The organism is Gemmiger formicilis (assembly GCF_024462815.1).
Taxonomy (GTDB): Bacteria; Bacillota; Clostridia; order Oscillospirales; family Ruminococcaceae; genus Gemmiger.
The window spans coordinates 1-174,881 of sequence record NZ_JANGCG010000005.1; the positions used below are offsets into that span (position 1 = coordinate 1).

Sequence of the window (174,881 nt, forward strand, 5' to 3'; positions counted from 1 at the left end):
CTGTGACCTCCTGCACGTCAAGCAGATGCTCTACCAGCTGAGCTAACCGCGCATAGTTGCGCCGCCTCTTAGCGACGCATATTAGTATAGCAGATTGAAAAGCGGATTGCAAGCCCTTTTTGCAAAAAACTTGAAAAAATCAATCCAGAATTTTTCCGTCGGTGGAAATGGTCACCACCTGCCACGGAATAAACTTGCCGGACGCCTGCAGGGCGCGCTTGGCGGCGTTTTCCAGCCCGCCGCAGCAGGGTACCTCCATCCGCACAACGGTAACCTCCCGGATGTCATTGTTGCGGATGATGGCGGTCAGCTTCTCGCTGTAGTCTACATCGTCCAGCTTGGGGCAGCCCACCAGCGTGATGTGTCCGCGGATAAAGCGCTCATGGAACGCCGCGTAGGCGTAGGCCGTGCAGTCGGCGGCAATCAGAAGCCGCGCACCGTCAAAGTAGGGCGCGTTGATGGGCACCAGCTTAATCTGCACCGGCCACTGGCGCAGCTGGCTGGGGGCCATGGTGGGGGCGGTGCTCTCCCCTGCCGGTGCGTCCGGGTGCAGGGCCTTGGCCATGCTGCCCGGGCAGACGTGCAATGTTCTGGGGGCACTGCCGGGGCAGGCGTGGGCAGCCTTCTGCTGCTTGGCGGCCAGCACGGCGGCTTCATCATAGGGCGCGGCCTCGCGCTGCTCAAACGTGATGGCCCCGGTCGGGCAGTGGGGCAGGCAGTCGCCCATGCCGTCGCAGTAATCGTCCCGCATCAGGGTGGCCTTGCCGTCGATCATGGCAATGGCACCCTCATGGCAGGCGGCGGCGCAGGCCCCGCAGCCGTTGCATTTTTCCTGGTCAATGTGAATGATTTGTCGTTTCATGGTCAGCCTCCTTGACTTTCTGCCGTTATTTTACTACAATGGCAGAAAGAACTCTGTTGTAGAAACAACGTGTGAGGTGCATAAATATGGAACTCTGTCAGCTGCCCGATGTGCCGCTGTTCCGCGGCCTGACCGAAGCTGAAGCCGAGACGGCCATTACCGCCCTGCGGATGCGCCGCAAAGCCTTTGCAAAGGGAGAAATCCTGCTGGAGGCCGGGCAGTGTGCGCCCGCGCTGGGCGTGGTGCTGGCAGGCTGCGTGCATATGGAGCATCTGGATGTCTGGGGCAGCAAGACCCTGCTGGGGCAGGCAGGCCCCGGCGATTTGTTTGCCGAGACCTACGCCTGCCTGCCGGAGGAGCCGCTGCTGGTCAGCGCCGTGGCGGCCGAAGGCGGCGAGGCGCTGTTTCTGGAAACCGAACAGCTCTTGCAGTGCGGTTGTGAGCCGTGGCGCTGGAAGATGACGCAGAATCTGCTGCGCATTGCGGCCCGCAAGAATCTGAATCTGGCTCAGCGCAGCCTCTACACGGCCCCCAAAACGATACGCGGGCGGGTCACGGCGTATTTTTCGGTGCTGGCGCGGCGCAGCGGCTCTGCACGGTTCACCTTGTCCTTTGACCGCCAGCAGCTGGCGGACCATCTGGGTGTGGACCGCAGCGCACTGAGCAACGCCCTGAGCCAGATGCAGAAGGAGGGGCTGCTGGTCATCGACAAGCGCGAGGTTGAGCTGAAGCAGATTGAAGAACTATAAAAAAAGAGGAAGCCAACGGCAGGGTTGACTTCCTCTTTTGATTTTGTGGGGGTTACCCGGTGAAGGGTGAGGCATTTTTATGTGTGGGCAGGAATGGCTTCCCCCGCGGGGGAAGCTGCCAGCGGCCCCGACCGCTGACGGATGAGGGCCAATCCCACGGCATAGCCCGCCCATGGGAAAGGCCACAGCCCATTACTGCACCGTTGTCTCCACCTGCGGGGCACCGCCTGCCAGCTCCTCTGCGGTCAGCGGCTTGGGGGCGGTGGGGTTGTCCAGCTTCTCGCGGGCAACGGCCAGCATCAGCTTGATGCGGTTTTCCTGGTTGACGCGGGTGGCGCTGGGGTCGTAGTCCACCGGCGTGATGTTCGCATCGGGATGCAGGGCGCGGATCTTGTTGATCATACCCTTGCCCACAATGTGGTTGGGCAGGCAGCCGAAGGGCTGTGCACAGACAATGTTGCTGTAGCCGCCCTCAACCAGCTCAATCATCTCGGCCGTCAGCAGCCAACCCTCGCCCATCTTCGCGCCCAGAGAGATAATGCCCTCGGGCTTTTTCATCAGCTCACGGAAGGAGCCGGGCGCGTAGAAGCCGTACTTGCGCATGGCGTCATAGCTGGCGCAGCCAATGCCGTCCAGCCAGCTCAGGAAGGCGTCCGCGCCGCCTGCAATCAGCTTGTTGCCGCCGTACAGGTCGATGTCCAGCTTGTAGTTGGCCACGCAGTAGTTCACAAAGCCCATCAGGCCGGGTAGGTTGACCTCGCAGTCCTGGCTTTCCAGAAACTTTTCCAGATCATTGTTGCCCAACGGCGAATACTTGACGTAAATCTCGCCCACCACGCCGACCTTGACCTTCGGCACGCGGGTGATGGGAATCGTCGCGTAGTCGGCGGCAATGTCATAGAACCGCTTCTTCATATCATGAGCGGAGTAGTTCTTGTCGTCCCGGATCCAGCCCTGAATCGTGGCAATCCACTTTTCGGTCATGGCATCGGCGTCGCCCTTGTGGTTCTCATAGGCGTGGGTCTGGCTGCGCAGGGCCACCAGCATATCGCCGTAGAAGATGGACGCAATCACCTTGCGCAGCAGCGGCACGGTCAGGGGCAGGCCGCTGCCCTTCTCCAGACCGGAGAAATTCAGCGATGCAACGGGAATGTTTCCGTAGCCTGCCTTGACCAGCGCCTTGCGCAGCAGCTTGATGTAGTTGGACGCGCGGCAACCGCCGCCGGTCTGGGTAATCAGCAGCGCGGTGTGCTCCAAATCGTACTTGCCGCTGTTCAGTGCATCCAGAAACTGCCCGATAACCAGCAGCGCCGGGTAGCAGGTATCGTTGTGGACATACTTCAGGCCCAGCTGTGCCACCTCACTGCCGCAGTTGCCCAGCACCTCGGTCTGGTAGCCCTCGCTGGCCAGCGCGGCCTGCATCAGCCGGAACTGGGTCACGGCCATATTCGGAATCAGGATTTTATGGGTCTTTACCATATCCTTGGTAAAGTTGGGAGTCATATATTCCATAAGTGCCTCAATTTTTGTGATCTTCCTTGCGTTCTTCCAGCGCCGCAAACAGGCTGCGCAGACGGATGTTCACCGCGCCCAGATTGGTAATCTCGTCAATCTTCAGCTGGGTGTACAGTTTGCCGCCCGCCTGCAGAATCTCGCGGGTTTCATCGGTGGTGACGGCGTCCAGACCGCAGCCGAAGGACACCAGCTGCACCAGGTCCATATCGGGGTTCTCGGTGCAGTATTTTGCGGCGGCGTACAGGCGGCTGTGGTAGGTCCACTGGTTCAGCACCGAGGTGGGGAACTTCTGCTCATGCCAGCTGACAGAGTCCTCGCTGACAACGGCAGCGCCCTGCCGGATGATAAGCTGGTTGATGCCGTGGTTGACCTCGGGGTCAACGTGGTAGGGGCGGCCTGCCAGCACCACGATGTGGCGGCCTTCCTTACGGGCGGCGGCGATAATCTCGGTGCCTTTATCGTGCAGCTGCTGCATATGGCGGGCGTACTCGGCGTAGGCCGCGTCAATCGCCTCATGCACAGCCTTCTTGTCAAGGCCGGGAAAATATTTTTCCAGTGCCTGCCGGAACTTTTTGTAGAAGTCCTTGCGGCGTTCCAGATTGAAGTAGTCATAGATGAACTTTGTGCTGTTCAGCTCGGGGCAGTTGCCCTCCAGCACCTCTGGGTAATAGGCCACAACCGGGCAGTTATAGTGGTTGTCGCCCAGATGCTCGTCCAGATTGTAGCTCATGCAGGGGTAGAAAATGGCGTCCACGCCCTGCTCACACAGCCAGTGGATATGGCCGTGGCTCAGCTTGGCCGGGAAGCAGGCCGTATCGCTGGGGATGGTGGCCTGACCACTCTGGTACAGCTTGCGGTTGGAGAAGGGGCTGACCACCACGGCAAAGCCCAGCTTGGTGAAGAGCGTGTGCCAGAAGGGCAGCAGCTCGTACATATTCAGGCACAGCGGAATACCGATGCGGGCGCGGGCGTTGGCGGGCGCGGGGGCGTTGCGGTACTCCTCCAGCAGCTTGAGCTTGTAGGCGTAGAGGTCGAGATCCTCATTGTTGGCCTTGCCGGTCACGGGCTTATCGCAGCGGTTGCCGGAGATAAAGCGCTTGCCGTCGGCAAAGACGTTGATGGTCAGCTGGCAGTGGTTGCCGCAGCCCTGACACTGCACGGTGTTGACCTTCTGGTCGAAGGCTTCGAGCTCGGCCTCGGTCAGGACGGTGCTGCGGGCATCTGCACCCGCGTGGGCTTTGCCGTACAGGGCCGCGCCGTAAGCGCCCATCAGGCCCGCAATGTCGGGGCGGATGACGTTGACGCCCATCTCCTTCTCAAAGGCGCGGAGAACGGCCTCATTGTAGAAGGTGCCGCCCTGCACCACGATGTTGCGGCCCAGCTCCTCGGGGCTGGAGGCGCGGATGACCTTGTACAGCGCGTTCTTGACAACGGAAATCGACAGACCGGCGCTGATATTTTCAATGGAAGCGCCGTCCTTCTGCGCCTGCTTGACGGACGAATTCATAAAGACGGTGCAACGGCTGCCCAAATCGACGGGCTTGTCGGCAAACAGGCCCAGCGCGGCAAACTCCTTGACGTCGTAGCCCAGCGCCTGCGCAAAGGTCTGCAAAAAGCTGCCGCAGCCGGAGGAGCAGGCCTCGTTCAGGAAGATGTTGCTGATGGCACCATCCTCAATCTTGAAGCACTTCATATCCTGACCGCCGATGTCGATGATGAAGTCCACATCGGGCAGGAAATGCTTGGCGGCGGTAAAGTGAGCCACCGTCTCGACCAGACCGCGGTCACAGTGGAAGGCGTTCTTGACGAGCTCCTCGCCGTAGCCGGTGGTGGTCACGCTGGCAATCTGCAGGCCGGGATGGTCCTTGTACAGACCGAGCAGCGTCTCCTTGACCAGCGGGATGGGGTTGCCCAGATTGGGGCGGTAGCTCTCAAACAGGATGTTTGCGTTGTTGTCAATGACCACCAGCTTGATGGTGGTGGAGCCGGAATCAATGCCGATGTGCACCGGCCCGCAGTCGGCCCCAAAGGGCAGGCAGGGCACGGTGGCCTTCATATGGCGGGCGTGGAACTCCTCATACGCCTGCTTGTCGGCAAACAGCGGCGGCAGGCTGACGTAGGTGGCGGTGGCGCTGTAGGCATCCAGACGCTTGGCGACCTCGCGTAGGTCGGATTCCTCATCGGCGTAGAACGCCGCGCCCATGGCGACAAAGAGCAGGCTGTTTTCCGGCAGGGTGCCGGTGACGCCCAGCGTGCGGTCAAAGCTCTGGCGCAGCGTCTTAGAGAAGGTCAGCGGCCCGCCGAGATACAGGATGTTGCCCTGAATGGGGCGGCCCTGTGCCAGACCGGCGATGGTCTGGTTGACCACGGCCTGATAGATGGAGGCCGCGATGTCCCCCGCCTGCGCACCCTGGTTAATCAGGGGCTGGATGTCGCTCTTGGCAAAGACGCCGCAGCGGCTGGCGATGGTGTAGGTGCGGGATGCGCCTTGTGCGGCCTTGTCCATCTCATCGGCACCCATCTTCAGCAGGGTAGCCATCTGGTCGATGAAGGCACCGGTGCCGCCGGCACAGCTGCCGTTCATACGGACCTCTGTGCCGTTTGTCAGGAACAGAATCTTGGCGTCCTCGCCGCCCAGCTCAATGATGCAGTCTGTGCCGGGGGTCAGACGGTTGGCCGCTACGCGGGTGGCAAAGACCTCCTGCACAAAGGGAACCTTGCAGCTGTCTGCCAGACCCATACCGGCAGAGCCGGAAATGGCTAAGTAAGCGCGGCCATCGGGCAGATATTCGGCGGCAACCTTTTCCAAAAGTGCCCTGCCCTTCTCTAAAATATGGCTGAAATGACGCTCATAGGTAGAAAAAACAATTTCTCCGGCATCGTTCAGCACAACACATTTAATGGTGGTGGAACCAATGTCCAGACCAACTCTCATAGGATTTTGCCTCCTGCGGGTATGCGTGATTGCGGGATACCGTGCACCGGGTCTGCCCCAAGGCGACACAATATCAGCTTATATTATACAGGCTTCGGCAGCGTTCGGCAAGAGTGTAGCAGGGAAAAAACGCAGTCAAATCCGGAAATATGTTCTAAAAGGGCGAAAAGCGGAAAACAGGAAGGCGGTGCAGGCAAACACCTGCACCGCCTTCCTGTCAAAAGAAAAGAGGAGTATGGATGAAAAACTTAGGAGTCCTGTTCATGGGTTCGGGTCCCTGCTCCCTCCCCCGAGAACACCTATAGTATACCCTGCATTTGTGACAAAGTCGTGAAGGAAAATTCAACAAATTGAGAAGGGTTTGTGAACAAACGGACGGCGGCAAACAAAACCACCCGGCATAAACCGAGTGGTAAAATGTAAAATCACGCTTCGTCCGAGCCCAAACGGTCAATCTGATCCTGCAAAAGCTGGGATACCGGGCGGCGGTTGTTGCGCAGACGATGGGCCGGGGCAGGCTGTGCGGTGTGGTGCACCGGCTGGGCTTTCGCCTTTACGCGCAGGCGCTCGGCGGGCTTTTCCGGGGCGGCGGGGCGCGGCGGATTGACGGGAATATCCGTCTCCGGCGTGCCCTGCGCAAAGCTGCGCATATCAGTGCCCAGCTCCTTCAGCTCGGCCTCGGTCTGGTCCAGCGCCTGATAGATGGCCTGCGTCAGGCCGTCCAAATCCAGCGTGGCGGCGCTCAGGCGTTCATCCACGCGGGCCAGACGCTCCCGCACCAGCATCACGCCCGAAGCAATATTGCGGGCGTTCTCGGCCATACGGCTCTTCTGGGCATCGGCCTGTTGCTTCAGCTCGCGCTCGGCACTCTGCGCGTAGGTACGCGCATCGGCCAAAATCTTACCGGCCTCCAGCTTGGCCTCCCGCACCACATCAGAGGTGGGGGCCGGGGCTGCGGCGGTGTTCAGGGCGCGTGCGGCGGTAAGCTGCTTCTGCAGCTCGTCCACCTGCTGCTGCAAATCGTGGCACTTCAGCTGCCAGATATTGGCATTCTTCTGGCTCTCGCGCTGGGTTGACTGGAAGGAGGCGGTCTTTTTCTTGATCGTCTCCAACTGCTCGTCACTCTCGCGCTGCTTGGTCTCGGCGGCATCGGCGCGCTGGGTGGCGGCGGCAAGCTCGGCACGCAGGGCATCCATGCGGCTGTCATAGCTGCCGCGCTCACTGCGCAGCTCGTCCAGTTTGGACTGCAGCTCCTGCAGCTCGCGCTGGTATTCCAGTTCGTGCTGCTGGGCCTCGTTGGCCAAGGCGTTCATGTAAGCCAGCACGTCATTTTTATCAAAGCCGAACAAGCTGGAACGGAAGCCCTGTTCCTGAATGTTCATGGGTTCAGACGGCATGGCTTTTTACATCCTCTCGCAAAAAAATCATCAAGAACGCTTGTTCAGGATGCTGAGCAGGTCATCAAAGTAATCGCCGTCATCCTCTTCCTCGGCCGGGGCAGCGGGCTGGGTGGACACAGGGGTGTCCATGCCAGTGCTGAAGCTCTGGGTGAAGATGGGGTTGGGCATAACAGGGTTAATCTGCGGCTGGGCGGCAGCGGGCTGTGCAGGCTGTGCGACCGGCTGAGCAGCGGGCTGTGCGGCAGGCTGGGCAGAAGCAGCTGCGGCGCGCTTGGCGTCCACGTGGGCCTGAATGGGCTCGTCCACCTCGGGCGTGCTCTCGAAGCCGGTGGCAACAACGGTGATGCTCATCTCGTCGCTCAGGCGCTCATCGAACGCAGTACCCCAGATGATGTTGGCATCGGGATGGGCGCTCTGGGTAATCATGCTGGCAGCGGTCTCGACATCCTCCAGACCAATGTCGGGGCTGGAGGTGATGTTGATGATAACGCCGCGTGCACCGGCAATGCTGGTCTCCAGCAGCGGGCTGGAAATGGCAGCCTTGGCGGCGTTCTCGGCCTTGCCGGCACCCTTGGCAACGCCAACGCCCATGTGGGCAAAGCCGGCGTCCTTCATGATGGAGCGCACATCAGCAAAGTCAAGGTTGATGAAGGCAGGAATGTTGATCAGGCTGGAGATGCTCTCGACGCCCTGACGCAGAACGTTGTCGGCGGCCTCGAAGGCGTTCATCAGGGTGATTTTCTCCTGGCTGATGAGCTTCAGACGCTCGTTGGGAATGACAATCAGGGAGTCAACGTGCATCATCAGGGAGGCAATGCCCTGCTCGGCCTGTGCCATCTTGCGCTTGCCCTCAAAGGCGAAGGGCTTGGTGACGATGCCGACGGTCAGGATGCCCAGGTCATGGGCAGTTTCGGCCACGACAGGGGCAGCGCCCGTGCCGGTGCCGCCGCCCATACCGGCGGTGATAAAGACCATCTGCGCACCCTTCAGGGCGTTGGTAATCTCGTCCTTGCTCTCCTCGGCAGCACGCTGACCGATTTCCGGGTCAGCGCCGGCGCCGCGGCCCTTGGTCAGCTTGGCACCCAACTGAACCTTCTGGGTGGCCTTGGAGTTGAGCAGGGCCTGCTGGTCGGTGTTCATCGCAACGAACTCGACCCCGGACAGACCGGACTCGACCATGCGGTTGACAGCGTTACCGCCGCCGCCACCTACGCCGATGACCTTGATATTGGTTACATTTTGCATTTCTTCGTCGAGAACGAATGCCATGAGTGTATCCCCCTAAAAGTGAAGTTGTGAAACCGGATACCTGCGTGCACCCGGCAAAGGGGCACACTAATCCGCGATTTTTTACATATAACTGATTATTAGAATATCAAATTTTGCTTGCAATTTCAATACCTAATAAACAAATTCATAAAAAATTGCGGTTTGGTTCGGCCTTTTGCCAACACAAACCGCAAAATTGTATAATTTTTTGGTGCAATACTACAGATTTTGCATAAAAGTGTGAAAAATCAGAGGCCCGCCGCCCCGGTCTCACAGCGGCAGTGTGCACCCAGCCCGCACAGGGCCCCGGCCAAATTCTCGTATCCGCGGCGGATATGCCCCGGGTCACGCAGGCGTGTCTGGCCTTCCGCGGCGAGGGCGGCTACAGCCAGCGCCGCACCGCCCCGCAGGTCGGGGGCGGTCACGTCCGCGCCGTGCAGGGCGCAAGGGCCTGTCAATGTCAGCCGACGCCCCTTTGCCGTGCAGGCTGCACCCATGGCGACAAAGCCCGCCGCACAGGCAAAGCGGTTGGCAAACAGGCTGTCGTAAATTGTGCTCTCCCCTTCTGCCGTCAGCAGCACGGCGGCGGCCAGCGGCGCGGTGTCGGTGGCAAAGGCGGGCCACGCATCGGCGTGCAGCTGTACCCCGCCCCGCAGCGGCATAGCGCAATCCCGCGCCAGCCGCACACCGTCCGCCGTGCGCACCGTCTGCACGCCGGTGTGGGCCAGAAACTGCAGAAAGGCGTCATACAGGGCGGGGTCACAGCCGGCAATCTCCAGCTCGCCACCTGCCGCGGCCAAGGCGGCGGCGTAGGTGGCGGCGGCAATGCGGTCCGGCAGAGGCCGGTGCACCGCGCCGCCAAGCGGACGTCCGCCGTCTATCACCAGAAGGGGCGTGCCCTCGCCGGAAATGCGGGCCCCGCAGGCGCGCAGGAAGCGCACTAAGTCGCAGACCTCCGGCTCCCGCGCTGCCCCGCGCAGCACGGTCTGCCCCTGGGCACAGCACGCCGCCATGACGAGGGTCATTGTGGCCCCGACGCTGGGCAGGCGCAGGGTGAAATCCACACCGCGCAGCGGGGCGCGGCGGCGCAGCGTTACGGCCATGCCCTCCAGCTCAACCTCGGCTCCCATCGTGGCCAGTCCGGCAAGGTGAATGTCCACCGGCCGCGGGCCCAGACGGCAGCCGCCCGGCAGCGGCAGGCGCACCAGACCGGTGCGGCAGAGCAGTGGTGCCAGATAAAACACCGAGCTACGCATCGCCCCGGCCAGATGCTCCGGGATTTCGCCGCAGAGATTTTCGGCGGGCCGGGTGCAGAGGTCGGCTCCGCAGCGCCGTGCATTTGCCCCCACCGCCTGCAGCAGTGCAAGGCTCGTGTCCACATCGGCCAGCCGGGGTGCATCACGCAGACGGCAGGGCGCGCCGCACAGCAAGGTGGCCGCCAGCAGCGGAAGGGTGCTGTTTTTTGCCGCTGCCGGGCGTATGCAACCGTGCAGCGGGTGGCGGCCGGTAATGGTAATCGTCTGCATGGGCGGGGCCTCCTAACTGGGTGACAGAGAACGGTCACACAACCATATAAACCACAACGCCGTAGGGGCCGGGCACGCCCGGCCCGGCTGTGTCCCATAAACGGCAGCTGCCGGAAGGTTTCCCCCTCATCCGGCCCTGCGGGGCTACTTTTCCCCCAGGGGGAAGGCTTTGGGGACTTCCCTTCAACATATATGCCGACTGCCCCGCCCGGTATTACAGCAGCAGCGGCTGTATCTGCACGCCGCGCAGAGCGGCCTCCAGCGTGTCGGGCAGAAGGGTGAAATCACTTTTCAGGCTGCAGGGCTTTTTGTAGCTGTCATCCTGCCCGAAGGGCACAAAATAGTAGTTCCGCCGCTGCAAAAGCTGGCCCAGTGCCGGGGCGCTGCCGGAAAGGCCATCGTTGGTAGAGGGCGCAACAATGACAGGCCGCCCGCCGCGCAGCAGGCTTTTGGCGGCCAACGTTACCGGCGTTGCACTGATGCCCGCGGCCAGCATGGCTATGGTGGTGCCGGTGGCCGGGGCGATGATGAGCGCCTCGGCCAGGCGCTGGGGGCCAAGCGGCTCCACGGCCTGCAGGGTGGTAAGCGGTGTGTGGCCGGTCGTTTCATACAGGGTCTGGCGCAGGGCCGCCGCCGTGCCGAAGCGGGTATCCTGCGTGGCGGCGCTGATGCTTACAATGGGCAGCAGCTCCCACCCGCGGTCAACCAGCGCCCGCATCTGGGGCAGTACGGCGGAAAAGCTGCAAAAGCTGCCGCACAGCGCAAAGGCGGCTGTGCGCTTTGACTGGGTGCTCATGGGGTGCTCCTTTCCTCGTCACCGCGCTCCTCCAGAATGGCAAGCACGGTCTGGGCAATCAGTGCACCGGCGGTCTGGGGTGCACAGCGGCCCGGCAGGGCCAGTGCGTGCTCGGCGTGCAGGCCGAGGGCCTCCGCCGCGGCAAAGTCTGTGCCGCCGGGCAGGCTGGCCAAATCTATGATGACCGCCCCACGCGGCAGCTTTTGCAGCAGCGCCCGGGGCAGCACCGGAGCGGGTATCGTGTTGATGACGGCGTCAAACCCCGGCAGCAGGGCGGGCAGGGCCGTAAGGGGTGCGGCACGGCAGCCGGAGCAGCGGGCATTGGCACGCTGCTCGGCACTGCGCGCAGCCACCGTCACATGGCCGCCCAGCAGCGCCAGCCGCCGGGCCACGGCGCGGCCCACCCGGCCATAGCCCAGCACCAGAAAGCCGCTTTCCCAGATGGTGCGCTCACGCAGGCGCAGCAACAGCTCCAGGCATCCCTCGGCGGTGGGCACGGCGTTCAGACATTCCAGCTCCGGGCGCAGAAAGTAGTCAATCAGCGGCAGCCCGGCCTCCTGCGCGGCGCGGCGCACCGGCATACCCGGGCGGCCCGCCAGAATCAGTGTCCCCTGCCCTGCCCCCTGCAAAGTGCGGGCCACCTCGTCGCTGACGCGCCCCTGTGACATGGGCAGCAGGATGTAATCGGCTGCGGCGGCATTGTCGGCGGCTGTCACGCCGTAGCCTGCCCGGCGCAGCACCCGCGCCGCCGCCAGCTGGCGGGCATCGTGCCCCACCACACAGAATGTTCCCGGCATAAGCGCTCACCTCGTTTGGTTTTGAGCCATAGTATGCCGGGGCGCGGCAGGGTGTGAAAAAGGCACCCGCCTGCTTTCACAGGTGGGTGCCTTGCTGGTATAGGCAGGGGCGGGCATTGCCCGCCCGCGCTGCCCGGAAAATACAGCCCGCGGGAAGCCTGCGGGCCTACCGGGCAGTGCTTTATCAATAAATTTTCAGTGCGTCGCACTGGCCGCGCCAGACGGCCAGCGGGTCGATGGGCACCATGCCCAGACGGAGCTCTGCCACAACGGTTTTGCCGCAGACGCCCAGCAGTTGGCCCTGCTTGACCTTCTCGCCCGCTTTGACCTCCAGATTGGTCAGGCCATAGAAGATGCTTTTCAGGCCCGCGCCGTGGTCAATGACCACCGTGCAGCCGTAGACGCCGCCCAGGTCCTCTGCCAGAAGCACCTTGCCGCTGGCGGGCACAATCATTGAATCATTGCGCTTTTTGGGCTGGATGACCACGTTGGTGGCGGTGCGCCCGCCATAGCCGTAGTTGGTGCTGCGCTCGCTGTAGGAACGGCCCGCGTACTCGGTCATACCGTAGGTCAGCGGCGTGGAAAAGCTGCCCAGGAAGGGCTGCACAAAGCCGCCCACGCTCCACTGAATATCCAGCTCGGAGGTGCTCAGCAGCTTCTTGACAGCCGCGGGGGCGTCCTCCTTGCCGATGTAGGGCGAGACCATCTGGGATTTGCTGCCGTAATCCTTATAATCGTAGGTGGCCGCACGCACGGTCAGGGTCAAATCCTTGCTGTAGCCGTCTGCGGTGACGGTCACGGTCTTGCCGCCAGTCTCCTCGTTCCACGGAATGGGCAGATAGCAAATCCAGCCGTTGGCCGCCTTGACAAAGCCGGCGTTTTCCAGCGTGGTCTTGAGGGTGGGGGCATCACTGCCCAGCGTGGGGCCCACACGGATGGCGGCAACACTGCCCTGCTGCACCGAATCGGTGACGAGCTGGATGGTGGGCTGCAGGCTGACCGTGAAGCGGAACTGCCAGGTTTCACTGCCGGTGATGCTGGTGTTGTCTGCGCCCTCCTGCGCTGTGACCACGAGCTTGGCATCATAGCTGCCATTTGCGCTGAAGCGGAAGCTGCGGAAGCCGGTGGCGCTGCCGCTGTAGACCTCCTCTTTGTCGGCATCGGTAACGGTCAGCTCCGCCGTGTAGCCGGAGCTGGGCGTGACAAGCAAATCCGGCGACGCTCCGGAGACGGGCTCGTCCAACTCAAGGGGGGCTGGGCTGAGCGTTTCGGCGTAGGTACGCCGGAACAGTTTGCCGACCACCGGCACATGCCAGCGGTAGGCGGTGGGGGCAAGCTCGGTGCCGTCAAAGGTGACCTTGATTTCGGGCAGCATATCGGGCGTGGCGCTGCGGTAGAGCCATGCCACGCCGCCGCCCGCGATAATCAGGATGAACAGCACAACCAGCAGCAGCCACTTGGCCATGCCGAACGCACCGCGCCTCAGCTTCTGGGAAATGGTATCCTCCGGCTCGTCCTCGGCATCGTCCGTGTCCCCGGTATCGGCGGGAAGGCTATCGGTATCGGCGTCGGCGGGCAGCGCGGGGACAGGCTGGGGATTATCCTCCAGCCCGGCCATAATCTGCGCAATGGACAGCTGTGCCGTGCGGGAAATGCTCGCCGTGCGTTCCCGCTGCTCGGGGGTGTCCTTGTCGGGGCTCTCGTTGAACGCGCACTTGTCCAGCGCCGCCGGGTCGGACGCCTCGGCGGCGGTATCGGCGGTGTCGGCGGGCGCTGCGTCAGGCATTTGGTCTGCGCCTTCGGCCTCGGCAGTGGCTGTATCGGGCGTCTTGTCTGTGTCATCGGCCTCGGCAGTGGCTGTATCGGGCGTCTTGTCCGTGTCATCGGCCTTGGCCTGGGCGGGCTCGGCGGTCTCTGCCGCAGGGGCGTTGGTTGTATCAGTCTGCGCAGGCTCCGGTGCTTCGGGGGCGGGTGCTTCCGGGCTCTCCTTCGCCGGTGCATCGGTGTCCGCCGCGGGCTTCTCCGCCTTCTTTTTGGCGGCGGACTTTCTGCACGTGCCGCGCTTGGCCTTGGGCTTCTCCTCCCAATCCACCGGGGCTTTGTTCTTGTCTTGTTCCATACGTTCTCCCACTCTGCTCTGTACCTGGGTTCTCATCAACGGCGGCCGGGTGCGCCGTGCTGTACGGTAGTATACTTATTCGTATTCGCGGAACTGCAGACCACTGTTTCCGTCCAGTGCGGTCTGCGGATTGACCGATTTGCTGCCGATGCGCAGCTCGTAAATCAGGCTGTGCGTTGTGCCTGCCGTGCCCAGCGGGTCGCCGGTGGCAACAGACTGCCCGCGTTCGACATCGACCTTTTCCAGACCGTAGAGGTAGCTCTTGACGCCGCAGCCGTGGTCAATGACCACCGTGCCGCCGGTCAGGGTCAGCGTGCCCGCAAAGACAACGTTGCCCGCCTGCGGTGCGGTGACAGTCTCGCCGTCTGCGGCTGCGTAGGTAATGCCGGTGGACTGGCCGCTGCGTGCACCGTCCACCATCTGGGTGGTGCCGTATTCCATGGTGGGCGCACCGGCACTGGGTACCTCAAACCGGCCGTTCCACAGCTTGGCAGAGCTGCCGGTGGTGTACAGTGGCCAGATGGCGTTGCGGAATTCCTCCGCCCCGGCGCTCTCCTCGGCGGGAATGTCCACGGTGTCATACAGCGTCCGTGTGACAGTCAGGATGATTTCCTTATTTAAAGAGCCGCAGGTCAGGCTCAGCGTGTGGTCGCCGCCCTCGGCGTTGTAGGTCACCGGCAGATAGCCCATATACCCGCTGGCGGTTTTGCGGAACCACACGGTGCCGAGGTCTGTCTCGACCGTCGGCTCGCCGTCCAGAATACCGCTGAGCTGGATGGCCACAATGCTGCCCTGGGGCGCACGCTCGGCGCTCAGGGTTACCTTGGGGTTCATCGCCATGGTGAAGGCGGCACGGTAGGCATACCAGCCCACCGGGTCACCGGGGGTGTTGCTGTCGGCACTGTGGTAGGCGGTCACGGTGAGCTGGTACTCGCCGTTCTGTGTGTAGGTATAGGTATTGCAGTCAGCCTGCGTGCCCGCCCAGACGGTGCCGTCGGGCGCGGTAAGCTGCACCTGCGCCGTGGTGACCCAACCGGGCAGCACCAGCTGCGGCACGGTATCGGTAAAAGTGCCCAGCTTCTGCACCGTCAGGTTGGTGGGGCTTTCGTAGGGTTTGCTGACCTTGTCGCCGAGAACCGGAATTGTCCAGTCCCAGCCGTTGGCGGTCAGCTCCTGCTCGCCGAAGGTGACAGCCTCCTGCGGGAGCTTGTCCGCCCCGGTGCGGCTGTAGAGAAAGGCCGCGGTTCCGCCCAGAATGGCGGCAACCATAGCGGCAACCATCACCAGCCAAAGCAGCAGTTTGCGCATAGTCGGTTTTCTCCATTAACAAAAGGCCGGACGCCGTCAGGTCAGCGCCCAGCCGGTTTGAATTGTCCCAGAGGGGTTACTCCTCGGTCTTTGCAGTGTCGTGGATTGTCTCGTAGGTGGTGGCGTCGGTATCGTCCTCATCATCGAAATCATCATAGTCATCGCTGAACAGAAGGCGCTCGTACTCGTCCAGCTCCTTCTCACGGTGATAGAGGTACAGTGCGGCGGCGGTCAGGGCACCGGCAGCGGCAAACAGGAAGGCCAGCACGGCTCCGAAGGTGGTTTTCTTCATCATGATAAAAGCTCCTTTTGCAGTGAAAAACGGCACGTATACGCGATAAACAACGCTTCCGGGAAGGCCCGGCGCGCCGGGAACGCCGCCCCTACAATGGGAATGTGTGTTGGCAGCGATCCCTTCATATGCCTTTATTATACCCGACACACGAGGCAAATACAACAGCCGAATTGTAAAATCTTGCGCTGATTTGGCACGAAAATTTTGCTGCTCCGCCACCCCGGCTCCCTCTTGACAAAGCAGTGGAAATCCGCTTAAATAGTAATATCTGCGGGGAATCACCGCTTTAAACCGAAAAAGAGGCCGGGAGTTTTTATGACAACATTCTTAGGGAATGACAGCGTTCTCAAGAAAGTGCTGCACTTCTCACTTCCGTACCTGTTATCGTACTTTTTGCAGACGCTCTACGGTATGGCGGATCTGCTCATCATCGGCCGGTTTGACGGTGTGGCCGCCACCACGGCGGTGTCCATCGGCAGTCAGGTCATGCATATGAGTACCGTTATGCTGGTGGGGCTGGCTATGGGCGTTACGGTCGGTATCGGCCACGCCGTCGGCGCGGGCGAGCAGCGCCGTGGGGGTGCTCATCCAGTTCCTTGCGCCGAATGTGGTAAGTCTTTTCACGGCAGACGCCGCGGTCATTGCGGCGGGCGCGTGCCGGGTGCGTATTTTATGTCCAAGTGGTTCCCTGACACACTGCTGCCGATGGGGCTTGCGACCGCCTGCGGCTCGGTGCTGTCGGTGGTGGTCTGTTTGATTATGTATACGACCCTGAAAAAGAAGGGACTGTTTGGGGTGGCAACCCGGTGATGGGTTGCCCGTAGGGCGGGGTGACCCCACCCCGCTGTAAGCCCCCTCCCTACAGAAATACCCCGGCAGAAAATCTGCCGGGGGGCTTTACTTTATCTTGCTCAGAACAGCTTATCGGTCGGGTACAGGCCGTCTGCGCTCATCTTTTGCAGGGCGGCTACCAGCTCGGGCTTGTCCTCGCGGTAGGTGATGCCGTGCCAGCGGTCGGCGCTGGTCAGCACATGGACATCGGCCTCACCGCGGTTCAGTGCGTTGGTCACAACGGTGGGCAGGTAATACTCGCACTTCAGCGGGTTCACCGGCAGATTCTCCTGCAGGAAGGCGGCAAAGCCGGCCTTTGCCTTCTGCACATAGTCGGGGGTGAAGCCCCACAAATTCATCGAAACCACGCTGTCGGCGGGCAGGTCGGCCCAGCTTGCGCCGCCGTCCTCACTGTAATGGATGCCGCCGTCATACGGTTCAATGCAGGTGCGCTCGGTCACGCTGACAAGGTTGTGATGCTCGTCGGTCACGCAGACGCCGCGGCTGACACTGCCGTTGGCGCTGACCGTGTTGCCCAGCAGGAAGCCCACCATCGCCCAAGCGCAGCGGTCGCCGTCCGCGTGGGTGCTCAGGTAGTCATACACCAGCTGGAAGCCCTGCGGGCCGTAGTAGTCATCCGCGTTGATGACCGCAAACGGCGCGTTGCCGATGGCCTCCTCCGCCACCAGAATGGCATGTGCCGTGCCCCACGGCTTGACGCGGCCCTCCGGCACGGTGAAACCCTCCGGCAGCTTGTCAAGCTGCTGGTAGGCGTAGCGCACTTCAAACCCGGCGCGCAGGGCGCGGGCTCCGACGGCCTCCTTGAAGGCGTCCTCAATCTCGTGTTTGATGATGAAAACCACCGTCTCGAACCCGGCGCGGCGTGCGTCATAGAGACTGTAATCGAGGATGGCCTCGCCGGACGGCCCCACCGGGTCGATCTGCTTCAGTCCGCCGTAGCGGCTGCCCATACCGGCAGCCATAACAACCAGAATCGGTTTTGTCTGCATAGTCATTGCTCCCTGCCTTATGGCAACACCGCACAATTCCCGCCTAACGGCTTAAGCACCGCTACTGCGGCTACGAAGCACAATCTGCGTTGCAAAAATGCTCGGTAATGTCGGGTTGCGGTACCCGCATCGTGCTTCGGGGACAAAAGCCCCTCGCACTCTGCGACCGCTGCCCCTGCTTCGGTTCGCTGTATCCGCCACTGGCGGCGCTCACCTTTGCAGCATCCAGCATTGCCTGCGCTTTTTGCTTAGCAGTTTGTACTTCTCGCTCGCCGTATCGGCACTTAGAATTATGCGGTGTTGCCTTATGTATTTACATTTATCTTACTCCTTTTCCCCTGCCGTTGCAAGCACCTTATAAAATTTAAAAAACCGGACAAATTCAGCAGTTTGTGACGCCATTTACTATGGCGGCCCGCAGCAAAAAATGGTATAATAAAGACAACATATACAGTAAGGAGGCAACCCTGATGGAACATACCGCAAAACGTGCGTTGGTGCTGGCCGGCGGCGGGGCCAAGGGCAGCTATCAGATTGGTGTCTGGCGCGCATTGCAGGAGCTGGACTGGACGCCCGATATCATCACAGGGGCCAGTGTCGGCACACTGAACGGCTGCCTTTTCACGATGGGCAAAATTCAGGAGGCCGAGGATTTGTGGCGCAGCTTGGAAATCCACGATGTGCTGGAGGTTCCCGAGACCCTCAAGCCGGAGGAATTGCGCCTATTCTTTCTGGACATTATCCGCAGCGGCGGGCTGAACGTGGAGCCGCTGGCCGAGACGATTGACCGCCTGATTGACGAGGACGCCGTGCGCCATTCGCCCATACACTTCGGCCTGGTTATGACCGAGCTGGGCAGCCTGCGCAGCATCCAGTGCCCGATTGAGACGATACCCGAGGGCCAGCTCAAGGACTATATGCTGGCGTCCAGCGCCTGCTTCCCCGCCCTGCGTCCGCGGGAAATTGACGGTGTCAAGTACATTGACGGCGGCTGGCGGGACAATATGCCCCTGGATCTGGCCGCACAGATGGGCGCAACTGAGCTGCTGGGGGTCGATGTGGACGGCATCGGCTTCGTCAAGCCAAACACCACCGGCCTGCCCACGCGCATCGTGCGCAGCCACTGGAATCTGGGCCCCACGCTGGACTTTGACCCCGCCCGCGCTGCCCGCAATATTGCGCTGGGCTACTTTGACACTATGCGGCTGTTTGGCCGCTGCGGCGGCACGGCTTACGCCATGCTGCCCGACAACGAGGAGTATCTGGCCCATTTTGCCGAGCGCTACCAGAAGCTGCTGGCCGAGGTCTGCGCCCGTGCCCCGGAGATTGACCTTGTGGAAAAGAACGCCCGCCAGCGGGCCAATTACCCCGCGCCCTATGCGCCGAACCCCAGCGCCCCCACCCGCGGCGCGCTGGCCCCGCTGGAGCTGGCGGCCGAGCGTGTGGGCGTGCCCGAGGATATGCCCTACACGCCCAAGCTGCTGGCCGCAACCTTTATGGGCAGCTTTGACAAGGACCCGGCAGACCGCTTCCCCGCCCTGCTGGACGGCAAGGAAAACACCCTTGTGACCGAGCGCGCCATTGCCGCCGCCGTGCCGGAGGAGTTTGTCACCGCCTTAGTCAGCAGGACTCTGGCGGAAATGCCGATTTTGTGATGGGAGGCAGTCTATGCACACCTATACCGGCGTACCGGCGTCACCCGGAATTGCGGTTGGCCCGGTCGAGCAGATTGACCATGGCACCACGGGCCTACACCGCATTGTGTGTGACCCCTTCCGGGAGCGCGCCCTCTACGATGTGGCCGTTGTGCTGGCCAAGGACGAGCTGCGCCGCCTGAGCCAGCGCGCCAAGGGCCCCGACGCGGACATTCTGCTGTTTCAGATTGCGCTGCTGGAGGACGAGTCCTTCACCAATGAGATTGGCGATTACATTGCAGCCGGTGCGGGCGGTGCCGCCGCGGTCGAGCGCGCCGAGCAGATTTTTGCCAACCGCTTAAAAAATGTCGATGATGAGTACATCCGGGAGCGCAGTGTCGATGTCTGCGATGTCTGCCGCCGGGTGGTGGATATTCTGGATGGCCGCCCGCGCCGCCGCCTGCACCTGAAGCGGCCCAGTGTTCTGGTGGCAGACTGCTTTTTCCCCAGCGATTTGTTCAGCCTTGACCGGCGCATGGTGCTGGGGCTGGCCAGCAATCAGGACAGCACAGTCAGCCACGCCGCCATTATGGCCCGCAGCCTGGGCATCCCCGCGGTGGTGCAGCTGGGGGACGGCGTTGCCGCCATGGCGGTGGGCCGCCGCGCCATTCTGGACGCCGACAGCGGTACGCTTGTGGTGGAGCCGGACGGTGCCCAGATTGCCCAGGCGGACTGCAAGATCGCCCTGAGTCGCCTGCACGGCCAGCAGCCTGACCCGGTGGCCGCTCTGCCCTGCCTGACGAAGGCGGGCACGGCCTTCCGCCTGATGCCCACCTGCAACATCAGCGACAGCGATACCCCGCACACCCGCGGCGCGGCGGGCATTGGCCTTGTGCGCACCGAGACGGTGATTCTCTATGACCAGAGTGTGGAAACCCAGACAGCCCGCTGCCGTGAACTGCTGAAATCCGCTGAGGGCGTGCCGGTGCTGCTGCGCACCTGTGACACCCACGCCGACGATGACGCGCCGTGGGCCGGGGAGCTGCAGACCCGGCTGAACAGCCACCGGCTGTTCCAGCCGCAGATCAAGGCGCTGCTGCGCGCCGCCGCGGACGGCGATTTGCGGGTGGTTTTCCCGATGATTAAGGATGTGGCCGACTGGGACGTCTGTATGGCCGAGGTAAATGTCTGCCGCAGTGAGCTGCTGGAGCAGGGCTTCGAAACCAGCCCGCTGATGCTGGGTTGTGTGGTGGATATGCCCTCGGCGGCGGTGATGGCCGTTGATCTGATGGAGCACGGTGCCCAGCTGCTGGCCATTGACATTGAGGACTTGGCGCGCTACACGCTGGGCCTTGTGCAGAACCCCACGGCCGCCGTGAACCAGCTGACCAACCCCGCCGTGCTGCGGCTGGTACAGAACATTCTGGCGGACGCTGCACCCCGCGGCGTGCAGGTCTACCTGTGCGGCATCACGGTAGCCGCCGTCAGCGCCATGCCTGCCTACTTGAAAATCGGCGTGCGCACCTTCAGCGCCGAGCCCGCCGCCCTGCTGCCCCTGAAAAAGCTGCTGATGGAGCAGGAAATCTGACGATATGGAGTTTCGCGGAGGCTGCCCGGCAAAGGTTGCCTGCCGGAAACCCCGCACTGTACAAACAAAATGAAAATGCCCGCCGTATTTCTACGGCGGGCATTGTTCATGCGATCAATTACTGAGCAGCAGCCTTGTTGGCGCGCTTAGCCATGCGGCTGATCTTGCGGGCAGCGGTGTTCTTATGGATGACACCCTTGCTCTTAGCAGAGTCGATGGCAGAGACAGCGACCTTAACGACGGTCTCCTTGTCAGCAGCATTGCTGTCGATGGCAGCGTTTGCCTTCTTGACCACTGTTTTCAGGTTGGACTTGATGGTCTTGTTGTGCAGAGCCTCTTTCTTGCCCTGAACAACGCGATCCTTCTGAGATTTAATATTAGGCATTCGTTCCACCTCCTTGGTTCCCCATAACAGTACAAGTTATATTAGCATACTTTTCGGTAACTTGCAAGCCTTTTTTTGAAAAAACTTCATACAAGTTCCGTTGTAGACTAAACGCATCACCTAACCGAGGTGATTTAAATACACAGAGACATAAGAAAAGCAGTCTCTAAAGTAAAAAAGTGAGGTCTACAAAATGAAGTACACTGTATTGGCAACCGAACACCGCGAAGGTTCTTTTACCGCTAAGTCTGGCAAAGATGCCGGACAGGTCAAAAACTACAATTTCTTCCGTCTGCATTGCGTGAAGAAAAACCGTGAGAACGTCGGCGGCGTTGAGGTGTTACAGGTTCGTGCCACTCCCGACATTTACGCCCAGCTGGTCGCCGAGTGCGGCGGCAAGGAAACTGACATTCTGAACCGCAAACTTGATTTTGAGGTTCTGAAAGTCTACGAGAATTACATCCTCAAGGATTTCGAGGTCGTGGAGTAACGAGGTACAGCCCTATGGAGATGCACCCGCCACCACCACGACCCCCACCATAACCGCCAAACTGTGAACGTCGGTTTGGCTCTCCACGGCGCTACGTCCGTGGAGAGCCAAAAGCCAAGCCAAAACGAAAACAGAGGTGGTTAAAGTGGCAGATTCCCCAAAAGCTTATCAATTCATTTTCACGCTGTACCCTGAAAGCCAGCAAAATGCAATCGACTATGTAAAAGAACACTGGTCGTGCGCATGGGCTTTGCACGATAAAGATACCTACGATGCCGAGGACTTGAAAGAGTACGCAAAAGACCACGGCGGCGATTGCCCGCCGTGGAATGTGGGAGACCTCAAAAAGCCCCACGTTCATTTTGTGGTACGCTTCAAAAATCAACGCTATGCAAGCGGCGTTGCGAAGGAACTGCGAAACAAAGCCTTTTGTAGTGTGAGCAACACGGCAATTCGCAGATGCTTCAATCTCTATAAATCCTATGTGTATCTCTGGCATGAAAACGAAGATGATAAATACAAGTACGACCCCGACATAGTAGGCTTGCACGACTTCGACCCGCCCGCACAAAATGAGGGCGTGAGCGAGGAAGAACAGGTTGCCACTATGTTCGATATGCCCAAGTGCCACTCCGTCAAGGAGTTGGCACGCTGGGCATACGATAATGGTTGTTGGTCTACGTTCCGCAAAAACTACAACCTCTGGAAAGATATTTGGCAGGAAACCGTGAAAGGTTGTGCAGATTATGCCGATATGGATTGATGCTTGTCACCAACCGACCGAGGTTATAGACGGAGTTACCCACGCCCGCCCTTGCCCCTGCTACTACTGCAATGATTGCCCGAACGCAACACTAGATTGCAAGATGGGCAAGCAGTATTGTGTGTACGACAGCTACAAAAAGAAGAACATTCCTACACCGTTCCGCTTTGAACTGCTGGATACCGTACATTACCTACATATACCACAGGTCTACACGCGCTGTGCAGGGTGCATCTTTCGCCTAAAGCATGAATACTACAATATCTGCGAGGTTCGCCCCTTTAAAGAAGTTGTAGAAGATTTACCCTTTTGAGGTGCAATATGCGTATCATTCAAAAATCTCTGGTTGACTATAACGCAATCGACACCCTTATTCAAGTTCAGCGGTTCATCGGCAGTAAGCAGAATGCAACGCTGCTTTTCGACGCTAAACAAAGTTTGGCCCGCTGCTATGGCCGTCAGGCCGCTAACTACTCTCTGTTGGTTTCCAGCTATGAGGACAATTCTATTCACAAAATTGAGTTTGTCTCCCACGATTACCAGTTGTAACGCAAGCCCCCAAAAGCAAGCGATTACATAAAAATTCTAGGAAAGGAGAAGCAACTATGTACACCATGTTCGCCGCTGGCGATGGTGCAGGGGTTGCAAAGAGCGCTATGGAGACTATCATTGCTGCCATGACCGATGTGTTCACTCTGTCCGGCACTGTTGTCACCGAGATTACCAAGCAGCCTGTTCTGCTGTTCTGTCTCGCTGCTGGTCTGGTTCCTGTGGGCATCAGCATCTTCGCTCGTCTTAAGAACGCTGCTCGCGGCTAATCCAGCACGGCCCATGTGGGGCAGGGCGAATGCCCTGCCCCACATTTTTTTGCTTTTTCCTTGAAAGAGGGTTCATATATGAAAAACTACCGCCTTATTGCAATTCGCCGCTTCTGCTCCCGCATTGCTTGCGGTCGGCTCTCGCAACTGTACGCGCAAGCTTTCTACATTCCGCGCAACTAAAAAAGCCGCCATCACTGGCGGCGGGTTTAGTGGAAGATTTTAAATAGTAGCCATGCAATCAGGCTTATGTTGGCGATAAGTCCAACAGGCCAGAAAATCATTGTTCCCAACATTCCCAAAACTACCCATATTACAATCTTTAGCCGTTCTCTGTTCTGTTCCGTCATTCTCAACTTCTCCTTTCGGTGGTGTCTATGAAAAAGCGTCTTGTATCTATAATTTTAACTGTATTTTTGGTTTTGTCAATGATGCCTTTTGCGGCTTTCGCTGATAACGCCATCGTTTGCCCTGCCTGTGGTGGCTCTGTTACAAAACAGGAGCGCAGACTTCTTACCGCGCATGACGATTTTTATAAATGCGATAAGTGCGGTAAATGGGCTTGGGTTAATAAACTCGGTTCGTTGAGTCTGTTTTCTGTTGGTGACCAACAAATTCTTGATGCCGCCGATTCTTCTGCGATTATCAATTTTTCGTTCAACAACGGTCACTTAATTCCAGCCGAAAAAGCCCCCTCCGGCATCGGCCGGAAAGACCTACCGGGTTTTGAAGATGAGGAAGGCACTGCACAAGTCAGCAAAGAGGGAAAACTAACCTATGTTGCACATCCTCGTCTTGCTTTAAATTCTAATTGTGTTTCTGTGCCCTATCAGGATTTTTTTGTTGAACAAGAGTATCATACGGATGACTGTAAAAGAACCGGAAATCATCAATCGTATTGTAAGCATTATCAACTTTCGTTCAATTACAATCAGTACGATTATGATTATATCCTTGTTGATGCTTTACGGCATACTAGAACATATGCTACATTCAATGTTGTTTATGAAGTTCAAAACGGTGTACCCGGCACTTATTATGTTGCGAAGGGTCAACCCCTATTTCGCTATCGAAAATCATTAGGCGCAGATGAACAGATTTTCTACTCGCCTAAACAAGAAACTATGAAGCTCCCGACAGATTCGGCTCGTTATGATGATTATGGAATATCTCGGTATCAAGCGTATGATTATAGTTATACAGTCTATTCAGCCGCAAAAGGTGAAGCTATTAAAGCTCGTGTTTTTCGTCTTGTAGTAACTTGTGACCCTGATGATAATAAAATCACCTCTGACACAAATATTACAATTACCAACAACACATGGAACGGTAACATTTATGTAGACAGTAGCACAAACCTTACCTACATTTACCCCCAGTACACCACCGTCAACGAGAAAAACGAAACCGTTACAAACATTTCCAATACGCCCATCATCTACAACAACGAAACCAACAAATATTACACCTACGATTCAGTAACTAACAATTACTACTATATCAATTATGAAGATACCCCGACCCCCACACCTTCGCCCTCGCCGTCTCCTACACCTTCTCCGTCTCCTTCTCCGTCTCCCGACCCTACGGAAACACCCGCTCCCGATGTTACACCTACACCGACAGACCCGCCCACACCCACTACACCGCCTTCTCCCGGAGGTGACAATCCGGGCGGCTCTGGCTCCGGCTCTGGTTCCGGTGATAATTCTTGGAATCCGTTTAAATGGCTTGCTGATTTGCTGAAAGACATCGTCGAAAAAATTCTCAAAGCGATATGGAAGCTAATCACGTCAATTTTCAGTTTCCTGCTTTGGCTGCTCTCTCTTGTCGGAAAGCTGTTCCCCTTTATTCCTACGCAAGCCATTACAGCAATAACCGCAGGCGCGGTTATTGTAACAGTTATCCGCATAATCAAGTTTATTACAGGAAGGTGAGTGCATGAAAAAAATTCTATCAATGCTGGCGCTACTTTGCGTGCTGGTTTGCACCGCTGCACCTGTATTTGCAGATGCAGCTCCCGGTGGTGTAGGCCGTGACGATGTATTAAGCGGCGATTTCAGCACAGCTGAAACCGCGCAAACTGGTGACGATATGGCAGATGCTATTACAAATTCAACAGATTCGCTGAAAAATCTTATGGATGGAGTGAAGGGACAATGGGACGGCCACTTTTCTGGCCTAGGCGGCGTTTTAGAGTTCACAAGCACGTGTATAGGCGGCTCTATCGCCGCTTTGCCCGTTTCGTTTACGTTCTATATTATCTTAGCTGCTGTTTGCGTAGTCTTGGTGGCTATCGTTAAAGAAATAGGAAGGAAGGATAATCCGTAATGTTTCAAGATGTTATGGCAGAAATCGTAAAGTTCTTGCAGATTAATATGAACATTTACGGTGCCACTTTCTCTTTCTGGGATTTAATGCTTTGGGCGCTGTTCGCGTCTCTCATCGGTTGGGTTGTAAAGGAGCTGCTATTTTAATGGATAATTTCAACAAAGTATGCGGAATCATTCTCGCGATGCTTGTGCTGCTCTCGGTATGTTTCACCATCAAGGCCAACGCGGAGGAATATGTTCCTGCAGAATCTGCGGACAGTTCCGCGCAAGCGGATCAGTCCGCAGATGGAGAAGTACATGAGGTCACGCAAGTAACTGGCGTACAGGTCAACGACCCCACCTTGTATGAGAAACTGGATAAGCTGCAAGATTCCGTTGACGCTCTGGCGGCGGTTCTCGCCCCCTCTGTGGATGCTGAAAGCGGTGCAGAGGAAAGTCCTACGCCCGACTACACGGCGCAGCTGTCGGACATTTCCGCGCAGCTGGTGCAGCTCAACAGCACTGCTACTGCCGAAACTGCCGAACCTGATGCGTTCACAAAACCGTTTGAAGAGTATTCCGTTACAGAAGTGCTACTGCTGGTGCTTGCTGCTGTTGCTGTAGGTGCAATAATTATCGGCTTTGTCCGTAGACTGTGAGGTACAATATGGTACAGATATTCTATGACCTGTTAGCTTTTTTCGGCATCACCGCCGATGCTCCGACAAACCTGTCGGAATTCTTTCCTTGGTTTCTAGCTGTCCTTGTGGGCTTTGCGCTGTTCCTTTTCGTGTTCGGCATTATCAAGGATTTCACGCACACCTTTGCGCGGGGTAAATTCTGATGAATGGATATACCGTCCTGCTGCTTGTTGCTGCTGCTATTACGCTGGCTGTCTCCCGGATTGCCCGCTGCATTGTCTTTCATCCGTTCAAAAATTTGTATCACGCAATAAAAGACCTGTATTATTACCAGTTGCATAGAGGTTGGCACAACTGCCCTGTCGGCGCGTTGGACATATACTGTGGGTATTTCGGCAGCGGTAAAACTCTGTCCCTTGTACATAAGGTGGTCGGCCTGTACAATCAGTATAATGACAAAGTTGTATGGTGTCCGCGGCGTAAAAAGTTCGTAGTGCAGAAAATCAACATCCTGTCGAACGTGGATTTAGCCGTCCCCTATACAAAGCTGGAAAGCCTTGCGCAAGTTGTCAAAGCAAGTAAAACTATGAACGCTATTGACGATGAAAACGAAACGTTGACGGTCACGATTGTAGCTATGGACGAGTTGTCCGTTCAGATGAACAGTCGCAGCTTTAAGGACAACTTCAACGCCTACTTCTTGAACACGCTGCTCTGCTGCCGCCACTATCATATCAGTTTCTATGGTAGTGCGCAGCGTTTTCAGCACGTAGACAAGCTGCTCCGGGATGTAACGCACACAGTAATCCAGTGCAAAAAGATTTGGCGCTTTCAGCTTTGGAGTGCCTATGATGCGTGGGAAATGGAGAATGCAACCAATGCGGAAATGATTAAACCGCTGCGCTCCGGCTTGTGGTTTGTCCTCGACAAAGATTACAACGCCTATGATACTCTTGCGGTAGTAGATAACCTACAGAAAAAATTTGAGGAAGGTGACATTCTGTCTGAAGCTGAAATCATCACCAATCAGGCCCCGGCCGGCCCTCTGGGCCTAGAGGTAGCAACGAGCCCTACCCAGAAAGCGAAACGCCGGATGCAAGCCGGCACGAAAAAATAGCAAGGCGGCAAGCGCAAAAGCGGGGCGCGGGGCTATTGCCCCCGCCCTGCTTGCGCTTGCCCGTTTGCTTTATCTTATAGATTTGTAGATTTGTAAAAACTGTGCAGACCTTGTATCTTGTGAGAACGACGGCCCCGACCGAGTTAATTGCAGCGCCTGCGCGGGTGCAACTTTTCAATAGTAGAAACTTTTATCGCGCAAAGGCAAGAGTAGAGCTTTACGGCAGCTGCTATTTTTCTCTCTATTTGCTTTAGCGCCGTCCGCACTACTTTGCCTTGTTGCCAACATTGCATGGCAAGAGAGTGCGAGAAGTTCCCCTAGTTGCGGTTATCGCTATATCTTGTTTGCCCTTTAGTTGCATATCGTTCCTTGCGCCGTGCTAGCACGGCGCTTTTTTGGTGTAAAAGTCAAGGGTAGGGGTGGAGATTTTTTCAGCACAGACGCAGCGGAGCAAGTCTATGCTGAAAAAATACTACCCCGACCTTTACTTTTATACCAAAAAAAATAAAATTTTAGTAGAACCAACCGAGAGGAGAACAAGAAGGATGTATGTAGAACCACGACCAAAAGGACGACATTTTAGACCAGATGATAGAATAGCAATACAAGCCCTGTATAAAGCTGGACATTCTCAAAGAGAAATTGCAAAAGAAATAGGTTGTTCTCAATCTTCCATCAGTAGAGAATTGAAAAAGGGAAAAGTACAGCAATTAGACGGTGCAACCTATATTTTCTATTATACCTACGATGCTAGCACCGCCCAAAGATATGCAGAATACCAGTATACTGCGCACAGTAACGGTCTGAAAATCGGCAATAACCACAACTATGTAAATGCAATAGCCGAGTGTATATCAATGGGATATAGCCCCTACGCCGCAATAGAAAAAGTCGGCAACACCTACGGCGTAAAGGTCACCAAGCAAACCATGTACCGCTACATTGCTGAGGGTCTAATCCCACATACAACCTATAAAAATCTTCCAGTAGGACACCGCAAAAAGCGCAAAAAACAAGTACAATCAACTATGCGTTCAAAGAGTTTAAACCATCGCAGTATTGACCGCCGCTCAAAAGTTATATTGACCCGCGACAGCTTTGGACATTGGGAAATAGATAGTATTATAGGAACATCCGAGGGTAAAAACGAATCTTGCCTAGTAATGACAGAACGCCAGACTAGAGAAGAAATAGTAATTAAGGTAGAAGATAAAACTGCCGATGCCACTACAAAAGCAATGCAACAGTTAAAGCAAACATTCGGAGATGACTTTAACAAAATTTTCTTCACCATCACCCTAGACAACGGTTCAGAATTTGCAAATCAAAACGCCTTTGACGCGCTGGGCGTTCCCGCGTTCTACTGCCATCCCGGACACCCATACGAGCGCGGCAGTAACGAAAACAACAACAAACTCTTGCGCCGCCACTTTCCCAAGGGTCAGAGCATGAAACACAAAACACAGTACCACGCCACACAAGCGCAACACTTCGTAAACGGCTACCCGCGCGAAATGTTTAACGGAAGATGTAGTAACGACCTGTTCAGAGAACAGCTAGAACAAATAAACTTGAGCGATAAACATAGAATTTATAATTTCTTTAAAATTTAAAAAAGACAGCGGTTTACCGCTGTCCTCCTTAATCGTAAGTTCCGCGAACGCGGACGCATTGCGCATGGCATTAGGCTCGTTTAAATCCGTCGGAGACACCTTATTAGTTTTTCTGGTGGAGAGCAACCAAAAAAACAGAGTATCACCGCGCTGGCGCGGCGATACCCAAAAGACGCTCACCAACAGAAAAACAAACTTTACCTAGCCGCAATGTGAGCGAAAGAGACTGATAGAACAGATGCCCAGTTTTTCAAGCGCCTGTTTTATCGGTCTATTCGCGTTGTGCAAGTTGCACAGTTTCCCACGCCGCTTTAGGCGTTTTCCGCTACCGCCTTTGTGCGCTTTGCTGAATTATCCGTTTGGGTGTTGACTTTAGGAAAAAACTTCATACAGGGCAAAAAAATTGCATAAATCTGGATAGAAAGGGGGTGTGTGCCAATGCGGGAGCTGTCTGGCTGGGGGCTGCGCGCCCTGTGCGCGGCGGTGCTGGCTGGCTGTGCGGCGGCAGTGTCCGTCTGCCCCGGGCGCACGTGGCTGCTGCGTGCGGCGCTCTACACACAGGACCCCGCGGCGGCGGCAACCCTCACATGGCCGACCCCGCCCGCGCAGAGCGTCTATAAGCCCCAGAAGCCGGAGCCTCGCTCCACGCCGCAGCCCACGGCAAGCCCCTCCCCTGCCCCGACTGCCGCGCCGACACCCACCCCCACGACCACGCCGCTGCCCAGTGCCGCGCCCCCGCTGGAAAATGCGGGCCGCATACGCGCCGTGACGCTGAAGCAGGGCAGCGGCAGCGGGTATGTGCAGCTGGCGGCGGGCAGCATCCGCAACAGCACCGAGCACCCTGATGCCGACCTACGCGCCGCCGTAACCACCCAGAGCCTGCCCTTTGCCGTGGAGAAAAACAGCGATGAGCCGCAGCTGCTCATTATGCACACCCACGCCACCGAGAGCTACCAGACCTGGCCCGACCCGGTGTTTGACCCGGACTACACGGCCCGCAGCAAGAATACAGCGCTGAATATGTGCGCCGTGGGGGCCGAGATGGCGCGGGTGCTGAACGCCGCGGGCATCAACACGCTGCATGACGCCACCCTCTATGACGCACCCGGCTACACCGACAGCTACAAGCGCAGCCGTGCGGGTGTGCAGGCGTATTTGGAGCAGTACCCTTCTATTAAAGTAGTGCTGGATGTCCACCGTGACGCGATTGAGGACAGCGACGGCACCCGCGTCAAGCCGGTGTGTGAGCTGGACGGCGAGAGCGCCGCGCAGGTTATGATTATTGCCGGATGCGATAACGGCGCCAGTGTGCCCCTGCCGGACTGGCGGCTGAACCTACGCTTTGCCGCCGCGTGGGAAGCCGAAATGGAAAAGGCTTTCCCCGGCCTTACGCGGCCGGTGCTCTGCGGCTACCGGTTTTACAATCAGGATTTGACAACCGGCAGCCTGCTGATTGAGATTGGCGGCCACGCCAACACGCTGGACGAAGCCCTTTGCGCCGCCCGCCACGCCGCCGAAGCGCTGGCAGCGGTGCTGGGGTGAAGCAATATGGATTACACGCTTGGCCGTAGGGCGGGGTGGCCTTACCCCCCCCCGGAACTGTGCGGTATATGCTGCTTGCAGAGTGGCCGTAGGGAGCGGCGTCCCTGACGCCCCGCAGCGCCGAACCGGCGGCTTTACCGCTAACTCACGGAACCCCCTTTACTTTTTGCTTCATACCTGTTAAAATAAAAATATTCATATGTATAAAGAGGAGTGGACTATCCATGCAGAGAACGGAACTCGCATCGCTGTACAAGGCCACCCCTGCAGACGGCACCAAGGTCACCGTCTGCGGCTGGGCCAAAACTGTGCGCGATTCTAAAAATATCGGCTTTATCTCGCTGTCTGACGGCAGCTGCTATAAGCCTGTTCAGATTGTTTTTCAGGCTGACAAGCTCGCCAACTATGCCGAGATTGCCAAGTGCGGCCTGTATACCAGCTTTGAGGTCACCGGCACGCTGGTGCTGACCCCCAATGCTAAGCAGCCGTTTGAAATCAACGCCGATGCCATCACCGTGCTGGGCCCCTGCGGCGGCGACTACCCGCTGCAGAAGAAGAAGATGGGCATGGACTATCTGCGCACGATGACCCATCTGCGCCCGCGCACCAACACCTTCAACGCGGCGTTCCGCGTGCGCGGTCAGGCGGCCTTTGCCCTGCACCAGTTCTTCCATGAGCGCGGCTTTACCTACGTGCATACGCCGATTTTCACCGGCTCTGACTGCGAGGGTGCCGGCGAGATGTTCCAGGTCACAACGCTGGACCTCAACGATGTGCCCCGCAATGACGAGGGCGGCGTTGACTACACGAAGGACTTCTTCAAGCGCCCGGTCAACCTGACGGTTTCCGGCCAGCTGGAGGCCGAGGCTATGGCCATGGCGCTGGGCAATGTCTACACCTTTGGCCCCACCTTCCGCGCCGAGAAGAGCTATGACACCCGCCACGCGGCCGAGTTCTGGATGATTGAGCCCGAGATGGCCTTTGCCGACCTGAACACCTATCTGGAAACCGCCGAGGCCATGACCCGCTATGTCATCCGCTTCCTGCTGGATAACTGCCCCGATGAGCTGGCTTTCTTCAACCAGTTCTTTGACAAGGGCCTGATTGAGCGTCTGGAGCTGGTGGCCAACTCCGACTTTGCCCGCGTGACCTACACCGACGCCATCGAGCTGCTGAAGAAGAACAACGATAACTTCCAGTACAAGGTCGAGTGGGGCACCGACCTGCAGACTGAGCACGAGCGCTACCTGACCGAGCAGATTTTCAAGAAGCCGGTCTTTGTCACCGACTACCCGAAGGAAATCAAGGCGTTCTATATGCGCCAGAACGAGGACGGCAAGACGGTTGCCGCCGCCGATATGCTTGTTCCCGGCATCGGTGAGCTGATTGGCGGCTCCCAGCGTGAGGAGCGTCTGGATGTGCTGGAGGCCCGCATGAAGGAGCTGGGCCTAAACACCGCTGACTATGACTGGTACCTTGACCTGCGCCGTTACGGCAGCGTGAAGCATGCCGGTTACGGTCTGGGCTTTGAGCGCCTGCTGATGTACGTCACCGGCATCCCCAACATCCGTGACGTCATCCCCTTCCCCCGCACCTGCGGAGGCTTCTGATGCAGCCCATTGCGGCACCGCTGCTGCAATGGTTCAACGCAAACAAAAGGCTCCTGCCCTTTCGGCAGGAGCCTTCTGCGTACCATATCTGGGTCAGCGAAATTATGCTGCAGCAGACCCGCGTAGCGGCGGCTATCCCCTATTATGAACGTTTTATCGCGGCATTGCCGGACCCTGCAGCGCTGGCGGCCTGTGAACCGGACGCTTTGCGCAAGCTGTGGCAGGGCCTTGGCTACTACAACCGCGTCAATAATATGCAGAAGGCGGCCCGCATTGTCTGCGAGCAGTACGGCGGTGAGCTGCCCGCCGATTATGACGCCCTGCGCAGCCTGCCGGGCATCGGGGACTACACCGCGGGGGCGATTGCCAGTATCGCCTTCGGCATCCCCGCGCCCGCTGTGGATGGCAATGTCCTGCGCGTCTTTGCGCGGCTCTGCAACGATGACGCCGATGTGATGACCCCGGCGACCAAAAAGGCCTTTACCGTGCGGGTGCTTGACCAGATGCCCAAGGCCACACCCGGGCCGTACAACGAGGCTTTGATGGAGCTCGGCGCGCTGGTATGCGTGCCCGGCACCCCGCGCTGCGGCGAGTGCCCGCTGGTGGGGCTCTGCCAGGGATATGCGGCGGGCCGTGCGGCGGAGCTGCCGGTGAAGCCTGCACCCAAGGCGAAGGCCCGCGTGCCGGTGACGGTGGCTCTGATTGAGAGCGAGGCCGGCCTGCTTTTGCAGCGCCGCCCTGCCCGCGGCCTGCTGGCCGGACTCTGGCAGCCTGCGGCGTGGGAGAAAAGCCTGACCCGCGAGGAACTGACTGCGGCGCTGGCGAATCTGGGTGTGCAGGCAGCGCTGGATGAGCCGCTGCCTCCGGCAAAGCACGTATTTACGCACAAAATCTGGGAGCTTGTCGGCTGGCGCGGCACCGCACCGGCCTGCCCCCTGCCCGACGGCTATGTCTGGGCCGCCCCCGCCCAGCTGGCCGAGGTTTACCCCGTGCCGAACGCATTCGGTGCGTATGTGAAGGGGCGGTAACTGGCGGCGGAATTGTAGGGAGCGGCGTCCCGATAGATGTCGTTTCCCGGAACCGCGGGCGGATATGGAATCCGCCCCTACAGTGCAGCAATCATAAAAAACAGGAGCGTTTCCCTTACCCAAGGGTGACGCTCCTGCTTGTTTTTACATAGTATGGCTTGCGGTTATTCCAGATTGCCGGTCAGCAGCATGGCGGCGGTCAGGGCGGCCAGCGGCGCGGTCTCACAGCGCAGAATCCGCGGGCCAAGACCTACGGTGATTGCACCGGCGGCCTTGGCGGCGGCAGCCTCCTCAACCGAGAAGCCGCCCTCGCTGCCGGTCACGATGGCAAGGCGCTTGTACTGGCCGGGGTGCAGTACCTCCCGCAGGGAAGTACCGCCGCCCTCATAAAAATACAGAACAGCGTCAAACTTGCTGAACTCCGCGCAGACGGCGGCAAAATCATTCAGCGGCATGGCAACGTGCGGCAGCATGGCACGGCCTGCCTGCTTGGCGGCCTCGGCGGCAATGCGGTTGTAGCGCTCGTTCTTGGCGTCCTCTTTTTTGGGGGAGGCTACACAGTAGCGGCTGAAGAACGGCACAACCTCGGTCACGCCCAGCTCCACGCTGTGGCGGATGACCTCCTCCAGCTTGCCCTGCTTGGGGTAGCCCGCAAACAGTGTCACGGCGCAGTCCGGCTCGGCCTTGCTGGTGGTGCCGTCAGTTACGGTGAACTCCACCCGGCCGGGCTGAATGGCAGTGACCGTGCCGAGGTATTCCAGCCCATCGGGCCCGCAGAGCACAACCTCCTCGCCCAAGCGGGTGCGCATAACGTCCGCCAGATGATGGGCGTCGCTGCCGGTCAGCGCGGCGCGGCCGTCGGCCAGCTCCCGCGTAAAATAACGATGCGGCATGGTTTACGCCTCTTTCTTCTCGCAGATGATGCAGACCCAGCCGCGCTTCTCCTTGACCTCGACCGGCTCCAGACCCGCGGCCTTCAGGCCGGTAATGACCTCCTCGCGGCGCTCGTCAATGATGCCGCTGGCGATGAACCGTGCACCGGGCGCCATCAGCACCGGCACGTGCGGGGCAAGAGACAGGATAGCCGCCGCCACGATGTTGGCCGTGATGATGTTGTACTGGCCGCTGGCCTTGTCGGACAAATCGCCGACAAGCACCTTGAAGTTTTCGGCCACACCGTTGCGCTCGGCGTTCTCACCCGCGGTGCGCACACACATCGGGTCAATGTCCACGCCCTCGGCACTGGCTGCGCCCAGCTTCAGCGCGGCGATGGCCAGAATGCCGGAGCCGGTGCCGATGTCCAGCACGCGCTCCCCGCCCTTGACAAGGCTGTCCAGCGTTTCAAGGCAGAGAGAGGTGGTCTCGTGCGTGCCGGTGCCGAAGGCCATGCCGGGGTCCATGATAATCTTGATGCGGTCGGTGTCATACTCCTCCCACCCGGGGACGATGGCCAGACGCTGGCCGATGTCCATCGCGTGGTAGTACTTCTTCCAGGCGTTCTGCCAGTCCTCCTGCTCAACGCCGGTGGTGTTCAGCTGGTAGTCGATGCCGCTGCTTTTCAGGCGCTCCTCAAACAGGGGCAGCACCTCGGCAGGGTTCTCGTCCGGTGCAAGATACATATGCACAATGACGATGTCACGCGGTTTATCCAGCAAATCCTGCTCAATCAGGTCGACGTGGGCAATCTCCCACGCCTGCTGTTCCAGGTCGCTGTAATCCTCGATATAAATGCCGCCGTTCGCAACCATGGTTGCGATAGCCTCGGCGGTGTCGGCGTCGCGCTTGGCAACGGTAATGCTGATGTCAGTCCATTCCATATGGGTGGCTCCTTCTATAAATGGTTTGCGGGCGAATTCTATATCCGCCCGGGAAATGTGACATTTACCCATTTTTTTCTATTATACAGTATTTTCCCACGCAATTCAATCCGGAAAGGAGAAATCGCTATGCAAATCCAGCGCATTACCCATGCTGAATGTGAGGAACTCTACCGCACGGCCCTGCCGCGGGACTTCCCGGCGGCGGAGCTGAAGCCGTTTTCGGAGATACAGCGCCTGCTGGACGCGGGGGTGTATGAACCGCTGCTTCTGACCGATGACACCGGAACGCGGCTGGCCTATGCGTGGCTGGTGGTGCTGCCCGCCCAGCGCACGGCGCTGCTCGACTACTTTGCCGTGCGGTATGACCTGCGGGGCGGCGGTGTGGGCACAGCAGCGCTGCAGCTGGTCAAGGAATACTGCGCTATGCGGGTGCAGGATTTGCTGCTGGAGTGCGAACACCCCACCGAGGCCCCCGACCCGGACGCGGCGCGGCGGCGCATCGGGTTTTATCTGCGGGCCGGGGCGCGGGCCACAGCGCTGGAAAGCCGGGTGTTCGGCACACGGTACACGGTGCTCTCGCTGCCGTGCGGCGGCACCGTGCCCGATGCACAGCTCTGTAAGGAGCTGCGGGCGCTCTACCGCGTGATGGTGCCGCACCCCTATTATCGTGGGCAGGTCATATTTTACGGCAGCTAGGTCAATACTACCTCAAAAGGGAGGTATGACCTGTGAAACTGGACCCCAGACGATATGATGAGATGATTGGCCGGGCATCGCCGCCCTCGCCGGTGGTGCGGGACTGCGCGTGGGCATTCTGCGTGGGCGGGGCTATCTGCACATTGGGCGAGGGGCTGCGCCAGCTGTTCCTGATTTGGTATGACAAAACGCTGGCGGGCACGCTGACCAGCATTGCGCTGATTTTTCTGGCCGCGCTCTGTACCCTGCCCGGCTGGTACCAGAAGCTGGCGGCCAAGGCAGGCGCAGGCACGCTGGTGCCCATCACCGGGTTTGCCAATTCGGTGGTCAGCCCGGCCATTGAGTTCAAGGCCGAGGGCTGGATAACCGGCGTGGGGGCAAAGATTTTCGGCATTGCCGGGCCGGTGATTGCCTATGGCACACTGGCCAGCTTTGTGTGGGGCGTGCTTTACTGGCTGCTGGGAAAGGTGGGGTGACGGATGCGCAGGGGTGACACACTGCTGTTTGAACAGCCGCCTGTGGTGGGCGCGTGGGCGGCGGCAGGCGGCAAAAAGGAGAGCGAGGGCCCGCTGGCCTCCGCGTTTGACTTTCTGACGCAGGACGCCGGCTTTGCCGAGCAGGGCTGTGAAAACTGGGAACAGGCCGAGAGCCTGTTGCAGCGCAGGGCGGTGGAGCTCTGCCTGCGCAAGGCGGATATTCCGCGCAGTAAAGTAGATATTGCCTTTGCGGGGGATTTGCAGGCCCAGTGCACGGCCAGCAACTACACGATGCGCGAACTGGGCATCCCCTTTGCCGGGGTGTACGGCGCGTGCAGCACGATGGCGGAAACGCTGGCCCTTGCGGCTGTGTTTGCGGCGACCGGTATGGCTGAGCGCGTTCTGGCGCTGACCAGCAGCCATTTCTGCGCGGCGGAACGTCAGTTCCGCACGCCGCTGGAATACGGTGCCAAGCGCACGCCCACAGCCCAGTGGACCGCCACCGCTGCGGGGGCCTGTCTGGTGCGGGCGCACGGTATCGGTGTGCCGGTGCGGTCGGTGACGTTCGGCCGCGTGCAGGACTACGCGGTGCATGACATCAACAATATGGGCGCAGCGATGATGCCCGCGGCGGCCTCCACGCTGCTGCACTATTTCGCCGCGTCCGGGACAAGCCCCAAGGACTTTGACGCCATTTTTACCGGCGACTTGGGCGAGGTCGGCACAGCCCTGCTGCGCGAGCAGATGGCCCAAGAGGGCCTGCCGCTGGACAACCACAAGGACTGCGGCTGCCTTTTGTATGACACGGCCGGGCAGAATGTGCAGGCGGGCGGCAGCGGGGCTGGGTGCAGCGCCGCCGTGCTGTGCTGTAAGATTCTGCCAATGCTGGCGGCAGGGCAGCTGCGCCGGGTGCTGTTTGTGGCCACTGGCGCCCTGATGAGCCAGACAACTTTTTTGCAGGGCGAGAGCATCCCCGGCATCGCCCACTGTGTGGAGCTGGGAGGTGCACAATGAATTACGTCTGGGCGTTTGTGGTGGGCGGCGCTATCTGCGTGGTTGGCCAGCTACTGATTGACTACACCAAGCTCTCCCCTGCCAGAGTCCTGACCGGCTACGTGGTGGCCGGGGTGATTTTAAGCGCAGTGGGGCTGTACAAGCCGCTGGTGGACCTTGCCGGGGCGGGGGCCAGCGTGCCGCTGCTGGGATTCGGGCATCTGCTGGCGCAGGGCGTGCAGAACGCTGTGGACAGCTGCGGCCTGCCCGGCGCGTTCACCGGTGGGCTGACAGCCGCCAGCGGCGGCATTGCGGCCAGTCTGATTTTCGGCGTGCTGGCCGCAGCCGTGGGAAAAAGTCGCGACCAGAACTGAGCGTATGAACGTCGTTGCCGGTTCACCTGTAGGGCGGGGTGACCCCACCCCGCCGTCCATTTTGCCGCCAGCATTTTGACATTTCCCTAGGTTTGTTCTATACTGTACGTGGTGTAAGAACAACAAAGGGGCGTTTCCATGCAAAAACAACTGACGCGGGGGCCGGTTATGCCGACCATGCTGCGATTTGCCGTGCCGATGATTCTGGGCGATTTGCTGCAGCAATGCTACAATATTGCTGATACCCTGATTGTGGGGCGGTTCATCGGCACCGGGGCACTGGCCGCGGTCGGCTCGGCGTTCACGCTCATGACCTTCCTAACCTCAATTCTGCTGGGGTTGGCGATGGGCAGCGGGACGGTGTTCTCGATAAAATTCGGCCAGAAAGACGATGCAGCGCTGAAAGAAGGCGTCCTCGCCAGCTTTGTGCTGCTGGCGGCGGTCACGGCGGTGCTGACGGCGGCGGTGTATATCGGCTTTGACGGCATTCTGTGTTTTTTGCACATCCCGGCGGAGCTGGACAGGATGATGCGCAGCTATCTGCGCATTGTGTTTGTGGGGCTGGCGGCAACATTTCTCTATAATTATTTCGCCTCGCTGCTGCGGGCGCTGGGCAACTCGGTAGTGCCGCTGGTGTTTCTGGGCGTGTCGGCCGGGCTGAACATTGCCCTTGACCTCTGGTTCGTCTGCGGGCTGGACTGGGGCGTGGCGGGCGCTGCCGCAGCCACGGTGCTGGCGCAGTACGTCTCCGGCGTTGGCATTGCGGTGTACACCTGGTGCGGCTTCCCGCTGCTGCGCGAAGCCTGCCGCGCTAAGCTGCGCCCCGCCCGCGTGAAGGAGATTGCGTCCTTCTCGGCGCTGACCTGTGTGCAGCAGTCGGTTATGAACCTTGGGATTCTGACCGTGCAGGGGCTGGTCAACAGCTTTGGCACAATCGTGATGGCAGCCTTTGCGGCAGCGGTAAAAATTGACGCCTTTGCGTATCTGCCGGTGCAGGATTTTGGCAATGCGTTCTCCATTTTTCTGGCGCAGAACTACGGCGCACAGGAAAAAGACCGCCTGAAGCAGGGTATGCGCGGCGCGTTTGCCGCAGCGGCGGTGTTCAGCGTGGCGGTCAGCTGCGTGGTGTACGCCTTTGCTGCGCCGCTGATGCGGATTTTTATTGACGCTGACGAGACGGCAGTGGTTGCCGAGGGTGTGCGGTATCTGCACATCGAGGGTGCGTTCTATCTCGGCATCGGTTGGCTGTTTTTGCTGTACGGGCTCTACCGCGCTGTGGGGCGGCCCGGTATGTCGGTGGTGCTGACGGTCATCTCGCTGGGCACCCGCGTGGTGCTGGCGTATGCGCTCTCGGCTTTGCCCGCTATCGGCGTGGTGGGCATCTGGTGGAGTGTGCCCATCGGCTGGTTCCTTGCCGACGCCGCAGGCCTTGGGTATTATTGGCTCCGCCGCAAAACGCTGTTTGAGCTGCGGGGGTAAGGCTGGCCCTCATCAGTCAGCGGTCGGGGCCGCTGACAGCTTCCCCCGCAGGGGAAGCCTTCTCCTGCGGGAGAAGGTGGCGCGTAGCGCCGGATGAGGGCCAACCTTGCCGGAAGCTGACGTTTACCGGAACTTTACACCACAAACAAAAGCGGGCAGTGGACTGCAATCGTCCACTGCCCGCTGTATTTTTATGTCAGGAAACGCTGGAGCTCAGGGTGACTTCCAGCGTCAGCACCTTGCCCTCACGCTCGACCTGCAGGTTGACCTTGTCGCCAATGGCCTTGTCCTTCAGGTAATTCTTCAGCGCGGAGCTGTCGCTGACGGCGGTATCATCCACGGCCAGCACGCGGTCACCCACCTGCACACCGGCGGCCTCTGCGCCGCTGCCCTTGGTGACCTCGACCACATAGACGCCCATCGTGGTGACACCCAGCTGCTGTGCGGTCTGGGAATCCGTCACGTCCAGAATCTTGATGCCCAGTGCGGGGCGTGCCACAGCGCCGCTTTCAATCAGCTGCTGGCCAATTTCCATCGCGGTGTTGATGGGGATGGCAAAGCCGATGCCCTCGGCCTCGCTGTAGCTGCTCTTGGCGTTGACAATGCCGATCAGCTCACCGTTGCCGTTGAACAGACCGCCGCCGGAGTTGCCCGGGCTGATGGAAGCATCGGTCTGAATCAGCGTCATATCGTTGTTCTGCACGGTAACCTGACGGTTCAGCGCGCTGACAATGCCGTCCGTGACGGTGTTGGACAGCGTGCCCAGCGGGTTGCCGACTGCCACGGCCACCTCGCCCACGGCCAGCGCGTCACTGTCACCAATGACCGCCGGGGTCAGGCCGGTGGCGTCAATCTTCAGCACGGCCACGTCCGAGGTGGGATCCTGCCCGACAACGGTGGCATCGTAGGACTCATCGCTGCCGTTCAGCTGGACCTTGACGCTGGTGGCACCGCTGACAACGTGGGCGCAGGTCAGGATGTAGCCATCCTGGCTGATGATAACGCCAGAGCCTGCGCCGCTCTGCACATAATAGCCGCCGAACCAGGTCTGGCTGCTGCTCATCTGCTCGGTGGTGATGGCCACAACGCTGGGCGAAACCACCGAGGCAATCTGCTGCACGCTCATGCTGGTGCCGTCCGTGCTGCCTGCGGCGGTGGCACCGGTGCTGCGCTGCACCTGCTGCACAACCACCTGATTGCCGGTCAGTCCGGTACGGCTGGCAACCACAGCGCCGCCCAGACCGCCGCCGAGGCCCAGCGCGGCCACGCCAACACAGGCCAGCACGCGCAGAAGCACTTTGTTGGGCTTCTTCTTCTGGGGCACAGGGGGCTGCTGCGGGGCGCTGGAATAGCTGTAGCCATTGTAGCCGCCGTTATTGCCGCCGTTGCCGCCGCTGAAGCTGCTGGTGTAGCCGCTATTGTCCTGCTGCGGGTTCGGGTTGGCACTGCCGTAGCCGGTGGAATAATCAGTGCGGGCGGTGTTGGCCGTGTTGGCGCCGCTGGAGCCTACGTTGGGGTAGGCATTGTCCTGCGCGGGTTGCTGCGGGGCCTGTGCCGATTGCTGCGGCTGTGCAGGCTGGGGGTTATTCTGCTGGGGCGGGTTCTGCCCGCCGCCGGATGTATTGTTATAGAGACCTGAGTAATCGTATTCGCTGCTCATATCGGTCGTCTCCTTTCGCTTTCTATGCCTACAGTATACAGGCTAATTGTGAAATAGGTTTCGTCAGAGAGTGAAAAGTGTGTGAAATGAATAGTTGCACGGAGCAACAAATTATGCTATGATTATACTATAAATACAATGAAAACTATACATCTGGTCGCTGGTGTACGATGACACGGCGCTGACCGCACAGATCGTCATCCGCCGCAAGTGGGATGACGTGCTGCACTATGACCTGAACACAAACACGATGAGTTGATATGCGCATTATCGAAGAAAACGGACAGTATACCTTATATAAAGAGCAGGAGGCCATCGGCACGGCAGTGCTGGACGGTCAGGCAATTCGGCAATTTGAGATTGCGCCGCAGTGGCGCGGGCGGGGCTACGGCAGCTATCTGCTGAAAGAAATCCTGCGCCGCGGCGGTGGGCTTGACCCCAAGCAGGCCACGCGGTTCACGGCTCCCCTGCCCTGCGATGCGGCTGACGCGGCACTGGCAGAAAAGTTTGATTTTGCCGCGGATGGTGCCCAGCTGGTGCGCCGCCGCGTGCCGGATTTGTCCGCCGTGCAGCTCTGCCACGAATTTCTGGCGGCGCGGCTGGCCCCGGGCGGACTGTATGTGGATGCCACCTGCGGGAACGGCCATGACACGCAGTTTTTGTGTGAGCTGGCCGGGCCCACAGGCCGCGTGCTGGGGCTGGATATTCAACAGCAGGCGGTGGATAACACAAACGCCCGGCTGGCGGCCGCCGGGTATGGGGCGGTGGGCCGCGCTATGGTGCACGACCACGCCCGCCTTGCCGAGGTGTTGAAGCCGGGCACGGCGGACTGCGTGCTGTTCAACTTCGGCTGGCTGCCCGGCGCAGAGCACGCGGTGCATTCCACCGCGGACGGCAGTGTGCCCGCCCTGCGTGCGGCGCTGGAGGCACTGCGCCCCGGCGGCGTGCTGGCCGCAGTGCTCTACAGCGGAAAAATCATCGGTGATGCAGAGAAAAAGGCCGCGCTGGCATTTTTCAAAAGCCTGCCGCTGACAACGTACACCGTGCTGGTCTGTGAGTTTGCCAACTGGGCCGACACCGCACCCCTGCCGTGCTTTGTCATCAAGAAATAGGTAGAAAAAATCCGTATCGCGGTTTTGAGCCGTTGATACGGATTTTTTGTGCATTATTAAATGGGCAACGCGGGGAAGGTTTCCCCTCATCAGTCAGCAACCCAATGCCTTCCCCCTTATACCTCCGGTGCGCCGCCGCCGATTTTGGGAATCGGGCAGTGCAGAATGTACCAGGCAAACAGCACGGACGAGATACTCCATGTCAGCGGGTAGGCCCAGAACACAACGCCGATTTTGTGGATGAAGTGCAGCGTGATGGTGATGTAGGTGATGCGCAGCGCACACCAGACCATCAGCATGACCATCATCGGCACAACCGGGCGGCCCAGCCCGCGCAGGATGCCGGCGCAGCAGTGGCTGAACGCCAGCAGGCAGTAGAACAGCGCCGCCGTGTGGGCCTGCTGCACGCCGAAGGCAATCACATCCGGCTCACGGCTGAACGCGCCAATCAGCCACGGCGAGGCAAGGCAGATGCTCACGCCCACAACCTCGGCCATCAGCACCGAGCACAGGCAGCCGAATTTCATACCCTTTCTCACGCGGTCGGGTTGGCCTGCGCCCACGTTCTGGCTGACAAAGGTGGCCAGCGCCATCGAGAAGCAGGTCACCGGCAGGAAGGCAAAGCCCTCTACCTTGCTGTAAGCACCGCAGCCCGCCATGGCCTGCGCGCCAAAGGCGTTGATGTTGGACTGCACAATGACGTTGGCAATCGAAATGACCGAGTTCTGCACGCCGGACGGCAGGCCCTGCATAATGACGGCCTTGAGCGAGGGGCTGTCAAACCGGATTTCCTGCCAGCGGACGGCCCACGCCTCCTGACTGCGCATCAGCTTGGCAAAGGCCAGAATGGCACTGACGGTCTGGGAGGCAATCGTGGCAAACGCTGCTGCGGCCACGCCCATGCGCAGCCAGCCGACAAGCACTAAGTCCAGAATAATGTTGATGATGGACGCGGTAATCAGGTACCGCATGGGGCTCTTGCTGTCACCGACAGATTGCAGAATACTCGCACCTACGTTGTACATAACAACGGCAATCGAGCCCATAAAATACATACGGAAATACGCCACCGAGTTGACAAGCACATCCGCGGGCGTGCCCATCCAGCGCAGAATCTGCGGCGTGAGCAGCACGCCCACAACGGTAAGCACCACGCCCGCGACAAGGCCCAGCGCCACGGTGGTGTGGATGGTGCGGCGCATCCGCGCCCAATCCTTGGCACCAAAATACCGCGCCACAACAACGCCCGCGCCCAGCGATACGCCGTTGACAAAGCCGGTGAGCAAAAATATCAGACTGCCGGATGAACCGACGGCGGCCAATGCCTCGCCGCCCAGAAAGTTGCCGACAATGAGCGAGTCGGCCGCATTATACAACTGCTGGAACAGGTTGCTGACGAAAATCGGCAGCGCAAACAGCAGCATACCCTTGGCGACACTGCCTTGGGTCAGGGTTGTTTTGTGTTTTTCTTCCATTTTCTGCTTTCTCTATACAACAAATTCTGATTATACCAGCACATCTTTAATCAGCAGGCTCAGCCCGCCAGTTGCGGAGTGGATGAACTCCACGGCGTCATCGCTGCTGCAAAGCTCTGCGGGAATTTTGATTTCAATGCCGGATTCGGTCTTGAAGCTGCGGCTTTCCAGCTTTTTGATGCGGGCCGGGGTCACGGTCACGCGGTCGGTCTCCTGCACGCCGGTCTCGGCCAACGCTTCCTCAAATTTCGGCGCAGCTAGGGGGAAATTCTCCCGGATGCGCTGGCGCACATCCTCCACGGCAATCTGGTTGTCCACGGCCTGATTGCGCACCAGCAGTTCCACGGCGGTCTCGGTGCCGCCGTCAAATGGGGGCACATCGTCCAGCGCCTCCGGCTCGGGGTAGGCCTCCTTCACAGCGGCCACGGCGGTCTCGCAGACGGCCTTCAGCTTGGCCTTTTCCTGCAGGGCCTCGGTGCAGCCGAACACCCGGGTGGACAGATAAAAGTCCTTCTTGTCGTCCAGCGTGAACTTCTTCTCGATAAGGCGCACGGTGCCGTTGGCACGGTCGATGAGGGCTGCTTCGTCCGCCTTGGGGGTGCCGGGCAGCAGGGTGCGCTGGGGCACCATGCTGCTGAACCGGCCGTTGCCCAGCAACTCGGTGTGGTGGGTGTAGCCGGGGCGGTAGTTGAGCTTGAGTACGCCGTAGAACGGCACGCCGTCCGCGATGAAGTCCACCACGGCCAGATCGCCCGCCGGGATGGACTGATACTGAATCATCTGCTCAAAGATAACGCCCGCAATGCGGCGGGACAGGTCGATGAAATCGTTGTTCTGCGCCATCTCCTGCGCAAAGGCGGAGTCGGGCAGGAACCGGCAGTTCTTGACCTCATCACTGGCAAAGGCACGCTCCAGCGTGGCGGTGTAGTATTCGTACAGGTCGGCGTCCATATCCATGGCGCGGTCAGACAGCACCGGCTCGGACGCGCCGGGGTCGAGCAGATGCAGCACAACCTGATTGATTTTGACTTCCATAGAATTACTCCTGACAGATAGTTGTAGAGGCGTGGCGGGATAGTGGCAGCCCATCCCCGGATGCACTGTAGGGGCCGCATATATGCGGCCCGCAAGTCTGCGGCATATGCCGTAAACCCGCAGCCGGTGCAACGCCTGCCCCACTTTTTATGACGGCAATTTTATAAGTATACCACAATTTGCCATGTTTGGGTAGGGCCTGCACCGGGCAGAATAGACAAGAGGTGATAAAATTGAACAAAAAAGACAAGAATGTGCTGCTCAGCCGCACAGTGCCCAGCCGCCAGAAACAGGTGCAGGAATATCTGGAGGGCCGCAGCCCCGGCACAATGCAGCGCTATGCCCCCGATGCCCATGCCGATGCACAGGAGGGCTGGGTGGAAACCGACCAGACCGTGCAGGAGCTTGTACACTGGCGGCAGGAGGCCACTACCTGACAGGTTTACTCCCCTGCCGTCAGCTTGCTGTTTGCCTTGCTGGTGAAGCGCTCCTTGTCCACGATGTAGCGCTCATGGGTGGCGGAGGCAACCTCGGTCACATCGTCATAGACGCGGGCGGTAAAGCGCAGACGCCGGTCCTCCACGGCGGTCAGCGTGCAGTCGCACTGCACAACCATACCCACTGGGGTGGGCGCGGTGTGGGCCAGCGTCAGCGCCGTGCCGACGGTGCTCTGGTCCAGCTCCAGCTCAGCGGCAATGGACTGCCAGCAGGTTTTTTCAATCAGCGCAGCCACGGCGGGGGTGGCCAGCACAGGCAGCTCTCCGCTGCCGAGAGCGTTGGCGGTGTTTTCGGTGGTGACACGCAGTGCGGCGTGCCCGTGGATGCCGGGGGTTAGCATAGACATTTCTCCTACTCTGGCGTTTTGGACTTTATTTATATAATAGCACATCCGCGGGAAAGTGAGAAGGGTATACAGAAAAGAAAGCACTGTGCAGAAATACTTTTCTATTTCTACTTTTTTTGCCGCTTTTCTATTTTTTATTCATCCTACTCTTGCACTTTCGTTACAATTCCGCTATACTGTAAGGGATAAACAAGGAGGCTGTAGTGTTTAAGCAAAAACAGACAGTCTCCCTTTTTTTCGGCCATTATAGAGGAGGATATATTTATGGCAGAGAAAATCGACTACTCGAAGGGCATCTATGATGCCAAACAGCTGGGCACGCCCAAGATGCTGATTCTGGGTGCACAGCATATGTTCGCCATGTTTGGCGCAACCGTGCTGGTGCCTCTGCTGACCGGCCTGAGCGTCAGCACCACGCTGCTGTGCGCCGGTCTGGGCACGCTGCTGTTCCACTTTTTGTGCAAGGGCAAGGTTCCTGCATTCCTGGGCTCCAGCTTTGCCTACCTGGGCGGCTTTACCATCGTGACCAACGGCGGCGCCAACCCGGAGAATCTGCCCTACGCCTGCGCGGCTGTGGCGCTTTCCGGTCTGGTCTACGTGGTGTTCAGCGCGCTGATCTCCGCGTTCGGCATCCGTAAAATGATGCGCTTCTTCCCGCCGGTCGTTACCGGCCCCATTATTATTGCCATCGGCCTGATCCTGGCCCCGAGCGCCATCTCCAACTGCCAGTCCAACTGGCTGCTGGCCTTTGTGGCACTGGCAACCGTTATCATCTGCAACATCTGGGGCAAGGGCATGGTTAAGATTCTGCCCATCCTCATCGGTGTGCTGGTTGCCTACGCGGTTGCTCTGCTGACCGGCGCCATCGACTTCCAGGCCATCGGCGAGGCAGCCTGGTTCGGCATCCCCCTCCACAAGGACTCTATGGGTCTGTTCGCCATGGACGGCAGCGAGACCTTTATCAGCGCGGTGTTCACCATCGTGCCCATTGCGCTGGCGACCATGATGGAGCACATCGGCGATATTGCCGCCATCAGCGCCACCACCGGCAAAAACTACATCCGCGACCCGGGCCTGAACAAGACCCTGCTGGGCGACGGCCTTGCCACCGCGATGGCCGGCCTGCTGGGCGGCCCCGCCAACACCACCTACGGCGAGAACACCGGCGTTCTGGCCCTGACCAAGATCTACGACCCGCTGGTCATTCGCATTGCGGCAGTCTTTGCCATGATCCTGAGCTTCTGCCCCAAGTTTGAGGCCATCATCAACACGATTCCCGCCGGTATCGTGGGCGGCATCAGCTTTGTGCTGTACGGTATGATTTCCGCCATCGGCGTGCGCAACGTTGTGGAGAATAAGGTGGACTTCACCAACTCCCGCAACCTGATTATCGCCGCCGTCATTCTGGTCTGCGCACTGGGCTTCAACTCGGTGGGCGGCGTCACCTTTGCCGTGTTCGGCGTGAATATCAACCTGTCCGGTCTGGCCATTGCCGCCATCGCCGGCATCCTGCTGAACGCCATCCTGCCTGGCAACGATTACGAGTTTGACGAGGGCAGCAACGAGCCCGAGGCCGCCAGCCTGCGCGTATAAGAGTTAAGGAAGGAACCGCTGCAATGACTGCATCCGATTTTACAAAGCTGCATCTGCAATACAAGGCAGAGCAGGCAGAGGGCGAGGTTCCGGCCGTCATTGAGCACGACTTCCCGGGCGGGCGAATGGTGGACCACTACTTCGTCACCCCCTCCCCCGCCTTCTGGGCGGATGAGGGCGTCAAAAGTCTGGACGGCGTTTCCGGCATCCTGTTCCTGCAGCAGCCAGACGGTGTGCCGTGGAAGATTCTGGTCCATGAGCCGAGCATGATTCGCGAGGTTGTCTTTGACTTCCCCGAGGAGGAAATGCACAAAATGCTGGCCGACAGCGGCGTAATCCTGCCCGGCGAGCCCGGCTTTACCCCCATCACCGATTAACCCCTCCCCCAGCTGTGGATTTCCCGCAGCCGGGGGATTTTTTGTTGCTGAGTTCTCAGCAAACTCTCTTTACCGGGTAACCCCGCCGGGGCGTTGAGGACGCCGCCCCCTACAGCTCGTCCAATCCATTTTGTTTTCGCCCCGCGGGGCGAAAACTCCACCAAATTTATTATTTATTATCTATTATTTGCCCAAGAACCTGCATCCCGGGGCTACTTTTTTGTATTCCCCTATTGACAATACTTACTATATGCTGTATCATATGAACAAACGAACATATGAAAGGATGATGACGATGGCTGAGGCCGAAAAAACGCCCGAGAGCGCACAGCTGGACGAGGAAGCCCTGCGCCGCTTGCAGGACGATTTGCCCAATGATGAGGTGCTCTATGACCTTGCTGAGCTCTTTCGTGTTTTTGGCGATTCAACGCGCATCAAGATTTTGTATGCCCTGTTTGAGAGCGAGCTCTGTGTTAACGATATTGCGCAGGTTGTGGGTATATCCCAAAGCGCAGTCAGCCATCAGCTGCGGCTGCTGAAATCCAGCAAGCTCGTCAAGTTCCGCCGCGAGGGCAAAGCGATGTTCTACTCACTGGACGATGACCATGTCCGCAGTATGATTGCGCTGGGCATGGAGCACACCGAGGAGTAACCGCACTTCCAACCAAGCTGCCTATAAAATTTACAGATAAAAAAGGAGAACCCCGCCATGCAGAAGAAATTTAAAATTGAAGTGGATTGCGCCAACTGCGCCGCTAAAATTGAGACCGCCGTCAAGGCTCTGCCCGGCGTCAAAAACGCCAGCGTCAGCTTTATGGCCCAGAAAATGCTGCTGGAGGCCGATGACGACAAGTTTGACGCCGTGCTGAAGGACGCCATCAAGGCCGCCAAGAAGGTCGAGCCCGATTTCGAGATTGAGCTGTAAGCACAGGTAAAACGCCCAAGCGGCCCATCCCGGCGATGGGCTGTTTTTATACCCAAAATGGAGGTTATATCCATGACAAAGAAACAAAAAAAGACGCTGAAGCGCATTATCATTGCGGCGGCGCTTATGGTGGTGTTGGCACTGCTGTTCCACTTTGTGCCGCTGCCGTGGTTTGTGCAGCTGGTGCTGTGGCTTGTGCCCTATCTGGTCATTGGCCATGACGTGCTGCGCAAGGCGCTTATGGGCATCAAGAGCCGCGAAATCTTTGACGAAAACTTCCTGATGGCGGTTGCCACGGTGGGCGCTATGGCCTGCGGCGAGTACACCGAGGGCGTGGCCGTTATGCTGTTCTACCAGATTGGCGAGCTGTTCCAGTCCTACGCGGTCGGCAAAAGCCGCGCCAGCATTTCGGCGCTGATGGACATCCGCCCCGACAGCGCCAATCTGGAGGCCGAGGACGGCACCGTGACGGTGGTTGACCCCGATGATGTAGCCATCGGCTCGACGATTGTGGTCAAGCCCGGCGAGAAAATCCCGCTGGACGGCGTGGTGCTCTCCGGTGAATCCACGCTGAATACCGCTGCCCTGACCGGCGAGAGCCGCCCGCGCACCGTGCGCCCCGGCGATGAGGTCATCAGCGGCTGCGTGAACGCCGACAGCGTGCTGCGCGTAAAAACCACTACGCTGTACGGTCAGTCTACGGTGGCAAAAATCCTCGATCTGGTGGAAAATTCCAGCTTGAAGAAGTCTCCCATCGAGAACTTTATCACCAAATTTGCCCGCTACTACACCCCCGCCGTCTGCATCGGCGCGCTGGTGCTGGCCATTGTGCCACCGCTGTTCCTGGGCGGCTGGCTCGACTGGATTATGCGCGCACTGACCTTCCTGGTTATCAGCTGCCCCTGCGCGCTGGTCATCTCGATTCCCCTCACCTTCTTCGGCGGCATCGGCGGCGCGTCCAAGTGCGGTATCCTCGTCAAGGGCGGAAACTATCTGGAGGCCCTCTCCAAGACCGGTGTTGCCGTGTTTGACAAGACCGGCACCCTGACGAAGGGCGTTTTCAAGGTCACCAAAGCTGTCCCGGCGGACGGCGTGACCGAGACCGAGCTGCTGGAAAGCGCCGCCCTGGCGGAGAGCTTCTCCAGCCATCCCATCAGCAAGAGCCTGCGCGAGGCCTGCCCTGGGCTGGACGCCCGCCGCGCCTCGGATGCGCAGGAAATCGCCGGTCACGGCGTCAAGACGCTGGTGGACGGTCATACCGTGCTGGCCGGCAACGCCCGCCTGATGGAGAGCGAGGGCGTGGCCTACACTGCCGCCGAGGGCGCGGGCACCATCGTCTATGTAGCCCGTGAGGGACAGTTCCTCGGCTCTATCCTGATTTCCGATGAGGAGAAGCCCACCGCAAAGGCCGCCATGCAGGGCCTGCAGGCGCAGGGCGTGCGCACCGTTATGCTGACCGGCGACACCCCCGCCGTGGCCGAAGCCGTGGCGAAGGACCTTGGCATTGACGAGGTTCACGCCGGACTGCTGCCCGCGGACAAGGTGGACTGGGTCGAGAAGCTGCTGGCCCAGAAGCCGGAGAAAAAGCAGTTGGCCTTTGTGGGCGATGGCATCAACGATGCGCCGGTGCTGATGCGTGCCGATATCGGCATTGCGATGGGTGCGCTGGGCTCTGACGCCGCCATTGAGGCCGCCGACATTGTGCTGATGGACGATGACCCGGCAAAAATTAGCCTTGCCATGCGGATTTCCGGCAAGTGTATGCGCATTGCCTACCAGAACATCGTCTTTGCGCTGGCCGTCAAGGCGCTCTGCCTGATTCTGACGGCGCTGGGCATCACGAATATGTGGTGGGGCGTCTTTGCCGACGTCGGCGTTATGATTCTGGCCGTCCTGAACGCCACCCGGATGCTGAGCGTGAAGGAATACCAGTAAACAAGGCATAATAAAGGGCGTGTGCGGAACCTGCCGTACACGCCCGATTTTTGTTTCTGCCGGGATGTCTATCCGATAGCGGTTGTTCGCCGGAAACGCGGAGGGGGCAAGACCCCTCCCTACAAGAGCCCCAAAGCCTTCCCCTCCGGGGAAGGTGGCCCCGCAGGGCCGGAAGGGGTCAGCCCGCATGTGCGTTTACAGCAGGCTCTCCGGGTCGAGATAAGCCCCATTCCTGCTACATTCAAGGTGCAGGTGGCTTTCCCCGCTGGCCTCGGCGGGGATGCTGCCCGAGGTGCCCAGAGTGTCGGCGGTGGTTACATCATCCCCAATCTTGACGGTGGCCGCACGCAGGCCGCAGTAGCGCCAGATAACGCCGTCGGCGTCCATAATTTCCACCACGTTGCCCCACAGCGCGTCCTCACTCACCGCGACAATCCGCCCTGCCTTGGCGGGATGCACACTCTCCCCTGCCGGGGCGGCGTAGTCTGCACCGTTGTGGGTGCGCCAGTCGCCCAGTGTGGCGCTGTAGATAAGCTCGTCGCCGCTGTACCCGGTCAGCGGCTTGGCGTCCCAGATGCCGGGCTTTGTCGCCTGCTGCGGCGGGGCAGTCTGCGCCGCGGCGGGTGTGGGGGCGTCGGTGGCCGCAGGCTTCTCGGTGGCGGCGGGGGTCTGGGTCGGCTTGGGCACGTCCTGTGCAGGCTTGTCAATGGCGGCATCCGGCTGGGTCCACGTGGTATCGTTCTGCAGGGCCTCTTTGCGGATGCGCGTCAGGTCGGCCACGTTGTTCACTATGGTGCGCAGCGCCAGAATCCCCGCCGCGGTGGCGGCAAACACCATGGCCAGACAGAACAGATACAGCCCCTTTTCCTTGAAAAACTGCTTGATATGGTTCATGCTTCCCATCCTTTTCTTATGAAAATATTGTGTATACCGCTAGTTTGGGCACGTGTGGGCACTTTATACACAACAAATGAAATACAAATTGTATAATACAAAAGAATAATACAGACTGTTGCAAGCTGGCTGCAAAAATTTTCGTTGCATTTCCGCGCAAAAGCGTGTATTATATGTTATTGGATTATTATAGAGGAGTGTGCCCCGATGTAACGCCAACGCATCTCTTATCTACTTATTCTGTTATGGCAGCACCGCACAATTCCCGCCTGACGGCTTAAGCACCGCTGCCGCGGCTGCGAAGCACAATCTGCGTTGCAAAAATGCTCGATAATACATCCAGTATTATCTGCGCTTTTTGCTTAGCAGCTTGTACTTCTCGCTCGCTGCATCGGCACTTAGAATTATGCGGCGTTGCCTTATCAAAAACAAGGGAGTTATCATGGCATCATTGCGCGAAGAAATTGAATCCCGGCGCACATTTGCGATTATCTCGCACCCGGACGCCGGTAAGACAACACTGACCGAAAAGCTCCTGCTGTACGGTGGGGCCATCCAGACGGCTGGCTCCGTCAAAGGCAAGCAGAGCGCTAAGCACGCGGTCTCGGACTGGATGGACATTGAAAAGCAGCGCGGTATTTCCGTCACGTCCTCCGTCCTGCAGTTCAACTATCAAGGCAAGTGCATCAACATTCTGGATACCCCCGGCCACCAGGACTTCAGTGAGGATACCTACCGCACCCTGATGGCGGCGGACTCTGCCGTCATGGTCATTGACGCCGCCAAGGGCGTTGAGGCCCAGACCATCAAGCTGTTCAAGGTCTGCACCCTGCGTCATATCCCTATCTTCACCTTCATCAACAAGATGGACCGCGAGGCCCGCGACCCCTTTGAGCTGATGGAGAACATTGAGGAGATTCTCGGTATCAAGACCTACCCGATGAACTGGCCCATCAGCTGCGGCAAGGATTTCAAGGGTGTGTATGACCGCAACGCCAAGCGCGTGCTGGCCTTCGAGAGTGACGGCCGTGCCAACGGCGTCAAGAAGGTCGAGGAGGTCGAGGCTGAGCTGGGTGATGCCCGGCTGGATGACCTGATTGGTGCCGCCAACCACGCCAAGCTGGCCGAGGACATTGAGCTGCTGGACGGCGCGGCGGAGGAATTTGACTTGGACGCCGTGCAGCATGGCGAGCTGAGCCCGGTGTTCTTCGGCTCGGCGCTGACCAACTTTGGCGTGGAGCCATTCCTAAAGGAGTTTCTGCGCCTGACCCCCACCCCCCTGCCCCGCAAGGACGCCCAGAGCGGTGAGCTGGTGGAGCCATGCAGTGACCAATTCAGCGGTTTCATCTTCAAGATTCAGGCCAATATGAACAAGAATCACCGCGACCGCATTGCGTTCCTGCGCATCTGCTCCGGCAAGTTTGAGCGCGGTATGGAGGCCTTCCACGTGCAGGAGGGCAAGAATATCAAGCTCGCCACCGGCACCAGCCTGATGGCCGACGACCGCGCCATTGTCAGCGAGGCCTATGCGGGCGATATTATCGGCCTGTTTGACCCGGGTGTGTTCTCCATCGGCGATACCCTCTGCACCGGCAAGAAGCACGTGCAGTTTGCGGGCATCCCCACCTTTGCGCCGGAGCATTTTGCCCGCGTGACCCAGGTGGACACGATGAAACGCAAGCAGTTCGTCAAGGGTATGGAGCAGATTGCCCAGGAGGGTGCAATCCAGATTTTCCGCGACCTTGGCTCCGGCATGGAGGAGGTCATTGTCGGCGTGGTCGGCGTGCTGCAGCTGGAAGTGCTGGAGTACCGCCTGAAAAACGAGTACAATGTGGACATCCGTATGCAGTCCCTGCCGTATGAGCATCTGCGCTGGATTCAGAATGACCCGGATGAGCTGGACATCAAGCACCTTGACCTGACCAGCGACACCCGCGCCATTGAGGATATGAAGGGCAACCCGCTGCTGCTGTTCGGCAGCCCGTGGAGCATCAACTGGGCCGAGCAGCATAACGAGACGCTCAAGCTCTCCGAGTTCGGCAACCTGACGTTCTGAGGGAGGCTTGCAACGTGTTAGCGCAGCTGAAAAAGCACATGACGCCCCATGAACTGTGGGAGGCCGTCAAGTTTTTCTTCCTGCTAAATCTGGGCCTTGTGGCCACGGCCGTAGGCATCGCCGTCTTTAAAACGCCGAACCACTTTGCATTCGGCGGTACATCGGGCCTGTCCATCGTGCTGTCCACCCTTTTCCCGCGGTGGAATGTCGGCGCGTTTATGTGGTTCATCAACGCGGCGCTGGTGGTGCTGGGATTCATCTTTCTGGGCATCCGGTCGATGGGCTGGACGATTTACTCGTCCTTCGCCCTCTCGTTCTATGTCAGCCTGTGTGAACGCATCTGTCCGCTTACCAAGCCGCTTACCGACGATGTCTTTCTGGAACTCTGCTATGCGGTTATCCTATCCGCTGTGGGTGCGGCCATTGTGTTCAACATCGGTGCCTCCACCGGTGGAACCGACATTGTGGCGATGATTCTGAACAAGTACACCAGTATGCCGGTCGGCCGTGCGCTGATGGTCAGTGATTTGGGCATTGTGCTGGTGGGTGCCTACCTGTACGGCCCCGCCACAGGGCTGTACTGTATTCTGGGTATGATTCTGAAAAGCACCGTGGCCGATGGCGCGATTGAGAGCATCAATATGCGCAAGGTCTGCACGGTGGTCACCTCCAACCCGACGCCGGTGCGTGATTTTATCGTGAACGAGCTGCACCGCTCCGCCACGATTGAGAGGGCCGAGGGCGCTTACACCCACGATGACAAGTGGGTGCTGACCACGGTTCTGACCCGCGGTCAGGCCCAGCGGCTGCGCCTGTATGTGCGCGGTATGGATGACCACGCCTTCATCACGATTGTCAACAGCAGCGAGATTGTGGGCAAGGGCTTCCGTTCCATTTAAAAAGCAGCTGGTTATACACCCGCTTTCTGTGTTCAGGCACGGTGAGCGGGTGTTTTTATATTTTGTCATATAGTTGTAATCACAGACAAAATATGATATACTTTTAAATATGTATAGAAAGCATACTGCATAATTATAGTAAACGAGGGGAATCCCTTTTTATGAGATATTCAAAACAACTGACCTATCGGGAACATATGTTCCTGCGAGCCCACCTGAACCGGGTGCGGCATATCACACTGGATCCGGATGGGCCGGGCGTGGTGCGCATCCATCTGGTGCCCTGCCACAAGCCCGACCGTGAAACGCCCTTTACCGCGATTCTGAACGGGCAGGACATTCTGCCGCTGAACGTTAGCTGGGCCATCCTGCTGACGAACCTGATTGAGGCGCTGAAGCCCTACACCGGCAAGGAAATCAAGCCGGAGGAGTGGTCGGCGATTCACGCACAGGCTGTGGCGGCTACCCGCAAGGTCTACCGCAAGACCGAGTACGCCCAGATTGAGAGCGATTTGCAGATTATGCTGGACTGCTTGTGCACGATTGCCCGGGGCGGCCAGCCGCCGCTGTCCATTCAGCCGCTGAGCCTGGCCGAGTACGCGCCCCGTATGGTTGCGCCCCACCGCATGGATCTGATGGTCAGCTCGATGGTCAAGGACGGCGCGTGGCACTGCAATCAGAAATGCCTGCACTGCTACGCCGCCAACCAGCCGCTTTCCGCCGTGCCGGAGCTGGACACCGACCAGTGGCTGGCGGTGATTGAAAAGTGCCGCAATGCGGGGATTCCCCAGCTGACCTTTACCGGCGGCGAGCCGACGCTGCGCCACGATCTGGTCAAGCTGGTGCAGGCCGCACAGTGGTTTGTGACCCGCCTGAACACCAACGGCCGAATGCTGACCAGTATGATGTGCAAGGATTTGCACGCCGCCAGTCTGGACGCGGTGCAGATTACCTTCTACTCCGCGGACGCCGACATTCACAATGAGCTGGTGGGCGTGGACGGCTACAACGATACGTTGAACGGCATTAAGAACGCCGTGGCGGCGGGGCTGAACGTCAGCCTGAACACGCCGCTGTGCAGCCTGAACCGGGACTACCTGTCCGCGGTGAAGCTGGCACATGAGCTGGGGATCCGCTACCTGACCTGCAGCGGGCTTATCCCGGCGGGCAATGCCGAGACTGCCGCCAGCCGCGCCGTGCGGCTGACCCCCGCTGAGCTGGAGCAGACGCTGCGCCCTGCGATGGAGTACGCCGCCGCCAACGGGCTGGAAATCAACTTTACCAGCCCCGGCTGGCTGAGTGAGGAAACGTTGTTGGCGCTGGGCTTTACCCAGATACCCAGCTGCGGCGCGTGCCTGTCCAATATGGCGATTGCGCCTGACGGCACGGTGCTGCCCTGCCAGAGCTGGCTGACCGGCAAGGGGCTGGGCAGTATGCTGCGCACGCCGTGGCAGCGCATCTGGCACAGCGAGGAATGCCGCGCTATCCGCGAGGAGAGCGCAAAGATGACCCGCCGCTGCCAGCTGGGCGATACCCCCATGCAGGAGGGCTGCTGATGAAAACAAATATTCTGCGCCGGTTGGCGCTTTTGTGTGCCGTTCTGGCGTGCAGTGCCCTGCTGGCCCTGCCTGCCGCGGCCGCACAGGTGGATGCCCCCTACGCCGAAAGCGGCGATATGGACTACATCCGCAGCTACATTGTAACGGTGGACCCGCGGGAGGACGGCTCGGCCGATATCACCTACGACATTGACTGGCAGGTGATTGACGGCGATAAGACCGACTACCTGAGCTGGGTCAAGATTGGTTTGGCCAATGCCAGCGTGGACGAGCTGACCCCGCTGACCGACACGATTGCAGATTTGCAGTATTCCAATGAGGGCGGCAGCTATGCCAAGGTTGTGTTTGCGCAGCGCTATTACTCCCCCGAGGTGGCCGCGGAAAATGGCGGCGAGAGCAGCGTGCACTTTGCCTTCAGCGTGCACCAAAGCCATCTGTTCACAAAGAATGACGATGGTACGGCTAACTTTGCCTTTATGCCCGGCTGGTTTGACGATCTGAGCATTGAGAATATGCAGGTGCGCTGGCGCGGCTATGACGGCTTTGTGGCCGACAATACCGGCACGGACGGCGACTACCTGACGTGGGATTTCGGCGCCATGAAGCACGGCCAGCAGGCAATCGTCCATGTGACGGTTCCCGTGACGAACGCCGCCGCTTTTGCCCCCGATGCCGCCATGACCACCGATGACTACGACAGCGGCATGACCACCGATGAGATCATCGGGGTGCTGGCAACAGTAATCATCATTCTGCTGGCGGTGGCCATTATCATCATTGCGGTGGCAGCCCAGTCCCCTGACTGGGGCGGCGGCTTCGGCAGTGACATCGACCCCGATGACTGGTTCTGGTACACCAACGGCGTGCACACCATCCGCCGCGCCCGCACGGCACCCCCGCCAGCGGGTTATCACCGCACAGACCCGCCCGCTAATTTCCGTGCGGGCGGCGGCAAGACACGCGGCGGCGGTACGGGACGCAACCATAGCAATCATTCCGGCTGTGCCAGCAGCTGTGCGTGCGCCTGTGCGTCCAGCTGTGCGTGTGCCTGCGCCTGTGCAGGCGGTGGGCGTGCCGGCTGCAGTGTGAAGGATTTTTATACCGTTAAGCTCCCGAAGAAAGAGGAACTGCCATGAGTCTGGAAAATCAATACGATGCGTGGGTACGCGGCCTGATGGGAGGCGGCAAATACGCCGCCACCCCAAAGCAGGCGGAAGATGCCAGCGAGGCCGTACAGCAGATGCAGGCCCAGCTGGACGCCCTGACCGCCGCCCAGAAGCGACAGAGCGCCGCGGGCGCGGTGCTGGACAGCGTGCAGCGGGCCGGAACCGCCACCGCCGAGAATGTGCGCAAGATGAGCAGCGAACTGACGAAATCCCTACGGCAGGACGGCCTTTTGGGCGGCACGGTGGCCGCGCCCTCTCCTGCCCCGGCTGCGCCCGCCAAGGCGGACTTTGCCGGTGTGGCGGATACCATCAAGGCACAGGTGCTGGGGCAGGATGCCTTTGTCTCGGCGCTGGTCAAGGCGTTCCGCCGCCCCTTTGTGCTGGGCACGGCGCAGGATGCCGGGCACGCCCGCAGCGTGATGCTGCTCTGCGGGCCCAACGGCACCGGCCGCCACTACGCGCTGAGCTGTGTGGTCGAGGAGCTGGCAGCCCGGAACATTCTGCACAGCGCGGCGGTCGAAACGCTGGATTTGTCCCTCTACCCCGGCCCCGCGCAGGAAAAGCTATTTCTGCAGGATCTTTACGCGGCGTTGCAGTCGGATGCTGAGGTGCTGGCCTTTGAGCACTACGAGGGCTGCGCCGCCAACTACCTGAATATGCTGGCCGCGCTGGCCATGGACGGCACACTGGCACTTTCCAGCCGGTACGTGCTGCAGCGCGGGATTCTGGTGGACGTCGGCACGGCGCTGGCCCCTGGTGCCATCGGCGAGTTGCAGGCGGGTGGAAAGTATTTCGTGTTCTACTCCAACAAGGATGAGGCCGCGCTGGCCGACCACTTCGGCGCTAAATTTGTGGACGCCGTGGCGGGCGATATCTGCCGCACCGAGGCTTTCACCCCCGAGGCGCTGGCCGCTGTGGCTGCGCGGGAGCTGAACTATCTGGCGCAGCGCACCCGCAAGCAGTGTGGGCTGGCGCTCTCGATGGGCGTGGACGTGCGCGATTTGCTGGCCGCCCAGTATGGCAGAACCAGCGGTATGCAGGCTATGCGCGACTACTGTGAGACGGTCTACCGCGCCATTGCCGAGTACGTGCTGGACGCGGACGAAACGTCCGCCGACGTCACGCCCGCCGTGCTGACCGCTGCGGACGGCCGCCTGTATATGGCTGTGAACGGCGGGCAGGCCGTTGACCTGCTGGCCCTGCTGCCCCAGCAGTACCGCGGCGATGTGGATGCCGTGGAGGCCGAGCTGGACGGCATCATCGGTCTGGACGAAATCAAGAGCTATGTGCGTGACATCGCCAAAAACGTGCAGGCCCAGCAGCGCCGCAAGGCGCAGGGCCTGAAGGTGGCCGAGGTCAATATGCATATGATTTTCACCGGCAACCCCGGCACCGGCAAGACCACCATTGCCCGGATTCTGGCCAAGTATCTCAAGGCCATCGGGGCGCTGCGCGGCGGCCAGCTGGTGGAGGTGACCCGCGCTGATCTGGTGGGCCGCTATGTGGGCCACACCGCGCCGCTGACAAACTCGGTCATTCAGAGCGCGCTGGGCGGCGTGCTGTTCATTGATGAGGCCTATGCCCTCTACCGCGGCGGCGAGGACAGCTTCGGGCTGGAAGCCATCGACACGCTGGTCAAGGGCATTGAGGACCACCGCGATGACCTTGTGGTCATTCTGGCGGGCTACACGAAGGAAATGCAGCTGTTCCTGAGCGCAAACTCCGGTCTGGCCAGCCGCTTCCCGAACCAGATTGAGTTCCCCGACTATTCCGGCGAGGAGCTGTACAAGATTCTGTGCTCCATTGCAAAGGGCAAGGGCTACACGCTGGACGAGGGCTGCAAGCTGCCGCTGGTGACCTACTTCGACCGCAAGCAGGCCGAGGACGCCGCCACCAACGGCAACGGACGTATGGCCCGCAACACGCTGGAAAAGGCCATTCTGAACCAGTCCAAGCGGCTGGTGGCCGACCCGGACGCCAGCCTTGAGCTGCTGCTTCCCGGCGATTTTGAGCTGGATTGAACAAGACAAAATAACGGACACCTGACAAAAGTCGGGTGTCCGTTTTATGTTGATGGAAAGGGTGTTTGCGGTTCACTTGCAGGGGGGCGGCGTCCCCGACGCCCCGGCAGCAATCCGGCAGGATGCAGCTTGCGGGTAAGCACCGCGGGCGGAGCAGAGCCCCGCCCCTACAGCACGGTACATTTGGGCCGCACGTAGGGCGGGGTGACCCCACCCCGCCGAAGGGTGACGCGCCCGCTAAATACTGCTTATCCGCTTACCGCGCCGTATAATCCGAATCCAGCTCGGCGAGGATGCGCTCGCTGCTCTCGCGGGTGTCGGTCATACGGACGGCGTTGCGCAGCGGCAGGACCGAGCGCGGCGTGACAGAAAGCTCGTCCACGCCAAAGGCGAGGAAAGTCTCGGTCAGGGTCAGGTCGGCGCCAAGCTCACCGCAGATGCCTACCCAGATGCCGTTCTTGTGGGCGTTCTCGGTCACGTGCTGAATCAGGCGCAGCACAGCCGGGTGGTGCGGGTCATAGAAACGGCCCAGGTCGTTGTTCTGACGGTCGCATGCCAGCGTGTACTGGGTCAGATCGTTGGTGCCGATGCTGAAGAAGTCGACCTCCTTCGCCAGACGGTCGCTGTTGATGGCGGCGGCGGGCGTCTCAATCATAATGCCAATCTGCACATCGTCACTGTAGGGCACGCCCTCGTGCTTCAGCTCGCGTTTGACCTCCTCGCAGAGCTTCTTTGCCTCGCGAACCTCCCAGACGGAGGTGACCATCGGGAACATAATGCCCAGCTTGCCAAAGGCGGAGGCGCGGAACAGCGCACGCAGCTGCGTCTTGAAAATCTCGGGCCGGGTCAGGCAGATGCGCAGGGCGCGCATACCCATGGCGGGGTTGTCCTCCTTGGGCAGATTGAAATAGCCAATCTGCTTGTCCGCGCCGATATCCAGCGTGCGGATGATGACCTCCTTGCCCTCCATATCGGACAGAACCTGCTTGTAGGCGGTAAACTGCTCGTCCTCGGTGGGATAATCGCTCGTGTTTAGGTAGAGGAACTCCGAACGGAACAGGCCGATGCCGCCGCCGTCATTCACCTGCACAGCGTGGACGTCCTCCGGGGAGCCGATGTTGCAGTAGATACGGATGGTCTTGCCGTCCTTCGTGACGTTCTCCTGCCCTTTCAGGGTCTCCAGCAGACGCTGAAGGCGCAGCTGCTCGTCACGCTTTTTCAGCAGGCGGTCGCGGGTGTCATCATCGGGGTCAATGACCAGCGCACCGGTGCTGCCGTCCGCAATGGCGGAACGGCCTTCCAGCTCGGGGCGCAGGGCATCGCCCATGCCGACAATGGCGGGGATGCCCAGCGTGCGGGCCAGAATGGCCGTGTGGCTGGAGCCGGAGCCGCCAGCCGTGATGAAGCCCAGCACCTTGGTCTTGTCCAGCTGAATCGTCTCGGACGGAGCCAAATCATCGGCGCAGAGCAGAACCGGCACATCGGAGGCAATACCGCCCTGTACAATACCGCACAGGATGCTGATGATGCGCTGGCTGACGTCCTTGACGTCGGCAGCGCGGGCCTGCATATAGGCGTCATCCATCGAGGCGAACATATCGGCAAACTGCTCTGCCGTGTCGGAGACAGCGGCCTCCGCGTTCATCTTCTGGTTGAGGATGCGGTCCTCGATGGCCTCCTCATAGTCGAGGTCCTCCGCCATCATCTGGTGGGTCTCAAACAGCATGGCGGCCTCGTCACCGGCCTCCTTGCGGGCCTGCTCGGCCAGAACACCCAGCTGCTCCACCGCGCCGGTCTGCGCACCCTTGAAGCGGTGCCACTCGGCGTCGGTATCCTCTACGGTATAGCGTTTGATTTCCGCGGTGGCGCGGCGGTAGAAATAAAGCGGGCCAACGCCGACACCGGCAGATACGCCCTTGCCTTGAATCGTAATCATTGGAAACTCTCCCTCTTCATCAAAATAAAAGCCGCGGCCGCCGTGTTGCTGTGGCGGCCGCGGCCGGAAAGGTTGGTCTTACAGATTCTCGTTGAAGAATTTCTCCATAGCGGGGGCAGCGGTCTCCTCATCGGTGCCCTCAATCTTGACGGTGACAGTGTCGCCGCACTTGATGCCCATGCCCATCAGTGCCATCAGGCGGGTGGCGTCAACGGATTTGCCGTTCTTGTCGACGATAGTGACGGTGCTCTCATGGGCCTTGGCCTCCTTGGCCAGCATACCGGCCGGACGTGCGTGGATGCCAACAGGCTCTTTGATGGTATACGTGAATTCTTTCATAGCTTTTTCCTCCCATAAATGCGGCGCGGTAGGGCGCGGCGCAATTCATTAAGCTGTTATTATAATAACATACTGGGCCGTATACGTCAACGGAAAAAGGGCCGAAAACGAGCTGAAAATTTGGTGAAAATGATTAAAAACTTATGTGCAGAATGTTCGTTCTGTCCATGCCGCAGGCGAAAATGTCATTATCTGAGGAATTCGCGCAGAACATCCTCGGGCCGCGGGGTGTGTAGCGGGTAGCGTGCACGCAGGGGTGCGGCGGCGCTGTCCATGATATAGGGCGTGCCTACAGCGTCCAGCATGGTTATGTCATTGTAATTGTCACCAAAGGCCATGACCTCGGCCGGGGCAATGCCCAGCACGCGGCAGAGAGATTGCACACCGATGCCCTTGTTGGCTGAGGTGGTGTCAATCCAGTAGGGGCCCGCCACGGCGCAGTTGGCCTGCTGCCAGCGGGGCACAAAGCGGTCTGTGTACTTCTCCACGCCCTCATGCAGATAGACCGACACCTTGACGATGTCCTCCGGAATCTCGCTGGGGTCGGAAATGACCTTGTAGCGGTTGCCGATGAATTTGATGCGGTTCAGCATACCAAGGCCGCGCTCCATCAGGTAGGCGCAGTTCTGGCCGGAGAGCATAACCTCGCCCTGCCCGTCGCTGCGGTCCCACAAATCGTGGGCAATCTCCTCGGCAAGGGCGCGGGGCATCGGGTTTTCCGCGATGCACTGCTCCTCTTTAAACAACACGCCGCCATTCTCGCACAGAAAAACACAGCAGTCGGCCACCGGCTCAAACAGCAGGCGCAGGCTGGTGTACTGCCGCCCGGACGCCGGGCAGAACAGGATGCCGCGGTTATGCAGGGCGCGAATCTGGTCAAAGATTTCGCCCTCCAGCTTCTGGCGGCCATATTGCAGCAGAGTACCGTCAATATCGCTGCAAATCATCTTAATTGCCATAGTATAAACTCCTTTGCTATTACGCTGCTATTGTACCATATCCGGCAGGGTGTTTGCAATTCCGCTTTGATTTTGTATAATAGAAGCAACGCAAAAGGAGTGTGAGCTGTATGGCGTATATCAGGATTGGAACCCATTCCCCGGCTGATTTCGGTGCGGCCTTTGTGGCCGAAAATGCCACGCTGGCGGGCAGTGTGCTGCTGAAAAAGGATTGCAGCGTCTGGTATGGCGCGGTGCTGCGGGCCGATACCGGGCACATTGTCATTGGGGAGGGCTCCAACGTGCAGGACAATGCGGTGCTGCACACCGGCCCGGGGCTGGATGTGATGGTGGGCCGCGGGGTGTCCATCGGGCACGGTGCCATTGTGCACGGTTGCACGGTGGGCGACCGCTGCCTGATTGGGATGCACGCCACGATTCTGAACGGTGCGGTCATCGGGGACGGCTGCCTGATTGCCGCCGGTGCGCTGGTGCCGGAAAACGCGGTGATTCCGGCGGGAAGCCTTGTGATGGGTGTGCCGGGCCGCGTGGTTAAGCCTGTCACCGCCGCCCAGACCGCCGCCATTGCCGAGAACGAGCAGGAATACCGGGAGCTGGCGCACCTGCACGCGGCGGCAAGGTAAACCCCTTACGGTACGATTGTAGGGCGGGGTGACCTCACCCCGCCGCAACCGCCCGGCAGTATGCTGCTCCCCGGTTTATTTGTAGGGCGGCGTCCCCGACGCCCCACACCCCTACAAAACAAAAACGTGCTGCCCTCCATCACGGAAGGCAGCACGTTTTTTATGGGCTTATTTCAGCACCGCGCCAAGGTTGGCACTGGTGACAAGGCGGGCATAGCGGGCCAGCCAGCCGGTCTTGATGTTCGGCTCGGGCTGGACGTAAGCGGCCTTGCGGGCGGCCAGCTCGTCCTCGCTGACGGCCAGATGGATGGACGCATTCGGGATGTCAATCTCGATGGTGTCGCCTTCCTTGACAAGGCCGATGGGGCCGCCGGAGGCTGCCTCGGGGCTGACGTGGCCGATGGCCGCGCCGCGGGACGCGCCGGAGAAGCGGCCGTCAGTGATGAGCGCCACGGTGGTGTCCAGTTTCATGCCCGCCAGCGCGCTGGTGGGGTTCAGCATCTCACGCATACCGGGGCCGCCCTTGGGGCCCTCATAGCGGATGACCACCACATCACCGGGGTGAATCTCACCGGCGTAGATGGCCGCAATGGCGGTGTCCTCGCTGTCAAAGACGCGGGCGGGGCCGCTGTGCACCTGCATTTCGGGTGCCACGGCGCTGCGCTTGACCACACAGCCGTCCGGCGCAATGTTGCCCCACAGAATCTGCAGGCCGCCGGTTTGACTGTACGGGTTTTCGATGGAGCGAATCGCCTTCTCGTTGAGGATCTTCGCGCCCTGGATGTTCTCCCCCAGCGTCTTGCCGGTGACGGTGGGCACGTCCAAATCCAGCAGGCCCTTTTTGGCCAGCTCGGCCTGCACGGCGGGGATGCCGCCAGCCTCATACAAATCGGGCATATGGGTCGGGCCTGCGGGGGCAAGGTGGCAGAGGTTCGGCGTTCTGGCGCTGATTTCGTTGAACAGCTTCAAATCAATCGGGCAGCCTGCCTCCTGCGCAATGGCCAGCAGATGCAGCACCGTGTTGGTGGAGCAGCCCAGCGCCATATCACAGGTCAGGGCGTTGCGGATGGAGCGCTCGTTGATAATCTGGCGGGCGGTCACACCGCGGTTGACCAAATCCATAATGGCCATACCGGCGTGCTTGGCCAGCTGCAGGCGCTTGGCGTAGACGGCGGGAATCGTGCCGTTGCCGGGCAGTGCAATGCCGATGGCCTCGCACAGGCAGTTCATGCTGTTGGCGGTGTACATACCGGAGCAGGAGCCGCAGCCGGGGCAGCAGTTGCAGGTGCAGTCCTCGAGCTGGGCATCGTCAATCATACCGGCCTTGTAGGCGCCCACGGCCTCGAACATCTTGGACAGACTGACCTCCTCGCCGCCGTAGCGGCCGGCCAGCATCGGCCCGCCGGAGCAGACCACGGCGGGCACGTCCATACGGACGGCGGCCATGACCATGCCGGGTACGATTTTATCACAGTTAGGCACCAGCACCAGACCATCCAGCTGGTGGGCCATAAACATCGTCTCCACGCTGTCGCAAATCAGCTCGCGGCTGGCGAGGGAATATTTCATACCCACGTGGCCCATAGCGATGCCGTCGCAGACACCGATGGCGGGGATGAGGATGGGGGTGCCGCCCGCCATGCGCACACCGGCCTTGACGGCATCGGCAATCTTGTCCAGATGGGCGTGGCCGGGGACAATTTCGCTGTAGGCGGAAACAACGCCAATCAGCGGGCGGTCAAGCTCCTCCGGCGTGTAGCCCAGCGCATAGAACAGGCTTCGGTTGGGTGCCCGTTCCGGGCCTTTTTTGACGTTATCGCTGTTCATAATGAATTTCTCCGTTTTATTGTGGGGCACTTGTAGGGGCAAGGCACACCTTGCCCTCAACCTCGCGGCAGACACAGGAAACAGGTGCCTGCCGTCAGGCTAAGGGCCGGGCATACCCGGCCCCTACAGAGATGCCGGTATTTTTATGCCAGACTTACTTCTTCAGCCAGCTCATCATCTTACGCAGCTCGGCACCGACCTTCTCGATGGGATGGTTGGCGGCGATGCGGCGCTGAGCCAGGAAGTGAACCTTGCGGCCGCCCTTGGGGCTCATCTCGGTCAGGAACTCGGAGGCGAAGGTGCCGTCCTGAATCTCCTTCAGAACCTGCTTCATCTCCTTGCGGGTGTCCTCGGTGATGAGGCGCTTGCCGGTGCGGTAGTCGCCGTACTCGGCGGTGTTGGAGATGGAATAGCGCATCTTGGAGAAGCCGCCCTCGTTGATCAGGTCAACAATCAGCTTCATCTCATGGCAGGTCTCGAAGTAGGCCATCTCGGGGGCGTAGCCAGCCTCAACCAGCGTGTCGAAGCCAGCCTGAATCAGCTCGCAGACGCCGCCGCAGAGCACAGCCTGCTCACCGAACAGGTCGGTCTCGGTCTCCTCCTTGAAGGTGGTCTCCAGGATGCCTGCGCGGCCAGCGCCGATGCCGGAAGCGTAAGCCAGGGCAATCTCCTTGGCCTTGCCGGTGTAGTCCTGCTCAACACAAATCAGGGACGGGCAGCCCTCACCCTCGGTGTACAGGCGGCGGACGATGTGGCCGGGGCCCTTGGGGGCAATCATGATGACGTCAACATTCTTCGGCGGGGTGATGGTCTTGAAGTGGATGTTGAAGCCGTGGGCGAATGCCAGAGCTTTACCCTCGGTCATATAGGGGGCAACCTGAGAGTAGTAGATGTCAGCGCAGAGCTCATCGGGAACCAGCATCATGACAACGTCACCGGCCTTGGCGGCTTCCTCAACCTCCATGACCTTGAAGTTCTCATGGGTGGCAGCAAACTCGGAGGCCTTCTCCCAGTGGGCAGAGCCCTTGCGCAGACCGACAACGACATTGACGCCGCTCTCGGCCAGGTTCTCGGAATGAGCGTGGCCCTGAGAGCCGAAGCCGATGACGGCAACAGTCTTGCCGTCGAGCACGCCGAGGTTGCAGTCGGAATCGTAGTACTTGTTGATAGCCATTGTGGTTTCTCCTTTGTTTTGTTGAAAATTTTATATTTGAATTTTAATTGGAAAACAAATAATTGGGGAAAATTCCGTAGGGGCGGATTCCATATCCGCCCGCCGTTTTTGCCCGGACGCATCCGGGCGCATATAGAATGCGCCCCTACGGGCATGGAAAGGTTTGGGGGCAATGCTTAGTGGCAATGCGTGCCCGGCAGGGGCAGCTGGGCTTCACGTACCTCCTGCGCGGGCTTTTGCATATGCTGGTGCTTGCCGCCGCGTTCCAGCGCGGTCACGCCGGTGCGGCAAAGCTCCAGAATGTTGTAGCCCTGAAACATCGTCAAGAAGGCGTCAATCTTGTCCGGCTTGCCGGTCAGCTCAAAAATCATACTGTCGGGCGACAGGTCAATGATTTTGGCCTTGTAGATGCTGGAAATCTCCCGCAGCTCGGCGCGGTTCTGGTTGTCACATTCTACCTTTAACAGCAGCAGCTCGCGCTGCAGGCTCTTGTCGGGGTCAAGCTCAAAAATCTGGCGGGTGACCTCCAGGCGCTCGGCCTGCAGAATCAGCTGGTTGAGCGCCTGCTCGGTGCCGCGCAGCGTCACGGTAATGCGGCTGACCGCGGGGTCATTCGTGGCCGAGACGGTCAGGCTGTCAATGTTGAAGCCGCGGCGGCAGAACAGGCTGGTAATGCGCGCCAGAACGCCGTTGGTGTTGTCCACCAGCAGGCTGATGACCCGCCGGGTATTGTTATTCTGTTCCATGCGTGTCACCTCATTCCATGATGATATCGTTGACGGTGCCGCCGCCGGGAATCATCGGCAGAACCTTTTCGTCCTTGCCGATGCGGCAGTCAATCCAGCTGGGGCCCTGCTGCTTCATCGCGTCGGCAAACGCGGCCTTGAACTCCTCCGGCGTGGTGGCGCGGTAGCCCTTGACGCCGAAGCCCTCCGCCAGCTTGACGAAGTCGGTCTTGCGGTGGGGGTCGGTGTCGGAATAGCGCTTGCCGTAGAAGGTTGTCTGCCACTGGCGCACCATGCCGAGCACTTGGTTGTTGAAAATCACCGTGATGATGGGCAGGTTGTAGCTCACAGCGGTGCAGGCCTCGTTCAGGTTCATATGGAAGGAGCCGTCGCCGGTCAGCATAACCACGCGGGCATCGCGGCCCAGCGCCATCTGTGCGCCGATGGCCGCGCCGTAGCCGAAGCCCATGGTGCCCAGACCGCCGCTGGTCAGAAACCCGCGGCTCTTGGTGTGGTGCAGATACTGCGCCGCCCACATCTGGTGCTGGCCCACGTCAGTGACATAGACGGCCTCGGGCCCGGCCTGATTGCAGATTTCGTCGATAATCTGATGAGGTTTCAGCTCGGTGTCGCTGTCCACCGGCTTGTAATCATTTTTCTGCCAGCCGTGAATCTGCTCCATCCAGAGCTTGTGCTCGGTCTTTTCGACATAGGGCAGGATGGCCTGCAGAACATAGCTGGCGTCGCCGGTCAGGCTCAGATCAACATCCACGTTCTTGCCCAACTCGCTGGGGTCGATGTCAATCTGGATAATCTTGGCCCGCTTGGCAAAGCTGTCGGGGTTCAGCGCCACACGGTCGCTGAACCGCGTACCGACCGCAATGACCAGATCGGCCTCGTCAATGGCCTTATTGGCGGCGTAGCAGCCGTGCATACCCAGCAGGCCCAGATTGTGCGGCTCGCCGTAGCTCAGCACACCGGCGGCCATCAGGGTATAGGTGGCGGGCATACCGGTCTTTTCCAGTAAATCGCGCAGGGGCTGGCAGCCAGCCGCGCTGCGCACACCGCCGCCGAAGTAGACGATGGGGCGCTCGGACTCGTTGATGAGGCGGGCCGCCTCCTTGACGTCCTCCTCATTGTACCGGGTCACGGTGCGGATGAGCTCGGGCTCCTTGGGGGTGAACTCGCAGCTGGCGGCGGTGATGTCCTTGGGAATGTCCACCAGCACGGGACCCTTGCGGCCCGACTGCGCAATGCGGAAGGCTGCGCGCATCGTGTCGGCCAAATCCTCCACGCGGCGGACTGTGTAGTTGTGCTTGGTGATAGGCATCGTGATGCCCTCGATATAAGCCTCCTGGAAGGAGTCCCGGCCCAGCAGCGTGGTGGCCACGTTGCCGGTGAAGGCAACCATCGGCACGCTGTCCATATAGGCGGTGGCAATGCCGGTGACAAGGTTGGTGGCACCGGGGCCGCTGGTGGCCAGCACCACGCCGGTGCGGCCTGTGGCGCGGGCGTAGCCGTCCGCCGCGTGGGACGCGCCCTGCTCATGCGCGGTCAGCACATGGCGGATGCGGTCGGAATTTTTATAAAGCTCATCATACAGATTCAGCACGGCACCGCCGGGGTAGCCGAACAGGGTGTCCACGCCCTGCTCAACCAGCACCTCAACGAAAATCTGCGAACCGGTAAGTTTCATGGTGTTTGCTCCTTCCTGAACTTATGACGTCTTAGCCGGGGCAAGAAAAAGAAAACAGGCTTTGCCCCTTGGATTCCAAGAGACAAAGCCCGTGTACATTACACGCTCTGCGGTACCACTCTTATTGGGGCAATGCCCCCACCTCATGGGCCTCCAACAAGGCCCGGCACTGTAACGGGTGCGCCCGTACCGCCCTACTGTGGTTTCGGGCGGTCTGCTCCGGGATCAGTTCGCGGTGTGCTGCCCTGCTGCCTTGCACCGTCCGGCAGTTCTCTGTAGGGTGCGGAACCGTTATTAACTTCCCATCCATGCATTATCTGGATTTGTGTTAAACTATACCGCACTTTTTGGGGATTGTCAAGATTTTTTGGTAAAATCTTGCAACTTTTTGCCGCGGTGAGTATACTGTGGGTAAAGAGTGTTTCTCTTGGGAAAGGAATATAAATATGTTACGGAATGAATGGCTGGCCCATCTGGATGGGCTTGTGGTGTTCCGCGGCCTGCTGACGGCGGAACCGCTGGCGTCCCTGCGCACCGCGCTGGCGGCGGAGGAAAGCGCGCTGACCGGCGCGGTGGCCGCGTTTGAGGCGGCGCTGTTTGCGCGCGGCACCAACTGGACCGATACCCTGCTGAGCATCGTGCTCGAGGATGAAAACCTCTGCCTGCGGGTGGCCGCCGGGCAGGATGCCGGGCCGGTGCTGGAAAAGGCGCTGGACACCGAGCTTGCCTTTCTGCAGGCGCTGGGCCGTGCGCAGCTGGATGAGGTATTCCCCGGCGCGGCGGCGTTCCTGCCGCGGTGGGAGGTTGCCCTGGACGCGGACTACCGCGCTGCCTACGCGGCACGCCGTGCAGCGATGGGCCAGAAGGGCTACGGTATGTTTGCCCGCTACCACGTCTTTGCGCTGGAAAACGGCCGCCTTGTGCCGGTGCGCTACCCCGACCCGCAGCGCCTGAGCAAACTGCCCGGCTATGAGCAGGAGCGCGAGAAAGTCATTGCCAATACCCGCGCCCTGCTGGAAGGCCGCCCCGCCAACAATGTGCTGCTTTACGGCGATGCGGGCACCGGCAAATCCAGCACGGTCAAGGCCATTGCCAACGAGTTTGCCCCCGATGGCCTGCGCCTGATTGAGGTGAAGAAAAATCAGCTCTACCAGATTCCCGCCCTGATGGACGAGCTGGCCAAGAACCCGCTGAAATTCATCCTCTTTATTGACGATCTGAGTTTTGCCTCCAACGATGACAACTTTGCGGCACTGAAGGCGATTCTGGAGGGCGGCGTCGGCGGGCGCAGCCACAATGTAGCGGTCTACGCCACCAGCAACCGCCGCCACCTCGTCAAGGAGACGATGGCAGACCGCAGCGGGGACGATTTGCACGCGATGGACACCCGGCAGGAGCTGATGAGCCTTTCGGCCCGGTTCGGCTTGACGGTGACCTTCCAGCAGCCCGATAAGGACCGCTATGACCGCATCCTGCTGGAGCTGGCCAAGCAGTACAACGTCCAGATGCCCAGCGACCAGCTCTTCATCAAGGGGGCGGCGTTCGCCCTGCGTGCCGGGGGCCGCAGCCCCCGTGTGGCCAAGCAGTTTGTGGAGCTGCTGGCAGCGGGTGTGAAGGTGTAATTACTATCCTCTGTGCGGGACCGGCTGCGCACCGGCCCCGCATTTATTATGCGCGTTCTGTCACCAACTTGAAGCCGGCTTCGGTCAGCTTCTGCCTGATGGTTTCAATCTGCGCGGCGTCGCGGGTCTCCAGCCCCAGCTTTAGGAAGCAGCTGGTAATGGCCATATTGGTGTCGCTGCGGTCATGGTGGACGCTGATTACATTGGCCCCGCAGGCGGAGACAATGTCGCTGACCAGACTCAGCTGGCCGGGCTTGTCCTCCAGCGCAATCATCAGGTTGGTCTTGCGGCCACTCATCACCATACCGCGGGTGATAACGCGGGAGAGAATGTTCACATCGATGTTGCCGCCGGAAATCAGGCAGACGGTTTTCTTGCCCGCCAGCGGCAGCTTGCCGAACAGCGCAGCCGCCACCGGCGTGGCACCGGCACCCTCAGCCACCAGCTTCTGGTTTTCCATCAGCGAGAGGATGGCCGCGGCAATCTCGTCCTCGCTGACCGTGACAATCTCGTCCACGTATTGGCTGACCATCTCATAGGTGGTCTCGCCGGGCGTCTTGACGGCAATGCCGTCAGCAAAGGTCACGGCGCTGTCCAGCGTTTCATATTTGTGGTCATGGAAGGCGTGCTCCATACTGGGGGCACCGGCGGCCTGCACGCCGTAAATCTTGACCTCGGGGCGCAGGCTCTTGATGGCAAACGCCACGCCGGAAATCAGACCGCCGCCGCCGATGGGCACGATAACCGCATCCACATCGGGCAGCTGGTCGAGAATTTCCAGACCGATGGTCCCCTGCCCCGCAATGACCAGCTCATCGTCATAGGGGTGGATGAAGGTCATGCCGGTCTGCTCCTGCAGTTCCACGGCGCGGTCATGGGCATCATCATAGGTGCCCTTGACCAGCTCTACGTCTGCGCCCAGCCGTTTGGTGCTCTCTACCTTCATAATCGGCGCGCCGTCCGGCATACAGACAACGCTCTTGATGCCCATGCGGGTGGCGGCCAGCGCCACGCCCTGCGCGTGGTTGCCCGCCGAGCAGGCAATCACGCCCTTGGCACGCTCCTCGGCAGAGAGCTGGCTGATTTTATAGTAGGCACCGCGCACCTTGAAGCTGCCGGTGACCTGCAGATTCTCGGTTTTCAAGTAGAGGTCGGTGCCGGGGCACAGGCGCGGGGCTGCAATCAGGTCGGTCTTGCGGGCAACCTGCTTCAAGACGAATTTGGCGTGGTAGATTTTATCCAGTGTAAGCATGGGGTGCTCCTTCTCTTTTGGCAATAATTCAGCCCGATTCGGACAAGCCGAACCGGGCCGCGCCGCATCCTTGCGGCCGTGACACTGACATGAGTATAGTTGAAATTTGCTAATTTGTAAAGTGAAAAGTATTCATCATTAAATTGCACAAGAATTGCAACAAATAATTGTGCAGTTATGCCACTATGTTACAGCCAAAGATTGCTGTATAATAAAGGTAACAATAGCAAAATATGTTTGCTTTAATCACCTGTAAACTGGGAGGCTGTCAAGAGTTATGGATATCCGCTATTCCTGCAATCAGCGCGATTTCAAGCGCTATACCACAGAGGAAACCCGCAACGAGATGCTTATCACCGGCCTGTACAAGGCGGATGAGGTTGTGGCCGTCTACAGCCACGTCGACCGTATGGTCACGCTGGGCTGTATGCCTGTGCATGAGGAGGTGCCCATCGACAAGGGCATTGACGTCTGGGCTAACTTCGGCACCCATTATTTCCTGGAGCGCCGCGAAATCGGCATCTTCAACATTGGTGACGGTGCCGGTACCATCACGGCGGACGGCCAGGAGTATCACCTGAATTACAAGGATTGCCTGTACATCACCAAGGGCAACGAGAAGGTCACCTTCAAGAGCGATGACCCGGAGCACCCCGCCAAGTTCTATATGGTCTCTGCCCCGGCGCATTGCAGCTACGAGAATAAGCTCATCACGATTGAACAGGCGGCCAAGCGCCCGCTGGGCAGCGTTGAGACCTGCAACAAGCGTACCATCAACCAGTTTATCCATCCCAGCGTGCTGAAAACCTGCCAGCTTTCCATGGGTATGACTGCGCTGGAGCCGGGCAGCAACTGGAACACCATGCCCAGCCACACGCATGAGCGCCGCATGGAAATCTACACCTATTTTGAGGTCCCGGAGGGACAGGTTGTATTCCATATGTGCGGCGAGCCCACCGAGACCCGCCATATCGTCATGCACAACTATGACGCAGTTATCAGCCCGTCCTGGAGCATCCACAGCGGCGTCGGTACGTCCAATTATACCTTCATCTGGGCTATGGGCGGCGAGAATATGGAATTTGACGATATGGACAACATCGCCACCACCGACCTGCGCTGAATGAGCGAAAACGCACATATTTTGCGCAAAACTGCACAACTTTTGTTGCGCACCGTTACTTGGATTCCTGCGCCCCTTTGCGGGGCGTATGAATAGATGACAGTTACAAACTTTAGGAGGTTTTGCATCATGTCTGTTTGCACCCCGAAATCCTTTGACCTGACCGGTAAGGTTGCTCTTATCACCGGCGCTTCCTACGGCATCGGCTTTGCCATTGCTACCGCTATGGCAAACTGCGGTGCCACCATCGTTTTCAACGATATCAAGCAGGAGCTGGTGGACAAGGGTCTGGCCGCCTACAAGGAGGCCGGCATTGAGGCCCACGGCTATGTCTGCGACGTCACCAACGAGGACGCCGTCAACGCCATGGTCAAGCAGATTACCGAGGAAGTTGGCCACATCAACGTACTGGTCAACAACGCTGGTATCATCAAGCGCATCCCGATGATTGAGATGACCGCTGCACAGTTCCGTCAGGTTATTGACGTTGATTTGAACGCACCGTTCATCGTTGCCAAGGCTGTTATCCCCGATATGATTGAGCAGGGCGGCGGCAAGATTATCAACATCTGCTCCATGATGAGCGAGCTGGGCCGCGAGACGGTCTCTGCTTATGCAGCTGCCAAGGGCGGTCTGAAGATGCTGACCAAAAACATTGCCTCCGAGTACGGCCAGTACAACATCCAGTGCAACGGCATCGGACCCGGCTACATTGCTACCCCGCAGACCGCACCTCTGCGTGAGATCCAGCCCGATGGCAGCCGCCATCCGTTCGACCAGTTCATCGTCGCCAAGACCCCTGCTGCACGCTGGGGCAACGCCGAGGATCTGGGTGGCCCCGCGGTGTTCCTTGCTTCTGAGGCTTCCGACTTTGTCAACGGCCTGATTCTCTACGTTGACGGCGGCATCCTCGCCTACATCGGCAAGCAGCCGGGCTAAGTATTACTTTCTTCGAGAAGAAAGTAACCAAAGTAGCTTTCATGTCTTGACCCGCGAGAGGGATATAAGATAAAAGCAAATAAACAGGGCATCTGCCAATCCGGCAGATGCCCTGTTTTTGTCTCTTGTAGGGGGCGGCGCCCCCGACGCCCTGCGGTATTTTCCGGGAAACAGCGCAGTAGGGGCGGGGCTCTGCTCCGCCCGAGGCGGTTACCCGGCAACTATTGTTTGTGGGTAGCCGCGCCCTCATCAGTCACCGCAGGGCCGGATGAGGGGGAAGTGAATCATAAGCAGCAGTTAATGGTTGACTCGCGTCCACCTTTACTCAATCGTAACGCTCCACTTGAACTCCTTGCTCTCGCCGGGGTTCAGCTCGATGTGGCGGCCTTCCTCGTTGACAGAGTTGGCCCAGCCGTTCCACGGCTCCATGCAGACAAAGCTCTCGGCGTCCTGCTGCCAGAGTACCGCGTTGGTGAAAACGCTCTCATCAAAGGCGACTGTAACCTTGTGGCCGCTGCCGGAATCGCTCAGACGCATCGGGCTCTTGACGCCGGTCATCAGGCGGATGGAGTCAGCACTCCCCTCCTTGCGGGTCAGGGTGATGGTCTCGGGCGCGGCAGGCTGCTCGCCCTTGGCGTTCTCGCTGCAGGTGGCGGCGTTAATGTCAAACGCCACGTTCTCCAGCTTGCTTGCCGCAAAATAGGGGTGGAAGCCGACGCTGAACGGCAGGGCCTTATCGCCGGTGTTGGCAACGGTCAGCGCCAGCGTGGCGGTGCTGCCGGTCAGGGTGTAGCGCATCGTCAGCGCAAAATCAAACGGATAGACGAACTTTGTCAGGCCGTTGGGGGTCAGGGTCAACTCAATGGCGGAATCATCCGCGCTCTTGATCTGCCACGGCACCAGATCGGCAAAGCCGTGAACCTCAATCGGGTAGGCGGTACCGCCAAAGTGGTGTACGCCGTCATCGGGCTTGCCGCAGTTGGGGAACAGGATAGGAATACCGCAGCGGGGGCGGTCGGTGGACTCAAAATTTTTGTCGCGCAGCCACAGGTACTCGTCACCGTTCTTGGTGAAGGAGGTGGCCATACCGCCCTTCTCGGGTGTGACGGTGAGGGCGTACTCGCCGTCCGTCAGGGTCAGGGTCTTGTAGGAGGCACCATATTTTTCATAGACGCCGGAAGTCAGTTTTGACATAATGAAGCTCCTTTATAGTATGTGAGGGCCGCCGCTATGCTGCGCGGGCGGATATGGAATCCGCCCCTACGCTGTAGAGGACGATGCTCGTATCGACCCGGGTATGCGGCGGCTGCAATTTCCTGCGGGCGAGCAATGCTCACCCCTACGGGTTTAAACTGTGCTTACAGCACAACACCGTCTTTGAAAATCGAAATCTCGCGGAAGCCCTTTTTCTCGGCGCAGGTCTGCTTGCCGGAGGCAACGTCCAGCACCAGCTGGTACAGGTCGGCACCGGCCTCATCCAGCGTGCGCTCGCCGTCAGCCACAACGCCCGCATTGAAGTCGATCCACGTCTTTTTCTTGGCGGCCAGCTGGCTGTTGGTGGCAATCTTCAGCGTGGGGGCGGGCGCGCCGAACGGCGTGCCGCGGCCCGTGCTGAACAGCACCATATGGGCACCGGCGGCGGTCAGTGCGGTGGCGCTGACAAGGTCATTGCCGGGGCCGTAGAGCATATTCAGACCCTTGGTCACAACCGGCTCACCATAGTCAATGACGTCCATAATGGGGGCAGAGCCGCCCTTCTGCACGCAGCCGCAGGACTTGTCCTCCAGCGTGGTGATGCCGCCCTGCTTGTTACCCGGGCTGGGGTTGTCATAGACGACCTCATTGTGGCTGATGAAATACTCCTTGAAGCCGTTGATCATCTTGACGGCCTTCTCAAAGATCTGCTCGTTCTGGCAACGATCCATCAGGAAGCCCTCGGCACCGAACATTTCGGGCACCTCGGTCAGCACGGTGGAGCCGCCGCGGGCGCACAGCATATCGCTGAAGCGGCCAATCGTGGGGTTGGCGGTGATACCGGACAGGCCGTCCGAGCCGCCGCACTTCATACCAATGACCAGCTCGCTGGCGGGAATCGGCTCGCGCTGGAACTGCGCGGCGTAGGCGGCCAGCTCCTTCAGAATCTCGCGTCCTGCCGTCAGTTCGTCCTCGACGTCCTGGCAGGTCAGGAACTTGACGCGGTCATGGTCATACTCGCCCAGCTCGGCCAGGAACTGCTCGTGGGTCAGGTTCTCACAGCCAAGGCTCAGCACCAGCACCGCGCCCGCGTTGGGGTGGCGGGTCAGCGCGGCCAGCAGCTTGCGGGTCTGCGCGTGGTCATGCCCGGTCTGGGAGCAGCCGAACGGATGGGTGAAGGTGTACAGGCCGTCAATGCTGCCGGTGACAAGATCCTGATTGTCGCGCACCAGCGCCTTGGCGCAGTCATTGACGCAGCCGACGGTGGGGATAATCCAGATTTCGTTGCGGATGGCGGCGCGGCCGTCCTTGCGGCGGTAGCCCATAAAGGTCTCGGGCGTAACCGGGGTCAGCGGGTGCACATCGGGGTGGTAGCTGTACTCAATCTCGCCGGAGAGGTTGGTGTGGATGTTGTGGGTGTGCATCCAGGTGCCGGGCACAGCGTCCGCGGTGGCGTGGCCAATCGGGAAGCCGTACTTGATGACGTTCTCGCCGTTCTTGATGGGGGCAATGGCCATCTTGTGGCCCTGCGGAATATCCTCCACGGCGGTGACGGTGGTATCGTCGACAGGAACGGCCGTGCCCTTGGCGATGGGATGCAGGGCAACAACAACGTTATCCTTGGGGTTGATCTTAATGGCGATGGGCATAAGATGCCTCCTTATTATACTAAATCGGGGCCGGAGGGCATCCTCCGGCCCCGGTGGGGGTTACTGTTTTACAGGCAGCTCTTGTAAGCGGCCAGAGCGCCCTGCTCGCGGATGGTGGTCAGATTCTTGACGGTGGCTTCCTCAAAGCCGGGAACCTTCGTCAGGTCCTGACCCCACATCTTCTCGTTGGCCATAACAGCGTGGACGAGGGTGGGCACATCGTCATTTTTGTGCTCGTTGTAGAACTCGAGCACCCAGCGGTCATCGGAGACGGTGTACTCGTTGCCCTTGGCGCGCTTGCAGACCAGACCCTTGTCGGTCAGCTCCTGCACGTCATTGCTGTAGAAGGCAAGGTAAGCAGCAAAGCTCATGGTCAGGCAGGTGGGCAGCTTGCCGTTCTTCTCGACATACTCGAGGAAGGACGGCATATTGCGGGCGCGCCACTTGGAGGTGGAGTTCAGGGAAATGCTCATCAGCTCATGGTTGACAAACGGGTTGTTGAAGCGGTCCTCCACGGCGGCGGCAAACTTCTTGCAGTCCTCCTGGTCCAGCGGCAGAATGGGCACAACCTCCTGCAGCAGCATCTTGTTCATATAGCCCAGAATGGTGGCATCGTGCATACAGTCGCGCACAATGTCAAAGCCGGCCAGATAAGCGCCCAGCACAAAGCCGGTGTGCGCGCCGTTCAGGATGCGGACCTTGCGCTTCTTGTAGGGGCTCATATCGGGGGTCACAAAGACGTGATCCTCAAGGCCTGCCTTGCGGAAGGGCAGCACATCGTTCAGCTTGGTGTCACCCTCGATGACCCAGACGCCGAACACCTCGCCGACGTCCAGCAGGGGGTCAGCGTAGCCGTGCTTGGCTTCCAGCTCGGCAACTTCCTTCGGGTCACGGATACGGCCCGGAACAATGCGGTCTACCAGAGAGCCGCAGAAGGTGCAGTCCTCGTTGACGTACTTCTTGAAGCCGTCCTCAAGGCCCCACTGCTCGATGTACTGGTTGACGCACTTGAGCAGCTCCTTGCCGTTGTTGTCAATCAGCTCGCAGGCCAGCATAATGATGCCCTTCTTGCCTGCCTTGTAGCGGTGGTACAGCACCTGGGTCAGCTTGCCGGGGAAGCTGGATGCGGGGACATCTTCCAGCTTGCAGGCAGGGTCATAGACGATGCCTGCTTCGGTGGTGTTGGAAACGATGATTTCCAGATCATCGCTGGCGGCAACCTCCATCATCTGCTTGAAGCCCTCCTCCTCATACGGATTCAGGCAGCGGGAGACGCTGGAAATGACGCGCTTGTCATCGACCTTCTGGCCGTTTTCACTGCCGCGCAGATAGAGGGTGTACAGACCCTCCTGCTCGTTAATCATCTTGGACAGGCCCGGGGCGATGGGCTGAACCAGAACGCACTTGCCGTTCCAACCGGCCTTCTCGTTGGCCAGATCAAACCAGTAATCAACGAATGCACGCAGGAAGTTGCCCTCGCCAAACTGCAGGACCTTCTCGGGTGCATCCTTCAGGATATAGCCGTTGTAGCCGGATTTTGCCAGAACTTCATAATTCAAGGTTTCCATAAACGCTTCTCCTTATATACACAATTCTTGTGCGCAGTATTATGCCGCAGCACGCCTTGTTACCTACATTGTATTTTCTTTAGGCCATTTCGTCAAGATTCATTCTGTAAGGAGCGCACATATTTTGCGCTCTTTTTTGCTTTCCGCATCTTGCACAACTACACACCGCGTTTTTTGGCTATTATTTCGGTCAACAAGCAATTTTTGCAACTTGTGCAAGCACTTTTTGTTATGTATAATAGTAACAGAGTATGGTGTTTTGGGTCGGTTTTGGTGCGCAAGGTTTGTGCTATCGGCCCGAAGCGTCTGCAGTTCGATTCAACTATTTATAAATAAGGAGCGTCTGTACATGAAAGCGTTTATGGACAAGGACTTTTTGCTGGAGACCCCCACCGCGCAGCATCTGTACCATGATTACTCGGCCAAGCTGCCCATCGTGGACTATCACTGCCACATTCCCCCGCAGGAAATTTATGAGGACCGCCGCTTTGAAAACATCGCGCAGGTCTGGCTGGGCGGCCATCAGGTGCTGGCCGATGGCAGCGACTACTACTTTGGCGACCACTACAAGTGGCGTGTGATGCGCTCCAACGGCGTGCCCGAGGAGTACATCACCGGCGACAAGCCCGACCGCGAGCGCTTCCAGAAGTTTGCCGAGAGCCTGGAAATGGCCATCGGCAACCCGATGTACACCTGGTGCCACCTCGAGCTGAAGAAGTACTTCGGCTATGAGGGCGTGCTGAACGGTGAGACCGCCGAGGAGGTCTGGAATCTCTGCAACGAGAAGCTGCAGAATGACCCGAAGCTGACGGTTCGTGGCCTGATTGAGCAGAGCAACGTTGCGATGGTCGGCACCACCGATGACCCCATCGACTCTCTGGAGTGGCACAAGAAGATTAAAGAGGATCCCACCATCAAGGTTGTGGTTGCTCCCTCCTTCCGCCCCGACAAGGTCCTGAACATCCGCAAGGAAGGCTTTGCTGACTATATCCATAAGCTGGAGGCGGTTGTCGGCCGCAAGTTTGCCTGCGCCGACTGCGTTGTCAGCGCCCTGGACGAGCGCCTGCGGTTCTTTGTGGAGATGGGCTGCCGCGCCTCTGACCACGGTCTGGACTACATCCCCTACGTGGAGACCGACGCCGACAAGGCTACCGCCGCCTTCAAGAAGGCGATGGCCGGCGAGACCCTGACCAAGGAGGAGGGCGACGCCTACACCACCTACCTGCTGCTGAAGCTGGGTGCCCTGTACAAGAAATACAACGTTGCTATGCAGATGCACTATAGCTGCCTGCGCAACGTCAATGACAAGATGTACCGCAAGCTCGGCCCCGACACCGGTTTTGATATGATTGCCGTGACCGATTGCAGCGCCACCATCAGCAGTCTGCTGAGTGCGCTGACCAAGGCTGATGCCTGCCCGAAGGTCATCCTGTACAGCCTGAACCCCGCCGATTTCGATATGCTGGGCACGATTCTGGGCGCTTTCCAGGATGACGAGATTCCCGGCAAGATTCAGCTGGGCTCCGCCTGGTGGTTCTGCGACACGGATGACGGTATGTATCAGCAGATGAAGACGCTGGCTCGTCTGGGTCTGCTGGGCAACTTCATTGGTATGCTGACCGACAGCCGCAGCTTCCTGAGCTACACCCGCCACGAGCTGTTCCGCCGCCTGATGTGCAACCTGATTGGCAACTGGGTCGAGAACGGCCAGTACCCCAACGATGAGAAGTCCTTGAAGAAGATTGTCGAGGGCATCAGCTACTACAACGCAAAGCGGTATTTTAATCTGTAATCTCTGAATAGCAGCACCCCCGTCGATATCATAACGTCGATGGGGGTGCTTTTTGTTTTCATTCAAATTGTCATACCGGGAATGTGGGTCGGCCGTTGCAAGCGCCGCGGAGCGTCGGGGACGCCGCCCCCTACAAGCAAACCATAACGGGTATGGACTCCATTACTCCCCTTCCGGAACCTCCGGCATGGTGCGGAGCTGGGCAAGGGTGATGCCGTCCACGTATTTGTTGATCAAATCATTCAGCCCGGACCAGAAATCCAGCGTGTGGCATTGGCTGCGGTGGGGGCAGTCCACTGAGGAGGCCAGACACGGAATGGCGGTCAGCTCCCCTTCTACGGCGCGCAGAATCTCGCCGGAGGTGATTTCCTCAGCGGGGCGCGCCAGACGGTAGCCGCCCTGCGCACCGCGCACGCTGGACACCAGCCCCGCCTTGGCCAGCGGGGTGACAATCTGCTCCAGATATTTTAAGCTGATGCGCTGCTTATCACTGATTTCCTTCAGCGGAATCAAATCGTTGGGGCGGTTGGCCAGTTCTACCATCAGGCGCAGGGCATAACGGTCACGGGTCGAGAATTTCATGGTGATGCTCCCTTTATCACAAGTCAGTGTTCTAATCATACCACAATTCTAGGAATTTTGCAAGTTTGCTACCCACTAAACCAGTAGGATATATGCAAAACGCCGAAATGTGCATTTTTGTGCAACCAAGTGTTGACAGAACCGATTGTTTGGCGTATACTTTGGAGCATGGAAAGCAAACAAGCCGACCAAAACAAATGAAAGGGGTACAGAACCATGAGCGCAGCCTATTCCGGTATGATGATGTGCATGTGCATGATGCGTAAGCGTCCTGTGCCAGCTTTCTTGCGCGCAAATTTTGCCGCATAAAGAAAACTTGCAGCGGGATGCCGGAAAGCCGACATCCCGCTTTTGTTTAGAAAGGAAGTTTGTGACTATGGAAAGAGGTCCCGTTTACAAGCAGCCCGGTGTGCGAATGTGTTGATTTGAGGGAACCGCACATTCAAAAAACAACACACCTGACAATTATAAAGGAGAATTTACCATGAAAAAACTGATTTCTGCTACGCTTGCCGCTACTCTGGCCCTGAGCCTGGCCGCCTGCGGCTCCTCCGCTTCTTCCACCGAGGCTGCCTCCACCGAGAGCACCGCTGCTTCCAGCGAGGCTGCCGAGTCCACCGCTGAAACCAGCGAGCTGGCCGGTACCACCCTGAAGGTTGCCGCCTCCCCCACGCCCCACGCCGAGATTCTGAACGTTGCCAAGGATATTCTGGCCGAGCAGGGCATCACCCTTGAGGTTGTCGAGTTCAGCGACTATGTCCAGCCCAACCTCGTCACCGAAAGCGGCGAGGTGGACGCCAACTACTTCCAGCACACCCCCTACCTCGAGAGCTTCAACGAGGAGAACGGCACCCATCTGGTCAGCGTCGGCGCTATCCACTATGAGCCGTTCGGCATCTACCCGGGCAAGAGCAACGATTTGGCCAACATCGCTGACGGCGCTACGATTGCCGTTCCCAACGATACCACCAACGAGGCCCGCGCTCTGCAGCTGCTGGCTGCCCAGGGCCTGATTACCGTCCGCGACGGCGCTGGTCTGACCGCCACCGTCAACGACATCACCGAGAACCCCCACAACCTGCAGATTGAGGAAATCGAGGCTGCCCAGCTGCCCCGCACCGTGCAGGATGTTGACTTTGCTGTTATCAATGGCAACTACGCAATGGAGGCCGGCTTCTCCGTCGGCAAGGACGCGCTGGCTACCGAGGATGCTTCCTCTGAGGCTGCCCAGACCTACGCCAACGTTCTGGTTGTGAAGGAAGGCAACGAGAACAACCCCGCCATCCAGGCCCTGCTGAAGGCCCTGCAGAGCGACGAGGTCAAGAACTACATCGACCAGACCTATGACGGTGCGGTTGTGGCCATTTTCTAAAAATAATCCTTGAAACATAGCGGATTATAGAGTAAAATCAATAGCGAATGAGTTTTTTGGCTCATTCGCTATCTTTGTAAATGAGGGAGAACCACCCATGATCGAACTGCAACACCTGACCAAGCGCTTTGCCACGCAGGGCGGCACGGTCGTCGCGCTGAACGACATTAACCTGACGATACAGGACGGCGATGTCTATGGCATCATCGGCATGTCGGGCGCCGGTAAATCTACGTTGGTGCGCTGCATCAACATGCTGGAGCGCCCGGATGAGGGCAGCGTGACGGTGAACGGCAAGCAGATGCAGAGCTTGAACGCAGCCGAGCTGCGCGCCGCCCGCCGCGAGATTACGATGATTTTTCAGCAGTTTAATCTGCTGATGCAGCGCACCTGCCTGCGCAACATTATGTTCCCGATGGAGCTGGCCAAGGTCCCCAAGGACAAGGCCGAAGCCCGTGCCCGCGAACTGCTGGAGCTGGTCGGTCTGCCCGACAAGGCGGATGCCTACCCCGCGCAGCTGTCTGGTGGCCAGAAGCAGCGCATTGCGATTGCCCGCGCGCTGGCGACCGACCCGAAGGTGCTGCTTTGCGATGAGGCCACCAGTGCGCTGGACCCCAACACGACCCATGCCATTTTGCAGCTGATTCAGAAAATCAACCGCGAGCTGGGCATCACGGTCGTCATCATCACCCACCAGATGAGCGTCGTCGAGGAGGTCTGCAACCGTGTAGCCATCTTGGATAACGGCACCGTCGTCGAGGAGGGTGAGGTGCAGGCCATCTTCAGCCACCCGACGTCCAAGGCGGCGCGGCGGCTCGTCTACCCTGCCGGTGCCCCGCAGGTGGAAAGCCTGCCCGGCCACAAGCTGGTGCGCGTGGCGTTCGGCGGCACCCAGACGACCGACAAGCCCCTTGTGGCAAGCCTTGCCATCGAGTGCGGCGCACTGGTGTCCATCATGGCGGCCGATACCCGCATCGTGAACGGTCAGACGCTGGGCAGTATGCTGCTGGCCCTGCCCGATGGCGACAAGGCCGCTGCGGCGCTGGAGTACATCAAGAATTATCCCGGCATTACCTATGAGGAGGTGAACGGCTGATGGCAGAGTTTTTTGCAGGCAAGGACTGGCAGACGTTCTTGCAGATTTTGCCCACCATTCCGTTTGAAACGTGGGAAACCATCTGGTCTACGGCGGTGGCCACGCTGCTGGCGCTGGTCATCGGCCTGCCGCTGGGTGTCTGCCTGGTCACCGGTGAGCAGGGCGGCGTGCGTCCCCTGCCCCGCTGGGTTATGGCGCTGCTGAACGGTCTGGTAAACCTGCTGCGCAGCGTGCCCTTTCTGATTTTAATGATTATCGTTATCCCGCTGTCCCGCGCCATTGTGGGCACATCCATCGGCACGGTGGCTTCGATTGTGCCGCTGGTCATTGCCTCCTTCCCGTTTGTCTCCCGCCTTGTGGAGACGAGTATGCGCGAGGTGGACGCCGGTGTGATTGAAGCCGCGCAGAGCATGGGCGCAACGCCGTTGCAGATTATCACCAAGGTTATGGTGCCCGAGAGTATGCCCAGTCTGGTGGCCAACGTGACGATTGCCGCCACAACCATTATGGGTTACGGCGCTATGGCTGGTATCATCGGCGGCGGCGGTCTGGGCAAGATTGCCATCAACTACGGCTACTACCGCTTTAACGTGGTACTGGAATTCTTTGCCACAGCGCTGCTGGTGGTGCTGGTGCAGATTCTGCAGACGGTCGGTACCAAGCTGGCCATCAAGTGCGACAAGCGCGTACAGAAGTAAATCCTATCGCAATGCAAAAATCCCACATCGGAAACGATGCGGGATTTTTTGGGCTTTGAGGAAAATGATAATTACGGTCAATCGGGCTGCTTCCCGGTAGCGACCGTTCTGCAAAAGGCAAAATGCAATAATATACTGTATTTAACGTATATCCTGTGCGTATTTTCCGGCAAGTCGCACTTACAGTGCGTTCACATCGGCAATCAGGGCGTCCACGTTTTCGTCCTTGGTGGCCCAGCTGGTGCAGATGCGCACGGCGGTGTGGTGCTTGTCCGGCTTGCCCATGTGGGTCATAGCGTAGCGCTCGGCCAGCTTTTCATACCACTCGTCCGGCAGAACAAAGAACTGCTGATTCGTCGGGGAATCGTGCAGCAGCTTGCAGCCCTTGGCCTCAAAGGCGGCGCGGATGCGCAAGGCCTGCTCGTCGGCGCGGCGGGCCATCGTGAAGTAGAGACTGTTCCCGCTGCCGTCCTCGCCGTCCAGCAGGGCCAGAAACTGCCCGCCCAGCAGGCGGCCCTTAGCCAGCATACCGCCGTGCTGCTTCAGGCAATAGCGGAAATCGGGCTTGAGGTCATCGTTTGTGATGACAACGGCCTCGCCGAAGAGCGCACCGCACTTGGTACCGCCGAGATAGAACACGTCGCAGAGTGCGGCGTAATCCTGCAGGCTCAGGTCATTGGCGGGGCTCGTCAGGCCGTAGGCCATGCGGGCACCGTCCACAAACAGATAGAGGCCCAGCTCATAGCAGGCAGCGGAGATGTCGGTCAGCTCTTCCTTATTATAAAGGGTGCCGACCTCGGTGGGGTTGGAGATGTACACCATACCGGGCTGCACCTCGTGCTCGTGGCTGGCGTTGGCGCGGTGCTCCTCCACGGCCTTGCGAATCTGGCGGGCGGTGATTTTGCCGTTCTTGCTGGGCAGAGCCAGGCACTTGTGACCGGTGGCCTCGATGGAGCCGGTCTCATGCACGTGGATGTGGCCGGAGTCCGCGCAGAGCACGCCCTGCCACGGTTTGAGTGCCGCCGCGATAACTGTCAGGTTTGCCTGCGTTGCACCGACAAAAAAATGCACATCGGCGTCTGGCGCGTCGCACAGCTGTTTGATCTGCGCAGCGGCCTTGGCGCAGTATTCGTCCTCACCATAGCCGGGGGTCTGGTCAAAATTGGTTTTCTGCATCCAATCCAGCACAGCGGGGGCGGCACCCTCGCCGTAGTCACATTCAAAACGAAGCATAAAAATCATATCTCCCTTTACACAATGGCCGCAGGGCGGGGCCCTGCCGGTTTTGTTTTATTATAGCATTGCACCGGGCCTATTGCAAGTATGCTGAATTTACGCTATAGTAATGTTAATTATGTAAGAAAAGAGGAATACTATGGAACCCCAAAAACAACGTGAGAGCTTTGGTTCCCGCCTTGGCTTCATTCTGGTCAGCGCGGGCTGTGCCATCGGCATTGGCAACGTGTGGCGCTTCCCTACCGTCACAGGGCAGAACGGCGGCGGCATTTTTGTGCTGTTCTACCTGATTTTTCTGGTGCTTATGGGTCTGCCGGTGCTCACGATGGAGCTGGCGGTCGGCCGTGCGGGCCACGGCGCGGCGCGTAGCGCGTACAAGACGCTGGAGCCAGCGGGCAGCAAGTGGCACATCCACGGCTGGTTCTGCATGGCGGGCTGTGCGCTGCTGATGATGTACTACACCACCGTTTCCGGCTGGATGCTGGACTACTTCTTCCGCTTTTTGACCGGCCGCTTTGACGGCCTGACCGCTGAGCAGACCGGTAGCGTCTTTGGGGAGATGCTGGCGAGCCCGGTGGAGCAGGTGTTCTGGATGGCGGTCATCACGCTGGCGGGCTTCCTGGTCTGCGGGCGCGGCCTACAGGGCGGTCTGGAAAAGGTTGGCAAGTGGATGATGAGCGCCCTTCTGGTGCTGATTCTGGTGCTGGTTGTCCACAGTTTTACCCTCAGCAGTGCGGCGGATGGGCTGGCCTTCTATCTGCTGCCCGACTGGGGCCGCGCAAAGGAACAGGGCCTTGGCAACGTTATCACGGCGGCGATGAACCAGTCCTTCTTCACGCTGAGCCTCGGCATTGGCGCGATTGAGATTTTCGGCAGCTATATGGACCGCCGCTTTACCCTGCCGGGCGAGGCCGCCCGCATCTGCGTGCTGGACACCTTTGTGGCGGTCTGCGCGGGACTTATCATCTTCCCGGCCTGCTTCTCGTTCGGCATTTCGCCCGACGCGGGCCCCAGCCTGATTTTCATTACGCTGCCCAACGTTTTCACCAGTATGGCGGGCGGCCGACTGTGGGGCACGCTGTTCTTCCTGTTTATGACCTTCGCCAGCTTCTCCACGGTCATTGCGGTGTTTGAGAACCTCATCGCCTGCGCGTGCGAGAACTTTGGCTGGGACCGCCGCATGGCCTGCCTGATTGGCGCGGCAGCGCTGGTGGTGCTGGGTCTGCCCTGCGCGCTGGGCTACAATGTGTGGAGCTTTATTCAGCCGATGGGCGCGGGCAGCACGGTGCTGGATTTTGAGGATTTCCTCGTCAGTAACCTGCTGCTGCCGGGCGGCAGTCTGGTGTATCTGCTGTTCTGCGTCAGCAAATGGGGCTGGGGCTATGATAAGTACGCCGCCGAGTGCAACACCGGCAGCGGCCCGCATATGCCCGTCTGGGTCAAGCCGTATTTCAAATTTGTATTGCCGGTGCTGATTGCCGTAATTCTGGTGCAAGGACTGGTGTAACCGCATACGTATAGAAAACTGCCGGTGGCTGTGACAGGCCATCGGCAGTTTTTTGTGGGTGTGCGATAGAGGCGGCTTGTGGCAAGGTTTACTCTCATCAGTCAGCGGTCGGGGCCGCTGACAGCTTCCCCCGGAGGGGGAAGCTATTCGCCTCCAAAGCCTTCCCCCCTTTTCTGGGGGAAGGTGGCCCCGCAGGGCCGGATGGGAGGAAAGTTTCCCGCAAGCAGCCGTTGCGGGGTGACGTGCAGGCCGGGCGTGCCCGGCCCCTACGGTGCAATGGATGATTGACAATATATATTGTAGGAGCGAGCATTACTCGCCCGCAGCAAGCGGGGCGTTAATGCGAGCCGTGCGGCCCCGCGGCCCCATGCTCCCCCAGCCAGCGGTGCATTTCGGCGGTGACGGCGGTAAAGGCGGCGGCAGTGGCGGGGTTATCGGTCTTGAAATCCAGCAGCCGCCACAGCCAGCCCTGCTCGTCCACAATGCGCAGGCTTTCGGGATAGCACAGCTCAAACACGAGCGAGGCGTGGCCGACCACGTTGTCGGCGGGGTACTTTTTCAGGCTGTGCAGCACACAGTGGTGCTCATAAAAGGCGTCCAGCACGGCGGGCGTCACCGGGCTCTGGCGCAATGCCACGGTGCTGACGTTGTAGATTTCCTCCAGCGGCGTCTCAACGTTGACGCGCAGAATGTCAATCTTGTCGGCATCGCGCAGAAGCTGGCTGAATGTCCGCGTGCGGGCATCGAGCTTTTCCGGCAGGCGAAAGGCGCTGTGCCATTCCACGGCGGTGCACAGCAGGGCGTCCTCGGCCGGGTCGTCCACATAGTCGCGGATGCGGCCCTCGTCAAACAGCACCTGCACGCTGAGGGCGGCGTGGCTGACCGACTGCGAATCAATAAAGGTGTTGTACCGGCGCAGCTGCTCAAAGCGGCCCACATCGTGCAGCAGGCCGCACAGCCATGCCAAATCGACATCCTCCGGCGGCAGGCTCAGGCTGCGGGCAATGCGGGCGCAGAGCGCGGCCACGCGGTAGGTGTGGTCAATTTTCAGCTTTACTTTCGGGTCGGCGGCATTGTAGTGTGCGGTGTAGGCGGCAAAGGCCCGCTGCGCACGGACGCGGTCGATTTTCATAGCTATCACTTCCCTGCCCTTATTGTAGCATATTTACAGGCCACAATTTTGATAAAAATATATCAACGAAGAACGACATTTTCGTACAAATAGTTTAAAAATCCTTGACAATGGCGGCAAAAACAGCTATTCTTAATGTAGAAAATCGCGAGGAAGGCGGTGCATACAATGAACGCCAAAGGGGACGCCAACCGCAGTGTACGCTTGACCAAGCAGCGGCTCTACCAGGCGCTTATCACGCTGTTGCAGCAGAAAAGCCTGCGGGAAATCACAGTCCGGGAGCTGACCGAGATGGCCGGAATATCCCGCGGCACATTCTATTTCCACTACGCGGACATTTATGCCTTGATGGACCAGATGGAGGCCACCCAGCTTGCGAGGCTGAATGATTTGATGGACACGCTAATTCCCAGCATCTCGCAGGAGGATGCTCCCCCTGCGCTGGTGGCGCTGTTCACCTATATGACCGAGAACCCCGAGCTCTGCGCCGCCCTTTACGGCAAAAGTTGGGAGTCGGAGTTTACTCGCAATGCCAAAAAGCTGGTGGCGGAGCGCTGCTTGGGCGGCTTTACCACGGACGGCGGCACGGAGGAGCAGAAATATCTGCTGGCCTTTGCGGTCAACGGCTGCTTCGGCACGATTGTGGCCTGGCAGGAGGCCGGGTTCCAGCCGCCGCCGGCCGAGATTGCACGCATCACGTGGCGGGCCATTCGTGCCGTAAAAGAGCACATTTGAGCGAACGATTCTGCGCGGATCACCTTGCCTTTTGTGCGCAGACGGAGTATAATAAAAATATCACAAACTATTCCCCACACGGGAATTTTGAAGGAGAGAACTGCAATGGGATTTTTTGATTTTCTGAAGAAAGCGGCCGAGCCCGCCGCCCCCGCGGCACCGGCCTTCCCCCAGATGCTGACGGCGGACGCCAAGGGCACCGTGGTTGCGATGGAGAACATCCCCGATGAAGTGTTTGCACAGGGGATTCTTGGCAAGTGCTGCGGCATCGACCCCACGGAGGGCAAGGTTTTTGCCCCGGCCTCCGGTGAGATTACGCAGGCTCCGGACAGCGGCCATGCGCTGGGCATTATGGCGGACAGCGGCGTGGAAATCCTGATTCATGTCGGCGTGGATACCGTGGAGATGAAGGGTGACGGCTTCAGCCCGAAGGTCAAGGTCGGCGACAAGGTCAAGCAGGGTGATTTGCTGCTGGAGATGGATCTGGGCAAGATTGCCGCCGCAGGCCACCCCGCCGTGGTCATCACGGTTGTGACGAACACCGATGACTTCAAGGACGTGGAGGTTGTGGCCTCCGGCGCCGTGGAGCCGGGCGCGGACCTTATCAAGGTGAGCAAATAATATGCTTCTGGGGCGCTTCTCCGTTGGGAGGAGCGCCTTTTGCTTGACAAATCCCGCGGGGCATATATAATAAAACTGGACATAAAAACAGGGGCGCTGAGGGGCATCCTCGGCTGAGACCGAAACAAACCGCAGTTTCGGGTCACCTTGAACCTGATCCGGGTAATGCCGGCGTAGGAAGTTTGACCCCAACAGTCATAACGCTTTTGCGCCTGCACGTTTGTTGCAGGCGCTTTCTTGTTTTTATGTTACATTTTTTGAGGAGTGAAAACTATGTCCAAAACCTATTCCAAAACCCGCACACTGGTAGAGTGCGCCCTGATGATTGCCCTTGGCACCGTGCTGGCAAACATCAAAATTTTCGAGATGCCCAACGGCGGTTCCATCACCCTATTGAGTATGCTGCCCTTCATTATGATTTCCTTCCGCCACGGCGTGAAGTGGGGGCTATTTACCGGCTTGGTCAACAGCCTGCTGCAGATGCTGCTGGGCTTCTACGCACCCCCGGCCCCCGGCCTGCTGCCGCTGGTGGGGATGATTCTGCTGGATTATGTGCTGGCCTTTACCCTGCTGGGACTGGCTGGCGGAATTGCGGGACTGTTCAAGAACCGCACGGTCGGTGTGGCTGTCGGCACGGCGGCGGTGTGTGGCATCCGCTTTTTGTGCAGCTTTTTGTCCGGCGTGCTGATCTGGGGCAACCTGAGTGACGGCCTGCCCGCATGGATCTACAGCCTGACCTACAACGGCAGCTATATGCTGCCGGAGACCATCCTGACCACGGTAGCCGCTGTGCTGCTGTTCAAGGCCGCGCCCCAGCTGTTTGCGGAGCAGTAAAGCGTTAAAACGGAAATGGGTGGCTGCCCGGTAAATGGTGATTGCGGAAGGCTTGTCCTCATCAGTCACCTGCGGTGACAGCTTCCCCCCGAAGGGGGGAAAGTTCCCCGCCAGATACCATTTGCCGTATGCCACCGTGCCAATGCACTGCGTAAAAAAATTTCCTTGTGCATATCAGAATGCACAAGGAAATTTTTTTGTCGCTATAGGGGCTATCAGTAATTCATAATATCCTTGACCGTGCCGGACATCGAGAACAGCTTGGCGGAGAGATGGTCGAGGTAGACGATGCCGAGCTTGTTGCCGGTTTCCTCGTTGTAGAGGTCGGCCAGCTGGGGCATCACCTGAAAGGCGGCAGCCTGCGCCTCGGGCGTGTTGTCAAAGTTGGCAGTGCCCTGCACGCGCAACCACTCGCCGCGGTCATTGGCGGCGCAGATTTCCAGGTTTGTGTTGTCCAGCAGCTGCTTGTAGGCAGCCTTGTGCTTGCCCAGCGCAATGCACAGGTGGCCTTTGTACCACATGGCAAAGCCGATGGGGCGCACACGCGGCAGATAGCCTTCAACAGTGGCAAGGTAGAAGGTGGGATTCTCTTTCAGGAATTCCATGATTTCTTCATTCGGTTTCATGGTACGGTTCCTCCTTCGTTACAGCGCCGCCAGCGCAGCCTTGAGGCGTGCGGCGGCCTCCTTGGTGCGCTCGGCGTCACCGAACGCGGTCAACCGGAAATATCCCTTCCCGCAGGGGCCGAAGCCCTCGCCGGGGGTGCCGACAACGTGGGCGTTCTCCAGCAGCCAGTCAAAGAACTCCCAGCTGCCCATCTCGTTGGGGCAGCGCAGCCAGATGTAGGGGCTGTTCTTGCCGCCACAGTACCAGATGCCTGCCTCGTCCAGCGCGGCGGCAATCACGGCGGCGTTGGCGCGGTAGTAGTCCAGATTGTGCTGGATTTCCTTCATGCCCTCTTCGGTAAAGACGGCCTCGGCACCGCGCTGCACCACATAGGCAACGCCGTTGAACTTGGTGGTCTGGCGGCGCAGCCACATCTTGTTCAGCTTACCGCCTGCCAGCGCCTGCGGCACCACGGTGTAGCCGCAGCGGGTACCGGTGAAGCCTGCAATCTTGGAGAAGCTGCACACCTCAATGGCAACCTCCTTGGCACCCTCCACCTCAAAGATGCTGCGGGCGAGGCCCGGCTCGGTGACAAAGCACTCATAGGCGGCGTCAAACAGGATGACGGCATCATTGGCTTTGGCCCAGTCCACCCACGCCTTCAGCTGCTCCACAGAGTAGGTTGCGCCGGTAGGGTTGTTGGGGCTGCAGATGTAGACGATGTCCGCGTGGGGGGCCTCCTCCGGCATGGGCAGGAAGCCATTCTCTGCGGTGGCGGGCAGATACAGGATTTTGCGGCCTGCCATCACGTTATCATCCACGTAAACCGGGTAGACCGGGTCGGGAACGAGAATCGTGTTATTCTGGCTGAACAGATCCAGCAGGTTGCCCAAATCGCTCTTGGCACCGTCGGAAATGAAAATTTCCGGCATATCCAGCTCGACGCCGTGGCCTGCGTAATACTTGCGGATGGCCTCGCGCAGGAACTCATAGCCCTGCTCGCTGGGAATGTAGCCGTGGAAGGTGCCCTTGTGGCCCTGCTCCTCCACCGCCTTATGCATAGCCTCGGTCACAGAGGCTGCCAGCGGCAGGGTGACATCGCCGATGCCCAGACGGATGATGTCGGCTTCGGGATGGGCCTTCTGGTAGTCAGCCACCTTGTGGGCGATGGTGCTGAACAGATAGCTCTCGTTCAGCTCTGCGTAATGCGGATTCAGCTGCATGGATAGTCCCCCTCTTTTTTTACCTTTATATAAAATAACTTTACCACAAATTGACGGCGTGTGCAATAGCGGATTTTATGCGCGGGCGGCGTCTGCGTCATACAGCGCCGCGCATTTCTCGTCAACCTCGCGGGCGGGCAGAGCCACGGCCATGGCCACAGCGGCGTTGTAGCGCTCCTCCTGGGTGAAGGCCGCTTCCTTTAGGGGAAAATGCTGCAGAATGTCGGCAACGCGCTCCGCATAGAACCGCGCATAGAGTACACCCCGGTCGGTGATATAAATTTTGCCGTACCGCTGCCGCACAATGACCCCCTGCTTCATCAGGCTGGTCAGGATGCTGGTCACGCTGGGCTTGGTCACGCCCATGACCTGCGCCAGTGCCAGCGGGGAAACTTCAGTATTCTGTTGCGCCAAGCGGTGAATTGCCAGCAAATAGCGCAGATGGGAATCGGTCATATTCAATGGCACATCTCTCCTTTACACCATAAGGCAACGCCGCACAATTCGCGCCTTACGGCTTAAGCACCGCTGCATCGGCACTTAGAATTATGCGGTGTTGCCATACAAAAAGGGTGCGGGCCGAAATAGCCCGCACCCTTTCAGGCACTGTGGTTGTTAATGATGACAGCCGCTGCAGGTCTTACAGTTGCCTGTGCAGCCGCCATGACTGCCGCAGCTACCGCAGCCGCCCCCGCAGGAGCCATCGCAGCAGCCGAGGCCGCCGGTCTTGTGCTCGTGGTACATCAGCCAGCCGGTGCCGCCGAACACGATACTTGCAACAATGATTGTAGGCAGATTGAAATTTGCTGCCAGAAAAGCCATCATAAAAACTCGCTCCTTTCTGTAGAGTGCGGCTTGTGATAAAGCAGATTATTTTGCGGAAACAGCCTTCTTGGAATCGAACTGAACCTCGTTGACGTTCTCGTACTTGTTGGGGCGGAACAGGAGGTAAATCGTGAAGGCGATGATGGCAACAGCCACGATGGTGAAGAAGTTGAAGCCAACCTCACCGGCAATCAGGCCGCCAATCTGGTAAACCACCAGAGAAGCGCAGTAGGCCAGCAGGCACATATAGCCGATGGCGATGGCCGTCCACTTGCCGTTATTCATCTCGCGCTTGATGGCGCCCATAGCAGCGAAGCAGGGAGCGCACAGCAGGTTGAAAATCATAAAGCTGTAAGCGGAGATGTAGGTGAAGTCGTTGGCAACCTCGCCCCAGATTTCATCGCCGTTCTCGGAAAGCTCGCCGCCGAAGTGGTACAGGACGCCGAAGGTGCCGACAACGTTCTCCTTGGCAATCAGGCCGGAGATGGAAGCAACGGTTGCGCGCCAGTTGCCAAAGCCCTGCGGGATGAAGATCCATGCGATGCAGGAAGCGACAGCAGCCAGCAGAGAGTTGTCCTGATCCTCGACCATGCCGAACGCACCGTTCTCAAAGCCGAAGCCCTGCAGGAACCACAGGATGATAGTAGAAGCCAGAATGACCGTGCCGGCGCGCTTGATGAAGGACCAGCCGCGCTCCCAAGTGGCGCGCAGGACGTTGCCCCAAGCGGGCACGTGGTAAGCGGGCAGCTCCATAACGAAGGGAGCCGGGTCACCGGCGAACAGCTTCGTTTTCTTCAGGATGATGCCGGAGATGATGATAGCGGCAAAGCCGATGAAGTAAGCGGAGGTTGCCACCCAGCTGCTGCCGCCGAACAGAGCGCCGGCGAACAGGCCGATGATGGGCATCTTGGCACCGCAGGGAATGAAGCAGGTGGTCATAATGGTCATGCGGCGGTCGCGCTCATTTTCGATGGTACGGGAAGCCATAACACCGGGAACGCCGCAGCCGGTACCGACCAGCATGGGGATGAAGCTCTTGCCGGAAAGGCCGAACTTGCGGAAGATACGGTCCATAATGAAGGCAACGCGGGCCATATAGCCGACATCCTCCAGAATGGAGAGCAGGAAGAACAGAACGAGCATCTGGGGAACGAAGCCCAGAACCGCGCCGACACCGGCGACAATGCCGTCCATAATCAGGCCGTACAGCCAGTCAGCAATGCCCAGACCCTCCAGGAAGCCGCCCAGCGCGTTAGGGACAATCTCACCAAAGAGAACGTCATTCGTCCAGTCGGTGGCAAAGGTGCCGATGCCGATGCCGCCGTCCGCAACGGAGGTGCCCATCGCGATGGCGTACATCAGCCACATAATGGCTGCAAAAATCGGCAGCGCCAGAATACGGTTGGTGACGAACTGGTCGATCTTATCGGAGACGGTCAGATTCTCGGTGCGGGGCTTCTTCTTGACAGCTTTGGTGACAACGCCGTTGATGTAGGCATAGCGCTGGTTGGTGATGATGCTCTCAGCGTCATCGTCCATTTCCTTCTCGCAGTCGGTGATGTGGGCGTCGATGTGGTCGAGGATTTCCTTGGAGAGGTTCAGCTCAGCCTGCACCTTGTCATCACGCTCAAACAGCTTGACAGCGTACCAGCGCAGGAAGCGGCCATCGACCTTGCCCTGGATGGACTCCTCGATGTGGGCGATGGCGTGCTCAACGCTGCCGGTAAAGACGTGGGGCAGCTCGCCTGCCTTGGCCTTCTTGGCGGCGGCCACAGCCAGCTCGGCGGCCTTCTCGCTGCCCTCATTCTTCAGGGCGGAGATTTCCACGGCCTCGCAGCCCAGCTCGGCGGAGAGTTTCTTCAGGTCAATCTTGTCGCCGTTCTTGCGGACAAGGTCAATCATGTTGACGGCCATAACCACGGGGATGCCCAGCTCAATCAGCTGGGTGGTCAGGTAGAGGTTACGCTCGATGTTGGTGCCGTCGATGATGTTCAAGATAGCGTCCGGCTTCTCGTTGACGAGGTAGCCGCGGGCGACAACCTCCTCCAGCGTGTAGGGGGACAGAGAGTAGATACCGGGCAGGTCCTGAATCACAACATCGTCGTGACCCTTGAGTTTGCCTTCCTTCTTCTCAACGGTGACGCCGGGCCAGTTGCCGACATACTGGTTAGAGCCGGTCAGGCTGTTGAACAGGGTAGTTTTACCGCAGTTCGGGTTGCCTGCCAGTGCAATTTTGATTGCCATTGGTTATACCCCTTTCTTAAAACTCACTCAACCTCAATCATCTCGGCGTCAGCCTTGCGGACGCTGAGCTCATAGTTGCGAACGGTCAGCTCCATCGGGTCGCCCAAGGGGGCCACCTTGCGGACGTAGACGCTGGTGCCCTTGGTCAGGCCCATGTCCATGATGCGGCGCTTGACAGGGCCCTCGCCGTGCAGCTTGGCAACGGTGACGGTCTCGCCGACCTGTGCATCTTTCAGAGTTTTCATACGTTGTTCCTCCTCTTAGGTACAATCAATCGAACAGCACAACGGCTGTGGATTCAAAAAAATTACGCAACGATAACGCGCATGGCCAGGGTCTTATCCAGCGCAATGCGCGCCTCCTTGACCTGAATGATGAGGTTGCCGCTGATTTCGTTGACAACGGTAATCGTCTCGCCGACAACAAAGCCCAGCTCCGCCAGATGCTGGCGTATCTCATCCTTGCCGGTAATCTTCTGGATGGTAACGGTATCGCCCGCTTTGGACATCGTCAAAGGCATTCCTTACACTCCCCTTTTTGCAGTGCCTGTCGGCTATTAGCATAAGCTAACGCAGAGGGCAGAAGTATGCGGTTAGAACGCTCTAACCGCTTGCGGCTTTAGTTTACCACCACTAACCGTCAATGTCAATAGCCGAGTTAGCCGTTTATAACTTTTCGTGAAAACTGCCTAGTTATGATTCACTAACTTTGTCATTTTTGAATAATTTGTAAACAAAAGCGGGCAGCTGTTAATGTTCTGCCCGTAGGGCGGGGTGACCCCACCCCGCCGTGTTTCCCTCAAAATGACGTTTCCGGTTCAGCCGTAGGGGGCGGCGTCCCCGACGCCCCGGGCGTGCCCGGCCCCTACAGGGCGGCATATCGGAAAATCCCCCTCCCCTATCACAAAAACAACCCCGGGGGTGTACGCCTCCGGGGATTCTATCACTGGGATTTCTTCTGCTTGCGGGTTTCAACCAGATGCCGCACCGCCAGCACCGGGTGGTGGAACAGCATCCGCGGGCCGCTCCAGCGCATAACCTCGCGGATGCGCTGCCGCATTTCCGGCTTGTAGCAGTGGGTCTTGCAGACGCTGCAGAAGGTCTTTTCGGCCATATGTGGGCAGTGGTCCACCCGCGCATCGGCGTACTCCTGCAGGGCCGCGCAGTCTGGGCAAAGCTGCCCCTTGGGCGTACCGTGGTTGCCGTGGCAGTACAGCGCAATCATCAGGCCCACGGTCTGCTTCTCCTGCGCGCGCTTTTGTTCGGGAGTAATCGTTTTTGCGGCCATCAGCTCATCCTTCCGTTTTCGACAGAGTAGGTGGTGTCGGCAATGCGCATCGTGGAAACACGGTGGCTCACCAGCACCACCGTCTTGCTAGTGCGCCCCTCGGCCAGACTGCGCAGGATGACAGCTTCATTCAGACTGTCGAGGTTGCTGGTCGGCTCATCCAGCAAAATGAACGGTGCATCGTGCAGGAAGGCGCGCGCCACGCCGATGCGCTGGCGTTCGCCGCCTGAGAGAGTGTCCCCCAGCTCGCCCACCGGTGTATCGTAGCCCTGCGGCAGCGTCATGATAAAGTCATGGATGGATGCCTTTTTGCAGGCCTCGACCACCTGTTCATGAGTGGCGTCCAGTCGGGCAATTCTGATGTTTTCCTCGATGCTGTCATGGAACAACACGGTGTCCTGCTCGACAAAGCTCTCCGCTGCGCGCAGGGAGGCCGTGTTGATGCCCTTGATGTTCTCGCCGGAGAGCTCTACCCTGCCCAGATCAGTGTCCCAGAACCGCATGAGCAGCTTGAGCAGCGTGGATTTGCCGCTGCCGCTGCGGCCGGTGATGCCCACAATCTGGTTCTGCGGGATATGCAGGCTGACCTCCTTCAAAATCTCGCTGTCGCCGTAGCCGAAGGTCACGCGGCGGGCGTCCGCCTCGGTGAAGGTGATGTCCTTGCCGGTGGTGACCTCCTCAACAGCGGGCTTCTCGTCCAGAATGTCCAGCACGCGGTTGCCGGCGGCGAAGGTGTTCTGCAGCCCGGTGCCGAGGTTGGCCAGCGCAATGACCGGGCCGAAGCTGCTCATCAGCGCCACAACGCTGACGAGTGCGCCGTCAAAACCGATGACGCCGGTGCTGCACAGCTGCCCGGCCAGCGCCAGCATACCCGCGTCCAGCAGCAGAATGATGGCCCCGGTCATGGCCTGCGCCGTGCCGCCCGCTTCCTTTAGGCGGCGCTCCTGCCCGGAGAGTGCGTCGGTGCGTTGGTTAATCTGCGCCAGCCGGTGGGGGCCGTCGTTATATTGCAGGCTCTCCCGGATGCCGCGCAGGCTGTCCAGCACAAAGCTGTTCAGCGCGCCGAACTCGGCGCGGAAGCTCTCGCCCGATTGGCGCGCCCCTTTGGCGGCGGCCACCGGCACGCCGATGCCGATAACGGCATAGCTGAGGGCTGCGTAGAGCCCCAGCACCGGCGCATAGCCGCCGATAAAGCACGCCATAACGACGCTTACGATAACGGCAATGCAGATGGGAGAAATCGTGTGCGCGTAAAAGACCTCCAGCAGCTCAATGTCGGCGGTCAATACAGCAATCAGGTCGCCCTTGTCGCGGCCCTCCAGCTTGGCGGGGGCCAGACGGCGCAGCACGCCAAAGACCTTGTCCCGGATGAGTGCCAGCAGCTTGAAGGCGATAAAGTGGTTGCAGCCCTGCTCCGCGTAGTGGAGCACGCCGCGGGCCACGGCCAGAACCGGCAGCAGTATGCAGACCGTGCCCAGTGCAACCGGCGCGGCGGGCAGCAGGGTGTCCAACAGCGCATAGACGCCCAGAACCGGGATGAAGATGGCGCAGAGGAAGCCCGCCACGCCCAGCAGCACGGCGCAGACCATAACCGGCGCCAGCGGCTTTACCAGACCAACAAGACGGCACATGACATTAAAATTGCCGCGTGTACGTTTGTTTTTCATCACTGCGTCTCCTTTCCGTAGTTTTCCAGCGCCTGTTGGCGGTTCCACAGGTCGGCGTACAGACCGCCCTGCGCCAGCAGTGCCTCGTGGGTGCCCTGCCCGGCCAGATTGCCGTGGTCCAGCACGTAGATATTGTCCGCTTTTGTGACATTGGCCAGACGGTGCGAAATCAGGATGACCGTCTTGCGCCCGGCCAAGCGGTGGATGCCCGCCATAATGTCATTCTCACTCTCGACATCAATATTGGACGTGGCTTCGTCAAAGATATAGACGGCGCTATCATGCAGCAGGGCGCGGGCCAGTGCCAGACGCTGCCGCTGCCCGCCGGACAGGTTGCCGCCGCCCTCGGTCAGCGGGGTGTTCAGGCCGTCCTCCCCGCGCAGGAAGTCCGCAAGATTCACCTGCTCCAGTGTGCCCCACAGCGCGCCATCATCGGCGTCCGGCGCGGCCATGCGTAGGTTTTCGGCCACCGTGCCCTTGAACAGATGACTGCCAAGACTGACGAGGGTTACATTTTTGAGCAAGCTCTCCTCCCGGATGGTGGAAAGCTCCTGCCCGCCCACGGTCACGTGGCCGGTGTACCCGGCAACACGGCCGGTCAGCACGGCGGCCACTGTGGACTTGCCGCAGCCGCTCTCGCCGACCAGCGCGGTGAAGCTGCCCTGCGGAAAATCAAGGTTCAGACCGTGCAGCGTCTCTTTTTCGGGCGTGTAGCCAAAGTGCAAATCACGGCAGGCAATGGCGCAGTCGGTGCCGATTTCGGCGGTTCTGGCGCTGGCCTCGGGCAAATCCAGCAGCTTGAAAATCTTGTCGCTGGCGGCCATACCGTTCATGGCAACGTGGAAGTATGACCCGAGCGCCCGCATAGGCAGGGAAAAATCCGCCGACAGCAGCAAAATGCAAAGTGCTCCCTGCAGGCCAACCCGGCCCGCGGCAAACTCCTTAGCTGCCACGGCAATGCCCAGCGCCGCACCGCCGTAGGCAATCACGTCCATGACGATGATCGAGTTGAGCTGCATCGTCAGCACCTTCATCGTCACCTTGCGGAAATGCTCGGCCTCGCGGTTCATGGCGGCGTGGCGCGCCCCATCGGCCTGATAGATTTTCAGCGTGGTCAGCCCCTGCAGATTTTCAAGGAAGCTGTCCCCCAGCGCGGCATACTGGCCCCAGTACTTGCCCAGCAGGCGTTTGGCAAATTTCTGCACAGCCACGATGGAAACAGGAATCAGCGGCACGCAAATCATCAGGATGACCGCCGCCCGCAGACTGACCGGGGCCAGCGCAATAAACAACGTGACCGGGGCCAGCATAGCGTAGAAAAACTGCGGCAGATAGGCGCCGAAGTAGGTTTCCAGCTGCTCGACACCCTCACCTGCCAGCTGCAGGACCTCAGCCGTCGGCACGGCCTGCGTGTAGCTGCCGCCAAGGCGCAGGAGTTTTTCATAGATGGCGGCGCGGAGCGTCTTTTTGACGGTGCGGCTGGCGTTGTAGCTGGCCGAGGCCGCGCCCTGCGTGCAGAAAAACCGCACGATCAGCGCGGCCAGCAGCACCAGCAGTGCGGCGGGCAGATCCCCCTGCCCTGCGCAGAGCCCTGCCAAAAAGGCGGAGACTGCAAAAATCATGGCAATGTTCGCTAGCAATGCTACCCACTGCAGCACTACATTTTTGGCGATATAGCGTTTTGAATCGCCCATCATACCAATCAGGCGTTTGTTAATCATCATAAGCGTTGCGTCCTTTGTGCATAAAATAGCCGTCGCTCATACCGGGCGGCGGCAAAAATCAGATTACACCTTTTCTGTGGTGCGCAGGGGAAGATAGCCCGCGTCGCGGATGGCCTTGCGCAGAGCATCCTCGTCGGCGTCGGCCTTGGTCCAGATGGTGACATTCTGGGCGCTCAGATTGACCTCGGCCAGTGTGTCCGGCAAGGTGTTCAGGGCGTTTTCCACATGGCGCTGGCAGTTCTGGCAGGTCATGCCGTCCACGCCCATAATCAGGCGGTGGGGGTAGTGGCTTTTGTTGGCGTCAGCAGCCTTGATTTTTTTGGCCGGGGCCTCATGCTCGCCGCAACAACCGCCGCCGTGGCGCAGATGATGTACAAAACTGTAAATGCCGTAGCAGACCACGGCCAGAAGCAGTAAAACAATAATGACGTTTGCCATATACAAAACCTCCGGGTTAGTATTTTCTAATTCGACTTAGAATATACTAACTTTCCGGCCGTTTGTCAAGTGGTACCTTTTTGGTGAGTGGGGCGGATGAGGGGAAGCTGCGGAGGGGTCAAGACCTCTCCCTACAGATTGGCCATAAACGGCATAGGGCGGCAAGGCTGCTACGGAGGGTCGGAAACAAAACAGTTTGGCAAGCAAAAAAACCGTATAAACGCAAAAAAGGAGGGGCGCTGCCGCCCCTCCCGGTATGGATGGATATGGAGAAATCTGGAAAAATCAGGTGTTGGCAAGCGCGGTGCCCATGGCGGCGCAGGCGGTCTCGGCATCGCCGTCGGGGGCACCGTTGGCCATTATGGGCTCAACCACCATGCGGGCCCCGGCAGCTTCGGCATCCTCGGCCCAGGTGCGGAGCCATTCGCCATCGCCCCAGCCATAGGAGCCGAACAGTCCGACCGGCTTGCCACTCAGCGCGCCGCGCAGGCTCTGGTACATCGGCTCAAACTCGCTTTCCTCAAGCTGCTCGGCGCCCATGGCGGGGCAACCCAGTGCAAAGCCAGTGTAGTCCCCGGCCGTGGCAACGTTGAATTCTGCGGCGGTGAGCTTATCCACCGCAGCACCGGCGGCCGAGGCTGCGGTGGCAACCAAATCAGCCATAGCCTCGGTGTTGCCGGTGCCGCTCCAATAGATAACTGCAATCTTGCTCATACGTAACTACTCCTTTGATTGTATTTATGGTGCATCATCAGGCGGCTACGGTCAGCCGTCTGATTGAGGTGCCGTTGTAATAGCAGCGCGCATAGATGCGCTCGCACTTTTTGTAACGGTCAAACTCGGCCTGCGCCGCGGCGGGGTCGGTGTAGACCTTCCAATAGCCGCAGGCCGTAAAGTTTTTGCCGCGGTTGCGGATAAAACCGATGACATCCGCCAGCGGATAGCCGAGAAAAACGCCAATCTCATGCGGGAAATCCGCATCACAGCAAAGCCGCGCCGACAGCTGGCCCAGCAGGGTATCGGCATCGCCGGGGGTGTAGCCCTCCCCTGCCAGAAACGCCAGTGCGCCGGAGTCTGCCAATAGTGTGGCGACCCGCGCCGGGCGATATACATAGACGAGCACAGCGCCGGTGCGGGGGCACTGCTTGAGGATGCGCACCGCCACCCCGCGGGGCGAGAGTGCGGCGTCCCATGCGGCGGCCATTGCGGCGGCATCCTGCCCCGGTGCGGGCTGGTAACGGAAAAGGCTTGCGGGCTTGAGCCCCGCCAGCGTAGGGGCACACAGTGTGGCCAAATCACAGGCAAAGCTGCGTGGGCTGCGGTTGATGTGCGTTTGTTCCTGCATGAACTGACTCCTTGCTTTTACAATGGTTAGAATATGCTAACCTACGGTCCCATAAAACCGCACAGCGCGGGGAGAGAACCACACTGTGCGGGTTATGGGTCCAAAACGGGGATTTGCTGCGGTTAGCTATAACTAACGATAATACTATATCATGCTGGACGGCGCTTGTCAAGGGGATGCCAGAATAAATTCACACGCGGCAGGGCACCATATCCTTTGCCCGCCGGTTTGCGGTCAGGGTGTCAGGCCGCAAAAACAGGCTGTTCAGCGCGGTAAAGGCGGGGCTGCTCTGTTTACCCGGCTGGCCATAGGGCTCCTTACTGCGCATTTTTGGCGCGGCACTTGGGGCAGAGGTAACGGATGGTCAGCGTGTAGCCGAGCACCTCGGTGCCGATGGCCGATTCAATGTCGCGCACCAGCCCCACCACCGGTAAATCGGCTAAATCGCCGCAGCCCTCACACAGCAGATGGCCGTGGGGCGTGGGGTTGGCATCGTAGCGGTCGGGGCCGTCGGGCATTTCCAGATGGCCGATTTCGCCGTCCAGCTCCATCAGTTTCAGGTTGCGGTAGACGGTGCCGCGGGCAATGTGCGGCATGGCCTGCCGGGCATGGCTGAAGATTTCGTCCGCGGTCATATGCTCCGGGCATTTCTCGCGCATAATGTCAAGTATAAGGGCACGCTGGCGGGTCATAGGCAGACCTCCTTACTAAATTTAAGAACACATCTTATTTTTATTATAGCATCAAAGCGCGACTTGTCAACCTCGTAGGCAAAATATACAAGAATCCTTCCCCAAATTGTACTTGACAACCGTGGCAGGGGTGCTATAATGGGGGAAAAGCAAGACACATTCCTAATTTTTAAACGGAGGTATTCGATATGGAGCTCAGAGGCAGCAAGACCGAAAAGAATCTGTGGGAGGCTTTCGCAGGCGAGAGTCAGGCCCGCAACAAGTACACCTACTTTGCGTCCAAGGCCAAGAAGGAAGGCTACGAGCAGATCAGTGCCATCTTCACCGAGACCGCCAACAACGAGAAGGAGCACGCCAAAATCTGGTTCAAGCTTCTCATGGAGAACGGCGAGATTCCCGACACCCTGACCTGCTTGAAGATGGCTGCCGCGGGTGAGAACGAGGAGCACACCTCGATGTATCCGCGTATGGCCGCCGAGGCCAAGGAGGAAGGCTTCAACCAGATTGCCGCGCTGTTCACGATGGTGGCCGCCATTGAGAAGGACCATGAGGAACGCTACAAGGCACTGGCCGCCAACATTGAGGCCGGCAAGGTCTACGCCCGCGAGAGCGAGCAGGTCTGGCAGTGCCGCAACTGCGGGTTTGTCTATATCGGCCAGCACGCCCCCGTCAAATGCCCCGTCTGCGCGCATCCCCAGAGCTATTTTGAGCTCAAGAGCAATAACTACTGATATTTTCCCTGCAAGGGGCCCTTCGGGGCCCTTTTTTTGATACATTTCCGCGGCCTGCGGCGTTATAAGGGTGAAAGGAGGTCAAGCCGATGCAGACGGAACAGGATTTAGAAAAGCTGGTACATACCCATACGGCGGCATTGCTGCGCTATTGCACCGGCCTGCTGGGCAGTGAGGCGGACGCACAGGACGCGGTACAGCAGACCTTTATCAAGGCGTGGCAGAACCGCCACACCCTGCGCCGCGACGGAACGGACAACGAGCGTGCGTGGCTGTACCGCATTGCCTACCGCACCGCGCTGGATATGCTGCGGGCGGCGCGGCGGGCTGCGGCCTACCCCACCCCGGAGCCGTTGGAGCAGGACCCCGGTATCAGTGAGGAGCTGCGCAGCGCGCTGGACACATTGAAGCCGCTTGACAGGGCGCTGGTGTTGGAGCGTGTGCTGGATGGGCTGGACTACAAAACGCTGGCACAGATACACACAAGACCCGCAGGCTATCTGCGCACACGCTATAACCGCGCCAAAAAGCAGCTGGCCGAACGCTTGAAGGAGGGTGAATCAGATGACGTATGACCGCGATGAAGTATTTTTGCAGGAAAAGCTGACTGCCGGGCTGCACCCGGCTGAGGTTGATTTGTGGCCCGCTGTGGCGCAAGGGCTGCCCACAGGCCGTGCCGCGCAGCGGGCGCGGTGGCTGCGCCCGGCACTCTGCCTTGTTGCACCGCTGCTGATTGCCGCCGGTGTGCTGGTGGGAACCGCAGAATTTACGAACCTGCGCGAAAACCCGCGTCCGGCCTTCGCCCCGCAGGCCAACACCGGTTATGCAATCACCTACGAACGGCAGTATTTTACGCTGGACAGTGATTTGCTGGCGGGTATGGCTGCCAACCATAAGGGAGAAACGGCGGCAGACGGAACCCTGCCGGGCAGCGTGGTGATAAATGGGCGGCTGCATCTGGACAACAAGGACAGCCGTGCCGTCTATGCAAAAGCGGCCCGCGGCTATGACAGCTGGGCAGAGCTGACCGCGGCCACCGGCCTGCCGCTGGCACAGAACCCGCTGCTGGATGCGGGCAAATACGATGAGGATGTGTCTGTACGGCGGTACAACACAGTGCAGTCGGAATCCGCCGCCGGTGAGAAAACGGAGGTGGTCGCATCCGATGCCGACTATGCGGCGGCGCTCATCCCCATCGGGCGCGGAGAACTGCCGGACAAGGTGTATCTGCATTTTGGCAAGCAGCTGGACGGATACCGGGTTGAGATGATGGCCGTGGCCTATCTGGGCGATGCACCGAGCGAAACAGCCGCCGCTGTCTTTGAAAGCGAGAGGGCCGGGCTTACGTGGACGTGTGAAAGCTACCCCATGGCAAACGGAAACACGGCCCTGATCCCCCACTGCACCAGCAACCCGACCTCCCTGCTGTGGGTGCAGTCCGCGGCCTATTTCGAACAGGACGGCATTTTGTACAAGGTACAGTGCCTGCCCAGCGGGGATGTGTGGGCCAGAACGCAGGAGGAAATATTGGTCGAACTGCGGACGGTTCTGGACGGATTTACCTAAAAAATGGGTATGCACCGGTTTGGTGCATACCCATTTTTCAGCGCTCTTCCAAAGGCACATATTCTCTTGTCTGCATAATGCTCTGGTAGGCGGGGCGGATGATCTTGTCCACGTTGACAAGCTCCTCCATGCGGTGGGCGGACCAGCCGACAATACGTGCTACGGCGAAAATCGGCGTGTAGAGCTCGACCGGGATGCCCAGCATATCATACACAAAACCGGAGTAGAAGTCCACGTTGGTGGAAACGCCCTTGTAGATGTGGCGCTTCTCGGCAATGACCTTGGGGGCCAGGCGCTCAATCGTGTTGTAATACTCAAAGTCGCGGCTGCGGCCCTTGGCATCGGCCAGCTGGTGGACAAAGCTCTTGAACACCACGGCACGTGGGTCACTCAAGGAGTAGACCGCATGGCCCATGCCGTAAATCAAACCCTTCTGGTCGAAGGCCTGCCGGTCCACAATGCGGCCCAGATAGTCGGCCATGGCCTCCTCGTCCAGCGGGTCGGCAACGTGGGCGCGGATGTCATCCATCATCTGCATAACCTTGATGTTGGCACCGCCGTGCTTGGGGCCCTTCAAGCTGGAAAGCGCCGCCGCAATGACTGAGTAGGTGTCTGACCCGGAGGAGGTGACCACGCGGGTGGTAAAAGTGGAGTTGTTGCCGCCGCCGTGCTCCATGTGCAGCAGCAGGGCAATGTCCAGCGCGTGGGCTTCCAGCTCGGTGTATTTCTGGTCGGGGCGCAGCATTTTCAGCAGATTTTCCGCCGTGGAAAGGTTCGGGTCGGGGCGGTGAATGTACATACTGCCGCCGCACTCATAATAATTGTAGGCGTGGTAGCCGTAGACCGCCAGCATCGGGAAGACGCTGATGAGCTTGATGCACTGCTCCAGCTGGGTCTGCAGGTCGGTCTTGCCGATGTCATCATCATAGCTGGCCAGCGTCAGCACGCTGCGGGTCAGCGAGTTCATCAGGTCATGGCTGGGGGCCTTCATAATGACATCACGCACAAAATTGGTCGGCAGGTCGCGGCATTTTGCCAAACAGCTGTTGAAACTGTTCAACTGCTCGGCGTTGGGCAAATCGCCCAGAAGCAGAAGATAAGCCGCACCCTCAAAGGCGTAGCGCTTGCCGCGCAGGCCGCAGATGAGGTCATAGACGTTGTAGCCGCGGTACCAGAGCTTGCCCTCACAGGGAACCTTTTTGCCATCGCGCATTTCAAAGGCGTCAATGCGAGAAATATTGGTGATGCCCGCCAGTACGCCGTTGCCGTTTTTATCGCGCAGACCGCGCTTGATGTCATACTGGGCAAACAGCGCCGGGTCAATCCGGTTGTTGGTGACACATTCCTCGGTAAAAATGCGTGCTTCCTTTTCAATGGCCGCGTAATCGCTCATAATGATGGCCTCCCTTTCCCTTTTCTGTCCGTGAACGGTAAACACTTTGTGGCACCTGAGGGGTTTTCTACAAATCGTATAACGTATAAGACCTATTATACAGGAAGAATGAACACTCTGTCAAACAAACTTTCTGTAAACAAAGGAGACTGCGTGCGGACGGCATACGGCCGCGGGGCTTCGGCGGGTGGAATCACCCCGCCCCTACTGCGTGTTATTTTTCAGTCCGCCACCAGCACGGTTACGCTGGTGGGCGCCAGCTCCAGCGCATCGCGGAAACAGGGCCCAAAGGGGGCAGCGTCGGCGTGGACGCCGTCAGAGAGCTTGCGCCACGTGCCTGCCGGAAGGCTGGCCCACTGGCGGGTGCGCTCGGGGTTGTAATAGACAGCCAGCTGCCCCGCGGCGGCGTTGCCGTCATTCTCCGGCACAAAGCCGATGAGCCACCCGGGCAGCGCCAGAATGAACGGCTCGGGCTCCCATACTGCACCGCTGAGGCGCGGATAAGCGCGGCGGATGGCCAGCATACCGCGGTAGAACGCCGTCAGCGCGGCAAACTCCGGCCGGTGGGCGCGGGTCCAGTCAAGCTGGTTGGTGGAAAGCGGTCCCTTGTAGCTGTTGTGTTCGCCGTATTTGGTGCGGCCCCACTCCTCGCCTGCCTGCATGAAAGGCAGACCCTGACAGGTCAGGTAGATGCCCGCGGTCATACGGTTCTGTGCCAACAAATCGGCGTCCGGCTCGTCATAGTCGGTGCGGCGGGCCACGGCGGCCAGTTTGTCCCACAGGGTGTAGTTGTCATGGGCGGAGACATACTGCACCACCTGCCCGGCCTTTTTGGGCCAGAAGCCGTGGGCGCCGCTGCGCCATGCGCTGATGGAGTGCAGCACATCATAGCCGTGCTGCGGTGCGCCGTTGACATAGCCCGCGTTGGCCGCGTCAAAGACATTGCCCTTGATGCAGTCCCGCGTATCATCGCAGAAAAAGCCGATGCGGTCACTCAGCGCGTCAAGCGCACGCTTGTCGGCGGGGCGTGCGCCGCCTTCCACGTTGGTGCTGCCGCCCATCCACGGCTCGCCGTACATCAGGATGCTCTCGCCGCCGGGCAGACTGTCCAGCGCGGCGCGGATGGCGTTCATTGTGTCCACATCCTCCAGCGCCATCAAATCAAAGCGGAAACCATCAATGTGGTAGGTGGTGGCCCAGTACAGCACGGATTCTACAATGTACTTGCGCACCATCGGGCGCTCGCTGGCAAGGTCACAGCCGCAGCCGGAGCCGTTGGTCGTCATACCGTTGGGCCAGCGGCGGTTCCAGTAACCGGGCACGGTGCGTTCCAGGTTGCTCTCTCCATGGTAGGTGTGGTTGTAGACCACGTCCATCACCACGCCCAACCCTGCGCGGTGCAGGGCGGCCACCATGGCGCGGCACTCTCTGACGCGCACCTCGCCGTGGAAGGCGTCCGTGGCAAAGCTGCCCTCGGGGACGTTGTAGTTCTGCGGGTCATAGCCCCAGTTGTAGCCGCCGTCCGGCCGGGACTCGTCCACCGTGGCATAGTCATAGATGGGCTGCAGCTGCACATGGCTGACGCCCAGATTTTTCAGGTAATTCAGGCAGGTCGGGTGTTGCCCATCGCCGTCCAGTGTGGTGTCCGCCGGGGTGAAGCCCATAAACTTGCCGCGCCATTCGGGGCGCACACCGCTGTGCTCATCGGCGGAAAAGTCCGCCACGTGCACCTCCCATACGCTGCGGGCGTGGGCCGGGATATCAGGGCGCCTGTCCTGCGCCCAGCCCTCCGGGGCGGCCTTGGTCAGGTCCACCACCATGCCGCGCGCGCCGTTGGCCCCGGCAGAGCGTGCGTAGGGGTCGACCACCTCATGCACGCGTCCGTCCGGGAAATAGATGCGGTAGATATAGTAGACACCGTGCAGATTGCCGGGCAGCGCAATGGCCCAGACACCGTCCCCGCCGCGGCGCATTTCATGCACGCCCAGCTCTTTGGCACCGGGCTCGGTATCGGTGCCGGTGGCATACAGGCAGAGCACGACCCCGCAGGCAGTGGGAGCCCACAGCTTGAAGGTGGTCTCCTCCGCCGAAGGGTTTGCGCCGAGGTCACTGCCGTGGTAATAGGGCAGCTCACAGGCCTGATGCCAGTTCATGGGTAATCGCTCCTTACTATATAATCCTTAAAAAATATTGTAACAGGTAAGCAGGCGGTTTGCAAGGGAAACGTTTCAAGCAGAAAATAAAAACGAAACAAAAACTGCGCCCCCGCAAAGGGACGCAGAAAAATCCGTAGGGGCGGGGCTCTGCTCCGCCCGGCAGATAGAGTTAATGGGAAGATTCGCCCTCGTCAGTCACCTTCGGTGACAGCTTTCCCCGGAGGGGGAAGGCTAATCGGCAGATGCCGCTTGCGGGAAACAACCGAGATCGGTGGGGTAAACGCCCTTACTCCCCTAAATGCCAGATGTCCTTGTCATACTCCGCAATCGTGCGGTCGCTGCTGAACATACCGGCCTTGGCAATGTTGATAATGCACTTTTTGCGCCAGCCCAGCGGGTCGCAGGCGTAGTCGCTCAGGGCCTGACCCTTGCGCACCACATAGGCGTTGAAGTCCGGCAGCGTCTGGAACCAGTCCTTCAAGACCAGCTCGTCATGCAGGCGGCGCAGGTTTTCCTCGCGGCCTGCTGCCAGCATCTCGGGGCTGACCAGGAAGTCAACCGCACGGCGGATGTTGGGGTCGCCTTCCACCCACTGCGCAGCGTTGTAATCGCCCATAGAGTAGCGGTGGATGACCTGGTCGGACGTCTGGCCGAAGATATAGATGTTGTCATTACCGACCTGCTGGCTGATTTCCACGTTGGCGCCGTCCATCGTGCCCAGCGTCAGCGCACCGTTCAGCATGAACTTCATATTGCCGGTGCCGGACGCTTCCTTGGAGGCTAGGGAAATCTGCTCGGACAAATCGCAGGCCGGGATGAGCTTCTCGGCAGCGGTGACGTTGTAGTTCTCCACAAAGACAACCTGCAGATACTTGGAGACAACCGGGTCGGCGGCAATGACCTTGGACAGGGTCAGCAACGCGTGGATGATGTCCTTGGCAATCGTGTACGCCGGGGCAGCCTTGGCACCGAAGATGCTGACCAGCGGCGTGGCGGGCAGATGCCCGGCCTTGATTTCGTAATACTGGTGGATGAGGTAGAGCAGATTCAGCTGCTGGCGCTTGTACTCATGCAGGCGCTTGGACTGAATGTCGAACATGGCGGCGGGGTCAACCGTAACGCCCTGCGTGTGCTGCAGCCAATCGGCCAGAGCCTGCTTGTTCTGCGCCTTGACGGCGGAAAACTCCTGCAGGACATCGACGTTTTCAGCATAGGGCAGCAGCTTTTCCAGCTCGGTGGCATCCTTGCGGAAGCCGGTGCCGATGAGCTTTTCAATCTCGGCGGTCAGCGCGGGGTCGCACTCCAGCAGCCAGCGGCGGAAGGTAATGCCATTTGTCTTATTGTTGAATTTTTCGGGGTACAGCTCATAGAAGCCGTGCAGCTCGGAATTCTTCAGAATCTCGGTATGGAGGTAGGCCACGCCGTTGGTGGAATGGGTGAAGTGGATATCCATATGCGCCATATGCACGCGGTTGTCCTTGTCAATGATGGCAAGGCTCTCGTCCGCGGTGCGGCTGCGGGCCAGCGTGTCCAGCTGCTCAATAATAGGCATCAGCTGCGGGACAACGGCATCCAGATAGGCGCGGGGCCACTTCTCCAGCGCCTCGGCCAGAATCGTGTGGTTGGTGTAGGCACAAGTCTTGGTGACGATTTCCACGGCCTCCTCAAAGGCAATGCCCTTCTCGCCCAGCAGGCGGATCAGCTCGGGAATGACCATGCTGGGGTGGGTGTCATTGATCTGGATGGCGGCATAGTCGGCCAGGTCATGGTAGTTGCAGCCGCGGGCGGCGCACTCGGCCAGAATCAGCTGAGCACCGGCGGAGACCATCAGATACTGCTGGTAGATGCGCAGACGGCGGCCTGCCTCATCGGAGTCATCCGGGTAGAGGAACAGCGTCAGGTTCTTGTCAATGGCGGTCTTGTCGAAGGTGATGCCGTCATGGACGATTGTCTCATCAATCGTGTCAAGGTCAAAGAGGTTCAGCGTATTGGTGCGGCCCTCATAGCCGGTGACAGCCAGCTTATACAGGCGGGCGTTGTAGGTCTTGCCGGCCAGCTCCACCGGGTAGACGGTGTCGGTCTTTTCTGCCCAGGAGTGGGCGGTCAGCCACGGGTCGGGCAACTCGTTCTGCACGCCGCCCTCAAAGGACTGGTGGAACAGGCCGAAGTGGTACCGCAGGCCCACGCCGTCACCAGGCAGGTTCAGCGTGGCAAGAGAGTCCAGAAAGCAGGCAGCCAGACGGCCCAGACCGCCGTTGCCGAGGCTCGGCTCCGGCTCGACCTCCTCAATGTCGGACAGGCTCTTGCCCGCGGCGGCCAGCGCCGTGCGGACATCGTCATAGAGCCCCAGATTGATGAGGTTATTGGACAGCAGCTTGCCGATGAGGAACTCGGCGCTGATATAGTAGAGCTTGCGGCCTGTGACAGGCTTGACGCGGGCAGCGCTCTGCTCCCGGACAAGGTCCAGCAGGGCAAGGTAGATTTCCTGATTGGTGCAGCCGGTCAGCGGTTTGCCGGTTCTGGCTTCCAGTACGGTGGTCATATTCATAAGAGCATCCCTCCATTTGGTAGCTTTGTTTGACTACACCTAGTTTATACCACACAAAACGCGCATTATGCTTGCAGAAATGCGCTGAATTATGGTACAATACTAGCAAATGAGGTGAAAACGATGCCGAAAGAGGAAAACTTGCGCGAAACAAAGCAGCACGGTGCTGCGTGGTTTCCGTTCAATATCTATCCCTGCACGATTCCGAAGGATTTTCCACAGGTGGCGCTGCACTGGCAGGACAGTATGGAGCTGGTGTTTGTCAAAAAAGGACGCGGAATCGTGCAGGCTGGGCTGACCAGCTACACGGCCGAGGCGGGCGAGATCTACATTTTTGCCCCCGGTGTGCTGCACGCGCTGCGCCAGCAGCCCGGCGAGGTGATGGAGTACGAAAATATCATTTTTGATCTGGAGCTGCTGGGCGGCGCGGGGGATGTCTGCGCCGAAAAATATCTGCTGCCCCTGCAAAGTGGGCGTCTGGCCCTGCCTCCACGTCTGACGCCGGATGATTGGGGCTACACGTGGGCGGTGCGCTGCCTGCACGCGGCGGAGGAATTCAACCGCCTGCAGGATGTGGGCTATGAACTCTGCATCAAGGGAGAACTGCTTCTCTTTCTGGCTTCGCTGGTGGGCCGTGACGGAGACCTGCCCCCCGCCGATACCCCCGACACCCGCCGCCTGAAAATCGTGGTGCAGCTGATCAACGAGCAGTATGCAAACGAACTGCACATGACCGATGCGGCCGCCGCCTGCGGGTGCAGCCCAAGCCATTTTATGCGGTGGTTCAAGAAAATGACCGGGCAGGGCTTTACTGAATATCTGAACGAGCACCGGCTGAACGCCGCCGCCGATGCCCTGCGCGGCAGCAGTGACACTGTGCTGGCGGTTGCCGAGCAATGTGGATTTGAGAATCTTTCCTATTTTAACCGCCTTTTCAAAAAGCGCTACGGTATGACGCCGAGAGAGTACCGTGCGAGAAAGTAAAACGTAAAAGCCCGGGACGCCCCGGGCTTTTACGCTGTCAGATATTCTTTTTGCTGTAATCCCGCGCACCGTAAATGGCGGTGCCCACGCGGACGATAGTCGCACCCTCCGCAATGGCAGCGGCATAATCGTGGCTCATACCCATCGAGAGAATGTCCATCTGCGCCCGGTCATAGTGCTGGGCATTGGCCTTGGCCAGCAGCTCCCGCATCTGTGCAAAAAAGCGGCGGGTCTCGGTATCGTCGGCATCGGCGGGCGGAATGGCCATCAGGCCGCGCAGCCGCAGATGCTCCCTGGCAGCGGCAGCCTCGAGCAGCGGAAACAGACTGTCTGCATCCACGCCGCTCTTGCTGGCCTCCTCGCCGATGTTGATTTCCACCAGAATGTCCTGCATAAGGCCGAGCCTTGCTGCAGCAGCATCAATCTTATCCAGCAGCCGCATGCTGTCCACGCTCTGAATCAGCGCGGCACGGCCTACCACTTTGTTTACCTTGTTAGTCTGCAGATGCCCGATGAAGTGCCCCGGCTTGCCGTTGTACGCCCCGGCATCGGTCTTTTCGACCAGCTCCTGCACGTGGTTTTCACCGAAGAGGTCAATCGGCAAATCGGCGCTGAAGCGCACTTCTTCCACGGTGCGGGTCTTGCAGGCGGCGCAGAGCTTTATCTCGGCGGGGTCACGGCCCGCGGCCTTTGCGGCGGCGGCCATCGTTTCGCGGATGTGGGCAACGGCCTCGGCCATCTGCTGCTGTTGTGCTTCGGGAATCATCGCACTTCCTCCTGACTGTAAACAGCGCGGGAACCGCCGATGAACGGCGGACGGGTGCGGGCGCAGAGCAGAATAGCCTGCCCGATGTGGTCGATGGACAGCCGCACCGGCACGGCCACGCGGCGTAGGTGCATACCAATGAGCGTGCCGCCGATATCCATGCCCGCGGCAGCCTGAATCTCCTCCACCAGAACCGGGTCATTGAAGGCGCGCCAGCAGTTTGTGGCCCAGCTGCCGCCTGCATGGGGCTGCGGAATGGCCGAGACAATCTGGTAGCCGTAGGCCTTGGCAACCTCACGCTCCAGCACAATGGCGCGGTTCAGATGCTCGCAGCACTGCGCGGCCAGATAGATGCCCTGTTCCTGCAGCGGCGGCATTACGCCCGCCAGCACGGCGGCGGCAGCCTCCATGCTGGAATCCTTGCCGATGTGCCCGCCCATAATCTCACTGCTGGAGCAGCCGACCACAAAAATATCCCCTGTTTCCAGGTGCGCAGCCTGCAGCAGCTCTTCCGTTGCCTGCTGTGCCTGTGCGGTAAGTTTTGCATAATCCATATACTAAGCCCCCTTGGTTCTATTATAGCAGGGGTGTCAAACTTGTCAAACAGTATTGCAAAATGTCGATGTATCTGATAAAATAGAAATACCACCCGAAAAATCGGGTGGCAGAGCACTGCACAAAACGGCAGGCGGTTCGGCTTTCACTTCCGAAAGGAGGTGAAGCAGATGCGTATTACGATTCATGTTGGCATCTTTACGGTGACAATCATCATCAAAAAGCGCAAGAACCGCCACCCGGCACGGTGACGGTTCTTAGTATAATGCTTAGAACATAAAACCGAAAAGCCGAACCGCTTGTCGCAGTGCTCTTTTCTATTTGTATTATAACTTCTTTACGTCAAATTGTCAAGCCGTTACATCCTCGAACTGGCTGTTGTACAAATCGGCGTAGAAGCCGCCCTGCTCGATCAGCTCGTCGTGGGTGCCCTGCTCCACAATATCGCCGTCGCGCATAACCAGAATCAGGTCAGCATCGCGGATGGTGGACAGGCGATGGGCAATGACAAAGCTGGTGCGGCCCTCCATCAGGCGGTCCATGGCCGTCTGGATGCGCTGCTCGGTGCGGGTGTCCACGCTGGAGGTCGCCTCGTCCAGAATCAGGATGCGGTTATCCGCCAGAATCGTGCGGGCAATCGTCAGCAGCTGCTTCTGACCCTGGCTTACGTTGGAAGCGTCCTCGTTCAGTTCCATCTGGTAGCCGCCGGGCAGCGTGCGGATAAAGTGGTCTGCATTGGCAGCCTTTGCGGCGGCGATAACCTCCTCATCGGTGGCGTCCAGTCGACCGTAGCGGATGTTTTCCATGATGGTGCCCTTGAACAGCCATGTATCCTGCAACACCATGCCGAAGCCCTCGCGCAGGGCGCAGCGGTCAAAGTCGCGGACGTTGTGGCCGTTCAGCGTGATGGAACCGCTGTCCACATCGTAGAAGCGCATGAGCAGCTTGACCATCGTGGTCTTGCCGGCGCCTGTGGGGCCGACGATAGCCACCTTCTGGCCGGGCTTGACATCGCAGCTGAAATTGTGAATAACTGTCTTTTCCTGCGTGTAGCCGAATTTGACATGGTCGAAGGTGACCTGACCGTCAATGTCGGCGGGGTTGGCGCGATGGGCCGGGTCAGCCTGCTGATCCTCCTCCGCTTCGTTCAGAAACTCAAAGACGCGTTCGGCGGCGGCAGCCATGCTCTGCAGCATATTAGATACCTGCGCCAGCTGCTGGATGGGCTGGGTAAAGTTCTTGACGTACTGGATAAAGGCCTGAATATCACCGATGGTGATGGTGCCCGCGGCGGCAAAGATGCTGCCCACAATGGCCACCGCCACATAGCCGAGGTTGCCCACAAAGTTCATGATGGGCTGCATCAGGCCGGACAGAAACTGGGATTTCCATGCGGATTCATAGAGTTTGTCATTGGCGGTGTTGAAATCCTGCAGCACGGCGGCCTCGCGGTTAAAGGCCTTGATGACGTTGTGGCCGGAGTAGACTTCCTCCACCTGGCCGTTGACAACACCCAGCGTGGCCTGCTGCGCCTTGAAGTACTTCTGGCTGAATTTGACAACCACCAGCACCAGCGCCAGCGATACCGGCAGAATCAGCAGGGCGATCAGCGTCATCTTCGGGCTGATGGAGAGCATCATAATCAGCACGCCAATCATCGTGGTGACGCTTGTGATGAGCTGGGTCACGCTCTGGTTCAGGCTCTGCCCCAGCGTGTCAACATCGTTGGTAATGCGGGAAAGCACCTCACCGACGGTGCGTTTTTCAAAGTAAGCAAGCGGCAGGCGGTTGATTTTTTTACTGATCTGGTCGCGGAAGTCATAGCAGACCTTCTGGGAAAGGCCGCTCATAATCCAGCCCTGTATAAAGCTGAACAGTGCGGAAAGCAGATACATGGCCAGCAGGAACAGCAGTACCTTGCCGATATAGGTAAAGTCGATGCCGCCGGTGCCGCGCAGCTTGGCAATCCAGCCTGTGGCCAGCGCGGTGGTGGCCTTTGCAAGGATTTTTGGCCCTGCAATGTTGAAAATGGTGGAAAGAATGGCAAATACAACAACCACGATGAGCGACAGCTTATACATGCTCATGGCGGTCAGCAGCTGACGCAGCGTGCCCTTGAAATCCTTGGCGCACTCGGTTGTGGGGCGTCCGGGTCTTGGCATATCACTCACCCTCCTTCTGCAGATTCAGTTCCTTCTGGCTCAGCTGGCTGCGGGCAATCTCCTGATATTCGGGGCAGCTCTCCATCAGCTGGGCGTGCGTGCCCTTGCCAATGATGCGGCCCTCATCCAGCACCAGAATCTGGTTGGCGTGCAGCACGGTGGAAATGCGCTGTGCCACAATAATGACCGTTGCGTTGTCGGTTTTCTCTTTCAAAGCGCGGCGCAGCGCTACATCGGTCTTGTAGTCCAGTGCCGAGAAGCTGTCATCAAACAGATAAATCTGCGGATGCTTGGCGATGGCGCGGGCAATCGAAAGGCGCTGCTTCTGACCGCCGGAAACGTTGCTGCCGCCCTGCGCAATGGTGCTTTCGTAGCCCTCGGGCTTGGCGGTGATAAACTCGGTCGCCTGCGCAATTTCAGCGGCCTCGCGGGCATCGGCATCGGTGATGTGGTCGCCGCCGAACTTCAGGTTGGAGGCAATCGTGCCGCTGAACAGCACACCCTTCTGGGGCACGTAGCCCAGCTGGTCATGCAGCTGCGCCTGCGGCAGGTCGCGCACATCCACGCCGTCAATCGTCACGCTGCCCTCGCTCACATCGTAGAAGCGCGGGATCAGGTTGAGCAGCGTGGACTTGCCGCAGCCGGTGGAGCCGATGATGGCCGTCGTCTCGCCGGGCTTTGCGGTAAAGCTGATGTGTTCCAGCGCATCCTCATCAGAGCCGGGATAGCGGAAGCTGACATCGTTGAAGGCAACCACACCCTTGGTGCCGTTCTGCGGCAGGGCCTTGGGCGCGGCGGGGTCGTGGATGGTGGCGGGGGTCTTAATGACCTCGTCGATACGGTCGGCGGCCACGCCAGCGCGGGGCAGCATAACGGCCACCATCGAGAGCATCAGGAAGGACATGACAATCTGCATCGTGTAGGTGATGAAGGCAATCATCTCGCCGACCTGCATCGTGCCAAGGTCCATCGCTTTGCCGCCGAACCAGACAATCAGCAGGCTGGTGCCGTTCATAATCAGGGTCATAAACGGCATCATGGCAACCATTGTGCGGTTGGTGAAGAGCTGGGTTTTCATCAGATCGGTATTGGCCTTGTCGAAGCGCTCTTCCTCAAAGCGCTCCCGGCTGAAGGCGCGGATGGGCATAATGCCGGTCAGGATTTCGCGGCTGACCAGGTTCAGGCGGTCAACCAGCGTCTGCATCTGCTTGAACTTCGGCAGGGCCACGTTCATCAGGAAGATAATCAGCACCAGCAGTGCGGCCACGGCCACAAAGATAATCCATTCCAGCCCGGTGTTGCCGCTGGCCACGTGCAGAATACCGCCAATGCCCAGAATGGGCGCGTAGGCCACCATGCGTAGCAGAATGACGCAGACGAACTGCACCTGCTGGATATCGTTGGTGGTGCGGGTAATCAGGGACGCGGTGGAGAATTTCTCAATCTCGGCATTGGAGTAGCCGACCACCGTGCTGAACACCTCGCGGCGCAAATCACGGCCAATCGAGGCCGACACGCGGGAGGCAATGAAGCCGACGGCGATGGCCACGGCCACCATCAGCAGCGTGAGGGCCAGCATCTCGCCGCCGGTGTGCAGCAGATAGCGCATCTGCACATCGTGGGCAATGCCCTGCGCGTCATATTCCAGCGCTACCAGCAGCATGGCCTGGCTGGAAAGGCTGTCGGCCACGCTCTCATCCAGCGAGGAAATGGCGCTGGCCAGCTGGGTCTGCAGCATCTCCCGCGCACCGGGGGCCTGTGCCATGGCGGAAAACTGGGTGGCCACGGCGTCAAGGTCATAGGTGGTGGGGGTCACAGTGTCGGTCGTGCCGGCCTGCTCGGAAGCATTCTCGGCGGCGGCCATATACAGGACAATGTCCGGCGTGGTGAAGGCGCTTTCCAGCTCTGTCATCGCGGTGTCCGCGTCAGAGCTCAGGGTGCGCAGGCCGTCGGCGTCCGGGGCGGAATACCACTGCTCGGCAAGGGCGGCGTCCTCCTCGGACATCAGCAGCTTCAGCGCCTGCAGGGTGGTGTCGCGGACGGTGCCGGGCACAGGGCTTTCAATGCCGCCCTGCTGGATGCCGACATCAACGATTTTGCTGGTGTAGTCGGGCAGGCTCAAATCGCAGTAGGCCTGCACAACCAGCAGCGCTACCACGGCAAGGCAGGCCGCCCAGTGCCGCCCCAGCTGTTTGAATATCTTTATCATTGCGGGGGTTCTCCCTTCTGTTTGGAATTTGCTTGCTCAAGGACGTCATTTTCCGCCTCAATGGCGGCTAAAAAGGCGTCTTTCACGGCAATCATCTGGGCCAGCTGCTCCGGCGTCAACCGCGCCATCACGCGGGAAAAATAAGCGTTGATGGCTTCCTCACACGCAAGGCGGGCGCGCTCTCCTTCCGGGGTGATGCGTACCAGCGTCTTGCGGCGGTCGCATGGGTCGGTCTCGCGGATGATGTGGCCGTCCTGCTCCATAAAGCGCAGCCCGCGGGAAACCGCCGGCATGGGCTGGTGCATAGCACGGGCCAGCACAGAGACATAGATAGCGCCGTCCTGCCCGTGCTGCTCAATCTGAAAATGCAGATTTTCCAGCATACCAAGGCGGCATTTGGGCGCACTGGCAAGGGCAGCGCGCATACCGCGTTTGCCCAAATCGCGCACACAGCCCACAAACCGGAGCATACCGCTCAAATCAGGGATTTCGGTGGATGACATTATACACCTCCTGTTAATAGTTATCAGGTGTTAATAATTGCAACGCGATAATAATACACCCTCCTGCACGGAAGTGCAAGAGGGTGCTGGTATGTTTTAAAAATTGTTCACAAAGTCAGTCCTGGACGCAGGCAATATTGGCCAGCGTTACGCCGCGGCAGAGGGCCAGCGGCAGCGTCACGGACGGCTTTTGAATTGTAATATCCTTGAACACAATGTCCTCGGTCTCGAAACCGGCCTTCTCAAAGCCGGAAATTTCAATCGGGGCAACCTCGTGCCGGGTACGGTCATGGTCAAGCATCTCGCCGGTCAGGGTCAGGCGCTCAAAGAAGCAGTGGCTGAACTTCGGCGGCTGGGCGGCGGGCTCACCGTCATCGTTGTAGCTGACGCTGTGCAGCATCACGCGGGGTGCGGTGCAGTCGCGCACGGTGACACCGCGCACATAGCCGCCGCGTTTGGGGGTGGCCTTGATTTCAATGCCGGACAGGGACTCCGCCAAATCGCAGTCCCAGATTTGCACATCCTCCACGCCACCGCTCATCTCGCTGCCGATGCAGATGCCGTGGCCACATTCGCTGCGGCAGTCAAACACCTTGATGTGTGCGCAGGGGCGGTTGATTTCGTTACCCTCGGGGTTTTTGCCGGACTTGATGGCCACTGCGTCATCGCCAGTGGAAAACTCGCTGGCAAACAGCGTGCAGTGGGTGGAGGAATCCGGGTCCCAGCCATCGCCGTTCCAGACGCCCTCCGAGACAAAGCGGCAGTGATCAGTCTGAATGTCATTGCAGTAAATCATATGGACATTCCACGAGGGGGCATTTTTCAGCGTCAGGCCGCTGATCCAGACGTTCTCGCAGTTGCTCAGGTTAATCAGCCGCGGGCGCACACGGCCCGGAATCGTGTCATGGTTCTCGCAACTCTTGACAAGCTCCTCATTATCGTCCAGAAAGCTCTTGATGCGGGCACGCTCGTCCTCAATGATTTTGCGGGCCAGCTCCTGCCCGCCGCCGCAGATGGTGCCTTTGCCGCGCAGGATGATATTGCGGCAGTTCGCACCGGTTTTGCTGTTCAAATCGCCCGCATTCAGCAGGCTGGAATAGCAGCGCATTTCGGTGCCTTCAAATCGGCTGGGAATGCGGGGCGCGTAATCGTGCAGATTGGTGGTGCCCTGCAGCACGGCCCCCTTGGCCAGATAGATTTCCAGATCGCTGTGCAGCCGCAGTGCGCCGGTCAGGAAATTGCCCGCAGGCACGTACAGGATATCGTCCGCGCCGCAGTCATTGATGGCCCGCTGCAGATTGTCGGTGTTCAGGATGCTGCCGTCGCCCCTGCAGAAATAGGGCGCCTCAGTAATGTCGATACGGCGCTTCTCATGCCCGAACTGCAGCGTGGCGGTGCCCACGCAGTAGCTGCCGCTGACGACGTCCACCCGGAAGGCACTGCCGTAGCTGAGCCCCTCGATGGTGAAATGGGTCTTGTCGGTGCGGCCGATGACCTCACCGTTCAGCGAAACCGTATATTCCGCCCCGGCCGGTGCCGCGGCGGGCTTGTTCCAGTACAGCACCGCGTAATCCTCGGTGCAGCGTATATTCAAATTGCCTTGTTTCATTGGTAACGTCCTTTTTTTATTGCAAGTGGGAAGGTGCTTTCTTACATATTGTACCACAGCCTGCCGGTTTATCCAATACATAGGGGTGACAAAATCAACCGGCAGAAAGGCGGTATGTTTTTACATTTTGTAAGGTTGACAAACGGCGCTGTGCTGTTTGTAATCATATAAGAATGGTAGGGAAATAGAAAATAGAGGAAGCGTATATGGTAAACCAGTTTTCGCGCACACAATTACTGCTTGGCAAGGAGGGTATGGAGCGGCTGTTCCACGCCCGCGTGGCAGTGTTCGGCACCGAGCTGCGCAAGCGCGGCGTAAAGAGCCTGAAGGTGGTCTATTCCAAGGAAAAGGCGCTGACGCCGATTGACGATATGACCATCAGCTGCCGCACCCATTGTATCTGCCTGCCCGGCACGGCCCGCAAGTGCACCCAGCGCCGCCAGGTGCCCGGCAGCAACGCCTATGTCCCCGCTGTGGCCGGGCTTATCTGCGCCGGTGAGGTTATCAACGATATTGCGCTGAACCGCATCTGATACTACTTCCCTTCCCCGCCAACCGGCGGGGATTTTGCTTTTATGTGGAATGTATGGTACAATAGTCCTATTCTATAAAGGAAGGAGCCGCCGAATGGACAAAACCGCCTTTGAAGCTGCCCATATGGCGGCGCTGAACCCCCAGCAGCGGGCCGCGGTGGAGGCCGTCAACGGCCCGGTGCTGCTGCTGGCGGTGCCGGGCAGTGGCAAAACTACCGTGCTGATTACCCGGCTGGGCTATATGACCCGGGTCTGCGGCATCGAGCCGGAGAGCATCCTGACAATGACCTACACCACGGCTGCCACCTATGAAATGCGCAGCCGCTTTGCCGCAAAATTCGGGGCGGAGCTGGCGGCGCGGATGGAGTTCCGCACCATAAACGGCGTGGCGGCGCGGATTATTGCGCTGTACAGCCGTATGTACGGCCGCACCCCGCCCGAGCTTTTGCGCAACGAGAGCGACACAACCCCGCTGCTGACGCAGCTCTGCCAGGACATCAACCATGAGTACCCCGCCGAGAGCACCCTAAAGGATTTGCGCACGGCCATCACCTACATCAAAAATATGTGCCTGCCCGATGCCGAGCTGGACGCGCTGGAAACCGATGTTGAGAACCTGCCGGAACTCTACCGCGGGTACCAGCGCGTCCTAAAGGCCCAACGCCGGATGGACTACGATGACCAGCTCTGCTTTGCACTGCAAATCCTGCGTGCTGCGCCCGCCGTGGCAGCGGCCTTCCGCAAGCGGTACCGGTATTTCTGCGTGGACGAGGCACAGGACACCTCCAAGGTGCAGCATGAAATTATCCGCGTACTGGCGCAGGAAAGCGGCAACCTCTTTATGGTCGGCGATGAGGACCAGAGCATCTACGGCTTCCGCGCCGCCTACCCGCAGGCACTGATGGACTTTGAAAAGACCTACCCCGGCGCACAGATTTTGCTTATGACTGAAAACTACCGTTCGCGGGAGCCGATTCTGGCGGCGGCCAACCATTTTGTGGTCCGCAACCGCTACCGCCGCCCCAAGACCATCACGCCGACGCAGGGCAAGGGTGAGCCGTTGCAGATTGTATCCGTGCTGCGCCGCGCCGACCAGCTGCCGTTTTTGTTCGAGACAGCGCAGAATTGCGTAACCGAGACGGCGGTGCTGTTCCGCAACCATGAAAGTGCTTTGCCCCTCATCGACCTGTGCGAGCGCCGCGGCGTGCCCTACGCCTGCAAGGCGGTGGACCAGACCTTTTTCACCAACAAGATTGTGCGGGATGTGACCGACATCTTTATGCTGGCCGCACACCCCGAAAACGCGGATGTTTTTCTGCGGTGCTACTTCAAATTTGGTGTGCCGGTCACCCGCCAGCAGGCGCTGTATGCGGCCAGTCAAGCGCGGCAGTATGGGCAGGGCTGCTGGACGGCGCTGCTGAATGAGGACAGCATCCGCCCGCGCACCCGCGCCGCCATGGCTGATGTGGCCCACGGGCTGGCCCGCCTGCCCCATATGGCAGCCAATGACGCGGTGCGCTTTGTGGCTGACGAGCTGGGCTACGGAAAATATCTGGACAAAAACGGCATGGACCGCACCAAACTGGCTGTGCTGGAAATGCTGGGCGCACAGGAGCCGAGCCCCCGCGCCCTTTTGAAGCGGCTGGAAGCATTGCGGCAGCTTGTGCAGAACCATGTGACGCCGCCGGGATGCAAATTTATCCTGTCTACGATACATTCTGCCAAGGGGCTGGAATATGACCGGGTGATTCTGCTGGATGTGCTGGATGGCATTCTGCCCGCCAAGCCGGAACTGAGCTGCCGCACGCCCGCCGAAACCCAGCAGTATGAGGAGGACCGGCGGCTGTTTTACGTGGCTATGACCCGCGCACGGGAGCAGCTGGTGCTGTTTGACTGCGCGGTTGAACCGTCCGGCTTTGTCGGCGAGGTACTCTCCCAGCTGCCAGGGCACCGCCGCCGGCAGGAGGTGGAGCCCGCGGGCCACCGCCCTGCCCCGCCGCCGGTGCGCAAGCCGCTGCCGCCGATAGACATTGCCGCCATCACCGAGGTTGGCGCCCATGTGCGCCATGCGGTGTTTGGCTCCGGCACGGTGGAAAGCGTCAGCGGCCCCCGCGTAACCGTGCGTTTTGCCGCAGGTGTGCGCACGCTGGACGCGGGCGTTGTGGCAGAACGACATCTGATGTGGAAAGAATGAGGTTACTTCATGAAAAAAATATTGCTCCTTGCCACCGGTGGCACGATTGCAAGCCGCCCCACCGCAGCGGGCGGGCTGGCCCCGGCTATCTCATCGGAGGAGCTGCTGGCCTGCGTGCCCGAGCTGGCCGATTTGTGCAGTGTGGACGCGGTGCAGCTCTTTAATCTGGACTCTACCAATGTCGGCCCGGCGCAGTGGCAGAGCATCGTGGCCTGCATCCGGGAAAATTACAGTGCCTACGATGGTTTTGTGATTGCCCACGGCACCGATACGATGGCCTACACCGCCGCCGCTCTGAGCTATATGGTGCAGAACAGCGCCAAGCCTGTGGTGCTGACCGGGAGCCAGAAGTCCATCTACAACCGCGACACGGACGCCCGCAACAATCTGTACCGCGCCTTTGTCTACGCGGTCAGTGACGGCGCGTGGGGCGTGCAGCTGGTGTTTGACAACAAGGTGATTCTGGGCACCCGCGCCCGCAAGACCCGCACCCGCAGCTTCAATGCGTTTTCCAGCATTGACTACCCGGAGACGGCGGTTTTCCGGGACACGCGGCTCATCCCCTTCCTGCGCTGCCCGGCAGAGCTGCCGCCGGTGCAGTTCTATGAAAAGCTCGACCCATCGGTCTTTGTGCTGCGCCTTGTGCCGGGGATGCGGGCCGACATCATCCCGATGCTGGCCCCGCACTACCGTGCGCTTGTTCTGGAGAGCTTCGGCGTCGGCGGCCTGCCGGGCGGTGAGCATGGTGCTATGTTTGCCGAGCTGCGCCGCTGGTGTGAAAGTGGTCGGCTGGCGGTTTTCACCACGCAGGTCCCGCACGAGGGCTGCGACCTTGCTGTGTATGAGGTGGGCCGCGCCGTGGGCGAGCTGCCCGGCGTGCTGGAGGCCCGCGATATGACCCCCGAGGCCGTGGCCGTCAAGCTGATGTGGGCGCTTGGCCAGACCACCGACCGCACCGAGGCCATGCGCCTGTTTGAAACGCCGGTGGAGATGGACAGTATATGATTTTGGGGGCTACACGGTAGGGGGGGGGCGTTGCCCCCCCCGGGGGGTTGCCTGCAATAATGTTGTAAAAAAACAGCAGCCGCACGATGAAAATCGTGCGGCTGCTGTTTTTTGCTTATTTCAGCACTTCCACGGCGCAGGCGCCATAGCGGCCCAGCGTAACCTCGCCGCTGACGGACTTGCCGGTCAGCAGGTCAAGGCCTGCGGGAACGGTGACGGTCTTGTCCGTCTCGGTGGTGTTGAGGTAGAAGTGGTACACTGCGCGCTCGTCCTCGCGGCAGTGGTACTCCACACCGTCGGGCAGGGTCTGCATCGTGCAGCCTGCCTGTTCCATGGCGGCGCGGAACACCTTGGCGTTGCCTGCGGCGTCCATGCGGGCGGCGATATAGTAGGCTGTGCCCTTGCCGAAGGCGTGGCGGGTGGCAACGGCGTGATCCTTATAGAAATCCTCGCCGTAGGTGGCCAGCACCTCGGTGGAGTCGGCTGTTTCCAGCAGCTCGCAGTAATCCTGAATGTCGGCGCGGCTGCCATCGGCAAAGATGGCGGTGTTTTTCTCCCCGGGATACAGCGTGTCGAGCTCGGTGGCGGTTATGCCGAAAACCTCCCGCAGGCCGTCCCCGGGGAGGCCGCCCAGCCATGCCAGTGTGGCATCGTTGACATAGCCCAGCAGGTAGGTGCCAATGACCACACCGCCATTTTCAACGTATTGACGGATTTTATCGCCAAAGCCCGGCTTGACCATATAGAGCATCGGCAGCACCACGAGCTTGTACCGGTCGAGGGATTCCTCCACGCCGATGACGTCGGCATCCACGCCGCAGCGGCCCAGCTGCTCATGCAGGGCGCAGGCGGTCTCGCGCAGATTCTTCTGCTTGATCTGCATACCCCAGGCATCCTCCAGCGCCCAGCGGCTGTCCCAGTCAAAAATCAGGGCGGCTTCTGCGCGGGGCAGGCTGCCGATTACCGGCGTCAGCGCGTTGAGCGCGGCATTTGTGTCGGTCACATCTTTAAAGACGCGGGTGTCATCGCGACCATCGTGGTCTACCACCGCGCCGTGCCACTGCTCAGTGCCGCCGCGGCCCTTGCGCCACTGGAAATACTGCACGCCGTCACCACCGCAGGCCACCGTTTGCAGGCCCTGCAGGCGGTTGACGCCTGGGCGTTTGAGCTTGTTGTAGTCATGCCAGTTGACAAGGCTCGGAGTGCTCTCCATCGTGAAGAAGGGGACATCCCGCTTGCAGCCGCGAATCAGCGCGTGGTCGAACGCCGTCATGGCAAAGGTGGTGGTGATGCTGCGGTCGGGGCGGCCCCAGTGGGGGTAGCTGTCCCAGCTGACAAAATCCAGCTCTTTCTGCAGCACGTGATAGTCAAGCCCGGGGAAATACTCCATCAGATTGGTGGTGATGGGCACATTCGGGGTCAGCTTGCGCAGCAGGGCCGTCTCGTTGTGGACGTAGTCGGTCATATTCCATGTGGTAAAGCGCCGCCAGTCCAGCTTCAGGCCCAGCAGGCTCTGCTCGCCGTTCTCAAACGGCGGGTCAATCTCGTCAAAATCATTGTAGTGGTGGCTCCAGAAGCCAGTCCACCACGCGTGGTTCAGATTGTCGATGGTCTTGTACTTCTCGCGCAGCCATACGCGGAAGCGCTCCTGACAGCGGGGGCAGTAGCAGTCGCCGCCCAGCTCGTTGGAGATGTGCCACAGAATCAGCCCCGGGTGGTCACCGACAGCCTCGACGAGCTTTTCAATGATGAGACGGACTTTTTCGCGGTAGACAGGGCTGCTGGGGCAGGCGTTGTGCCGCATACCCTGATGGTCGGTCACACCGTTGGCCTGCACGCGCAGAATCTCCGGGTACTTGCGGGCCATCCAGTTCGGTTTGGCGCCGCAGGGGGTGGCCAGCTCGGTGTAGATGCCCGCTGCATACAGGCGGTCCATCGTCTCGCGAAGCCAGGTGAAATCATACTCTCCCTCGCGCGGCTCGTACTTAGCCCAAGCAAAAACGCCCAGCGTGGCGGTGTTCACGCCGGCCTTTTTCATCATCTCGATGTCCTTTTCCAGGATATCCGGCCGGTCAAGCCACTGGTCGGGGTTGTAGTCCCCGCCGCGCATCAGGATGGGGGCCTTGGTGATTGTTTTCATAGATAAACCTTTCCTTTATTCCAGAAAAGCGCTGCCCCTTGCGGGGCAGCGTTGGATAAGATATTGATTAGCCCTTTGCCGCGCCGGAGGTGATACCCTCGACATAGAATTTCTGCATGATGACAAAGAGGATGGAAATGGGGATGGCGACCAGCACACCGCCCGCGCAGAAACGGGAGAAGTAGCTGTTGATCAGAGCCTTTTGCAGCATGTTGTACAGGCCGATGGCAACCGTCCAGTCCGTGCTGACACCGGAGTTCAGGATCATCTTTGCCATAACAAAGTCGGTCCAGGGCATCAGGAAGGAGTTGATAATGGTGTACACCAAAATCGGGCGGGACATCGGGATAACGATCTGGAAGAAGATGCGCGCTTCCGAAGCGCCGTCCAGCTTGGCGGCCTCACGCAGGGAAACCGGAACCGTGTCGAAGAAGCCCTTGCAGATCAGGTAGCCCAAACCGGAGGAACCGGCATAGACCATGATCAGGCCCGCGTAGGAATTCGTCAGGTTCATGTACTTCAAGACGAAGTAGACGGCAATCATGGCCAGAACGCCCGGGAACAGGTTGACCGTGACGGACAGGTTTTGCAGCAGCCTGCGGCCCTTGAAGCGGCAGCAGCTTATGGCGTAAGCCACCATCAGCACAAAGCAGGTGGAGATCACGCAGTTAAAGCAGGCCACGACCAGGGTGTTCATGAACCAGCGAGGGAACTGTGCAACGGAGTCCGGCGCTGTCATAATGCTGGTGTAATTCCACAGGGTAAAGCCTTCTGGCACAAAGCGGGTAAAGTTGATGCCCTTATCGGTGGAGAAGGAGGTCAGCAGCAGCCAGGCAATGGGCACCAGCCAGATAAAGGCCAGCAGCGCCAGGATAAGATGGCGAATGATGGAGAAAATTGTTTTCTTGACGCGGCCCTGTCTGAGCTGTTTCTGCACGGCGGCATCGTTGATGGTAGTGGTACTCAAGAGAACGTCGCCTCCTTCTTATTGATAAAGTGGAAGCACACAACGGTGAACACTGCGCAGACGATAAACACCATGATGCCCAGCACAGCGGCCATCTTGTAGTTGTAGTATTCCTGCGTCAAGCGGAACAGCCATGTAACCAGCAGGTCGATCTCCTTGGCGTTGGACTGGGCCAGCTGCTGGTTGTTCGTGACAAACACGTCCTGGGTCAGCAGGTAAATAACGTTGAAGTTGTTGACGTTCCTGACAAAGTCCGTGACGAGCGACGGTCCCTGCACGCTGAGCAGGTAGGGCAGCTTGATGCGGAAGAACATCTGCACCGGATTCGCACCGTCGATGCGGGCGGCCTCGATCATGTCAGCGGGAATGTTCATTAACACACCCGTAGAAATCAGCATCTGGTACGGCACGCCAATCCAGATGTTGATCATAATGATGGTGAACATAGCCCAGCTGGGCTGGGTCAGGAACGGAATGTAGGAAAGGCCCTTGTCAAGCAGGCCGATGTTGTGCAGGAAGTCGGTGACGCCCGCGTTGGCCATCATTGTGTTGAAGATGCCGTTGTTGGAGAAGAAGTTGCGTACCAGAAGCAGCGTAACGAACTGAGGCACGGCGATGGTCACCATGAACAGGGTACGCCAGAGCTTCGGGCATTTGGTCTTTTGGTCATTGATGAACATGGCCAGCAGGATACCGCCGAAGAAGGTGGTAAAGGTGGCAAAGAACGCCCAGACCAGCGTCCAGGTCAACACCTTGGCGAAGGAGTAGCCGAAGGTCGAGGTCATACCGCCGCCGCCAAACAGCGTGAAGAAGTTGGTCAGGCCCACCCAGGTGAACAGGTCGTTCGGGGGCATATGCTGCTGGTCATAGTTCGTGAACGCGACCGCAATCAGGATGAACAGCGGCACGATGGTAAATACCACAACGCCCAGCACAGGCAGAGTCAGCAGCGTGACATAGAACTTTTCATTCAGGTAGACGTTGATGTCCTGTAAGAAGCTGTTCGTCTTTTTGCCCGCTGCGCGGATTTTTTGCAGCTGGTAGTTGGAGGTGACCACCATCATGGCGGCCGCGATCAGCGCGGCAATGACCACGAAGCTAATCATGCTCATCAGCAGGATCTCGAAGGAGTTATCGTAATTGTTCACGACGTTTTTCATCGTCGTAACGTCGAACACCATCTCCATTTTGACAGTGCCCAGCGTGCCGAATTTAGCAAGGTTCGGCGCACCGTAAAATGCCAGGAAGTAAAGTCCCAGACCCTCCACGAGGGTGACAAGGAGCGCCTTCATCAGCTGGCCGTGACCGATATAGCCAAGGCCCCATACCAGGAACGAAACTTTGGTAAAGATATCGCCTTTTACAAAGGCTTTCCCAAAAGTCTGGAAGAAGTTCTTCTCGCCCGGCATGGCTCGCGTTGCAGTTTTCGCCACAGCGAAGTCCCCTTTCGTTCACACGATCTTCATAAATCATACGGATAAAACAGCCCGCTTGCATCGGACGTTTTCTATCACAAGCGGGCTGTCTTATCAGATCATTTCTTTATTAATTATTATAGATAGGAGCAGAGATTACTGGGTAACAGGAGCGGTGATACCGGCGACAGCGTCATCGACCAAAGTCTGGGTGTCCTTGCCATCGGGGTTGCCGTTGACGCAGATGGAGCCGAGGGTCTCAGCGGAAGCCCAGAAGTTGCCGCCAACGCGCTGCAGGTTAGCGTACTCGGACTGGTCAACAACAGCGGTCAGAGCCGGAGAAGAAGCGGCTGCCAGAGCGTTGGTGTTGGAGGGGCCCTGTGCGCGCTCCTTGAAGCGCAATTCCTCGTTCTCTTCGTTGGTAACGAAGTCGGCCAGCAGCATAGCAGCACCGACGTTAGCGCTGTGGGGGTTGACACCAATCAGCTTGAAGCCGGAGAAGGAAGCCATCTGAACCTGCTCACCGTTCAAGGTATAAGTAGGCAGCTTGCAGGCGGCGTAGTTGTCGCCCCAAGCTTCAGCAGCGTCGTTTGCACGCCAGGTGCCGTTGACGCCGGCAACCAGAGTGCCATCCTTCAGCTTACCGGTGAATTCCTCATCCTTCAGGGAGATGAAACCGGGGTTTTTGCAGATATCGATGACAGCCTGAGTGACATCAGCACCGGGAGCCTCGTTCCAGTTGCAGACGGTGTTGACACCGTCATCGGCCAGACCCAGGTTCAAGCCGGCGCCAGCATAGAAGCTGTACAGGTACCAGCCGTTGGCCACGTCCATGGAGACCTTCTTGCCTGCGGCGGCTGCCTTCTCCATCATCGTGTCAAGGCTCTTGACGTCGTCCTCGGTGAAGAAGCTCTTGTCGTAGAACATGAAGTAGCCGTTGTCAGCGGTCAGGGGGTAAGCATACAGCTTGCCATCGACCGTGGCAGCATCGACAGACGCGGGCGTGTTGCGGCTCTTGACATCGTCCGCATTCAGCTGCACTTCCTGCAGGGCGCCTGCCTTAACCAACTCGTTCAGCTGGTCATCGGCAAAAGCAAAAACGTCAGCAGCGGCGGTGGGGTCGGTCAGGACGGTATCCTTAGCCTCCTTTTCGGACTGAGCGCCGAGGTTGATGGTGATCTTGCCGCCGTAGTTGCCGTACTTCTCGATGAACTTGTCGCTGATTTCACGCAGCAGATCCTGATCCTCCTCAGCACCCCACATGGTCAGGGTCACGTCTTGAGAGAAGGCAGCGGCAGCAGCCTGGTCGAGAACGTCGCCATCAGCTGCAGCCTCAGTGGAAGCTGCGGTGGACTCGGCAGCGGAAGCTGCCTCAGGGGTAGAGGTGGCAGTGCTGGCAGAGCCGCCGCAAGCGGCGAGGGACAAAGCCATTGCACCGGCCAGGGCCAGGCTGATTTGCTTTTTCATAGTAGTGTTCTCCTTCTTCAATAAAAATTCTTAAAATAGAATTCTATCCGCGGTGCTGCGCAACCCATTTGCGCATCCGCTTTACATTCCCTAGGATACAGGATTTTTCGCAAAGTGTCAATGTACAGATTCCAGTGTTTTTTGCTGGAAAATTTGGTGGATTTGACCCTTGAAACCGGAGATTCGACGCTTTTTTGTGCGCAACTTGCGCAACTTTTGAATTGTGCAAGACCATTTTTGAGCAGATGTCCAATTTTTCGCGGCGCAAAAACGGCATATATGACGTTGCTGTAACTATTTTGTAATCGGACGCTGCGCAACGTTTCCCGGAAACAGCATATATCGGGTGGTTGCCATGGGCGGAGCAGAGCCCCGCCCCTACGGCGTTGCCCCACAAAAAAACTGCCCCGGTGGTTACCGGGACAGTGCAAAAAGCATTTTATTTGGTGGACTCCCGCAGGATAACCTGATACCCCTGCAGCTGCCGCTTGGCAATATCCTTGCCGGCCAGCGTGTCCAGCAGCATACGGCAGGCGGTCGAGCCGATGCGCTCGGCGTCAAACTGAACCGCCGAAATCGACGGTGTTACGCCAACCAGAAGCTCGCTGTCATACAGGCTGGCCACGCGCAAATCCTGCGGAATGTGAATGTGGCGCGCGCGCAGCTCCCGCACCACATCAAACGCTAGCCGGTCATCACAGCAAAGCAGACAGTCGGGGTGGCGCTCCAGCACGGCCTCCAGCGCATCGGTGCGCTGCTCGTCACTCTCCAGTCCAGTACGTATCAGCGACTGGTCCGCGGTGATGCCGAACTCGGCCAGCCCACGCAGAAAGCCGCGCAGGCGGTCGGCGTTGACCGTGTAAGTTCCGCTGCCGCCGAGGTAGGCGATCCGCCGCGTGCCCAGCTGCAAAAGCAGGCGGGTCATCTCGCAGGCAGCGCCGGTCTGGTCATTGTCGGCCTGCGGAATATCCGGGTCATCAATGCGGCCGATGGCCACAAACGGTACGCCGTACTGCTTGAGCAAATCCACGCTGGGATCGTTGAATATCGTGCGCGAGAGAATGACGCCGTCCACCTTGTGCCTGTCCAGCTGGCGCTCCAGCTGGACGGTGTCAGTCTCACTGACGTAGCAGAGCAGCAAATCATAGCCGCGCTGCGCAGCCATTGTGCAGATGCCGCCCATACATTTGCGCAAAAACGGCAAATCAAGGCGTACAAAGTGCTTGGGGATAACCAAAGACAGGTTATGCGTTGGGCCCTGCGGCACGGTGCGCGGCGCTGTGGTATCGGTGCTGGTCAGGCCTGCGTAGGAAAAAACCTTGGCGCGGGTTTCCTCGCTCACACGGCCTTTCCCGGAAAGAGCACGCGATACCGTTGTTTTGGATACGCCGAGCGCGTCTGCAATCTCGGCAATTTTCATGGAGCTGCCTGTGCCGGACATACGGTAGGCATCCCCCTTCCTGCAATAAGTTGCGCGAACGTGTTGCGCATATTTCAAGCATACCCTTGCTTTGCGGGTCTGTCAATCCGCAAAGCGCACAAAAAAACAAGAGAAAGTTTGGCAGGCAGAAATACAAATAGTAGATAAGGAATAAGAGATAATAAATAGATTGGATGGGTGGTTTACCCGGGGGATGGGCGGCCACGCAAGGCTGCGGCGGGGTGGGGCCACCCCGCCCTACAAGCTGATTGAAAAGCTTGCTGTAGAGGCCGATGCCAAGCATCGGCCCGCTGGCAGTATTTACGGGTGCGCTCCACAGAGGCTGATGAAGATGATACAAAAAAGCGCGTAATATCGTCTATAAATTTAAAACATTGCATATTTTGTGAACAAACATTGCATAACCTGTAAACATTAGCACTCTGTACTTGACAGTGCTAATTTTCAGTGCTATTATAGAGGCGTTCCAAGGGAAAGCGGAACGAAAGAACCGCAGACCCGGACAAACAAAATAATGATTTCAAAAGTCAACCGCATGATTACAAGAACGTGCAGCCGATGAAAATTGGAGGAATGACTTATGATGATGGTTCCGTATATGTTCAATGATGGTTTGATGGATAACCTGTTCAGCAATGAATGGGAGCACGATTTTGAGCGCGCCATGCGTGCCGCTGAGCCCCGTAATGTGTTTGGCAAACACGCCGCCAATGTGATGAAAACCGATGTGCGCGAAAACAAGGACAGCTACGATGTCTTTGTGGATCTGCCCGGCTTCAAGAAGGAGGATATCAAGCTCGACCTTGAGAATGGTTACCTGACCATCAGCGCCCAGCGCAGTGAGGAGCTTGACCAGAATAACGAGGAGAGCCGCTACATCCGTCAGGAGCGCGCTGTCGGCAGTTGCGCCCGCAGCTTCTATGTTGGCAAAGAGCTGGAGCCCACCGACATTGCCGCTAAGTTTGAAAACGGTATCCTGAGCCTGCATCTGCCCAAGGCAGAGGCCAAGAAGCAGGAGCCGAAGCCCACAATGATTGAAATCCAGTAATTGTGCAGTGCGCAAACGCAGTGTACGGCATGGCAATTGCCGCACCCGCAAAAGAATAGCTGAATCAAAGGCCGCAGCCCGGAGCTTTTCTGGGCTGCGGCCTTTTGTTTTGCCCGCAAATGTGCTATACTTCCATATAGATGAAATAAAAGTACAGGGAGGTTCTGCCCGTGCAATACTCTGACGAACATCTGCGCTATCTGCGTCTGCTTGCGCAAAAATACCAGACGGTCGCGGCGGCGGCCAGTGAGATTATCCGCATCGAGGCCCTGCTGCGCCTGCCCAAGGGCACCGAGCATTTTATGAGCGACCTGCACGGTGAGCACGAAGCGTTTGTACATATCTTAAACAGCGCATCGGGCGTTATCCGTGAGAAAATCGACACCGTCCTCGGCACCGGTGTCCCCGCCGAGGAGCGCGCCGAGCTGGCCACGCTGGTCTACTACCCCAACCAGAAGCTGCCCGAGCTGAAGGCCCGCCAGAAGGATTTGCACGCCTGGTACCGCCAGACGCTGCTGCGGCTGATTGATTTGTGCCGGTTTGTGTCCAGCAAGCACACTCGCGACCATGTGCGCCGCTGCCTGCCCCAGAACTGCGGCTACATCCTCGATGAGCTGCTCCACGCCCACTTTGAGGACCACGATAAGGACCAGTATTACGGCGAAATCATCGAGAGCATTATACGCTATGACCGTGCGGATGCCTATATCATCCGCTTCTGTGAGGTCATCAAGCGGCTGGCGGTCGACCGGCTGCACATTGTGGGCGATTTGTTTGACCGCGGCCCGCGTCCCGACCGGATTCTCGACAGCCTGATGGCGCACCATCAGGTGGATATCCAATGGGGCAATCACGATGTTGTCTGGATGGGCGCCGCGGCGGGCAGCCCGCTGTGCATTATGACCGTGCTGAAAACCACACTCGCCTACAACAATCTGGATACGCTCGAGGGCGGCTACGGTATCAGTTTGCGTCGGCTGGAGCGCTTTGCGCAGCACGTCTACGCGGAAAGCGATGTCTCGCGCTGGATTCCGCACGCCGACCCGCGCACCGCTGCCGGTGATCTGACAGCCGCCGCACGGATGCACAAGGCCGTGACCGTGATGATGCTCAAGCTGGAGGCACAGGTCATTGCCCGCAACCCGGATTTTGATTTGGCGGGCCGCGATTTTTTGAACCACATTGATTTTGAAGCGGGCACGGTGGACTATTTCGGCAAGACCTATCCCCTTCTGGATTGCGACTTCCCCACCGTGGACCCGGCCAACTCCACGGCGCTGACCGACGATGAAGCGCAGATTGTGGCCGAGCTGGTGCGCAGCTTTGCCGAGAGTGAGCGCCTGCAGCGCCATGTGCAGTTCCTCTACGCGCACGGTGCTTTCTACAAAATGTGCAACGGCAATCTGCTGTACCACGGCGCGGTGCCCATGACCGAGGATGGCGCGTTTGCGGCCATCACCTTTGAGGGCGTGGTCCGCAGCGGCAAGCAGCTGTTTGATTACTGTGACCGCCGCGCACGCCAGGGCTACAGTGCACCGCAGGGCAGCCCGGCGCGGCTGGCCGGGCAGGATTTCTTGTGGTATCTGTGGTGCGGGGCCAAGTCGCCGCTGTTCGGCCGCAGCGCCATGACCACCTTTGAGCGGCTCTACATCACCGACCCCGCCACCCATGTGGAGGTCAAAGACCCCTACTACCAACACATCGCCAACCCGCGCACGGCGGAGCACATCCTGTGCGAATTCGGCCTCTCCGGCGAGGGAAGCCACATCGTCAACGGCCATGTGCCGGTGCGCGCCATCGAGGGCGAAAGCCCCATCAAGGGCGGCGGACGGCTGATTATCATTGACGGCGGCTTCTGCCGCGCCTACCACCGCCGCACCGGCATTGCGGGCTACACGCTGGTCTACAACTCCCGTGGGCTGATTCTGCGCACCCACCAGCCGTTTGAGAGCGTGGACAAGGCCATCCACGAGGACGAGGACATTGCCAGCAAGAGCGAATACATCTACACCGCGCCCCAGCGGATTCTGGTGCGCGACACCGACGAGGGCGGGCGCAAGCAGGCGCTGATTCGCGACCTGTGTGCCCTCGTCGAGGCCTACCAGACCGGCGTGATTCCCCAGGGCGTGGCGCAGGAGCAGTGATGGTTGCATTTTTCTTCCATGCGTCTATAATAAGATTGTACATAAAATAAGGAGATGTTCTAAATGGCTTGCACTACCCTTCTGGTCGGCAAGAACGCGTCGTATGACGGCTCCACGATGATTGCCCGCAACGACGATTCCGGCTCCGGCCATTTCACCGCCAAAAAATTCGTTGTTTTTCAGCCGCAGGACTACCCCGCGGTGTATAAGTCCGTGATTTCGGGCGTGGAGATTCCCCTGCCCGGGAACGGCCTGCGTATGACCGCCGTGCCCAACGCTGTGGAAGGCAAGGGTCTGTGGGCGGCCAGCGGCGTGAATGCGGCCAACGTGGGCATGACCGCCACCGAGACCATCACCTCCAACCCGCGTGTGCTGGGCGCTGACCCGCTGGTCAAGGGCGGCATCGGCGAGGAGGACATCGTCTACCTCGTGCTGCCCTACGTGCGCTCCGCCCGCGAGGGTGTCCGCCGCCTTGGCAGCCTGCTGGAGCAGTACGGCACGTATGAGATGAACGGCATTGCCTTTCAGGATGTGAACGAAATCTGGTGGCTGGAGACCATCGGCGGCCACCACTGGATGGCCCGCCGCGTGCCTGATGACGTCTATGTGGTCATGCCGAACCAGCTCGGCCTCGACACGCTCGACCTCGATGATGCGCTGGGCGAGCAGAAGGACTTCATGTGCGCGGTGGATTTGCGCGAATTTATCGAGAAGTATCACCTCGATTTGTCGCAAGACGGCGCCCTGAACCCGCGTGACGCCTTCGGCAGCCATGATGACGCCGACCACGTCTACAACACGCCGCGCGGCTGGTACATGCTGCGCTATTTCAACCCCAACACCTTTGTGTGGGACGGCCCCGATGCCGACTTTACGCCGCGCTCCGATGACCTGCCGTGGTGCATGGTGCCCGAGAAGAAAATCACGCCTGAAGATGTAAAGTACGTTCTGTCGTCTCATTATCAGGGCACGCCCTATGACCCGTATGCAGCCACCGCCGCTGAGAAGGGCATCTACCGCCCCATCGGTGTGAACCGCAACGACTTTATGGCGCTCATCCAGCTGCGCCCCGATGTGCCGGAGGATTTCCGTGCGGTGGAGTGGCTGGCGTTTGCGTCCAACGCCTTCAACACGATGGTGCCGTTCTACGCCAATGTCGACTCGACGCCGGAATATCTCGCCAACACCACAGGCGATGTCTCGACTGACAACTTCTACTGGTCCAGCCGCCTGTTGGCCGCCATGGCCGACGCCTCCTACGCCAAGTCGGTGTTCCACATTGAGCGCTACACCCTCAGTGTCGGCGCCAAGGCCAACAACCTGATTAACTCCTGCGATGATGCCCAGCGTGCCGAGAGTGACCCCGCCGCCCGCGCTGCCCTGCGCGCCAAGGCCAATGAGGAGCTTGCCGCCATGGCCAAGGCCGAAACTACCGATGCACTGAACAAGGTCCTGTTTGAGCTGAGCAGCGGTATGAAGAACGCCTACTCCCGCTCTGATGCCTGAGTTTGGGCGCTTTCCCAAAAATGTCACATAAATTTAAAAGATTACCACCTTGCTTTTATGCCAAAAACTTTGTATAATAAATGTCAGGATGGGGCACTAGGAGGCTGACTTAGACCCCTGTTCCCCATTCAGCCAAAAGTATAGAGAAAGAGGTATATGTAAGCATGGCAAATCTGGATTTGACTAAGTATGGCATTACCGGCACGACCGAGATCGTGCATAACCCCTCTTACGAGATGCTGTTCGAGGAGGAGACCAAGCCTGAGCTGACCGGCTATGAGAAGGGCCAGGTCACCGAGCTGGGCGCTGTCAACGTTATGACCGGCGTCTACACCGGCCGTTCCCCCAAGGACAAGTACATCGTCGTCGACGAGAACTCCAAGAACACCGTCTGGTGGACCAGCGACGAGTACAAGAACGACAACCATCCCATGACTGAGGAGATCTGGTCTGTCGTGAAGGACATCGCCAAGAAGGAACTGTGCAACAAGCGCCTGTTTGTTGTCGATGCCTTCTGCGGTGCCAACAAGGACACCCGCATGGCTATCCGCTTCATCGTGGAAGTGGCCTGGCAGGCACACTTTGTCACCAATATGTTCATCAAGCCCACCGCTGAGGAGCTGGCCAACTTCGAGCCTGACTTCGTTGTTTACAACGCTTCCAAGGCTAAGGTCGAGAACTACAAGGAGCTGGGCCTGAACAGCGAGACCTGCGTTGCCTTTAACATCACCAGCAAAGAGCAGGTCATCATCAACACCTGGTACGGCGGCGAGATGAAGAAGGGTATGTTCTCCATGATGAACTACTTCCTGCCGTTGAAGGGCATGGCTTCCATGCACTGCTCTGCCAACACCGATAAGGAGGGCAAGAACACTGCCATCTTCTTCGGTCTGTCCGGCACCGGCAAGACCACCCTGTCCACCGACCCGAAGCGCCTGCTGATTGGCGATGACGAGCACGGCTGGGACGACAACGGCGTCTTTAACTTCGAGGGCGGCTGCTACGCCAAGGTTATCAACCTCGACAAGGACTCCGAGCCCGACATCTACAACGCCATCAAGCGCAACGCTCTGCTGGAGAACGTTTCCGTTGACGGCGAGGGCAAGATTGATTTCGCTGACAAGTCCGTCACCGAGAACACTCGTGTGTCCTATCCCATCGACCACATCCAGAACATCGTTCGCCCGATTTCTTCTGCACCCGCAGCCAAGAACGTTATCTTCCTGTCTGCTGATGCATTCGGCGTTCTGCCCCCGGTCAGCATCCTGACCCCCGAGCAGACCCAGTACTACTTCCTGAGCGGCTTCACCGCAAAGCTGGCAGGTACCGAGCGCGGCATCACCGAGCCCACCCCGACCTTCTCCGCCTGCTTCGGCCAGGCCTTCCTGGAGCTGCATCCCACCAAGTACGCTGAGGAACTGGTCAAGAAGATGCAGAAGTCCGGCGCTAAGGCTTACCTGGTCAACACCGGCTGGAACGGCACCGGCAAGCGCATCTCCATCAAGGATACCCGCGGCATCATCGACGCAATCCTGAGCGGCGCTATCAACGAGGCCCCGACCAAGAAGATTCCTCACTTCGACTTCGAGGTTCCCACCGAGCTGCCCGGCGTTGATTCCGGCATCCTGGATCCCCGCGACACCTATGCAGATGCTGCTGAGTGGGAGACCAAGGCCCAGGATCTGGCTGGCCGCTTCATCAAGAACTTCGCTAAGTACGAGGGCAACGAGCACGGCAAGGCTCTGGTCTCTGCCGGCCCGCAGCTGTAATCTTGTGCGATTCCGCTTGATTGCTTAACGCGTAAATAGAACACCCCCGCAGTGTAACAGCTGCGGGGGTGTTTTTGTGTAAAAAAAGCACCGTGCCAAAAAGAAATAGCACGGTGCCGATAAGCCCCCTCACAGAGGGAGCCAAAGAGTTTTCCTTAAATAGCGTAGCCCTTGGCCTTGATGACGTCCACAACCTGCTGGACGTACTTCTGGCAGGTCTCGTGCTCGGGCGCCTCAACCATGACGCGGACCAGCGGCTCAGTGCCGGACTCACGCACCAGAATACGGCCGGTGTCGCCCAGCGCCTCGGCCACAGCCTTGACGGCGGCTTGGACATCTGCATCGTCCTGCGCGGCCTTCTTGTCGGTCACGTGGACGTTCTCCAGCACCTGCGGGTAAATCTTCAGCGGTGCGGCCAGCTCGCTCATCGGCTTCTTCTTGGCCAGCATGACCTCCATCATCTTCAGGCTCGTCAGGATGCCGTCGCCGGTGCTGGCGTACTTCGAGAAGATGATGTGGCCGCTCTGCTCGCCGCCGATGCGGCAGCCGTTTTTGGCCATATACTCATAGACGTACTTGTCGCCCACGGCGGTCTTGGCGTAGCCAATCCCCTGCTCGTCAAAGGCCTTGTACAGGCCGAAGTTGGACATAACAGTCGTGACAACGGTGTTGGTGATGAGCTTGCCGCGCTCCTTCATGTAGCAACCGTAGATGTACAGGATGTGGTCGCCGGTGATGACGTTGCCCTTCTCGTCCACACAGAGGCAGCGGTCAGCGTCGCCGTCATAGGCAAAGCCGATGTCGAGGTGGTTCTCGACCACGAACTTCTGCAGGCCCTCAATGTGGGTGGAGCCGGCGTTCAGATTGATGTTCAGGCCGTTGGGCTTGTTGTTGATGACATAGGTGTCCGCGCCGAGCGCGTCAAACACGCTCTTGGCGATGTTCCAGCTGGAGCCGTTGGCGCAGTCCAGGCCGACCTTGATGCCGCGGAAGGAGTAGATGCCCAGACTGATCAGGTAGCCCATATAGCGGTTGCGGCCCGCCACATAGTCCACCGTGCAGCCCACGCGGTCGCGGTTGGCAAAGGGCAGCTCTGGCCAGTCCTGGTCAAAGACATGGAGCTTGCCGTCGATGTAATCCTCCACAAGCAGCAGCGTCTCCTCGTCCATCTTCTCGCCGTAGCAGTCGATGAGCTTGATGCCGTTGTCATAGTAGGGGTTGTGGCTGGCGGAAATCATAATGCCGCAGTCAAAGTCATCCACGCGGGCAATGTAGGCCACGCTGGGCGTGGTGGTAACGTGCAGCAGATAGGCGTCCGCGCCGCTGGCGGTCAGGCCAGCCACGAGGCTGTACTCAAACATATAGGAGCTGCGGCGGGTATCCTTGCCGATGACAATGCGCGGTGCGGAGGTCTCGCCGTTGCGCTGGCGCAGCATACCATAGTACCAGCCGAGGAAACGGCCCACTTTATAAGCATGGTCGGCGGTCAGATTGACACCGGCCTCCCCGCGGAAGCCGTCAGTACCAAAATATTTTCCCATTGTATACACTCGTTCCTTTCGGATAAGTTGTTTTGCAGCAGGCAAGGCAGCCAGTAACAACTGACTGGATTGCAATTTTGTAGTGTATCATAAGTATAGCACGTTTTCAGACATAGTGCAACCGCCAAGAGGAATTGTGCGCACAGCTGCGGCATAACCACAAAAGCGGGAGCAGCCCAAACGGCTGCTCCCGCTGATTTCGACTATGCTCAATAATTTTGGAATTTACAGATGCAGGACTCTGTCCTTGATCTCGGCGGTGCGGCCCTGATTCCAGAACTGGGTGCCGATGTAGCCGCAGGTGCGGCGGGCAACGTTCAACTTGTTCTGGTCACGGTTGTGGCACTTGGGGCACTCCCAAACCAGCTTGCCGTCCTCCTGCACAATCTGAATCTCGCCGTCATAGCCGCAGACCTGACAGTAATCGCTCTTGGTGTTCAGCTCGGCATACATAATGTTCTCATAGATGAACTGCATCACCTTGATGACGGCCTCGAGGTTGTCCTGCATATTGGGCACCTCGACATAGCTGATGGCACCGCCCGGGGACAGACGCTGGAAATCACTCTCAAATTTCAGCTTGGTGAAGGCGTCAATCTGCTCCGTCACGTGGACGTGGTAGGAGTTCGTGATATAGTTGCGGTCGGTAATGCCCGGCACAATGCCAAAGCGCTTCTGCAGGCACTTGGCAAACTTATAGGTGGTGGATTCCAACGGCGTGCCATACAGGCTGAAATCAATATTATGCTGGTTCTTCCACTTGGTGCAGGCATCGTTCATATGCTGCATAACGTTCAGCGCAAAAGGCTTTGCCACCGGGTCGGTGTGGCTCTTGCCGGTCATATACTTGCAGCACTCATACAGGCCCGCATAGCCGAGGCTGATGGTGGAGTAGCCACCGTAGAGCAGCTTGTCGATGGGCTCACCTTTCTTCAGACGGGCCAGCGCACCATACTGCCACAAAATCGGCGCGGCGTCGCTCAGCGTGCCCTTCAGACGGTTGTGACGGCACATCAGGGCCTTGTGGCACAGCTCAAGGCGCTCGTCAAAAATCTGCCAGAATTTATCGAAATCGCCGCCGCTGGACAGCGCTACATCCACCAGATTGATGGTGACAACACCCTGATTGAAGCGGCCATAATACTTGGGCTTGCCGTTCTCATCGACATACGGCGTCAGGAAGCTGCGGCAGCCCATGCAAGTGAAGCAGTGGCCCTCGCCGTTCTTGTCGACCTTGTACTCCAGCATCTTCTTTTCGCTGATGTAGTCGGGCACCATGCGCTTGGCTGTGCACTTGGCAGCCAGCTTGGTCAGGTAGTAGTAGGGCTGGCCCTCATAGATATTATCGTTTTCCAGCACGTAAATCAGCTTCGGGAAAGCGGGGGTAATCCAGACGCCTGCCTCATTCTTGACGCCCTGATAGCGCTGGCGCAGCATCTCCTCAATGACGATGGCCAAATCGGACTTCAGGCGCTGGTTGTCCCCCGCCTCGTTCAGATACATGAACACGGTGATGAAGGGGGCCTGCCCGTTGGTAGTCATCAGGGTGACAACCTGATACTGGATGGTCTGCACACCGCGCTTGATTTCCTCACGCAGGCGCTTTTCGACGATTTCAGAAATCTTCTCCTCGCCGGGGTTGATGCCCAAATCCTGCATTTCAGCTTCGACATCGCGGCGGATCTTCTTGCGGCTGACATCCACAAACGGAGCCAGATGCGTAAGGCTGATGCTCTGGCCGCCGTACTGGCTGGACGCAACCTGCGCAATAATCTGGGTGGCGATGTTGCAGGCTGTGGAGAAGGAGTGCGGCTTCTCAATCAGCGTGCCTGAGATAACCGTGCCGTTCTGCAGCATATCGTCCAGATTGACAAGATCGCAGTTGTGCATATGCTGGGCGTAGTAGTCAGCATCGTGGAAGTGGATGATGCCTTCCTCGTGCGCCTTGACAATCTCCGGGGGCAGCAGCATACGCATGGTCAGATCCTTGCTGACCTCACCGGCCATATAGTCGCGCTGAACGCTGTTGACAGTGGGGTTCTTGTTGGAATTTTCCTGCTTGACTTCCTCATTGTTGCACTCAATGAGGGAGAGAATCTTGTCATCGGTGGTGTTGTGGGTGCGCTTGAGGCTCTGCACATAGCGGTAGGTGATATATTTACGGGCAACCTCATAGGCACCGGTGGCCATAATGGCATCCTCAACGATATCCTGAATCTCCTCCACGTTCATGGCATGGCCGCGGGCAAAGCAGACCTCCTGCACGTGGTCGCTGATTTCAATAATCTGCTGTTTCGTCAAGCGCTGGGCCTCGGGTACGACCTTGTTCGCCTTGGAAATGGCCGAAATAATTTTGGTGATGTCAAAGACAGCCTCGCTGCCGTTGCGCTTGATGATTTTCATGGTATCTCCTCTTTGCAAAAAAATAGCTACAGTGCGGATTGTGTACGTACTGTATAGAACACGGAAAAATTTTTGAATTGTATAAATCTCGTTTGGCGAGCAAGATAATAATACCGCACATACAGAAAAAAGTCAATCGTCAAAACCACAAGATATTGTGTAGCTTTGGCTAATATTTACAAAATATTCCGTTTTCATCGGCTGTACGTGCAAAAATCAGCTGCCAAAAATAAGGCTTATTTTTTAGTAATTTTGAGCAGTTCTATACAGATATACGTTGTATCGTTTATTATTACTGTCCTTGTCCGGAACAGGGGCTTGTAAATCTGCCGCTATGCTGGTATACTAGGATAGGTTTTGGGGCTGTGTGCCCCATACAACACAAGATATGGGGATACCCCGCAGGAGAGCCACAATGAATTACGCAACGATCAAATATTGTGATATAGCCAACGGCGAGGGCGTGCGCACCAGCCTGTTTGTGTCCGGCTGCCGCCGCCACTGTCCCAACTGCTTCAACGCAGTGGCGTGGGATTTTGACTACGGCGCGCCGTTCACCAAGGAGGTGCGCAACAAAATTCTGGAAAGTCTGGCCCCCGGCTACATCAACGGCCTTTCCCTGCTGGGCGGTGAGCCGCTGGAGCCGGAAAACCAGCGGGAGCTGCTGCCCTTTGTGCGGAACGTGAAGGCGCTCTACCCCAACAAAACCATCTGGTGCTATACCGGCAACAATCTGGAGCATGAGGTGCTGCAGCCCGGCCCCGGCCGCTGCGAGGTGACCGACGAGTTTCTACAATATATAGATGTACTGGTGGATGGCGATTTTGTGCAGGACAAGTACGATATCAGCCTGCGGTTCCGCGGTTCGTCCAACCAGCGCATTATTGATATGAACAAGACCCGCGCCGCAGGGCAGATTGTGCTGTGGCAGGATGACCCGATTTTTGCGGATCACAAAATGTAACGGTATTGTGTAAGAAAGTGTGAGGAGAAGTAAGTTCTATCCATGAGTACCCCGACCAAAGCCAAATCCATGACCGAGGGGCCGCTGGCAAAGCAGATACTGCTTGTCAGCCTGCCGCTGGCGCTGTCTAACCTTTTACAAATCCTATTCAATATGTCCGATGTCGCCGTTGTCGGCCGCTTCGCCGGCTCCACGGCGCTGGGTGCAGTGGGCTCCACGGCCACCTTCGTGACGCTGTTCACAGGCTTTCTGATTGGCCTGAGCAACGGCATCAACGTGTTGGTGGCTCGTTTTTACGGCGCTAAGCACCCGAAGGACGTCAGCAGGACCGTCCACTCGGCGCTGCTGGTCAGTCTGGCCGCCGGTGTTCTGCTGCTGCTGGTGGGGCTGTTCGGCTCCCCTGCCCTGCTGCGCCTGCTGAACACCAAGGAGGACCTGCTCCCCGGCGCGATTCTCTATTTGCGGGTGTACTTTCTGGGGATGCCCGCGCTGGCGCTCTATAACTTCGGCAACGCCGTGTTCAGCGCCATCGGTGACACCAAAAAGCCGCTGGTGTATCTGTCCATTGCAGGCGCGCTGAACATTGTGCTGAACCTGTTTTTTGTCATTGTCTGCAAGCTTGATGTGGCAGGCGTGGCGCTGGCCAGCACGATTGCGCAGTGCCTCTCGGCGGGGCTTATCCTGCACGCGCTGACCAAGGTGCAGGACTGCTACGCGCTGGACTTCCGCAAGGTGAAGCTGGACATTCCCACCACAAAGCGCATCCTGATGTTGGGCGTGCCCGCGGGCTTTCAGAACGCAATTTTTGCCATTGCCAACTTGTTTATTCAGGCGGGCGTCAACTCCTTTGATTCGCTGATGGTCAAGGGCAACTCGGCCGCGGCCAATGCGGACGCTATGATTTATGACGCTATGGCGGCGTTTTATATGGCCTGCGCCAGCTTTATGAGCCAGAACTACGGCGCAGGCAAGCTCGACCGCATCAAAAAGAGCTACTTCATCGCGCTGGCCTACTCCTTCGGGGTGGGGCTGGTGCTGGGTGGCGGGCTGCTGGCCTTTGGACGGCAGTTTCTGGCCCTGTTCACCACCGAGAGTGCCGTTGTGGATGCGGGTATGAAGCGCATTATGGTTATGGGCTGGGCCTACTGCATTTCGGCCTTTATGGACTGCACGATTGCCGCCTCCCGCGGGCTGGGCAAAACGATTGGGCCAACTGTCATTGTGATTCTGGGCTCCTGCGTTTTCCGCGTGGCGTGGGTCTACACAATTTTTGCCCATTTCCACACGATTCCCTCGCTCTACCTGCTGTACCCCTGCTCCTGGCTGCTGACCGCCGCCGCGGAGGGCGTCTACTTTGTGTTCGCCTACCGCGATGCCGTCCGCGCCCTGCACGAGCGCGAGGCGCTGGCCCAACTGTAAGGGAACCGCAATGAATGAAACAAACGATAAAGTGAAAACAGAACGGCCGACCGCCCCAAAGGAGCTGACCGACCGTTGTATGGTATCCACCCCCATCGGGCCCGTCTGTATGAGCCGGGTGGAGTATGAGATGTACAGGGAAGAACTGGAACGAAGGAAGGCTCTATCCCGGCAGTAGATATCCCGCGCGTAGACCTTTTCCTTAACAATAGCACAAGGGGCAGCCCATTGCAGGCTGCCCCTTGATTTTTTTATTTTGCGTACTCGGTGGCACGGCTCTCGCGGATAACGCTGACCTTAATCTGGCCGGGGTAATCCAGCTCATTTTCAATCTTCTTGGCAACGTTGCGGGCCAACAGAATGACCTCGTCATCACTGACCTTGTCAGGCTGCACAAGGATGCGCACCTCGCGGCCTGCCTGCACAGCGTAGGAGCTCTCGACGCCCTCGAAGCCGTTGCAGAGCGCTTCCAGCGTTTCCAGACGCTTGATGTAGCTCTCCATATTCTCGCGGCGGGCACCGGGGCGGGCGGCGGAAATCGCGTCAGCGGCCATAATGATGAACGCCAGCGTGGTCTTGGGCTCCACATCGCCGTGGTGGGCCTCAATGGCATGGATAATCTGCGGATTCTCGCGGTACTTCTTGCAGATATCCACACCAATCTGGACGTGGCTGCCCTCAATCTCATGGTCAAGGGCCTTGCCGATGTCATGCAGCAGACCGGCGCGGCGTGCGAGCTGGACGTTGACACCCAGCTCGCCTGCCATCAGACCGGCCAGCCAGGCAACCTCCAGAGAATGGCTCAGCACGTTCTGGCCAAAGCTGGTGCGGTATTTCAAGCGGCCGATGAGCTTGACCAAATCGGGATGCAGGCTGTGGATGCCAAGCTCCATCACGGCCTTGTCGCCTTCGCGCTTCATCTGGATTTCCAGCTCGCGGCGGCACTTATCTACGGTCTCCTCGATGCGGGCCGGGTGGATACGGCCATCCGCAATCAGGCGCTCCAGCGCCATGCGGGCAACCTCGCGGCGGGTCTGGTCAAAGCTGGACAGCGTGATGGCCTCCGGCGTGTCGTCAATAATCAGGTCGCAGCCGGTAGCAGTTTCCAGCGCACGGATGTTGCGGCCTTCACGGCCGATGATGCGGCCCTTCATCTCATCGCTGGGCAGCGGCACAACGCTGACGGTGGCTTCGCTGGTGGCGTCTGCCGCACAGCGGGCAATGGCCTGCCCGATAAGCTCGCGGGCGAGGTTGTCGCACTCGTCCTTCATGTTGGCCTGATAGGCGCTGATTTTCATTGCCTTCTCGTGGGTCAGTTCGTCATCCACCTGCTTCAGCAGCACGGCGCGGGCGTCCTCCTTGGACATAACGGCAATGGTTTCCAGCTTTTCGGTCTGGCGCAGCTTGAGCTGCTCCAGCTCGTCCAGACGGGCGGTCACTGTCTCGGTGCGGTGCTTGAGGTCCTCCTCCTTGCGCTCCATCTGGGCGGTGCGCTTGTCGAGGGCTTCCTCTTTCTGGTCAATCCGGCGCTCCTGCCGGGTGATTTCGGCGCGGCGGTCCTTGATTTCCTTGTCCGCATCGCTCTTGAGCTTGAAGGCTTCGTCCTTCGCTTCGATGATGGTTTCCTTGCGCTTCTGCTCCGCTGACTTGATGGCATCGTTTACGATGCGTTTGGCTTCGTCTTCGGCGCTGCCGATTTTTGCCTCGGCAGTGCGCTTGCGGTTTTCACCGCCGAAATAAAAGCCAAGCGCCCCGGCGGCAACAGCAGCAACAAGGACCAGCACCACGGTCAAAATTGGTGACATAGTCGGTTTCACTCCTTGAATCAAATAGGAGAGATGCGGCGCAGCGGGACGCTTTTCCGTTATGATATTTTTGCAGAACGAGACGCGGCAGGTCGGCCAAAATGGCGCACGATGCCCCTGCACGCAGAATATACACAAAATCCGTCAGGCGGACGGTAATATCGTAAAAAAGCGGCGTTCCCGGTGGGCGACACCCTTTAAGGAGCCACGCGCAGGCCATACCCGCCGTTTGGCTCTTTATTTCCTTACTCTAATTCTACTTTGATTTCATACAAATGTCAAGAAGCAGCAGACACGAAAGCGGAATTTTTCATACAAAATGCCCCGCCGGGGTGTGGCGGGGCGCAAAATTATTTGGTGCCGCGGTAGACGCCGCCCTTGCGCAGCAGGTCCTTGACAACCTCTGACCCGCAGACAAGGCCGCAGGCGGCGGGCACAAAAGCGTTGCTGGCCGGTACGGTGCGGCGGGCGGCGGTGGGGGCCTCCTCGATTTCATCCCCCAACGGCGACAGGGGCTGCTCCTCCGAGAAAACCACCTTCACCTTGCCCAGACGGCGCTTGCGGCACTCGATGCGGATTACCTTGGCCAGCGGGTCAACGGTGGTTTTTTCGATGTCCGCCACCTTGAACGCCGTCGGGTCGAGCTTATTGGCCGCGCCCATGCTGCACAGAATCGGCACCCCTGCCTTCTTGCAGCGGCGAATCAGCAGCAGCTTGGCGCTGACGGTGTCGATGCAGTCCAGCACATAGTCAAACTGCGCAAGGTCCACGCTGTCTGCGGTGTCGGCGTTATAGAACATCCGGTTTGCGTGCACAATCGTGTCCGGGTCGATGTCGGCAATGCGGGCGGCCATTGCGTCCACTTTGTACTGCCCCAAGGTGGAATGAAGCGCCACCAGCTGACGGTTCAGGTTGGAGAGGGCTACCGTGTCGCTGTCAAAGAGGCTCAGCTCCCCTACCCCGCTGCGGGCCAGCACCTCGACAGCCTGCCCGCCGACGCCGCCGATGCCGAAAACGGCCACATGGGCGCCGCGCAGCACCTCCAGCGCGGGTGTGCCCAGCTGTGCGCGGGTGCGTGTGTATTGATCAGGCATAGTTTACCTCCGGTTTTCTTTGCGCTGTGCCCGCCGTTCCAGCACGGTCTCATAGCTCGAGGACATTTTGTCCGCTATGCAGACCAGCGCGGCCTCGCGGCTGTGCGGGATGTCAGCAGGGGTCAGCGGCCACATATGGCTTTGAATGATATCTTTTTCCTTATCGGTCAGCCGGAACACAGTTTCGGCGTTGTAGCGTGCAATGCGTGGATGCTTGAAGCCGTGCCAGTGGGTGATGTTGCTGCAATGGTGCCAGTCATACAGATAAAAATCATGCAGGAACGCGCCCTTTACAAGGCTTTCCTCATCGGCGTGGACACGCAGATGAATGTTGAGCCAGAACGCAATGCGGGTGACCCGCATACAGTGCTCATAGGTTGTGACACTGCCGTGCTGGATGAATTTTTTCATTTCCTGTGCGTTGGGGTCATCCGCAACGCCGCGCAAAAGCAGGTGCATCCGCACCTCTTCCTCCGGGGTTAATTTGCAGAACATAGTGAGGCCTCCAAGCAAATCCAGCTGTAAGCGGCATGGTATATATCGGTATTTCTATAGTACCACAAGGCTCAGATAAAAAACACCCACATAACATAATAGATAATAAACTTTTGCTTTTCGCGTAAAATCTTTTATTAAAAATGTGTAGACAAAAAGCCCGTAGCACAGTAACATTCCACTGTGAGCCGGCAACATTTTTAATGACCCATCTCCCAGAAACATTTCCGCAACGAAAGCAACAAATATCGGAGGAAGCATCGTTGCCATTATATCAATAAATTCGTGAATTTCCCACTGCTGGTTTCTGATGAATATATGCTGTAGAATAACGTACACTGTAATACCCATCAGGCTTCCCAATGTATTTACAATAAAATCATCTATATCTACAACACCGGTTTTTAGGACAAACTGTGCACCTTCTATTAAAGCGGTTGTCAAGCATGACATTCCAATTGCCCTATATACGCGAAAATACTTTTGGTAATAGCAGTAGATTATTCCAAAAGGCACAAACATCACTATATTATAGAGCATATCCCATGAAATAGGGTTACGCCCATATTCCAAGTTTTCTCTAATCGAATGGAACGGTGACAGATTTATTTCTTCTACCCTCGTTAGTGGACCGCCTATAATTGTCATAATCACGTTAAACCGCGACACACACATACAAAACACGATTATAAAATATAGTGCGGTCATGAACAGGAAGCCATTCTTTCTTCTGCTTTTCATTGTTACGGTTCCTCCAATAGACGCATACTATATACTTTATTTATTTCAACATTGTTTCCTGCTTTACAGAGTAGACACCTTATCATTAGTGACAAAAGTCCATGCCTTTCACAGAACTAGCAAACATACCGTCTCAACGTGTTTCGTCTGCGGGAAGAGGTCGATGGGGCAGAACTTGGCGGGGTGCCAGCCGAGGCGGGTGAAGGCGGCGATGTCGCGGGCAAGGGTCTCGGGGTCACAGCTGACATAGACAATACGCTTCGGGCGCATTTTGTTTACGGCGGCAATACACTCCGGGGTGCTGCCGGCGCGGGGCGGGTCAAGGAAAACTACATCCGGGCGCAGATTCTCCCCGGCGGCGGCCATCATCCACTCGGTTGCGTCGGCACAGACAAAGCGGGCGTTTGTGATTTTGTTGCGGCGGGCATTGGCGGCGGCGTCCTTCACGGCGGCGGGGTTGCGCTCCACACCGATGACCTGCCCGGCGTGGGGGGCAGCGCACAGACCAATGGTGCCGATGCCGCAGTAGGCGTCAATGACCGTTTCGCGGCCGGTCAGCCGGGCAAGCTCCAGCGCCTTTTTATACAAAACCTCGGTTTGTGTGCGGTTTACCTGATAAAAGCTGCGGGAGGAAATGGCAAATTGCAGCCCGCACAGCGTATCCAGCACAAAGCCGGGACCGTAGAGCGTTTTCTCGCGGTTGCCCAGCACCGCGCTGGATTGGGTGGGGTTTATGTTCTGCACAATACTGACCACCCACGGCGCTTTTTTGCGCAGGACCGCGCAGAAATTCTTGCTGCCGGGCAGCTCCGGGCCGGGCGTTACCAGCGTGACCAGCACCTTGCCGTCGACGGAGGCGCGCAGCACTGTGTGGCGCAAAAGGCCGGTGCCGCGGTCCTCGTCATAGGCGGTCCAGCGGCAGGCACGGGCGGCGTCCACCACGGCGGCAAGGGTCCGGTTCAGGATTTCCTCCTGAAGCAGGCAGTCTGCGCCGGGCAGAACCCGGTGCGTGCCCTCGGCATACAGGCCGCAGACGAGCCTGCCGCGCTGGGTGGCAAAGCTGGCAATGGCTTTGTTGCGGTAGTGGAACGGCTCCTTCATCCCCAGCACGGCCCGGACAGGGGCAAAGCCGCCCAGCAGTGTCTGCAGGCGGGCCTGCTTTTGGGCAAGCTGCTCCCGGTAGGGTGTGGTCAGCAGCGGGCAACCGCCGCATTTTTTATCGTAGTTACTGCAGGTGTTGGGCATTGTGAAAGACCTTCCTTTTGCACAGGCTTGCGCCGTGTGGTATACTATACATACAGAGCAAAAAACGGAGGTATTGCTATGAACGTGCTACTTATCAACGGCAGCCCGCACAAGAACGGCTGCACGAATGCGGCGCTGACCGAAATGGCCAGAACGCTGAACGAGGCGGGGATTGAGACCACGATTTTCCACATCGGCGCAGCCCCGGTGGGCGGCTGTGTGGGCTGCGGCGGCTGTGGCAAGACCGGCAAGTGCGTCTTTGGCGGGCCGGTGGCCGAGGTGCTGCCTCTGGTCGAGAAGGCCGACGGCATTGTGTTCGGTGCGCCGGTTCATTATGCCACGGCTGCGGCCAGTATGCTGGGCTTTATGCACCGGCTGGCCATCAGCGGCGGCAGGTATCTGCGCCACAAGCCTGCGGCGGTGGTGGCAAGTGCCCGCCGCGCCGGTACTACCACGGCGCTGGAAGCAATGGAAAAGGTGCCGCAGTTCTTTGAAATGCCGCTGATCAGCTCCACCTATTGGCCGATGGTACACGGCAGCAAGGCCGAAGAGGTAGCCGCCGATGAGGAGGGCCTGCAGATTATGCGCAACCTTGGCCGGAATATGGCGTGGATGCTCAAGTGCATTGAGGCTGGCAAGGCCGCCGGTATTGAAGCCCCCACGGCAGAAACTGCCGCACGGACGAACTTTATCCGATAAGCAGGCTATATCTTACCCAGCAGAAGGAGCTTCTGCTGGGCATTTTTATGCCAGACTTTTGGTTCTGCCGCCGCTGACGTCCTGCTCGGTCACGGCCTTGGTGGTGGTGTCGGCCTTCTGGGCGGTTTCCGGTGTGCTGCCGGTCGGCCAGACATTCTGCAGCAGCGCAATGATAGGCTCATAATCGCTGGTGCGGGCAGCGGCGGTGACATAGATGGTCTCGCCGCAGTCATAGTCAAGCTGCGCAAAGATGGTCTGATAACTGCCGCAGTCATAGCGCACCGCCGCAACGGAGGCATCGGGCACAGTAAAGTCAAACTCATATTTGACCGTGCCGGTGGTTTCCTCCAGCTCCTGCCCGGACTGCGTCAAAAAATCCGTGTAGGTGTCGGTCGTCTGCAAAAGCACGACCGTATAGCTCAGCTGGTTGCCCGCTGTCAGTGAGAGGGTATCATCCTGCGCCATAACCGGCTGCTCCCACAGGTTCTGGTCATACACCACGGTCACGCCGTTGCCGCCCTCACACTGGGCGTAATCCGGTTCCTCACTTTTCACAAAGCTGTCTCCGCCGTAGAGGTAGAGCATAACATCCTGAAAGCTGCACCCGGTCAAGGCCAATGCCGCCAGCGCGGACAGTGCCGCCAAAGAGAATTTTTTCATACGTACTTCCTTTTATAAAAGCATAATTGCGTAAAAGCCCACCGCGGAAGCAGCCAGCACAAAGGCATTCCAGCCCACCACCGCGAACACCGCGCCGAAGGCCAGCCCCGCCAGCACATCGCTGATGTAGTGCACGCCGGTCACCACACGGCAGACGGCAATCACCACTGCCAGCACGGCCAGCGCCAGACCCAGCGGACGGATCACGAACCACGCCGCTCCGGCAATCGCTGCCGCCGAGAAGCAGTGCCGGCTGGGCATACTCTGCCCGGGCTTGTCCTTCGGGAACAGCGGCGTAAAGCCCAGCGCGGTGTAGGGGCGCGGGCGGTCGATGATGCGCCGCACCAGCGTGCCCACCACAAACGCCGCCGCAGGCACAACCAGTGCGGGCCAGAATTGACCCATCCGGTGCCAGGCCAGCCACACCAGCAGCCCCAGATACCCAAGGTAGACCAGCGCCACACTCCCCCGGCTGACAAGCCGCAGCGCATTTTTGGCCGCGGGACGTGCTTGGAACCAGTTTATAACAGCGCGGTATTGTTCGGCGTTCATAGGGGCATCCTCCCACACATAACTAGATGGTATAAGCATAACATTCCATAAAAGGCTTGTCAAACCGTGGGGCAAATGTTTATAATAAGTTCAATAGTATGTATGTGGAGGTGTTTCCCTTTTGTTTGGTTTTGCAAATGCGCTGCTGCTGCTTATGCTTGCGGCGGCGGTCCTGGATATTCTGCCGGTAGCCCGGCGCAGGCTTTCCCCTGCCGACTGGTGGCAGGAGGAACGGCTTATGTTCACCCCGCACGGTGCCCGATGGCGGGAAAAGTACGGCCAGTGGGCGTTTTTGCTGGGCGTGATGGTGTACGAGTTCATCGTGGTGTTCAACAACAGCATGGCGCGGGAAACCTGGCCGTGGCTGCAGACGCAGCTCTCTCCGGTGCTGGACTGGGTTATGTACCTCTGCTTCGGGTGGAAGATTCTGCTGGGCACGCGCTATAACGGCCGCAGCCTGCTTTGCGCGGGAATGTTGTATTTTGTAGCGCGGTGGGTGTATTTCAACGGCCAGAACATCTGGTGGATTGGCCTTTGCGTTGCATTGCTGGCCGCCAAGGATGTGCCGCTGCGCCGCGCCGTCAAGGCACAGCTGCTCTGCGGCGTGCCGACGCTGGCGCTGGTGGAGGTGCTCCACGCTGCGGGTATCGTTGCGCCCAATCCTTTCGTTGAGATTAACGGCAAATTGCGCCGGATATACGGCTACGGCCACCCCAACACCTTCGGCGGGGTGGTGTTCGGGCTGGTGCTGGCGTGGGTGCTGCTGCGCCGTGAGAAACTCCGCTGGGCAGAGCTTGGCGGCATTGCCGCGGTCGGTGTGTTCCTGATGATTGGGCCGCCGTCCAGGTCGCCGGCAATCGCTATCTTTTTGCTGGTGGCGCTGCTGGCATTGGCCAAGCTGTGCACCCGAAAGGGCCCGCGCCCCGGCAGCAGGCTGCTGGCGGGCGGCTGTGCGGCGGTGGTTCCGCTTGTGGCAGCAATCAGCTATATTCTGCCGCTGCTTGGGCCATGGGCCAATGAAAACGGCCCCGCGTGGCTGGAAAAGCTGAATGATATGCTGACCGGTCGCATCCAGCTGTCGTGGCTGGCGTACAATGCGTTTGACATAAAAATTGCGGGCCAACTGCTTACCGTATGGCCCGCGCCGGAGAATATTGACAATATTTTTGTGTATCTGCTCTATCAGGTTGGCCCGGTTATGCTGGCGCTCGTCTGCATCCTGCTGATGGTTGCGCTGTACGGTTACGCCCGCCGCGGCGCGTGGCAGGCGGTGGCCTGCCTTATCACGGCGCTGGCCTACGGCTATATGGAGACGCAGGTCATCCACCTGACCAGCGACCCCGCCACGCTGCTGCTCTGCGGTGCGGTGTTTGCGCTGCCGAAGCAGAAATGGATGTTTGAGGACGCCTGACCGCCCCTCAGTCCTCCGGGTAAGCCTCGGCGGAAATCTCCACCGCGGTCACGTCCAGAGCCTCGGCGCTGGCCTTGGCGGCGGTGACAAGCCCGGTTACCTCGCCGGAGGGCTTCTGCAGCAGGTAGGCACCCACCGCTTTGGTCTTGTAGACCAGCAGCACGCAGTAGGTATCGTGCTCACCGGTGGAAAGCTGCGGGCAGAGCACCGTCCACTTTTCCACGGTCTTGCCCTTGTAGTCCGCCAGATCAAGGCCGCTTTCCTGCACAACCTGATTGAAGGCGGCAAAGCTGTCATCCCACTTTTTGGGGATTTTCACCTTATCCACAGCGGCGCTGGCAAGGTCTGTTTCAAAGCCGTAGCCGGTGAAATAGCTCCCGATGTCCTGTGTGGTTTCAATGCCCGGCGCTGCCGCGGCAGAGGCAGCCACCGCGCCGCCCGTAAAGTGCACCGCCGCGGCCACGGTGCCGCACAGGCAGACAGCGCACAGGGCCAGCGCCCCGGCCTGCCGCAGTCCCGGTTTGGTTACGGTAAACAAAAACATACGCAAAAGCCCCCTCACACATTGTCACTGCAATGTATGCGGGGGCTGCTGTTATTTATACTGGTTTTTGGGGGCATACCACTGGAAAATCACGGCGTCATTGTCGGCCTCCAGCTTTGCGGTGTCATGCTCCGGCAGGGCGGTCCACATAACCATCATCGCGCCAAGACGGGCGCAGAGCCGCACGGCCCAGTTGCGCTCATCGGGGCACCATGCGATGAAGTCCGGCCGACCCAAAAAGTTGCCCAGCAGATGGGAAAACGCAAAGGCGGGCACGGCGCCCGTGCCGTCCTTGTGGTAGCTGCGGTAGCTGTCCGACAGCTGGCCGCGCAGGATGCCGGGGGCCTGCCGCCGTACAATGCCCACAACCCGCGGGTCAAAGCTCTCGATGCAATAAGGGCCCGGGTAGGACTTCAGCTCCGAAATCGTGGCGCGGCAAAGTTCCTCCAGATAGGTCTGCTTGTACTCACTGCGGCTCTTGATTTCCACAATCAGCGGCGTGGCGGGGTTGGCCTCGGCCACGGTGCGCAGCATATCCGCAAACAGCGGCGGGTGCTCCTCACTGCCGGCCAGCGGCTGAGCCGAAAATTCCGCCCACGGCATATCATGCACAAAGCCCTTGGCAGGGGTCATACGGTCCAGCGTATCATCGTGGAAAACCACCAACCGATGGTCGGACGTGAACTGAACATCCAGCTCGATGCCGTAGCCGTTTTTTGCGGCGGCGGCAAAGGCGGGCAGGCTGTTCTCCGGCGGACGCTGGTCCTTGCCGAAATAACCGCGGTGGGCAAAGTTACGCCCCAGAAAGGGGGCACGCAGGGCATCCCGGCGCTTGCCGGGCCAGACAGCAAACAGCACCAGCAGCACCAGAATCAGAATAAGGCAAAGCAGTAGTTTCATAAATCGTCACTCTCCTGCCGCCATTGTACCGCGGAAAGCGACAAAATGCAACAGCTTTGTGTAAAAAGCACCAGACCCGGCAGAGTAATTTCCTCCGCTGGGTCTGGTACGCTTTTATGATGAATGTGGGAATGACGTAATGCGTTTGAATAAGTTCAGTATAACAGAGCAGCGCATCTCGCCGCGATCTCACATCCGCCGCTATGTAGTACGATTCTGCCATTTTCTTCGGTAGTCTGATGGGCTGAGCCCGGTCTCCTGCCGCGGCAGGCGGCAGCCGCCAGCATCGGCGTGGTGATGTGCTCGGCGTAGTGGGTGTTGAGGTAGGCCAGCAGCCTTGTGCTGTGCAGTACGTTGGAATTGACCATCCCGCCCTGCCCGGCGCGGATTACGCGCTCCTCATGCGGAGTGCGGTAAAGGATGGCACCGCGGCGCAGATAAAAAACTCTACGCTCTCGTGCCAGTGCCATGGCGTGGTGGATGACTCATACCGGGCGGCCACCACGTGGCTGGCAATGTGCGGAAACTGCGGCGTGTAGTCGGGCAGATACTCCTCCCGGCTGTCGGGATTCATTTCAACGGTTGTGACCTCTAGCATGGCGGCTGTCCCCAATCTTTTTCTGTTTCGTCTATCTCTATTCTATCACAAGTTTTATAAAATTTTTATTTTTTTTCACAAAACTTCCACCTATACGTTGTATTGTGGTATTATAGAAAGTAGGGAAGCATAAGGAGGGTATTCCTATGGCCAAAATTCTGATTGTTGATGACGAGCCGCGCATCCGCGACCTTATCCGTGAGCATCTGCAGTATGCCGGGTTCACCTGTGAGGAGGCCGGGGACGGCACTGCCGCGCTGAGCGCGTTGAGCCAAGGCAGCATTGACCTTGTCATTCTGGATATTATGATGCCGTTTATGGACGGTATGACCTGCCTGCGTGAGATGCGCACCCGCAAAATTATGACCCCGGTCATTATGCTGACTGCCCGCAGCGAGGAATATGATAAGCTGGCCGGGCTGGAAAGCGGTGCCGATGACTATGTTGTCAAGCCCTTCTCCCCGCGGGAGCTGGTGGCCCGCGTCAAGGCCGTGCTGGCCCGCACGATGCCCAAGCCCGCAGAGGATTCCGGCAACTACACCTTCGGCGATTTGACCATCGACACCGCCAGCCACAGCGTGAAGGTGGCCGGGCAGGAGGCTCCGCTGACCCCCAAGGAGTTTGATTTGCTGGTGTTTCTGGTCAGCAACAAGGGCATTGCCCTGAGCCGCGAGAAAATCCTGCAGAAGGTCTGGAACTATGACTATTACGGCGAGGATCGCACCGTAGACACCCACATCAAGATGCTGCGCAGCCATCTGGGGCCCTGCCGCAAAACCATCGTCACCGTGTGGGGCATCGGGTACAAATTTGACCCGGACGCCGTATGAAGCAACTCAAAAAAAACGGTGCGGCGCATAAGCCGCACTTTGCGCTTGGCATACGCTGGCAGCTGATGCTATTCATCGGTGGCATTACCCTTTTTACGCTGCTGCTGGTCTGGGGCATCATCACCTTCGCGCTGGAGCCGCAGTATAACCGCAACATCCGCACCAAGCTGGAGGGCAAGGCGGCGGCCATCACCGCGCTGATTGACCAGTCTGACACGCCCATCTCCAACCGGAGCTACCTCGGCCTTACCTTGAACGAAGAATTCTGGAGCGGCGTCAGTGAGACCTTTCAGGACAAGAAAATCAACGTGGATGGCTGCTGTGTCGATTTCTCGGATTCCACCCTGCGCTGCCTGAAGGCGTATGAGAGTATGTACCCCTGTCTGCTGCATGAGAGCACCGGTGCCTTCGGCGGGGATTTCGGCTACAATGTCGATACCCGCATTGCCATCCAGCTGCGCCAGAAGCTGTTTGAGGACGGTGAGCTTTACCAGATTGTCAAGGTCGGCTCCTCGATGCAGATGTGCGTGGGCAGGCTGTCGGCCGATGGGCAGTACGGCATCATTGTCTCGACAAGCCTTGCACAGATTACCATTGCCGCCGAGGTGCTGCGCTCCATCCTCGCGCCGGTCGCGCTGCTTCTGCTGGTGCTGGATTTGCTGCTGGCCGTGCTGTTCAGCCGCTGGTTCACCAACCCCATCCGCAAGCTGAGCAACGGCGCGCAGGAAATTGCCGCGGGCAACTACGATGTACAGATTAAAGTTGAGCACCACGATGAAATCGGCCGTCTGGCGGAAGATTTCAACCATATGGCCGCCGAGGTCAAGCGCAGCGCCCAGCTGGAGAAGGATATTCTGGCCAATGTCAGCCACGATCTGCGCACCCCGCTGACCCTGATTAAGGGCTATGCCGAGACGGTGCGCGACCTGACCGGCAGCGACGATGCCAAACGCACCGAGCAGTGCAACATTATTGTGGATGAGACTGACCGGCTTTCTGCGCTGGTGAACAGCGTGATGGAGCTGAGCAAGGTGCAGAGTGGCGCAGAAAAGCCAAGCCTTGTCAGCTTTGATATGAGTGAGCTCTGTTTTGAGGTGGCGGGCCGTTATGACGCCTTGTGCGACAAGAATCACTGGCGGCTGGAGCTGCTGGCGGACGATGTCTGTATGGTCAGCGCTGACCCCGCCATGATGGAGCGTGTACTGCACAACCTTCTGGGCAACGCGTTCCACCACATCGGTGCGGACGGCACCGTGGTGCTGCGGGCCATCCCCAATGAGCACGGCTGCCGCATTGAGGTGGAGGATCACGGCCCCGGCATTCCGCCGGAGGATTTGCCCTACATCTTTGACCGGTACTACCGCGCCCGGCAGGACAGCGGCCGCACTGGCACCGGGCTGGGACTGTCCATCACCAAGGCCATCCTGCAGCAGCACGGTTTCGCCTTCGGCGTGGACAGCGCTGTGGGGCGCGGCTCCACCTTCTGGTTTGAGATGGTCGATACAAGAAACTAACCCAACACAAAGGAGGAACCTATGGACAACATCAACGCAAAGATGGACGAGCAGCTGAAAAACCGCGTGGATGCGCTGAACCGCACCAACGATGAAAATCAGGACGGCCGTCTGGATGCCGCCGACCTGAAGGCCCAGCTGAACCGCATCGAGGCCCAGCTGGAGCTGCAGGACCAGCAGAACCGCGGTATTATTGCCAACCAGCGCAAGCGTATGACGCTGAGCATTGTGCTGACCGTCATTATGCTGGCGGCGCTGGCGTTCTTTGGCTGGCGGATGAACACGGCTTATAATAATGTTATGGACGCCTGCAGCCGCGTGAACGATCTGGCCGACACGGTGCAGACCAGTCTGGACACGCTGGATCAGAGCCAGCTGGATGATATGATGCAGGACCTGCCCGAAATCACCGAACAGCTGAAAAGCATTGATGTAGACGCGCTGAATAAGGTCCTGACCGAGCTGCCCTCCCTGATGGACACCGTCAGCCAGCTGCAGGCACAGGTGGAAAGCATCACCAACTGGTTCAACGGCTTAGGGTCTGTGTTTGGGCGGTAAGCTGATTCTATTTGTTTTTCCCCAGTCACCGGGCAATGGCCCCGGGGCGCGCGTTTCCCGCTGATCTCTGGCTAGTTATAACACCCCGCAATTTGTACGATTTGCGGGGTGTGTTTTTTTGCTGGTGCTTCCTATTGCATCCGGGTGCCGCTTGTGCTACACTGTAGCTGTAAAAGTTAGAAGGACTTAACTTTCCATAAAAGAGGATGTACATATGACACTGGCAGAATTGAAAATCGGGCAGGATGCGGTGCTGCGCACCATCGGCGGGCAGGGAGAGCTGCGCCACCACCTGCTGGATATGGGCCTGACACCCGGAACCGAGGTCACGCTGCGCAAGGTTGCGCCGATGGGCGACCCCATTGAGGTAGAGCTGCGCGGCTATGAGCTGACCCTGCGTCTGGATGATGCCGCCAAAATCGAGGTGGAGAATGTCCACGAGACTGACCGCGCCGCCCGCAGCGAGGAGCGCCACGCCCCTGTCCCCCACCCCGGTGTGGGCGAGCTGCGCAAGGCACCCAGCTACCATGACCGCAAGGCCGGCAGTGAGATTGCCAAGGGCCAGCCCCTGCGGTTTGCGTTGGCCGGCAACCAGAACTGCGGCAAGACAACGCTTTTCAACCAGTTGACCGGCTCCAACCAGCACGTAGGCAACTTCCCCGGCGTGACGGTGGACCGCAAGGACGGCACCATCCGCGGCCATGCCGAGGCCACCGTCACCGATTTGCCCGGCATTTACAGCCTTTCCCCCTATTCCAGTGAGGAGATTGTCACCCGGGATTTCCTGCTCAACACCCACCCGGACGGCATCATCAACATCGTGGATGCGTCCAATATTGAGCGCAATCTTTACCTGACCATGCAACTTATGGAGCTGAACATTCCGCTGGTGCTGGCCCTGAATATGATGGACGAGGTTCGCGCCAACGGCGGCACTGTGATGGTGAACGAGCTCGAGGAGCTGCTCGGCGTGCCGGTGGTGCCGATTTCCGCCGCCAAGAACGAGGGCATTGACGAGCTGGTGGAGCACGCCCTGCACGTTGCCCGCCACCGCGAGACACCGGGCCGCATTGACTTCTGCGATGCGGGCGATGGCAAGGGCGGTGCGGTGCACCGCTGCATCCACGCTGTCACCCACCTGATTGAGGACCACGCCGCCCGCGCCGGGCTGCCTGTGCGGTTTGCCGCCACCAAGCTGGTGGAGGGCGACGCGCTGATTGAACAGGCGCTGAATCTGGACGATAACGAGAGGGAGTTGCTGGGGCACACCATCGCCGAGCTGGAAAGCGAGACCGGCCTTGACCGCGAGGCTGCCCTTGCCGATATGCGGTTCAACTTTATTGAGCGCCTGTGCGACAAAACCGTGGTGCGTCCCGGCGAAAGCCGCGAGCATAAGCGCAGTGTGGCCATCGATCGGGTGCTAACCGGAAAATATACTGCCCTGCCGTGCTTTATCGGCATTATGGCGCTGGTGTTCTGGCTGACCTTCGGCGTTATCGGCGCGGGACTGTCCGATTTGCTGACCCTCGGCATTGACGCGCTGACCGGCGTGGTGGATAATGCCCTGACCGCCTACGGTATCAACCCGGTGGTGCACAGCCTTGTCATTGACGGCGTGTTTGCGGGCGTGGGCAGCGTGCTGAGCTTTCTGCCCATCATCGTGACGCTGTTCTTCTTCCTCTCGATTCTTGAGGACACCGGCTATATGGCCCGTGTGGCCTTCGTCATGGACCAGCTGCTGCGCCGCGTCGGGCTTTCGGGCCGCAGCTTCGTGCCGATGCTCATCGGCTTCGGCTGCTCGGTGCCCGCCATTATGGCTACGCGCACCCTGTCCAGTGACCGCGACCGCAAGATGACGATTCTGCTCACGCCGTTTATGAGCTGCTCGGCCAAGCTGCCCATCTACGCGCTGTTCACCACGGCCTTCTTCCCGCGGCAGTACCGCGCTCTTGTGATGATTGGCCTCTATCTGACAGGCATTGTCTGCGGCATTCTGTACGCATTGCTGTTGAAATTCACAAAGTACAAGGGTGAGCCTGTGCCGTTTGTCATGGAGCTGCCCAACTACCGGTTCCCCTCGGCGCGCAGCGTCGGCCAGCTGATTTGGGAGAAGGCGCGGGACTTTTTGCAGAAGGCTTTCACCATCATCTTTGTGGCCACAGTATTGATCTGGTTCCTGCAGACCTTTGATGCCCGCTTGAACGTGGCCGCCACCCCGGACGCCAGCCTGTTGGCCGCCATCGGCAGCTTTATTGCGCCGGTGTTTGCGCCGCTGGGCTTCGGCGATTGGCGCGTCTCGACCGCGCTGATTACCGGCTTTACCGCCAAGGAGAGCGTTGTCTCGACCCTGACGGTGCTGCTGGGCGGCGATACGGCCGCGCTTTCCACGATGTTCACGCCGTTCACGGCGATTGTGTTCCTGGTTTTCACGCTGCTGTACACCCCCTGCGTGGCAGCCGTGGCCGCTGCCAAGCGGGAGCTGGGCAGCGCCCGCGCCGCCGCCGGTGTGGTTCTGATGCAATGCGGTATTGCATGGCTGGTGGCTTTTGTGGTACACTGTGTAGGTGGAATCTTCGGGCTGGTATAAGCGGGGCGGGTTTTCCTCCTGCGTGCCGCCGGAATACAAAGAGGTGGCCTTATGGCAAGTATTATCGTTGTTGTGATTATTTTTGTGCTGCTGGCGCTGGCCATTATGTTCATCTGCCAGAACGGCGGTTGGCAGGGCGGCTGCGGCGGCAACTGCGCCAGCTGCCACAGCAAATGCGCCGACGCCGAAAAGAAAAAGAAATAATCTGTGCGGTCCCTTCGCGGGGCCGCTTTTTTGTAGCCTGCCGCCCTTGCACAATACAGAGAAAACCGCTATACTATAGATAAGTATATTTTGGGGAGGCATCAGCTGTGAGCAGTGAGCCCATCCGTGTGTTGCAGGTTATGCCCGCTATGGACGCTGGCGGCATGGAAACCTTTGTCATGAACATCTACCGCACCATCGACCGCGAGAGGGTGCAGTTTGACTTTCTCTATCATTACGATAAACCGTGCTTTTTTGACGATGAAATCCGGGAGCTGGGCGGGCGTATCTATAAGCTGACCGTCCGGCAGGACAACAACCTGCCCCGCTACCTGCATGAGCTGCACGCCCTGTTTGCTGCCCACCCGGAGTGGCGCATCCTGCACGGGCACTACAGCGGCTTCGGAATGTTCTATAACCCCGTGGCCCGGAAGGCCGGGATTCCTGTGCGGTGCGGCCACAGCCACAACACCGCGTATGAGCCGAATCTGGTGGGCCGCCTTGACCGGGTCATGAGCAGCTTTTTCAGCGCAGGCCTGACCGACCGCTTTGCCTGCAGCGAGAAGGCCGGGCAGATGCTTTACGGCAAAGCGCCCTTCACAGTCATTCCCAACGGTATTGATACCGCACGGTTTGCCGCCCGCGACCCGCAGCGCCGTGCCTTGCTGCGCGCCGAGCTGGGTGTGACCGACCAGGAAATTTTGTTCGGCCACGTGGGCCGCTTCACCGCACAGAAAAACCACCCCGGCCTTTTGAAAATTTTTGCCGCGGTGCACGCTCGTCTGCCCAAGGCAAAGCTGGTGCTGCTGGGCGGCGGCGAACCCGCCTATATAGAAAAAATGCAGCAGCTTGCCGGTCAACTGGGGATTGCCGACCGTGTGATTTTTGCCGGTGTGCGCAGCAATATGCAGAGCTTTTATGACGCAATGGACGCTTTTTTGCTGCCCAGTCTGTTTGAGGGGCTGCCGGTGGTGCTGGTCGAGGCCCAGACCGCGGGTCTGCCCTGCTTTGTCTCTGACGCCGTGGACCCCGGCGCAGCGTTCACCGACAGGGTGCGCTTTCTGCCGGTGAATGACCCGGAGGCGTGGGCTGCCGCGATTGTCGCTGCCTCGCTGCGGCGCGACCCGCAGGCGCGGGAGAAGGCTGTCAGGGCCGGGTATGACATCCACACCAGTGCCGGGATTCTGCAGGAGTTTTACCTGCGCCGCTATGCCGAGGTAACGAAATGAAGCCCTGTGAGATTGCCGTCATTGTGCCGGTGCACAACGCAGAGGCCTTCCTGACCGCCTGCACGGACGCGATTGCGGCGCAGAAATTTGACACCTTCCGGTGCATTTTGGTGGATGATGGCTCCACGGACGGCTCTGCCGCCCTGTGTGACGCCATTGCTGCGGGCGACCAGCGGTTTGTAGCCCTGCACCAGCCCAACTGCGGCGTAAGCACAGCGCGCACGGCGGGCCTGCGCAAGGCACAGGAGCTGGGCGCGCTGTGGTACGCCTTCTGTGATGCAGACGATTTGTACCATCCGGATTTTCTGGGCACCCTGTATACGGCGGTACAAAACAGCGGTCTGCCGCTGGCCTGCTGCCGGTATGACACCTTTACCGATACCATCCCGGCCAATGCGCCCGCGCCCGCAGGGGCAGAGTTGTTGCGTGGCACGGCCCATTTGGATGCCCTGCTGCACAACCAGGCGATAGACTACGGCCTGTGGAACAAGCTCTATTCTGCTGAGCTGTTGACCTCCGAAATGCTCAATAACGGCCTTGCTTACAACGAGGATTTGCTGGCCAACTGGCGGGCCTTTCTGGCCGCGCCGGGGTGTGCCTTCTGCGATTTTGCAGGGTACCACTACCGCCAGCACGCGGCCAGCGCCAGCCACCGCACCCTGCCGCCGCAAAGCCTGGATGACCAGCGCCGCGCCGCGGTCGAAATCCGCGCCACCGCGCCCGCGCCGCTGCAACAGAGCGCCAACGCGTTCTACTATGAAAAGCTCGTCTATCTGGCCAGTATGATTCTGCGCCGCGCCAACGCCGAGGACTACCGCGTGCAGCTGTATGAGCTGCGGGTGGCCATCAAAGCGGGCGAGCATGACCCCGCGCTTGGCCGCAACCCGCTGCTGCCCCGCAGCATACGGTTTTCGGCGTTTATGACGCTGCACACGCCGCGGCTCTGGCAGTGGGCGTGCCGAAAATTCTTGAAGGACCGACAATAAATGCGAATTTTACTTGTATTGGACCGGGTGGAGAACCCCGCCAGCGCCAACGCGCTGCTGGGCTTCCGGCTGGCAGAGCAGCTGCTGGCCCACGACCACACCGTACATATTCTGACCCTGTGGGACGGCCTGCATACTCCGCCCGCCCCGCCGCAGGGCGCGGTGCAGCATCTGCTGGCCTTTGCCGATGAGCGTCTGATGAATGAGGCGCTGGAAAACGGCCGCAAGGGCGGCACACCGGTGCCCCTGCGCCTGGTGCGGCTTGCCGCCCATCCCGCCGCAGCAGTGGCAGCCTTTCGCCAGCTGGTGCTGAAGGCCCCGCGTCGCACGGTGGATACAAAGCGCGAAATCGAACGGTTGGATGCGGAGTTTCACTTTGAAGCCGTCTGCGCCGTCTGCGCGCCCTACCGCGCCGCCTTTGCGCTGGAAGGGGCGGCCATCGGCGGCAAAAAGCTGCTGTGGCAGCTTGACCCCTACGCTTCCGCCCGCGACTACACCGCCCCGGGCGGCTTTGCGCGGGAGGGACAGCTGCTCAATGCAATGGACGCGAGCTTCATCACCCCGCAGGCAGAGCCCGACTATGCAGACGGTGCTCCGCTTGCTGCCTGGCGGCAGAAGATGCATGTGCTGGGCTTTCCCACCCTGCTGCCGCGGGAGTCTTTCCACACAGAGCATGACGATATACAGTGTGTTTTTTGCGGAAGCCTTTACCCCGAGTTGCGTGAGCCCGGCTTTGCGCTGGCGCTGTTCAGCGCCCTGAACGCCCCCGATGTAACCCTGACGATGGCGGGTGGCGGCTGGGAACGCTTTACCGAAGCCGCCGACACCGCAGCCGCCACACTGAGCAAGCGTCTTGTGCGCCCCGGTTTGCTTCCCCCTGAGGAAGCCGCCGCGCTGGAAAACCGCGCTGATGTGCTGGTGAGCCTTGGCAACGCCTATGACAACCAGATGCCCAGCAAGCTGTTCGGCTACTTTGCCACCGGCAAGCCGATACTGCATCTGGCAACGTGCGACACCGACCCCACACTGCCGTATCTTACCCGCTACCCGCTGGCACTGGTGCTGTACGCGAAGGACGGCGTAACCCCCGGCGTGACCGCCCGGCTGAACCGCTGGCTGCATGAGGTCAGGGGCCGTCAGCTTCCCTTTGCCGAGACAGCGCAGCTCTACCCCGAGTTTACGCCGGAAAAGGTGGCCGAAGAATTTTTGAGGTGGATATGATGCAGATTCTCTGGCTGGTAAAGGCAATGCTGCCGCAGGCGGCGGCCGCCTGCGGTCTGGCAGAAGCCGGTGATGTAAGTGGCAGCTGGCTGACCGGGCAGCTTGCCGCTCTGCGCCGTTTCCCGGAGCTGAAGCTCACGGTGCTCTGCGTGGGCAAGACCGAAGCGCAGGGCGAGGCGGACGGTGTGTGCTACCGCATCGTGCCGGATGCCTCCGCCTTTGTGCCGCTTTTGCAGGCGGAAAAGCCCGCGCTGGTGCACATCTGGGGCACCGAGTATGACGAGGCCACCGTTATGGCGGACGCCGCCCAGGCGCAGGGCCTGCCGGTGCTCTTCAGCATACAGGGGATCATGCGGGACTGCGCCGCCCACCTGTGTGATGGTGTGCCCGAGGCCTACCGCCGTTCCGGCGCGCTGTGGCACGCCGTGGACAGGGTTATTCCCGGCGAATTGCTGGACACTATGCAAGTCAATTTCAACACGCTGGCGTCCAAGGAAGCCGCATTGCTGGCAGGGGCCCGCTATGTGACGGGCCGCACGGCGTTCGACCGTGACGCCTGCACCGCCCTTGCCCCGCACGCCCGGTACTACCCCTGCAACGAGACCCTTCGTCCGCCGTTTTACACCGGCACACTGTGGCATCCGCGGGAGTTTGCCGCCGCGCCGGTGCTGTTCCTGCCGCAGGGCAACTATCCGCTGAAAAATCTGCACACCGTTATCAAGGCACTGCCCGCCATACTGGCAAAGTACGGCAGCGCCGAGCTGCACATTGCAGGCTGGCCCCCGCTGGACAAGGGCCCGCTGCTGCGCCCGGTCATTGACCGGATGTTTCCTTACAAGCGCTACTGCAAGCGGCTGGCCGCGCAGCTGGGCGTGGCGGGGCATATCCACTACACAGGCCCGCTGGACGCTGCTGCCATGCGGCAGGCTTATTTGGAGGCGGACGTATTTTTGCTGCTCTCCAGCTGCGAGAACAGCCCCAACAGCCTCGGCGAGGCGATGCTGCTGGGGCTGCCATGCGTAGCCAGCGCGGCAGGCGGGATTTCCTCCATGCTGACGGACGGCGTGGAAGGCTATATTTACGGCGATGCGCTGGATGAAAAGGCGCTGGCGGATGCCATTCTGCGCGTGCTGCAAAGCCCGGATGGCGGTGCTGCCGTTGGCAGAGCTGCCCGTGCGCGTGCTCTGTGCACTCATGATGCAGCGCGCAATGCCGACAATTTGGTACATATCTACGAGGATATCCTGCAGGAGGAAAAGTCGTGAGCATACAAAAGGTTTCCGTTATTATCCCCTGCTACAAGGCCGCGGCCACCCTGCGCCGCACGGTGGCAAGCGTTCTGGACGGTGCTCCTGCGGACGTAGAAATTTTACTGGTGGACGATGGCAGCCCGGATAATACCGGGGCAGTCTGTGAGGAGCTGGCTGAGCTCCACCCACAGGTTACCGCCCTGCACCGCCCCAACGGCGGCGCAGGCGCGGCCCGCAACACCGGGTTGGACGCCGCAACCGGCGACTGGGTGCTGTTTCCTGACTCCGATGACGAGCTTCTGCCCGGCCTGTGGTCGGCCCTTGCTGCCCTTGATACCGATGCTGATATGATATTGTTCGGTGTAGCGCGGGAAAGCTCCGGTGCGGTTGCCCCCACCGACTATCTGGCCGAGGGGTGCTATAAAAACCTGCAGGCACTCGGGAATGCACTTTTTCCCCTGCTGTTTGACTCAGGGCTGCTGGCTTCTCCCTGCACCAAGCTGTTCCGCCGCCGCACACTGAGCACGCTGCGGTTTGAGGAACGGCTGGCCATCAATGAGGATGTGCTGTTTAACCTACAATTTTTACAAATTTCCCCTGCCATTTATTGCCTGCATGGTGTATACTATAAGGAGTATAATGCAAGAACTGGCAGTCTGTCCCGCCGTTTGCGGGGGGATTTGCTGGACGCCGAGCGCATCACCCGCCCGGCACTGTCTACTCTGCTGGAAGCAAACGGCATTGACCCGGCACCCTATCTGCGCACCAGCCGTCTGCGGGCCTGCCTGAACCAATATGGTTTGCTGACCGGCTGCAAGGGAGATTTGTCCTACACCGAGCGCCGCACTCTGTTTGCCGAAATTCTGGCCGACCCGGACGCCTGCGCCGCCCTGCGTACCCAGTTACAGAATGACCCCAACCGGCTACTGGCGGTGCCCTACCGGCTGGGTGTGGCGTGCAATCTGCCGGGGCTGCTGGCCGGGTACACACTGTTCAAGCAACGGTTTCTATAGGCGGCGGTCTGGGCCGTCCGCATAATCTGCATAAAGAGGAAGGGAAAACAAATTATGGAACATATTGCGATCAGCGTGGTCGTACCAATCTATAACACGAAGCCCTATCTGGTCGAATGTATCGAGAGTATTCTTGACCAGAAAATCAACGTGCCCATCGAGGTGCTGCTCATTGACGATGGCTCCACCGATGGCTGCGGAGAAATCTGCGACAAATACGCCGCTCGTGATGCCCGTGTGCGGGTCATTCATCAGGAAAATCAGGGCCTGTCTGTTGCCCGCAATGCCGGTATCAACGCCGCTCGCGGCCGCTACTATGCCTTCATCGACTCCGATGACGTGGTTCTGCCCCGCTTTTTGCAGACGCTGTACGATGCCTGTGAGCAGAACGATGCCTATATGTCGCTCTGCGCACTGGAGCAAGTGCAGGAGGATGGCAAGAGCTTTGACCCTGCCTGCTTTACCCGCCCCACGCAGGAGGGCGTTTTCTGCGGCAAGGACCTGTTGAACGAATTTTACACCCCCGATGGCATTGTCTACACCGTGGCATGGAACAAGATGTATCGCGCCGAGGTCTGGAAGCTGCTGCACTACCCTGAGGGACGTCTGCATGAGGATGACTTTGTGGCGCATCGCCTGTTCTGGCTCTGCAACAAGGTAGTCTGCGTCGACAAGGTGCTCTATCATTACCGCCTGCGCAATGGCAGTATCTGCCGCACCAACATCCGTCCTGAGCATTTTGATGCCGTGGACGGTCTGGCTGACCGTTACCGCTTTTATGTTGAGAACCGAGCCGACCGTTCGGTCATTGACGCGGCTTATGCAGCCTGCTGGCGGCGGTATCTTTTCCTGTGTGCCAAGGTTCGGCAGGCTCCCACACCCGAACTGGTCAAGGCTATCAGCAAGGAGCAGTTCTTGATGCAGGGACTGCTCAGCTATCTGCCCAACTGCCGCAATATGAAGATGACCGAAAAGCTCAGCGCGGCCCGTTGGGCTATGATGAGCGCGGCCAGCCTGTGCCCCATCAAGTGACGCCTCTGTTTAAAATTTATCTGTAAGGAGCCCGCCTTGGCGATACGTAAACCCGACAAAGAAAAACTTCCCCGCGTTCTGCTGGTACCGCCGCCAACTCTGCCGGTGCCTGCGGTGCAGGGCGGCGCGGTGGAAACCCTGTTGACCCATCTGATTCGTGAAAATGAAAAGCATGGCCAGCTGGATTTACTGTGCGCCAGCGTTCCCGATGATGCTGCCCGCCGCGCTGCGGCAGACTGGCAGCACACCAAAATGCTCTATGTTCCCCGCCCCAACGGCCACCGCCGTTATTGGCCGATGGTATTTGTGGAGCGCTGTATGGGCATTGCCGCGCCGTATGACCCATGGTACCAGAAGGTGCAACTTTCCCTTGCGCTGGAGCTGCCGTCGCCCGATCTGATTGTGGCCGAGGGTGGCAACCTGGCCCAGTGCAGTGCCATAAGTCATATGTTTGGCCGCAAGCGCTGTCTGGCGCATCTGCACGGCCAGACCACCTGCAACGCCGTGATGGATGATATTTACGGCGGCGTGCTTGCCGTGAGCGATTTCGTCCGTGAGGATTATCTGTGCACCAGCTCTCTTGACCCTAAGCAGGCCTACGTTCTGCACAACTGTATTGACACCAACCGCTTTTGCCCCGGTCCGGCGCCCAAAGAGTTGCGGGCACGGTTGGGCTTTGCCGCAGACGATTTCATCGTCCTTTACTGTGGTAGGTTGGACCCTGATAAGGGAATTCATAAGCTGATGGAGGCCATTGCTTCCCTGCATGAGCCGCAGATCAAGCTGCTTATCGTGGGTAGCCCTTTCTTTGCACGCACCCAGCAAAGCGCGTTCCAGCGCAAATTGGAGCAGCAGTCCAAAAGTTTGGGTGACCGTGTACAGTTCACCGGTTACATCCCCAACGAGGATTTGCCGGACTACTACCGCCTCGCCGACTTGTGCTGTGTGCCTACGTTGGTGGAGGAGGCTGCCGGGCTGGTAGCTGTGGAGGCTATGGCCTGCGGACGGCCAGTCCTCGCCACCCGCAGTGGGGGTATGCCGGAGTATCTGGCGGGCAGTCAGGCTATCTTTGTGGAGCGCGGCGATACCGTGGCCGACCAGCTTGCGTGGAGCATCCGTATGCTGTATGAGCACCCGGCCCTCTGTGCTGAGATGGGTGCAGCAGGTGCTGAGCGTGGAAAAGAGTTTTCTATCGAGCATTACTATGCCGATTTTGTGCGCATTGTGCGCGACGTGACCGAGAACGGAGGTTTCCTGTGAGCAAGCCCATAATCACTGTCATTGTGCCGGTTTACAAGGCAATGGCTACACTCGACCGCTGTGTGGAGAGCGTTCTCTCTCAGCAGATTGCGGGCGGGTTGGCCTGTATTCTGGTGGACGATGGCAGTCCCGATGACAGCGGTAAGCTGTGCGATACGTGGGCTGCGCGGGATGCCCGCGTGACGGTTATCCATCAGGAGGATATGGGGGTATCGGTTGCGCGCAACAGCGGTCTTGCCGCGGCCGACAGTGAATTTATTGTGTTTCTGGATTCCGATGATGCCTTGCGCCCCGGTGCCCTGCAGGCGGCTATGGATGTCCAGAACGACGCACCGCAGTCCTTCGTGTTCTGGCATTATACGAACGACGCACAGGACACTGCGCCGGTAACTGCTGATGCTGAAACCCGCCCACAAAATGCTCTTGCGCGCCTCTGGATGGACTGTCTACTGGCCATGCCGTGGAACAAGCTCTACCGCACCGAACTTGCCCAGCAACTGCAATTTGACAGTCAGTATACTTTGGGCGAGGATTTACAATTTGTACTGGACTATATTGCCTTGCTTGGCACCAAGCAGCCGGATTTTACTTACACAGTGATGACCGCCCCGCTGACCTTCTACGATTGCAGCCGCGGCGGTACGCTCTCCACAAAATATCACGCAGATTACTGTAAAATCTGGCCGGAGCATTTTGCCAAGCTGAACAAGGCCTGCCACGCTGCATCCTGCCCGCAGAATGATATGCGTCCCCTGCACCGCGCCGAGCTTACCGTTTTTGCTGAGGGGGTGGCAGATATTCTGCGCCGCGACCCCGCCAAAAATCCCCGCGTGCGCCGCGACAAGGCCATTGCCGCCCTCCACAGCCCATGGATGCAGGCGCTCTTGGAGCGTATGCGTCTGGAGCAGTGCTACTGCGCGTACTATCTGCCCTGCCGCTGGCACAGTGTGCGCCTGATTTATCGCCTGGCAGAAGCCAAACGCACAGGCTCGCCGTTATACGGCAAGCTCGACTGGGCGGGGTATTATCTGCTCCGCGGCAAGATGCGCCGGGATTGAGTTGACTGCACTTTTCTCTGCTTTGTAGGGCGGGGCGACCTCACCTCGCCCTACATTTTTTGTTGAGGATTCCATTTCTACATTCCTGTCTTTTGGGGATTTCCCTATTTTCAGAAAATATTTTTGCCCTATTTGCAAAGAAACATTTGCATTTTCTCATAGAATTTGCTATACTATAAAGGCTGTAAGAAACTAGACTGTGCGATTGTAGCTCAGCTGGATAGAGCGTTCGGCTCCGACAACTGCGACATCGCAGGCTTTAGGCTCGCTTTTGTTCGATACAGCGTGATTCACAACCACAAAAACGCGGTGGTCAACGGTAGTCAGACCACGAATTGACCACTATAGGAAATTGACTACTTTACAAGATTGAAATACGCTGTAACGGCGTTTTTCATATATAAGCGATCGTAGCTCAGCTGGATAGAGCGTTCGGCTCCGACCCGGAAGGCCAGAGGTTCGAATCCTCCCGGTCGCACCAGAAAACCTCATTGCGATGTATTTTTTGCAATGAGGTTTTTTGTTTTTTTTAGTGTTTGATTTTCAGAATAATTTTAGCAGCATATCGTCTGCCGCATCGGTGTACTGCCCTTTTCCTAGACGCTCGTTCCTCAGCCTGTTTATAGTGATTCGCATAAGGTGAATTTCTTCTACAGAGAAACTTGCTCTTTTATCGGCTGGGAGAGCATTGATTTTCAGTATTAGCTTTCCAACTTCTTGCGTGCCATGCCCAAGCGCCCTTTGCTGGTAGTAATAAGGTGCAAGTGCTTTCAGCAGGATACTTTTGTTTGCGCGTGTCAGCTTGATTTTTCTCGTCATAATCCAATCGCCTTTCCAAGTTTTTCTTGCGCTTTGCGCTTGTTCTTGTCGAATGCATGGGCGTAAATATCCAGCGTTGTACTTGCCTGTGCATGACCCAATAGACTAGCCACCGTGCGTACATCCACGCCCTGCGCAATCAGCAGGCTGGCATTGGTGTGGCGCAAGCTATGCACATTCAAATCCAGCGGCAGATTATTTGCTTTCAGAATCAGTTTAAATCTATATGTGAATGTACTGGGGCACATAGGCTTTCCGTTAGGTTGACGGAATAAGTAGTCATCCTCGTCCACAGTTTCGTTCGCGGTCTGCTGCCTATCCCACTCACACTCTTTCCGCCACGCCTTGAGCAGTTGGCACATCTCTTTGCTCAGATATACCATTCTGTCGCCGCTAGAAGTTTTAGGGTCTTTTGTAATAGATTCCTGATGGCTCAACTTCACGACTCCGCGTTGTACGTGAATCGTCCGTTTGCGCCAGTTAATGTCACTCCACTTTAATCCACATGCTTCACCCCTGCGCAGTCCGGTTGCCAGCACCAGCTTGAAATAGGTTTCGTACTTCATACTCTGACCTTCAAACGCTGTAATCAGCTTTTTGACGGTTTCCTCGTCAGCCACCGGGCGCTCTTTCTTCTGCCCTTTCGGCTTGTAACACCGCCATGCGGGATTGTGGGTCAAATAACCCTCGTCCACAGCCGCCGACAGGATGCCGCACAGCGTATTGTGCAAGCCCTCGACCGATTTTTCGGATAGATTTCCTCTGCCGTCCAGACGCGGTGTGTACCGCATTTCTTCGTAAAAATCACGGATAACCTCTTTACGCAAATCGGTCAACTTGTAGTTGCCCAGTGCTGGCAAGATTCTGCGAATATCCTGTTCATCGCGTCGGAATGTGGAGTCAGCCAGCTTCTTCGGTCCAACATCAGCCGCCCAATGCTCAATGTACTTTGCCAGTGTAATGCTGCGGTTGATGGGTTCCGGCGTATGCTGAACCTCGCGTTCGAATAGAATTGCCTGTTCTTTTACCCATTTCTCTGCCTGTTTGAGTGTGTACTCCTTGGGCGGCTTGACCGTTTTCTGCACGGATTTCAGCCTGTTGCCCTCGTAGTCATACCCACGAGATACCACAATCAAGTAACTGTTACTGCCGCGTTTTCTGATAGATGCCATTGTTTTCAACGCTCCTTTGTATGTTTTATTGACCTCTGGTACTACAAAGCATACCGACAACTGCGACAGAAAGCTATCACCACACCCAACAATCTTTTGCCCCAAAATCTACCTATTACTGACAAAAACGGCACCGCCATTTCTGACGGTGCCGCTGCTTATTTACCCTGCTTTCTTGGCTTTTCTATTCTTATTTTTCATAAATGCAACATAGCACGGATTTTGCTTGTTCAGCAAATCTTGCATCAGCTTTGCGGCCTGCTGTTTCGCCACGTCCTGCGGGTGGCAGTAAGTTCGTTCCAAGAATGCCGTATCCGCATGACCCAGCAGGGATGCCGTCACTTGTTTGCTGGTGCCTTCCTGCAGCAGATAGGTGGCGTAGAAATGCCGCAGGGTGTGCAGGTGGTATTCCTCAGACAATCCGCATTGCTTATACAGCTTGCGCAGATGCCGTGTAAAAGAATCCGGGTGCGGCACATGACCGTCGGGGTCAGTAAAAATTGGCTGTTCTCTATCCGGAACACCGCTATGCAGCACCTGCTGCTGTCGCAGCGCCATCAGAAGCTCCCATATCCCCAGCGGAATGGTTACAACCCGTTCCCGAGGGGTACACTCTAATAGGACGATAAATCTAAACGACCAAAAGTAAAAGCCCAACGGTAGAAAGGTGGTGGAGATAATAGCAAGGTATTCAAAAATAACAGCGCTGTATGAACGATTATCGCGCGATGATGACCTGTCGGGAGAGTCAAATTCCATCACCAATCAGAAGAAATACTTGGAAGATTACGCTCAGAAAAACGGATATACAAACATTCGCCACTTCACCGATGATGGCTATTCCGGGGTGAACTTCAATCGACCCGGCTTCCAAGCAATGATAAGTGAAATCGAAGCTGGCAATGTGGAAACCCTTATCGTCAAGGACATGAGCCGCTTAGGACGAAACTATTTGCAGGTCGGCTTTTATACGGAAATCCTATTCCCGCAGAAAAAAGTCCACTTCCTCGCAATCAACAACAGCATCGACAGCGACAAGACTTCAGACAACGACTTCGCTCCGTTCTTGAACATTATGAATGAATGGTATGCCAAGGATACAAGCAATAAAATTCGTTCTGTTTTCGATGCTCGTATGAAAGACGGCAAGCGTTGCAGCGGTTCAATTCCCTACGGGTATAACCGTGTTCCGTCTGATAAGCAAGCGCTTGTCGTTGATCCTGTTGCTGCCGAGGTTGTAAAGCGTATCTTTTTACTTGCCAACGAGGGCAAAAGTACGCGAGCAATCGCGGAAAAGCTGACGGAAGAAAAGATTCTGATTCCATCTGCCTACGCAAAGGAATACCACCCGGAGCAGTACAATGGGCAGAAGTATTCCAATCCCAACCTGTGGGGAATGTCTACGGTTAGGGGCATATTGGAAAGACAAGAATATCTCGGACACACGGTTCTGCGTAAAACGGTAGGCACGAATTTCAAACTGCATAAGCGGAAAAGCACAGCCCAAGACGAACAGTATGTGTTCCAAAACACGCACGAGCCTATCATATCGAAGGAATTGTGGGATAGCGTACATAGGCGCAGAAAGCGTGTGCAGCGGGCTTCGGCTTGGGGCAGTCACACCAACCGATTGAGTGGTTATCTGTACTGCGCCGACTGCGGCAGACGGCTGACGCTTCAGACGCATTACAGTAAAAGGGACGGTTCTGTGCAGTATTCCTATCGCTGCGGTGGATATGCAAGCAGAGTAAATAGCTGCACGGCACATTCTATCAGCGCTGACAATGTTGAAGCGTTGGTATTATCTTCCGTAAAGCGCTTTTCCCGGTTTGTTTTGCAGGACGAGAACGCCTTTGCAGCTGAATTGCAATCGCTGTGGATTGAAAGGCTGAAAACAGAGCCGAAAAATCAGCAATCTGAATTGCAACGCTGCCAGAAACGGTATGACGAATTGTCTAACCTTGTCCGCGGGCTGTATGAAAATCTGATGTTTGGCTTGCTATCTGAAAGACAGTACAGGCAGCTTATGAAGCAGTACGATGTCGAGCAGACAGAACTCGAAACCAAAATGGACGCAATCAAAAGCGCTCTTGCGGAGGAAAGAGAGAAATCCGGGGATATTAAGCAGTTTATAGCGCTGATCCGTAAGTGCAAAAATCCTACGGAGATCTCCGATTTGATGTTCTATGAACTCATAGACAAAATCGTGGTTTATGAAGCGGAGGGCGTTAGCCGGGCAAGAACCCAAAAGGTTGATATTTACTTCAACTATGTTGGGCAGGTCAACATCGACTACACGCCGGAGGAAGTTGCTGAGATACAGGCACAGGAAGCACAGACAGCGGCTGAACGGTTGCAAAAGCAGCGCGCAAGGGAAAAAGCCTGCCGGGAGAAGCGCAAGGCTGAAAGGCTTGCAGCAAACGGCGGTGAGTTTGTAAAAAAGCAGGTTTGCCCCCAATGCGGCAAGATATTTATACCAGCCAGCAGTCACCAAACCTTTTGTTCAGAGGGCTGCTGCTACCAAGCACGGCAGGATCAGAAGCAAGCCGAACGCGAAGCCGAGCGCGGGCAGCATTATTACCGCCAACGCATTTGCGCTATGTGCGGCAGCACCTACTGGCCCGAAAGCAGTCGGTCAAAGTTTTGTTCTGATGCTTGCCGGAAAAAGAACCACAATAAAGTAACCTTGGAAGCCTATCACAAGAAAAGGGTAAAGGAGCAGACGCTATGAAAAAGCACATCACCAGTGAACACGCAGACCTGAAATGGGAACGGTTACGGCTGCAATATCTCCGAAAATGCCGGAGAACGCTGTACACAGAACTGCTGGCTACCGATAAGCTGAACGAACATCTTGGGGAAATCAACGAGCAAGCGGATTCTATGTTTTCCCAACTTGTAAAGCAGCTTGTCGAGCAGCAAGGCATAACGGAAGCGCTGAAAGCCGAAAATCAGTTGCTTTGGGTGCAGCAGATGAACAATGTGCAGAATGTGGCTTCCGAGATTGTGCTGAATGAGTTAATCTACTGCTGAAAGAATGGTTGGGGTATCAATGTTTTCTCGTTTAAGAAACAACATCGTTGTACTGTGGATTGTACGCCTACTTGCGTTGCCAGTGATTGCGCTGCTGTATGCGGCAGGATTTGTACTTAATCTTCTGTATGGTATCTGCGGTAGTATTGGTATGGTTCTTGCCGGGCTGGGCGGCTTTGCGGCTTTCCTCGCGCTGCTGGATGGCAGCTATGCACAGGCGGCAGCTTCGGCACTTGTGGCGCTGCTGCTATGCCCATTTGCAGCACCGATGCTGCTATCGCTGGCAGGAAGTGCCTTGATTGTCGCTGCAGCAGCATTATTTGCTTGGCTATTCTGAAAACAGAATATAACGATGAACTGCTGTCGGCTGCACAGCGGTTTTCCTTTTTCAGATGGCATTCAAGAAGTCATAAAGTCGGGATAGTAATGGAAGAGGTAATGCGTTAAGAATAGTGACCGACAATATTTTGAGCGCTACTTGTGGTTTTATGGAGAATCTGCTATAATATCTATGTATATTTGTGAAGAATGGGATTGGTATTCTTTTCTTACTAAAATTACGGAAGGAGGGCTTGACAATGATGCTCAAAGGCGCGAAAATGGCTCGGCTCGGCTCGGCTCGGCTCGGCTCGGCTCGGCTCGGCTCGGCAGGAGCATAGCGCCGTTTTTTCGGCGTGTCAAGTCTTATTTCATACAATTTATAACGAATCAATTGCCGGAGACAGGGCGCATTGCGCCTTGGCTTCGGCTTTTTGCGTTTGCCGGAAGGATGGTGGTTTAATATTGAAGTCCTAACTACGACCGGCAAATCAATCTTTTCCGGTTAAACCTTCTGCCTTCTCCGGTGTGTCCGCTGTCGGAGAAAGCAAATAGCGGCTAGAATTATTTTGGAGGAATGAAAATGAAGAAGAAACTTCTAAGCCTTCTGCTTGCGTTGTGCCTTGTGATGGCACTTGTTCCCATAACAGCATTTGCGGCAGACACCATGGACACTTGGGATGGAACAGCCGATACAAGCTGGTATGATGAGAATAAAACGGAATTTCATCTGCAAACAGCCGAGCAGTTGGCAGGCATGGCAAAGCTCGTCAATGATAATACAGCAAATTTTAAGGACAAAACTGTTTATCTTGATAATGACTTGGATTTAGGCGGGCATGAATGGATCTCTATCGGTAACGGAGCCAATACGGCTTGGGGATCATTTCAGGGGATTTTTGACGGACAAAGCCATGTAGTTTATAACCTGTATTCTCATGAGGGCCTAAAATCTGAAAACAAAGACAATAACAATAACTTGTATAGAAATGGTTTGTTCGGTGCTATCTACAATGCAACTGTGCAAAATCTCGGCATTGAAAATGCGGATATCGTGATACCGATGAATGATACCTCCACCTACGGAAAAGGCATTTTGGTGGACTGGATGACCGATTCCACTATTAAAAACTGTTATACTACCGGTTCCATTACCGGCGGTTCTTATATAGAAAAATTCATAGGTGGTATTGCAGGATTTTTAAATGGGAACAACAGTATCAGCCAGTGTTATTCTACCGCTGCAATTACGGGTAACTATGACGGCGAGTACTATGCAGAACAAGAAGGCGGGTTAGAGCCTATGGATTGCTGGGATTCGCTGGGTGGCATTGTCGGAGCCTCGTATACGGGACAGGTGACAATAAGCGACTGTTGGTTTGGTGGAGAAATCGTTGTAAACTCCATTCAGGCTCCCGTTGGCGGTATTATTGGCTTTGGCCAAGGTGTGAGCATGGTCAACTGTCTTGTCGCTACGAAGGGAATCGGCAACGACGGCTTGGAAAACACTTGCTGGTTGGGGTATGTCGTAAATACCGATGCAAAGAATTGTTTCTGGCCTGCTGATGACAGATATGGTTCAAATGTTTCTAATGAACAAAGCGGCAACTCAGCCGGAACCGCTACCAACGACTTTAACTCTGACGATGTTCTCGTAGGACTTCAGGCAAATGCAGGAAGCGATGTAGAGTGGGTATCCGGGATTGGACATCCGACTTTTGTGTGGGATGCCAATAACATTCCCGCTGATTACACAGCTGTCGATGCAGCCATCGGCAAGGTAAACGCTCTGAACAAGGATGAGTACAAAGACTTCACTGCGGTAGAAGCTGCCGTCAATGCTGTTGTCCGTGGCAAGAACATCACTAAACAGAGCGAAGTTGATGCAATGGCGAAAGCTATCGAAGATGCCATTGCTGCCCTGCAATACAAGGATGCCGACTACACCAAGGTCGATGCAGCCATCGCCAAGGCAAATGCACTGAACAAGGACAACTACAAGGACTTCTCCGCTGTGGAAGCCGCCGTCAATGCCGTTGCCCGTGGCAAGAACATCACCCAGCAGGCAGAGGTAGACGCAATGGCAAAGGCTATTGAAGACGCCCTTTCTGCCCTGCAATACAAGGATGCCGACTACACCAAGGTCGATGCAGCCATTGCCAAGGCGAATGCCCTGAAAAAGAATGACTACAAAGACTTCTCCGGCGTAGAATGCGCAATCAGAGCAGTTGCACGCGGCAAGAACATCACCCAGCAGGCAGAGGTAGACGCAATGGCAAAGGCTATTGAAG

General features: G+C 58.6%; 157 protein-coding genes, 1 tRNA gene, 2 pseudogenes, 1 riboswitch and 1 other annotated feature. Of the genes and pseudogenes, 80 read left to right on the forward strand and 80 right to left on the reverse strand.

What is annotated here, in order from left to right:
* Positions 1-139: 139 nt before the first annotated feature.
* Positions 140-862 (reverse strand): ATP-binding protein, encoded by a 723-nt coding sequence (locus NE623_RS05790; protein ID WP_256271995.1) that lies wholly within the window; start codon positions 860-862, stop codon positions 140-142.
* Between the two features lie 86 nt (positions 863-948).
* On the opposite strand from NE623_RS05790, the gene NE623_RS05795 reads away from it, so the two are divergent.
* Positions 949-1,611: a Crp/Fnr family transcriptional regulator gene (locus tag NE623_RS05795; RefSeq protein ID WP_256271994.1), complete on the forward strand. Its 663-nt coding sequence runs from the start codon at positions 949-951 to the stop codon at positions 1,609-1,611.
* Positions 1,612-1,803: 192 nt separating this feature from the next.
* Here the strand turns inward: NE623_RS05795 and NE623_RS05800 are convergent, their stop codons facing one another.
* From NE623_RS05800 to NE623_RS05845, 10 genes are all read right to left on the reverse strand, one after another.
* Entirely contained in the window at positions 1,804-3,123 is a 1,320-nt protein-coding gene (locus NE623_RS05800) for a 2-hydroxyacyl-CoA dehydratase (RefSeq protein WP_256271993.1), read from the reverse strand.
* Between the two features lie 7 nt (positions 3,124-3,130).
* The gene (locus tag NE623_RS05805) at positions 3,131-6,061 is read right to left on the reverse strand and encodes an acyl-CoA dehydratase activase (protein WP_256271992.1); all 2,931 of its coding nucleotides are present in this window, start codon (positions 6,059-6,061) and stop codon (positions 3,131-3,133) included.
* A gap of 425 nt (positions 6,062-6,486) precedes the next feature.
* The gene (locus tag NE623_RS05810) at positions 6,487-7,458 is read right to left on the reverse strand and encodes a DivIVA domain-containing protein (RefSeq protein WP_256271991.1); all 972 of its coding nucleotides are present in this window, start codon (positions 7,456-7,458) and stop codon (positions 6,487-6,489) included.
* Between the two features lie 30 nt (positions 7,459-7,488).
* Positions 7,489-8,730, reverse strand: coding sequence for a cell division protein FtsZ (ftsZ, locus tag NE623_RS05815; RefSeq protein WP_256271990.1), 1,242 nt, complete (start codon positions 8,728-8,730; stop codon positions 7,489-7,491).
* A 248-nt stretch (positions 8,731-8,978) separates the two neighbouring features.
* Entirely contained in the window at positions 8,979-10,256 is a 1,278-nt protein-coding gene (locus NE623_RS05820) for a UDP-N-acetylglucosamine 1-carboxyvinyltransferase (RefSeq protein ID WP_256271989.1), read from the reverse strand.
* A 214-nt stretch (positions 10,257-10,470) separates the two neighbouring features.
* Positions 10,471-11,052 (reverse strand): dipicolinate synthase subunit B, encoded by a 582-nt coding sequence (locus tag NE623_RS05825; RefSeq protein ID WP_256271988.1) that lies wholly within the window; start codon positions 11,050-11,052, stop codon positions 10,471-10,473.
* The gene (locus NE623_RS05830) at positions 11,049-11,849 is read right to left on the reverse strand and encodes an NAD(P)-dependent oxidoreductase (RefSeq protein WP_256271987.1); all 801 of its coding nucleotides are present in this window, start codon (positions 11,847-11,849) and stop codon (positions 11,049-11,051) included. Before NE623_RS05830 ends, NE623_RS05825 begins: the two co-directional genes overlap by 4 nt.
* A gap of 184 nt (positions 11,850-12,033) precedes the next feature.
* The gene (locus NE623_RS05835; RefSeq protein WP_256271986.1) at positions 12,034-13,968 is read right to left on the reverse strand and encodes a M23 family metallopeptidase; all 1,935 of its coding nucleotides are present in this window, start codon (positions 13,966-13,968) and stop codon (positions 12,034-12,036) included.
* Positions 13,969-14,043: 75 nt separating this feature from the next.
* Positions 14,044-15,276: a murein hydrolase activator EnvC family protein gene (locus NE623_RS05840; RefSeq protein ID WP_256271985.1), complete on the reverse strand. Its 1,233-nt coding sequence runs from the start codon at positions 15,274-15,276 to the stop codon at positions 14,044-14,046.
* A gap of 76 nt (positions 15,277-15,352) precedes the next feature.
* Positions 15,353-15,571: a phosphatase gene (locus NE623_RS05845; RefSeq protein ID WP_256271984.1), complete on the reverse strand. Its 219-nt coding sequence runs from the start codon at positions 15,569-15,571 to the stop codon at positions 15,353-15,355.
* A 315-nt stretch (positions 15,572-15,886) separates the two neighbouring features.
* Here NE623_RS05845 and NE623_RS14870 point away from each other — a divergent pair, with 315 nt between their 5' ends.
* Entirely contained in the window at positions 15,887-16,381 is a 495-nt protein-coding gene (locus tag NE623_RS14870; protein ID WP_370866696.1) for an MATE family efflux transporter, read from the forward strand.
* A 101-nt stretch (positions 16,382-16,482) separates the two neighbouring features.
* Here the strand turns inward: NE623_RS14870 and NE623_RS05855 are convergent, their stop codons facing one another.
* Positions 16,483-17,412 carry a nucleotidyltransferase family protein gene (locus NE623_RS05855; protein WP_256271983.1) on the reverse strand — a complete coding sequence of 310 codons (930 nt, stop codon included), beginning with the start codon at positions 17,410-17,412 and terminating at the stop codon, positions 16,483-16,485.
* A gap of 470 nt (positions 17,413-17,882) precedes the next feature.
* Between NE623_RS05855 and NE623_RS05860 the strand changes: the two genes are divergently transcribed.
* The gene (locus NE623_RS05860) at positions 17,883-19,067 is read left to right on the forward strand and encodes a patatin-like phospholipase family protein (RefSeq protein WP_256271982.1); all 1,185 of its coding nucleotides are present in this window, start codon (positions 17,883-17,885) and stop codon (positions 19,065-19,067) included.
* A gap of 13 nt (positions 19,068-19,080) precedes the next feature.
* A complete protein-coding gene (locus NE623_RS05865) occupies positions 19,081-20,634 on the forward strand; it encodes a putative PEP-binding protein (protein ID WP_256271981.1) in 1,554 nt (517 codons plus the stop codon).
* A gap of 118 nt (positions 20,635-20,752) precedes the next feature.
* Here the strand turns inward: NE623_RS05865 and rpsT are convergent, their stop codons facing one another.
* The gene (rpsT, locus tag NE623_RS05870) at positions 20,753-21,019 is read right to left on the reverse strand and encodes a 30S ribosomal protein S20 (RefSeq protein ID WP_256271980.1); all 267 of its coding nucleotides are present in this window, start codon (positions 21,017-21,019) and stop codon (positions 20,753-20,755) included.
* A gap of 193 nt (positions 21,020-21,212) precedes the next feature.
* Between rpsT and NE623_RS05875 the strand changes: the two genes are divergently transcribed.
* From NE623_RS05875 to NE623_RS05890, 4 genes are all read left to right on the forward strand, one after another.
* A complete protein-coding gene (locus tag NE623_RS05875) occupies positions 21,213-21,509 on the forward strand; it encodes a hypothetical protein (protein WP_256271979.1) in 297 nt (98 codons plus the stop codon).
* 145 nt (positions 21,510-21,654) lie between these two features.
* Complete coding sequence (locus NE623_RS05880; RefSeq protein WP_256271978.1) at positions 21,655-22,272, forward strand: Rep family protein; 618 nt, start codon at positions 21,655-21,657, stop codon at positions 22,270-22,272.
* Between the two features lie 321 nt (positions 22,273-22,593).
* Positions 22,594-22,821, forward strand: coding sequence for a hypothetical protein (locus NE623_RS05885; protein WP_256271977.1), 228 nt, complete (start codon positions 22,594-22,596; stop codon positions 22,819-22,821).
* Positions 22,822-22,877: 56 nt separating this feature from the next.
* The gene (locus tag NE623_RS05890) at positions 22,878-23,090 is read left to right on the forward strand and encodes a hypothetical protein (RefSeq protein ID WP_256271976.1); all 213 of its coding nucleotides are present in this window, start codon (positions 22,878-22,880) and stop codon (positions 23,088-23,090) included.
* Between the two features lie 209 nt (positions 23,091-23,299).
* Here NE623_RS05890 and NE623_RS05895 read toward each other — a convergent pair whose 3' ends face one another.
* The gene (locus NE623_RS05895; protein ID WP_256271975.1) at positions 23,300-23,440 is read right to left on the reverse strand and encodes a hypothetical protein; all 141 of its coding nucleotides are present in this window, start codon (positions 23,438-23,440) and stop codon (positions 23,300-23,302) included.
* 27 nt (positions 23,441-23,467) lie between these two features.
* Here NE623_RS05895 and NE623_RS05900 point away from each other — a divergent pair, with 27 nt between their 5' ends.
* The 9 genes from NE623_RS05900 (at position 23,468) to NE623_RS05940 (ending at position 32,953) form a co-directional block, all read left to right on the forward strand.
* Positions 23,468-25,027, forward strand: a complete 1,560-nt coding sequence (locus NE623_RS05900; RefSeq protein WP_256271974.1) for a hypothetical protein — start codon at positions 23,468-23,470, stop codon at positions 25,025-25,027.
* Between the two features lie 4 nt (positions 25,028-25,031).
* Positions 25,032-25,421, forward strand: coding sequence for a hypothetical protein (locus NE623_RS05905; protein WP_256271973.1), 390 nt, complete (start codon positions 25,032-25,034; stop codon positions 25,419-25,421).
* A 145-nt stretch (positions 25,422-25,566) separates the two neighbouring features.
* Positions 25,567-26,061 carry a hypothetical protein gene (locus tag NE623_RS05910; protein ID WP_256271972.1) on the forward strand — a complete coding sequence of 165 codons (495 nt, stop codon included), beginning with the start codon at positions 25,567-25,569 and terminating at the stop codon, positions 26,059-26,061.
* Positions 26,062-26,069: 8 nt separating this feature from the next.
* Positions 26,070-26,246, forward strand: a complete 177-nt coding sequence (locus NE623_RS05915) for a hypothetical protein (protein WP_256271971.1) — start codon at positions 26,070-26,072, stop codon at positions 26,244-26,246.
* Positions 26,246-27,160: a hypothetical protein gene (locus tag NE623_RS05920; RefSeq protein WP_256271970.1), complete on the forward strand. Its 915-nt coding sequence runs from the start codon at positions 26,246-26,248 to the stop codon at positions 27,158-27,160. The genes NE623_RS05915 and NE623_RS05920 overlap by 1 nt, the downstream gene beginning before the upstream one ends.
* Positions 27,161-27,618: 458 nt before the next feature.
* Entirely contained in the window at positions 27,619-28,773 is a 1,155-nt protein-coding gene (locus NE623_RS05925; RefSeq protein ID WP_256271969.1) for an IS30 family transposase, read from the forward strand.
* Positions 28,774-29,211: 438 nt separating this feature from the next.
* Positions 29,212-30,315, forward strand: a complete 1,104-nt coding sequence (spoIIP, locus tag NE623_RS05930) for a stage II sporulation protein P (RefSeq protein ID WP_256271968.1) — start codon at positions 29,212-29,214, stop codon at positions 30,313-30,315.
* Positions 30,316-30,539: 224 nt separating this feature from the next.
* Positions 30,540-31,925, forward strand: coding sequence for an asparagine--tRNA ligase (asnS, locus tag NE623_RS05935; protein ID WP_256271967.1), 1,386 nt, complete (start codon positions 30,540-30,542; stop codon positions 31,923-31,925).
* Entirely contained in the window at positions 31,925-32,953 is a 1,029-nt protein-coding gene (locus NE623_RS05940) for an A/G-specific adenine glycosylase (RefSeq protein WP_256271966.1), read from the forward strand. The genes asnS and NE623_RS05940 overlap by 1 nt, the downstream gene beginning before the upstream one ends.
* Before the next feature lie 164 nt (positions 32,954-33,117).
* On the opposite strand, the gene NE623_RS05945 is transcribed toward NE623_RS05940, so the two are convergent.
* Positions 33,118-33,846: an RsmE family RNA methyltransferase gene (locus NE623_RS05945; protein WP_256271965.1), complete on the reverse strand. Its 729-nt coding sequence runs from the start codon at positions 33,844-33,846 to the stop codon at positions 33,118-33,120.
* 3 nt (positions 33,847-33,849) lie between these two features.
* Positions 33,850-34,770 carry a 50S ribosomal protein L11 methyltransferase gene (prmA, locus tag NE623_RS05950; protein ID WP_256271964.1) on the reverse strand — a complete coding sequence of 307 codons (921 nt, stop codon included), beginning with the start codon at positions 34,768-34,770 and terminating at the stop codon, positions 33,850-33,852.
* A 129-nt stretch (positions 34,771-34,899) separates the two neighbouring features.
* Between prmA and NE623_RS05955 the strand changes: the two genes are divergently transcribed.
* The 5 genes from NE623_RS05955 to NE623_RS05975 all read left to right on the forward strand — a co-directional run bounded on the left by NE623_RS05955 (position 34,900) and on the right by NE623_RS05975 (position 38,791).
* Positions 34,900-35,469: a GNAT family N-acetyltransferase gene (locus tag NE623_RS05955; protein WP_256271963.1), complete on the forward strand. Its 570-nt coding sequence runs from the start codon at positions 34,900-34,902 to the stop codon at positions 35,467-35,469.
* 32 nt (positions 35,470-35,501) lie between these two features.
* Positions 35,502-35,945 (forward strand): SpoVA/SpoVAEb family sporulation membrane protein, encoded by a 444-nt coding sequence (locus NE623_RS05960; RefSeq protein WP_256271962.1) that lies wholly within the window; start codon positions 35,502-35,504, stop codon positions 35,943-35,945.
* Between the two features lie 3 nt (positions 35,946-35,948).
* Positions 35,949-36,959, forward strand: a complete 1,011-nt coding sequence (locus tag NE623_RS05965) for a stage V sporulation protein AD (RefSeq protein ID WP_256271961.1) — start codon at positions 35,949-35,951, stop codon at positions 36,957-36,959.
* Positions 36,956-37,312, forward strand: a complete 357-nt coding sequence (spoVAE, locus tag NE623_RS05970; RefSeq protein WP_256271960.1) for a stage V sporulation protein AE — start codon at positions 36,956-36,958, stop codon at positions 37,310-37,312. Before NE623_RS05965 ends, spoVAE begins: the two co-directional genes overlap by 4 nt.
* A 138-nt stretch (positions 37,313-37,450) precedes the next feature.
* Positions 37,451-38,791 carry an MATE family efflux transporter gene (locus tag NE623_RS05975; protein WP_256271959.1) on the forward strand — a complete coding sequence of 447 codons (1,341 nt, stop codon included), beginning with the start codon at positions 37,451-37,453 and terminating at the stop codon, positions 38,789-38,791.
* 196 nt (positions 38,792-38,987) lie between these two features.
* On the opposite strand, the gene NE623_RS05980 is transcribed toward NE623_RS05975, so the two are convergent.
* A complete protein-coding gene (locus tag NE623_RS05980) occupies positions 38,988-40,451 on the reverse strand; it encodes a S1C family serine protease (protein ID WP_256271958.1) in 1,464 nt (487 codons plus the stop codon).
* Between the two features lie 260 nt (positions 40,452-40,711).
* Here NE623_RS05980 and NE623_RS05985 point away from each other — a divergent pair, with 260 nt between their 5' ends.
* Positions 40,712-41,563, forward strand: a complete 852-nt coding sequence (locus NE623_RS05985; protein WP_256271957.1) for a class I SAM-dependent methyltransferase — start codon at positions 40,712-40,714, stop codon at positions 41,561-41,563.
* Positions 41,564-41,679: 116 nt separating this feature from the next.
* On the opposite strand, the gene NE623_RS05990 is transcribed toward NE623_RS05985, so the two are convergent.
* Positions 41,680-43,038 (reverse strand): MATE family efflux transporter, encoded by a 1,359-nt coding sequence (locus tag NE623_RS05990; protein WP_256271956.1) that lies wholly within the window; start codon positions 43,036-43,038, stop codon positions 41,680-41,682.
* Between the two features lie 30 nt (positions 43,039-43,068).
* Positions 43,069-44,073 carry a nucleoid-associated protein gene (locus NE623_RS05995; RefSeq protein ID WP_256271955.1) on the reverse strand — a complete coding sequence of 335 codons (1,005 nt, stop codon included), beginning with the start codon at positions 44,071-44,073 and terminating at the stop codon, positions 43,069-43,071.
* Between the two features lie 233 nt (positions 44,074-44,306).
* Here NE623_RS05995 and NE623_RS06000 point away from each other — a divergent pair, with 233 nt between their 5' ends.
* Complete coding sequence (locus NE623_RS06000; RefSeq protein ID WP_256271954.1) at positions 44,307-44,510, forward strand: hypothetical protein; 204 nt, start codon at positions 44,307-44,309, stop codon at positions 44,508-44,510.
* Between the two features lie 5 nt (positions 44,511-44,515).
* On the opposite strand, the gene NE623_RS06005 is transcribed toward NE623_RS06000, so the two are convergent.
* The gene (locus tag NE623_RS06005) at positions 44,516-44,917 is read right to left on the reverse strand and encodes a thioesterase family protein (protein ID WP_256271953.1); all 402 of its coding nucleotides are present in this window, start codon (positions 44,915-44,917) and stop codon (positions 44,516-44,518) included.
* A gap of 264 nt (positions 44,918-45,181) precedes the next feature.
* On the opposite strand from NE623_RS06005, the gene NE623_RS06010 reads away from it, so the two are divergent.
* The 5 genes from NE623_RS06010 to NE623_RS06030 all read left to right on the forward strand — a co-directional run bounded on the left by NE623_RS06010 (position 45,182) and on the right by NE623_RS06030 (position 49,747).
* On the forward strand, positions 45,182-46,510 hold the full coding sequence (locus NE623_RS06010; protein ID WP_256271952.1) for a uracil-xanthine permease family protein: 1,329 nt from the start codon (positions 45,182-45,184) through the stop codon (positions 46,508-46,510).
* A gap of 23 nt (positions 46,511-46,533) precedes the next feature.
* Complete coding sequence (locus NE623_RS06015; RefSeq protein WP_256271951.1) at positions 46,534-46,887, forward strand: hypothetical protein; 354 nt, start codon at positions 46,534-46,536, stop codon at positions 46,885-46,887.
* 295 nt (positions 46,888-47,182) lie between these two features.
* Complete coding sequence (locus NE623_RS06020; protein WP_256271950.1) at positions 47,183-47,539, forward strand: ArsR/SmtB family transcription factor; 357 nt, start codon at positions 47,183-47,185, stop codon at positions 47,537-47,539.
* 57 nt (positions 47,540-47,596) lie between these two features.
* A complete protein-coding gene (locus tag NE623_RS06025) occupies positions 47,597-47,812 on the forward strand; it encodes a cation transporter (RefSeq protein WP_256271949.1) in 216 nt (71 codons plus the stop codon).
* A 72-nt stretch (positions 47,813-47,884) separates the two neighbouring features.
* Positions 47,885-49,747, forward strand: a complete 1,863-nt coding sequence (locus tag NE623_RS06030; protein WP_256271948.1) for a heavy metal translocating P-type ATPase — start codon at positions 47,885-47,887, stop codon at positions 49,745-49,747.
* Between the two features lie 195 nt (positions 49,748-49,942).
* On the opposite strand, the gene NE623_RS06035 is transcribed toward NE623_RS06030, so the two are convergent.
* Positions 49,943-50,641 carry a M23 family metallopeptidase gene (locus NE623_RS06035; RefSeq protein WP_256271947.1) on the reverse strand — a complete coding sequence of 233 codons (699 nt, stop codon included), beginning with the start codon at positions 50,639-50,641 and terminating at the stop codon, positions 49,943-49,945.
* Between the two features lie 442 nt (positions 50,642-51,083).
* On the opposite strand from NE623_RS06035, the gene NE623_RS06040 reads away from it, so the two are divergent.
* The 5 genes from NE623_RS06040 (at position 51,084) to NE623_RS06060 (ending at position 58,342) form a co-directional block, all read left to right on the forward strand.
* Positions 51,084-52,697: a peptide chain release factor 3 gene (locus NE623_RS06040; protein WP_256271946.1), complete on the forward strand. Its 1,614-nt coding sequence runs from the start codon at positions 51,084-51,086 to the stop codon at positions 52,695-52,697.
* Between the two features lie 14 nt (positions 52,698-52,711).
* Positions 52,712-53,596: a YitT family protein gene (locus NE623_RS06045; protein ID WP_370866697.1), complete on the forward strand. Its 885-nt coding sequence runs from the start codon at positions 52,712-52,714 to the stop codon at positions 53,594-53,596.
* Between the two features lie 161 nt (positions 53,597-53,757).
* Positions 53,758-55,152, forward strand: a complete 1,395-nt coding sequence (locus NE623_RS06050) for a radical SAM protein (protein WP_256271945.1) — start codon at positions 53,758-53,760, stop codon at positions 55,150-55,152.
* Positions 55,152-56,291, forward strand: coding sequence for a hypothetical protein (locus NE623_RS06055; RefSeq protein ID WP_256271944.1), 1,140 nt, complete (start codon positions 55,152-55,154; stop codon positions 56,289-56,291). Before NE623_RS06050 ends, NE623_RS06055 begins: the two co-directional genes overlap by 1 nt.
* Entirely contained in the window at positions 56,288-58,342 is a 2,055-nt protein-coding gene (locus NE623_RS06060) for an AAA family ATPase (RefSeq protein WP_256271943.1), read from the forward strand. Before NE623_RS06055 ends, NE623_RS06060 begins: the two co-directional genes overlap by 4 nt.
* A gap of 256 nt (positions 58,343-58,598) precedes the next feature.
* Here the strand turns inward: NE623_RS06060 and ptsP are convergent, their stop codons facing one another.
* From ptsP to NE623_RS06075, 3 genes are all read right to left on the reverse strand, one after another.
* The gene (gene ptsP, locus NE623_RS06065; RefSeq protein WP_256271942.1) at positions 58,599-60,278 is read right to left on the reverse strand and encodes a phosphoenolpyruvate--protein phosphotransferase; all 1,680 of its coding nucleotides are present in this window, start codon (positions 60,276-60,278) and stop codon (positions 58,599-58,601) included.
* Between the two features lie 78 nt (positions 60,279-60,356).
* Positions 60,357-60,617 (reverse strand): HPr family phosphocarrier protein, encoded by a 261-nt coding sequence (locus NE623_RS06070; protein WP_256271941.1) that lies wholly within the window; start codon positions 60,615-60,617, stop codon positions 60,357-60,359.
* A 188-nt stretch (positions 60,618-60,805) separates the two neighbouring features.
* The gene (locus NE623_RS06075; protein WP_256271940.1) at positions 60,806-61,576 is read right to left on the reverse strand and encodes an HAD hydrolase family protein; all 771 of its coding nucleotides are present in this window, start codon (positions 61,574-61,576) and stop codon (positions 60,806-60,808) included.
* Between the two features lie 110 nt (positions 61,577-61,686).
* On the opposite strand from NE623_RS06075, the gene NE623_RS06080 reads away from it, so the two are divergent.
* The gene (locus tag NE623_RS06080) at positions 61,687-62,199 is read left to right on the forward strand and encodes a gamma carbonic anhydrase family protein (RefSeq protein WP_256271939.1); all 513 of its coding nucleotides are present in this window, start codon (positions 61,687-61,689) and stop codon (positions 62,197-62,199) included.
* 168 nt (positions 62,200-62,367) lie between these two features.
* Here NE623_RS06080 and ilvD read toward each other — a convergent pair whose 3' ends face one another.
* The 4 genes from ilvD to ilvB form a co-directional block, all read right to left on the reverse strand.
* Positions 62,368-64,026, reverse strand: a complete 1,659-nt coding sequence (gene ilvD, locus NE623_RS06085) for a dihydroxy-acid dehydratase (RefSeq protein WP_256271938.1) — start codon at positions 64,024-64,026, stop codon at positions 62,368-62,370.
* 154 nt (positions 64,027-64,180) lie between these two features.
* Positions 64,181-65,200, reverse strand: coding sequence for a ketol-acid reductoisomerase (gene ilvC / locus NE623_RS06090; protein WP_256271937.1), 1,020 nt, complete (start codon positions 65,198-65,200; stop codon positions 64,181-64,183).
* Positions 65,201-65,376: 176 nt separating this feature from the next.
* On the reverse strand, positions 65,377-65,946 hold the full coding sequence (gene ilvN, locus NE623_RS06095) for an acetolactate synthase small subunit (protein WP_256271936.1): 570 nt from the start codon (positions 65,944-65,946) through the stop codon (positions 65,377-65,379).
* Between the two features lie 10 nt (positions 65,947-65,956).
* Positions 65,957-67,621, reverse strand: a complete 1,665-nt coding sequence (gene ilvB, locus NE623_RS06100; protein ID WP_256271935.1) for a biosynthetic-type acetolactate synthase large subunit — start codon at positions 67,619-67,621, stop codon at positions 65,957-65,959.
* A 75-nt stretch (positions 67,622-67,696) separates the two neighbouring features.
* Positions 67,697-67,939, reverse strand: a binding site (T-box leader).
* Between the two features lie 128 nt (positions 67,940-68,067).
* On the opposite strand from ilvB, the gene NE623_RS06105 reads away from it, so the two are divergent.
* Positions 68,068-69,243: an ATP-binding protein gene (locus tag NE623_RS06105; RefSeq protein ID WP_256271934.1), complete on the forward strand. Its 1,176-nt coding sequence runs from the start codon at positions 68,068-68,070 to the stop codon at positions 69,241-69,243.
* A gap of 46 nt (positions 69,244-69,289) precedes the next feature.
* Here NE623_RS06105 and ilvA read toward each other — a convergent pair whose 3' ends face one another.
* On the reverse strand, positions 69,290-70,495 hold the full coding sequence (gene ilvA, locus NE623_RS06110; protein WP_256271933.1) for a threonine ammonia-lyase: 1,206 nt from the start codon (positions 70,493-70,495) through the stop codon (positions 69,290-69,292).
* A gap of 277 nt (positions 70,496-70,772) precedes the next feature.
* Between ilvA and kduI the strand changes: the two genes are divergently transcribed.
* Together kduI and NE623_RS06120 are read left to right on the forward strand one after the other, a co-directional pair.
* On the forward strand, positions 70,773-71,618 hold the full coding sequence (gene kduI / locus NE623_RS06115; protein ID WP_215693742.1) for a 5-dehydro-4-deoxy-D-glucuronate isomerase: 846 nt from the start codon (positions 70,773-70,775) through the stop codon (positions 71,616-71,618).
* Between the two features lie 129 nt (positions 71,619-71,747).
* Positions 71,748-72,557, forward strand: a complete 810-nt coding sequence (locus NE623_RS06120) for a gluconate 5-dehydrogenase (protein ID WP_256271932.1) — start codon at positions 71,748-71,750, stop codon at positions 72,555-72,557.
* A 321-nt stretch (positions 72,558-72,878) separates the two neighbouring features.
* Here NE623_RS06120 and NE623_RS06125 read toward each other — a convergent pair whose 3' ends face one another.
* The 3 genes from NE623_RS06125 to NE623_RS06135 all read right to left on the reverse strand — a co-directional run bounded on the left by NE623_RS06125 (position 72,879) and on the right by NE623_RS06135 (position 76,968).
* The gene (locus NE623_RS06125) at positions 72,879-73,751 is read right to left on the reverse strand and encodes an aldose epimerase family protein (RefSeq protein ID WP_256271931.1); all 873 of its coding nucleotides are present in this window, start codon (positions 73,749-73,751) and stop codon (positions 72,879-72,881) included.
* Between the two features lie 164 nt (positions 73,752-73,915).
* Positions 73,916-75,400, reverse strand: a complete 1,485-nt coding sequence (locus tag NE623_RS06130; RefSeq protein WP_256271930.1) for a UxaA family hydrolase — start codon at positions 75,398-75,400, stop codon at positions 73,916-73,918.
* 68 nt (positions 75,401-75,468) lie between these two features.
* Positions 75,469-76,968, reverse strand: a complete 1,500-nt coding sequence (locus tag NE623_RS06135; protein ID WP_256271929.1) for a tagaturonate reductase — start codon at positions 76,966-76,968, stop codon at positions 75,469-75,471.
* Between the two features lie 349 nt (positions 76,969-77,317).
* On the opposite strand from NE623_RS06135, the gene uxaC reads away from it, so the two are divergent.
* Positions 77,318-78,760 (forward strand): glucuronate isomerase, encoded by a 1,443-nt coding sequence (gene uxaC / locus NE623_RS06140; RefSeq protein WP_256271928.1) that lies wholly within the window; start codon positions 77,318-77,320, stop codon positions 78,758-78,760.
* Positions 78,761-78,922: 162 nt separating this feature from the next.
* On the opposite strand, the gene NE623_RS06145 is transcribed toward uxaC, so the two are convergent.
* Positions 78,923-79,342 (reverse strand): RrF2 family transcriptional regulator, encoded by a 420-nt coding sequence (locus tag NE623_RS06145; protein WP_256271927.1) that lies wholly within the window; start codon positions 79,340-79,342, stop codon positions 78,923-78,925.
* A gap of 484 nt (positions 79,343-79,826) precedes the next feature.
* Here NE623_RS06145 and NE623_RS06150 point away from each other — a divergent pair, with 484 nt between their 5' ends.
* From NE623_RS06150 to NE623_RS06160, 3 genes are all read left to right on the forward strand, one after another.
* Complete coding sequence (locus NE623_RS06150) at positions 79,827-80,714, forward strand: MetQ/NlpA family ABC transporter substrate-binding protein (protein ID WP_256271926.1); 888 nt, start codon at positions 79,827-79,829, stop codon at positions 80,712-80,714.
* A 97-nt stretch (positions 80,715-80,811) separates the two neighbouring features.
* On the forward strand, positions 80,812-81,810 hold the full coding sequence (locus tag NE623_RS06155; RefSeq protein ID WP_256271925.1) for a methionine ABC transporter ATP-binding protein: 999 nt from the start codon (positions 80,812-80,814) through the stop codon (positions 81,808-81,810).
* The gene (locus NE623_RS06160) at positions 81,810-82,508 is read left to right on the forward strand and encodes a methionine ABC transporter permease (RefSeq protein WP_256271923.1); all 699 of its coding nucleotides are present in this window, start codon (positions 81,810-81,812) and stop codon (positions 82,506-82,508) included. Before NE623_RS06155 ends, NE623_RS06160 begins: the two co-directional genes overlap by 1 nt.
* 180 nt (positions 82,509-82,688) lie before the next feature.
* Here the strand turns inward: NE623_RS06160 and NE623_RS06165 are convergent, their stop codons facing one another.
* Entirely contained in the window at positions 82,689-83,741 is a 1,053-nt protein-coding gene (locus NE623_RS06165) for a threonine aldolase family protein (RefSeq protein WP_256271922.1), read from the reverse strand.
* 142 nt (positions 83,742-83,883) lie between these two features.
* On the opposite strand from NE623_RS06165, the gene NE623_RS06170 reads away from it, so the two are divergent.
* Positions 83,884-85,251, forward strand: coding sequence for a sodium-dependent transporter (locus NE623_RS06170; RefSeq protein ID WP_256271921.1), 1,368 nt, complete (start codon positions 83,884-83,886; stop codon positions 85,249-85,251).
* A 337-nt stretch (positions 85,252-85,588) separates the two neighbouring features.
* Here NE623_RS06170 and NE623_RS06175 read toward each other — a convergent pair whose 3' ends face one another.
* Positions 85,589-86,383 carry an HD domain-containing protein gene (locus NE623_RS06175; protein WP_256271920.1) on the reverse strand — a complete coding sequence of 265 codons (795 nt, stop codon included), beginning with the start codon at positions 86,381-86,383 and terminating at the stop codon, positions 85,589-85,591.
* A 168-nt stretch (positions 86,384-86,551) separates the two neighbouring features.
* Between NE623_RS06175 and NE623_RS06180 the strand changes: the two genes are divergently transcribed.
* From NE623_RS06180 to thiT, 3 genes are all read left to right on the forward strand, one after another.
* Positions 86,552-87,118 (forward strand): TetR/AcrR family transcriptional regulator, encoded by a 567-nt coding sequence (locus tag NE623_RS06180; protein WP_256271919.1) that lies wholly within the window; start codon positions 86,552-86,554, stop codon positions 87,116-87,118.
* 105 nt (positions 87,119-87,223) lie between these two features.
* Positions 87,224-87,739, forward strand: a complete 516-nt coding sequence (locus NE623_RS06185; protein WP_256271918.1) for a PTS sugar transporter subunit IIA — start codon at positions 87,224-87,226, stop codon at positions 87,737-87,739.
* Between the two features lie 79 nt (positions 87,740-87,818).
* Positions 87,819-87,936, forward strand: a riboswitch (TPP riboswitch).
* Positions 87,937-88,012: 76 nt separating this feature from the next.
* Complete coding sequence (thiT, locus tag NE623_RS06190; RefSeq protein ID WP_256271917.1) at positions 88,013-88,573, forward strand: energy-coupled thiamine transporter ThiT; 561 nt, start codon at positions 88,013-88,015, stop codon at positions 88,571-88,573.
* 215 nt (positions 88,574-88,788) lie between these two features.
* Here the strand turns inward: thiT and NE623_RS06195 are convergent, their stop codons facing one another.
* The 15 genes from NE623_RS06195 to NE623_RS06265 form a co-directional block, all read right to left on the reverse strand.
* Positions 88,789-89,199: a pyridoxamine 5'-phosphate oxidase family protein gene (locus tag NE623_RS06195; RefSeq protein ID WP_256271916.1), complete on the reverse strand. Its 411-nt coding sequence runs from the start codon at positions 89,197-89,199 to the stop codon at positions 88,789-88,791.
* Between the two features lie 18 nt (positions 89,200-89,217).
* Positions 89,218-90,402, reverse strand: a complete 1,185-nt coding sequence (locus NE623_RS06200) for an LL-diaminopimelate aminotransferase (protein ID WP_256271915.1) — start codon at positions 90,400-90,402, stop codon at positions 89,218-89,220.
* Positions 90,403-90,477: 75 nt separating this feature from the next.
* The gene (locus NE623_RS06205) at positions 90,478-90,858 is read right to left on the reverse strand and encodes a metal-dependent transcriptional regulator (protein ID WP_256271998.1); all 381 of its coding nucleotides are present in this window, start codon (positions 90,856-90,858) and stop codon (positions 90,478-90,480) included.
* A gap of 159 nt (positions 90,859-91,017) precedes the next feature.
* Complete coding sequence (locus NE623_RS06210) at positions 91,018-91,227, reverse strand: FeoB-associated Cys-rich membrane protein (protein ID WP_256271914.1); 210 nt, start codon at positions 91,225-91,227, stop codon at positions 91,018-91,020.
* Between the two features lie 45 nt (positions 91,228-91,272).
* Positions 91,273-93,471: a ferrous iron transport protein B gene (gene feoB, locus NE623_RS06215; RefSeq protein WP_256271913.1), complete on the reverse strand. Its 2,199-nt coding sequence runs from the start codon at positions 93,469-93,471 to the stop codon at positions 91,273-91,275.
* Between the two features lie 23 nt (positions 93,472-93,494).
* Positions 93,495-93,716: a FeoA family protein gene (locus NE623_RS06220; RefSeq protein WP_256271912.1), complete on the reverse strand. Its 222-nt coding sequence runs from the start codon at positions 93,714-93,716 to the stop codon at positions 93,495-93,497.
* A gap of 62 nt (positions 93,717-93,778) precedes the next feature.
* The gene (locus NE623_RS06225; RefSeq protein ID WP_256271911.1) at positions 93,779-93,991 is read right to left on the reverse strand and encodes a FeoA family protein; all 213 of its coding nucleotides are present in this window, start codon (positions 93,989-93,991) and stop codon (positions 93,779-93,781) included.
* Positions 93,992-94,413: 422 nt separating this feature from the next.
* The gene (locus NE623_RS06230) at positions 94,414-94,758 is read right to left on the reverse strand and encodes a nitrous oxide-stimulated promoter family protein (RefSeq protein ID WP_256271910.1); all 345 of its coding nucleotides are present in this window, start codon (positions 94,756-94,758) and stop codon (positions 94,414-94,416) included.
* Positions 94,758-96,425, reverse strand: coding sequence for an amino acid ABC transporter ATP-binding/permease protein (locus NE623_RS06235; protein WP_256271909.1), 1,668 nt, complete (start codon positions 96,423-96,425; stop codon positions 94,758-94,760). The genes NE623_RS06230 and NE623_RS06235 overlap by 1 nt, the downstream gene beginning before the upstream one ends.
* Positions 96,425-98,146 carry an ABC transporter ATP-binding protein/permease gene (locus tag NE623_RS06240; protein ID WP_370866700.1) on the reverse strand — a complete coding sequence of 574 codons (1,722 nt, stop codon included), beginning with the start codon at positions 98,144-98,146 and terminating at the stop codon, positions 96,425-96,427. The genes NE623_RS06235 and NE623_RS06240 overlap by 1 nt, the downstream gene beginning before the upstream one ends.
* A gap of 66 nt (positions 98,147-98,212) precedes the next feature.
* Positions 98,213-98,587 (reverse strand): cation transporter, encoded by a 375-nt coding sequence (locus NE623_RS06245; protein WP_256271907.1) that lies wholly within the window; start codon positions 98,585-98,587, stop codon positions 98,213-98,215.
* Between the two features lie 285 nt (positions 98,588-98,872).
* Positions 98,873-99,301: a flavodoxin gene (locus NE623_RS06250; protein ID WP_256271906.1), complete on the reverse strand. Its 429-nt coding sequence runs from the start codon at positions 99,299-99,301 to the stop codon at positions 98,873-98,875.
* A 37-nt stretch (positions 99,302-99,338) separates the two neighbouring features.
* Positions 99,339-99,932 carry a DUF3793 family protein gene (locus NE623_RS06255; protein WP_256271905.1) on the reverse strand — a complete coding sequence of 198 codons (594 nt, stop codon included), beginning with the start codon at positions 99,930-99,932 and terminating at the stop codon, positions 99,339-99,341.
* 190 nt (positions 99,933-100,122) lie between these two features.
* Positions 100,123-100,260, reverse strand: a complete 138-nt coding sequence (locus NE623_RS06260) for a hypothetical protein (RefSeq protein WP_256271904.1) — start codon at positions 100,258-100,260, stop codon at positions 100,123-100,125.
* Positions 100,250-100,624, reverse strand: coding sequence for a Fur family transcriptional regulator (locus NE623_RS06265; RefSeq protein WP_256271903.1), 375 nt, complete (start codon positions 100,622-100,624; stop codon positions 100,250-100,252). Before NE623_RS06265 ends, NE623_RS06260 begins: the two co-directional genes overlap by 11 nt.
* 188 nt (positions 100,625-100,812) lie before the next feature.
* On the opposite strand from NE623_RS06265, the gene rbr reads away from it, so the two are divergent.
* The 3 genes from rbr (at position 100,813) to NE623_RS06280 (ending at position 102,921) form a co-directional block, all read left to right on the forward strand.
* Positions 100,813-101,355, forward strand: coding sequence for a rubrerythrin (gene rbr / locus NE623_RS06270; protein ID WP_256271902.1), 543 nt, complete (start codon positions 100,813-100,815; stop codon positions 101,353-101,355).
* An 89-nt stretch (positions 101,356-101,444) separates the two neighbouring features.
* Positions 101,445-101,930, forward strand: a complete 486-nt coding sequence (locus NE623_RS06275) for an RNA polymerase sigma factor (protein WP_256271900.1) — start codon at positions 101,445-101,447, stop codon at positions 101,928-101,930.
* Positions 101,920-102,921, forward strand: a complete 1,002-nt coding sequence (locus tag NE623_RS06280) for a hypothetical protein (protein WP_256271899.1) — start codon at positions 101,920-101,922, stop codon at positions 102,919-102,921. Before NE623_RS06275 ends, NE623_RS06280 begins: the two co-directional genes overlap by 11 nt.
* 37 nt (positions 102,922-102,958) lie before the next feature.
* On the opposite strand, the gene NE623_RS06285 is transcribed toward NE623_RS06280, so the two are convergent.
* The 3 genes from NE623_RS06285 to NE623_RS06295 all read right to left on the reverse strand — a co-directional run bounded on the left by NE623_RS06285 (position 102,959) and on the right by NE623_RS06295 (position 109,018).
* The gene (locus tag NE623_RS06285; RefSeq protein WP_256271898.1) at positions 102,959-104,314 is read right to left on the reverse strand and encodes a citrate/2-methylcitrate synthase; all 1,356 of its coding nucleotides are present in this window, start codon (positions 104,312-104,314) and stop codon (positions 102,959-102,961) included.
* 221 nt (positions 104,315-104,535) lie between these two features.
* The gene (pulA, locus tag NE623_RS06290) at positions 104,536-106,467 is read right to left on the reverse strand and encodes a type I pullulanase (protein WP_256271896.1); all 1,932 of its coding nucleotides are present in this window, start codon (positions 106,465-106,467) and stop codon (positions 104,536-104,538) included.
* 289 nt (positions 106,468-106,756) lie between these two features.
* Positions 106,757-109,018, reverse strand: coding sequence for a glycogen/starch/alpha-glucan phosphorylase (locus NE623_RS06295; RefSeq protein WP_256271895.1), 2,262 nt, complete (start codon positions 109,016-109,018; stop codon positions 106,757-106,759).
* A gap of 123 nt (positions 109,019-109,141) precedes the next feature.
* Here NE623_RS06295 and NE623_RS06300 point away from each other — a divergent pair, with 123 nt between their 5' ends.
* Positions 109,142-110,002, forward strand: a complete 861-nt coding sequence (locus tag NE623_RS06300) for an AraC family transcriptional regulator (protein ID WP_256271894.1) — start codon at positions 109,142-109,144, stop codon at positions 110,000-110,002.
* A 37-nt stretch (positions 110,003-110,039) separates the two neighbouring features.
* Here the strand turns inward: NE623_RS06300 and NE623_RS06305 are convergent, their stop codons facing one another.
* The 6 genes from NE623_RS06305 to NE623_RS06330 form a co-directional block, all read right to left on the reverse strand.
* Complete coding sequence (locus NE623_RS06305; protein ID WP_256271893.1) at positions 110,040-110,768, reverse strand: YggS family pyridoxal phosphate-dependent enzyme; 729 nt, start codon at positions 110,766-110,768, stop codon at positions 110,040-110,042.
* Positions 110,765-111,322, reverse strand: coding sequence for a TIGR01440 family protein (locus NE623_RS06310; RefSeq protein ID WP_256271892.1), 558 nt, complete (start codon positions 111,320-111,322; stop codon positions 110,765-110,767). Before NE623_RS06310 ends, NE623_RS06305 begins: the two co-directional genes overlap by 4 nt.
* 351 nt (positions 111,323-111,673) lie before the next feature.
* Entirely contained in the window at positions 111,674-113,485 is a 1,812-nt protein-coding gene (locus tag NE623_RS06315) for an ABC transporter ATP-binding protein (RefSeq protein ID WP_256271891.1), read from the reverse strand.
* A 1-nt stretch (position 113,486) separates the two neighbouring features.
* The gene (locus NE623_RS06320; RefSeq protein WP_256271890.1) at positions 113,487-115,694 is read right to left on the reverse strand and encodes an ABC transporter ATP-binding protein; all 2,208 of its coding nucleotides are present in this window, start codon (positions 115,692-115,694) and stop codon (positions 113,487-113,489) included.
* The gene (locus NE623_RS06325) at positions 115,691-116,197 is read right to left on the reverse strand and encodes a MarR family winged helix-turn-helix transcriptional regulator (protein ID WP_256271889.1); all 507 of its coding nucleotides are present in this window, start codon (positions 116,195-116,197) and stop codon (positions 115,691-115,693) included. Before NE623_RS06325 ends, NE623_RS06320 begins: the two co-directional genes overlap by 4 nt.
* A gap of 115 nt (positions 116,198-116,312) precedes the next feature.
* Entirely contained in the window at positions 116,313-117,806 is a 1,494-nt protein-coding gene (locus NE623_RS06330) for a glycoside hydrolase family 28 protein (protein WP_256271888.1), read from the reverse strand.
* Positions 117,807-118,090: 284 nt separating this feature from the next.
* On the opposite strand from NE623_RS06330, the pseudogene NE623_RS06335 reads away from it, so the two are divergent.
* The 3 genes and pseudogenes from NE623_RS06335 to NE623_RS06345 form a co-directional block, all read left to right on the forward strand.
* Positions 118,091-118,339 (forward strand): annotated as a pseudogene (locus NE623_RS06335) (tRNA threonylcarbamoyladenosine dehydratase); the annotation flags it as partial.
* A gap of 94 nt (positions 118,340-118,433) precedes the next feature.
* Positions 118,434-120,533, forward strand: a complete 2,100-nt coding sequence (locus NE623_RS06340; protein ID WP_256271887.1) for an ATP-dependent helicase — start codon at positions 118,434-118,436, stop codon at positions 120,531-120,533.
* A 9-nt stretch (positions 120,534-120,542) separates the two neighbouring features.
* Complete coding sequence (locus NE623_RS06345) at positions 120,543-121,538, forward strand: asparaginase (protein ID WP_256271886.1); 996 nt, start codon at positions 120,543-120,545, stop codon at positions 121,536-121,538.
* Positions 121,539-121,653: 115 nt separating this feature from the next.
* On the opposite strand, the gene NE623_RS06350 is transcribed toward NE623_RS06345, so the two are convergent.
* The 5 genes from NE623_RS06350 to NE623_RS06370 form a co-directional block, all read right to left on the reverse strand.
* A complete protein-coding gene (locus tag NE623_RS06350) occupies positions 121,654-123,678 on the reverse strand; it encodes a beta-galactosidase (RefSeq protein WP_256271885.1) in 2,025 nt (674 codons plus the stop codon).
* 67 nt (positions 123,679-123,745) lie between these two features.
* Entirely contained in the window at positions 123,746-124,645 is a 900-nt protein-coding gene (locus NE623_RS06355; RefSeq protein ID WP_256271884.1) for a sugar ABC transporter permease, read from the reverse strand.
* Entirely contained in the window at positions 124,642-126,078 is a 1,437-nt protein-coding gene (locus NE623_RS06360; RefSeq protein WP_370866699.1) for a carbohydrate ABC transporter permease, read from the reverse strand. The genes NE623_RS06355 and NE623_RS06360 overlap by 4 nt, the downstream gene beginning before the upstream one ends.
* Before the next feature lie 138 nt (positions 126,079-126,216).
* Entirely contained in the window at positions 126,217-127,527 is a 1,311-nt protein-coding gene (locus NE623_RS06365; RefSeq protein WP_256271883.1) for an extracellular solute-binding protein, read from the reverse strand.
* Between the two features lie 439 nt (positions 127,528-127,966).
* The gene (locus NE623_RS06370) at positions 127,967-128,968 is read right to left on the reverse strand and encodes a LacI family DNA-binding transcriptional regulator (protein ID WP_256271882.1); all 1,002 of its coding nucleotides are present in this window, start codon (positions 128,966-128,968) and stop codon (positions 127,967-127,969) included.
* Between the two features lie 580 nt (positions 128,969-129,548).
* Here NE623_RS06370 and NE623_RS06375 point away from each other — a divergent pair.
* The 4 genes from NE623_RS06375 to pckA all read left to right on the forward strand — a co-directional run bounded on the left by NE623_RS06375 (position 129,549) and on the right by pckA (position 135,435).
* Positions 129,549-130,016 (forward strand): Hsp20/alpha crystallin family protein, encoded by a 468-nt coding sequence (locus NE623_RS06375; protein ID WP_256271881.1) that lies wholly within the window; start codon positions 129,549-129,551, stop codon positions 130,014-130,016.
* 170 nt (positions 130,017-130,186) lie between these two features.
* The gene (locus NE623_RS06380) at positions 130,187-132,160 is read left to right on the forward strand and encodes a fructose-1,6-bisphosphatase (RefSeq protein ID WP_256271879.1); all 1,974 of its coding nucleotides are present in this window, start codon (positions 130,187-130,189) and stop codon (positions 132,158-132,160) included.
* Between the two features lie 63 nt (positions 132,161-132,223).
* Complete coding sequence (locus NE623_RS06385; RefSeq protein WP_256271878.1) at positions 132,224-133,666, forward strand: C69 family dipeptidase; 1,443 nt, start codon at positions 132,224-132,226, stop codon at positions 133,664-133,666.
* 164 nt (positions 133,667-133,830) lie between these two features.
* On the forward strand, positions 133,831-135,435 hold the full coding sequence (gene pckA / locus NE623_RS06390) for a phosphoenolpyruvate carboxykinase (ATP) (protein ID WP_256271877.1): 1,605 nt from the start codon (positions 133,831-133,833) through the stop codon (positions 135,433-135,435).
* A 155-nt stretch (positions 135,436-135,590) separates the two neighbouring features.
* On the opposite strand, the gene glmM is transcribed toward pckA, so the two are convergent.
* Both glmM and nrdD read right to left on the reverse strand, forming a co-directional pair.
* Positions 135,591-136,976 (reverse strand): phosphoglucosamine mutase, encoded by a 1,386-nt coding sequence (gene glmM, locus NE623_RS06395; protein ID WP_256271876.1) that lies wholly within the window; start codon positions 136,974-136,976, stop codon positions 135,591-135,593.
* Positions 136,977-137,201: 225 nt separating this feature from the next.
* Positions 137,202-139,379: an anaerobic ribonucleoside-triphosphate reductase gene (nrdD, locus tag NE623_RS06400; RefSeq protein ID WP_256271875.1), complete on the reverse strand. Its 2,178-nt coding sequence runs from the start codon at positions 139,377-139,379 to the stop codon at positions 137,202-137,204.
* Between the two features lie 415 nt (positions 139,380-139,794).
* Between nrdD and nrdG the strand changes: the two genes are divergently transcribed.
* Genes nrdG through NE623_RS06415 form a run of 3 tightly spaced genes read left to right on the forward strand, consistent with a single transcriptional unit; the run spans position 139,795 to position 141,940 of the window.
* A complete protein-coding gene (nrdG, locus tag NE623_RS06405; RefSeq protein WP_256271874.1) occupies positions 139,795-140,343 on the forward strand; it encodes an anaerobic ribonucleoside-triphosphate reductase activating protein in 549 nt (182 codons plus the stop codon).
* Positions 140,344-140,385: 42 nt separating this feature from the next.
* Positions 140,386-141,762 (forward strand): MATE family efflux transporter, encoded by a 1,377-nt coding sequence (locus tag NE623_RS06410; RefSeq protein ID WP_256271873.1) that lies wholly within the window; start codon positions 140,386-140,388, stop codon positions 141,760-141,762.
* A 10-nt stretch (positions 141,763-141,772) separates the two neighbouring features.
* Positions 141,773-141,940, forward strand: coding sequence for a hypothetical protein (locus NE623_RS06415; RefSeq protein ID WP_256271872.1), 168 nt, complete (start codon positions 141,773-141,775; stop codon positions 141,938-141,940).
* Between the two features lie 73 nt (positions 141,941-142,013).
* Here the strand turns inward: NE623_RS06415 and rny are convergent, their stop codons facing one another.
* The 5 genes from rny to rlmD form a co-directional block, all read right to left on the reverse strand.
* A complete protein-coding gene (gene rny / locus NE623_RS06420) occupies positions 142,014-143,567 on the reverse strand; it encodes a ribonuclease Y (RefSeq protein WP_256271871.1) in 1,554 nt (517 codons plus the stop codon).
* A 350-nt stretch (positions 143,568-143,917) separates the two neighbouring features.
* Positions 143,918-144,661 (reverse strand): tRNA threonylcarbamoyladenosine dehydratase, encoded by a 744-nt coding sequence (locus NE623_RS06425; RefSeq protein WP_256271870.1) that lies wholly within the window; start codon positions 144,659-144,661, stop codon positions 143,918-143,920.
* 3 nt (positions 144,662-144,664) lie between these two features.
* On the reverse strand, positions 144,665-145,156 hold the full coding sequence (locus NE623_RS06430) for an HD domain-containing protein (RefSeq protein WP_256271869.1): 492 nt from the start codon (positions 145,154-145,156) through the stop codon (positions 144,665-144,667).
* A gap of 54 nt (positions 145,157-145,210) precedes the next feature.
* A complete protein-coding gene (locus NE623_RS06435) occupies positions 145,211-145,897 on the reverse strand; it encodes a VanZ family protein (protein ID WP_256271868.1) in 687 nt (228 codons plus the stop codon).
* Positions 145,898-146,005: 108 nt separating this feature from the next.
* Positions 146,006-147,142 (reverse strand): 23S rRNA (uracil(1939)-C(5))-methyltransferase RlmD, encoded by a 1,137-nt coding sequence (rlmD, locus tag NE623_RS06440; protein WP_256271867.1) that lies wholly within the window; start codon positions 147,140-147,142, stop codon positions 146,006-146,008.
* 78 nt (positions 147,143-147,220) lie between these two features.
* Between rlmD and NE623_RS06445 the strand changes: the two genes are divergently transcribed.
* Positions 147,221-147,841, forward strand: coding sequence for a flavodoxin family protein (locus NE623_RS06445; protein ID WP_256271866.1), 621 nt, complete (start codon positions 147,221-147,223; stop codon positions 147,839-147,841).
* 45 nt (positions 147,842-147,886) lie between these two features.
* Here the strand turns inward: NE623_RS06445 and NE623_RS06450 are convergent, their stop codons facing one another.
* Positions 147,887-148,501, reverse strand: a complete 615-nt coding sequence (locus NE623_RS06450; RefSeq protein ID WP_256271865.1) for a hypothetical protein — start codon at positions 148,499-148,501, stop codon at positions 147,887-147,889.
* A 12-nt stretch (positions 148,502-148,513) separates the two neighbouring features.
* A complete protein-coding gene (locus NE623_RS06455; RefSeq protein WP_256271864.1) occupies positions 148,514-149,053 on the reverse strand; it encodes a phosphatase PAP2 family protein in 540 nt (179 codons plus the stop codon).
* A gap of 121 nt (positions 149,054-149,174) precedes the next feature.
* On the opposite strand from NE623_RS06455, the gene NE623_RS06460 reads away from it, so the two are divergent.
* A complete protein-coding gene (locus NE623_RS06460; protein WP_256271863.1) occupies positions 149,175-150,464 on the forward strand; it encodes a hypothetical protein in 1,290 nt (429 codons plus the stop codon).
* A gap of 7 nt (positions 150,465-150,471) precedes the next feature.
* Here the strand turns inward: NE623_RS06460 and NE623_RS06465 are convergent, their stop codons facing one another.
* The 4 genes from NE623_RS06465 to NE623_RS06480 all read right to left on the reverse strand — a co-directional run bounded on the left by NE623_RS06465 (position 150,472) and on the right by NE623_RS06480 (position 152,506).
* Positions 150,472-151,008 (reverse strand): DUF4830 domain-containing protein, encoded by a 537-nt coding sequence (locus NE623_RS06465; protein ID WP_256271862.1) that lies wholly within the window; start codon positions 151,006-151,008, stop codon positions 150,472-150,474.
* Between the two features lie 51 nt (positions 151,009-151,059).
* A complete protein-coding gene (locus tag NE623_RS06470) occupies positions 151,060-151,908 on the reverse strand; it encodes a glycerophosphodiester phosphodiesterase family protein (RefSeq protein WP_256271861.1) in 849 nt (282 codons plus the stop codon).
* A 155-nt stretch (positions 151,909-152,063) separates the two neighbouring features.
* Positions 152,064-152,378 (reverse strand): hypothetical protein, encoded by a 315-nt coding sequence (locus NE623_RS06475; protein ID WP_256271860.1) that lies wholly within the window; start codon positions 152,376-152,378, stop codon positions 152,064-152,066.
* Positions 152,297-152,506 (reverse strand): hypothetical protein, encoded by a 210-nt coding sequence (locus NE623_RS06480; RefSeq protein WP_256271859.1) that lies wholly within the window; start codon positions 152,504-152,506, stop codon positions 152,297-152,299. The genes NE623_RS06475 and NE623_RS06480 overlap by 82 nt, the downstream gene beginning before the upstream one ends.
* 146 nt (positions 152,507-152,652) lie before the next feature.
* Here NE623_RS06480 and NE623_RS06485 point away from each other — a divergent pair, with 146 nt between their 5' ends.
* The 14 genes from NE623_RS06485 to NE623_RS06550 all read left to right on the forward strand — a co-directional run bounded on the left by NE623_RS06485 (position 152,653) and on the right by NE623_RS06550 (position 167,729).
* Positions 152,653-153,336 carry a response regulator transcription factor gene (locus NE623_RS06485; RefSeq protein WP_256271858.1) on the forward strand — a complete coding sequence of 228 codons (684 nt, stop codon included), beginning with the start codon at positions 152,653-152,655 and terminating at the stop codon, positions 153,334-153,336.
* Complete coding sequence (locus NE623_RS06490) at positions 153,333-154,850, forward strand: sensor histidine kinase (protein ID WP_256271857.1); 1,518 nt, start codon at positions 153,333-153,335, stop codon at positions 154,848-154,850. The genes NE623_RS06485 and NE623_RS06490 overlap by 4 nt, the downstream gene beginning before the upstream one ends.
* Positions 154,851-154,871: 21 nt before the next feature.
* A complete protein-coding gene (locus NE623_RS06495) occupies positions 154,872-155,408 on the forward strand; it encodes a hypothetical protein (RefSeq protein ID WP_256271855.1) in 537 nt (178 codons plus the stop codon).
* Positions 155,409-155,622: 214 nt separating this feature from the next.
* Positions 155,623-157,995: a ferrous iron transport protein B gene (gene feoB / locus NE623_RS06500; RefSeq protein WP_256271854.1), complete on the forward strand. Its 2,373-nt coding sequence runs from the start codon at positions 155,623-155,625 to the stop codon at positions 157,993-157,995.
* A 51-nt stretch (positions 157,996-158,046) separates the two neighbouring features.
* Entirely contained in the window at positions 158,047-158,199 is a 153-nt protein-coding gene (locus NE623_RS06505) for a FeoB-associated Cys-rich membrane protein (RefSeq protein WP_256271853.1), read from the forward strand.
* Positions 158,200-158,306: 107 nt separating this feature from the next.
* Positions 158,307-159,428 carry a glycosyltransferase gene (locus NE623_RS06510; protein ID WP_256271852.1) on the forward strand — a complete coding sequence of 374 codons (1,122 nt, stop codon included), beginning with the start codon at positions 158,307-158,309 and terminating at the stop codon, positions 159,426-159,428.
* Positions 159,425-160,414, forward strand: a complete 990-nt coding sequence (locus NE623_RS06515; RefSeq protein WP_256271851.1) for a glycosyltransferase family 2 protein — start codon at positions 159,425-159,427, stop codon at positions 160,412-160,414. The genes NE623_RS06510 and NE623_RS06515 overlap by 4 nt, the downstream gene beginning before the upstream one ends.
* Positions 160,415-161,635, forward strand: a complete 1,221-nt coding sequence (locus NE623_RS06520) for a hypothetical protein (RefSeq protein ID WP_256271850.1) — start codon at positions 160,415-160,417, stop codon at positions 161,633-161,635.
* On the forward strand, positions 161,632-162,900 hold the full coding sequence (locus NE623_RS06525; protein WP_256271849.1) for a glycosyltransferase family 4 protein: 1,269 nt from the start codon (positions 161,632-161,634) through the stop codon (positions 162,898-162,900). Before NE623_RS06520 ends, NE623_RS06525 begins: the two co-directional genes overlap by 4 nt.
* Complete coding sequence (locus tag NE623_RS06530; RefSeq protein ID WP_256271848.1) at positions 162,897-163,898, forward strand: glycosyltransferase family 2 protein; 1,002 nt, start codon at positions 162,897-162,899, stop codon at positions 163,896-163,898. Before NE623_RS06525 ends, NE623_RS06530 begins: the two co-directional genes overlap by 4 nt.
* 54 nt (positions 163,899-163,952) lie before the next feature.
* Positions 163,953-164,930, forward strand: coding sequence for a glycosyltransferase family 2 protein (locus NE623_RS06535; protein ID WP_256271847.1), 978 nt, complete (start codon positions 163,953-163,955; stop codon positions 164,928-164,930).
* 36 nt (positions 164,931-164,966) lie between these two features.
* Positions 164,967-166,190, forward strand: coding sequence for a glycosyltransferase family 4 protein (locus NE623_RS06540; RefSeq protein ID WP_256271845.1), 1,224 nt, complete (start codon positions 164,967-164,969; stop codon positions 166,188-166,190).
* Positions 166,187-167,248: a glycosyltransferase family 2 protein gene (locus NE623_RS06545; protein ID WP_256271844.1), complete on the forward strand. Its 1,062-nt coding sequence runs from the start codon at positions 166,187-166,189 to the stop codon at positions 167,246-167,248. Before NE623_RS06540 ends, NE623_RS06545 begins: the two co-directional genes overlap by 4 nt.
* Positions 167,249-167,652: 404 nt before the next feature.
* Positions 167,653-167,729: transfer RNA gene (locus tag NE623_RS06550), tRNA-Arg, on the forward strand.
* 62 nt (positions 167,730-167,791) lie between these two features.
* Here NE623_RS06550 and NE623_RS06555 read toward each other — a convergent pair.
* The 3 genes from NE623_RS06555 to NE623_RS06565 all read right to left on the reverse strand — a co-directional run bounded on the left by NE623_RS06555 (position 167,792) and on the right by NE623_RS06565 (position 169,998).
* Positions 167,792-168,067: a hypothetical protein gene (locus tag NE623_RS06555; protein WP_256271843.1), complete on the reverse strand. Its 276-nt coding sequence runs from the start codon at positions 168,065-168,067 to the stop codon at positions 167,792-167,794.
* Positions 168,064-169,239, reverse strand: coding sequence for a tyrosine-type recombinase/integrase (locus NE623_RS06560; protein ID WP_256271842.1), 1,176 nt, complete (start codon positions 169,237-169,239; stop codon positions 168,064-168,066). Before NE623_RS06560 ends, NE623_RS06555 begins: the two co-directional genes overlap by 4 nt.
* 162 nt (positions 169,240-169,401) lie before the next feature.
* A complete protein-coding gene (locus NE623_RS06565; protein ID WP_256271841.1) occupies positions 169,402-169,998 on the reverse strand; it encodes a tyrosine-type recombinase/integrase in 597 nt (198 codons plus the stop codon).
* On the opposite strand from NE623_RS06565, the gene NE623_RS06570 reads away from it, so the two are divergent.
* The 4 genes and pseudogenes from NE623_RS06570 to NE623_RS06585 all read left to right on the forward strand — a co-directional run.
* A complete protein-coding gene (locus NE623_RS06570) occupies positions 169,910-171,970 on the forward strand; it encodes a recombinase family protein (RefSeq protein ID WP_442490233.1) in 2,061 nt (686 codons plus the stop codon). The genes NE623_RS06565 and NE623_RS06570 overlap by 89 nt on opposite strands.
* On the forward strand, positions 171,967-172,272 hold the full coding sequence (locus NE623_RS06575; protein WP_256271840.1) for a TnpV protein: 306 nt from the start codon (positions 171,967-171,969) through the stop codon (positions 172,270-172,272). Before NE623_RS06570 ends, NE623_RS06575 begins: the two co-directional genes overlap by 4 nt.
* A 19-nt stretch (positions 172,273-172,291) precedes the next feature.
* Entirely contained in the window at positions 172,292-172,609 is a 318-nt protein-coding gene (locus NE623_RS06580) for a hypothetical protein (RefSeq protein ID WP_256271839.1), read from the forward strand.
* A gap of 564 nt (positions 172,610-173,173) precedes the next feature.
* A pseudogene (locus NE623_RS06585) lies at positions 173,174-174,881 on the forward strand (hypothetical protein); the annotation flags it as partial.

Coding starts and splice junctions, on each gene's coding strand:
- NE623_RS05790 (WP_256271995.1), bottom strand. CDS start 862: ATGAAACGACAAATCATTCACATTGACCAGGAAAAATGCAACGGCTGC.
- NE623_RS05795 (WP_256271994.1), top strand. CDS start 949: ATGGAACTCTGTCAGCTGCCCGATGTGCCGCTGTTCCGCGGCCTGACC.
- NE623_RS05800 (WP_256271993.1), bottom strand. CDS start 3,123: ATGGAATATATGACTCCCAACTTTACCAAGGATATGGTAAAGACCCAT.
- NE623_RS05805 (WP_256271992.1), bottom strand. CDS start 6,061: ATGAGAGTTGGTCTGGACATTGGTTCCACCACCATTAAATGTGTTGTG.
- NE623_RS05810 (WP_256271991.1), bottom strand. CDS start 7,458: ATGCCGTCTGAACCCATGAACATTCAGGAACAGGGCTTCCGTTCCAGC.
- ftsZ (WP_256271990.1), bottom strand. CDS start 8,730: ATGGCATTCGTTCTCGACGAAGAAATGCAAAATGTAACCAATATCAAG.
- NE623_RS05820 (WP_256271989.1), bottom strand. CDS start 10,256: ATGCAGACGATTACCATTACCGGCCGCCACCCGCTGCACGGTTGCATA.
- NE623_RS05825 (WP_256271988.1), bottom strand. CDS start 11,052: ATGAGCACCCAGTCAAAGCGCACAGCCGCCTTTGCGCTGTGCGGCAGC.
- NE623_RS05830 (WP_256271987.1), bottom strand. CDS start 11,849: ATGCCGGGAACATTCTGTGTGGTGGGGCACGATGCCCGCCAGCTGGCG.
- NE623_RS05835 (WP_256271986.1), bottom strand. CDS start 13,968: ATGGAACAAGACAAGAACAAAGCCCCGGTGGATTGGGAGGAGAAGCCC.
- NE623_RS05840 (WP_256271985.1), bottom strand. CDS start 15,276: ATGCGCAAACTGCTGCTTTGGCTGGTGATGGTTGCCGCTATGGTTGCC.
- NE623_RS05845 (WP_256271984.1), bottom strand. CDS start 15,571: ATGATGAAGAAAACCACCTTCGGAGCCGTGCTGGCCTTCCTGTTTGCC.
- NE623_RS14870 (WP_370866696.1), top strand. CDS start 15,887: ATGACAACATTCTTAGGGAATGACAGCGTTCTCAAGAAAGTGCTGCAC.
- NE623_RS05855 (WP_256271983.1), bottom strand. CDS start 17,412: ATGCAGACAAAACCGATTCTGGTTGTTATGGCTGCCGGTATGGGCAGC.
- NE623_RS05860 (WP_256271982.1), top strand. CDS start 17,883: ATGGAACATACCGCAAAACGTGCGTTGGTGCTGGCCGGCGGCGGGGCC.
- NE623_RS05865 (WP_256271981.1), top strand. CDS start 19,081: ATGCACACCTATACCGGCGTACCGGCGTCACCCGGAATTGCGGTTGGC.
- rpsT (WP_256271980.1), bottom strand. CDS start 21,019: ATGCCTAATATTAAATCTCAGAAGGATCGCGTTGTTCAGGGCAAGAAA.
- NE623_RS05875 (WP_256271979.1), top strand. CDS start 21,213: ATGAAGTACACTGTATTGGCAACCGAACACCGCGAAGGTTCTTTTACC.
- NE623_RS05885 (WP_256271977.1), top strand. CDS start 22,594: ATGCGTATCATTCAAAAATCTCTGGTTGACTATAACGCAATCGACACC.
- NE623_RS05890 (WP_256271976.1), top strand. CDS start 22,878: ATGTACACCATGTTCGCCGCTGGCGATGGTGCAGGGGTTGCAAAGAGC.
- NE623_RS05895 (WP_256271975.1), bottom strand. CDS start 23,440: ATGACGGAACAGAACAGAGAACGGCTAAAGATTGTAATATGGGTAGTT.
- NE623_RS05900 (WP_256271974.1), top strand. CDS start 23,468: ATGAAAAAGCGTCTTGTATCTATAATTTTAACTGTATTTTTGGTTTTG.
- NE623_RS05905 (WP_256271973.1), top strand. CDS start 25,032: ATGAAAAAAATTCTATCAATGCTGGCGCTACTTTGCGTGCTGGTTTGC.
- NE623_RS05910 (WP_256271972.1), top strand. CDS start 25,567: ATGGATAATTTCAACAAAGTATGCGGAATCATTCTCGCGATGCTTGTG.
- NE623_RS05915 (WP_256271971.1), top strand. CDS start 26,070: ATGGTACAGATATTCTATGACCTGTTAGCTTTTTTCGGCATCACCGCC.
- NE623_RS05920 (WP_256271970.1), top strand. CDS start 26,246: ATGAATGGATATACCGTCCTGCTGCTTGTTGCTGCTGCTATTACGCTG.
- NE623_RS05925 (WP_256271969.1), top strand. CDS start 27,619: ATGCTGAAAAAATACTACCCCGACCTTTACTTTTATACCAAAAAAAAT.
- spoIIP (WP_256271968.1), top strand. CDS start 29,212: ATGCGGGAGCTGTCTGGCTGGGGGCTGCGCGCCCTGTGCGCGGCGGTG.
- asnS (WP_256271967.1), top strand. CDS start 30,540: ATGCAGAGAACGGAACTCGCATCGCTGTACAAGGCCACCCCTGCAGAC.
- NE623_RS05940 (WP_256271966.1), top strand. CDS start 31,925: ATGCAGCCCATTGCGGCACCGCTGCTGCAATGGTTCAACGCAAACAAA.
- NE623_RS05945 (WP_256271965.1), bottom strand. CDS start 33,846: ATGCCGCATCGTTATTTTACGCGGGAGCTGGCCGACGGCCGCGCCGCG.
- prmA (WP_256271964.1), bottom strand. CDS start 34,770: ATGGAATGGACTGACATCAGCATTACCGTTGCCAAGCGCGACGCCGAC.
- NE623_RS05955 (WP_256271963.1), top strand. CDS start 34,900: ATGCAAATCCAGCGCATTACCCATGCTGAATGTGAGGAACTCTACCGC.
- NE623_RS05965 (WP_256271961.1), top strand. CDS start 35,949: ATGCGCAGGGGTGACACACTGCTGTTTGAACAGCCGCCTGTGGTGGGC.
- spoVAE (WP_256271960.1), top strand. CDS start 36,956: ATGAATTACGTCTGGGCGTTTGTGGTGGGCGGCGCTATCTGCGTGGTT.
- NE623_RS05975 (WP_256271959.1), top strand. CDS start 37,451: ATGCAAAAACAACTGACGCGGGGGCCGGTTATGCCGACCATGCTGCGA.
- NE623_RS05980 (WP_256271958.1), bottom strand. CDS start 40,451: ATGAGCAGCGAATACGATTACTCAGGTCTCTATAACAATACATCCGGC.
- NE623_RS05985 (WP_256271957.1), top strand. CDS start 40,712: ATGCGCATTATCGAAGAAAACGGACAGTATACCTTATATAAAGAGCAG.
- NE623_RS05990 (WP_256271956.1), bottom strand. CDS start 43,038: ATGGAAGAAAAACACAAAACAACCCTGACCCAAGGCAGTGTCGCCAAG.
- NE623_RS05995 (WP_256271955.1), bottom strand. CDS start 44,073: ATGGAAGTCAAAATCAATCAGGTTGTGCTGCATCTGCTCGACCCCGGC.
- NE623_RS06005 (WP_256271953.1), bottom strand. CDS start 44,917: ATGTCTATGCTAACCCCCGGCATCCACGGGCACGCCGCACTGCGTGTC.
- NE623_RS06010 (WP_256271952.1), top strand. CDS start 45,182: ATGGCAGAGAAAATCGACTACTCGAAGGGCATCTATGATGCCAAACAG.
- NE623_RS06015 (WP_256271951.1), top strand. CDS start 46,534: ATGACTGCATCCGATTTTACAAAGCTGCATCTGCAATACAAGGCAGAG.
- NE623_RS06020 (WP_256271950.1), top strand. CDS start 47,183: ATGGCTGAGGCCGAAAAAACGCCCGAGAGCGCACAGCTGGACGAGGAA.
- NE623_RS06025 (WP_256271949.1), top strand. CDS start 47,597: ATGCAGAAGAAATTTAAAATTGAAGTGGATTGCGCCAACTGCGCCGCT.
- NE623_RS06030 (WP_256271948.1), top strand. CDS start 47,885: ATGACAAAGAAACAAAAAAAGACGCTGAAGCGCATTATCATTGCGGCG.
- NE623_RS06035 (WP_256271947.1), bottom strand. CDS start 50,641: ATGAACCATATCAAGCAGTTTTTCAAGGAAAAGGGGCTGTATCTGTTC.
- NE623_RS06040 (WP_256271946.1), top strand. CDS start 51,084: ATGGCATCATTGCGCGAAGAAATTGAATCCCGGCGCACATTTGCGATT.
- NE623_RS06050 (WP_256271945.1), top strand. CDS start 53,758: ATGAGATATTCAAAACAACTGACCTATCGGGAACATATGTTCCTGCGA.
- NE623_RS06055 (WP_256271944.1), top strand. CDS start 55,152: ATGAAAACAAATATTCTGCGCCGGTTGGCGCTTTTGTGTGCCGTTCTG.
- NE623_RS06060 (WP_256271943.1), top strand. CDS start 56,288: ATGAGTCTGGAAAATCAATACGATGCGTGGGTACGCGGCCTGATGGGA.
- ptsP (WP_256271942.1), bottom strand. CDS start 60,278: ATGATTACGATTCAAGGCAAGGGCGTATCTGCCGGTGTCGGCGTTGGC.
- NE623_RS06070 (WP_256271941.1), bottom strand. CDS start 60,617: ATGAAAGAATTCACGTATACCATCAAAGAGCCTGTTGGCATCCACGCA.
- NE623_RS06075 (WP_256271940.1), bottom strand. CDS start 61,576: ATGGCAATTAAGATGATTTGCAGCGATATTGACGGTACTCTGCTGCAA.
- NE623_RS06080 (WP_256271939.1), top strand. CDS start 61,687: ATGGCGTATATCAGGATTGGAACCCATTCCCCGGCTGATTTCGGTGCG.
- ilvD (WP_256271938.1), bottom strand. CDS start 64,026: ATGAACAGCGATAACGTCAAAAAAGGCCCGGAACGGGCACCCAACCGA.
- ilvC (WP_256271937.1), bottom strand. CDS start 65,200: ATGGCTATCAACAAGTACTACGATTCCGACTGCAACCTCGGCGTGCTC.
- ilvN (WP_256271936.1), bottom strand. CDS start 65,946: ATGGAACAGAATAACAATACCCGGCGGGTCATCAGCCTGCTGGTGGAC.
- ilvB (WP_256271935.1), bottom strand. CDS start 67,621: ATGAAACTTACCGGTTCGCAGATTTTCGTTGAGGTGCTGGTTGAGCAG.
- NE623_RS06105 (WP_256271934.1), top strand. CDS start 68,068: ATGTTACGGAATGAATGGCTGGCCCATCTGGATGGGCTTGTGGTGTTC.
- ilvA (WP_256271933.1), bottom strand. CDS start 70,495: ATGCTTACACTGGATAAAATCTACCACGCCAAATTCGTCTTGAAGCAG.
- kduI (WP_215693742.1), top strand. CDS start 70,773: ATGGATATCCGCTATTCCTGCAATCAGCGCGATTTCAAGCGCTATACC.
- NE623_RS06120 (WP_256271932.1), top strand. CDS start 71,748: ATGTCTGTTTGCACCCCGAAATCCTTTGACCTGACCGGTAAGGTTGCT.
- NE623_RS06125 (WP_256271931.1), bottom strand. CDS start 73,751: ATGTCAAAACTGACTTCCGGCGTCTATGAAAAATATGGTGCCTCCTAC.
- NE623_RS06130 (WP_256271930.1), bottom strand. CDS start 75,400: ATGCCCATCGCCATTAAGATCAACCCCAAGGATAACGTTGTTGTTGCC.
- NE623_RS06135 (WP_256271929.1), bottom strand. CDS start 76,968: ATGGAAACCTTGAATTATGAAGTTCTGGCAAAATCCGGCTACAACGGC.
- uxaC (WP_256271928.1), top strand. CDS start 77,318: ATGAAAGCGTTTATGGACAAGGACTTTTTGCTGGAGACCCCCACCGCG.
- NE623_RS06145 (WP_256271927.1), bottom strand. CDS start 79,342: ATGAAATTCTCGACCCGTGACCGTTATGCCCTGCGCCTGATGGTAGAA.
- NE623_RS06150 (WP_256271926.1), top strand. CDS start 79,827: ATGAAAAAACTGATTTCTGCTACGCTTGCCGCTACTCTGGCCCTGAGC.
- NE623_RS06155 (WP_256271925.1), top strand. CDS start 80,812: ATGATCGAACTGCAACACCTGACCAAGCGCTTTGCCACGCAGGGCGGC.
- NE623_RS06160 (WP_256271923.1), top strand. CDS start 81,810: ATGGCAGAGTTTTTTGCAGGCAAGGACTGGCAGACGTTCTTGCAGATT.
- NE623_RS06165 (WP_256271922.1), bottom strand. CDS start 83,741: ATGCTTCGTTTTGAATGTGACTACGGCGAGGGTGCCGCCCCCGCTGTG.
- NE623_RS06170 (WP_256271921.1), top strand. CDS start 83,884: ATGGAACCCCAAAAACAACGTGAGAGCTTTGGTTCCCGCCTTGGCTTC.
- NE623_RS06175 (WP_256271920.1), bottom strand. CDS start 86,383: ATGAAAATCGACCGCGTCCGTGCGCAGCGGGCCTTTGCCGCCTACACC.
- NE623_RS06180 (WP_256271919.1), top strand. CDS start 86,552: ATGAACGCCAAAGGGGACGCCAACCGCAGTGTACGCTTGACCAAGCAG.
- NE623_RS06185 (WP_256271918.1), top strand. CDS start 87,224: ATGGGATTTTTTGATTTTCTGAAGAAAGCGGCCGAGCCCGCCGCCCCC.
- thiT (WP_256271917.1), top strand. CDS start 88,013: ATGTCCAAAACCTATTCCAAAACCCGCACACTGGTAGAGTGCGCCCTG.
- NE623_RS06195 (WP_256271916.1), bottom strand. CDS start 89,199: ATGAAACCGAATGAAGAAATCATGGAATTCCTGAAAGAGAATCCCACC.
- NE623_RS06200 (WP_256271915.1), bottom strand. CDS start 90,402: ATGCAGCTGAATCCGCATTACGCAGAGCTGAACGAGAGCTATCTGTTC.
- NE623_RS06205 (WP_256271998.1), bottom strand. CDS start 90,858: ATGACCGATTCCCATCTGCGCTATTTGCTGGCAATTCACCGCTTGGCG.
- NE623_RS06210 (WP_256271914.1), bottom strand. CDS start 91,227: ATGATGGCTTTTCTGGCAGCAAATTTCAATCTGCCTACAATCATTGTT.
- feoB (WP_256271913.1), bottom strand. CDS start 93,471: ATGGCAATCAAAATTGCACTGGCAGGCAACCCGAACTGCGGTAAAACT.
- NE623_RS06220 (WP_256271912.1), bottom strand. CDS start 93,716: ATGAAAACTCTGAAAGATGCACAGGTCGGCGAGACCGTCACCGTTGCC.
- NE623_RS06225 (WP_256271911.1), bottom strand. CDS start 93,991: ATGCCTTTGACGATGTCCAAAGCGGGCGATACCGTTACCATCCAGAAG.
- NE623_RS06230 (WP_256271910.1), bottom strand. CDS start 94,758: ATGGCCGCAAAAACGATTACTCCCGAACAAAAGCGCGCGCAGGAGAAG.
- NE623_RS06235 (WP_256271909.1), bottom strand. CDS start 96,425: ATGAAAAACAAACGTACACGCGGCAATTTTAATGTCATGTGCCGTCTT.
- NE623_RS06240 (WP_370866700.1), bottom strand. CDS start 98,146: ATGATTAACAAACGCCTGATTGGTATGATGGGCGATTCAAAACGCTAT.
- NE623_RS06245 (WP_256271907.1), bottom strand. CDS start 98,587: ATGGCAAACGTCATTATTGTTTTACTGCTTCTGGCCGTGGTCTGCTAC.
- NE623_RS06250 (WP_256271906.1), bottom strand. CDS start 99,301: ATGAGCAAGATTGCAGTTATCTATTGGAGCGGCACCGGCAACACCGAG.
- NE623_RS06255 (WP_256271905.1), bottom strand. CDS start 99,932: ATGCAGGAACAAACGCACATCAACCGCAGCCCACGCAGCTTTGCCTGT.
- NE623_RS06260 (WP_256271904.1), bottom strand. CDS start 100,260: ATGCGCAGTAAGGAGCCCTATGGCCAGCCGGGTAAACAGAGCAGCCCC.
- NE623_RS06265 (WP_256271903.1), bottom strand. CDS start 100,624: ATGACCCGCCAGCGTGCCCTTATACTTGACATTATGCGCGAGAAATGC.
- rbr (WP_256271902.1), top strand. CDS start 100,813: ATGGAGCTCAGAGGCAGCAAGACCGAAAAGAATCTGTGGGAGGCTTTC.
- NE623_RS06275 (WP_256271900.1), top strand. CDS start 101,445: ATGCAGACGGAACAGGATTTAGAAAAGCTGGTACATACCCATACGGCG.
- NE623_RS06280 (WP_256271899.1), top strand. CDS start 101,920: ATGACGTATGACCGCGATGAAGTATTTTTGCAGGAAAAGCTGACTGCC.
- NE623_RS06285 (WP_256271898.1), bottom strand. CDS start 104,314: ATGAGCGATTACGCGGCCATTGAAAAGGAAGCACGCATTTTTACCGAG.
- pulA (WP_256271896.1), bottom strand. CDS start 106,467: ATGAACTGGCATCAGGCCTGTGAGCTGCCCTATTACCACGGCAGTGAC.
- NE623_RS06295 (WP_256271895.1), bottom strand. CDS start 109,018: ATGAATATGACCACCGTACTGGAAGCCAGAACCGGCAAACCGCTGACC.
- NE623_RS06300 (WP_256271894.1), top strand. CDS start 109,142: ATGCCGAAAGAGGAAAACTTGCGCGAAACAAAGCAGCACGGTGCTGCG.
- NE623_RS06305 (WP_256271893.1), bottom strand. CDS start 110,768: ATGATTCCCGAAGCACAACAGCAGCAGATGGCCGAGGCCGTTGCCCAC.
- NE623_RS06310 (WP_256271892.1), bottom strand. CDS start 111,322: ATGGATTATGCAAAACTTACCGCACAGGCACAGCAGGCAACGGAAGAG.
- NE623_RS06315 (WP_256271891.1), bottom strand. CDS start 113,485: ATGCCAAGACCCGGACGCCCCACAACCGAGTGCGCCAAGGATTTCAAG.
- NE623_RS06320 (WP_256271890.1), bottom strand. CDS start 115,694: ATGATAAAGATATTCAAACAGCTGGGGCGGCACTGGGCGGCCTGCCTT.
- NE623_RS06325 (WP_256271889.1), bottom strand. CDS start 116,197: ATGTCATCCACCGAAATCCCTGATTTGAGCGGTATGCTCCGGTTTGTG.
- NE623_RS06330 (WP_256271888.1), bottom strand. CDS start 117,806: ATGAAACAAGGCAATTTGAATATACGCTGCACCGAGGATTACGCGGTG.
- NE623_RS06340 (WP_256271887.1), top strand. CDS start 118,434: ATGGACAAAACCGCCTTTGAAGCTGCCCATATGGCGGCGCTGAACCCC.
- NE623_RS06345 (WP_256271886.1), top strand. CDS start 120,543: ATGAAAAAAATATTGCTCCTTGCCACCGGTGGCACGATTGCAAGCCGC.
- NE623_RS06350 (WP_256271885.1), bottom strand. CDS start 123,678: ATGAAAACAATCACCAAGGCCCCCATCCTGATGCGCGGCGGGGACTAC.
- NE623_RS06365 (WP_256271883.1), bottom strand. CDS start 127,527: ATGAAAAAGCAAATCAGCCTGGCCCTGGCCGGTGCAATGGCTTTGTCC.
- NE623_RS06370 (WP_256271882.1), bottom strand. CDS start 128,968: ATGTCCGGCACAGGCAGCTCCATGAAAATTGCCGAGATTGCAGACGCG.
- NE623_RS06375 (WP_256271881.1), top strand. CDS start 129,549: ATGATGATGGTTCCGTATATGTTCAATGATGGTTTGATGGATAACCTG.
- NE623_RS06385 (WP_256271878.1), top strand. CDS start 132,224: ATGGCTTGCACTACCCTTCTGGTCGGCAAGAACGCGTCGTATGACGGC.
- pckA (WP_256271877.1), top strand. CDS start 133,831: ATGGCAAATCTGGATTTGACTAAGTATGGCATTACCGGCACGACCGAG.
- glmM (WP_256271876.1), bottom strand. CDS start 136,976: ATGGGAAAATATTTTGGTACTGACGGCTTCCGCGGGGAGGCCGGTGTC.
- nrdD (WP_256271875.1), bottom strand. CDS start 139,379: ATGAAAATCATCAAGCGCAACGGCAGCGAGGCTGTCTTTGACATCACC.
- nrdG (WP_256271874.1), top strand. CDS start 139,795: ATGAATTACGCAACGATCAAATATTGTGATATAGCCAACGGCGAGGGC.
- NE623_RS06410 (WP_256271873.1), top strand. CDS start 140,386: ATGAGTACCCCGACCAAAGCCAAATCCATGACCGAGGGGCCGCTGGCA.
- NE623_RS06415 (WP_256271872.1), top strand. CDS start 141,773: ATGAATGAAACAAACGATAAAGTGAAAACAGAACGGCCGACCGCCCCA.
- rny (WP_256271871.1), bottom strand. CDS start 143,567: ATGTCACCAATTTTGACCGTGGTGCTGGTCCTTGTTGCTGCTGTTGCC.
- NE623_RS06425 (WP_256271870.1), bottom strand. CDS start 144,661: ATGCCTGATCAATACACACGCACCCGCGCACAGCTGGGCACACCCGCG.
- NE623_RS06430 (WP_256271869.1), bottom strand. CDS start 145,156: ATGTTCTGCAAATTAACCCCGGAGGAAGAGGTGCGGATGCACCTGCTT.
- NE623_RS06435 (WP_256271868.1), bottom strand. CDS start 145,897: ATGAAAAGCAGAAGAAAGAATGGCTTCCTGTTCATGACCGCACTATAT.
- rlmD (WP_256271867.1), bottom strand. CDS start 147,142: ATGCCCAACACCTGCAGTAACTACGATAAAAAATGCGGCGGTTGCCCG.
- NE623_RS06445 (WP_256271866.1), top strand. CDS start 147,221: ATGAACGTGCTACTTATCAACGGCAGCCCGCACAAGAACGGCTGCACG.
- NE623_RS06450 (WP_256271865.1), bottom strand. CDS start 148,501: ATGAAAAAATTCTCTTTGGCGGCACTGTCCGCGCTGGCGGCATTGGCC.
- NE623_RS06455 (WP_256271864.1), bottom strand. CDS start 149,053: ATGAACGCCGAACAATACCGCGCTGTTATAAACTGGTTCCAAGCACGT.
- NE623_RS06465 (WP_256271862.1), bottom strand. CDS start 151,008: ATGTTTTTGTTTACCGTAACCAAACCGGGACTGCGGCAGGCCGGGGCG.
- NE623_RS06470 (WP_256271861.1), bottom strand. CDS start 151,908: ATGAAACTACTGCTTTGCCTTATTCTGATTCTGGTGCTGCTGGTGCTG.
- NE623_RS06475 (WP_256271860.1), bottom strand. CDS start 152,378: ATGGCACTGGCACGAGAGCGTAGAGTTTTTTATCTGCGCCGCGGTGCC.
- NE623_RS06480 (WP_256271859.1), bottom strand. CDS start 152,506: ATGCTAGAGGTCACAACCGTTGAAATGAATCCCGACAGCCGGGAGGAG.
- NE623_RS06485 (WP_256271858.1), top strand. CDS start 152,653: ATGGCCAAAATTCTGATTGTTGATGACGAGCCGCGCATCCGCGACCTT.
- NE623_RS06490 (WP_256271857.1), top strand. CDS start 153,333: ATGAAGCAACTCAAAAAAAACGGTGCGGCGCATAAGCCGCACTTTGCG.
- NE623_RS06495 (WP_256271855.1), top strand. CDS start 154,872: ATGGACAACATCAACGCAAAGATGGACGAGCAGCTGAAAAACCGCGTG.
- feoB (WP_256271854.1), top strand. CDS start 155,623: ATGACACTGGCAGAATTGAAAATCGGGCAGGATGCGGTGCTGCGCACC.
- NE623_RS06505 (WP_256271853.1), top strand. CDS start 158,047: ATGGCAAGTATTATCGTTGTTGTGATTATTTTTGTGCTGCTGGCGCTG.
- NE623_RS06515 (WP_256271851.1), top strand. CDS start 159,425: ATGAAGCCCTGTGAGATTGCCGTCATTGTGCCGGTGCACAACGCAGAG.
- NE623_RS06520 (WP_256271850.1), top strand. CDS start 160,415: ATGCGAATTTTACTTGTATTGGACCGGGTGGAGAACCCCGCCAGCGCC.
- NE623_RS06525 (WP_256271849.1), top strand. CDS start 161,632: ATGATGCAGATTCTCTGGCTGGTAAAGGCAATGCTGCCGCAGGCGGCG.
- NE623_RS06535 (WP_256271847.1), top strand. CDS start 163,953: ATGGAACATATTGCGATCAGCGTGGTCGTACCAATCTATAACACGAAG.
- NE623_RS06555 (WP_256271843.1), bottom strand. CDS start 168,067: ATGACGAGAAAAATCAAGCTGACACGCGCAAACAAAAGTATCCTGCTG.
- NE623_RS06560 (WP_256271842.1), bottom strand. CDS start 169,239: ATGGCATCTATCAGAAAACGCGGCAGTAACAGTTACTTGATTGTGGTA.
- NE623_RS06565 (WP_256271841.1), bottom strand. CDS start 169,998: ATGGAATTTGACTCTCCCGACAGGTCATCATCGCGCGATAATCGTTCA.
- NE623_RS06575 (WP_256271840.1), top strand. CDS start 171,967: ATGAAAAAGCACATCACCAGTGAACACGCAGACCTGAAATGGGAACGG.
- NE623_RS06580 (WP_256271839.1), top strand. CDS start 172,292: ATGTTTTCTCGTTTAAGAAACAACATCGTTGTACTGTGGATTGTACGC.